The 230,686-nt window shown below is 58.9% G+C and carries 202 protein-coding genes, 4 tRNA genes, 8 pseudogenes and 1 riboswitch (1 of these 215 only partly in view); of the genes and pseudogenes, 126 read left to right on the top strand and 88 right to left on the bottom strand.

Going from position 1 to position 230,686, the window contains the following annotated elements:
- Both rluB and tesB read left to right on the top strand, forming a co-directional pair.
- Positions 1–789, top strand: partial view of a 23S rRNA pseudouridine(2605) synthase RluB gene (gene rluB / locus ACPW75_RS12470; protein WP_076360029.1) — the 3' portion only. 135 nt of this gene lie to the left of the window's left edge; 789 of the gene's 924 nt are visible here — the last part of the coding sequence; the start codon falls outside the window, past its left edge; it ends in the stop codon at positions 787–789.
- Positions 790–989: 200 nt separating this feature from the next.
- A complete protein-coding gene (gene tesB, locus ACPW75_RS12465; protein WP_016351376.1) occupies positions 990–1,853 on the top strand; it encodes an acyl-CoA thioesterase II in 864 nt (287 codons plus the stop codon).
- A 65-nt stretch (positions 1,854–1,918) separates the two neighbouring features.
- Here the strand turns inward: tesB and ACPW75_RS12460 are convergent, their stop codons facing one another.
- The 3 genes from ACPW75_RS12460 to ACPW75_RS12450 all read right to left on the bottom strand — a co-directional run bounded on the left by ACPW75_RS12460 (position 1,919) and on the right by ACPW75_RS12450 (position 4,692).
- Positions 1,919–3,097 carry a dicarboxylate/amino acid:cation symporter gene (locus ACPW75_RS12460; protein ID WP_103828744.1) on the bottom strand — a complete coding sequence of 393 codons (1,179 nt, stop codon included), beginning with the start codon at positions 3,095–3,097 and terminating at the stop codon, positions 1,919–1,921.
- Positions 3,098–3,292: 195 nt separating this feature from the next.
- The gene (locus tag ACPW75_RS12455; RefSeq protein ID WP_077097871.1) at positions 3,293–3,886 is read right to left on the bottom strand and encodes a class I SAM-dependent methyltransferase; all 594 of its coding nucleotides are present in this window, start codon (positions 3,884–3,886) and stop codon (positions 3,293–3,295) included.
- Positions 3,887–4,050: 164 nt separating this feature from the next.
- Positions 4,051–4,692: a TetR family transcriptional regulator gene (locus ACPW75_RS12450; RefSeq protein WP_077097873.1), complete on the bottom strand. Its 642-nt coding sequence runs from the start codon at positions 4,690–4,692 to the stop codon at positions 4,051–4,053.
- A gap of 143 nt (positions 4,693–4,835) precedes the next feature.
- Here ACPW75_RS12450 and ACPW75_RS12445 point away from each other — a divergent pair, with 143 nt between their 5' ends.
- The 4 genes and pseudogenes from ACPW75_RS12445 to ACPW75_RS12430 form a co-directional block, all read left to right on the top strand.
- On the top strand, positions 4,836–6,029 hold the full coding sequence (locus tag ACPW75_RS12445) for an efflux RND transporter periplasmic adaptor subunit (RefSeq protein WP_077097869.1): 1,194 nt from the start codon (positions 4,836–4,838) through the stop codon (positions 6,027–6,029).
- Positions 6,030–6,046: 17 nt separating this feature from the next.
- Complete coding sequence (locus tag ACPW75_RS12440; RefSeq protein WP_077097867.1) at positions 6,047–9,196, top strand: efflux RND transporter permease subunit; 3,150 nt, start codon at positions 6,047–6,049, stop codon at positions 9,194–9,196.
- Positions 9,189–10,595 (top strand): efflux transporter outer membrane subunit, encoded by a 1,407-nt coding sequence (locus ACPW75_RS12435; protein WP_077097865.1) that lies wholly within the window; start codon positions 9,189–9,191, stop codon positions 10,593–10,595. The genes ACPW75_RS12440 and ACPW75_RS12435 overlap by 8 nt, the downstream gene beginning before the upstream one ends.
- Positions 10,596–10,853: 258 nt before the next feature.
- A pseudogene (locus ACPW75_RS12430) lies at positions 10,854–11,138 on the top strand (IS481 family transposase); the annotation flags it as partial.
- 26 nt (positions 11,139–11,164) lie between these two features.
- Here the strand turns inward: ACPW75_RS12430 and ACPW75_RS12425 are convergent.
- Together ACPW75_RS12425 and ACPW75_RS12420 are read right to left on the bottom strand one after the other, a co-directional pair.
- Positions 11,165–11,947, bottom strand: a complete 783-nt coding sequence (locus ACPW75_RS12425; RefSeq protein WP_223936907.1) for an IS3 family transposase — start codon at positions 11,945–11,947, stop codon at positions 11,165–11,167.
- Positions 11,948–11,982: 35 nt separating this feature from the next.
- Entirely contained in the window at positions 11,983–12,297 is a 315-nt protein-coding gene (locus ACPW75_RS12420) for a transposase (RefSeq protein ID WP_039026396.1), read from the bottom strand.
- Positions 12,298–12,340: 43 nt separating this feature from the next.
- Here ACPW75_RS12420 and ACPW75_RS12415 point away from each other — a divergent pair.
- A pseudogene (locus ACPW75_RS12415) lies at positions 12,341–12,866 on the top strand (integrase core domain-containing protein); the annotation flags it as partial.
- An 87-nt stretch (positions 12,867–12,953) separates the two neighbouring features.
- Here the strand turns inward: ACPW75_RS12415 and ACPW75_RS12410 are convergent.
- Entirely contained in the window at positions 12,954–14,525 is a 1,572-nt protein-coding gene (locus ACPW75_RS12410) for an H-NS family nucleoid-associated regulatory protein (RefSeq protein ID WP_190284021.1), read from the bottom strand.
- A gap of 403 nt (positions 14,526–14,928) precedes the next feature.
- On the opposite strand from ACPW75_RS12410, the pseudogene ACPW75_RS12405 reads away from it, so the two are divergent.
- Positions 14,929–15,570, top strand: a pseudogene (locus ACPW75_RS12405) (IS5 family transposase); the annotation flags it as partial.
- A 1-nt stretch (position 15,571) separates the two neighbouring features.
- On the opposite strand, the pseudogene ACPW75_RS12400 reads toward ACPW75_RS12405, so the two are convergent.
- From ACPW75_RS12400 to ACPW75_RS12390, 3 genes and pseudogenes are all read right to left on the bottom strand, one after another.
- Positions 15,572–16,516: pseudogene (locus ACPW75_RS12400) on the bottom strand (IS481 family transposase); the annotation flags it as partial.
- A gap of 80 nt (positions 16,517–16,596) precedes the next feature.
- Positions 16,597–17,631 carry an IS630 family transposase gene (locus tag ACPW75_RS12395; protein ID WP_077098418.1) on the bottom strand — a complete coding sequence of 345 codons (1,035 nt, stop codon included), beginning with the start codon at positions 17,629–17,631 and terminating at the stop codon, positions 16,597–16,599.
- A gap of 106 nt (positions 17,632–17,737) precedes the next feature.
- Positions 17,738–18,685: an IS30-like element ISAeca1 family transposase gene (locus ACPW75_RS12390; protein ID WP_012564931.1), complete on the bottom strand. Its 948-nt coding sequence runs from the start codon at positions 18,683–18,685 to the stop codon at positions 17,738–17,740.
- Positions 18,686–19,147: 462 nt separating this feature from the next.
- On the opposite strand from ACPW75_RS12390, the gene ACPW75_RS12385 reads away from it, so the two are divergent.
- The 9 genes and pseudogenes from ACPW75_RS12385 to ACPW75_RS12345 all read left to right on the top strand — a co-directional run bounded on the left by ACPW75_RS12385 (position 19,148) and on the right by ACPW75_RS12345 (position 22,711).
- Positions 19,148–19,303: a hypothetical protein gene (locus tag ACPW75_RS12385; protein WP_099993921.1), complete on the top strand. Its 156-nt coding sequence runs from the start codon at positions 19,148–19,150 to the stop codon at positions 19,301–19,303.
- 28 nt (positions 19,304–19,331) lie between these two features.
- Positions 19,332–19,556 (top strand): hypothetical protein, encoded by a 225-nt coding sequence (locus tag ACPW75_RS12380; protein ID WP_143239044.1) that lies wholly within the window; start codon positions 19,332–19,334, stop codon positions 19,554–19,556.
- 144 nt (positions 19,557–19,700) lie between these two features.
- Positions 19,701–20,252: a lecithin retinol acyltransferase family protein gene (locus ACPW75_RS12375; protein WP_077098344.1), complete on the top strand. Its 552-nt coding sequence runs from the start codon at positions 19,701–19,703 to the stop codon at positions 20,250–20,252.
- A 36-nt stretch (positions 20,253–20,288) separates the two neighbouring features.
- Positions 20,289–20,714 (top strand): DUF2787 family protein, encoded by a 426-nt coding sequence (locus ACPW75_RS12370; protein ID WP_077098354.1) that lies wholly within the window; start codon positions 20,289–20,291, stop codon positions 20,712–20,714.
- A 10-nt stretch (positions 20,715–20,724) separates the two neighbouring features.
- Positions 20,725–21,153 (top strand): hypothetical protein, encoded by a 429-nt coding sequence (locus ACPW75_RS12365; RefSeq protein ID WP_077098346.1) that lies wholly within the window; start codon positions 20,725–20,727, stop codon positions 21,151–21,153.
- Positions 21,128–21,417, top strand: a pseudogene (locus ACPW75_RS12360) (hypothetical protein). Before ACPW75_RS12365 ends, ACPW75_RS12360 begins: the two are co-directional and overlap by 26 nt.
- An 88-nt stretch (positions 21,418–21,505) precedes the next feature.
- Positions 21,506–22,003: a RadC family protein gene (radC, locus tag ACPW75_RS12355; RefSeq protein ID WP_059168617.1), complete on the top strand. Its 498-nt coding sequence runs from the start codon at positions 21,506–21,508 to the stop codon at positions 22,001–22,003.
- Positions 22,004–22,061: 58 nt separating this feature from the next.
- A complete protein-coding gene (locus ACPW75_RS12350; protein WP_077098350.1) occupies positions 22,062–22,424 on the top strand; it encodes a hypothetical protein in 363 nt (120 codons plus the stop codon).
- Positions 22,421–22,711 (top strand): hypothetical protein, encoded by a 291-nt coding sequence (locus ACPW75_RS12345; protein ID WP_077098352.1) that lies wholly within the window; start codon positions 22,421–22,423, stop codon positions 22,709–22,711. The genes ACPW75_RS12350 and ACPW75_RS12345 overlap by 4 nt, the downstream gene beginning before the upstream one ends.
- Before the next feature lie 238 nt (positions 22,712–22,949).
- Here the strand turns inward: ACPW75_RS12345 and ACPW75_RS12340 are convergent.
- A pseudogene (locus tag ACPW75_RS12340) lies at positions 22,950–23,809 on the bottom strand (IS256 family transposase); the annotation flags it as partial.
- Between the two features lie 510 nt (positions 23,810–24,319).
- Between ACPW75_RS12340 and rfbB the strand changes: the two are divergent.
- The 19 genes from rfbB (at position 24,320) to ACPW75_RS12245 (ending at position 46,755) form a co-directional block, all read left to right on the top strand.
- The gene (gene rfbB / locus ACPW75_RS12335; RefSeq protein ID WP_077098329.1) at positions 24,320–25,489 is read left to right on the top strand and encodes a dTDP-glucose 4,6-dehydratase; all 1,170 of its coding nucleotides are present in this window, start codon (positions 24,320–24,322) and stop codon (positions 25,487–25,489) included.
- A complete protein-coding gene (gene rfbD / locus ACPW75_RS12330; RefSeq protein WP_077098331.1) occupies positions 25,489–26,376 on the top strand; it encodes a dTDP-4-dehydrorhamnose reductase in 888 nt (295 codons plus the stop codon). The genes rfbB and rfbD (ACPW75_RS12330) overlap by 1 nt, the downstream gene beginning before the upstream one ends.
- Before the next feature lie 304 nt (positions 26,377–26,680).
- Positions 26,681–27,556 carry a glucose-1-phosphate thymidylyltransferase RfbA gene (gene rfbA / locus ACPW75_RS12325; protein WP_425904312.1) on the top strand — a complete coding sequence of 292 codons (876 nt, stop codon included), beginning with the start codon at positions 26,681–26,683 and terminating at the stop codon, positions 27,554–27,556.
- A gap of 98 nt (positions 27,557–27,654) precedes the next feature.
- Complete coding sequence (rfbC, locus tag ACPW75_RS12320; protein ID WP_077098334.1) at positions 27,655–28,203, top strand: dTDP-4-dehydrorhamnose 3,5-epimerase; 549 nt, start codon at positions 27,655–27,657, stop codon at positions 28,201–28,203.
- Between the two features lie 110 nt (positions 28,204–28,313).
- Positions 28,314–29,564: a flippase gene (locus ACPW75_RS12315; RefSeq protein WP_077098336.1), complete on the top strand. Its 1,251-nt coding sequence runs from the start codon at positions 28,314–28,316 to the stop codon at positions 29,562–29,564.
- Positions 29,561–30,460, top strand: coding sequence for a glycosyltransferase family 2 protein (locus tag ACPW75_RS12310; protein WP_319874300.1), 900 nt, complete (start codon positions 29,561–29,563; stop codon positions 30,458–30,460). The genes ACPW75_RS12315 and ACPW75_RS12310 overlap by 4 nt, the downstream gene beginning before the upstream one ends.
- Before the next feature lie 5 nt (positions 30,461–30,465).
- Positions 30,466–31,755: a hypothetical protein gene (locus tag ACPW75_RS12305; RefSeq protein WP_319874299.1), complete on the top strand. Its 1,290-nt coding sequence runs from the start codon at positions 30,466–30,468 to the stop codon at positions 31,753–31,755.
- A complete protein-coding gene (locus ACPW75_RS12300; RefSeq protein WP_319874298.1) occupies positions 31,756–32,319 on the top strand; it encodes a DapH/DapD/GlmU-related protein in 564 nt (187 codons plus the stop codon).
- 13 nt (positions 32,320–32,332) lie between these two features.
- Entirely contained in the window at positions 32,333–33,256 is a 924-nt protein-coding gene (locus tag ACPW75_RS12295) for a glycosyltransferase family 2 protein (RefSeq protein WP_319874297.1), read from the top strand.
- A gap of 9 nt (positions 33,257–33,265) precedes the next feature.
- Positions 33,266–34,357 carry a glycosyltransferase gene (locus ACPW75_RS12290; RefSeq protein WP_077098374.1) on the top strand — a complete coding sequence of 364 codons (1,092 nt, stop codon included), beginning with the start codon at positions 33,266–33,268 and terminating at the stop codon, positions 34,355–34,357.
- Positions 34,357–35,490 (top strand): glycosyltransferase family 4 protein, encoded by a 1,134-nt coding sequence (locus ACPW75_RS12285; RefSeq protein ID WP_077098372.1) that lies wholly within the window; start codon positions 34,357–34,359, stop codon positions 35,488–35,490. Before ACPW75_RS12290 ends, ACPW75_RS12285 begins: the two co-directional genes overlap by 1 nt.
- A 23-nt stretch (positions 35,491–35,513) precedes the next feature.
- A complete protein-coding gene (locus ACPW75_RS12280; protein ID WP_425904311.1) occupies positions 35,514–36,785 on the top strand; it encodes a sugar transferase in 1,272 nt (423 codons plus the stop codon).
- A 5-nt stretch (positions 36,786–36,790) separates the two neighbouring features.
- Positions 36,791–37,678: a dTDP-4-dehydrorhamnose reductase gene (gene rfbD / locus ACPW75_RS12275; protein ID WP_077095363.1), complete on the top strand. Its 888-nt coding sequence runs from the start codon at positions 36,791–36,793 to the stop codon at positions 37,676–37,678.
- A 151-nt stretch (positions 37,679–37,829) separates the two neighbouring features.
- Entirely contained in the window at positions 37,830–38,405 is a 576-nt protein-coding gene (rfbC, locus tag ACPW75_RS12270) for a dTDP-4-dehydrorhamnose 3,5-epimerase (protein WP_077095364.1), read from the top strand.
- Between the two features lie 8 nt (positions 38,406–38,413).
- A complete protein-coding gene (locus ACPW75_RS12265; RefSeq protein ID WP_081398580.1) occupies positions 38,414–39,484 on the top strand; it encodes an LPS O-antigen chain length determinant protein WzzB in 1,071 nt (356 codons plus the stop codon).
- A gap of 98 nt (positions 39,485–39,582) precedes the next feature.
- Positions 39,583–41,295 carry a PglL family O-oligosaccharyltransferase gene (locus ACPW75_RS12260; RefSeq protein ID WP_319874359.1) on the top strand — a complete coding sequence of 571 codons (1,713 nt, stop codon included), beginning with the start codon at positions 39,583–39,585 and terminating at the stop codon, positions 41,293–41,295.
- 172 nt (positions 41,296–41,467) lie between these two features.
- Positions 41,468–41,917 (top strand): glycine zipper 2TM domain-containing protein, encoded by a 450-nt coding sequence (locus tag ACPW75_RS12255; protein ID WP_052447009.1) that lies wholly within the window; start codon positions 41,468–41,470, stop codon positions 41,915–41,917.
- A gap of 136 nt (positions 41,918–42,053) precedes the next feature.
- The gene (locus ACPW75_RS12250; RefSeq protein WP_049637067.1) at positions 42,054–42,707 is read left to right on the top strand and encodes a YceH family protein; all 654 of its coding nucleotides are present in this window, start codon (positions 42,054–42,056) and stop codon (positions 42,705–42,707) included.
- A gap of 187 nt (positions 42,708–42,894) precedes the next feature.
- The gene (locus tag ACPW75_RS12245) at positions 42,895–46,755 is read left to right on the top strand and encodes a DEAD/DEAH box helicase (protein WP_077095365.1); all 3,861 of its coding nucleotides are present in this window, start codon (positions 42,895–42,897) and stop codon (positions 46,753–46,755) included.
- 73 nt (positions 46,756–46,828) lie between these two features.
- On the opposite strand, the gene ACPW75_RS12240 is transcribed toward ACPW75_RS12245, so the two are convergent.
- The gene (locus tag ACPW75_RS12240) at positions 46,829–47,722 is read right to left on the bottom strand and encodes a DNA replication terminus site-binding protein (protein WP_077095366.1); all 894 of its coding nucleotides are present in this window, start codon (positions 47,720–47,722) and stop codon (positions 46,829–46,831) included.
- Positions 47,723–48,231: 509 nt separating this feature from the next.
- Here ACPW75_RS12240 and ACPW75_RS12235 point away from each other — a divergent pair.
- The 7 genes from ACPW75_RS12235 (at position 48,232) to ACPW75_RS12205 (ending at position 54,111) form a co-directional block, all read left to right on the top strand.
- Complete coding sequence (locus tag ACPW75_RS12235) at positions 48,232–48,441, top strand: DUF1127 domain-containing protein (RefSeq protein ID WP_077095367.1); 210 nt, start codon at positions 48,232–48,234, stop codon at positions 48,439–48,441.
- A 260-nt stretch (positions 48,442–48,701) separates the two neighbouring features.
- Positions 48,702–49,727 carry a succinylglutamate desuccinylase gene (gene astE, locus ACPW75_RS12230; RefSeq protein ID WP_077095368.1) on the top strand — a complete coding sequence of 342 codons (1,026 nt, stop codon included), beginning with the start codon at positions 48,702–48,704 and terminating at the stop codon, positions 49,725–49,727.
- A 271-nt stretch (positions 49,728–49,998) separates the two neighbouring features.
- Complete coding sequence (pdhA, locus tag ACPW75_RS12225; protein ID WP_077095369.1) at positions 49,999–51,096, top strand: pyruvate dehydrogenase (acetyl-transferring) E1 component subunit alpha; 1,098 nt, start codon at positions 49,999–50,001, stop codon at positions 51,094–51,096.
- Positions 51,089–52,075 (top strand): alpha-ketoacid dehydrogenase subunit beta, encoded by a 987-nt coding sequence (locus tag ACPW75_RS12220; RefSeq protein WP_077095370.1) that lies wholly within the window; start codon positions 51,089–51,091, stop codon positions 52,073–52,075. The genes pdhA and ACPW75_RS12220 overlap by 8 nt, the downstream gene beginning before the upstream one ends.
- A gap of 94 nt (positions 52,076–52,169) precedes the next feature.
- The gene (locus tag ACPW75_RS12215) at positions 52,170–53,270 is read left to right on the top strand and encodes a dihydrolipoamide acetyltransferase family protein (RefSeq protein ID WP_077095371.1); all 1,101 of its coding nucleotides are present in this window, start codon (positions 52,170–52,172) and stop codon (positions 53,268–53,270) included.
- 204 nt (positions 53,271–53,474) lie between these two features.
- Positions 53,475–53,684, top strand: a complete 210-nt coding sequence (locus tag ACPW75_RS12210) for a cold-shock protein (RefSeq protein WP_005331438.1) — start codon at positions 53,475–53,477, stop codon at positions 53,682–53,684.
- 121 nt (positions 53,685–53,805) lie between these two features.
- The gene (locus ACPW75_RS12205; protein ID WP_024944815.1) at positions 53,806–54,111 is read left to right on the top strand and encodes a hypothetical protein; all 306 of its coding nucleotides are present in this window, start codon (positions 53,806–53,808) and stop codon (positions 54,109–54,111) included.
- Here ACPW75_RS12205 and ACPW75_RS12200 read toward each other — a convergent pair.
- Positions 54,098–54,346, bottom strand: a complete 249-nt coding sequence (locus tag ACPW75_RS12200) for a TIGR02647 family protein (RefSeq protein WP_011706664.1) — start codon at positions 54,344–54,346, stop codon at positions 54,098–54,100. The two genes, ACPW75_RS12205 and ACPW75_RS12200, sit on opposite strands and share 14 nt — an antisense overlap.
- Before the next feature lie 250 nt (positions 54,347–54,596).
- Here ACPW75_RS12200 and ACPW75_RS12195 point away from each other — a divergent pair, with 250 nt between their 5' ends.
- Positions 54,597–55,154: a hypothetical protein gene (locus ACPW75_RS12195; RefSeq protein ID WP_024944816.1), complete on the top strand. Its 558-nt coding sequence runs from the start codon at positions 54,597–54,599 to the stop codon at positions 55,152–55,154.
- Between the two features lie 93 nt (positions 55,155–55,247).
- Entirely contained in the window at positions 55,248–55,640 is a 393-nt protein-coding gene (locus ACPW75_RS12190; RefSeq protein ID WP_005302792.1) for a DUF2750 domain-containing protein, read from the top strand.
- A 114-nt stretch (positions 55,641–55,754) separates the two neighbouring features.
- Here ACPW75_RS12190 and ACPW75_RS12185 read toward each other — a convergent pair whose 3' ends face one another.
- From ACPW75_RS12185 to ACPW75_RS12165, 5 genes are all read right to left on the bottom strand, one after another.
- Positions 55,755–57,605: an extracellular solute-binding protein gene (locus ACPW75_RS12185; RefSeq protein WP_077095372.1), complete on the bottom strand. Its 1,851-nt coding sequence runs from the start codon at positions 57,603–57,605 to the stop codon at positions 55,755–55,757.
- A gap of 121 nt (positions 57,606–57,726) precedes the next feature.
- A complete protein-coding gene (locus ACPW75_RS12180) occupies positions 57,727–58,620 on the bottom strand; it encodes an EamA family transporter (RefSeq protein ID WP_024944818.1) in 894 nt (297 codons plus the stop codon).
- Between the two features lie 127 nt (positions 58,621–58,747).
- Positions 58,748–59,494, bottom strand: a complete 747-nt coding sequence (locus ACPW75_RS12175; RefSeq protein WP_011706659.1) for a DNA-binding transcriptional regulator YciT — start codon at positions 59,492–59,494, stop codon at positions 58,748–58,750.
- Positions 59,495–59,586: 92 nt separating this feature from the next.
- Positions 59,587–62,019: a formate C-acetyltransferase/glycerol dehydratase family glycyl radical enzyme gene (locus ACPW75_RS12170; RefSeq protein ID WP_024944819.1), complete on the bottom strand. Its 2,433-nt coding sequence runs from the start codon at positions 62,017–62,019 to the stop codon at positions 59,587–59,589.
- A 74-nt stretch (positions 62,020–62,093) separates the two neighbouring features.
- Positions 62,094–62,990, bottom strand: coding sequence for a glycyl-radical enzyme activating protein (locus ACPW75_RS12165; RefSeq protein ID WP_024944820.1), 897 nt, complete (start codon positions 62,988–62,990; stop codon positions 62,094–62,096).
- 128 nt (positions 62,991–63,118) lie between these two features.
- Between ACPW75_RS12165 and fsa the strand changes: the two genes are divergently transcribed.
- Both fsa and ACPW75_RS12155 read left to right on the top strand, forming a co-directional pair.
- On the top strand, positions 63,119–63,769 hold the full coding sequence (gene fsa, locus ACPW75_RS12160) for a fructose-6-phosphate aldolase (RefSeq protein ID WP_024944821.1): 651 nt from the start codon (positions 63,119–63,121) through the stop codon (positions 63,767–63,769).
- Positions 63,770–63,868: 99 nt separating this feature from the next.
- Positions 63,869–64,057 carry a hypothetical protein gene (locus tag ACPW75_RS12155; RefSeq protein ID WP_024944822.1) on the top strand — a complete coding sequence of 63 codons (189 nt, stop codon included), beginning with the start codon at positions 63,869–63,871 and terminating at the stop codon, positions 64,055–64,057.
- Here ACPW75_RS12155 and ACPW75_RS12150 read toward each other — a convergent pair.
- The gene (locus ACPW75_RS12150) at positions 64,054–65,250 is read right to left on the bottom strand and encodes an HD-GYP domain-containing protein (protein ID WP_077095374.1); all 1,197 of its coding nucleotides are present in this window, start codon (positions 65,248–65,250) and stop codon (positions 64,054–64,056) included. The two genes, ACPW75_RS12155 and ACPW75_RS12150, sit on opposite strands and share 4 nt — an antisense overlap.
- A gap of 174 nt (positions 65,251–65,424) precedes the next feature.
- On the opposite strand from ACPW75_RS12150, the gene rsuA reads away from it, so the two are divergent.
- Positions 65,425–66,117 carry a 16S rRNA pseudouridine(516) synthase RsuA gene (gene rsuA, locus ACPW75_RS12145; protein ID WP_016351327.1) on the top strand — a complete coding sequence of 231 codons (693 nt, stop codon included), beginning with the start codon at positions 65,425–65,427 and terminating at the stop codon, positions 66,115–66,117.
- Between the two features lie 11 nt (positions 66,118–66,128).
- On the opposite strand, the gene ACPW75_RS12140 is transcribed toward rsuA, so the two are convergent.
- Positions 66,129–67,034 (bottom strand): DMT family transporter, encoded by a 906-nt coding sequence (locus ACPW75_RS12140; RefSeq protein WP_024944824.1) that lies wholly within the window; start codon positions 67,032–67,034, stop codon positions 66,129–66,131.
- 273 nt (positions 67,035–67,307) lie between these two features.
- Between ACPW75_RS12140 and ACPW75_RS12135 the strand changes: the two genes are divergently transcribed.
- Positions 67,308–68,897 (top strand): peptide ABC transporter substrate-binding protein, encoded by a 1,590-nt coding sequence (locus ACPW75_RS12135; protein WP_051505334.1) that lies wholly within the window; start codon positions 67,308–67,310, stop codon positions 68,895–68,897.
- Between the two features lie 10 nt (positions 68,898–68,907).
- The gene (gene yfcE / locus ACPW75_RS12130) at positions 68,908–69,450 is read left to right on the top strand and encodes a phosphodiesterase (RefSeq protein WP_024944826.1); all 543 of its coding nucleotides are present in this window, start codon (positions 68,908–68,910) and stop codon (positions 69,448–69,450) included.
- Positions 69,451–69,507: 57 nt separating this feature from the next.
- Here the strand turns inward: yfcE and ACPW75_RS12125 are convergent, their stop codons facing one another.
- The 3 genes from ACPW75_RS12125 to flgA all read right to left on the bottom strand — a co-directional run bounded on the left by ACPW75_RS12125 (position 69,508) and on the right by flgA (position 70,937).
- Positions 69,508–69,921 carry a flagella synthesis protein FlgN gene (locus tag ACPW75_RS12125; RefSeq protein WP_042862833.1) on the bottom strand — a complete coding sequence of 138 codons (414 nt, stop codon included), beginning with the start codon at positions 69,919–69,921 and terminating at the stop codon, positions 69,508–69,510.
- The gene (gene flgM, locus ACPW75_RS12120) at positions 69,921–70,241 is read right to left on the bottom strand and encodes a flagellar biosynthesis anti-sigma factor FlgM (protein WP_011706648.1); all 321 of its coding nucleotides are present in this window, start codon (positions 70,239–70,241) and stop codon (positions 69,921–69,923) included. Before flgM ends, ACPW75_RS12125 begins: the two co-directional genes overlap by 1 nt.
- 90 nt (positions 70,242–70,331) lie before the next feature.
- Positions 70,332–70,937, bottom strand: coding sequence for a flagellar basal body P-ring formation chaperone FlgA (gene flgA, locus ACPW75_RS12115; protein WP_024944828.1), 606 nt, complete (start codon positions 70,935–70,937; stop codon positions 70,332–70,334).
- A 222-nt stretch (positions 70,938–71,159) separates the two neighbouring features.
- On the opposite strand from flgA, the gene ACPW75_RS12110 reads away from it, so the two are divergent.
- The 14 genes from ACPW75_RS12110 to mgtE all read left to right on the top strand — a co-directional run bounded on the left by ACPW75_RS12110 (position 71,160) and on the right by mgtE (position 85,562).
- On the top strand, positions 71,160–72,071 hold the full coding sequence (locus ACPW75_RS12110) for a chemotaxis protein CheV (protein WP_011706646.1): 912 nt from the start codon (positions 71,160–71,162) through the stop codon (positions 72,069–72,071).
- A gap of 18 nt (positions 72,072–72,089) precedes the next feature.
- Positions 72,090–72,914 (top strand): CheR family methyltransferase, encoded by an 825-nt coding sequence (locus ACPW75_RS12105; protein WP_011706645.1) that lies wholly within the window; start codon positions 72,090–72,092, stop codon positions 72,912–72,914.
- Between the two features lie 63 nt (positions 72,915–72,977).
- A complete protein-coding gene (gene flgB, locus ACPW75_RS12100; RefSeq protein ID WP_073350888.1) occupies positions 72,978–73,376 on the top strand; it encodes a flagellar basal body rod protein FlgB in 399 nt (132 codons plus the stop codon).
- Positions 73,376–73,795 (top strand): flagellar basal body rod protein FlgC, encoded by a 420-nt coding sequence (flgC, locus tag ACPW75_RS12095; protein WP_011706643.1) that lies wholly within the window; start codon positions 73,376–73,378, stop codon positions 73,793–73,795. Before flgB ends, flgC begins: the two co-directional genes overlap by 1 nt.
- 15 nt (positions 73,796–73,810) lie before the next feature.
- Entirely contained in the window at positions 73,811–74,539 is a 729-nt protein-coding gene (locus ACPW75_RS12090) for a flagellar hook assembly protein FlgD (protein ID WP_011706642.1), read from the top strand.
- 10 nt (positions 74,540–74,549) lie between these two features.
- Positions 74,550–75,884, top strand: a complete 1,335-nt coding sequence (gene flgE, locus ACPW75_RS12085; RefSeq protein WP_073350886.1) for a flagellar hook protein FlgE — start codon at positions 74,550–74,552, stop codon at positions 75,882–75,884.
- 135 nt (positions 75,885–76,019) lie between these two features.
- Positions 76,020–76,766 (top strand): flagellar basal-body rod protein FlgF, encoded by a 747-nt coding sequence (flgF, locus tag ACPW75_RS12080; RefSeq protein ID WP_011706640.1) that lies wholly within the window; start codon positions 76,020–76,022, stop codon positions 76,764–76,766.
- A gap of 14 nt (positions 76,767–76,780) precedes the next feature.
- A complete protein-coding gene (gene flgG / locus ACPW75_RS12075; RefSeq protein ID WP_011706639.1) occupies positions 76,781–77,569 on the top strand; it encodes a flagellar basal-body rod protein FlgG in 789 nt (262 codons plus the stop codon).
- 14 nt (positions 77,570–77,583) lie between these two features.
- On the top strand, positions 77,584–78,255 hold the full coding sequence (gene flgH, locus ACPW75_RS12070) for a flagellar basal body L-ring protein FlgH (RefSeq protein ID WP_029303983.1): 672 nt from the start codon (positions 77,584–77,586) through the stop codon (positions 78,253–78,255).
- Between the two features lie 8 nt (positions 78,256–78,263).
- A complete protein-coding gene (locus ACPW75_RS12065) occupies positions 78,264–79,361 on the top strand; it encodes a flagellar basal body P-ring protein FlgI (RefSeq protein ID WP_041217320.1) in 1,098 nt (365 codons plus the stop codon).
- Between the two features lie 44 nt (positions 79,362–79,405).
- On the top strand, positions 79,406–80,497 hold the full coding sequence (gene flgJ / locus ACPW75_RS12060) for a flagellar assembly peptidoglycan hydrolase FlgJ (RefSeq protein WP_024944830.1): 1,092 nt from the start codon (positions 79,406–79,408) through the stop codon (positions 80,495–80,497).
- A gap of 3 nt (positions 80,498–80,500) precedes the next feature.
- Positions 80,501–82,501: a FlgK family flagellar hook-associated protein gene (locus ACPW75_RS12055; RefSeq protein WP_073350884.1), complete on the top strand. Its 2,001-nt coding sequence runs from the start codon at positions 80,501–80,503 to the stop codon at positions 82,499–82,501.
- A gap of 4 nt (positions 82,502–82,505) precedes the next feature.
- Entirely contained in the window at positions 82,506–83,714 is a 1,209-nt protein-coding gene (flgL, locus tag ACPW75_RS12050; RefSeq protein ID WP_024944832.1) for a flagellar hook-associated protein FlgL, read from the top strand.
- 214 nt (positions 83,715–83,928) lie between these two features.
- Positions 83,929–84,098: riboswitch (M-box (ykoK) riboswitch) on the top strand.
- Between the two features lie 120 nt (positions 84,099–84,218).
- A complete protein-coding gene (mgtE, locus tag ACPW75_RS12045; protein WP_073350882.1) occupies positions 84,219–85,562 on the top strand; it encodes a magnesium transporter in 1,344 nt (447 codons plus the stop codon).
- A gap of 64 nt (positions 85,563–85,626) precedes the next feature.
- Here the strand turns inward: mgtE and ppx are convergent, their stop codons facing one another.
- From ppx to ACPW75_RS12030, 3 genes are all read right to left on the bottom strand, one after another.
- Positions 85,627–87,117, bottom strand: a complete 1,491-nt coding sequence (gene ppx, locus ACPW75_RS12040; RefSeq protein ID WP_073350880.1) for an exopolyphosphatase — start codon at positions 87,115–87,117, stop codon at positions 85,627–85,629.
- The gene (ppk1, locus tag ACPW75_RS12035) at positions 87,107–89,176 is read right to left on the bottom strand and encodes a polyphosphate kinase 1 (RefSeq protein WP_073350878.1); all 2,070 of its coding nucleotides are present in this window, start codon (positions 89,174–89,176) and stop codon (positions 87,107–87,109) included. The genes ppx and ppk1 overlap by 11 nt, the downstream gene beginning before the upstream one ends.
- A gap of 75 nt (positions 89,177–89,251) precedes the next feature.
- Entirely contained in the window at positions 89,252–89,764 is a 513-nt protein-coding gene (locus ACPW75_RS12030; protein WP_016351315.1) for a glycine cleavage system protein R, read from the bottom strand.
- Positions 89,765–89,975: 211 nt separating this feature from the next.
- On the opposite strand from ACPW75_RS12030, the gene ACPW75_RS12025 reads away from it, so the two are divergent.
- From ACPW75_RS12025 to ACPW75_RS12005, 5 genes are all read left to right on the top strand, one after another.
- Positions 89,976–90,845 (top strand): DUF2726 domain-containing protein, encoded by an 870-nt coding sequence (locus tag ACPW75_RS12025; RefSeq protein WP_323947365.1) that lies wholly within the window; start codon positions 89,976–89,978, stop codon positions 90,843–90,845.
- Between the two features lie 278 nt (positions 90,846–91,123).
- Positions 91,124–92,545, top strand: coding sequence for a sigma-54 dependent transcriptional regulator (locus tag ACPW75_RS12020; protein ID WP_029303977.1), 1,422 nt, complete (start codon positions 91,124–91,126; stop codon positions 92,543–92,545).
- 106 nt (positions 92,546–92,651) lie between these two features.
- Positions 92,652–93,686, top strand: coding sequence for a sensor histidine kinase (locus ACPW75_RS12015; protein ID WP_011706627.1), 1,035 nt, complete (start codon positions 92,652–92,654; stop codon positions 93,684–93,686).
- A gap of 61 nt (positions 93,687–93,747) precedes the next feature.
- A complete protein-coding gene (locus ACPW75_RS12010; RefSeq protein WP_425904310.1) occupies positions 93,748–95,091 on the top strand; it encodes a sigma-54-dependent transcriptional regulator in 1,344 nt (447 codons plus the stop codon).
- Positions 95,092–95,238: 147 nt separating this feature from the next.
- Positions 95,239–96,000 (top strand): Nif3-like dinuclear metal center hexameric protein, encoded by a 762-nt coding sequence (locus ACPW75_RS12005; RefSeq protein ID WP_016351311.1) that lies wholly within the window; start codon positions 95,239–95,241, stop codon positions 95,998–96,000.
- Positions 96,001–96,118: 118 nt separating this feature from the next.
- Here ACPW75_RS12005 and purN read toward each other — a convergent pair whose 3' ends face one another.
- Both purN and purM read right to left on the bottom strand, forming a co-directional pair.
- Entirely contained in the window at positions 96,119–96,757 is a 639-nt protein-coding gene (gene purN / locus ACPW75_RS12000; protein ID WP_179101310.1) for a phosphoribosylglycinamide formyltransferase, read from the bottom strand.
- A gap of 32 nt (positions 96,758–96,789) precedes the next feature.
- Positions 96,790–97,827 (bottom strand): phosphoribosylformylglycinamidine cyclo-ligase, encoded by a 1,038-nt coding sequence (gene purM, locus ACPW75_RS11995; protein ID WP_139391089.1) that lies wholly within the window; start codon positions 97,825–97,827, stop codon positions 96,790–96,792.
- Positions 97,828–98,002: 175 nt separating this feature from the next.
- Here purM and upp point away from each other — a divergent pair, with 175 nt between their 5' ends.
- The 3 genes from upp (at position 98,003) to hda (ending at position 100,709) form a co-directional block, all read left to right on the top strand.
- Entirely contained in the window at positions 98,003–98,629 is a 627-nt protein-coding gene (gene upp, locus ACPW75_RS11990) for a uracil phosphoribosyltransferase (RefSeq protein WP_005302745.1), read from the top strand.
- Between the two features lie 143 nt (positions 98,630–98,772).
- Positions 98,773–99,792: a DUF2066 domain-containing protein gene (locus ACPW75_RS11985; protein WP_077095384.1), complete on the top strand. Its 1,020-nt coding sequence runs from the start codon at positions 98,773–98,775 to the stop codon at positions 99,790–99,792.
- Between the two features lie 215 nt (positions 99,793–100,007).
- A complete protein-coding gene (hda, locus tag ACPW75_RS11980) occupies positions 100,008–100,709 on the top strand; it encodes a DnaA inactivator Hda (RefSeq protein ID WP_016351307.1) in 702 nt (233 codons plus the stop codon).
- A 112-nt stretch (positions 100,710–100,821) separates the two neighbouring features.
- Here the strand turns inward: hda and aceA are convergent, their stop codons facing one another.
- From aceA to ACPW75_RS11960, 4 genes are all read right to left on the bottom strand, one after another.
- Positions 100,822–102,135, bottom strand: coding sequence for an isocitrate lyase (gene aceA / locus ACPW75_RS11975; protein ID WP_011706620.1), 1,314 nt, complete (start codon positions 102,133–102,135; stop codon positions 100,822–100,824).
- Between the two features lie 75 nt (positions 102,136–102,210).
- Positions 102,211–103,818 carry a malate synthase A gene (aceB, locus tag ACPW75_RS11970; protein ID WP_011706619.1) on the bottom strand — a complete coding sequence of 536 codons (1,608 nt, stop codon included), beginning with the start codon at positions 103,816–103,818 and terminating at the stop codon, positions 102,211–102,213.
- Between the two features lie 716 nt (positions 103,819–104,534).
- The gene (locus ACPW75_RS11965) at positions 104,535–104,681 is read right to left on the bottom strand and encodes a hypothetical protein (protein WP_181014865.1); all 147 of its coding nucleotides are present in this window, start codon (positions 104,679–104,681) and stop codon (positions 104,535–104,537) included.
- 288 nt (positions 104,682–104,969) lie between these two features.
- Positions 104,970–105,046: transfer RNA gene (locus tag ACPW75_RS11960), tRNA-Pro, on the bottom strand.
- A 273-nt stretch (positions 105,047–105,319) separates the two neighbouring features.
- Here ACPW75_RS11960 and tadA point away from each other — a divergent pair.
- The 9 genes from tadA to ACPW75_RS11915 all read left to right on the top strand — a co-directional run bounded on the left by tadA (position 105,320) and on the right by ACPW75_RS11915 (position 116,457).
- Positions 105,320–105,859 (top strand): tRNA adenosine(34) deaminase TadA, encoded by a 540-nt coding sequence (gene tadA, locus ACPW75_RS11955; protein ID WP_323962722.1) that lies wholly within the window; start codon positions 105,320–105,322, stop codon positions 105,857–105,859.
- Between the two features lie 206 nt (positions 105,860–106,065).
- Complete coding sequence (locus ACPW75_RS11950) at positions 106,066–108,303, top strand: ABC transporter permease subunit (RefSeq protein ID WP_425904466.1); 2,238 nt, start codon at positions 106,066–106,068, stop codon at positions 108,301–108,303.
- A gap of 32 nt (positions 108,304–108,335) precedes the next feature.
- Complete coding sequence (pstA, locus tag ACPW75_RS11945; RefSeq protein ID WP_029303969.1) at positions 108,336–109,985, top strand: phosphate ABC transporter permease PstA; 1,650 nt, start codon at positions 108,336–108,338, stop codon at positions 109,983–109,985.
- A gap of 109 nt (positions 109,986–110,094) precedes the next feature.
- Complete coding sequence (gene pstB / locus ACPW75_RS11940) at positions 110,095–110,913, top strand: phosphate ABC transporter ATP-binding protein PstB (RefSeq protein ID WP_011706615.1); 819 nt, start codon at positions 110,095–110,097, stop codon at positions 110,911–110,913.
- 179 nt (positions 110,914–111,092) lie between these two features.
- Positions 111,093–111,803: a phosphate signaling complex protein PhoU gene (gene phoU / locus ACPW75_RS11935; RefSeq protein ID WP_005334097.1), complete on the top strand. Its 711-nt coding sequence runs from the start codon at positions 111,093–111,095 to the stop codon at positions 111,801–111,803.
- A gap of 192 nt (positions 111,804–111,995) precedes the next feature.
- Positions 111,996–113,315 carry a hemolysin family protein gene (locus ACPW75_RS11930; RefSeq protein WP_011706614.1) on the top strand — a complete coding sequence of 440 codons (1,320 nt, stop codon included), beginning with the start codon at positions 111,996–111,998 and terminating at the stop codon, positions 113,313–113,315.
- 19 nt (positions 113,316–113,334) lie between these two features.
- A complete protein-coding gene (locus tag ACPW75_RS11925) occupies positions 113,335–113,877 on the top strand; it encodes a hypothetical protein (protein ID WP_167297472.1) in 543 nt (180 codons plus the stop codon).
- Positions 113,878–114,144: 267 nt separating this feature from the next.
- Positions 114,145–115,047, top strand: a complete 903-nt coding sequence (locus tag ACPW75_RS11920) for a homocysteine S-methyltransferase family protein (protein ID WP_101148972.1) — start codon at positions 114,145–114,147, stop codon at positions 115,045–115,047.
- Positions 115,048–115,056: 9 nt separating this feature from the next.
- A complete protein-coding gene (locus tag ACPW75_RS11915; protein WP_101148971.1) occupies positions 115,057–116,457 on the top strand; it encodes a basic amino acid/polyamine antiporter in 1,401 nt (466 codons plus the stop codon).
- An 85-nt stretch (positions 116,458–116,542) separates the two neighbouring features.
- On the opposite strand, the gene ACPW75_RS11910 is transcribed toward ACPW75_RS11915, so the two are convergent.
- Positions 116,543–117,382, bottom strand: a complete 840-nt coding sequence (locus tag ACPW75_RS11910) for a sterol desaturase family protein (protein ID WP_045527431.1) — start codon at positions 117,380–117,382, stop codon at positions 116,543–116,545.
- Between the two features lie 229 nt (positions 117,383–117,611).
- On the opposite strand from ACPW75_RS11910, the gene ACPW75_RS11905 reads away from it, so the two are divergent.
- Positions 117,612–118,379, top strand: a complete 768-nt coding sequence (locus tag ACPW75_RS11905) for a substrate-binding periplasmic protein (protein WP_101148970.1) — start codon at positions 117,612–117,614, stop codon at positions 118,377–118,379.
- Positions 118,380–118,629: 250 nt separating this feature from the next.
- Positions 118,630–119,091: a DUF2059 domain-containing protein gene (locus tag ACPW75_RS11900; RefSeq protein ID WP_101148969.1), complete on the top strand. Its 462-nt coding sequence runs from the start codon at positions 118,630–118,632 to the stop codon at positions 119,089–119,091.
- 71 nt (positions 119,092–119,162) lie between these two features.
- Here ACPW75_RS11900 and ACPW75_RS11895 read toward each other — a convergent pair whose 3' ends face one another.
- The 3 genes from ACPW75_RS11895 to ACPW75_RS11885 form a co-directional block, all read right to left on the bottom strand.
- Positions 119,163–119,906 (bottom strand): amino acid ABC transporter ATP-binding protein, encoded by a 744-nt coding sequence (locus ACPW75_RS11895; RefSeq protein ID WP_011706607.1) that lies wholly within the window; start codon positions 119,904–119,906, stop codon positions 119,163–119,165.
- Positions 119,890–120,849 carry an amino acid ABC transporter permease gene (locus ACPW75_RS11890; RefSeq protein ID WP_041213497.1) on the bottom strand — a complete coding sequence of 320 codons (960 nt, stop codon included), beginning with the start codon at positions 120,847–120,849 and terminating at the stop codon, positions 119,890–119,892. The genes ACPW75_RS11895 and ACPW75_RS11890 overlap by 17 nt, the downstream gene beginning before the upstream one ends.
- A 90-nt stretch (positions 120,850–120,939) precedes the next feature.
- Positions 120,940–121,728 carry a transporter substrate-binding domain-containing protein gene (locus tag ACPW75_RS11885; protein WP_016351298.1) on the bottom strand — a complete coding sequence of 263 codons (789 nt, stop codon included), beginning with the start codon at positions 121,726–121,728 and terminating at the stop codon, positions 120,940–120,942.
- Between the two features lie 501 nt (positions 121,729–122,229).
- Here ACPW75_RS11885 and ACPW75_RS11880 point away from each other — a divergent pair.
- On the top strand, positions 122,230–123,369 hold the full coding sequence (locus tag ACPW75_RS11880) for a GGDEF domain-containing protein (RefSeq protein WP_101148968.1): 1,140 nt from the start codon (positions 122,230–122,232) through the stop codon (positions 123,367–123,369).
- A gap of 4 nt (positions 123,370–123,373) precedes the next feature.
- On the opposite strand, the gene ACPW75_RS11875 is transcribed toward ACPW75_RS11880, so the two are convergent.
- The 8 genes from ACPW75_RS11875 to ACPW75_RS11840 form a co-directional block, all read right to left on the bottom strand.
- The gene (locus ACPW75_RS11875) at positions 123,374–124,702 is read right to left on the bottom strand and encodes an MFS transporter (protein ID WP_045527424.1); all 1,329 of its coding nucleotides are present in this window, start codon (positions 124,700–124,702) and stop codon (positions 123,374–123,376) included.
- 27 nt (positions 124,703–124,729) lie between these two features.
- Positions 124,730–126,250 (bottom strand): signal transduction histidine-protein kinase/phosphatase UhpB, encoded by a 1,521-nt coding sequence (gene uhpB, locus ACPW75_RS11870; RefSeq protein WP_029303961.1) that lies wholly within the window; start codon positions 126,248–126,250, stop codon positions 124,730–124,732.
- On the bottom strand, positions 126,247–126,837 hold the full coding sequence (gene uhpA / locus ACPW75_RS11865; protein ID WP_011706601.1) for a transcriptional regulator UhpA: 591 nt from the start codon (positions 126,835–126,837) through the stop codon (positions 126,247–126,249). Before uhpA ends, uhpB begins: the two co-directional genes overlap by 4 nt.
- Before the next feature lie 189 nt (positions 126,838–127,026).
- Positions 127,027–127,422 carry a nucleoside diphosphate kinase regulator gene (gene rnk, locus ACPW75_RS11860; protein ID WP_011706600.1) on the bottom strand — a complete coding sequence of 132 codons (396 nt, stop codon included), beginning with the start codon at positions 127,420–127,422 and terminating at the stop codon, positions 127,027–127,029.
- Positions 127,423–127,653: 231 nt separating this feature from the next.
- Positions 127,654–128,424 carry a substrate-binding periplasmic protein gene (locus tag ACPW75_RS11855; protein ID WP_180807328.1) on the bottom strand — a complete coding sequence of 257 codons (771 nt, stop codon included), beginning with the start codon at positions 128,422–128,424 and terminating at the stop codon, positions 127,654–127,656.
- A gap of 41 nt (positions 128,425–128,465) precedes the next feature.
- Positions 128,466–129,149: a hypothetical protein gene (locus tag ACPW75_RS11850; protein WP_101148966.1), complete on the bottom strand. Its 684-nt coding sequence runs from the start codon at positions 129,147–129,149 to the stop codon at positions 128,466–128,468.
- A 50-nt stretch (positions 129,150–129,199) separates the two neighbouring features.
- On the bottom strand, positions 129,200–130,606 hold the full coding sequence (locus ACPW75_RS11845) for an alkaline phosphatase (protein WP_425904465.1): 1,407 nt from the start codon (positions 130,604–130,606) through the stop codon (positions 129,200–129,202).
- An 11-nt stretch (positions 130,607–130,617) separates the two neighbouring features.
- Positions 130,618–132,009, bottom strand: coding sequence for an alkaline phosphatase (locus ACPW75_RS11840; RefSeq protein ID WP_223950500.1), 1,392 nt, complete (start codon positions 132,007–132,009; stop codon positions 130,618–130,620).
- A 332-nt stretch (positions 132,010–132,341) separates the two neighbouring features.
- Between ACPW75_RS11840 and ylqF the strand changes: the two genes are divergently transcribed.
- Both ylqF and ACPW75_RS11830 read left to right on the top strand, forming a co-directional pair.
- Entirely contained in the window at positions 132,342–133,292 is a 951-nt protein-coding gene (ylqF, locus tag ACPW75_RS11835; protein WP_016351290.1) for a ribosome biogenesis GTPase YlqF, read from the top strand.
- Positions 133,293–133,664: 372 nt separating this feature from the next.
- Entirely contained in the window at positions 133,665–134,813 is a 1,149-nt protein-coding gene (locus ACPW75_RS11830; RefSeq protein WP_101148962.1) for an MFS transporter, read from the top strand.
- 178 nt (positions 134,814–134,991) lie between these two features.
- Here the strand turns inward: ACPW75_RS11830 and ACPW75_RS11825 are convergent, their stop codons facing one another.
- From ACPW75_RS11825 to dinG, 3 genes are all read right to left on the bottom strand, one after another.
- Positions 134,992–135,888, bottom strand: a complete 897-nt coding sequence (locus ACPW75_RS11825) for a histone deacetylase family protein (RefSeq protein ID WP_180807327.1) — start codon at positions 135,886–135,888, stop codon at positions 134,992–134,994.
- An 84-nt stretch (positions 135,889–135,972) separates the two neighbouring features.
- Positions 135,973–136,632: a YccT family protein gene (locus ACPW75_RS11820; RefSeq protein WP_011706592.1), complete on the bottom strand. Its 660-nt coding sequence runs from the start codon at positions 136,630–136,632 to the stop codon at positions 135,973–135,975.
- Positions 136,633–136,805: 173 nt separating this feature from the next.
- Positions 136,806–138,878: an ATP-dependent DNA helicase DinG gene (dinG, locus tag ACPW75_RS11815; RefSeq protein WP_077095398.1), complete on the bottom strand. Its 2,073-nt coding sequence runs from the start codon at positions 138,876–138,878 to the stop codon at positions 136,806–136,808.
- A 361-nt stretch (positions 138,879–139,239) separates the two neighbouring features.
- Between dinG and ACPW75_RS11810 the strand changes: the two genes are divergently transcribed.
- From ACPW75_RS11810 to ACPW75_RS11800, 3 genes are all read left to right on the top strand, one after another.
- On the top strand, positions 139,240–140,181 hold the full coding sequence (locus ACPW75_RS11810) for a porin (RefSeq protein WP_425904468.1): 942 nt from the start codon (positions 139,240–139,242) through the stop codon (positions 140,179–140,181).
- A 213-nt stretch (positions 140,182–140,394) separates the two neighbouring features.
- Positions 140,395–141,336, top strand: coding sequence for a hypothetical protein (locus tag ACPW75_RS11805; RefSeq protein WP_179101314.1), 942 nt, complete (start codon positions 140,395–140,397; stop codon positions 141,334–141,336).
- A 175-nt stretch (positions 141,337–141,511) separates the two neighbouring features.
- The gene (locus ACPW75_RS11800) at positions 141,512–142,702 is read left to right on the top strand and encodes an amino acid aminotransferase (RefSeq protein WP_077095400.1); all 1,191 of its coding nucleotides are present in this window, start codon (positions 141,512–141,514) and stop codon (positions 142,700–142,702) included.
- Positions 142,703–142,779: 77 nt separating this feature from the next.
- Here ACPW75_RS11800 and ACPW75_RS11795 read toward each other — a convergent pair whose 3' ends face one another.
- The 3 genes from ACPW75_RS11795 to ACPW75_RS11785 all read right to left on the bottom strand — a co-directional run bounded on the left by ACPW75_RS11795 (position 142,780) and on the right by ACPW75_RS11785 (position 145,417).
- The gene (locus ACPW75_RS11795) at positions 142,780–144,288 is read right to left on the bottom strand and encodes a helicase HerA-like domain-containing protein (protein ID WP_077095401.1); all 1,509 of its coding nucleotides are present in this window, start codon (positions 144,286–144,288) and stop codon (positions 142,780–142,782) included.
- A 122-nt stretch (positions 144,289–144,410) separates the two neighbouring features.
- Positions 144,411–144,905 carry a DUF2062 domain-containing protein gene (locus tag ACPW75_RS11790; RefSeq protein WP_045527395.1) on the bottom strand — a complete coding sequence of 165 codons (495 nt, stop codon included), beginning with the start codon at positions 144,903–144,905 and terminating at the stop codon, positions 144,411–144,413.
- Positions 144,899–145,417 carry a DUF2062 domain-containing protein gene (locus ACPW75_RS11785; RefSeq protein WP_011706585.1) on the bottom strand — a complete coding sequence of 173 codons (519 nt, stop codon included), beginning with the start codon at positions 145,415–145,417 and terminating at the stop codon, positions 144,899–144,901. The genes ACPW75_RS11790 and ACPW75_RS11785 overlap by 7 nt, the downstream gene beginning before the upstream one ends.
- Here ACPW75_RS11785 and ACPW75_RS11780 point away from each other — a divergent pair.
- The 19 genes and pseudogenes from ACPW75_RS11780 (at position 145,355) to ACPW75_RS11690 (ending at position 165,039) form a co-directional block, all read left to right on the top strand.
- Entirely contained in the window at positions 145,355–147,646 is a 2,292-nt protein-coding gene (locus ACPW75_RS11780) for a DNA internalization-related competence protein ComEC/Rec2 (RefSeq protein WP_205421755.1), read from the top strand. The genes ACPW75_RS11785 and ACPW75_RS11780 overlap by 63 nt on opposite strands.
- A gap of 198 nt (positions 147,647–147,844) precedes the next feature.
- Positions 147,845–149,614 (top strand): lipid A ABC transporter ATP-binding protein/permease MsbA, encoded by a 1,770-nt coding sequence (gene msbA / locus ACPW75_RS11775; RefSeq protein WP_425904464.1) that lies wholly within the window; start codon positions 147,845–147,847, stop codon positions 149,612–149,614.
- Complete coding sequence (lpxK, locus tag ACPW75_RS11770; RefSeq protein ID WP_118880879.1) at positions 149,614–150,615, top strand: tetraacyldisaccharide 4'-kinase; 1,002 nt, start codon at positions 149,614–149,616, stop codon at positions 150,613–150,615. The genes msbA and lpxK overlap by 1 nt, the downstream gene beginning before the upstream one ends.
- 121 nt (positions 150,616–150,736) lie before the next feature.
- A complete protein-coding gene (locus ACPW75_RS11765; RefSeq protein WP_011706581.1) occupies positions 150,737–150,925 on the top strand; it encodes a Trm112 family protein in 189 nt (62 codons plus the stop codon).
- Positions 150,922–151,683: a 3-deoxy-manno-octulosonate cytidylyltransferase gene (gene kdsB / locus ACPW75_RS11760; protein ID WP_024944871.1), complete on the top strand. Its 762-nt coding sequence runs from the start codon at positions 150,922–150,924 to the stop codon at positions 151,681–151,683. Before ACPW75_RS11765 ends, kdsB begins: the two co-directional genes overlap by 4 nt.
- A 212-nt stretch (positions 151,684–151,895) precedes the next feature.
- Positions 151,896–152,540 (top strand): UvrY/SirA/GacA family response regulator transcription factor, encoded by a 645-nt coding sequence (gene uvrY / locus ACPW75_RS11755; RefSeq protein WP_011706579.1) that lies wholly within the window; start codon positions 151,896–151,898, stop codon positions 152,538–152,540.
- Positions 152,541–152,728: 188 nt separating this feature from the next.
- Positions 152,729–154,579, top strand: a complete 1,851-nt coding sequence (uvrC, locus tag ACPW75_RS11750) for an excinuclease ABC subunit UvrC (RefSeq protein WP_118880880.1) — start codon at positions 152,729–152,731, stop codon at positions 154,577–154,579.
- Between the two features lie 303 nt (positions 154,580–154,882).
- A complete protein-coding gene (gene pgsA / locus ACPW75_RS11745; RefSeq protein WP_011706577.1) occupies positions 154,883–155,437 on the top strand; it encodes a CDP-diacylglycerol--glycerol-3-phosphate 3-phosphatidyltransferase in 555 nt (184 codons plus the stop codon).
- 181 nt (positions 155,438–155,618) lie between these two features.
- Positions 155,619–155,694: transfer RNA gene (locus ACPW75_RS11740), tRNA-Gly, on the top strand.
- Between the two features lie 34 nt (positions 155,695–155,728).
- Positions 155,729–155,802, top strand: a tRNA-Cys gene (locus tag ACPW75_RS11735).
- Positions 155,803–155,843: 41 nt separating this feature from the next.
- Positions 155,844–155,930, top strand: a tRNA-Leu gene (locus ACPW75_RS11730).
- 349 nt (positions 155,931–156,279) lie between these two features.
- Positions 156,280–157,485 carry a tyrosine-type recombinase/integrase gene (locus tag ACPW75_RS11725; RefSeq protein WP_118880881.1) on the top strand — a complete coding sequence of 402 codons (1,206 nt, stop codon included), beginning with the start codon at positions 156,280–156,282 and terminating at the stop codon, positions 157,483–157,485.
- Positions 157,486–157,632: 147 nt separating this feature from the next.
- Positions 157,633–157,989 carry a hypothetical protein gene (locus ACPW75_RS11720; RefSeq protein WP_042014323.1) on the top strand — a complete coding sequence of 119 codons (357 nt, stop codon included), beginning with the start codon at positions 157,633–157,635 and terminating at the stop codon, positions 157,987–157,989.
- Positions 157,982–158,284 (top strand): YkvA family protein, encoded by a 303-nt coding sequence (locus ACPW75_RS11715; protein ID WP_025201450.1) that lies wholly within the window; start codon positions 157,982–157,984, stop codon positions 158,282–158,284. Before ACPW75_RS11720 ends, ACPW75_RS11715 begins: the two co-directional genes overlap by 8 nt.
- Positions 158,285–158,406: 122 nt before the next feature.
- Positions 158,407–159,012 (top strand): hypothetical protein, encoded by a 606-nt coding sequence (locus ACPW75_RS11710; RefSeq protein WP_106886410.1) that lies wholly within the window; start codon positions 158,407–158,409, stop codon positions 159,010–159,012.
- A gap of 62 nt (positions 159,013–159,074) precedes the next feature.
- Positions 159,075–159,494: a DUF2787 family protein gene (locus ACPW75_RS11705; protein WP_042014322.1), complete on the top strand. Its 420-nt coding sequence runs from the start codon at positions 159,075–159,077 to the stop codon at positions 159,492–159,494.
- Positions 159,495–160,292: 798 nt separating this feature from the next.
- Positions 160,293–162,218, top strand: coding sequence for a hypothetical protein (locus ACPW75_RS11700; RefSeq protein WP_111899564.1), 1,926 nt, complete (start codon positions 160,293–160,295; stop codon positions 162,216–162,218).
- Positions 162,166–163,239: pseudogene (locus tag ACPW75_RS11695) on the top strand (DEAD/DEAH box helicase); the annotation flags it as partial. The gene ACPW75_RS11700 and the pseudogene ACPW75_RS11695, both read left to right, overlap by 53 nt.
- 261 nt (positions 163,240–163,500) lie before the next feature.
- Positions 163,501–165,039 (top strand): helicase-related protein, encoded by a 1,539-nt coding sequence (locus tag ACPW75_RS11690; protein WP_404833755.1) that lies wholly within the window; start codon positions 163,501–163,503, stop codon positions 165,037–165,039.
- A 107-nt stretch (positions 165,040–165,146) separates the two neighbouring features.
- Here the strand turns inward: ACPW75_RS11690 and ACPW75_RS11685 are convergent, their stop codons facing one another.
- From ACPW75_RS11685 to ACPW75_RS11620, 14 genes are all read right to left on the bottom strand, one after another.
- Entirely contained in the window at positions 165,147–168,035 is a 2,889-nt protein-coding gene (locus ACPW75_RS11685) for a hypothetical protein (RefSeq protein ID WP_111899565.1), read from the bottom strand.
- Positions 168,036–168,094: 59 nt separating this feature from the next.
- The gene (locus ACPW75_RS11680) at positions 168,095–168,550 is read right to left on the bottom strand and encodes a hypothetical protein (RefSeq protein ID WP_111899566.1); all 456 of its coding nucleotides are present in this window, start codon (positions 168,548–168,550) and stop codon (positions 168,095–168,097) included.
- 24 nt (positions 168,551–168,574) lie between these two features.
- Complete coding sequence (locus ACPW75_RS11675) at positions 168,575–168,766, bottom strand: hypothetical protein (RefSeq protein WP_111899567.1); 192 nt, start codon at positions 168,764–168,766, stop codon at positions 168,575–168,577.
- A gap of 137 nt (positions 168,767–168,903) precedes the next feature.
- Positions 168,904–170,067, bottom strand: a complete 1,164-nt coding sequence (locus ACPW75_RS11670) for a site-specific integrase (RefSeq protein ID WP_111899568.1) — start codon at positions 170,065–170,067, stop codon at positions 168,904–168,906.
- 88 nt (positions 170,068–170,155) lie between these two features.
- Positions 170,156–171,283: a hypothetical protein gene (locus tag ACPW75_RS11665; RefSeq protein WP_111899569.1), complete on the bottom strand. Its 1,128-nt coding sequence runs from the start codon at positions 171,281–171,283 to the stop codon at positions 170,156–170,158.
- 437 nt (positions 171,284–171,720) lie between these two features.
- Entirely contained in the window at positions 171,721–173,163 is a 1,443-nt protein-coding gene (locus tag ACPW75_RS11660) for a hypothetical protein (RefSeq protein ID WP_425904462.1), read from the bottom strand.
- Positions 173,164–173,323: 160 nt separating this feature from the next.
- On the bottom strand, positions 173,324–174,013 hold the full coding sequence (locus ACPW75_RS11655; protein WP_118880885.1) for a hypothetical protein: 690 nt from the start codon (positions 174,011–174,013) through the stop codon (positions 173,324–173,326).
- A gap of 12 nt (positions 174,014–174,025) precedes the next feature.
- Positions 174,026–174,694, bottom strand: a complete 669-nt coding sequence (locus ACPW75_RS11650; protein ID WP_202007713.1) for a TM2 domain-containing protein — start codon at positions 174,692–174,694, stop codon at positions 174,026–174,028.
- 126 nt (positions 174,695–174,820) lie between these two features.
- The gene (locus tag ACPW75_RS11645; protein WP_118880886.1) at positions 174,821–175,714 is read right to left on the bottom strand and encodes a helix-turn-helix transcriptional regulator; all 894 of its coding nucleotides are present in this window, start codon (positions 175,712–175,714) and stop codon (positions 174,821–174,823) included.
- Positions 175,715–176,122: 408 nt separating this feature from the next.
- A complete protein-coding gene (locus tag ACPW75_RS11640; RefSeq protein WP_118880887.1) occupies positions 176,123–177,367 on the bottom strand; it encodes a hypothetical protein in 1,245 nt (414 codons plus the stop codon).
- A gap of 197 nt (positions 177,368–177,564) precedes the next feature.
- Positions 177,565–178,140, bottom strand: a complete 576-nt coding sequence (locus ACPW75_RS11635; protein ID WP_118880888.1) for a hypothetical protein — start codon at positions 178,138–178,140, stop codon at positions 177,565–177,567.
- A gap of 110 nt (positions 178,141–178,250) precedes the next feature.
- Entirely contained in the window at positions 178,251–179,750 is a 1,500-nt protein-coding gene (locus ACPW75_RS11630) for a hypothetical protein (protein WP_240332687.1), read from the bottom strand.
- Positions 179,751–179,948: 198 nt separating this feature from the next.
- On the bottom strand, positions 179,949–180,857 hold the full coding sequence (locus ACPW75_RS11625) for a nuclease-related domain-containing protein (protein ID WP_118880889.1): 909 nt from the start codon (positions 180,855–180,857) through the stop codon (positions 179,949–179,951).
- Positions 180,858–181,134: 277 nt separating this feature from the next.
- The gene (locus ACPW75_RS11620; RefSeq protein ID WP_162901874.1) at positions 181,135–182,154 is read right to left on the bottom strand and encodes a Fic family protein; all 1,020 of its coding nucleotides are present in this window, start codon (positions 182,152–182,154) and stop codon (positions 181,135–181,137) included.
- Positions 182,155–182,662: 508 nt separating this feature from the next.
- On the opposite strand from ACPW75_RS11620, the pseudogene ACPW75_RS11615 reads away from it, so the two are divergent.
- Both ACPW75_RS11615 and ACPW75_RS11610 read left to right on the top strand, forming a co-directional pair.
- Positions 182,663–183,825: pseudogene (locus ACPW75_RS11615) on the top strand (IS3 family transposase).
- 289 nt (positions 183,826–184,114) lie between these two features.
- Positions 184,115–185,319, top strand: a protein-coding gene (locus tag ACPW75_RS11610; RefSeq protein ID WP_102948393.1) for an IS3 family transposase whose coding sequence is annotated in 2 segments (ribosomal slippage) — positions 184,115–184,433 and positions 184,433–185,319 — 1,206 coding nt in all. Because the reading frame shifts where the segments join, the coding sequence is not laid out codon by codon here.
- A gap of 165 nt (positions 185,320–185,484) precedes the next feature.
- Here ACPW75_RS11610 and lpxH read toward each other — a convergent pair.
- From lpxH to ACPW75_RS11595, 3 genes are read right to left on the bottom strand one after another with little or no spacing between them, the layout of a single operon-like run.
- Positions 185,485–186,210, bottom strand: a complete 726-nt coding sequence (gene lpxH, locus ACPW75_RS11605) for a UDP-2,3-diacylglucosamine diphosphatase (protein WP_118880891.1) — start codon at positions 186,208–186,210, stop codon at positions 185,485–185,487.
- Positions 186,207–186,926, bottom strand: coding sequence for a DUF4269 domain-containing protein (locus ACPW75_RS11600; protein WP_118880892.1), 720 nt, complete (start codon positions 186,924–186,926; stop codon positions 186,207–186,209). Before ACPW75_RS11600 ends, lpxH begins: the two co-directional genes overlap by 4 nt.
- Positions 186,916–187,413 carry a peptidylprolyl isomerase gene (locus ACPW75_RS11595; protein WP_005302674.1) on the bottom strand — a complete coding sequence of 166 codons (498 nt, stop codon included), beginning with the start codon at positions 187,411–187,413 and terminating at the stop codon, positions 186,916–186,918. Before ACPW75_RS11595 ends, ACPW75_RS11600 begins: the two co-directional genes overlap by 11 nt.
- A 190-nt stretch (positions 187,414–187,603) precedes the next feature.
- Here ACPW75_RS11595 and cysS point away from each other — a divergent pair, with 190 nt between their 5' ends.
- Complete coding sequence (gene cysS / locus ACPW75_RS11590) at positions 187,604–188,980, top strand: cysteine--tRNA ligase (protein WP_017782367.1); 1,377 nt, start codon at positions 187,604–187,606, stop codon at positions 188,978–188,980.
- A gap of 783 nt (positions 188,981–189,763) precedes the next feature.
- On the opposite strand, the gene drt4 is transcribed toward cysS, so the two are convergent.
- Complete coding sequence (gene drt4 / locus ACPW75_RS11585; protein WP_118880894.1) at positions 189,764–191,392, bottom strand: antiviral reverse transcriptase Drt4; 1,629 nt, start codon at positions 191,390–191,392, stop codon at positions 189,764–189,766.
- 463 nt (positions 191,393–191,855) lie between these two features.
- Positions 191,856–192,386 (bottom strand): hypothetical protein, encoded by a 531-nt coding sequence (locus ACPW75_RS11580; RefSeq protein WP_162901875.1) that lies wholly within the window; start codon positions 192,384–192,386, stop codon positions 191,856–191,858.
- Positions 192,387–192,940: 554 nt separating this feature from the next.
- On the opposite strand from ACPW75_RS11580, the gene ACPW75_RS11575 reads away from it, so the two are divergent.
- The 3 genes from ACPW75_RS11575 (at position 192,941) to ACPW75_RS11565 (ending at position 196,534) form a co-directional block, all read left to right on the top strand.
- Complete coding sequence (locus ACPW75_RS11575) at positions 192,941–194,143, top strand: ISL3-like element ISAeme19 family transposase (protein ID WP_084865641.1); 1,203 nt, start codon at positions 192,941–192,943, stop codon at positions 194,141–194,143.
- Between the two features lie 591 nt (positions 194,144–194,734).
- Positions 194,735–194,917, top strand: coding sequence for a hypothetical protein (locus ACPW75_RS11570; protein ID WP_240332694.1), 183 nt, complete (start codon positions 194,735–194,737; stop codon positions 194,915–194,917).
- 603 nt (positions 194,918–195,520) lie between these two features.
- Entirely contained in the window at positions 195,521–196,534 is a 1,014-nt protein-coding gene (locus tag ACPW75_RS11565) for a GGDEF domain-containing protein (RefSeq protein WP_029300013.1), read from the top strand.
- Positions 196,535–196,595: 61 nt separating this feature from the next.
- Here the strand turns inward: ACPW75_RS11565 and ACPW75_RS11560 are convergent, their stop codons facing one another.
- The 7 genes from ACPW75_RS11560 to ACPW75_RS11530 form a co-directional block, all read right to left on the bottom strand.
- A complete protein-coding gene (locus tag ACPW75_RS11560) occupies positions 196,596–197,342 on the bottom strand; it encodes a substrate-binding periplasmic protein (protein WP_011706560.1) in 747 nt (248 codons plus the stop codon).
- A 100-nt stretch (positions 197,343–197,442) separates the two neighbouring features.
- On the bottom strand, positions 197,443–198,189 hold the full coding sequence (locus tag ACPW75_RS11555; RefSeq protein WP_118880895.1) for a substrate-binding periplasmic protein: 747 nt from the start codon (positions 198,187–198,189) through the stop codon (positions 197,443–197,445).
- A 73-nt stretch (positions 198,190–198,262) separates the two neighbouring features.
- A complete protein-coding gene (locus ACPW75_RS11550) occupies positions 198,263–198,760 on the bottom strand; it encodes a GDYXXLXY domain-containing protein (RefSeq protein ID WP_118880896.1) in 498 nt (165 codons plus the stop codon).
- Positions 198,757–199,764 carry a DUF4401 domain-containing protein gene (locus ACPW75_RS11545; protein ID WP_118880897.1) on the bottom strand — a complete coding sequence of 336 codons (1,008 nt, stop codon included), beginning with the start codon at positions 199,762–199,764 and terminating at the stop codon, positions 198,757–198,759. The genes ACPW75_RS11550 and ACPW75_RS11545 overlap by 4 nt, the downstream gene beginning before the upstream one ends.
- Positions 199,757–200,695, bottom strand: a complete 939-nt coding sequence (locus ACPW75_RS11540) for a DUF2157 domain-containing protein (protein ID WP_118880898.1) — start codon at positions 200,693–200,695, stop codon at positions 199,757–199,759. Before ACPW75_RS11540 ends, ACPW75_RS11545 begins: the two co-directional genes overlap by 8 nt.
- Before the next feature lie 198 nt (positions 200,696–200,893).
- On the bottom strand, positions 200,894–201,451 hold the full coding sequence (locus tag ACPW75_RS11535; protein ID WP_010633534.1) for a TMEM165/GDT1 family protein: 558 nt from the start codon (positions 201,449–201,451) through the stop codon (positions 200,894–200,896).
- A 256-nt stretch (positions 201,452–201,707) separates the two neighbouring features.
- Positions 201,708–202,037 (bottom strand): translation initiation factor, encoded by a 330-nt coding sequence (locus ACPW75_RS11530; protein WP_043123987.1) that lies wholly within the window; start codon positions 202,035–202,037, stop codon positions 201,708–201,710.
- 119 nt (positions 202,038–202,156) lie between these two features.
- Between ACPW75_RS11530 and ACPW75_RS11525 the strand changes: the two genes are divergently transcribed.
- The 3 genes from ACPW75_RS11525 to ACPW75_RS11515 are packed head-to-tail and all read left to right on the top strand — an operon-like array spanning position 202,157 to position 204,893.
- Positions 202,157–202,384 carry a FeoA family protein gene (locus ACPW75_RS11525; RefSeq protein WP_005302641.1) on the top strand — a complete coding sequence of 76 codons (228 nt, stop codon included), beginning with the start codon at positions 202,157–202,159 and terminating at the stop codon, positions 202,382–202,384.
- Entirely contained in the window at positions 202,381–204,654 is a 2,274-nt protein-coding gene (gene feoB / locus ACPW75_RS11520; protein WP_118880899.1) for a Fe(2+) transporter permease subunit FeoB, read from the top strand. The genes ACPW75_RS11525 and feoB overlap by 4 nt, the downstream gene beginning before the upstream one ends.
- Entirely contained in the window at positions 204,651–204,893 is a 243-nt protein-coding gene (locus tag ACPW75_RS11515; protein ID WP_011706553.1) for a FeoC-like transcriptional regulator, read from the top strand. The genes feoB and ACPW75_RS11515 overlap by 4 nt, the downstream gene beginning before the upstream one ends.
- Before the next feature lie 124 nt (positions 204,894–205,017).
- On the opposite strand, the gene ACPW75_RS11510 is transcribed toward ACPW75_RS11515, so the two are convergent.
- The 4 genes from ACPW75_RS11510 to ACPW75_RS11495 all read right to left on the bottom strand — a co-directional run bounded on the left by ACPW75_RS11510 (position 205,018) and on the right by ACPW75_RS11495 (position 208,744).
- Positions 205,018–205,497, bottom strand: a complete 480-nt coding sequence (locus ACPW75_RS11510; RefSeq protein WP_264098732.1) for a WbuC family cupin fold metalloprotein — start codon at positions 205,495–205,497, stop codon at positions 205,018–205,020.
- A 135-nt stretch (positions 205,498–205,632) separates the two neighbouring features.
- Positions 205,633–206,904, bottom strand: a complete 1,272-nt coding sequence (glgC, locus tag ACPW75_RS11505) for a glucose-1-phosphate adenylyltransferase (protein WP_011706551.1) — start codon at positions 206,902–206,904, stop codon at positions 205,633–205,635.
- A gap of 283 nt (positions 206,905–207,187) precedes the next feature.
- Positions 207,188–208,327 carry a type IVa pilus ATPase TapW gene (gene tapW, locus ACPW75_RS11500; RefSeq protein ID WP_011706550.1) on the bottom strand — a complete coding sequence of 380 codons (1,140 nt, stop codon included), beginning with the start codon at positions 208,325–208,327 and terminating at the stop codon, positions 207,188–207,190.
- Positions 208,328–208,387: 60 nt separating this feature from the next.
- Positions 208,388–208,744: a DMT family protein gene (locus tag ACPW75_RS11495; protein ID WP_005302630.1), complete on the bottom strand. Its 357-nt coding sequence runs from the start codon at positions 208,742–208,744 to the stop codon at positions 208,388–208,390.
- Between the two features lie 113 nt (positions 208,745–208,857).
- On the opposite strand from ACPW75_RS11495, the gene ACPW75_RS11490 reads away from it, so the two are divergent.
- The 3 genes from ACPW75_RS11490 (at position 208,858) to ACPW75_RS11480 (ending at position 211,469) form a co-directional block, all read left to right on the top strand.
- Positions 208,858–209,589 carry a substrate-binding periplasmic protein gene (locus ACPW75_RS11490; protein ID WP_118880901.1) on the top strand — a complete coding sequence of 244 codons (732 nt, stop codon included), beginning with the start codon at positions 208,858–208,860 and terminating at the stop codon, positions 209,587–209,589.
- A gap of 100 nt (positions 209,590–209,689) precedes the next feature.
- Positions 209,690–210,697, top strand: a complete 1,008-nt coding sequence (btuC, locus tag ACPW75_RS11485; protein ID WP_118880902.1) for a vitamin B12 ABC transporter permease BtuC — start codon at positions 209,690–209,692, stop codon at positions 210,695–210,697.
- Positions 210,684–211,469 carry an ATP-binding cassette domain-containing protein gene (locus tag ACPW75_RS11480; RefSeq protein WP_162901877.1) on the top strand — a complete coding sequence of 262 codons (786 nt, stop codon included), beginning with the start codon at positions 210,684–210,686 and terminating at the stop codon, positions 211,467–211,469. The genes btuC and ACPW75_RS11480 overlap by 14 nt, the downstream gene beginning before the upstream one ends.
- A gap of 21 nt (positions 211,470–211,490) precedes the next feature.
- Here ACPW75_RS11480 and aac(6') read toward each other — a convergent pair whose 3' ends face one another.
- Positions 211,491–211,949, bottom strand: coding sequence for an aminoglycoside 6'-N-acetyltransferase (aac(6'), locus tag ACPW75_RS11475; protein WP_118880903.1), 459 nt, complete (start codon positions 211,947–211,949; stop codon positions 211,491–211,493).
- Between the two features lie 6 nt (positions 211,950–211,955).
- Entirely contained in the window at positions 211,956–213,020 is a 1,065-nt protein-coding gene (locus ACPW75_RS11470) for a 3-deoxy-7-phosphoheptulonate synthase (RefSeq protein ID WP_011706545.1), read from the bottom strand.
- A 155-nt stretch (positions 213,021–213,175) separates the two neighbouring features.
- Here ACPW75_RS11470 and ACPW75_RS11465 point away from each other — a divergent pair, with 155 nt between their 5' ends.
- Positions 213,176–213,556 carry a diacylglycerol kinase gene (locus tag ACPW75_RS11465; RefSeq protein WP_011706544.1) on the top strand — a complete coding sequence of 127 codons (381 nt, stop codon included), beginning with the start codon at positions 213,176–213,178 and terminating at the stop codon, positions 213,554–213,556.
- A 190-nt stretch (positions 213,557–213,746) separates the two neighbouring features.
- Here ACPW75_RS11465 and serA read toward each other — a convergent pair whose 3' ends face one another.
- The 4 genes from serA to ACPW75_RS11445 all read right to left on the bottom strand — a co-directional run bounded on the left by serA (position 213,747) and on the right by ACPW75_RS11445 (position 218,093).
- Positions 213,747–214,979, bottom strand: coding sequence for a phosphoglycerate dehydrogenase (serA, locus tag ACPW75_RS11460; RefSeq protein WP_024946386.1), 1,233 nt, complete (start codon positions 214,977–214,979; stop codon positions 213,747–213,749).
- 209 nt (positions 214,980–215,188) lie between these two features.
- Complete coding sequence (rpiA, locus tag ACPW75_RS11455; RefSeq protein WP_118880904.1) at positions 215,189–215,842, bottom strand: ribose-5-phosphate isomerase RpiA; 654 nt, start codon at positions 215,840–215,842, stop codon at positions 215,189–215,191.
- Between the two features lie 185 nt (positions 215,843–216,027).
- Positions 216,028–216,627 carry a 5-formyltetrahydrofolate cyclo-ligase gene (locus ACPW75_RS11450; RefSeq protein WP_118880905.1) on the bottom strand — a complete coding sequence of 200 codons (600 nt, stop codon included), beginning with the start codon at positions 216,625–216,627 and terminating at the stop codon, positions 216,028–216,030.
- 131 nt (positions 216,628–216,758) lie between these two features.
- A complete protein-coding gene (locus tag ACPW75_RS11445; protein WP_102988448.1) occupies positions 216,759–218,093 on the bottom strand; it encodes a Na+/H+ antiporter NhaC family protein in 1,335 nt (444 codons plus the stop codon).
- 310 nt (positions 218,094–218,403) lie between these two features.
- Between ACPW75_RS11445 and dapB the strand changes: the two genes are divergently transcribed.
- From dapB to ACPW75_RS11420, 5 genes are all read left to right on the top strand, one after another.
- Positions 218,404–219,216, top strand: coding sequence for a 4-hydroxy-tetrahydrodipicolinate reductase (gene dapB, locus ACPW75_RS11440; RefSeq protein WP_011706537.1), 813 nt, complete (start codon positions 218,404–218,406; stop codon positions 219,214–219,216).
- A 688-nt stretch (positions 219,217–219,904) separates the two neighbouring features.
- Positions 219,905–221,041: a glutamine-hydrolyzing carbamoyl-phosphate synthase small subunit gene (carA, locus tag ACPW75_RS11435; RefSeq protein ID WP_118880906.1), complete on the top strand. Its 1,137-nt coding sequence runs from the start codon at positions 219,905–219,907 to the stop codon at positions 221,039–221,041.
- Positions 221,042–221,057: 16 nt separating this feature from the next.
- A complete protein-coding gene (gene carB / locus ACPW75_RS11430; protein WP_118880907.1) occupies positions 221,058–224,294 on the top strand; it encodes a carbamoyl-phosphate synthase large subunit in 3,237 nt (1,078 codons plus the stop codon).
- A 485-nt stretch (positions 224,295–224,779) separates the two neighbouring features.
- Positions 224,780–226,438: a 2-isopropylmalate synthase gene (leuA, locus tag ACPW75_RS11425; protein WP_118880908.1), complete on the top strand. Its 1,659-nt coding sequence runs from the start codon at positions 224,780–224,782 to the stop codon at positions 226,436–226,438.
- Between the two features lie 92 nt (positions 226,439–226,530).
- On the top strand, positions 226,531–227,784 hold the full coding sequence (locus ACPW75_RS11420) for a DUF1615 domain-containing protein (protein ID WP_118880909.1): 1,254 nt from the start codon (positions 226,531–226,533) through the stop codon (positions 227,782–227,784).
- Between the two features lie 56 nt (positions 227,785–227,840).
- Here the strand turns inward: ACPW75_RS11420 and ACPW75_RS11415 are convergent, their stop codons facing one another.
- The 3 genes from ACPW75_RS11415 to ACPW75_RS11405 form a co-directional block, all read right to left on the bottom strand.
- Positions 227,841–228,404, bottom strand: coding sequence for a hypothetical protein (locus tag ACPW75_RS11415; protein WP_113994365.1), 564 nt, complete (start codon positions 228,402–228,404; stop codon positions 227,841–227,843).
- Positions 228,405–228,542: 138 nt separating this feature from the next.
- The gene (locus tag ACPW75_RS11410; RefSeq protein ID WP_162901879.1) at positions 228,543–229,409 is read right to left on the bottom strand and encodes a nuclease-related domain-containing protein; all 867 of its coding nucleotides are present in this window, start codon (positions 229,407–229,409) and stop codon (positions 228,543–228,545) included.
- 224 nt (positions 229,410–229,633) lie between these two features.
- Positions 229,634–230,590 carry a hypothetical protein gene (locus ACPW75_RS11405; protein WP_118880910.1) on the bottom strand — a complete coding sequence of 319 codons (957 nt, stop codon included), beginning with the start codon at positions 230,588–230,590 and terminating at the stop codon, positions 229,634–229,636.
- Positions 230,591–230,686: the final 96 nt, after the last annotated feature.

Here is a 230,686-nt window from a genome sequence, read left to right as displayed (position 1 = left end):
GCCGTGATCCGGGTGGATGGTCACCAGGTCAAGACCCGTGCCGCAGAGGAAGTGATCTGCCGCGTGCTGGCTTACCACAAGCCGGAAGGGGAGATGTGTACCCGTCACGATCCGGAAGGTCGTCCCACCGTGTTTGATCGTCTGCCCAAGATGGAAGGGGCCCGCTGGATTGCGGTCGGCCGCCTCGACGTCAACACCTCAGGTCTCTTGCTGTTCACCACCGACGGTGAACTGGCCAACCGGCTGATGCACCCGAGCCACGAAGTGGAGCGGGAATACGCGGTGCGGGTCTTTGGCGAGATCACCGAAGCCATGCTGCAGCGCCTGCGCAAGGGTGTGCAGCTGGAAGACGGCATGGCCAAGTTCAACAAGATCAAGCCGGCCGGTGGCGAGGGTCTGAACCAGTGGTTCAACGTCACCCTGACCGAAGGGCGCAACCGTGAAGTGCGCCGCCTGTGGGAATCCCAGGAAGTGCAGGTGAGCCGCCTGATGCGGATTCGCTACGGCGACGTGCAGCTGGATCGCGGCATCCCGCGCGGTGGCTGGCAGGAGCTGAAACTGCCCGAGGTGAACTACCTGCGAGGCCTGGTCAACCTGCCCAACGAGACCGAATCCAAGGTCGATCTGCAGCAGGATGGCAAAACCAGCCGTCACAAGCAGGCCGCCCAGATCCGTCGCGCCGTCAAGCGCCACAAGGAGATGCAGGGCAAGGAGCCGCGCGCCCGCGCCACCACGGCCCGTCGCAAGCCGACCTCTTCCACCCGCAACTCGGGTACCGGCAGCAAGTAAGCGCTGCGTGGCCGCAAGGCCGCACTGCAAAAGGCCCGCCTCTTCGGCGGGCCTTTTCGTTGGCGCCTTTTGAGTTCGTTATTGTTCAAGTTCGCATGAAGCTGAATTAATGGGGCCGGGCAGGTGACTGCCAGGGGCGGGGGTGGTTGCTCGGCACGGGCGGGCTTGTTAGCCTTCCCGCACTGACACAGGAGATAATAATGAGCAAGGTACTTGATGAGCTGCTGGCGTTGCTGGCGCTCGAGAAAATCGAGGAGGGCCTGTTTCGGGGCCAGAGCCAGGATCTCGGTCTGCGGGCCGTGTTTGGCGGACAGGTAATGGGGCAGGCCTTGTCAGCCGCCAAGCAGACGGTGGCAAGCGATCGCCAGGTGCACAGCTTCCACTCCTACTTCCTGCGCCCCGGCGATGCCAACCGTCCCATCGTCTACGACGTGGAGAACATCCGCGACGGCCAGACCGTCTCCACCCGCCGGGTCAAGGCCATTCAGGGCGGCAAGCCCATCTTCTATCTCAACGCCTCCTTCCAGGTCGAGGCGGACGGCTTTGAACACCAGATCGCCATGCCGGCGGGGATCACGCCGCCCGAGCAGCTCAAGAGCGAGCTGGAGCTGGTGCGCCCCTACGAGCAGCAGATCCCGCCCGCCCTGCGCGACAAGATCATGTGCGAGAAGCCCATCGAGATTCGCCCGGTGACTCTGGTCGATCCGATCCGCCCCGACGTGCACGAGCCGCTGCGCCACGTCTGGTTCAAGGCCAATGGCCAGATGCCGGACGATCAGCGGGTGCACAAGTACCTGCTGGCCTATGCCTCCGACTTCCACTTCCTGTTCACCGCACTGCAGCCCCACGGCGTGTCGTACTGGGAGCCGGACATGCAGGTGGCTACCATCGATCACTCCATGTGGTTCCACCGGGACTTCCGGCTGGACGACTGGCTGCTCTACGTGGTGGACAGCCCGAGCGCCAGCGCCGGTCGTGGCCTGGTGCGCGGCCAGTTCTTCACCCGCGATGGGGTGCTGGTGGCGAGCACGGCGCAGGAAGGGGTGATCCGCCGTCGCGGTTGAGCAGCGCTGAGCGCCAACAAAAAAACGGGAGCCGATGGCTCCCGTTTTTTTATGCGCTTGCGCTATCAGGCGGCGTCTTGCTCGGCGCTGAGCGCTGGCTCGCCGCTCTGGGCGAAACGGTCGGCCCACAGGGCGATGACGCCGTCGCCGGTGACGTTGCAGGCGGTACCGAAGCTGTCCTGCGCCAGATAGAGGGCGATCATCAGGGCGATGGAGGCCTCACCGAACCCCAGCATGGAGGTGAGCAGGCCCAGTGCGGACATGACGCCACCACCCGGAGCACCCGGCGCGGCAATCATGATGACACCCAGCATCATGATGAAGGGCAGCATGGTGCCTATGCCCGGAATGGCCAGATGCTCGGAGAGGAACATCACCGCGGTGGCGCAGGTCACCAGGGTGATGGTGGAGCCACACAGGTGAATGGTGGCGCACAGCGGCACGGTGAAGTTGGCGATGCCATCGCTCACGCCGTTGTTCTTGCTGGCCTGCAGGGCGACCGGGATGGTGGCGGCGCTGGACATGGTACCCAGCGCGGTGAAGTAGGCCGGCAGCATGTTCTTGATGAGCTGGGCCGGGGAGCGGCCCAGGGCCAGACCGGTGCCGACGAACAGCACGGAGAGCCAGAGCCAGTGCATGACGATGGCCATCACCAGTACCACGCCGAAGGTCTTCAGGGTGGCGAATACGGTACCTTCCACCGTCATCTCGACGAAGACGCCGGCGATGTAGAACGGTAGCAGCGGGATGATCACCTTGGCCAGCAGGCGGTCGATGATGTCACGGCCCTGATCGGCGACCCGGCGCAGATCGGTGGCCTGGGTGGCGCTGATGCCGATGCCGAACACGAAGGCGGCGGCCAGCGCCGACATCACCCCGAACAGCGGCGGGATCTCCAGGTTGATGTAGGAGGCGAGCTTGATGGCGCTCTCGGCGGTGGGCTCGGCGGCGGTGGTCAGGCGTGGGATCAGGTTGCTGGCCACGGTAAAGGCGAACAGGCCCGCCAGTATGGTGGAGCAGTAGGAGAGGGCGACCGTCTTGCCCAGCAGCTTGCCGGAGTTCTTCGGCAGGCTGGCGATGCCGCTCATGATGAAAAACAGGATGATGAGCGGAATGGTGAAGGTGATCAGCTGACCTATGACTGTCTTGGCCGTAAACAGCACGCGTGCGACCCATTCCGGGGCGTAGAGACCGAGCAAGAGACCGGCGAGGATGCCGGCAACCAGTTTGAGGACAAGTTTCATAAGTAAATCCAGGTGTTAGTGTCTGATTTGTTATTTAATTTTGATTTTAATGCCGCTTTTTAACACAAAATCCGCATCATGTCTGTCGTGTGTGCGTTAATGTCGAGTTAAATATTGTTAAATGTGATCATGGTGGTGATAGTCACTGGCGAGGTGAGCGCGAGGTGCGGTGGGTGATTAATTTGGCGCGGCCCTTCAGGCGCGGATCAGCAGGGCGTGCAGCCAGCGGCCATCCGCCTGCTCGCTCTCCCAACACTGCTGCAGTTGCAGCGGCAGCGGGGCGATGAGCTGGCGCAGGCCATCCTCATCGAGCTGGGTTTGGGAGAGGAGCGCTTGGGCTGCGGGAGCACCAGGAGTGCTGCCGGTGGCAGCGAGCTGGCCACTGGGGTGAGGAAAGGCGCAGTAGAGCGGCCCGGCGGGCTTGAGCAGGCCGGCCAGATGGGCCAGCGCGTCGCTGAGTTCGTCTGGCGCGATCGCCGGCAAGGCTCCACGCGCCCAGATGCCGTCATAGGGCACCACGCTATGCAACTGCTCGATGCGGCAGACCCGCACCGGCTGGCCGCTGCGCCGCGAGGCGATCCTGGCCTGTGCCAGACGGGCATCGAAGGCCGTCACCACCAGACCCTGCTGGCGAAAGAAGCAGAGATCATCGCCTTCGCCGCAGCCCGCCTCCAGCAGGTGGGCGCCGGGGGGGAGCTGCTCCAGAAACGATTGGCGCGCCGCTGACCATGGGTCGGCTGAGAGCGTGGTAGCAGATGCTGGAGGGCAAGAGGGAGACGAACGGGACATGGCGGGCACCTTGGTTCGGGGGGCGCAACTCAATTTCGGGGGCGTGACTATAGCAAACTTGAACCAATTTGGCGCCGGGGCGCCAAAGGGATAATAGGAGGAGATGGAAGGGAGTGAGGGTTGTCTGCACCGGGCCAAGGCCGCCAGTGTTCGGCCTTGCTGGCTCAGGGGCGACGAGCGGCCGGGCCGGTTGGCAGGGCGATCAGGGCGAACAGGCTGTCCAGCAGGAAGTCGGCCTCCTGGCGCAGATCGATGCGCTCCGGAAAGTGCAGCCAGTTGATGATGTAGCCGTCCAGGGTGCAGTGCAGCAGGGTAGCGGCTCGCTGCAGGTCCAGCCCCTGCGGCAGTTGGCCGAGGCGTACCGAATTGCCCAGAGTGATCTCGAGATCCCGGAAGAAGTTGCTGGACTGGCTGCGCATGTGCTCGCGCAAGGAGATGGCTTCCCCCTCCAGCGACTCCAGGTTGAACATGATGGTGAACATCTGCTGATGGGCCGGGTTGGTGCAGATTTTGACCAGCACCTCCTTGAGGAAGGTGCGCAGCTTGCCGAGGGGGTCGGGCTCCAGCTCGGAGACGCAAGCATCGAGCTGGTGGGAGAGGGGTTGGCACAGCTCCTCCCAGAGGGAGACGAACAGCTCTTCCTTGTTCTTGAAATGCCAGTAAATGGCGCCCCGGGTCAGCTCGGCAGCCCTGGCGATGTCGGTCAGGCTGGTCTTGGCCAGGCCGTGTGAGCAGAACAGATCCAGGGCCGTACTCATGATGTGGCAGCGGGTCTGCTGTGCCTCTTCTTTGGTTCTTCTGGCCATCTCTGCGTGCACCTTGTAAAAGTAAAAAAAGTCACTTACATACATTTATGAATGTATGTATATTGCCTCATCTTTCCGATTTTACCAACCGGGTCCTATAAACCCTGTGGTTATTCATTGATAGACAGAGGCTCAGGTTCTCCATGCATAAACATATTCTCGCACGTTCAGTCGGCCTTGCGCTGCTGGCGAGCGGTCTGCTGACCGCTTGCGGCGAACAGGGCAGTGCCCAGCAGGGGCCCGGTGTGATGCCGCCGGCCGCGGTGGATGTCGTCACCCTGCACACGGCGCCGCTGCAGCTCACCACCGAGCTGACCGGTCGCAGCGCCCCGCTGCGGGTCGCCGAGGTACGCCCCCAGGTGAGCGGCATCATTCTCAAGCGTCTCTTTACCGAGGGCAGCGACGTCAAGGCCGGCCAGCTGCTGTACCAGATCGACCCCGCCGTTTATCAGGCCGCGGTGGCCAGTGCCAAGGCCAACCTGGCCAAGGCGCAGGCCAACGAGCAGAGCGCCCGCCTCAAGGCCAAGCGCTATGCCGAGCTGGTGAAGGTGAAGGCCATCAGCAGCCAGGAGTATGACGACGCCGATGCGGCCTGGAAGCAGCAGCTGGCCGAAATCGGTGCCGCCAAGGCGGCGCTGCAGACCGCCAACATCAACCTGGCCTACACCCGCATCACGGCGCCCATCAGCGGCCGCATCGGCAAGTCCGCGGTGACCGAGGGTGCACTGGTGACGGCCCAGCAGGCTGACAGCCTCACCTCCATCCAGCAGCTCGATCCCATGTATGTGGACGTGCGCCAGTCCACCGCCGATCTGCTGCGCCTCAAGCGCCAGGTGGCGGCCGGCAAGCTGACCCAGGACGAGCAGAAAGGTGCCCGGGTGAGCTTCCAGCTGGAAGATGGCTCCACCTACGGCGAAGAGGGCTCGCTGCAGTTCTCCGACGTGACCGTGGATGAGACCACCGGCATGGTGACCCTGCGGGTGATTGTCCCCAACCCTCATCAGCTGCTGCTGCCGGGCATGTTCATGCGTGCCACCCTGCAGGAGGGCGAGCGCGCCGAAGGGCTGCTGGTGCCGCAGACCGCGGTGACCCGTACCCCGAAAGGCGGCGCCACCGTGATGGTAGTGACGGCGGACAACAAGGTGGAGCTGCGTGAAGTGCAGCTGGGCCGCATCGTCGGCAGTGACTGGGTGGTGGAATCCGGTCTCAAGGCGGGCGAACGGGTGATCGTCGCCGGCCTGCAAAAGGTAAAACCCGGGGTCGTCGTGGCACCTGCTGAACAGAGTGCCGCTGCGCAGTCTGCCCATGCGCCGGCCAATGCCCCGGCCAACAAGTAGGATGGAGTAGTCGCCTCATGGCACGATTTTTCATAGACAGACCAATTTTCGCCTGGGTGATCGCCCTGGTGATCATGCTGGCGGGGAGCCTGGCCATCATCAAGCTGCCGGTCGCCCAGTACCCGAGCATTGCGCCGCCGGCGGTGGGCATTTCCGCCAGCTACCCGGGGGCTTCCGCCAAGACGGTGGAAGACTCGGTGACCCAGATCATCGAGCAGAACATGACCGGGCTGGATCACCTGCTCTACATGTCCTCCCAGTCGGACTCCTCCGGGCGGGTATCGGTCACCCTCACCTTCCAGCCGGGGACCGACCCCGACATCGCCCAGGTGCAGGTGCAGAACAAGCTGCAGCAAGCCATGTCGCTGTTGCCGCAAGAGGTGCAGCAGCAGGGGATCCGGGTCCAGAAGACCTCCAGCAGCTTCCTGATGGTGGCCGCCTTCATCTCCAAAGATGGCGCCATGACCAACGATGACCTGGCCGACTACGTGGTGGCCAACATCAAGGAGCCGCTCAGTCGTCTGGACGGTGTAGGGGACATCACCCTGTTCGGCAGCCAGTACTCCATGCGGGTCTGGCTCGATCCCAACAAGCTCAACCGGGTGCAGATGACCCCGGGTGACGTGCAGGCCGCCATCAAGGCGCAGAATGCCCAGGTGGCGTTCGGCAAGCTGGGCGGTACGCCTTCCGTGACCGATCAGCAGTTCACCGCCACCATCATGGGGCAGACCCGTCTCTCCAGCGTGGCCGAGTTCAACAATATCTTGCTGCGGGTGAATCAGGACGGCTCCAAGGTACGGCTGCAGGATGTGGCCCGGGTTGAGCTGGCGGGCGAAAACTACGACGCCGATGCGCTCTATAACGGCCAGTCCACCGCGGCTGTCGCCATCAAGCTGGCGACCGGTGCCAACGCGCTGGATACCGCCGAGAAGATCCGCGGCAAGCTGGATGAGCTCTCCGCCTACTTCCCGGCCAACATGGAAATCGTCTATCCGTACGACACCACGCCGTTCGTGAAGATCTCCATCGAGGAGGTGGCGCAGACCCTGATCGAGGCGATCTTCCTGGTGTTCTGCGTCATGTATCTGTTCCTGCAGAACTTCCGCGCCACCCTGATCCCGACCATAGCCGTGCCCGTGGTGCTGCTGGGGACCTTCGGCGTCATGTCGGCGTTTGGCTTCTCCATCAACACCCTGACCATGTTCGGTCTGGTGCTGGCCATAGGCCTGCTGGTGGATGACGCCATCGTGGTGGTGGAGAACGTGGAGCGGCTGATGAGCGAGGAGGATCTCTCCCCGCTGGAAGCGACCCGCAAGTCCATGACCCAGATCACGGGTGCCCTGGTGGGGATAGCCCTGGTGCTGTCCGCCGTGTTCGTGCCCATGGCCTTCTTCGGCGGCTCGACCGGTGCCATCTATCGCCAGTTCTCGCTCACCATAGTCTCGGCCATGGTGCTGTCGGTGCTGGTGGCCCTGATCCTGACCCCGGCGCTCTGCGCCACCCTGCTCAAGCCGATCAAGCACGGCGAGTTCGGTGCCCAGCGTGGCTTCTTCGGCTGGTTCAACCGGGCCTTTGATTCTGGTGCCAACCGCTACCAGAGCGGTGTGCGCAAGGTGATCAAGCAGGGCGCCCGCTACAGCATCATCTATGTCGCCATGTTGGCGGTGCTGGCCGTGCTGTTTATGCGCATGCCCACCTCCTTCCTGCCGGAAGAGGATCAGGGGGTCATCATGTCCATGGTGCAACTGCCGGTCGGTGCTACCAAGCAGCGCACCGAAGTGGTACTGGCGGACATGCGCGATTACTTCCTGAAAAACGAGAAGGACAACGTCGACTCAGTGCTGACGGTGGCGGGCTTCAGCTTCGCCGGTAGCGGCCAGAACAGCGGCATGGCGTTTATCAAGCTGAAAGACTGGAAAGAGCGCAGCAGCCCGGATCGCAGCGCCAATGCCATCATAGGCCGCGCCATGGGTTATCTGTTCAGCATCAAGGAAGCCCAGGTGTTCGCCTTCAACCTGCCTCCCATTCCTGAACTGGGCACGGCCACCGGCTTTGACTTCTACCTGCAAGATCGCGCAGGACTGGGTCATGACAAGCTGATGGCGGCGCGCAACCAGTTGCTTGGCATGGCGGCGCAGGATCCCAACCTGGTGCGGGTGCGCCCGAACGGGATGGAAGACACGCCCCAGCTCGATGTCAAGATCGACTACGAGAAGGCGCTGGCCCAGGGGCTCTCCATCAGCGACATCAACAGCACCCTCTCTACGGCCTGGGGCTCTTCTTACGTGAACGACTTCGTCGACCGGGGTCGGGTCAAGAAGGTCTACCTGCAGGCGGATGCCCCCTTCCGGATGAACCCGGAAGATCTCAAGCTGTGGTATGTGCGCAACAGCACAGGCCAGATGGTGCCCTTCTCCGCTTTTGCCAGCACTGAGTGGAGCTTCGGTTCGCCCCGTCTGGAACGCTATAACGGCGTCTCGGCGATGGAGATAGTGGGTGAAGCCGCGCCAGGCAAGAGTACCGGTGACGCCATGGCGGCCATCGAGCAGATAGTGAAGCAGTTGCCGGAAGGGATAGGTATCGAGTGGACCGGCCTCTCCTTGCAGGAGCGGCAAGCGGGTTCCCAGGCGCCGGCCTTGTACGCCATCTCCCTGCTGGTGGTGTTCCTCTGTCTGGCGGCGCTGTACGAGAGCTGGAGCATTCCCTTCTCCGTCATGCTGGTGGTACCGCTCGGAGTCTTGGGGGCCATATTGGCAGCGACCATGCGCGGGCTTGAGAACGACGTCTACTTCCAGGTGGGCTTGCTCACCACCATAGGATTGTCGGCCAAGAACGCGATACTTATCGTCGAGTTTGCCAAGGAGCTGTACGACAAGGGAATGGGCCTGGGTGAAGCCGTGGTGGAGGCTGCGCGTCTGCGTCTGCGTCCCATCCTGATGACCTCCCTCGCCTTTATCCTGGGTGTACTGCCGCTGGTCATCAGCTCGGGTGCCGGTGCCAGCAGTCGTAACGCCATCGGGACCGGTGTGATGGGGGGGATGATCAGTGCGACCGTGCTGGCCATCTTCTTCGTGCCGCTGTTCTTCGTGCTGGTGACTCGCCACTTCACCAAGCACAATTCACAGGAAGAGCAGGCTGCGCTTGCCAAGGAGACCCATCATGACTAAGACGCTGGTCGCCTTGAGCGTGACACTGCTGCTGGGGGCCTGTTCCATGGCCCCCGACTATCAAAGACCTGAATTGCCCCAAGGCGCCTCCTGGCAGAGCAATGAGACAGCAGGGGAGGCGGCCGTCTCCCCCTGGCAGCAACAGTTCCTCGACCCGACGTTGCAAAGGCTCATCGACACCGCACTGGAGAACAACCGGGATCTGCGGATCGCGGCGCTCAATGTCGAGGCGTATGAAGCCAGGTACCGTATTCAGCGGGCGGCGCAACTGCCGACCCTGGCAGCGAACGGCTCGGGCACCCGCCAGCAGGGATCCGACGATCTCAGCAGCACGGGGCAGGGAGCCATCAGCAGCCAGTACGATGCCAATCTCGGCATCACCGCCTATGAGCTGGACCTGTTTGGCCGGATCCAGAGCCTCAAAGATCAGGCTCTGGAGACCTACCTTGCCGAGATTGAGACCCGGCGCAGCACCCAGATTGCACTGATAGCGTCGGTGGCCAATGCCTATCTCACCTTGCTGGCGGATCAGGAGTTGCTGGCGCTGAGCGAGGCGACCCTGTTGACCGAGCAGGAAAGTTATGGCCTGACCGAGCACAAGTACCGCCTGGGCGCGGCCTCAGAGATGGAGCTTGCCCAGGGGCGTACCGCACTGGAAAGCGCCCGGGTCAGCCTGGCCCAGTACCAACGCCAGGTGAAGCAGGATCGCAATGGTCTGGCACTGCTCCTTGGCACCCAGGTTCCTGTGCTGGACAGCCAGCCGGTGACCCTGGCCGAGGTAAAATTGGCGGCGATCCCGGTGGGCGCGCCTTCGAGCTTGCTGCAACAGCGCCCGGATATTCTGGCTGCCGAGCACAGTCTGAAGGCGGCCAATGCCAATATAGGCGCGGCGCGCGCCGCCTTCTTCCCCTCCATCTCGCTCACCGCGACGGCGGGGACGGCCAGCAACCAGCTGAGCGGCCTGTTTGACGGAGGAACCGGCACCTGGTCGTTTATCCCCCAGATCAACCTGCCCATCTTCGACGGTGGGAAACGTATCGCCGATCTTGATGTGGCTGAAGTGAGTACCCGGCAGGCGGTGGCGAGCTACGAGAAGAGCATCCAGACCGCCTTCAAGGAGGTTGCGGATACCCTCGGTGCCCAGGCGGACTATCAGCAGCAGTTGCAGGCACAGCAGGCTCTGGTCGAAGCCAACCAGACCTATTTCAAGCTGGCGGAGTTCCGTTATGAGCAAGGTGTGGACAGTTACCTGACCCGACTCGATGCCCAGCGTTCGTTGTTCAGTGCCAAGCAGGGCCTGATCAGCACCCGTCTGGCCCAGGTGACCAACCAAGTGGCGCTCTACAAGGCCATAGGTGGTGGTTGGCAAGAGCCCAAAGAGGAGAGGCCGGCCAGCTAGCGCGGGCAGGAGGAACTCAACGGTGTACCGTCGGTGCCGACCAGCACGGGGCGAACCACTTGGTTCGCCCTATTTTTTCACTCTGAGACGAACTGGGCCTGTTTAGTGAATGGAAAACCATAATTTGTATGAAGATGGTATTCACCTGACAGTTGTCCACAAAAGGGGTGGTCATACGGCTTCAAACCGGTATCCACACGGTGTTATTTGGAGTCGCTGTAGACCGGCAACGAGAAAGGAGTACTTCGTAAACTCAGCCTGCAAGAACTCGCCAAAGAGCTCAATAACGTCAGCAAAGCCTAGAACTTCATCGGCTACAGCCGCCAGCAGTTCTACTCGATCCGCTGATCAGACCTATGGCGCCGAGGGCTTGCTCGACAAACTGCCTGGCTGCAAAGGGGCTTATCCCAACCTGGTCGTTCCCGAGATTGAACAGGTCATCCTCGATTACTCGCTCACCATGCCGACCCATCGCCCGCTGCAGGTCGCGCAAAAACTGGCCCTGCAGGCATCAACGTCTGTGCGGGCGTTGTGCGTGGCGTTGTAATGACCCAGCCGTTCCTGCACAACTAAGCGGCTTCGGCATAGGCCTGCGCCGGTGTTTTCATCTTTAGCGCCTGGTGAGGACGCTTCTGGTTGTAAAACTGGATCCAGTCGCCAATCACCCGACTGGCATGCTGCAAGGTCTCGAACCTCTGCCGATGGGCACACTGCTCCTTGAGCGTTCTGATCACCCGCTCGACCATGCCGTTTTGTTCCGGCGTGTACGGCGTGATGAACTCCTGCTGCAACCCATAGCTCTTCACCAGTGCTGTGTAGTTGCGGCTGGTAAACACCAACCCATTGTCGCTACGTAACAAAAACGGCGATGCAACTCGTCCCAAGCTGCCGAAGCGAGCAATTAAGGCTTGCTCCAGCGCTGCCTCGGCCGTTTTCGATTTACCACTGCGCGAGAGATGCCATCCCAGTAGTTCACGGGTATGGCAATCAATCACCAGCGCCAAGGAACACCAGCCATCGCGACCAGCCCAGATCCGGCATAGGTCCGTCGCCCAGCGTTGGTTGGGCGCTGAGGCCACCGAAGGCAGGGCCTGGATCCGGGGGCGAAACCCAACCGGACGCTTGCGAACTTGCCAGCCCTTGAGCTGGAAGATGCGCTGTACCGTGTTCTTGTTGAACCCCAACAGGGCTGCAACCGTCCGGTAACCGAACGATGGGTTCTCCTCAATCATGTTTTTGATCGGGGTGACCAGATGCTCCTGAAGCTTGGGCGCGGCCTTGACGCTGCGGTAGTACCAACTACGACGCGGCAGGCCAAACCAGCGGCAGAGCTTGCTGACGGAGACATCAATACCTTCTGCGCGTAATCCCTGCTGAACATCGGCGACTATCTGTCGTCCTCGCCCAGCAGGGAGGCCAGCTTTTTTCTGGCGCGTAACTCCAGCATGGCCTCGCCATAAGCTTCCTGGAGTTCCTTGAGCTGCTTCTCGTACTGCTCGCGAATATCCAGTGGCTTGGCCCGTAAGGCGTTTTCCATGCCCCGTTTGGCGTCATCTACCCATTCTTCAATCTCGGAGGGCGGCAAATCAAAGGCTCGAGCCGCTTCGGCGACGGTGGTCTTGCCCTGAATGATTTCCATGACCAAGGCGGACTTGCGCTTGGCCGTCCAACGTTTGATTTCTTCGTCCATCGTGATGCTCATGTCTGTGATCTCCACTCATTATGACCTGAGCAGGATTTCAGTGGGTCATTACAGCGTGTGGCAACGTCACGACTCGCTCTCCAAACACGACCGCTTGCTGCGTCTCGAGAAAACCCATCGGGAGCAGACGATTGAGCTCAATGATGAGCAAATTCGCCTGCTAGAACGCTTCAGCACCGAGTTTCGTGCGCCAGATTGAGGTCTACTACACCGGGGAGTTGGTGGCGGTCGATACCTTCTTCGTGTGGGCACCCTGACCATCATCCCTACGAGCTGTGCCTGCAACTGGAGGGGATTGAGCACCGGACAACCAAGGTGTGCAAGCCGCAGAGCAACGGGTTTATCGAACGGCTGCACCGCACTTTACTAGATGAATACTTCCGCATCAAAGGCGGACAACTTGGTATGAGTCGGTGGAGCAGGTACAGGCAGACCTGGATAGTTACCTGAAGCACTACAACACCCTGCGACTACATCAAGGTAGGATGATGGAAGAATAAATTTCCTACAGCATGTTCAAAAAGGGTCTGAAATTGATTCCGAAGGAAGTACGCACTAAAGTAGCGTAAACAAGACACCAGTTTGAGGCCGGTGTCAGGTGATAATTAGAGCTTTGAGCATTATGGACATCACTTTATTTGTAAGGCTTTATTTACCTAGATAAGAAATTCCTCCAGCTTGTGACCCTTTTCGATTTGCTGTACTAAGAACGTAGGCATTCGTCCCCTTCCATTCCAAGTATACTCTTCCCCATTTTTAATGAAACGATATATCGGGGGACGAGGTACCTGCTTCGATTTAGAACGTTCAATAACTACAACGCTACTATTTATTTTTTCAGAATCGTCAAATCCTTCCTTAGCTAACACATCTGTAAGCCTAAAATTTGTTCTTTGAACTGCAGTGAAGGATGATTTCTTTTGTTCAAGGTTTCTTTTTTTGCCTCCCTTACCAAAGGATCGGAGTTTTTCACCACTAGATAGTTTGGTATTTACATTTGCCAATATATCCTGAATGAATAAGTCATCAATGTCTTTAATTATTTTTTCCTGAAGATCTTTTTTAGTTAAATCGATACTGTTATACATGCTGTTTAAGATAAATACATCTCCATTGCAAACCCGTGCTCTCCATAGTTCACCTATACTTGAAATAATTTCATCTTGTTTTTTAAAATCAGACTTCAAGAACAGGATGACATGCATGAAGTGGCCTCTTACCATGCAATAGTCCATCTTCCATATATACCCATTTACGTACATCATTACTGGGTTTGTGTCTCCCCCTCTAAATACTACTTCCCTGCCAGATATTAGAGCATTTAGCCTGTTGTCTCTACTTTTTGACGCAGAAAAATTACTTTTTTTAATTTTCTCATCGAACTCTAAGTCGTAGTTAATATCGAGGGGGAAATTAAATCCTAGGCAAATTCTAATAGCGTGCGTGCTGTTTTCTATCATGTTGGCTGCGTATTTTCTGACAGAGGATAAATTGGCTTGAACATTAGCAAGTCTCTTTATTACTGCTTTTTTATAGTCATTGCCATTAAATCTATGATTTATTTTATTGATCGAGGAAGCAATGTGCTCTATCGTGTAAAGCTCTTTTAAATCTGATATACCTTCTATATTTAAAGACTTTTCTAATGACATTGACTTTATTGTTTCAATAAAGTATGGGACCGATGGGTGAACGTCAAAGTTATTTATGAAATCGTCCTCCAACATAAGAGATTGTGTTAGGTAAAATAGATCTGAAATTATTTTTTGTTTTATTGTATTTTTCTCTTTATCGCTGTAGGTGGGAAGTGGGTTTCTTATTTTTAATAAGATGTAAGGGTTTTCTTGGTTTTCTTGGTTTTCTTGGTTTTCTTGGTTTTCGAGTCTATTGTGTTTATTGAATTTTCTTCCAATGCTGGGTTTTACATAAAAGTTATATTCTCTCAATGAAGAGATAAAAACCAATAGGCAATATATTTTTTCAAAAAACTCATAATCATAGGACAGAACTGGTATATTGCCTTCAATGACATCGTTTGAGCTATTTTGTGATATGGATGCATTACAATTTTCCGCATGCTCTTCTCTTTCTTTATTTTCATCTAACTCTTCTTTGATGAAGGCTCCGCTAACATATGTTCTCATTTTTTTCGCGGCGTTAACCCACTCGATATCGTAGTCATATATTGCATAAGGCCTTACATTGTAAGCGTTGGACTCAGACTGCATTTTACTTCTCCGGTCTATATTAAAAAATAGGTTCAATGACTACTGATGAATTCCATCTCATTTATTTTAAAGGGATGGCTATCATAGATTGATAGTTATAGAATTCATTTGGCTGTACTCGTACAATTTTTTCATTTTCACTGGGATTATTCTTCATTGCGTGATTATTGATATCAACTGTTTTAAACAGAAACAAAAATCATGGCAAATTGCATTCTTTTCTGGATGGTAACACAATGAAATCAGCATTAAAACTTAAATTAACATGATTAAAACTTAAAATAATTTCATTAAAAGTTAAAGTTATATGATTTGAGAGGCGTTTCCCAAATCAGAGTGACCTGAATTGAACTTATGGTGGAGACGGTGATCTGATCACCAAATCCCTTTTCAAATCAGCATCATGGGCAAGTCGCTTCACGCCATACCCAACTGGTCACAGTACAACCGTTCCCTGGTCAAACGCGGCTCGCTAACGTTCTGGGTTGATGAGCATGTCGTTCATAACTGGTTCCATCAAGAACATCATGGCCGACGGGGACGAAGCTCCCTCTACACCGACCAGACCATCTGTACCTTTCTCATGCTCAAGGGCATTTTCAACCTCTCCCTGCGGGCGACACAGGGCCTGCTCGACTCGCTGTTTGAGCTGATGAATGTGCCGCTGTGTGCCCCCGACTACATAGCTGTGTCAGCAAGCGCGCCAGCACCGTGAAGGTGGCATACCGCCAGCCACCCAAGGGCAAGGTTACCGATTTGGTTATCGATTCCACCGGCTTGAAAGTGTTTGGCGAGGGCGAATGGAAGGTCAGAAAGCATGGCCATGACAAGCGCCGGGTCTGGCGCAAATTGCATCTGGCGGTGGACCCGGTGACCCAAGACATCGTGGCAGCCGAGGCCTCGTATTCCGCCGCGCAAGAATGCCGGTTTATGGGAAAAGGGGCATCCACGTAATGAAGCGGTTCTGGTGATACGCAAGGAGGGGCTGACTCACTGGAAGCAGCAGTCCGGGTATCATCGGCGCTCATTGGCCGAGACGGCGATGTGAGGTGGTGCGGTTGAAGCTTGAAACGATCCGGTGTTTTAATCCAGGCATCGCAGATAGTTTTAAACGGGGTTCTCCATCTCAGGGCTTTTAGATGCTTCGCGAAGTTGTAAGCAGTGATAAAGGCCCGCACATGGGCCTTCAATGCATCGAAGTCTGGATAGTGAAAAGACTTTATTGTGGCGTCTTTCACCGTTCGGTTCATTCGTTCGGCCTGCCCATTGGTCCATGGATGATATGGCTTGGTCAGTTTGTGCTTTATGCCATGTTGACGGCAAACCCGATCAAAAACGTGCCCAACGAGACGGTTGGTTGGGCCATTCCTGTATCTTGCCTGCTCTGTGAAGGCGATACCGTTGTCTGTGAGGACGGTATGAATGGTGTATGGGTAGACCGCCACAACTTCCTCAAGAAATGCAGCTCCATTTTGCTTGGTCGGCGCATCAAAGAACGCCACGTGGGTAAATTTGGTGACACGATCAATGGCCAAAAACATGTGTTGCTTGCCTTCCTCCAGACGTAACTCGCAACTGTCGATATGCAAGTAACCCATTTCTGTCGGTTCAAACTGTCCACGTTGGTTTTTGTTCTGTTGCTGATTGGGTCGCTTGCTAATGCCATGTCGTATAAGACAGCGATGAAGGGCACTGCGAGTTAGTTGCGGGAGGGCTTCGCGCAAATGCCCCAACAAGTCGTCCAGAGGCAGAAGGGTTCGTCGCCTGAACTCCACGACCATTTCCTCTTCCTCCTTTGACAGATGAGCACATCTGGGGTTGGTCGGCCCCATCGGCTTGTCAGTGGTGGTGGTTCGAGAGCGCCATTTAGCGACGGTCTTGACGTTCAATCCGTATCGAGCGGCAAGTTTGCGCGTCGACTCTTTCGACGCTTGGAGCTCGGCTCGAATTCTCGGTGTTGTGCGGGCTGAGCCATGAAGACCTGCTGCCAAAGTGCATCCTCCTGATAAGAGTCCAATAATGCACCATGACTCTCTGGGACTGAACACCTAAATAACTGATCCTAATAGTGCTACACCTTTGCTGTGCCATAGCCATTCCCCGGGAAAGGAGACACGGTATCCATGAAGTGTTTCACTCGAGCCAGCAGGTTGGCCATCCCTCTACATTGATGATTGCGCGTGATGGTTTCATGCAACTTGTGCCACAGCCGTTCTATGTGATTAACCCAAGGACTGTAAACTGGCTGGAATACCAGGCAGAACTTGGGGTTTTTCTTCAACCATCGCTCGGTCTGTTTGCTTTTGTGAATGATGTAGTTATCGAGGATCAGCGTGATGGTTTTGGCTCGTCGGTAGTGGCGACGCAGCTTTTCCAGCATGGCGATAAACAGGGATGAGTTTTTCTTTATCCCACTGACGTAAAGCACTCTTCCGTTGCCTGCATGGAGAACGCCTGCCAGGTAATGTTTCGCGTTCTGTCCCGGTGTGACAACCCGCTTTTGCTGCGTTCTGAACATCCAGTCGGCCCCTAATTTGGGATTGAGGTCTATATCGACTTCATCCTCATAAAACACCGGATTATCGGCATCACAGCGGGCCAGCGCAGCGTCGATATCCGCCATTTTCTCCTGATAGGCTGGGTCTTTTATCCGCAAGGTCAGCACGGGCCTTCGCCAGACAATGCCCATACGCGGTAACCATCGACGGAGCGTGGAGGCTGCCATATTGAGGCCTGTTAACCGATTGATTTTGATAGCCAATAGTTCGGTACACCAGCGGCTGCGCTGATAACCAAAATCTTGCGGAGAAAACTGCATGAGCAGCACCAGTAAAGTGACAATCTTGGCGACAGGTAAGACTGGGGCACGGCCAGCCGGCAAGGCTTCTAGAGCCCCCAGGCCTTCATCCCGATACCACCGAAGAAGCCAACGGCCGATGGTCGAGCGAGCAGCGCCGGTAAGGTGATGAACATCGGTGACCGTACGTCCTTCATGTAACAGCAAGATGGCCATCAAGCGACGAGCATGCCCTTTATCACGCGTGGAATGGATGATTTTGTGAATGCGGCGCCGTTGTGACCGTGGCAGGGGTGGTAGGATAGGCATCAACTCAGTCCTTTGGGTGTGGCTTGTTTTGTTTGGCGACTAATGAGATCGCACAAACTGGACTGAGTCGCGAATTCAACTTCGAAGTGCAATTCCCGATTAAAAATCAGGCTGCTTTCAGAAGTTCGTCAAAAACCACCTGTGGCTGTTTAAATCCCAAGCATTTGCGCGGCCTGAAGTTCAGCCGCTTTTCGACGGCTGACAGTGCCTCTGCTGTCACCACACTCAAATCACTGCCTTTGGGCACATATTGCCGCAGCAGACCATTGCTATTCTCATTCTGTCCCCGTTCCCATGCACTGTATGGATGCGCAAAGTACACCTGCGCTTCCAGCTCTGCTGCAACACGTTCATGTTCGACAAACTCGCTACCATTGTCAGCTGTGATGGTATGGACATGTGCCTGGTAGGGTTTCAGCATGCTGATAATGGTGTCCGCCACCGCGCTGGCTGTTTTGCTGGGAACGTATTGAACCAGGTAGAGCCGGCTCTTACGCTCCAACAGACTCACTATTGCACCGCTGCCTTGCTTACCCAACACGGTATCGACTTCCCAATCTCCCACACGGCTCCGCTCATTGACTATCGCAGGGCGTTCATCAATCGATACCGGATTGGGAATGACACTGCGTTTGCTGTTCTTACCCTTGCGATAGCGTTTGTGACCCTGACGCAGATGCCGGTATAGCGTGCCACCGTTGGCCTTGTCGCGTGCCACATAGCGGTATATCCACTCGTGGCTAACCGGGCAGTTAATCATGTCTCCAACGCCACTGATTTGCTCGGGACTCCAGTCCGCGACCAGCGCCATGCAAACAAAGTCGATGGTATCAGACGGGACAGTACGCTTCTGACTCGTCAGCCGTCGTGCCGTGGCAAGTTGGTGAGCCTGCTGCGGCTGATAGGCCTGCCCAGCACAATTACGACGAAGCTCACGACTGATAGTCGATGGATGAACCCCGAGCTGTTTGGCAATGCGGGCCTGTGACAGGCCATGGTCACGGAGGCAGGCAATCTGGTATCGTAGCCCCTCGGTCAACTGCTGGTATTTCATGGTGTATCGCTTTGTTTCTTTGGCGAGAAGAAGCGTACCCTAACTGGTAGTTGACCGCCTCTCTCCTATGCACCATGGGCATTGCACTTATTATCTGAATTCACGGTTCCCTTCCTCCAGTGATCTACTATTCGGAACAGCTATTTAGTCTGATTGAAAAGGATCTCAGATAGATATCATCAGGAGACAACAAGTAAAAATCGTCACAAACCACCTTGGGAGATACATTGCGGCCTCTCAAGTTATCGGCATCAGTAAGTCATCGGTGCACACAGTGAGCCATTAAAGGGCAAGTTGTGCTATCAGCTTATCAACTACCTCCAACACTAGCGCCCTGTCAGCTGTATCGAGTTTGGCCAACTGTTCGTCAACTGACTGCACCTATGTTACCCCGCTCACTCGATAAGCTTACCCTATCGGCCAGGCTTTCTTTTGCCATATATAAATTACAGGAGATTCTTCATGCCATTAATCCTGATCTGGTGTGGACTTGCTTTACTACTGGGATTTGTTGCCTCTGGTAACGGACGTTCATTCTGGGGTTGGTTCATTCTCGGACTGATTATCGATCCGATATTGGCTGGATTACTTTACTGGCTGATTACTAAAGACAACTGATATGACGCATCATCTAATGTAGATGATTATGATCAGACTATTAATAAAATGGGTTGGTAATATGGGACTTTTGAAAACGCTTGCAACCATCAATGGCAATAGCTTGGGTGGCATTATTATTAAATTCATTTATAACGTTCCGAAGATGAGCGACACGATGGTTATTGATGTTGTTTCGGGGAAAAAGTGGGCCCCTGAATTCATCAAACTGTTAGCCACCAAAGAAGGGGGGCGGCGTTCTCTCAAGATGTGATGCGCCTCGCTTTTCACCAAGGAAAGTGTAAAGCCTCCTCTGACTTACAGGGCATCACGACCTATCTCATCCTCTAAGGGGCGCCATCATGGTGCCCCTTTTGTTTATGCGGTTCACCATTATCATTACAGCAAGGGATCTACCATGACAGTACTACAATCCGGGGACCACCTCGTTTCCCCCCGCACCGGTTACCAGCACCACGGTCTCTATCTTGGGGACCATCTGGTCATCCACTACAAAGGCTTCAGTGCCGGAGTACATTCCGGTCAGATAGCCATCACCACGCTTGCCGAGTTTAGCGAGGGGCAGGGTTACCGTATCCTGCTTCATAGTGCACGTGCCTATAACCGGAAGGAGAGCATCGACCGAGCCTACTCTCGGCTTGGAGAGGCGCACTACAGCATGCTCTTTAACAACTGTGAGCACTTCGTTCTCTGGTGCATCGAGGGATTTCACTATAGCAAGCAGATTAACCAGCTCATCACCACTGGCTTTATCGCACATCAGGCTCTTCGCACAGTGGATAATCGATCCTCTTATGCAACATTGTCAGAAATCACCTCGGGTACGTTACAGCGCCAGCCAGCGACCGCCGCAGTCGGTTTGTTACTGGGTATCACAGCTACCTCGCTGGCTGATCCCCTAGCAGCTACCTACGGTCTCTACCGCGCTTGGCGCTGGTTCAGGGATTAATGCACCCTACATTCGATATGAAAAGGACACACCATGATGACCATGCCATTTCACTTGGCAGGGATGGCCTTGCCTATTTCGCCTGCGTTGCCTGACTTGCTGCGCAAAGTCGTGCGGAAGCAGCAGCCTGATCTCACCAATCTCTCGATCTTGACCTTTAACTTTCGCAGCCCCGACTACAGTGCCGAAGCGGGTGGCGTCCATCCGGTAGAGCTTCGGCTTATTCGTGAATTACACGGCTGGGTCTTCGATTACATCACCGACTTCAGTTATCAGGGGCTCGGCCAGGATGTCGAGCTCTGCAAGGAGCTCGACTTCAACTTCTCCTGCGACGAGCACTATCTGCAGGGCTGGGGACCACTGCCCAGCGTGGAAGCACGCGAACTGTTCGCCCTGTGGCAGAGCAATTTCATTAGCTACGCCCGGTTGGGGTATTTCACCGTCACGGTCAGCGGGGATTAGGGGGTGTGTGATGACTAACGAACTGCCGCTCTCCCACACCTCACGCCAGTGGCTGGGGCTGGTCGCAGCCAAAGCCAAGCTGCAGCCAACTCGCCGGGGTGAGCGCTGGTTGCTGCACCTGGCCCCTGGTAGCCCGAACGCCCGCACCATCACGCTGCATCTGCGCTGGTCTGGCGTGCAGTGGCAACTGCTCTCCCTTACCAATGCCGAGGACTGGCGCACCATGAGCCAGCCTGTCGATGAAATCTGTGTGGACCCCACGCGGCGCTGTTTCTGGCGCTGCCAAGCAGGTCCCGTTCCGCTCTCGGAACAGCCCCGTATACTGGGGAGCTTTATGAGTGACCTGCAGCGTGCCTGCATCCATCACGACTATCACGTCGAGAGTGACCCCTTATCTCAAGAGGAGGTAAAAGATGCCAAAACAACCGATAGCAGTTGAACTTGAGGCCATCAATCGGGAGGGAGAGGCACAGGTGGTGCGTGACAGTGGCCTGACCGTGCAGGGCTTGCGGGCAGTAGAGGCTGGCGGGCTAGCCCTGGCCACTTGGGTGGCAGATTACGACACGGTGGACCCCGTCTATGAGCTGGCCGGGCGATTAAGCCTAGCGCTGGCTATCCCGCTTAGCGTGTTGGTTCCAGAGTCGCTGATGCGATGAAGAGTGAACCCGCCACCACAGCAGGAGCCATTACCGCAGCCACCTGAACTTCCCCTTCAACGTGCCCCAACCACCTCTCTTTGACCCCGACATGCTGTATGTGCGCCGGGGTTTTGTTTATTTGGAGAACCCCACATGCGTTACCACAAACTCAAGGCCGGGGAATACCCCGGCACCTATGTCGTTACCGAACCGGTGACCGAGCAAGACCTGCTGCATATGGCCAACCAGATTGCCCGTAAGCGCCTTGCCAAAGGTTCAGCTATCACCTCTCACCAGATGGCTGCTCAACGATTGCAAACCCTGCTTCAAGGGCGAGAGCGGGAGACCTTTGCCGTGCTGTTTCTCGATAATCAACATCGCGTCATCGCCCTGGAGGAGCTGTTTCACGGGACCTTGACTGCTGCCAGTGTGCATCCAAGAGAAGTGGTTAAGCGAGCCTTGGCGCTTAACAGTGCGGCCATCCTCTGCACTCACAATCATCCCTCAGGCTACCCGGAGCCAAGCCTTTCGGACAAGCAAATTACGGAAGTGCTGCGCAATGCCCTTGCGCTAGTGGAAGTCCGCCTGCTCGACCACCTGGTGATTGGCGCCGAAGGGGTCGTCTCTCTGGCTGAGCGTGGAATGCTGTAATCCATGTTCCCCCGATTCATCCCTTCTGGACTTACATCAAACATCAAAGGAGCTCAGCATGATTGAGTTCATCGACAGCTTTAGTCAGGCCGCCGTGGCGGAAGCTATGTGTGCACATCCTGGGCTGGCCAAGCTCATCGCCCAGCAGTTGATGCTGCCAGGTTTTGCCTATGCCCACGATATCGAAGGACGGCGTATCGGCGGTCCGCTTGTTGTACCCAACCCGGTGCTGCACAAGACCATGCTCTTTGTCAGTCCCCGTGACATGCGTGAACACCTGCCACGAGAGATTAACTTCGCTCGCTTTCGTTGTCCTTGTAATTCGGCGGGTCAACCGGTCGGCGAGTGGCAACGGGTGATTGTAGGAGCCTACGTCAACCACGGCAGCAATGACGCACCAGATTGGAGTAGCCACACATGAGCAGGACAATTCCTACGGCACCACCAAGGGAGACCGAGGCCGCTATCGCCAGGCTCCGGGCCCATATCGAGGAGTTCATTGCGTTGGAGCTCACCAACAAGCTCAATGTACAGCTGGCTAGCCTAGTGCATTACAGCGTGCTGGACCTGGAGAACTGGGATGGGGCAAATCTGGTCCTGCCGCGCACCTTGACCACTGCACTACTGGAGGCCGCCGAGCGGGTGATTTGGCACAGTCACCGCCGCTGTTATCAGCGAGACATCAACCGTCTCAAGCAATCGCTATAGACAATCATCCCCGCAACTGCACACGACAACCCAATACAGCCCCTCACGCCGAGGGGCTGTTTGCATTTGAAGGAAGCCTAACCATGTATGACTTACGTGATTACAAAACCCTGTCTGCTCGGCAGATAATCGCTGCCATCGGTCAGCTCAATCACAATACCGCGCCGAACAGAATCACCCACCTTGGATTGCGGGCCAGACAGCCGGAGCTATTGTCAAATCTGGTGTATGCAGTCGGTCAGGCAGCGCTCCTGTCTGACTCATCCAGCACCTGTACTCCGTCCTTGAATTTCACGTTATTCACTACCAGCTTCAGCAGCGCAAATCCCTTGAGTCGCTTTCACTTCTTCTGTGCCACTTCAAGCAACTTGTAAACCATCGCCAGCGTGGTCTCCCGAGAGCCACAGTTCCGCGCTCTATTACTTCGTAGCCTGACTGTAGAAAACGTCGACTCTATCGGATTCGTCGTCCGGATATGCACCCAGTGATCCGCCGGAAAATCATAGAACGCCAGCAGCAGCTCCCAGTCTTTTGTCAGTTTCTCCATCTCCTTGGGATGCACTGATTTAGGCAATACGGCCAGCACGTTAGCGGTCTTGTGTACCCAACACCGTTGGTGGACCGTGTCCGGATAGTACTTGGCTAGCGCTCGCCAAAAACCCAGGGCGCCATCATCGACGGCAAGCTTGGTGCCCTTGTCCAGTCCTTTGGCTCGCAGCCCCAGCAAGAGCTCTGTCCAGCTGGACTCAGACTCCCTCAGACCATCCTCGACCGCAACAAGCTTCTTATTGCCATGCTCTGTTACGCCGATGATCACCAGCAAGCAAAGCCGGTCACCCATACGCACGTTGCTGTATATCCCGTCAGCCCAAAAGTACACATACCGCTTCAGGCTCAGGTCCCGCTGGCTCCACTCCCGATGCTCATCCCCCCAGTGCTGTTTCAGGCGGCGGCCGACAACCCCTTGGACTACTCACCGAGCAACGCGACCAGCGCCTCCTGATAGTCCCCAGTGGAAATACCCCGCAGGTACAGTCAGGGCAGCAGCTCTTCTATGTTGCTGAAACGTTTGAGGTAGGGCGGTAGCAGCGAGCTATGCTTCGCGAGAATAATGTGAGCGCTTGTTATCACATAACTCAGTTGTTGTTCATAAGAATCTACTCGTTCTCTATCGAATCTAGGTCGAGACCGCCAATGTCACTCATTATTAACTGTTCATTTCTATAAAAAAAGGGTTAAAATCCGACGTCGAATCGGGCTAAGGCAGTGTATTTTTAGAGGTGTTGCACAAACGCGCCATCTTTGACGTAGTCAGTCGTGATTATGCATAGCCGCTGTCAACGTATAACAAGGCTGGAGGACACGATGATCAACAGCAAGCAAAATCTGGCTAAAAGCAGCAAACTGGGGGCTGTAACCTAGGGGCGGTAGCCATGGCATTACCCCTGTGTTTGCTCAATATATAAGCGCAATCGTTGTGCTGTATAACCTGGATAAAAAAGGTTATTTGTTGCTCCTTAGCGCTAATCAACGGAGCTGCAGCAGCCTGCCATTCCATACCCTCGATACCCAATTCTGTATTCACTCCTCGCAAGAGAACACATATTTATGAAAATTCTCGTTACCGGTGGCGCAGGCTTTATCGGCTCTGCTGTAGTGCGCCATATCATCCGTGATACCCAAGATTCCGTTGTTAACCTCGATAAGCTCACCTATGCCGGCAATCTGGAATCCCTGGCCGATGTATCGTCAAGCGAGCGTTATGCGTTTGAGCAGGTGGATATCTGCAATCGCGCCGAGTTGGATCGGGTGTTTGCCCAGCACCAGCCGGATGCCGTGATGCACCTGGCCGCCGAGAGCCATGTTGATCGTTCCATCACAGGCCCTGCCGATTTCATCGAAACCAATATCGTCGGCACCTACATGCTGCTGGAAGCGGCTCGCGCCTACTGGAACGGTCTGGACGAGGAACGCAAGACAGCCTTCCGTTTCCACCATATTTCCACCGACGAAGTGTATGGCGACCTGCCCCATCCGGATGAAGTGACCCCCGGTGTTGCACTGCCGCTCTTCACCGAAACCACCCCCTATGCCCCCAGCAGCCCCTATTCTGCCTCCAAGGCTTCAAGTGACCATCTGGTGCGCGCCTGGCGCCGTACTTACGGCCTGCCGACCATCGTCACCAACTGCTCCAACAACTACGGTCCTTACCACTTCCCCGAGAAACTGATCCCGCTGGTGATCCTCAACGCCCTGGATGGCAAGCCGCTGCCGGTGTATGGCAAGGGCGACCAGATCCGCGATTGGCTCTATGTGGAAGACCATGCCCGTGCACTCTATGCCGTGGTCACCACTGGCGTGATTGGCGAGACCTACAATATCGGTGGTCACAACGAGAAGCAGAATCTCGAGGTGGTGCACACCATCTGTGATCTGCTCGATGAGATGGTGCCCCTTTCTCCCTCGCCCCTTGGGGGAGAGGGTCGGGGTGAGGGGGCTCAATTCCCTTCTCCCCTTGCGGGAGAAGGGTCAGGGATGAGGGGAAGAAGTTATCGCGATCAGATCACCTATGTCACCGATCGCCCCGGTCATGATCGCCGTTACGCCATCGACGCCAGCAAGATGAGCTCTGAGCTCGCTTGGCAACCGCAAGAGACCTTTGAATCCGGTATTCGCAAAACCGTGCAGTGGTACTTGGATAACCAGCAGTGGGTCAATAACGTCAAGAGCGGCGCTTACCAATCCTGGATCGAGAAAAACTATGGGGAGCGTGCCTGATGCATATTCTGCTGTTTGGCAAAAACGGTCAGGTAGGCTGGGAGCTGCAACGTGCACTGGCACCGCTAGGGCGCATCACTGCAGTTGATTTTGACTCCACTGACTATTGCGGCGATTTCAGCAATCCGGCCGGCGTGGCGGAAATGGTGCGTCTGCTCAAGCCGGATGTGATTGTCAATGCCGCAGCCCACACCGCAGTTGACAAGGCCGAGAGTGAGCGAGAGTTTGCCGAGCTGCTCAACGCGACCAGTGTGGCGGCGATTGCCACAGAAGCGGAAGCATTGGGTGCCTGGTTGGTGCATTACTCCACCGATTATGTGTTCGATGGCAGCGGTGAGCGGCCCTGGGTGGAAACCGATACAACCGCGCCACTCAATGTTTATGGCGAGACCAAGCTGGCGGGCGAACAGGCCGCCGCACGCTGCTCCCGCCATCTGATCTTCCGCACCAGCTGGGTCTATGCCGTCCGTGGCGCCAACTTTGCCAAGACCATGTTGCGCTTTGGCAAGGAGCGCAGCGAGATGTCGGTCATCAACGACCAATTCGGTGCGCCGACTGGGGCCGAATTGCTGGCTGATTGCACGGCCCATGCGATCCGCGCGGCGCAAACCAAACCGGAGGTGGCGGGTCTCTATCATCTGATCGCCTCCGGCACCACCACTTGGTTTGACTATGCCCAGCTGGTGTTTGCCAAAGCCAGAGAAGCCGGCGTTGAACTGGCGGTGACTCGGGTCAATGCCGTCCCGACCAGCGCATTCCCAACGCCGGCCAAGCGCCCACATAACTCCCGCCTGGATACCAGCAAATTCCAGCGCACCTTCAACCTGCGCCTGCCGGACTGGACTGTCGGTGTCGAACGGATGCTGACCGAGATCTTGGGTAAATAAGAACGTGATTACCCATGATCCGCAGCCACTGTGGACAAAGTGCCACATAAAGACTCAAAAGAGTTTGCCCTAGTCTACTTTAACGACCCTTTAGAGGGCAAAAGAGACGACTACCGCCAAACAGAACTCAGTTTTCTGTGAGTTTCACGGCATGGCTGAGCTTAGTGGGTAATCACGAATAAGAAAATATAGGTAGCGTCGGTATACTACCCCACGCTCCAGTAGGGATAAACGCAAAATGAATGTTATTTAAGCGCACTCACTTTGCTGGGTTACATCATTCAAAAATAAGAAATAAAGCACTATGAGCAAACGTAAAGGCATTATTCTGGCCGGTGGCTCCGGCACTCGTCTTTATCCTGTCACCATGGCCGTCAGTAAGCAGCTGCTGCCCATCTATGACAAGCCGATGATCTATTACCCGCTGAGCACCCTGATGTTGGCGGGGATCTGCGATATTTTGATTATCAGCACCCCGCAAGATACTCCTCGCTTCGAGCAGCTGCTGGGAGATGGCAGCCAGTGGGGCTTGAACTTGCAATACAAGGTACAGCCGAGCCCGGATGGGCTGGCGCAGGCCTTTATTCTGGGTGAAGAGTTTATCGGTGATGATGACTGCGCCCTAGTGTTGGGTGACAACATCTTCTACGGCCACGACCTGCAGAAGCAGCTGGAGGCCGCAGCAGGAAAAGAGAGCGGCGCCACCGTATTTGCCTATCACGTGCATGACCCTGAGCGCTATGGGGTTGTTGAGTTTGATAAACAGGGAACGGCTATTTCACTGGAAGAGAAGCCACTGGAGCCCAAGAGCAACTATGCGGTGACGGGGCTCTACTTCTATGACAACAGCGTGGTGGAGATTGCCAAGAGCCTGAAGCCGTCGCCTCGTGGTGAGCTCGAAATTACCGATGTGAATCGCATCTACCTTGAGCAGGGTAACCTGTCGGTCGCCATGATGGGCCGTGGCTATGCCTGGTTGGATACTGGCACTCACGAGAGCATGATTGAAGCGAGCAATTTCATTCAGACCATCGAAACTCGTCAGGGGTTGAAGGTGGCCTGCCCGGAAGAGATTGCCTATCGCCAGAGGTTTATTACTGCCGACCAAGTGCGTGAACTCGCGGCTCCGTTGGCAAAGAATGCTTATGGTCAATATCTACTAAAGATGGTTTGCAAGTGAAAGGGGATTGGTGAATAGCGCATTGGGATTTGTCACTGACGGTTCCCGACTTCCTACTCCCCATTCCCTGCTCCCGAATCCTGATTCCCGAGATCAAAATGAACATCATCGACACTAGAATCCCCGACGTAAAAATTATCGAGCCCAAAGTTTTTGGTGATGAGCGCGGGTTTTTCTTTGAAAGTTTTAACCAGCAGCAATTTGAAGCAGCCATTGGCCGCATGGTGAATTTCGTTCAGGACAATCACTCCAAATCTAGCAGAGGCGTGCTGCGAGGTTTACATTATCAACTCCCCCCTAACGCCCAAGGCAAACTGGTGCGTTGTGTTGCTGGTGAGGTATTTGATGTCGCGGTCGATATTCGCAAAAGTTCCCCCACTTTTGGTCAGTGGGTCGGAGTTCACCTTTCAGCCGAGAATAAACGCCAGCTCTGGATCCCGGAAGGGTTTGCTCATGGGTTTGTGACCTTGAGTGAAACAGCGGAGTTTCTCTACAAGACGACAGAGTATTATGCCCCTCAAAGCGAGGCTAGCATAAAGTGGGATGATGCAGATATCGCCATTGAATGGCCATTTGAATTCCAACCACAGCTATCGCTGAAAGATTTGCAAGGGATTTGTTTAGACAATGCAGTCGCTTTCAATTAAAAAAGACAACAAAAAAATTCAGTCAGTACGTCAATATATCAGTCAATGAATATAACAAAATCATTAATAATGTGACATTCAATAGATGGTAATAATTGGATGAGATTGACATGGACAAAATCATAATAAAAAATATATTTTCATTGTTTAGTATACAGACAGTAAATTATTTACTGCCACTTTTGGTTGTTCCTTATTTAGTCAGGGTGCTAGGGATTGATAATTTTGGTATCTATAGTCTCATACTAGGCATTGTGCAATATTTAGTCATATTGACGGATTATGGATTCAATTTCTCAGCAACTAGAGACGTCGCTCTTAATCGTGATAACAAGAAACATATAGGGAGGGTTTTTTTAAGTGTTTCTATTTGTAAAATATGTTTATTAACACTTTCCATATGCATTATTTTGATTTTAGCAAAATCATATAGTATATATGGTGGTAGCCATGATTTAATATTGGCTCTTTTGTGTGGGATTTCGATTATTATTGGCACGGCGATATTTCCCGTATGGTTGTTTCAAGGATGTGAGAAAATGGTTTTTATAGCGATTAGCAACTTTACTGCTAGGCTAATTGGTACCATTTTAGTGTTTTTTCTTGTCAAGAGTAGTGGGGATATATATATAGCCGTTTTGTTGCAGGGCGGTACTGCGATACTGGCAGGCATGCTTTCTCTTGTATTTGCATTTAAAATGGATTTCCTTTGTATTAACAGGGTTGAAATAAGCGATGTCATTAGGCAATTTAAATTGGGTTGGCACGTATTTATATCTACAATATTTGTTAGTTTATATACGAATAGCATCCCTATTATCCTGGGCTTTACATCAGGGACAGAAAGTGTTGGTGTATTTACAGCGGCGGATAAAATTAGACTCGCCTTGCAAGGTTTTATTGGACCTGTATCTCAAGCATTATATCCTCGTTTAAGCCGACTTATGGGGGAATCGAAAAATAAAGCGAAGCAGTTAATAAAAAAATCCTTTATATATTTCATATTACCACTGTCGATATTCAGTGTGACTATTTTTGTTTTTTCAGAACAGATAGTAAAACTTTTTTATGGGGCTGAAAATCTTCGTGTTTCTGACGTACTTAAAGTATTAATAATAATACCACCAATTGTAGGTATTGGTAATTTGCTAGGGGCGCAGATACTATTGCCTCTGGGAAAAAGCAAAGCCTTTAGCATGACATATATAGTTACAGGCATATTCGGTGGGCTACTAATATACATATTATCGAAGCAGTATGCTGAGTATGGAGTCTCTGTATCGTTACTAGGGATTGAGTTTTTAGTGTCTTTTATTTTTTATATTCAAGTTAGAAAACTAATTTCAAGTGGTGTTTTATGATATATCTTTCAATTTGCATTCCTACAAAAGATAGACTGACGTATCTCCAAGAAACTATCAACTCAATCATCAATGATGGCTGTGATACCTCTGAATATGAAATTGTAATATCAGATAACTCTGATGGAGATGATACGAAAAATTATGCAGTTACACTACAAGCTCAAGGTATTAATATTGTATATTATAAAAATCCAATAAAAGGATTTTATAATTCAATCGAAGCTCTAAAGTTGGGCAATGGGGCTTTGTTAAAACTACACAATGATTATAGTAGTTTCATGTTAGGCCAATTCAGGGGATTTCTTAAACAAGCAAAAGATAATATCAGTCGAAAACCGCTCATTTTTTTTTCTAATGGTACTTTGAAAATTGAGTTAGGAAAAAAGAATTTTACAAGCAAGGACTTATTTATTCGTGCAACCAGCTTTCAAAATACTTGGAGTTCTGGATTTTCTATATGGAAATCTCAATTAGGAAAAATTGAACACGCGCGACAAGATGTTGATGCAATGTTTCCACACACAAGTATTTTTTTGAATGCTTGTGCTGAAGAGTTTGTGATTGATGATCGCATTTATTTTAAAAACATAGCGGTAAAAAACAAGGGGGGGTATAATATCTTTTACAATTTTTGTGTTTTATATTTAGATATGATAAAGGATAAGTTAAATCGTCGTGAAATAACAAAGATCACATATTTGACTATAAAGTATAAGCTTTTTTTACAGTTTGTAGCTCCTTGGTATTATAAGACTATATATACAGAGCAAGGCTATACTTTTGATCCATCCAATGCAAAATATAATATATCATATGCATATGGAAACATAGGCTTTTATCTAATTAGAACACTATGTTTTGTTAATTTGTTTATCAATAAAATTAGAGGCTAGAATATATGGCCGTCACCAATATTGCCATAGGTAATATATTCTATGTTTTTTTTGTTCTTCTTTTGATATTTGGCGGTGCATATAAGACACCTTATGGAGTATTAAGTGTAAGTGTTATCATATTTATTTTGTCTACGGCTAAATTTTTATTTTCGCTAGGAGGTAAGCAAGTATATAAAATTCGTTTTTTTTATCAAAAACACTATTTTCTGTATCAGAGTGTCATTTTAGTATTCTTGTTTTTTTATTCGTTAGTGTTATTTGTTTTTTTTGACGATGGTGATTTTTTATTTATTAGTATGCAACTAAAGCAATTTAGTATAGCTATAATATCCTCGTTAATGTTTTACTACTTGATTGAAAATAAAATCAAAGAAATACATTTTTCCTCGCTGTTATCTGGTGTGTGCAGTTTTTTGATTTTTATGATTGCTTTGTTATATGTTCAAATAACAAACCCGCCATTCCGTATTAGATTTATAGAAATAACTGCGTTAGATGGGCATTGGTTAGAATTTGCGACAAACTCCCTTAGGGGAATAGGTTTACAGGGATTATCAATTTGGGATACATCGCTGGCATTTTCTTTTTTTTGTTTTATAAGTATCGCTGCCTTAAAAAATAGATATTACTTAGTGTTTATTATAATGCAGCCAATGTTACTAACATTAACCGCTTTATCTGGGAGAACCGGGCTTATATATTATTTGGTTTTTCTTACATTGGGTTTGATTGCCATAAAAAAAATTAAAGAATTGATGATGGTAATGGTAATGTCTTTTTTAACTGTCTTTATATTATATGCGAGTGATAATGCCATTATTAATTCTGTTTTGAATTTCGCATTGGAATTGTTTATTAATGTTGCAAATGGTGATGTTGCCTCTGGTTCTACAAATGATTTAATTGACAATCATTTGTTTGTTCCTGAAATAGAAAATGTTATATTAGGGGATAATATATATATAGGTGATGGTGATATATTCGCATCAAAAATTAATAGATCTTCAGATTCTGCATTTGTGATAAATTATGCGGCATATGGGATTGTTGGTGTGTTGGCAACAATTAACTTGGTTTATATTACAGCTAAAATAATATCAGGTTGTTATGGCTTAGATCCTCACGCAAATATGATAATAAGAAGGTTGGTATCGTTTTTTTCTTTCATTATTGCTCTTGGGATATATATAAAAGTTCCTTTGTATGTAAGTGCGACTTTACTTAAATCAATGGTTTTTGTTGCAATTGTCATTGCAAGCATTAATGCAAATAAAATAAAGGTGGTGGTGTAAATGGCAAAAGATAGATTTATTATAAAATTGATGAAAATACCAAATTTTATATCATGTCGCATTAGAAATGTATTTTTTTCTTTAGGCTTTAGGTGTGTAGACCTCAAATTAGGTAAAAATGTATCTTTTACAAATACTAAGCAAGTATTCATTGGAGATTATGTATTTATAGGCAATCAATCTTGGATTGACGCAATTGATTCAGGGGTGATTCGTATTGGTCATCATGTCTCATGCAGTCAAAATGTTCATATCGCCTCAGCATCAATGGTAAGTATAGGGAATGGCTGTTTGATCGGAAGCGATGTACTGATAACAGATCATGATCATTCTTTTTCAAGCGAGTTATTAAATATTATGCCTAAAAATCGGCCTCTCGCCATAAAAGGGGAAACGATCATAGGAGAAAATGTATGGATTGGAGATAATGTTAAAATTCTATCCGGTGTTAAATTGGGGCGAAACGTCGTTGTTGCAGCGAACTCTGTGGTCACTCATTCTTTTCATGATAATGTCGTGATCGCAGGGATTCCGGCTAAAGCCATAAAAACCATAACAGATTGATAAATGGATATGTATGACCGTTGATATTTTGTTAGCTACATATAATGGTGAAAAGTATTTACCAGAACAAATTAACTCTATTCTAAGTCAAAGTTTTTCTAATTTCACTTTATATATAAGAGATGATGGCTCAACAGATTCAACAGTAAATATAATAGAGTCATATTGTTCGATTGACTCAAGAATTAAATTTGTTATTGATGATATAAAGGCTCGTTCGGCAGGGAAAAATTTTTTTGAGTTGATTAAAGTATCCACTGCAGAGTATGTTTTTTTTGCTGATCAAGATGATATTTGGCTGCCTAATAAAATAGAAATATCTCTCTCAAAAATTATTGGAATTCAAGAGCCGTGTTTACTTTATGTAAATGGTCGGGTTGTAAATAAAAACTTAGATGACCTTTCTATAAATGTGTATCCGCCAAATGGATTAGTCGCAAATTTTAATAATATTATGTTTCATAATGGTGGTATACAAGGGTGTGCTCTCGTCGTTAATAAAAGCCTGATAAATTTAGTGCGTAACCAAGGTGATATATATTGGTACATGCATGATCAAGTTCTGACTTTTTATGCGATATCTTATGGTCGGATAATTTTTTTAAATGAAGTGCTTTTTTTATATAGGCAGCATGACAGTAATGTGGTTGGTTACCAAAATAGAGGTTATTTAAAAGCATTTATATCTCTTTTTAAGGATGACACAAAGAGAAGTCCATTACTTCACAAACCTAGTATTGATTTTATTGAAAGTTTCTATTTGGCTGAGCGAACTAAGTTAAAGCCACAAGATGCTTTTGTTTTTGAAATTTTTTTTAAAATCTTATCAAGCAATAAGATGCTTTCTTTTTTTTACATTTTTTATAATGGCTTAACGTTAAAAAACTCAAGGGTTAGATTGTTATTTAAAACTATTTTTTTTAAATTTAAAGATTGAGTTTATCACATGAAAATAATGATGATTATTACCGGGCTAGGCATGGGGGGCGCTGAACGACAGGTATGTGATTTAGTTGATTGCCTTTCTAAATTAGGTCATCAAGTACTGCTAGTTTCATTAACGGGAAGCTCTGTTAATCGCCCTCAATCGATAGCTGTAAAGTTAGTTGAGCTAGAGATGGCTAAAAGTCCATTTGGATTTATCAAGGCCTATCAATCAACACGTCGCTTGATAAATGAATTTAAGCCTGATGTTGTGCACAGCCATATGGTGCATGCAAATATTTTTGCTCGTTTACTAAGGTTGACAACTGACATTCCAAGATTAGTGTGTACCGCACATAATACGAATGAAGGAGGAAGGGGGAGAATACTTGCCTATCGATTGACAGATCGCTTATGTGATATAAGCACTAATGTCAGTCAAGAGGCGGTCGATGCCTTCGTTCAACAAGGAGCTGTTCCTGCTGGACGAATGGTTGCCATACACAATGGCATTGATACTGACCATTTTAGATTTAGTTCTGTTAGCCGAATAAGACTGCATGCTGAGTTGGGATTGGCAGAGGATGTCCCTCTCTTGCTGGCGGTGGGACGTCTCAATGTGCAAAAAGATTATCCTAATCTACTAACGGCATTCTCTGCTTTGCCTTCTTCCTATGAGCTAGCCCGGTTAGCAATTATCGGTGCCGGAGAGGAGGAAGAAAGTCTTAAGGCGAGAGTAATTCAACTAGGTTTAAGTAACCGAGTCCATTTTCTTGGCCTGCGGCGAGATGTTAATGAGTGGATGAGCGCGGCAGATGTATTTGTATTGTCGTCGGCATGGGAGGGATTTGGGCTGGTCGTCGCTGAGGCAATGGCTTGCGAACGAGTCGTAGTGGCAACAGACTGTGGTGGAGTAAAAGAGGTGGTTGGTGATGCAGGCTTTCTTGTTCCGCCAAGAGATAGTCAACTGTTAGCTGATGCGTTAGTCAAGGCGCTCTCATTGCCTATGGCTGAGAAGGATAAGTTGACAAAATTAGCTCGTAGTAGAGTCGTTGGACGCTATTCAATCGATTCAGTTTGTAAAAAATGGCTTTCTATTTATCAGGGTAAATAATGAATGCACATCTCTGCTTGGTTGCCAATACGGCATGGTCTATGTGGAATTTTCGCCGTGGCGTGATGGCCGCGATGCTAAGTGCTGGCTACCGAGTGACGGTTGTAGCGCCTGAGGATGAATCGGCACCCAAAATCAGGGCGCTAGGTTGTGATTTTATCCATCTTGATATGTCGGCGAAAGGGGTAAATCCCGTTGAAGATATTAAGCTGGCGATACGATTAGCAAAAATATATCGCTCGCTCAGTGCTGATTTTATTATTCATTACACTATCAAACCCAATATTTATGGTTCACTGGCTGCTCGTTACTGTAATGTTCCCTCATTAGCTATTACCACAGGACTTGGTTATACCTTCGTCAACGACAATTTAGTTTCTAAAATTGCCAGTTTCCTATATAAGGTGGCATTTCGTTTCCCTAAAGCTATCTGGTTTTTGAATGAAGATGACCGCAGTGAGTTTGTGAAGCGTGGTTTGGTGCCAGAAAATAAGACGATGGTGTTACATGGGGAGGGTGTTGATACTGACTATTTTGCACCGCTGCTAAATCCAAATAATGATGGGAAAATTCGCTTCCTATTAGTTGCCAGAATGCTATGGGATAAGGGTGTGGGGGAGTATGTTGAGGCCGCTCGACATATAAAAGCCAAGTATCCGAATACGATATTTCAATTGTTAGGTGCCTGCGGTGTCGCTAACCCAAGCAATATTGGTCAAGAGCAGATCAATGAGTGGGTTAATGAAGGGGTAGTTGAGTACTTGGGCACAACACAGGATGTTCGTCCCATCATTGCTCAGGCTGACTGTGTTGTTCTTCCCTCATATAGAGAAGGAATTCCACGCACCATGATAGAGGCCGCCGCTATGGCAAAACCTACCATTGTGAGTGATGCACCTGGTTGTCGAGATGTGGTCTTACATGGTGAAACAGGGCTTATGTGTCAAGTAAAAAATGTACAATCTCTTATCTTCAGTTTGGAGGGTTTTATTAATATGGATGTAGAAAAAAGATCTGCGATGGGGGATAGAGCGAGGCAATGGGTTATATCGTCATTCGATGAAAGCATTGTAATTGAAAAATATTTAAAAATGCTTTTTTATTTTGATGTGGCTGGCGAGAAGTCTATTTAAATAGATTAAACCAAGAGGTCTATGTGAGTTATCAACGTCGTCATTCACGCTGGTATGAGCGTGTTATTTTCAGCCCTCCAGCTTTGTTCATCTTAGGGGCCTTGCTTGCAGTCTGCCTACCAGCGATAGAGCGCTGGGGTTGGGGATTTTGGAACTATCTTGATGCGGTCAGGATTAATACTCTGGGTGGAGCCTTTATCGCTTTTCTGCTGACGGGAATGGTGTTGTATCGTTTCTTGCGTTACCCGGGGGCCAGTCCGGTTGCCTATATGATCCCCACGGTGACTACCCTCTACGGTGCGTTGGTTGGGAGCCTCTTCTTCCTGCGCCTGCCTTACAGCCGACAGGTTCCGTTCGAATCATATGTGGTGGCCCTGCTTTGTTGCTGGTTGGCCTACTTTATCGGTCGCCGCTACCGGACCCCCAAGTATGCCTTGTTGCCCTTTGGTGACTACCAGGCCTTGACCAGGCACTCCAGCGTGCAGTGGCGTTTGCTGGACAAACCGGATCTGGGGGCCGTACGTTTTGATGCGGTGGTGGCCGACCTGCGGGATGACAGATTGGCTGGAGAGTGGGAGCGATTCTTGGCTCGCTGCGCTTTGGCACATATTCCTGTCTACCACATCAAGCAGATTAGTGAGGCACTTACCGGTAGAGTGAAGATCGATCATCTACATGAAAACCAGCTTGGTTCCTTACTGCCATCTCCCGTATATGCGCTTATCAAGCGGGGGATGGATATTCTGGCTGCATTGATTGCCATCCCGCTGGTTTCTCCCATTATGCTGATCACTGCCATCCTGATTAAGCTGGAAAGTCCAGGGCCGGTGATGTTTTTGCAGAACAGGGTTGGCAAAGGTAATAAGGATTTTTGTATCTATAAGTTCCGTAGCATGTGCAAGGATTCGGAAAAGGCTGGTGCGCAGTTTGCTCAAGCGGGAGATATGCGTGTAACCCGGGTGGGCAAGGTGATCCGCAAGCTGCGTATCGATGAACTGCCGCAGTTCTTCAACGTACTCAAAGGGGATATGAGCCTGATCGGGCCAAGACCGGAACAACGTACCTTTGTCGATCAATTCGAGCGGGAGATCCCATTCTATATGTATCGCCATATTGTGCGGCCGGGAATTAGCGGTTGGGCGCAAGTGGTACATGGATATGCAGCCGACGCCGACGATACTCGCATTAAAATCGAGCACGATTTTTACTACATCAAGCACTTCTCTCTCTGGTTGGATGTGCTCATCGTGTTCAAGACTATCCGCACAATTCTGACCGGTTTCGGTGCGCGGTAAGCGGGGTGCGGATCTTGCTATTGGGGGCTGGTGGCCAGTTGGGGCAAGCCCTCTCCATCGCGTTGTTGGATGGAAAATCGGATTGGCAACTGATTGCGCCAGATAGAGATGAGTGCAGGCTTGTCGATCACTGCGCATTGATGGCGTTTATTGGCCTAGCTCGGCCTGATGTGATCATCAATGCCGCCGCCTATACCCAAGTCGATCAAGCGGAGAGTGAGCCAGAGTTGGCCTATCAAATCAACGCACAGCCGGTGACGACATTGGCTGAAGCCGCTAGGCGGGTTGGTGCCCTGCTGGTGCACTTTTCTACCGATTATGTCTTCGATGGCGGTGGCGACAGGCCTTGGCGAGAAGAAGACAGGCCGGCTCCTCTTAATGTCTATGGATTGAGCAAGTGGCAAGGAGAGCAGGCCATTCTGGCTAGCGGTTGCCGTCATCTGATCCTGCGCACCAGCTGGTTGCACAGTCCCTATCGGCACAATTTTGTGAAAACCATGCTGCGTTTGGGGCAGGAGCGGGCTTCTCTCTCCGTGGTCTGCGATCAGGTCGGGGCTCCCACCTCCGCAGCCATGCTAGCCAAGGTGACGCTGACCGCTATCGATCAGGCATTGGGTAACCCTGCGTTGGATGGGCTCTATCATGTGACTGCGTCGGGGGAGACCAGTTGGTATGACTTTGCTGGTGTTATTTTTTCCGAGGCGAGAAAGCAGGGGAGTGATCTCAAGATAAGCGAACTCAATGCCGTGCCAACTCACGCCTATCCCTCAGCAGCCAGGCGACCACTTAACTCCCTCCTCGATACGACCAAGTTTCGTGATGTCTTCGGTCTCGAGCTGCCCCACTGGCATAAGGGCGTTGAGGATACGTTGCGCCAGCTTTTGCAGAGGTGATGGCTCGTTACTTATGCTGATGTGCAAGAAAAGAACGTTAGAAGAACCCCTCCCTGGCCCTCCCCTTGGTAAGGGGAGGGTATTTTTTGCTCTTCCTTTACCAAGTGGGGAAGTCGTGTAGGAGGAAGGCCACTATTACAGAGTCGGTTTGATGGAATTTATTTCTCTGGCTATTCCCGATGTGGTGTTAGTCAAGCATCGGCAGTATGCCGACGAGCGTGGCAGCTTTATGGAGCTGTTTCGCCAGCAGGAGTTTGCCGTCCATTGTTATGAGAATGGCGGTGATGTGGGCAGCAATTTCTGTTTTGTGCAGGACAATCTGAGTCGTTCATACCGAGGGGTGCTGCGCGGCTTGCACTATCAAATCGAGCGGCCGCAGGGCAAGCTGGTGCAGGTGATCTCCGGCACCATCTTCGATGTGGCGGTTGACTTGCGACCGGGCAGTGCCAGCCATGGTCAGTGGGTGGGCCAGCATCTTGACGCAGACGAGCCCATGTCCCTCTGGATCCCCCCCGGCTTTGCGCACGGCTTCTATGTAACAAGCGAGGAATCAACGGTACTCTACAAATGTACCGACTATTACTGTCCCGAATATGAGCGGACACTCAATTGGGCTGACCCCGAGTTGGCTATTGCTTGGCCGCTGATGGAAAATATACCCTTGGTCCTGTCTGACAAGGATCGTCAGGCCCCCTTTTATTCACTCTCCAAACTGATTAGGAAATGACCGCTGTTATGACCAACAAAGAGATAACCCCCAACTCTGACGCTCAATTGCCACAGGGCTGGCAAGCTGCTGCTGATGAAATCGACCTGCGCGAGCTGGTGCTGCTGCTGTGGCGACAGAAAGGGTTGATCCTCCTTATTACTGCGCTTTTTGCCGTGGCTGGCGTGGGCTATGCGCTGACAGCTCCCCAGCAGTGGTCCGCCAAGGCGGTGATTATTGGGCCCAAGCAGGAAGATCTGCTGCCGATGCAGAAAGTATCGGTGCAGGCTGCCGCGCTCGGGCTAGAGGGCTTCCCCGCTGGCAAGGCTCTCTATGAGGAGTTTGTGCAGGAGTTCAATGCTTACGAGAACCATCAGGACTATCTGAAAACCAGCCCGCTGTTTGCCGAGCAGGTAAAGACGCTTGGGCTCGACGAGAAGGCGCAGCGCCGCTGGCTGCGTGATTGGAGCAAGTTGGTAGTGGCACAGCCTGTGGATAAGAAGGGTGAGAAGCCGGGCGTCGAGATCGCCTTTGCCGCCCCGACTGCCGAGGCGTCATTGGCGATGCTGGAGGGCTATATCGACTACATCATCAACTTGCAGCAGCAGCGGATGGTTCGTCAGCTCGATGATCAGCGCTCTCTCCAGCTGCAGGGGATGACCACCCGCTATGAGCTCATGCTGGAAGATGCCAAGCGCGTGCTGAAACAAGATATCTCCGAGACCGAGCTGGCTAACAGCATTGCCAAGGCGGCAGGCGTTGTCGCCCCGCTGGAAAACTACGCAGCTCAGGAGCGCCTCTCCATCACCCTAGGGACCAAGGCGCTGGAAAAGAAACTCGCCCTGTTGAAGTCCCTCGACATCGAGGTCTACAAGCCCGAGTTGCAAGCACTCCAAGTTCAGATGGCGCGTATGAAGCGCATCTCTCTGGAGGAGGCGACCTTCCGTCCCTTCTCCTATCTGGATGCGCCTGATGAACCCCTGAGCCGCGACAAACCCAAACGCCCGTTGATCGTGGTGCTGGCCACCCTGCTCGGCGGTATGCTGGGGGTGGGGATTGTGTTGGTACGTCATGCGTTTCGCAGGCCGGAACAGGTATAGTGTTTATCTATGAGCGAAGGGGGCATCAGCCCCCTTTTGTTTTTTTGGGCGCAGCACATGGGGGTTGCCTGTATGGATGAAAGGGGCCGCAAAAAATGATGACAACGACGAGGGGCATGGTGATCGTCAGCGCCCTTTACTGGCTGCTGGGCATGCATTTCTTTATGCACAATCCGGGGGGGGCCGGGCTCTATCTGCCCTTCAACGCCTGGGGCTGGATTTTTGCCAGCCTGGTCATCGCCCTCGGCCTGTGGCAGGTGACGCTGCGCCAGCGGCTGGTGATCTCATCCTTGCAGCTGGGGCTCTGGTTGGGGGCCTTGCTGTTGTTGCTGCCCATGGCCTATCCAGGCTTCGAGCTCAAGGATTACGCCATCTCGCGCCTGCTGGGCCTCTTCGCCGGCTTGCTGTTCCTGTTCGTGCTCTATCAGTGGCAGTTGGCAAGCCGGGCCCGCGACAGGCTGCTCTATCTGCTGCTCGGGGCCGTTGCCATCGAGGCGTTGCTTGGCCTGGTGCAGTATTACCTGCTGACGCCGGGCAACTGGATAGGCTATGACATTCGGGCCAACCGCCCCTACGGCATCTTCCAGCAACCCAATGTGATGGCGAGCTTTATGGCGACCGGGCTGGCGCTGGCCATCTGGCTGGATCTGCGGGGCCATGCGCCCCCCTGGCTCAGGGGGCTGCGCTATGGGGTGATCCTGGCAACGTCCCTGCTGCTGGTGGTGGTGCAATCCAGGGTGGGGCAACTCGGCGGGGTGCTGGCCCTGCTGCTGCTCCTACCCCGGTTGCACCGTGAGCGGTTGCTGGGCCGGGTGCTGGGTCTGGTGGCCCTGGGTGTGGCGCTCGGGCTGGCCTCCCAGTACGGGATGGCGGGGGCAAAGCGGGGGCTAGAGATGTACCAGTCCGGCGGCATGCGCTCGGTCTACTGGCCCTATGCTGCCAGGCTCATCGCCGAGGCGCCCTGGACCGGCTGGGGCTACGGCAGCTTCGAGTCCGTTTTTCTTCAGCACTACATGGCCGATAAGGCGCTGAACCCCGCCATGGTGCAGATCGAATACAACCTGGATCACCCCCACAACGAGTTTCTCTACTGGGCGGTGGAGGGGGGGATGGCCCCCATGCTCGGCATGGTGCTGATGGGGGGCGCCCTGCTGTGGCGGCTGGGTCGTGCTGGGATCGTCAGAGGGGGGGCCTTGCTGGCCCTGGTCACGCCCATCCTGCTGCATACCCAGACCGAATATCCCTTCTACCACGCCATTGCCCTGTGGTGGGCGCTGCTGCTGCTCATCCATGTGGTGGATGCGGAAGTGGAGGAGGAGGGGCTGGCCGGCCACGCCAACTGGCGGGAGCATGTCTGTCGCCCCTGGCTCTTGCTGCGCTTCGCGGCCATCGCCATTCCCCTCATAGTCGTGCCCTTTATGCTGACGGCCCTGCACACCGCCTGGGTGGTGACCAAGTATGAGCGGGGCGGTTACAAGCAGCCGGCGCTTCTGCTCGACATCGTCAATCCCATGGCCTGGCTGACCCGGGTGGAGTTTGACGTGAACGCGGTGCGGCTGATGGTGGGCCTGCAGAGCAACAACAAGGGGGAACTGGAGGCCTATCTCGACTGGGGACAGGGGTTCGTGCGCCATACCCCCAGGGCCAATATTTACGCCAACATGGTGATCGCCCTCAATGCCCTGGGGCGGCGTGAGGAGGCCGATCGCCTGCGGGCAGAGGCCCTGGTGCTTTATCCAGGTGAGCCCTTGCTCACCGGCTCGGCGGCGAGATCCGTTGCCGCGACCCTGGAGCGCAAGCCCTCTTCATAGTCCGGAGTGACAGCCCTCGGTGTCTTTCCATCACGGCCGCCTCGCGGCCGTGATCATTTCCACCCCGGGCAAGCTGGCAGTCAGCTTTGGTGGTGTAGTCTCCCCGGGGGGATGGCGTGGCCCAAGGCGGGGTCGGCGTCATCGGGTCTTGGTCGTCACCGGAGTGGATATCGTGAAGAAGAGTGCATTCATCGTCATCAGCCTGCTCGCCCTGACGGGTTCGCCCGCTGTCGCGGGCACCAGCGCCCAGGTGGAATACGGCACGGTACAGGAGAGCCGCCTCCTCACCCAGGAGGCGCCCCGGCAGGGAACTACCCGGCCCCTTCGCACCATAGGGGCGGCCGCGCTGGGAGCCGCCGTCGGCAGCCAATTTGGCGGTGGCTCCGGCCAGACCGTCGCCACCACAGTGGGGGCCGTCGCGGGGGCCGAAGTCTCCCGCCGCCGCCAGGGTAACCAGCAGAGCGGGCAGGGCCGGCAGACGGTCGAGCTGCTGATCAAGACGGAGGCGGGCAAACTGCTCAACGTCGTGCAGGAGCAGGATCCCGCACTCACCTTCGCCAAGGGGGACAGGGTGCGCATCCTGACCACGGGAGCGGACACCCGGGTCGACAAGTCTGTATAGCAACGTCGGGGCAGGAGCTGTACAAGGTTGCACCAAGGGGGTCATCGGCTCGCAAAAACGGGCTTGAGTGCTGGACGGCGGGAGCGTCTTGGCTAAGATAACCGTCTTAACGTCTTGTTTGGCAAGGGAGTATGACATGGAGATAGTACTAGGCCCATTAGAGGCGCGCGTGATCGGCTGCCTGATAGAGAAAGAGATCTGCACGCCGGATCAGTACCCTCTCTCGCTCAATGCGCTGGTCAACGCCTGCAACCAGAAGAGCAACCGCGAGCCCGTGCTGGAGCTCGCCGAGCTGGACATCCGCGCCGTGATCGACGAACTGATCCGCCGCCGCCTGGTGGTCAATACCGCCGGTTTCAACGCCCGGGTGCCACGCTATCAGCACCGCTTCTGCAACACCGAATTTGGCGAGCTCAAGTTCACGGCCCAGGAGCTCGGCATTGTCTGCGAACTCTTGCTGCGCGGCCCGCAGACCCCGGGTGAACTGCGCTCGCGCACCAATCGCCTGTGCAGTTTCGACGACGTGACCGAGGTGGATGCCGTGCTGGCCGGCCTCGTCGAGCGGGGGCCCTATGTGGTCAAGCTGCCTCGGGAGCCGGGCAAGCGGGAGTCCCGCTACGCCCACCTGTTCGGCGGGGAGATAGACCTGGAGGCCTTGGCACAGAGCGCACCGGCAGTCAGCCACGCCTCTCCTGCCGCCGATCGCCTGAGCCAGCTGGAAGAGGAAGTCGAACGCCTCAAGTCGCAGTTGCAGGCGCTGGAATCCCGCCTGGCACGGCTCGAAGGCTGAGGGTGACTCCTGACTCAATCAAGAGGCGCTGCGGCGCCTTTTTTTATGGCGCCGGCAGCCTGAGCCCTGGCCGTGGCGGCGCCTCCAGATCCCTGCGCCGCTTTTTTTGTGCTAATTCGCGCTTAAGGGTCGAGCCGCCGCCGCTTTCCCGTTAAAATTCCGCCTTTGCATCTGCCCGTGAGTTCCGATGTCAGCCTTCACCCTCTCTTCGGATTGCCATGCCCTGCTCTGCGAGCTGCAACTGCAGCGCGCCGCCAGCACCCGTTACCTGCAAGACACGCTGCATGGGCAGCATTCGCTGACCGACACCCTGAACCGGCTGGAGCGGCTGGGACTGATCCGCCAGCGCACGGAGCAGCAGTGGAGCCTGACGGCGGAGGGGACCCTGACCCTGATCCTGGCGGTACGCTCGGGGGCTTGCCCCATGCCGGACTGGCGCCGGGTGCCCTCGGTCACGGGGCAGGAGGTGGCACAAGGGGTGGTGCGCGAGCTCTGCCTGGGGGAGGCGGGGCAGATCCCGGCCTATTACCAGAGCGCGGAGCTCCTGAGCCTGCTGGATCTGCCCGACGCCCATCACCTGCTGCCTGGCTCCAGCCCCGCCTGGCAAACCCTGCTGCTCGAACACTTCGCCCTGCAGACCCTGCTGGATGCCGAGCCGGAGGCGAGCTGGCCGCTGGCGTCCCTGGTCACCCCTTGCGCCCCTGCACTAGAGGCGCGGGTCGAGGCGCTGGCCACCGAGTGGGCGTGGCTCTGCGGACCGCTGACCGGCGAGGTGACCACTCACTGGCCCGCGTTGCAACAACTGGCGGAGCGAGAGGATGAACAGCCCCTGGCCGAACGGCTCCAGAGGGCGCTTGGGCAGTGGCAGGTGCAGGGGGGGGCCGGGTCCTGGCCCAGGATGTTCAGCGCCCTGCTCTGGCTCGGCTGGTTGCAGCAGGCGGATCCCGTGCAGGGGAGCGAACAGCGCAAGAAGTGGCAGCGCAGCCTGGGCAATGGCTCCCCCCTGCTGGCGGATCTGCTGGGACAGTGGGCGGGCGATCGCCACGGTCAGGCGGTGGGGCTGTTCGATACTCTGCAACTGCCGCTGGAGGAGCTGCACTGGGGCTATCTCTGGCTCGATCTCTGCGCCCTGGCCCGCCACGGCGAACAGAGTCCCCAGGTGACCATATTGCACAAGTGGGATCTCTCCCACCTGCTCGAGGCCGAGCCGCGCCACCGTCTGATGGCCTTCTGCCAGGATCTGTTGCGGCTCTTGCTGGGGCAGGGGGCGGTGCGTGCCCCGCTGCATTCGCTGCGCGCCTCCCCCCTGGATGAGGACGAGGAGGGGGCACAGGGCGAGGAAGGCAAGGCGCCCGCCTCGGCGAGCTGGCTCAACTGGTTGCAGGGGCTGGGGCGCTCGAGCGGTGTGCGCAAGCCTCAGGAGCGGCTGGTATGGCTGCTCCACGCCGAGGGGCCCGAGCTCGAGTGCAAGATCCAGAAGCAGAGCACCAAGGGGGAGTGGACCGCCGGGCGCCGGGTCGATCCGGCCCTGCTCTCCACCCAGTACGCCAACCTGCTGGACGAGGCGGACTGGGCGCTGGTGCGCACCCTGCAGCGCAATATGGGCAAGCTGCCGCGAGAGGCCTGGCGCCCCCTGGCGGACCACCCCCGCCTGTTCAATGCCAAGGGGCAGAAGCTGCAACTGGCCATCAGCGCCCCCCTGCTGCAGATAGTGCCGGAGGAAGGCGCCCACGACCCGGCGGCCCAGGGCGCCGGCATGAAGGCTCTGCTGAGCCCGGCCGCCGCGGCCCGTGGCGCGCACATCGTGCCCCTGGCCCAGGATCTGTGGCAGCTCATTCTGACTCCGCAGGCGCTGCTCGACAGGCTGCCGGCCCTGGAGGCCATCCCTGCGTTGCCGCCCGCCGGGCTCGACGAGCTCCAGCGCACCCTGGATGCCATCCCGGATCTTCCCTGGCACAGCCAGGTGGCGGGGCTCAAGGGCAACGCCGAGCTGGCCCCCTGGCCCGGCATCCCCTCGGTCCAGCTGGATTGGCAGGAGGGCCAGCTGGTGGTCCAGCTGGTGACCCGGGAGGGGGATCTCCCTCCCTTGCCGCTTGGCAAGGGGGAGGCCATGGTGCGCCAGGGGATCCGGGAGTACCACTACTGGCAGCGGGATCTGGCCGCCGAGAAGGCCGAGGCCCAGCGCCTGCGCAACCAGTTGCCCATCGGCCTGCCGGGCAACGAGTGGAAGCTGGATGGCGAGCAGGCGCTGACCCTGGTCAACGCCCTGCCCGAGCTGGTGGACGCCGGCGTGGTGGTGCACTGGCACCAGGACAGCGCCCGCCTCAAGAGCCTCGACGAGGCGGCCTTGAGCCTGCGCATCGAGCGGCGCCAGGACTGGTTCCAGGTGGAGGGGGCGCTGGCGCTGGACGAGCACCAGATCCTCGATCTTCGCCTCATCCTGCGTCAGCTGACCCCGGGGCAGCGCACCGTCCAGCTCGACGAGAAGACCAGCCTGATGCTGAGCGACAAGCTGGTGGAGCGCCTCACCATGCTGGGGGCCATGCTGGACACCGAGCAGCGCATCAACAACAAGCTGGCCTACCCCCTGGCCCGCCTGCTGTCGGCGGTGACCACCGCCGGGGATGACGCCTGGCACGACTTGCAGCAGGAGTGGCAGCAGGAGGTGGAGTGTGCCCCCGAGCTGTTGACGGCGCTGCGGGACTACCAGAAGGAGGGGGTGCGCTGGATGGCGACCCTGGCGCACCACGGCTTCGGCGCCTGCCTCGCCGACGACATGGGCCTGGGCAAGACGTTGCAGGCGCTCATGGTGCTGCGCATGCGCCAGCATCTCGGCCCCGCCCTGGTGGTGGTGCCCAAGTCAGTGGTCACCAACTGGCAGGAGGAGGTGGCGCGGTTCGCCCCCGAGCTGGAGGTGGTGGTGTTCGAGCACCCCGCCGAGCGGGCGACCCTGATCCAGGAGGCCAAAGCCGGGCAGATCATCCTGGTGAACTACGGCATGCTCGGCAGCCTCTCCCAGGCGCTCAAGTCCCGTCACTGGGCGAGCATGGTGCTGGACGAGGCGCAGCAGATCAAGAATGCCGGCACCCAGCGTGCCAAACTGCTGTTCCAGCTCGACGGGGATTTTCGCCTGGCCCTCTCCGGCACCCCCATCGAGAACCACCTCGGCGAGCTGTGGAGCCTGTTCACCTTCATCAACCCAGGCCTGCTCGGCAGCCTCAGCGAGTTCAAGCGCCGCTTCGGCAAGGCGGTGAAGGATCCCCGCCACATGGCGATGCTGCGGGCGGTGATCAGCCCCTTCATCCTGCGCCGCCTCAAGCAGCAGGTGTTGACCGAGCTGCCGGACAAGACCGAGATCATCCACCACATCAGCCTCTCCCCCGAGGAGCGCCAGCTCTACGAGGCGACAAGGCGCGAGGTGGTGCAGCAGGTGCAGAGCGCCGATGGCCGCGCCCTGATGCACGTACTGAGCGGGCTGACCCGGCTGCGGCGCCTCTGCTGCTCGCCCCAGCTGGTGATGCCGGAGTGGTCCCAGACCAGCAGCAAACTGGACGAGGCCATGAACCTGCTGGAGGAGGCCATCGACGGCGGCCACCGGGTGCTGGTGTTCAGCCAGTTCGTCGATCTGCTGAGCCTGCTGCGAGCGCGAATCGCGCAGAAGCAGTGGGACTACTGCTATCTGGACGGCGGCTGCTCCGCTAAGTCACGCCAGGAGTCCATCCTGCGTTTTCGTCACGAAGCGGTGCCCCTGTTCCTCATCAGCCTCAAGGCGGGGGGCACGGGTCTCAACCTGACCCAGGCCGATACAGTGCTGCACCTGGACCCCTGGTGGAACCCGGCGGTGGAGGATCAGGCGAGCGATCGGGCCCACCGCATGGGCCAGACCCAGCCGGTGACCGTCTATCGGCTGGTGTGCGAGCAGACGGTGGAGGAGAAGATAGTGGCCCTGCACGACGAGAAGCGGGCCCTGGCCGATGGCCTGCTGAGCGGCCAGTCCGAGGTGAAGGGGCTGGACGTGGAGAGCCTGAGAGCGCTGCTGATGAGCTGACAGCCTGTGCGGGTGAGCGAGACAAGGGGAGCATCTGGGATGCTCCTCTTGTCGTTGGGGCCGTGCGGGCGAGCTACCCCTGATAGAGGTAGAGGTGCAGCCGCTCGATGATGGGCTCGCCGCCAATCTTGCGATCCCGGCGCGCCTGACGAAGCTTGGGCGGGTAGTGGCCCAGGTGGGTGACGCTGGGCGAAGTATCGGAGCAGAGCAGTAACGGCAGGCTGGCCTTGAGCTGCTGCTTGCGCGGCTCCCTGTCCTGCCAGAGCAGGTTGATCATGGGGTGGGTCTTGACCGGCCGGCGGATGCGCAGCTGGGCATCCGCCGGCAGGCGGCGAATGTCGTACACCTCCTGGTCCACCATCTTGCTCCACTCCTCGTTGTCCGACAGGGCCGGGATGTAGCGACGGCTGCGCTCCAGCATCTCCAGCACCTGCTCACGGCTGAGGCGGCTGATGCTCTGCTTGTCGGCCCAGGTGAAGCCGAGAGAGTGGAGCTCCCCCTGAAGCCAGGTCAGCTTGCGATAGACCTGCAGGGTGATGACGCCGGGCAGGGCGCCGTGCACCAGCTCGAACTTCTCGTCCCGTCCGCCGGCGGCCTGCACCAGGGCCTTGAAGGCGAGCTTGTGGCCGTTGATCTCCTCGAGCAGGGGGGCCAGATCAGCGGCACAGGCGGCGGGGAAGCGCAGCCAGCCCGGCAGGCGATGGGTAGCCTTGGTGGAGCAGCCGGGGCGGGCACTGTGATCCTGAAAGGCCGCCAGGGTTGCGGCCAGCGCCGCGTCGCCCTGCAGATGGCCGACTTCGATGGCCTCGATGGGCTCGTGCTCTTCCCCCTGCGCCACGGCGGGGAGGGGATAGACATGGGCCTCCTGCAAGTCGAGCCGGGCGAGCCGACTGGCGAGGCGGGCCAGGGCCTCTTCCAGCAGGGCCATCTGTTGGCGCAGGGCGGCGGCGGGGGTAAAGGTGTCCATCGGCAGATCCTGTGTGTCGCCTGTCCGGCATTGAGGAGAAAGGCAGCATGACTGACTACTGTATAAATAACCATACCAGCATGTCGACAGGGTGCCAAGTGTCCCTTTCTGCCCCTGATCGGGGTCGCCTCGCGGTGCGTGGCGAGGGCGTTGCCTTGCTGCATCGTTCTGTTAAATAACGATCTTTAATGAAACTTGCGGTTAACAATTGGTGGTGAGACCGGGCTGGCCGGCTTTGGTCCCGGCGCCGGTCCGTGCATAGCTAACGCAGGAAACTGCATAGTTAGAAACCCGTGATGCAGGAGAAAATGCTGTCGGGTTGCACGGGGGAAAGTTGCCCTACCATTTATGATAAAAATCATATGGTTATGTTTTGATGGTTGGGGAGAATAGCCATTACTTTTACTAATGTCATGTATCAAAATTCGTCAATTGAGGCACCTCACCGGGCTGACTAAGCTTTGCGCAAGAAAATACGAACCCAGTGCAGAACTTAGAGGAGCCACACCATGGCCAACATGACCTATACCGAAGCCGGTTACCAGCACTCCAGCGAATCGAACCTGGTTGTTCGCGCCAAGATGACCGTCCTGACCTGGCTGGAACGCAGCCGCAGCCGTCGCCAGCTCTCCGAGCTGCCCGCCTACCTGCTCAAGGACATCGGTCTGAACGAAGCCGATCGCTATCAAGAGACCACCAAGCCGTTCTGGCGTGGTTGATCAGCCGGGCACGGATGCCTCGTTTCTCTCGCTGATCCCCGGGGCCTGATGCCCTCGTGAAGAGCCGCCCTTTCCCCTTGCCGTCTGCCGTCGTTTTTCCTCCCCCGTATTGCTCTCGCGTCCCCTGGTGTTGAATGACTTGTCATCAACCATCGTCAATTTTGTGTCGTTACTGTTTGAATTTGTTTAAAAATTGATTTTAAGCCCGCTCGCCTTGCGTATAATCCGGCCATGGTATTCCAGACAAGAGGGTGAGACGGATGATTCCCCAGCATGACTTTTTGGCCCTGACGCGTCGCCACGAGTGGCAGCTCGATCCCTTCGACTTCGACCTGCCCGACGGCACCAGGGTGAGCGTGTGGGACACCGGCGTGATCTGCCTGGAGCCCGCCCACGGGGCGGAAGATAGGCCGGGCGGGCGCAAGGACATAGTGCTCTCCTGCGGCATCCACGGCAACGAGACCGCCCCCATCGAGATCTGCAACCAGTTGCTGAGCCGCTTGCTCGGGGGAGAACTCAGGGCTCGTCACCGGGTGCTGTTTCTGTTTGGCAACCCTGCCGCCATGAACCAGGGTGTGCGGGAGGTGGAAGAGAACATGAACCGGCTCTTCTCCGGTGCCCACAGCAGGGGGGAGGGGCTGTGCAACCGGGAGCGCATTCGCGCCATGCGCCTGGAGCAGTATGTGGGCCGCTTCTTCGCCGATCCCGCCAGGCCCCGCTATCACTACGATCTGCACACCGCCATCCGCGGCTCGCGCCACGAGAAGTTTGCCGTCTATCCCTTCCCCCACGAGCGCCCCCACTGCAAGGAGCAGGTCCGCTTCCTCGGTGCCTGCGGCGTGCGCACCATACTGCTCTCGAGCGGCCCGACCACCACCTTCAGCTATTACAGTTCGCACCAGCACGGGGCCCATGCCTTCACGGTGGAGCTGGGCAAGGTGCGCCCCTTCGGCGAGAACGACATGACCCGCTTCATCGAGGTGCGCCAGGCGTTGCAGGAGCTGGTGACCCAGGATGAGGTGTTGCTCGAGCCCTGGCGGGCGGATGATTTCACCCTCTTCGCCATCGATCGGGTGATCAACAAGCAGTCGGAGCAGTTCCGTTTCCTGTTTGCCAGCGATGTGGACAATTTCACCGAATTTCCCCAGGGTTTTGTGCTGGCCGAAGACGGGGATCGGCAATACAGGGTAGAGAAACCGCGGGAGGCGGTGGTCTTCCCCAACGCCAACGTGGCCATTGGCCAGCGCACCATGCTGCTGGTGGTGCCGACCCGGCTGTGGGAGTGATCCCGGTCCGTCCGTACTGGCAGGATCTGCCTCCCTTGCGGCCCGCAGCGCCGTTGTGATGGGAGGCGCGATCCCGAACTCGCCGTGACAGGGAGCCTGAATGGGCTCCCTTTTTCGTTTCTGCTCGCCGAAGATCTCAGTGTCTTTCTGAAATTAAAGAAGTTTCTACTGGTCTTACCTGAGTGAATCCCATTGCCCTGCGTTTAACATGTTGTTTACATTTTAGGAGTCACCTCATGGTGGTGACGCTGACAACGGCAAGGAGCCAGTTATGACCCATGTCGACATCCCCTTCCTTCGTTACCTCGATGAGGAGGGGCGCCCGGTCGCGACACTGCCGACCTGGCTGGACAAGGCGATACTGCACACCTTCTACCGCAACATGGTGATGGTGCGCAGCTACGACAAGAAAGCGATTGCACTGCAGCGAACCGGCAAGCTCGGCACCTTTCCCTCCCACCTGGGGGCGGAAGCGGTCGGGATAGGGGTCGGTCTCGCCATGCAGCCGGAGGATGTCTACGTGCCCTACTACAGGGACATGCCCACCCTCTACGTGCGGGGCGTGCCCATGGAGCAGAACCTGCAGTACTGGGGCGGGGATGAACGGGGCAGCGTCTTTTACAAGGCCGACGGCGAACTTTCCGAAGATCTGCCCATCTGCGTGCCCATCGCGACCCAGATCACCCATGCCGCCGGCATCGCGGCCGCCTTCAAGCTGCGCAATCAGCCCAGGGTCGCCGTGGTCACCATAGGGGATGGCGGCACCTCCAAGGGGGACTTCCTCGAGGGGCTCAACTGCGCCGGCGTCTGGCATCTCCCCATGGTGATGATCATCAACAACAACCAGTGGGCCATCTCGGTGCCGCGCAAGCTGCAGTCGAGCGCCCCGACCCTGGCCCAGAAGGGGATTGGGGCCGGCGTGCGCAGCCTCCAGGTGGACGGCAACGACGTGGTGGCCGTCTTTGATGCGACCCGCACCGCCGTCGAACGGGCTCGCAGCGGCAAGGGACCGACCCTGATCGAGGCCGTCAGCTACCGGCTCGGGGATCACACCACCGCCGACGACGCAACCCGTTATCGGGACTCTGCCGAGGTGGAAGCCGCCTGGGCCAGGGAGCCCGTCAAGCGGCTGCGCCAGTTCATGGCCGGTCAGGGCTGGTGGGACGAGGCGCAGGAGCAGGCGCTGCTGGCGGAGGCGAGCCGCGAAGTCGAGCGCGCCGTGGCCGCCTATGAGGGCATGATGCCGCAGGCGCCGGAGACCCTGCTCGACTATCAGTTTGCCGAGCTGCCGAAGGATTACCGCGCACAGCGCCGGCGCATCATCGCCAAGGGTATGCAGCAGCACGGCGGGGAGGCTCACCATGAGTGAAATAACGCTGCTCGAAGCCATCAATCTGGCGCTGCACCACGAGATGGAGCACGACCCCGACGTGGTGGTGCTGGGCGAGGACGTGGGGGTCAATGGCGGGGTGTTCCGTGCCACCGTGGGCCTGCGCGACAAGTTCGGTTTCAAGCGGGTGATAGACACCCCGCTGGCCGAGGGGCTGATCGCCGGGGTGGCGGTGGGCATGGCGACCCAGGGGCTCAAGCCCGTCGCCGAATTCCAGTTCCAGGGATTCATCTTCCCCGGCATGGAGCAGATCGTCTGCCAGGCGGCGCGCATGCGCAACCGCACCCGGGGGCGGCTCTCCTGCCCCATCGTCTATCGCTCGCCCTATGGGGCCGGCATCCACTCCCCCGAGCACCACAGCGAGAGCGTGGAGGCCCTGTTCGCCCATATCCCGGGGCTGCGGGTGGTGATCCCCTCCAGCCCGAGGCGGGCCTACGGCCTGCTGCTGTCGGCCATCCGCGACCCCGATCCGGTGATGTTCTTCGAGCCGGATCGCATCTATCGCTCCATGAAGTCGGAAGTGGTGGATGACGGTGTCGGCCTGCCGCTGGATGTCTGCTTCACCCTGAGACCGGGTCGGGATCTGACCGTGGTCGCCTGGGGGGCCTGTATCCAGGAGGTGATGCGGGCCGCCACCCTGCTGGCGGAGCAGGACATCCAGTGCGAGGTGCTGGATCTCGCCACCATCAAGCCGCTGGACATGGAGACCATACTGGCCTCGGTGCATAAGACCGGGCGCCTGCTGGTGGTGCACGAGGCCTGTGGCAGCTTCGGGGTAGGCGCCGAGATAGTGGCGCGGGTCACCGAGGAGGCGCTCACCGCCCTCAAGGCCCCGCCCAGACGCCTCACCGGGGTGGATGTTGCCGTGCCCTACTATCGCAACGAGGAGTACTACCTCATCACCGAGCAGGAGATCGCCGATGCGGCTCGCCAGCTGATGGAGAACAAATGGCTATGACCTTTTTCACAGGTTGGCGCGCTGGCGCCCCGGCAAGCAAGAGCCATGAGATCTTTCAACCTTTGGTGATGTTCCTGCGGATGGAGAACGGGTCATGAAATTTTTCAAATTACCGGATCTGGGCGAAGGGTTGGCCGAAGCCGAGATCGTCGAATGGAAGGTACGCGCCGGTGAGACCGTGAGCGTCGATCAGGTGCTGTTGTCGGTGGAAACCGCGAAGGCGCTGGTGGATGTGCCCTCGCCGGTGGCCGGGGTGATCGCCCGGCTGTGCGGTCAGGAAGGGGACATACTCCACATCGGCGCCCCCCTGGTGGAATTCGAGGGCGGTGAGGACGATGGCACCGTGGTGGGCAAGGTGAGTGCCCATCAGCAGCACATCGAGGATCACTTCGTGGTGGGGGCCATGGCGCCCGGTGGCACCCTGGTGCAGGCCATGCCCGCCGTGCGCCTGCTGGCGCAGAAACTCGGCCTCGACATCGACAGGATCCAGGGCAGCGGCAGCGCCGGCATGGTGACCGAGCAGGACGTGCAGAGCACCTTCGAGGCGATGCAGGGGAGTGGCAACGAGTTCCTCAAGGGGTCGCGGCGGGCCATGGCCAAGGCAATGGAGCACTCCCACAGGACTGTGGTGCCGGTCAGCATCACGGACGAGGTGGACTTGCGCCACTGGCGGTCCGACGAAGACGTGACGGTGCGCCTCATCAAGGCGATCGGCGTCGCCTGCCGGGCCGAGCCCTCCATGAATGCCTGGTTTGACGGGGAGACCCTGTCGCGGCGGCTGTTCAGCGAGGTCAACGTGGCCATTGCGGTCGACTCCAAACACGGGCTCTATGTGCCCGTGATGGAGAACGTGGCCGAGCGGGATAGGGCGGACATCCGCCAGGGGCTGGATCGGATGATCGCCGACGTGAAGGCCCGTGCGGTACCGCGGGAGATGCTGCAGGGGGCGACCATCACCCTCACCAACTTCGGTGCCATCGCGGGCCGTTACGCCAGCCCCATCGTCACGCCGCCCCAGGTGGCCATCATAGGGGCGGGCAAATTGTTTGAGAAAGTCGTGTTCATCCACGGGGAGGCACGCCCGGTCAGAGCACTGCCGTTGTCGATGACATTCGACCACAGAGCCTGCACCGGCGGTGAGGCGGCACGCTTCCTCAAGGCCCTGGTACAGGCGCTGGAAGCCCCCTCATTGTGACATTTGTGCCCTGCCGTGGCAGGGCACAAATTGTTTGCGTAATCCCCAAAGCCACGTATAATCTAAACTAGCTTGAAAGGGCGATAGTTATGTCAATGAATATGATGTTTTACATCTTTTCCTGTTGTTCATAAGTTAATCCCGTTTTTTGAGCTTTATCCGCTGAAAAGCATAAGTAATTATTTTGAATACAGGTTTAAAGATATGTCTAACATGATCACCGGTACCGTTAAGTTTTTCAACGAAACCAAAGGTTTTGGCTTCATCCAGCAAGAAAACGGCCCGGACGTTTTCGTTCACTTCAGCGCTATCAGCGGTAACGGCTTCCGTACCCTGGCTGAAGGTCAGCGCGTACAGTTCTCTGTGACTCAAGGTCAGAAAGGCCCGCAGGCTGAGAACGTAACTGCTCTGTAATTCTTACAGAATTTAAGAAAGCCGTGGTGCCTCTGGTTCCGCGGCTTTTTGTTTATGGACGCTTCACTCCCATCTGTGGGGAGTGAATGGTGCTACTTCCTACTCTCTCGTTGCCTCCACCATGCTGCCATCTCTTCTGCTTGCCGCCACGCTGATCACTTCTGCCGATGTACAGGGGCGGGATGCTGTCGAGGCCGAGGCAAAAGCCGTATGCCAGCAGTTTGTCGAGGTGCGCGTGGACGGCGGCTCCCTGCCCGACGAGATCAAGGCTCAACCATTGCCAAAACGGGTGGGGGAGTGGATGGTCGATGGCAAAGTAAAAGGACCCGAAGGTCCTTTGCTGTTTGCCTGTTTGCTGCGTCAGGGGAAACGCTGGGAGCTGCTCAACTTTTCGCTGTGGGCTCCCAAAGCAATCAAAGCGGTTTGAGTGCGACCAGCAGGTGCTGCAGGTGCTCGACCATGGTCATGCCGAATGGCGTCAGATAGCCACCATCTTCCGCGCTGATGAGCCCCTGCTGATGCAGGCGTGATGCTGCCTGGCAGAGTTCGTCGGACATGTCGCTGCGCAACTTGATCCCCAGGCTCATGTTGGCCGGATCAAAACATGCCAGTATTTTCAAATCGTTTACAAACTCGTTAGAAACCTGGTCGATCCCGATCATGAATGCACTCCTTACGCTAAAGATGTATGCAAACTAGCATTCCCGGATCCACTTTAGTGGGCGCTGGCTCAAACTATTGGGCTTTCTCCTTTCCATGCGTGCTCAAACGCTGCTTTTTTGGCCGTCCTGCCAGTGCTTGCAGGAGGCGTAGTTGAGTCCGCCCCTGCCATGCCAAACATGATAGGATAGGTGCCTCCTTTGTCTTTCTGGCCGAACGCTGTGTATCGGCCTCCGGTTCAAGGCGTATTCCATGGTCAAGATCACACTGGTATCACTGCTGCACACTCTGGGGACGCGTTTCCCCGTCTATCCCGCCTCCCTGTTGTTGCCCCTGCTCGAGCAGCATCAGGGCGATGTCTGGCTGCCAGCCTGCAAGGGAGCGGATGTCGCTGCCCTGCGTCAGCATGGCAAGGGGGCCGCCGCCCGGACCCTGGCCCCGCTGACGGCGGCCTGGTGTGATTTTGCCACCGGTGAAGAGGGGGCGACGCCCGAGCTGGATGCGCTGGCCAATTACGACAGCGAAATGATGGACAATTTGCTGATGTACTGGCACAGCCCGGCCAAGATCAACAGCCCGATCACCGACAACCTGTTCGAGTTGCGCCGCGAGGTGGTGGATGAGGCCCATGGCGGCAAGCTGGCCGCCGCCTGGCAAGCGCAACAACAGGCCCGTTTCGAGCAGATCATGGCCGCTGCCCTGGCCGGACGGGAGCCGCTCTGCTTCGTCGAGGTGGAGTCCGCCTACTGGCTGCGCCAGCGTTTCAGCGAGATGGCGGAGATCACCCTGGTGACCCCCGAGCTGGGATGAGATCGCGAAAAATCGGTGACCGATCTCTCATACTGGACAAGGCGCCGGCAAGATGTGAACATGGCGCCCTTTATTGCACAAGAGACTTGACCGATGAGCTATGAACTGAGCGACACCGAGCGCAATGCAGCGCTGCAACTGAACGCGGACTACCGCTTTGATCACTTCATCAGCAAGCTGGTCGAGCACGAAGAGCTGTTCGTTCTGACCGACGAGCACGGCGTCATGATGCTGACCACCGACGATGAAGACTGCATCCCGGTATGGCCGCATCCGGAATACGCCAAGGCGTGGGCCGAAGGGGAGTGGGCCGACTGCAAGCCGCAGTCCATCACCCTCAAGGTGTGGCTGGAGCGCTGGATCGACGGCATGGAGCAGGATGAGTTGTGCGTTGCCGTGTTCCCGACCCCGGATCAGGAAGGTATCGTGCTGGAGCCGGCCGACGTGGCCGACGCTATCGCCCAGAAGCAGGCCAAGCGCGGTTAATCGCTGCTGCTTCCAGCTGGCAACCCCGGTAGCAAAAAAGACCCCGCCACTGTGCGGGGTCTTTTTGTTGGTGGCCTAGGCCAACCTTGGCAAAGAGGCAGGCTGCGCAGGCCCCTATTTCTGCTGATAGGTGGTATCAATCCGGGTGACGGCCGGAAAGGTCTGATCCGCCTCGATGGCGGCCTGGGTCTGCGTCTTGGCCTCTTCATCAATCCAGAACAGGCCACCGTAGCTGTAGCCGCTGTTGCTGCCGTCCAGCGGCCAGTAGAGCACCTCGCTCTTGGGCGTCGCCGGCAGCTTGGGCAGTTTTATCCAGCGCCAGGCCCCTTCCCGGGTGTAGGGCACCTGGTAGGCGGGCACGAAGCTGGCCAGCTCATAGAGCCTCTGCTGGATCTGGCGCGACAGCGCCGTTTTTTTGGCGAAGTCGAACTCCTTGTCGTACTGCTCCACCAGGGCCGTGATGGCGTCATCATCGATGTTCATGATGTTGTTGGTCTGCGGCTTGTTGGCGTTGATCTTGTGGAAGAACTCCCAATAGGCGGGATAACGGCTGCCTGACCAGGCCATCCAGGCGCTCTGGTGCTTTTTCTCCAGCATCGACTTGAAGCCGGCCGAGGCATCCATCAGGTTGAGCTCGAGGTTGAGCCCCGCCTTCTTGGCCTCTTCGCGCAGCAGGGTGAGGCGCTGGGCGTGCTCCGCCGTGGTGTAGGTGATGGTCAGAGTCAGCGGCTGGCCCTGGCTGTTTTGCAGGGTACCGTCGGGACCGGGCTTGGTGAAGCCGGCCTTGGCGAAGTAGTGGCGCGCCAGCTCGGGATCAAACGGGCGGGCCTTGAGCTCCGTATTGGTGAATTCCCCCTGGCCGGAGCCATAGCTGTTGAGGCGCTGGTAATCTCCCCGTAGCAGGGTGGTGAGCATCTTGTCGAGATTGAGGGCGTGCTGGATGCCGAGCCGCACATCGAGATTGCGCAGCAGCGGATCGGCGGTGTTGAGATAGAGCCCCGTTGGGGGCTGGGGTGTCTGGTTGTAGAACCAGAGGCGTTCGATATAGCCCTTGGCGAACTCCGGCGTTTTGCTCTTGTCGTGCCACCAGTTGGGCATCACCAGCGGGAAGGTATCGAGCTCGCCGCGCAGGAAGTGCTGCCAGGCGATGTTCTGATCCCTGAGCACCTTGAGCTCGATCCGATCCGGGTTGAAGCGGTGCTGGAAGTAGCGCTCGTCATTGCCCCACCAATCCTTGACCCGCTCGAAGGTGACCGACTTGCCCTTCTTCACCTCGCCAAGCTGATAGGGGCCGGTCACCGGCAGCAGCTTCCAGTTGTACGCCTTGACCCAGTCGGCGGTGATCTTGATGGCGTGGCTGGGGGCCGGGCTGAAGGGCAGGGATTCCAGCAGATCCTGGCGACTCTTGGCACTGCCGCTGGAGATGGCCAGGGTGTGGTCATCAAACTTGGTCACTTCGCTTATCTGGGTGCTGTAGTAGTTGTTGTACCAGGGGTCGTTGATCTCTTTGCTGCGCAGCAGCTTGAGGGTGAACAGCCAGTCATCGGCGGTGACCGGTTGACCGTCCGACCAGCGTGCCTTGGGATTGATGCGCAGATAGAGGGTCTTGTGGTCAGCTCCGAAGGCCCATTCGTTGGCCAGCATCGGCATGGGATTGCCGGTGACGGGATGGGTGCTCAAGAGCGGCAGGTTGGTCTCCCGCATATAGCCGGCGAAGCCGCCGTTGGAGTCCGGGCCGTAGACCCGCAGGGTCAGCGGAAAACTGGTCATGAAGCCGCGAAAGGTACCGCCCCGCTTGGCGGCCGGATCCGCGAAAGCCGGATCCGCGTTGTTGCTCTCCCAGGTCAGATCGGCTGGCAGGGTGGCGCTCCAGCCGTAGTGGCTCAGGCAGAGGGTCAGGGCAATGGCGCTGGTGCGCAGAAGGCGCGGGATGATGCGGGGGCTGGCGGTGAAGGTCGATGGCATGTCCTTGCTCTCCTGATGGCTGCGTCCTGCAGGCCACTGGTGGGTGGCTCCAGCCCCGATGGGGGCTGGCTCATCATGGAAAGTTTCCCCGCCCTGGTCAATGGCGGCGGGCAAATAAGGATCAGGCTGCAGCCTGCGGCTTGAACCAGCGCAGCCGGCCGCCCAGCAGATGCACCACGAATCCCAGCAGCACCAGGGCCGAGCCCAGCCACTGCAAGGGGGTGGGGTGCTCATCCAGCAGCAGGGCCGCTGCCACCATGCCGACGCAGGGCACCAGCAGGGAGAGAGGGGCCACCTGCGCCACCGGGTAGCGCATCAGCAGCCGTCCCCACAGGCCGTAGCCGAGCCAGGTGGCGACAAAGGAGAGATAGAGCACGCACAGGAACCCCTGCCAGCTGATGTTGAGCAGGCTGCTGGCCATCAGCTCGGGCCCCTCGAACAACCAGGAGAGCGCGAAGAAGGGGAGGATGGGCACCAGTCCACCCCAGGCGATAAGGCTCGGCAGCGTGGTCTGGTAGCGCAGCCCGATCTGGCGATTGATGACGTTGCCAAGCCCCCAGCAGGCGGCCGCGCAGAGGGTCAGCACGAAGCCGAGCAGAGTGAGATTGCCTTCGCCATGGGTGGCGATGAGATAGAGGCCGGCCCCCGCCAGCGGCAGGGCCACCCAGTGGTGGGGTTGCCAGCGCTCACCCAGCCAGATCATGGCGAACAGCAGGGTGAACACCACCTGGGATTGCAGCACCAGCGAGGCCATGCCCGCCGGCATGCCAAACTTCATGGCGCAAAACAGAAAGGAGAACTGCCCCAGACTGATGGCTCCGCCATAGGCCAGCAGCCAGCGCCACGGCATGGCGGGTCTGGGGACCAGCAAGATGGCGGGAAAGACCACCCCGACGAAGCGCAGCGCCCCCAGCAGCAGCGGGGGAATCCCCTCCAGCCCCCACTTGATGGCGACGAAGTTGAGCCCCCAGCAGAGGATGACCAGAGCAGCCAGAAATTTGTCCTTGGTGTGCATGCAGCGTCCTTCGGTCTGTGGCCTCTGGCAGGAGAGGCCAAAAGAGGACGAGCATACCCCAGCCTCGGTGGGCGCCGTCAAGCCGCCAGGCGGGGGAGCAACCTGGCAACGGGGGGCAAGGTGCGATTCAGGCGGCGACGCAGTGCACTGTGATGCCGCGTGCGGCCAGGGTGGCCCGCATGGGGGCGGGCAGGGCGTCGTCGGTGACCAGCACGCCGATCTGGCCTGGCGTGCCGAGCGGGCTCGGGTGGATGGCGCCGAACTTGCTGCTGTCGGTGATGACCACATTAGTCACCCCCTTGGCCAGCACGCTGTTGACCACGTCGGCCCGCATCATGTCGCGGCCGGTGAAGCCCATCTCGGGATGAAAACCGTCTACCCCGATGAAGGCCTTTGAGAAGTGTACCTGCTCGATGCACAGCCGGGTCAGTGGCCCCACCACGCTCTCGCTCTGATGCTGGAACAGGCCGCCGAGCAGCACTACCTGAGCCTGGGTGTCGCGCAGCAGGTGGGCGATGTAGCTGCTGATGGTGATGATGGTGACCCGCTTGTGCAGGGCCAGATGACGGGCCAGCAGGGCGTTGGCGCTGCCTCCTTCGATAAAGACCGTCTCGCCATCCTCTACCAGCTGGGCGGCTCGCTCGGCGAGGCGCTCCTTGAGCAGGTAATTGATGTTCATCCGGGCGTCGGGATCGTCGCTCTCCAGCGCCATGGCCGAGCCGTGCACCCGCTTGAGCAGCCCCTGTTTTTCGAGCGCGGTCAGGTCGTTGCGCACCGTCACCTCCGATACCCCGGTACGTTGGGAGAGCTCGCTCACGCTCATCTTGCGGGCCTGATGGACCAGGGTGAGGATCAGTTGGTGGCGTGGGTTCATGGGGCCTCGCTGGCTGGCAGTGGATAGCGGCAAGCCACCGCGCGGGTGGCTTGCCGGTCATAAAGGGGCACAGCTGCCCCTGGTGGGGCCCGTCAGAGACTGTGCTCGGTGCGGGCGATGATATCATCTTGCGCATCGGGGGATAAGGCGGTGAAGAAGGCCGAATAGCCCGCCACCCGCACCACCAGATCCCGATACTGGTCGGGATGGGCCTTGGCGGCCAGCAGGGTTTCCCGCGAGACGATGTTGTACTGCACGTGCCACCCCTTGTGCACCTCGAAGAAGGTGCGCAGCAGGCTCATCAGCTTGGTCTTGTCCCGCTCGTTTTCAAGGCTGGCCGGGCTCAGCTTCTGGTTGAGCAGCACGCCGCCGAGGATGGCCGCCGTGGGCAGCTTGCCGAGCGAGTTGAACACAGCCGTGGGGCCGAGGCGATCCGAGCCTGACGCTGGGCTGGCCCCTTCCGCCAGCGGGGTGCGGGCGTGGCGGCCATCCGGGGTGGCCATGGTGGCCGCCCCAAACGGCACGTTGGCCGAGATGGAGGAGGTGCCCGCATAGTAGGTGCCGCCGATGGGGCCACGGCCGAAGCGGGTGTTGTGCAGCCCCTTGAGCTCGTCGATGTAGCTCTGGTAGGCCTGCACCAGCAGCAGGTCGACCTCGTCCAGATCGTTGCCGTATTTGGGGGCCGCGTGGGTGAGGCGCTGGCGCAGCTGTTCGCCCTCGAGCCCGGCAAAATCCTGCTCGAGCGCTTCGGCCAGCTCGCGCTGATCCACCACGCCCTGCTCGAACACCAGTTTCTTCAGCGCCGCCAGGCTGTTGCCCAGGTTGGCGATCCCCACCTGCAGGCCGGAGACCCAGTCATAGACGGCGCCCCCCTGCTTGATGGTCTTGCCGCGTTCGATGCAGTCATCCACCAGGGCGCTGCAGAGGATGTCGTGGGCCTGGGCCTCCAGCACGCTGTCGACCACGCAGTCGATCTCGATGGATTTGCGGGTGAAGTAGCGCACCTGCTCATCCCAGCGGGCCATCACCTCGTCGAAGTGGCCGAACGAGCCTTGCCGCAGTGACTGGGGCTGGGGCAGGAAGACCTTGCCGGTGGTGGCGTCACGGCCGCCATCCAGCGCCGCCAGCAGGATGCGGGCGAAGTTGATGAAGCTCATGCCGGTGCAGCGATAGCCCCACTTGCCGGGCACCGCGGTTTCGATGCAGCCGATGGCGGCGTAGTGGTGGGCATCCTCCTCGCTCACCCCGAGCTTGATGAACTCGGGGATCACCACCTCGTCGTTGTTGAAGGCGGGCATGCCGAAGCCGCAGCGGATCACCTGGATGCAGGCGTCGAGGAAATCCTCGCTCATTCGTGCGTGGTAGCGCACCGAGAGGTTGGGCTGGGTCGAGCGCAGCTGGCCGCAGGACTCCAGAATCGCGTAGGAGAGGCCGTTGACCGCGTCATGGGCCTTGCCATCCCGCCAGTTCTGGCCGCCGATGGTGACGTTTTGATAGAGCGGGCTGCCGGCGGAGGCCTTGGAGTGGGTGCCGGAGCGGATCTTGTTTACCTCCAGCAACTTGAGCCAGCACCCTTGCAGCAGCTCGATGGCGCGTGTGCGCGGCAGGGATTCCGACAGCTCTACTTCGCGGCGATACCAGGGATAGAGGTATTGGTCCATCCGGCCAAACGACACCGAGTGGCCGTTGGACTCGATCTGCAGGATGAGCTGAATGAAGTAGCAGAGCTGCAGCGCCTGCCAGAAGGTCTCGGGGGGCCGGTGGGCGATGTGAGCGCAGTTGAGGGCTATGGTCTCAAGCTCGCAGCGGCGCTCTGGGCGCGGCTCCTGCTGCGCCAGTTCGCGGGCCAGTGCGGCGTAACGCTCGATGTGCTGGCTGACGGCATCGAAGGTGATGGCGACGGCCTGCAGGAACTGCTCGCGCTGCAGATCGGCCCAGTCCGCCAGATCGAGCCGGCCGCGCCGCTCGGCCACCTTGGCCTTGAGGCCGTCGAGGCCGAGGGCAAGCAGTTGCTCGTAATTGACCGCGAGGTGGGCATCCCCCGAGGTCATGTTGCCCTCGGCCTTGATGATGCCGCTCTCCAGCAGCCCCTTCTGCTCGTCGGTAAAGAGGCCGTAGCAGCGATCCTGCACCGTCTGGCCACGCCAGAAGGGGGTGAGGGCGTGAATGGCCAGCTTGTCTGCCTCGCTCACCGCAAAGCCGGCGCCGGGGCGGTCGGCCAGCTCGTCGATCTCCTTCTCGATCCAGCCCACCGTGTATTCGGGAAAGAGCGGCGCCGCCCGCACCTGACTCGCCTGGTTGCCGACGATGAGCTCGTCGTGCTTGATCCAGATGGTGCGCTCCTTGAGGTGGTGGGCCAGCGCCAGGGCGCGGCGCACCGGCAGCGGCCGGGCCAGATGGGCCTGATAGGCTTGCGTGTAGTGGCGGGCGCGCTCGGTGCAGACCGGCGGTTGGACGATGTGGATCAGGCTCTCCTTGTGGGCACGGATCCGCGGGGGCAGGGTAGTGAGGTCGAGCTGGGTCATGGTCTTATCCTCTGGTCATAGGACGGTGAGTTGACGGTAAATGGTCGGTCAGTGGCGGATGTCATGGGGTGTTGCTAGCCCCGGGTGAGCGGGGTCAGCCCCTGCGCACGGGCACACTCATGGGCAAAGGCGAGCAGTGCCGGGTCATCGAGTGGCTGCAGGGGCGCCTGATAGGGTTGGTCGAGCAGGGCGTATTTGCCTGCGCCCAGGGTGTGGTAGGGGAGAAAGTGGATCTCCTGCACTGTGCCAAGAGTGGCGGCAGCTTGGGTAATGGCCTCGATGGAGGCGCGGTCGGCATTGAAGCCGGGGATGAGCGGCACCCGGATCTGCATGGCCACGCCGCGCTCGGCCAGACGCTTGAGGTTGGCCAGGGGCAGGGCGACCTTGCCGCGGGTCCAGTCGAAGAAGCGCTCCTCATCCACATGCTTGAGATCAGCCAGCAGCAGGTCGAGGTGGGGGAGGCTAGGTTCAATCTGGTGCCAAGGCACGTGCAGGCAGCTTTCTACCGCGGTATGCAGTCCCTCGGCCTTGCAGCGGGCCAGCAGGCTGGCGGCAAATTCGGGCTGCATGAAGGGCTCGCCGCCGGAGAGGGTGACCCCGCCGCCGCTGCGCTCGAAGAAGGGGCGATCCCGCAGGATGGTGGCCATCAGGGTGTCCAGACTCTCCTCCCGGCCGCACACCTGCAGCGCTTCGCTGGGGCAGAGGCCGCGCAGCCGTTCCACATCCTGATTGCCGAGGGCTGAGCGGGTGAGCTGGACACCCTGGCTGTCACGCAAGATTGCCGGGCAGGCATCGCTGCAGAGCCGGCATCCCTCGATGCATTGGCGCCGGTCGAGTAGTATGTCCGGCTTGGGAGAGCGGCTTTCCGGGTTTTGACACCAGCGACAGGCCAGCGAGCACCCCTTGAGAAACACCAGGGTGCGAATGCCGGGGCCATCGTGAGTTGAATAGCGTTGCAGGTCGAAAATCATACCGCCTCCTTTTGTTTTTGCATTCTATTTTCTTTCGTTCGAAAGTTGATTTGATTTTGATCAAACAATGTGCGGATGTTATCTCGCTAGAATGGCGACAGATTGAACATCCCATTAAGGAGTCAGAGATGGAGCTTTATCTCGATACTGCCGATGTGGCTGCGGTGCGCCGCTGGTCACGGATCCTGCCGCTGGCCGGCGTCACCACCAACCCGTCCATTACCGCGGCAGGCGGTATGCCGCTGACCGAGTTGCTGCCCGCCCTGCGGGAGGTGCTGGGTCCCAAGGCGCGGCTGTTTGCCCAGGTGATGGCCAAAACCGAGACCGAGATGGTGCGCGAGGCATTTGCCCTGCGTGAGCTGGACCGGGACCTGGTGATCAAGATCCCGGTATGTGAAGAGGGGCTGGCGGCCATCAAGACCCTGACGGCCAACGGGGTACCGACCCTGGGCACGGCGGTCTATACCCCGCTGCAGGGCTGGCTGGCGGCGGTGGCGGGGGCGGAATACGTGGCGCCCTACGTCAACCGGCTGGATGCCCAGGGGGGCGATGGCATCGCCACCGTACAGGAGCTGCAACAGCTGCTGGCGCTGCATGCGCCGCACAGCAAGGTGCTGGCGGCATCGTTCCGCACTCCGCGCCAGGCGCTTGACTGCCTGCTGGCGGGTTGCCAGTCCATCACATTACCGCTCGACGTGGCCGAACAGTTGCTGCGGGTGCCGGCGGTGGATGCGGCGCTGGCGAAGTTTGACGAGGATTGGCAGCGGGCGTTTGCCTGAGGCTGCTTGAAGGCAGGATGAAGGGGCGACAGGCGGGCTAAGCTAGAAGAGAGGGCCCGCAGTGATGGGCCACTATCGATGGCTGATCGGAGGTGCCCCATGAGCGACCATACCCTGCTGCCCCATGGTGAAGATCTGCGCCGCGCCGTGCGCTGGCTCAGCGAGCACCATCAACACGACATCCGGGCCATCGAAGAGGCCTGCATCCGCTTCGATCTGTCGCCGCTGGATGAGGAGTTTCTCATCCAGCACTGCGTCGAGCGGTTGCGGGAGGGAGATGCCGACTAGACGAAGTTGGCGAGGTTGATGCCGAACTCCTTGGGATCGACCGTGCTCTCGATGGTTTCCTGCACCCCGTTCTTGGCCAGATCCAGCCACTGCACCTCGAGGTAGTGGCGCTGGGTCCCGTGATAGATCACCTTCACCACCGGTTTGAGCGGCTCATGGGGATTGCGCTGCATGACGATGGCCAGCCGCTGGTTGGAGAGCTGCACCAGCGTCCCCACCGGATAGACCCCCATGCACTTGATGAACTTGGTGACCAGTTCGGCATCGAAGTGGTGGTTGATCCCTTTGAGCAGAATGCGAAAGGCCTGGGTTGGCTGCATCCCCTGCTTGTAGACCCGATCCGCCGTAACGGCGTCATAGACATCGACGATGCCGCTCATGCGGGTATAGAGCGAGAGCTGCTCGCCTTTGAGCAGCTGCGGGTAACCGGTGCCGTCGAGCCGTTCGTGGTGGTTGGCGGCCACCTCCAGCATGGTGGCGGTGATGCCGGGGGTGTTGCTCAGGATCTCGTAGCTGTGCACCACGTGCTGGCGCATGACGGCGAACTCCTCGTCGGTGAGCTTGCCCGGTTTGTTGAGCACCTCGTCCGGGGTCATGATCTTGCCCACGTCGTGCAGCAGGCCTCCCAGGGTCAGCTCCTTGAGCACGCTGCGATCCAGGTCCAGATAGCGGCCGAAGTTCGCCAGCAGGATGGCGACGTTCATCGAGTGCTCCATCAAGTAGGCATCCTTGGCGCGAATGCGGGCCAGACAGAGCATGGCGTCACCGTGGGTGAACATGGTGTCCACCATCTCCTCGGCGACCGCCGCCAGCGGCGTGATGTCGATGGGCTCCCCCGCCTTGAGATGGCGGATGAACTTGCCCTGCAGCTCGCGGGCCTCCTGATAAAGCCGGCGGATCTTCAGCTCGCGCCCCTCGCTGTTGCCGCTGCCGGAGGGACGCTGGGTGCTGGCCGGGGAGATGGCCGGGTCGGGGGAGATGACCTGCTCGATGCCGGGCAGCTTGCTGCGGGCGAGATCGACCCGCACCGTGAGTACGCCACGCTTGACCAGATCGTTGATCTGCTGGCGGGTGGTCACCAGCCCCATCTGGGCAATCTCCATGCCGCCGGTCTGGCTGATGATGGCGATCACGTACATGCCGGGTTGCAGCTGGTTGACGGGAATAACGGGATGAGGTGTTTGCGACTTCATACGGCTTCCTGAACTTTATTATTATGCGTAACGTTAGGCCCTCTGTTGGCAGTCTAACACCGGCGCCCCGGTTCGTCATGGCGACATGCGTGGCGGCCGCGGTGCTTAGTGCTGGAGTTGTCGGCCCCGGCCGATATAATGACGCCCCTTTCTTGATGGACTCTGAGGTTGTGCATGCGGCTCGATAAATTTCTTTGCGATTGTTCCGACTTGACCCGCTCGCTGGCGGGCAAACTGATCCGGCAGGGAGAGGTGATGGTGGACGGTATCGTGGTCAAGCAGCCCGCCTTCCACATCAACGAGCAGAGCCAGGTGGAATTTGACGGTGTCACCCTGACCCTGGATCAGCGCAATCGCTACTTCATGCTGCACAAGCCGGAAGGGTATGTCTGCTCCAACGAAGATCCGGATCACCCCACCGTGTTCTTCCTGATGGATGAGCCGGCCATGGGCAAGCTGCACGTGGTGGGACGGCTCGATCTCGACACCACCGGCCTGGTGCTGGTGACCGACGACGGCCAGTGGTCCCATCGCATCACTTCCCCCCGTCACGAGTGCGCGAAGACCTACCACGTCTGGCTGGCCGACCCGGTCAGCCCGGATGCCATTGCACTGTTTGCCGAAGGGGTGCTGCTGCGCAGCGAGACCGAGAAGACCCGGCCGGCCCAGCTGGAGATCCTGGGAGAGTGCGAGGCGCGTCTGACCATCCACGAGGGCAAGTACCATCAGGTGAAGCGGATGTTTGCCGCCATCGGCAACAAGGTGGTGGGACTGCACCGGGAGCGGGTGGGTGACCTGACGCTGGATGAAGAGCTGGCACCGGGCGAATATCGCGAGCTCACCGCCGACGAGATCGCCCGGTTCTGACCCTTCTGGAGTCAGTGTCCGCTGGCTCCCAGTACCAGCGTGGTGCCCAGGGTCGCCAGCAGGGCGCCGGCCCAGGCCGCCAGGGAAGGGCGCTGGCCCGAGTGCCACCACAGCAGTGGCAACAGGATCACCGGCGTGGTGGAGGAGAGGATCGCCACCATGCCGACGTCTCCCTGGCGCAAAGCGACCAGGATCAGCGTCATGCCCATGGCCATCGCCAGAAAGCCGTTGATGCCGATCATCCCCAATACCTGGCGGTTGATGGGGTTGTGCGGCAATGACAGCGGCACTCTCAGCGCACGCAGGGTGCAGTGGGCCAGCAGGGCGCTGCCCATGCGGATGCCGGAGGCGCTGATCGCATCCACGGTGCCACTTATCATCACCGGTTTGGCGATGATGGCACCCAGACTTTGGCAGAAGGCGGCGGTCAGGCCCAGACCGATGCCGATGACGAGATGGCCGCGCACCTGTTCCCATTCACTCTGCTGAGCATTGCCACGGCGGCCGAACAGGATGGCCAGCATGACACCGGCAAACACCAGCATGGCCCCCACCAGTCGCCAGCCACCGAGCTGTTCGCCAAACAGCCAGAGGCCGAGCAGGGCGGAGAAGAGGGCATGGCAGGAGAACAGCAGGCCGCTGCGTCTTGGCCCCAGCCGGTTCATGCAGGCAAACAGGGCGGTGTCGCCAACGAAGATGCCGATCAAGCCCGACAGTGCCAGCAGGGGCAGGGCGCTCTGGGTCAGGGTCTGCCAGCCGCCGGTGGCCAGACTGGCCGAACCCAGCATCAGGCTGACCAGCAACATACGCCAGCGGCTGTAGGCAAATGCCCCCAGGTGGCGAGCCGGTTTGACGGAGATGAGGGCAGCTACCGCCCATAAACTGGCTGCTGCCAGTGCCAGCCACTCGTACCCCATAAAAACTCCTGAAAATGTAGCCAGATGCAGGACGCAGGCGACAACCGCTCGCACCTCATAAAAAACTACGGAAAAAATAGCCCGAGAGACTCCATCTCTTGGGCAAGCCCGATACAATACGGGGCGTCTTCGGGGATAACAAGCGCGGCATCATGCATTCGTATTCAGGCGCGCCGCCGGCCTTCCCCCCTTCTTGAAATAAGTGTTTTGAACGAGGTTTATGTCATGGTTTTGTTCCCCGCTTCCCGGCCAGCCCGTCGCTGGCTCTCTCCCATGCTGCTGGGTCTGCTGCTGGCGCCGCCGCTGCAGGCGACCACGGTATCCCAGGAGCCTGCGCTGTCTGATCGCCAGATTCTGGTCAAGGGCAATGGCGCCGAACCCGAGTCCCTCGATCCGGCCCAGATCCGCTCCGGTTTCCCCGGTGAAGTGGTGCTGGTGGACTTGTTCGAGGGATTGGTGAGCGAAGATGGGCAGGGGCGGATCGTGCCGGCCCAGGCCCAGCGCTGGGAGACCAGCGAGGACGGGCTGGTCTGGCGTTTCTTCCTGCGCCCCCAGCTCAAGTGGTCCAACGGTGACGCGCTCACCGCCGCCGATTTCGTCTATGCCTGGCGCCGTCTGCTGGATCCGGCCCAGGCCTCGCCCTCAGCCGGCCTGCTGCTGGCGACCGGCATCAACAATGCCCAGTCCATCTACGCCGGTGCGCTCGATCTCAACACCCTGGGGGTGGAGGCGGAAAGCGACCAGATCCTCAAAGTGACGCTGGAGCGGCCGGTGCCTTACTTCCTGCAGCTGATAAGCCAGCGCCCCTTCGTGCCGGTCAACCAGAAAGCGGTCAGCCAGTTTGGCAAACAGTGGACCCAGCCTGGCAAGCTGGTGAGCAATGGCGCCTACAAGCTGGTGAACTGGGTGCCCAATGAGCGCATCGAGGCCGAACGCAACGTCCAGTACTGGGATGATGCCCACACCCGGATCCAGCGGGTGACCTACCTGCCGCTCGCCTCCCAGCATGCCGAACGGCTGCGCTACGAGGCGGGGGAGATACAGCTCACCAACAAGGTGGCGCTGGAGTATTACCAGAAGACCAAGGAAGCGACCCCCGAGCGGATCTGGGGGCTGCCGCTATTGGGCACCTACCTCTACACCTTCAACCTGCGTCGCCCCGAGCTGCAGGACGTGCGGGTGCGCCAGGCGCTGGCCATGACCATCGATCGGCACCTGTTGACCGAGAAGGTCAGCGGGCAAGGGGAGCAGGCCGCCTGGTCGCTGCTGCCCGGCATGCCGGGCTACGAGGCGCTGAGCTCCCCCCTGGCCCTGCAGGATCAGCCGACCCGGTTGGCCAAGGCGGCGGCGCTGCTGGCCCAGGCGGGCTATGACAGTCAGCATCCTCTCAAGCTGACGCTCACCTACAACACCTCGGAGAATCACAAGAAGCTGGCGCTGGCGGTCGCGTCCATGTGGAAGCCGCTGGGGGTTGAAGTGACGCTCAACAACATGGAGTGGAATGCCTATCAGGTGGCCAAAGACAGCGGTGATTTCATGCTGGCCCGCTCCTTCCTGTTCGGGGATTACGTGGAGCCCTCCGCCATGCTCAACAGCTTCCGCTGCCAGGATCCCCAGAACGAGAGTGGTTACTGCAACCCAGCCTTCGACGGCTTGCTGCAACAGGCGGCTGATACGCTGGATGGCAATGCGCGGACCGGGCTCTACCACCAGGCCGAGCAGCTGCTGATGGACGAGATGCCGGCCATTCCCGTCTATCACTACAACCAGATGCGGCTGGTGGATCCCACCCTGCGCGGCCTGCCGGTGCAGAACCTCAAGGGGGCGATCGCCACCAAGGATCTCTACTTCAGCCAGCAGTAAGGAGCTTGCCATGAAAATTGCCATTCTTTCCGATCTGCACGGCAGCCTGAGTGCGCTGGAGCGGGTGCTGGACCAGCTTGCCTCTTGGCAGCCGGATCACTACCTGCTGCTCGGCGATCTGCTCAACCACGGCCCGCGCAACCCGGTGCCGCCGGGCTATGCCCCTGCGGCCGTGGCCGAGCGACTCAATACGCTGGCTTCCCGCATCATGGCGGTACGGGGCAACTGTGATTCGGAAGTGGATCAGATGTTGCTGGATTTCCCCATCACAGCCCCTTACAACCAGATGCTGGTGGATGGTCGGCGCTGGTTCGTCAGCCACGGCCATCTCTATCGGCCTGCAGAGGTGCCGCTGCCTGCCGGCAGCCTGTTCATCAGCGGTCACACCCATTTGCCCGTGCTGCAGCGCGAAGGGGAGCTGGTACTGATGAACCCGGGATCCATCTGTTTTCCACGCGGCAATCTGGCGGCAAGTTATGGCCGCTACGAGGATGGGGTGCTCGGGATCCACGCCTGTGCGGACAGCGAAGAGCTGTTGCGGCTGGAACTGTAAAAGAGAGGGGGTTGGGATGGTCGTGCTGCGGAGCAGCCAATCGTCGTAACGGAGAGGTCAGGCCTTGATGCCGATGGAGCGGGTACCGGAGCGGGTATTGCCCTTGGCGTCATAGGTCAGGGAGTTGCGATCCCGCAGCTTGCTCAGGTAGCTGGCCAGCCGGCGGTTGGAGACGATGCTGAGCTCGAGCAGGCGCCCGTTCAGATCGTTCTGTTCCTGGCAGGCATCGAGTTTCTCACGCAGGGTGCGCATCTGCTCGGGGTAGGCATTCAGTTGCTGGTTCAGGTCTGGCAGCAGCGCCATGGCCTTGTCCAGTTCTTCAATATCGGCAAGCAGCTTCTGCTTGCGCTCTGCCAGCTCGGGCAGCGCCAGCGCCTGGTGCTGCTTGAGCAGGTTGAACTCCTCCTCCAGCAAACCTTGCATCTGGGAGAGGTAGTCATCTTGAGTGTGCAGCAGCGAAGGTAAATCCATTATCCCAGCAACTTGTCGAGGTTGGATTCGAAGCTGAACATCTTCTTGGCCACAGCTTCGCTGTTGACCTGATATTCACCATTGGCCACGGCTTTCTTCAGGCTCTCGACCCGGCTTTCATTGCCGGTGGAGGCTGAGTTGAGGTTCTTCTGCATCTGTTGCAATTGCTGCGCCTCGCTGGTCAAGGAGACGGAGTCGGTCTTGACGGTCGCCGCACGGTTATCGGGGGACGAGGTCGCTGGTTTGGTATTGGCACCCTGGCTGCTCCCGGTATTTTGCAACCGGTTGTTCGCCAAGTTGTTGATATTGTTAATAGCCATAGTGTTTACCTTCGTCTGCTTTGCTGTTCGCTTACCTGTTTATCGGTGGTCATCGCCATAACTTTAGAAAAAAAGTGATCTGAAAAACACTCAGAAGGTGACCACCACGGAGCCAACAGCGTTGACTTTACCCTGCACCGTTTTGCCTGAGCGGATATTGACGAGCCTGATCATGTCTCCGAAGCTGCCATCTTGCAAGGCTCGGGCCATGGTTTTGATTTGCATGCTGCTATTTTCTGCGCTGAGGGTCACCTGATCGCCCTTGCAGACCACGCAGACCTGACTGAACCTGATAGGCTGGCCTGGCTTGAGTTCGCGCTTGCTGCGCACGCCAATGAGCGCCGTGGTATCGCTGAGATAGTCGCCGCGCATCAGCGTCTGATCCTGATAGGCCTGCGTCAGCACGCCTTCGCTCAGAATATCGCCCTTGGCCACCGGGGTGGAGACGGTCACATAAGGCTTCTGTATGCTGACCCGCACCGGCAGGTAGAGATCCCAGGGTTTCTCTTCCTCACATTTGAGGTAGACGGTGGTATTGCGGCGGATCTCCATCTTGGCGGGCAGCGTGATGGCAAGATGTTCGTCGCAGCGACTCAAAGGCAGGCGTTCATCGATGGAGGCTGCCTGCACCTGTACCTGGGCATCGAGCGGGACATCGAGCTGGCCGAGCACAAAATCCTGCGCCTTTTCTTGCAAGTAACTGGTCACCTCGGATGCCGTGGCGTGAGAAATGCCGCAAAACAGCAGTAAGGTGAGGAAAAGTCTACTAATCATTTTCGCTCGCTGGCCGATAAGTTGTTCACGTATATCACCATATTTAACTATGCTTGCTTCAGAATTCGTTCGCAGTGACATCGATAGTCTGACGCAAGCCAACACGCATGCATGATTAATGCCAAGCGTTTTTAGGGAGTGTTTATGGCCAGTATCCTGGACTCGGTCAACCAACGTACCCAGCTAGTTGGGCAAAACCGGCTGGAGTTATTGTTGTTTCGTCTCAACGGACGTCAAAGATTTGGCATCAACGTATTCAAGGTACGTGAAGTGTTGCAGTGTCCTCCCTTGACTGTCATGCCCAAACTCAACTCCTGCATTCGTGGGGTGGCCCATATTCGCGGCCAAACCATCTCGGTGATTGACCTCAGCATGGCGATGGGCAAGCGTCCGATCGAAGATCTGACCAAGTGCTTCATCATCATCTCCGAATACAACCGCTCCATTCAGGGCTTCTTGGTGCACTCGGTCGAGCGCATCATCAACATGAACTGGGAATCCATCCTGCCGCCGCCGAAAGGGGCCGGGCGCATCAACTACATGACGGCAGTGACCGAGGTCGACGGTGAGTTGGTCGAGATCCTGGACGTGGAACGCATTCTCAACGAAATTTCTCCGGTATCGACCGAGGTCAGCAAAGAGCTGGTGGAAGCCAGCGTGGAGCATCCGACTCTGGGACGCCCGGTGTTGGTGGCTGATGACTCTTCCGTGGCTCGCAAGCAGGTTCAGCGTGCGCTCGAAGCCATCGGCGTGCAGTGCGTGCTGGCCAAGGATGGGCGTGAAGCGCTCAACATGTTGCTGGAAATGTCCAAAAACGGTCCCATCAAGGATCAGATCGCCTTGGTGATTTCGGACATCGAGATGCCGGAAATGGATGGTTATACTTTTACCGCCGAGATCCGCAACAATCCCAATCTCAAGGACTTACATGTTATTCTGCACACATCCCTCAGTGGGGTGTTCAATCAGGCCATGGTGCAGAAAGTTGGTGCGAACAATTTCATTGCCAAATTCCAGCCGGATGAATTGGCCAAGGCCGTACAAGGCGCACTCTAATCAAGAAGAACAAACTGCATGAAGACACTTTCGGACGACTTATACAAACAATTCAGCAATTTTCTGGCGGTACAGAGCGGAATCGTGCTGGGTGACAACAAACAGTATCTGGTCAAGAGTCGGCTTTCACCCTTGATGACTCAGTTTGGTATTGAGAGTCTGTCTGATCTGGTTACTCGAGCGATGAGTGTGCGTGAGCGTGACCTGAAAATGGCAGTGGTTGATGCCATGACTACCAACGAAACCCTGTGGTTTCGCGATACCTACCCCTTCCAGCTGCTGACGGACAAGATATTTCCCGAGCTCGGCAAGAGTGGCAGACCGATCAAGATCTGGTCTGCGGCCTCCTCTTCTGGGCAGGAGCCGTACTCCATTGCCATGACGGCCCTGGAACAGCAGGTCAAAAAACCGGGCACCTTGCCAGGTGGGGTACAGATCGTCGGGACTGATATTTCCAGCACCATGCTCAATCAGTGCAAGGAAGGGGTGTACGACAGTCTGGCGCTGGCTCGCGGTCTGTCACCCGAACGCAAGAAGCTGTTCTTCGAACCTTATGGTGACAACAAGATGCGGGTGGTGGAGCGTGTCAGAAAATTGACCACCTTCCGGCCATTGAACCTGCTGGAAAGCTACAGTCTGCTTGGCAAGTTCGACATCATCTTTTGTCGCAACGTGCTCATCTATTTTGCACCGGAAGTGAAGTCGAAGATCCTCAACCAGTTTGCTGCCAGCCTCAATCCCGGCGGCTATCTGATGCTGGGGGCTTCCGAGTCGCTGGCCGGGTTGACCGACAGGTTCGAGATGATCCGGTGCAACCCCGGCATCGTCTACAAGGTTAAATGATCCCCGCTTAAATCCCTCTTTGGCACACCTCTTGCTAATAATTTCTCAAGCAGGAGGTGTGCTATGGCAATTTCATTCGACAAGGCATTTGGTATTCATCAATACACGCTGAGCGTTCGCTCCAAGCGTGCAGAGGTGTTGTCCAGCAACATTGCCAACGCGGACACGCCGGGCTTCAAGGCTCTGGATATCAACTTCTCGCAAGCATTGGAAGAGGCCCAGCAACAACAGGGCTTTGGCCTTGCCACGACCAGTGAGAAGCATTTCGCCCTGCAGATGGATGCCCCAGGCGTTACGCAATATCGCAATCCCCTGCAGCCCGATACCGGTGATGGCAACACGGTCGACGTGCAGCAGGAGCGCAGCGAGTTTTTACGCAACAGCCTTGAATACCAGACCTCCCTTGAATTTATGAACAGCAAGATCAGCGGCCTGCTGAAGGCCTTGAAAGGAGAACAGTGATGAGTTTGTTCAAGGTCTTTGACATTGCAGGCTCGGCCATGAGTGCACAGTCTGTTCGCCTCAACACGGTAGCCAGCAACATGGCCAACGCCGACAGCGTCAGCTCCAGCGTGGAAAAAACTTACCATGCCAGGCGGCCAATTTTTGCCGCCCAGCTGGATCAGGCCATGTCGGACAAGCAGGCGTCAGCAGGGGTTGAAGTAAAGGGGATTGTCGAGAGCGAGGCCCCCTTGCTCAAGGAGTACAACCCCAACCACCCCATGGCGGATAAAGACGGCTTCATCTTCAAGCCTAACGTCAACATGGTGGAAGAGATGGCGGACATGATCAACGCCTCGCGCAGCTATCAAACCAATGTGCAGGTTGCAGACTCTGCCAAAAAGATGCTGCAGCAGACGCTCAACCTCGGCAAGTCCTGACAGGGGGACGCATAGATGGCAGATACAACCAGTGGCGTGAACGGCATCGGCCGCACGACCACCCAGACCACGGGCACGACGTCAACGCCCAAGAAGGAGCTGGATCAGGAGTCGTTCCTGAAGCTGCTGACCATGCAGCTCTCCTATCAGGATCCGTTCAAGCCGGTGGACAACGCCCAGATGCTTTCCCAGATGACCTCCATGTCGACGTCACAGGGGATCAGCAGCCTCTCCAACCAGATTGGCAGCCTCAATAGCCTGATGACCTCCAGCCAGGCGCTGCAAGCCTCGGCGCTGGTGGGACAAAACGTCTTGCTGCAGAGCAATGTGGGTTACCTGGAAAAAGACGGCTCTTTGCCAGGTGTGGTCGCCGTGGGCACAGAAAACAAGTACTCGAACGTCAAGATCACCATCGAAGACGAAAGCGGACAGGTCATCAAGGAGTTTCCGCTGGAAGGTGACCAGAAGGGCAACGTCGAAATCGTATGGGATGGCAAGGACAAGGACGGAAACCCGGCCAAAGAGGGCAAATACACCCTCAAGGCAAACGGTACCGTGGACGGTAAGTCGGAGAGTGTCCCGATCTTTGCCTATGGCAAGGTCGACAGCGTTATCCTGGGTACGGCAAGCAATCCGACTCAGCTCAACTTGAAAGGCCTCGGTACAACAAGCCTGAACAGTATCTTGCAGATTGCAGGTACGGTGAAAACACCATCAACCCCTACGCCAACAGCATCGATCTAAGGAGCTGGATATGTCATTTAACAATGCCTTGAGCGGTGTCAACGCGGCACAAAAAGATCTGAACGTTACCGCCAACAACATTGCCAACGTCAATACCACGGGCTTTAAAGAGTCTCGTGCCGAGTTTGCGGACGTCTACGCCAACTCCATCTTCGTCAATGCCAAGACCCAGGTCGGCAATGGTGTGGCAACGGGGGCGGTGGCACAGCAGTTTCACCAGGGGGCGCTGCAGTTCACCAACAACGCCCTTGATTTGTCCATTCAGGGCAACGGCTTCTTCGTGACGTCGGACGGTCTGACCAACCTGGATCGTACCTTTACCCGGGCCGGCGCCTTCAAGCTGAATGAAAACAGCTACATGGTCAATAATCAGGGAAACTATCTGCAAGGTTATGAAATCAACACGGATGGGACGCCCAAGGCGGTCAGCATCAACGCCACCAAACCGATTCAAATACCGGATCGGGCGGGTGAGCCCAAAATGACCGAGCTGGTGGAAGCCAGTTTCAACCTGAGTATCGAGTCGAAAACCAAACCAACGTCACCGGCTTCGTTTGACCCCACCAACTCGGCCACCTTTGCCCACTCAACCTCGGTGACAATTTATGATTCGCTTGGTGCTCCCCATGTGATCACCAAATATTTTGTCCGCCATGAGGATCCGGCTGCCCCAGGAACACCGCTGACACCGGGTACCTGGAGCATGTACATGTATGAAGGGAACAAACCCATCGATATCGCTGGTGGTTCACCCAGCCCAGCCGCAGGCATCCCCACTGGCGTGAAGATGACGTTTACCTCCGCCGGTAAATTGGATCCCACGCTGACTGTTCCATTAGATCCGATCAAAACCGTCGCCCTTGGCACGACGGCCGGGATCATCAACAACGGTGCCGATCCCACTCAGACATTGGAGATCCGTCTCGGTGATGTGACTCAATACAGCTCGCCTTTCAACGTCACCAAACTGACCCAGGATGGTGCCACCGTTGGTAATCTGACCAAGGTCGAGATTACGCCGGACGGTATTGTGTCGGCGACCTACAGCAATGCGACGACGTTGAAGGTTGCCATGGTGGCACTTGCCAAATTCTCCAACTCGCAAGGATTGACCCAGGTTGGCGATACCTCCTGGCGCCAGTCTCTGCTGTCTGGCGATGCGCTGCCTGGCACCCCCAACTCGGGCACCTTGGGTAGCATCAAGTCCTCTGCGCTGGAGCAATCCAACGTGGATTTGACCTCCCAGCTGGTCAACCTCATCACCGCGCAGCGCAACTTCCAGGCCAACTCCCGTTCGCTGGAAGTGAACAGCTCCCTGCAGCAGACCATACTGCAGATCCGCTAATCATCCTCTTGTTAACAAAGGGCGCTTCGGCGCCCTTTTTCATGGGTATTTGCCGCCTTGGCGACCCGAGGTAATGGGGATTGGCATTCAAATTGCAGTTCCTCTGTCAGAGTCATCAGTTTGACGGAGGATCCCATGGATCACCTGCTATACATCGCCATGTCGGGCGCCAAGGAGAGCATGAACAGCCTGGCTGTTCGAAGCAACAACCTGGCTAACGCCAATACCACCGGCTTCAAGTCCGACTTCGAGCAGGCGCGCAGCATGCAGGCGTTTGGCGAGGGGTTGCCCACCCGGGTGTTCGCCATGGCGGAACGGCCAGGCCAGAACCTGCAGCATGGCATGCTGATGACCACGGGTCGGGATCTTGACGTTGCCGTTGACGGCCAGGGCTGGATTGCGGTGCAGGATCCCAAGGGCGGTGAAGCCTATACCCGCATGGGCAATCTGCAGTTGAGCGCGACCGGCAACCTGCAAACCTCCACCGGGTTGAACGTGGTGGACGACGGCGGTCAGCCCATCGTGCTGCCGCTGCCGATGGAGAAAATTGAAATCAACCGGGACGGCACCATCAGTGGTCGTCCGGAAGGAGCGGCCGCCAACCTGCCGGAGAATTTCCAGCGCATCAAGCTGGTCAATCCGGCGGTGGATGCAGTGGAGAAGGGGCAGGACGGCCTGTTCCGTCGCAAGGATGGCCAGAATGAAGCGGCATCGGCCACTGTCGGCCTGATTGCCGGCTCCCTCGAGGGGAGCAACGTCAACGTGGTCGATGAAATGACCAACCTTATTCGGTTGCAACGTCAGTTTGAAACCCAGGTCAAAATAATGAAGACCGCGGAAGAGAATGACGAGGCTCAAACCCAGCTGCTGCGTATCAGCTAACCAAGGAGTTTTACATGAACCCTGCACTCTGGATCAGCAAGACCGGCTTGGATGCACAGCAGACCAACATCTCGGTTACCTCGAACAACCTGGCGAACGCCAGCACCGTGGGTTACAAAAAATCCCGGGCCATCTTCGAGGACTTGCTCTATCAAAACATCAACCAGCCCGGTGGTCGTTCATCGGCCGACACCGAGCGCCCTTCCGGCCTGATGCTGGGGGCCGGTGCCAAGGTAGTGGCCACCCAGAAGAACCACAGCCAGGGCAACGTGCAAACCACGGACAACTCGCTGGATCTGATGATAAGTGGCCGTGGCTACTTCGAGATCCAGCTGCCCGATGGCAGCGCGGCCTATACCCGCAACGGCCAGTTCACCCTCAACAGCGAAGGGACCATCGTCACACCGGGCAATGGCTATCCGTTGCAGCCGGAGATCCAGATCCCGGAGAACGCCCAGAGCGTGACGATTGGCGAGGATGGACAGGTGTCGGTGCAGCTCAAAGGGGATGGCGCCTCCCAAGTGGTGGGCCAGATCAACACCACTGACTTCGTCAACGCCTCGGGCCTGCAGCCCATGGGCGAAAACATGTTTGTCGAGACACAGTCCAGCGGTGCGCCGGTGCAGGGTGTCGCCGGGACGGACGGACTGGGGGTGATCAAGCAGGGTATGCTGGAGACCTCCAACGTCAACGTGACCGAAGAGCTGGTGAACCTGATCCAGGCCCAGCGGGTGTACGAGATGAACTCCAAGGTTCTCTCGGCGGTGGATGGCATGATGTCCTTCCTGATCCAGCGCACATAAGTAGGAGGCGCATGATGAAAGCCATATGGATGCTGGGACTGCTGGCGTTGGGGGGCTGCAGCAGCACGCCCAATACCGCCAAGCCCGATGATCCCGAGTTTGCCCCCGTCTACGGGGAGTCGGAGCCGGTTTCGGTCAGACCGACCGGTGCCATCTTCCAGCCCGATCAGGTCAACGGCATCTATTCGGACATCAAGGCACACAAGGTGGGCGATATCATCACCATCGAGCTGGCCGAGTCCACTTCCGCCTCCAAGAAGGCCAATACCCAGAGCGGCAAGGACAACAAGCTGACGATGAACACGGCGATGCTGGGCGGTGTGCCGGTGACGGCCGGCCCCTATGATCTGTCGGCCTCCCTCAGCCAGAACGGCGCCTTCAAGGGGCAGGCCAAGGCGGATCAGAGCAACAGTCTGCAGGGCAACATCTCCGTCAGCGTGGCCAAGGTACTGCCCAATGGCAACCTGCTGGTGCGCGGCGAGAAGTGGATCATGCTCAACAACGGCAACGAATATATCCGGATCACCGGCATGATCCGCCCCGAGGATGTGACCACCGACAACAGCGTTTCATCCCAGAAGGTGGCCAATGCGCGCATCCATTACGGTGGCACCGGCGATCTGGCCAATACCCAGGAACAGGGGTGGCTCACCAGCTTTTTCAATGGCCCCTGGTGGCCGCTCTAGGAGGTGTTATGAAGTCGCTCCGTCTTGTTGCCCTGTTCTGCTGCCTGTTGCCCCTGGGGATGGCCCATGCCTCCCGGATCAAGGACATCAGCTCGGTAGAAGGGGTACGTAGCAACCAGCTGATCGGCTACGGTCTGGTGGTCGGTCTGCCGGGCACGGGTGAGAAGAGCAACGCCTTCACCGAGCAGACCTTTCGCACCATGCTGAACAATTTCGGCATCAAGGTGCCGGACAACATCAAGCCCAAGATCAAGGACGTGGCGCCGGTGGCCATTCATGCGGATCTGCCGCCGTTTGCCAAGCCGGGCCAGACTATCGACGTGACGGTGTCGGCCATCGGCGAGGCCAAGAGCCTGCGCGGCGGCACCCTGCTGCAAAGCTTCCTCAAGGGGCTGGATGGCCGGGTCTATGCGGTGGCGCAGGGCAGCCTAGTCGTTGGCGGGCTGGGGGCCGAGGGGGCCGACGGCTCCAAGGTGGTGGTCAATACCCCGACCGTGGGCCGCATCGCCAACGGGGCCACCGTGGAGCGGGAAGTCCCGAACTCCTTCAGCCAGGGGGATACCATCACCTTCAACCTCAACCGCCCGGACTTCACCACGGCGCGCCGGCTGGCGGACGTGGTCAACGATCTGGTCGGCCCCAACACGGCGCAGGCGCTCGATGCCACCTCGGTCAAGGTCTACGCACCGCGGGACCCGGGCCAGCGGGTCTCCTACCTCGCCACCATCGAGAACTTGGAGGTGGATCCGGCCAGCGAGGCAGCCAAGATCATCGTCAACTCCCGGACCGGCACCATCGTCATCGGCAGCCAGGTGCGGCTCAAGCCGGCGGCCATCAGCCATGGCGGCTTGACGGTCACCATCGCGGAAAATCAGCAGGTGTCCCAGCCCAACCCACTCTCCGGCGGGCAGACGGCGGTCACCAACAACTCCACCATCAACGTGCAGCAGGAGCAGGGACGCATGTTCAAGCTGGATACCGGGGCCACCCTGGATGATCTGGTGCGGGCGGTGAATCAGGTCGGGGTGGCGCCCGGCGATCTGATGGCGATCCTGGAGGCGCTGCAACAGGCCGGCGCCATCGAAGGCCAGCTGGTCATACTGTAATAAAGCGGCAAGGGGTTGCCACGGGCGGCAATGAGGTAAGCAAAATGGCAGAGTTAGACACCAACAGCGGCGTGAATCTGGGCATGGTGCAGGATATCCAGAACCTGGATCGCCTGCGCCAGCTGAGCCAGAGCAAGGAGGGCAAGGCGGATGCGCTCATGGCGGCTTCTCGCCAGTTTGAGTCCATTTTTACCCAGACCCTATTTCAAAGCATGCGCCAGGCCAACCAGGTATTGACCCAGGACAGCCCCTTCAACAGCAGCTACACCCAGTTCTACGAGGGGATGCTGGACGAACAGCGGGTCGCCGACATGTCGAGCAAGGGGGGCATCGGGCTGGCTGCCATGGTGGCCAAGCAGCTCTCGCCAGAGACTTTTACTCACCACGACGGGCGGGTGCTCAAGATGCCGCAGCGTACCGAGCGGGTCTATAAACCCTATCAACCGCCCACCTCGGCCGCCAACGATCTCATCTCAGCCTCAAAAGTTGGCAAAGATTTTGCTGACAAGGAGATGAGTGGCGATGTGCAGCCTTTGGCAACGGCTCACCGCAGTCGCCGCACCATACCGCCGATGGGGCCTGCGCAAGTAGGACACGGCATTCGCGGCGCCAAGGCGCTCGATGAAACGACCCAGGTGTTTGACACCCCTGAAGAGTTTGTCAACCGGCTGATGCCGCTGGCCAAGAAGGCGGCCGACAAGCTGGGATTGAGCCCGGCAGTGCTGGTAGCCCAGGCGGCGCTGGAAAGCGGCTGGGGCAAGCGGGTGATCAAGAACGGGGAGGGGCAGGTGACCCACAACCTGTTCGGCATCAAGGCCGATCCGCGCTGGGAAGGGCCCAAGACGGTGGTCAGCACTCTGGAATACGAGAAAGGAGTGGCATCGCGCCAGAAGGCGGCGTTTCGCTCCTACGAGTCGTTCGAGGAGAGCTTTAACGACTATGTCGATTTCCTGACCTCGGGTTCCCGCTACAAGGGAGCCCTGGCCAAGGTGGACAGTCCGGACCGTTATTTCGAAGCCTTGCAACAGGCTGGATACGCCACCGACCCGCACTACGCCAGGAAACTGAAACAGGTATTGCGCAGTGATGCCATTGCCGGCTACTCCGCGACCAACAATACAGAAATGGAGCTGTAAGTCATGGCAAGCGATCTGCTTGGAATTGGTACCTCGGGTGTGATGGCCCAGCAGCGACTGCTGCAGACCACCAGTAACAACATCGTCAACGTCAATAGCCAGGGCTATGTGCGTGAACGGACCCTGATCTATACCAATGCCAACGGACTTGGTACCGGCGACATGCTGACCGAGCGGGTCATCAACGCCTATGCCCAGGGAGAGGTCAGACGCGACACGTCCGCCTTCTATGCCTCCTCCACCCGTTATCAGCAACTCGCCAACACCGACAGTCTGCTGGGAGACACCAGCAACAGCGTCGGCGCCGCCATCAGCTCCTATTTCGAAGGGTTCCATACCGCCAACGAAGCCCCTGCCGATATCTCCGGCCGCAAGACTACCCTGAGCCAGCTCAGTGGCATGGTAAACCGCTTTCACACCCTGTCGGCCCAGCTGGACAAGCAGACCGACACCATCAATACCACCATCGGCGATGAGGCCAAGCGGGTGAACAGCCTGATCAACAGCATCAACGATCTGAACCAGGCCATCATTCGCACCCAGGGCACGCCGGAAGAGAACCTGATGCTGTTCGACCAGCGCGACGAGGCCATCCGCCAGCTCTCCGAGAAGATGGAGATCCGCACCGTGCCGCAGGACAACGGCAGCATGCTGGTCAACATGAGCACCGGCCACTCCCTGGTACTCAATGGCAGCGTTGCCCAGCTCAGCGTGGTGCCGGGCAATCCCGATGCCCGTGAGCCCGAGTTGCAGCTGAACATGGACCCCAACAAGATCACCCTGAACAACAAGGACATTGGTGGCGGTCTCGGCGGTCTCTTCTCCGCCCGCAACGATCTGGAACCGTCCAAGCGCGAGCTGGGCCAGTTGGCCGCCGCCATGGCCGATGCCATGAACCAGCAGAACCGGTTGGGGATGGATCTGGACAACGAGCTGGGAGGGGATCTCTTCTCCCTCGGCTCGAGCGATGGTCTGGCCTACAGCCAGAACACCGGCAGCGGCGCCGCCAAGGTGAGCTTCGTGCCCGGCAAGGGCACGGAAGTGACCACCTTTGATTACGAAGTGCAGTTCAGCAGCGCCACTGGTTACGAGGTGTTTTCGGTGGACAAGGATGGTAACCGCACTTCGCTGACCACAGGTACCACGCCGCCCGCCACGGTACAGGTGGCGGGTCACGGCATCCAGATCGATCTCTCCGGTACCCCGGCGGCGGGGGATAAGATCCTGCTGCAGCCGACCAAGCGGGCAGCCGCCGGCTTGGGTCAGCTGGCTACCCGGGCCGAAGATCTGGCGCTGGCATCGCCGCTCAAGGCCGATAAAGGCAAGAACAACTTCGGTTCGGGCGAGATCAAGCTCAATGGCATTACCAATACCGGTGCCGGCTCAGGCTTTGGTATCAACAGTCTGAATCCGGCCTCACCTCAGATAGTGAAGATAGACGGCAGCGGCAACTATGAGGTCTATGCGGCGGACGGTACCACGTTGATTGGGGTAGCCCCCGCTTCCAGCAAGGGACAGAACCTGATGGCTGCCCTCGAGAGTCCACTGGGCGGCCCCAAGGTTTATGCCACTCCGACCCAGACTCCGGGTTACGAGTTCAGCATTACCGGCAAGGTGGAGGCCAAGGACAGCTTTACCCTCAGCTATAACACCGACGGCTTTGCCGACAACGCCAACGGGCTGGCTCTGGCGGATCTGCAGAACAAGGATCTGGTGCGCAAGAGCAGCAACGCCGGCACCAGCAACGACAAGATGACCTTCAACGAGGCTTACTCCAGTCTGGTGACCGGGGTGGGCAATACCGCCAGCCAGGCCAAGAGTCAGCTCAAGGCAGACGAAACGAAATTGACCCAGAGCAAGGGGATTTTCGAGAGTGTCTCCGGTGTCAGCCTGGAGGAGGAGGCGGCCAACCTGATCCGTTATCAGCAGTCCTATGCCGCTTCCGCCCAGATTGTCAGCACCGCCAAGACCATCTTCGATACCCTGTTGTCATCAGTGAGGTAAATCGATGCGTATCACCACCAACATGGTCTATGACCGCAACATCTCCTCGCTGAACGGCGCCAACGAGCGGCTGAGCACGGCGTATGAGCAGCTGATGACCGGCAACAAGTTCAAGACGGCGGGGGAAGATCCCTCCGGCATGAGCCAGAAGCTGGCGCTCACCAAGGAGATCGATCTCTTCAAGCAGTACGGGGTCAACGGCAGCCTGCTGGAAAACAGCCTGGGCCACGAGGAGACGGTGCTGACCGCCCTCAACACCGCCATGACCAGTGCCCAGACCCTGATCCAGAAGTCAAATAATTCAGCTATGGATTTAGAAGAACGCAAGGCTATCGCCAGCGAGCTGGAGGGGCTGCAAAAGCAGATGTTCGACCTGATGAACAGCAAGAACTCCCAGGGCGAATATATCTTTGGCGGCAACCAGAGCAAGACCCAGCCCTTCATCAAGGATGCCAGCGGCAATTATGTCTTTCAGGGGGATACCGGCCAGCGCAACATTCAGGTGTCGCCAACGGTGCAGATCCCTGCCAACGATTCCGGCTTCAATCTGTTCGAGATAGTGCCGACCCGCAGAACCAGCAGCGCGGGGAGCGCCAATATTCAGGTCGGGGTGGCCGATCAGGGCAACTTCGACAGCTTCTATCGCAACAACTACGACTCCTCACTCGCCAGCAACCAGTATACGGTGAACACCATCGCCGGTACGCCGGATACCTATGAGATCAGGGATGGCGGCGGTGCCTTGCTGCAAAGCGGCGACTATGTGGCAGGCAACAAGATCCCCTTCAACGGGCTGGAGCTGACCCTGTCGCTGCCAGCTGGAGGGGCGGCGCAAAACTTCGTACTGGATCCACCCCAGAACAACAACATCCTCGATGGCATGTCTGATTTCATCACCGCGCTGCGGGATCCCAACATCACGCCGGATACCTTCCAGCTGAAGGTGGCGGATGCCACCGCCCACATGAAGAATGCCCGCCAGAACATGGATCAGGGGTTAGGGGAGGTTGGCAGTCGGTTGAATAGCCTGGAGCAGGTGATGGGCTCGAACGAAGGGCTGAGTACCTTGAACCAGCAGGCGAGGGCCAAGGTCTCCGAAACGGATCTCTATGAGGTGATTGCCACCCTGTCAAAAGAGGATGCGGCGCTGAGCGCCACCCAGCTCTCTTTCAGCAAGATCAGCAAGCTGACCCTGTTCGACTACATTCGTTGACTGGTCACTCATCGCTCGCGGCCTCGATGGCTGCGAGCGATGGTTACCCGCTTGGCCCCTGTTTTTCCCGCTCGTTTATCCTCATTCAACTCCCCATGTCGGCCAATTGTAACAAGCTGTTGCCACAGGCTATTTAGCGCATTGCGACGGGTTGACTCCTATTGAGCATTCGATAATCATGCAGCCCGCACAACAGAGGGTTGTGCGCATATTTGCAGCATCTCGTTAGGCGAGGCTCCTGTATAAACACAGGCCACTGATCTCACGACGTCCAGAGACGCCCAAGATCAGGACAGTTTTCATCGGATTAAGGTGTAAACCCAAGTGGCTTCCGGCATGCCGGATACGTTATGCAGTGCTAAAGCTGGTACGTGGGGATGATGACACGCCGGACGGCGTCATTTCCTGCCTATTACTCGTCAATCAAATTGCTGTTTTCTTTCAGACGGCGACGGATCACCGTTCGCGCTCAGGCTTGCCTGAAATCACATGAGGTCATTTGTGATGAAGAAAACACAGACTCTACTCAATCGTCACCAACTGCTCGATCTGGCTGCCCTGCAGGGTTGGCTGGAGCACAACCTGGATCCGGTTCAGCGTGCCGATCAGCTGCTGACCCTGCGTCCGGAAGAGCTCAACTGCATTTTCGATACCCTGCCCACTGCCGACGGGGCGGCGCTGCTCAGTTCGCTGTCTGCTGACTGTGCCGGGCGCCTGCTGATGCGGCTGCATGCCAGCATCGTCAGCGTGTTGCAGGGGGCCATGCCCCGCCGCGACATGCTGGCCATTCTGCGCCGGCTGGGCAGCAGTGATCGTACCATGCTGCTTGCCCGCTTCCCGGAGCAGGTGCAGTCCACCTTCTACTCCCTGCTCGACTGGCCGACCGAATCGGTGGGCGCCAACATGCGCCACGAATTCCTGGCCATCGGCGATCAGGAGACGGTGGGCAGTGCCAAGCAGCTGATCCACGATGCCTGGGACAACGCCCAGCTGTTCCAGCACCTCTATGTGGTCAACAACGACCACCGCCTGCTTGGCAGCATCTCGCTCAAATCCCTGCTGATTGCCGACCCGCAACTGCCGGTGAGCGAGTTGATGGACCGGGAGACGGTGCGCATCAACGCCCGGGCGGATCAGGAACTGGCAGCCCGCCTGCTGATTGACCGCGACATCTCGACCCTGCCGGTGGAGGATCAGGGCAAGCTGGTGGGTATCTTCCACGTGGACGATGCCGCCGACATCCTGGAGCTCGAATCCACCGAGGATGCGGAGATGCAGGGTGGCTCCTCGCCGCTCGACACTCCCTATCTGCAGGCGACTCCCTGGCAACTGTGGCGCAAGCGGGTGGGCTGGCTGCTGATCCTGTTCGTGGCCGAAGCCTATACCGGTACCGTGCTGCGGGCGTTTGAAGAGCAGCTGGAAGCCGCCATCGCACTGGCCTTCTTCATTCCGCTCCTGATCGGCACCGGCGGCAACAGCGGTACCCAGATCACCACCACCATAGTGCGAGCCATGGCGGTCGGGGAGGTGAGCCTGCGCAACCTCGGCACTGTGCTGAAAAAGGAGATCTCCACCGGTCTGCTCATCTCGGCCGCCATTGCGCTGGCCGCCTGGGTACGGGCCTGGAGCCTGGGGGTTGGCCCCCAGATCGGCATGGTCGTCACCCTGACCATCATCGCCATCGTGCTGTGGAGCGCCACCGTCGCTTCTGTGATCCCCATGGTGCTGCGTCGCTTCCGCATCGACCCGGCCGTGGTATCCGCTCCCTTCATCGCCACCCTGGTGGATGGCACCGGTCTCATCATCTACTTCGAGATCGCCAAGCTGCTGCTGCCCGAGCTGCAGTAAGCCACAACATGAAACGACAAAAAGGCAGCCCGCGGGCTGCCTTTTTTGCATCTGGTGGCCGGGCTCAGCCGAGCTGGAACAGCAGTGGCCAGCCCTGCTCCTGGCAGTAGCGGTGCTCCTTCTCCAGATTCTGCATCAGCAATTTGTTCTCGTCGCACCAGTCCAGTGGCAGGGTGACCACCAGCTGATCGCCGGCGGCCTGTACATGCCAATCGGGCAGCAGCTTGTCCTGGCGCCTGTGGTGGGCGGCGACCGCGAGGCGCAGAATGCGGATGCAGCGCAGCACCGTCTGTTCGTCGTGGTTGGGCAGAGAAGGGAGCTCGGAGAGCTTGAGCCCCTTGCGGTGAAAGCGCACCAGCGCGGCCAGCAGGGCCTGATCGTCCTGGTTGAAGCCGGGCAGGTCGGTGTGCTGCAGGATATAGGCGGAGTGGCGGTGAATGCCGCTGTAGTTGATGGCAAGGCCGATCTCGTGCAGTCGCGCCGCCCAGCCGAGGATGGCGCGATAGGGCTCCTCCGGCATCTCCCAGGGGCCGCTGAGCAGATCGAACAGGGTCAGCACGCTCTGTTCGACCCGGCCAGCCTGACGCTTGTCGATGCGATAGTGAGTGGAGAGTGCCAGGGCGGTGCGCTCGCGAATGTCGTGATGCTGTAGGCGCTCCTCGAACTCGTACAGCAGCCCCTCACGCAGGGCGCCATCGGAATAGTCCATCCGCTCGATGGGCAGCGAGGTGAAGAGCCCGAGCAGGATGGCCACCGCGGCGGCAAATACCTCCTGACGCTCCTCGGTGAGGCCGGCCAGCTTGAGATCGCCGACCCGCTTGTGCCTGAGCATCTCCTGCTTGAGCCGCTCCAGCCCAGCCAGGGTGATGGCGCCATCGGTCCACTCTTCCCCCTGCAACACATCGCGCACGGTGCGGATTGAACCCGAGCTGCCGAGGCAGCTCTGCCAGCCCAGCTTGCGGTACTGGTTGATGATGGGGGCGAGCTGGTGCTGGGCCTCCAGCACGGCATTGTTGAAGGCCTTCTCGCTCAGCTTGCCGCTGGCAAAGAAGCTCTGGGTGAAGCTGACGCACCCCATCTTGCGGCTGGTGAGCGCCTTGTGATCGAAGCCCTCGCCGATGATGAGCTCGGTGCTGCCGCCGCCGATGTCCACCACCAGTACCTGGCCCTCGATGTGCTGGGTATGGGCCACCCCCTGATAGATGAGGCGCGCCTCTTCCTGACCGCTGATGATCTCGATGGGGTGGTTGAGCACCTTGGCCGCCTCGCTCACGAACTCGCGGGCGTTGCTGGCACGGCGCAGGGTATAGGTGCCGGCGATGCGGATCTGATCCGGCTTGATGTTGGTCAGCCGCTCGGCAAACAGGGCGAGGCAGTCGAGGCCCCGGGTCATGGCTTCGGCAGACATGCGGCGCTGGCCGTCCATCCCCTCTGCCAGCCGGACCCGCTCCTTGATCCGATCGACGATCTGCAGCCGTCCTTCGGTGAGGCGGGCGATGACCATGTGAAAGCTGTTCGAGCCCAGATCCACTGCGGCGTACAGGCTATTGTCCATTGTTTGACTCTATGCGTTTGAGGTAGTCGTAAATCGCGACCTGGGAACGGATCTTGCGGCGATTGCCCCGCTTCACGTATTCGTTCTTCTGGTCGGCATCGATGACCCGCGCCTTGCAGGTGTCACTCAGTTGTAGCTCGAGAATGTCGAGGATGCGCTGCTTGAGCCGCTCGTCATAGATGGGGGTGCCCACCTCGATGCGGCCGTCGATGTTGCGGCTCATCCAGTCGGCGCTGGAGATATAGAGCTGGGGATTGCCCTTGTTGTGGAACACCATCACCCGCGGGTGCTCGAGGAAGCGGTCGATGATGCTGATCACCCTGATGTTGTCGCTAAGGCCCGGCACGCCCGGACGCAGGGCACACATGCCGCGGATGATCATCTGGATGGGCACCCCGGCCTGACCGGCGGCATAGAGCCGGTTGATGAGGTCTCTGTCCACCAGGTTGTTGATCTTGAGGGTGATGCCGCTGGGCTGGCCCGCCTTGGCGTTGGCCAGTTCGTTGTCGATGAGCCGGTAGAGCTGGCGGCGACTGTTGATGGGGGAGACCAGCAGGTGGTTGAACTTGTAGCGCCGATAGGGATATTCGATGTACTCGAACACTCCCTCCACCTCGGCGGTGATGTCCGGGTGGCGGGTCAACAGGGAGAAATCGGTATAGATCTTCGCCGTTTTCTCGTTGAAGTTACCGGTGCCGATGTGGGCGTAGCGCACCGCCTCACCCTGCTCGTGGCGGGTGATGAGGCAGAGCTTGGAGTGGATCTTGAGGCTCGGCACCCCGAACACCACCTTGACGCCAGCATCGGTCAGGATGTTGGCCCAGTCGATGTTGGCCGCCTCGTCGAAGCGGGCACGCAGCTCCACCACCACGGTCACCTTCTTGCCGTTGTTGGCGGCGTCGATGAGGGAGTGGATGATCCGCGACTTCTTGGCCACCCGGTAGATATTGATGCGAATGGCGCTGACCGCCGGATCGAATGCCGCCTGGCGCACCAGCTCGGTGAAGTGGTGGAACTTGTGGTACGGGTAGTAGAGCAGTATGTCCTGCCTGGTGATGGCATCGAAGGCGTTGACGAAGCCGTCAAAATCGCGGCAATCCAGCGCCGGCAGCTTGGGGTTTTCCAGATAATCCCGGCCCACGTTGGGGAAGCCGATGAAATCCTTGAAGTTGTGATAGCGACCGCCCGGCATGATGGCGTCGTAGGAGCTGATCTGCAGCTTGAGCTTCAGGAAGCTGATCATGGCCGCTGGCATCTCCCGCTCGTAGACGAAGCGCACCGGCATGGCGGTGAGGCGCTGCTTCAAGCCGTCACTCATCTTGTCCACCAGGCTCAGATCCAGCTGGTCGGAGAGATCGTATTCGGCGTCCCGGGTCAGCTTGACCGCGTAGGCGGCTATCTCGTCGTAGTCGAAGAAGCCCTTGAAGATCTCGTCGAGACAGAAGCGGATGACGTTGTCGAGGATGATGATCTGCTTCTTGCGACGGGTGCCCTCCGGCGGCAGCTGGAAGAAGCGGGGCAGATCGTCGGTCGGTACTTCCACCAGCGCGTACTGGATCACCTGACCGTTCTTCTTCATCTCGATGGCCAGATAGGTGTACTCGTCTTTCAGAAACTTGACCGGGTTGACCTCTTTGTTGAGCAGGATCGGGATGATGTGGCGCAGCACCTTCTCCTTGAAGAAGACCCGCAGCCACTGCTGGATGGACTCGGAGAGCTGATACTCGTTGACCAGGAAGATGTTGTGGCGGGCCAGCGCTATCAACAGCTCCTTGTAGGTGTTGTCGAACGCCTCGCCGAGCGCCATTACCTTCTGCTGGATGGCGCGCAGCAGCACCTTGGCCTCGTCGTCGCCACCGTGCACCTCGTTGATCAGGATGCGGCGCTTGACGTCCGACACCCGCACTTTAAAGAACTCGTCCTGGTTGGAGGAGAAGATCCCGAGGAAGCGGACCCGCTCGATGAGCGGGACCGTCTTGTCCATTGCCTCTTGCAACACCCGTTCATTGAATGAGAGCCAACTCAGCTCCTTCTCTTCATACTGCTTGTCGGTGCTCATGTGATGCCTCTGTGGTCAGGTCGCGTCTGCGCGGCAGTTATGGCGTGGAAATGTGACAGATTGATGACCATCCGCTCAGTCGATGATGGCCTGATCGATGTCGACCACCAGATCGTCCGACAGAGACTCCAGCGCACTGATGAGATCCCCCAGTTCGAGTCGGGGCGGCAGCGCCACCAGGGCATGGGCGTAGAAGAGCGGGGCGCCGGAGTGGGGGGCCGGTTCGCAGCCGGTGGTGAGATCGGCCACGTTGATGTTGAGCTGACGCAGGATGCTGGCCACTTCGTGGACGATGCCGGCCCGGTCGTTGCCGGTGACGCTGACCATCACCTGCCGCTCCGGCTCCTGGCTGAGCTGGCCTTCGGCGAAGCTGACGGTGAGGCCGGGCAGCATCACCAGCGCCTCGCACAGGCTGCGGTAGTGTTCGTCAGGCACGCTGACGTGCAGGATGCCGGCAAATTGTCCTGCCAGTTCGCTCATGGAACTGGCCAGCCAGTTGCCCTGCTGGTGGGTGATGACGTCCGCCAGACTCTCGACGATACCGGGCTTGTCAGCGCCTATCACGGTCACGACCAATTGCTTTTGCATCCTGCTCTCCTTGGAAAATGGGTACTCCGTAGCATTGTGCCTGCTGTCACAGGCCATATGAAGCCCCGCCCACCGCAAATATGGCGAAAAAGCACCGCTGGGAGGGGGTTGGCGCCATTTCTGCACTGCCTGCGCCCGCTGCACCGTGGTAGAGTGATGCCCCTGTTTTGTATTGTGAACCGGATAGCTCTTGTGAACGGGATGTGCGCGTATGAATAGCCTTGTCGTATCGGGATTGGTGTTGTTGGTGTTGCTGCTGCTGGCGATCTTCTGGAGCAGGGGCAAGAAGGGCAAGGCGCTGCCCTATGATCTGCAGGAGACCCTGTTCAGCCCCGCCGAGCGCTCCTTCCTCGGCGTGCTGGATCTGGCGGTCGGCGACCAGGCCCGGGTCTTTGCCAAGGTGCGGGTGGCCGATGTGCTGACGCCGGAGACGGGCATGGGCAAGAGCAAGTGGCAGCAGGCGTTCAACAAGATCAGCGCCAAGCACGTGGACTATCTGCTCTGCCACCCCTCCGATCTCGCCTTCATCTGCGCCATCGAGCTCGATGACAGCTCCCACCGTCACCAGAAGCGCAAGGTGCGCGACAGTTTCCTCAAGGCCGCCTTTGACAGCGCCGGTCTGCCGCTGCTGCAGATCCCGGCAAGCAGCCATTATCAGGTCGAGGAGCTGCGCGAACAGATCCTGCCGCTGCTAAGCGGCCCCCGCCGAGTTCCGGATGAGGATCTGCTGCCAGGGGATCGCCGCGAGCCCACCTTCAGTCCCCTGCAGCTGGATCGGGTAGAGGTGGAAGAGCCTCGCCATGGCGGTCGTGCCCCGGCCGTGGCCCCCATCAAGGCGATCGTATCGCCACGCAGCGCGCCGCTGCCGGCGGCCGACGCCGAGCTGGTGGAGAATCTGTTTGCCGAGGTGGACGAGGACGAAGACGAGCATCCCCATCAGGTGCCGCACTGCCCGCGCTGTGATGCGCCGCTGGTGGAGCGGGAAGCCAAGAAGGGCCCACATGCCGGCCGGTTGTTCCTGGCCTGCAGCCGCTTCCCCGAGTGTCGCTACGCCGCACCCCATACTCACGCCCGCCATTGATCCCCACCGCCTGTTTGCGGCCTGTTGCCGGCCGCAAACAGGCGCACCTGCTCGTGTTCCTGTCTCTCTTGTTTGCCCGCTGCCTGCCCACCGTACCCAAAAAAAGAGGCGACAAAATTTATCTTGTTGCGCCGTTGGGTCGATAAACTTAGGTGAAATGCGACAAATTTTGACAATGCGTCGGAATTTTGGCACTTTGTGCATCCTGCATAAAGTGCGTGGTTTGACCACATAAGCACAATAAAACAATAAGTTACGTCGAGAATAGAGGGATGGATATGATGGCAATGGGAGTGTTGATTGTTGACGCCGATGCGCAGCGGCGCCAACAGTTGGGGACAGTTCTCTCGTTCATGGGGATCCCCTGGCAGGACGTTGCCGAGGGCGATCTGGATGTGGCCATCGAGTCATCCGGCCCGCTGCAGGGGGTGCTGACCGGTTCCCTCAACGGCCGCCCGCTGGGCGAGCTGCTGACCGGATTCCCCCGGGTGCCTTTCCTGTCGCTGGTGGAGGCCGACTTCCCCAACAGCAACTTCATCGGGGTGGCCGAGGCGCCCTTCACCTACGAATCCCTGACCCGCCATCTGCACTTTTGCCAGGCCTTCGTCTCCCTCCATCCTCGTCAGCAGACCCACGACAAGGGACAGGCGCTGTTGCGCCTGCTGGTGGGCAAGGGCAAGGGGATCCAGGAGGTGCGTCGGCTCATCAGCCAGGTGGCCGAGACCGATGCCAACGTGCTGATCCTCGGTGAATCGGGTACCGGCAAGGAGGTGGTGGCACGCGCCATCCATGAACTGTCCGGCCGAAGCCAGGGCCCCTTCGTGCCCATCAACTGTGGCGCCATTCCGGCTGAGCTGCTGGAAAGCGAACTGTTTGGCCACGAGAAGGGGGCCTTCACCGGCGCCATCGCGGCCCGGCGTGGCCGCTTCGAGCTGGCACAGGGGGGCACCCTGTTTCTCGACGAGATCGGCGACATGCCGCTGCCGATGCAGGTCAAGCTGCTGCGGGTGCTGCAGGAGCGGTTGTTTGATCGGGTTGGCGGCGGCAAGCCCATCCAGGCGGATGTGCGCATCATCGCGGCCACCCACCGGGATCTGGAAGCCATGATCCGTACCCAGGGTTTTCGCGAAGATCTCTACTATCGCCTCAACGTCTTCCCCATCGAGACCCCGCCGCTGCGGGAGCGGGCCGATGACATCCCGCTGCTGCTGCAGGAGCTGCTCAACCGCCATGCCGAGCTGCATCAGGGGATGATCCGCCTGACCCAGCGCGCCATGGAATCCCTGATGCAGTACCCCTGGCCCGGCAATGTGCGCGAGCTCTCCAACCTGCTGGAGCGGCTGCTCATCCTCTACCCGCAGCAGATCGTCGACGTGGCTGACTTGCCGAGCCGCTATCGTCTGCTGCCGTGCGAGCCGCGGGACGAGCGGCTGACCGAGATGGACGAGCGCGATGCGCTGGCCGCGGTGTTCCAGGATCCGCCCGAGCTGGATCTGCCCGCTAGCCACGCCCGCGCCATGCAGCTGCCGGAGGAGGGGGTCAACCTCAAGGAGATGCTGGCCGACCTTGAGGTGGAACTGATCCGCCAGGCGCTGGAGTCCCAGGACGGGGTGGTGGCCCGCGCCGCCGACCTGCTCGGCATGCGCCGCACCACCCTGGTGGAGAAGATGAAAAAATACGGGATGAGCAAGGAAGCATAAGGGTCAAAGCCTTGACGCCTAGCTTCAAGAGCTTGATTTTATATGTAAATTTTAGTGGCATGGAAATTGAATAAGCTGACTCAGTCGCCAGTTTGAGGTCAGCTTTATGACAGCCCAGCCGCAGGATACCCCGCTCCAGTCTCACGAGGTGAGCCAGCTTTACGCCATCTTCACGGCGCTGCCCACCGGTGTCTTGCTGCTCGACGGCGAGGGCCGGATCACCCGCGCCAACCCGGCCGCCAAGGCGCTGCTGGGGGAGCCGCTGGAAGGCCAGGCCTGGCGCCAGATCATCGACCGCTGTTTCCAGCCCCGCGAGGATGACGGCCACGAAATTTCCCTGCGCGATGGGCGCCGGGTTCAGTTGTCGACCCAGCCGCTGCCGGATCAGCCGGGCCAGCTGGTGTTCATCAACGATCTGACCGAAACCCGCCAGCTGCAAGATCGCATCAACCACATGAAGCGGTTGTCCGCCCTCGGCAACATGGCTGCCTCGCTGGCCCACCAGATCCGCACGCCGCTCTCCGCCGCCATGCTCTATGCCGCCAACCTGGCCAACCGCACCCTCAAACCGGAATCCCGCAGCCAGTTCCAGCAAAAGCTGATGGCGCGCCTGCAGGATCTCGAAAAGCAGATCAGCGACATCCTGCTGTTTGCCCGCAACGGCGACAACCAGGTGGTGACCCCGACGTCGGTGCAGGGGCTGCTGGCCGAGGTGCAGGCCGGTGCCGAGGCATTTTGCAGCCAGCAGGGCTGTGAGCTGCACATGGAGGCGCCGGAGCCCGATCTCTGTCTGCTGGCCAACAGCAGCGCGCTGGCGGGGGCGGTCAACAACCTCATCGCCAATGCCCAGCAGGCCGGCGCCACGTCGCTTCTGGTGAGCGCGGTACGCAGCGGCGCCCGGGTGGAGCTGCGCATTCTCGACAACGGCAAGGGGATGCCCGCTCACCTGCTCAGCCAGATTTTCGAACCCTTCTTCACCACCCGCTCCCAGGGCACCGGCCTTGGGCTGGCGGTGGTGCAATCCGTGGTCCGTGCCCATCAGGGCGAGGTCAGCGTGGCCTCGGTACCCGGCGAGGGGACCTGTTTTACCCTGTCGTTCCCCCTGCACCAGCAAGCGGTGCAGCTGGGGGGTGTAGCATGAGCGTCAGGCTCGTGGAAATGAATATTGCAGCGGCCAGGTTGGCTGTGGTGGGAGGTGTAGCATGACTCAGGCCCGGATCCTGGTAGTGGAAGATGACAATGGCTTGCGCGAAGCGCTGGTGGATACCCTGTTGCTCGGCGGTTATGAGTGCCGCGAGGTGGACAGTGGCGAGCGGGCTTTGCTGGCCCTGTCGCGCCAGAGCTTCGACATGGTGATCTCGGATATCCAGATGGGGGGCATGGATGGCCTGACCCTGCTGGCCAACATTCGTCAGCAATATCCCCAAGTGCCGGTGCTGTTGATGACCGCCTACGCCAACATCGACGGGGCGGTGCGCGCCATGCGCGAAGGCGCCATCGATTACCTGGCCAAGCCCTTCTCGCCCGAGGTGCTGCTCAACCAGGTCAGCCGTTATGTGCCGGCCCAGAAGGTGGAGAAACGGGCCGTGGTCTACGGCGATCCCAAGACCGCCGAGCTGTTCCAGCTGGCGACCCGGGTGGCCAGAAGCGAGGCCACCGTGATGGTGACCGGTCCGAGCGGGACGGGCAAAGAGGTGCTGGCCCGCTACATCCACGACAACTCCAGCCGCGCCGAGCAGACGTTCGTCGCCATCAACTGCGCCGCCATTCCGGAGAACATGCTGGAGGCGACCCTGTTCGGCTATGAGAAGGGGGCCTTTACCGGCGCGGTACAGGGCTGCCCCGGCAAGTTTGAGCAGGCCCAGGGGGGGACTCTGCTGCTCGACGAGATCACCGAGATGGATCTGGGGTTGCAGGCCAAGCTGCTGCGGGTATTGCAGGAGAAAGAGGTGGAGCGGCTCGGCAGTCGCAAGATGATCCCGCTCGACGTGCGGGTCATCGCCACCAGCAACCGGGATCTGAAAAAAGCGGTGCAGGATGGCCTGTTTCGCGAGGATCTCTACTACCGGCTCAATGTCTTCCCGCTGCGCTGGACGGCGCTGTGGGAGCGTCCCGGCGACATACTGCCGCTGACGGAGCACCTGCTGGCGCTGCATGCCGGCCAGCAGGGATTGCCGACGCCGCAGCTCACAGAACCCGCGCGCGAGCGGCTGCTGGCTCACCCCTGGCCCGGCAACGTGCGCGAGCTCGACAACGTGGTGCAGCGCGCCCTCATTCTGAGCCCGGATGGCCTCATCGGCTGCGAGCACCTCATCCTGGAAGAGGTGGAGGAAGAAGAGATCCGCCTTGTCGGCAGTGAGCGCAGCAGCGGCAGCGAACACCTGGGCAGCGAGCTCAAGCAGCAGGAGCACCAGATCATTCTCGACACCCTGCAGGATTGCAACGGCAGCCGCAAGGCGGTGGCCGACCGGCTCGGCATCAGCCCGCGCACCCTGCGCTACAAGCTGGCCCAGATGCGCGAGGCGGGGATCGACCTGCCGGCCTGAAGCCATTACAGGCCCTGCCATGGGCCACAGTGCGGGAGGCATCATGGTCTTGGCGGCCGGCCTCGATTATCATGGGGCCTCGGCGTTATGAGCCCGATCCCTGTCTGCATCGCAGCACAGGGGTCGGCGCCTTTATAAGGGACCCCTATGATCTCTCATCGAAAACTCGAAACCGTACTCAACCATCTGCTCGAACCGCATGCCATCAAGGATTACTGCCCCAATGGCCTGCAGGTGGAGGGGCGTGAGCGCATTCGCAAGGTGGTGACCGGCGTCACCGCCAGCCAGGCCCTGATCGATGCGGCCGTGGCCGCCGATGCTGACGCCATCCTGGTCCATCACGGCTACTTCTGGAGCGGTGAACCGGCCCAGATCACCGGCATGAAACAGCGCCGCATCAAGACCCTCTTGACCCACGACATCAACCTGTTTGCCTACCACCTGCCGCTGGACGTGCACCCCGAGGTGGGCAACAACGCCCAGCTCGCCAAGCTGCTCGACATCAAGGTGCGCCGCGGCCTCGAGCCCTGGAACAGCAAGAGCGTCGCCATGGTTGGCAAGCTGGAAGAGCCCATGAGTGGCAGCGATTTTGCCAAGCTGATTGCCGAGCGGCTCGGCCGTGAGCCGCTCCATTGCGGCGACAGCGGCCCCGAGCTTATCCGCTCCGTGGCCTGGTGCACCGGTGGCGGTCAGAGCTACATCAATCTGGCGGCGGAGCAGGGCATCGATGCCTTCATCTCCGGCGAAGCCTCCGAGCAGACCATCCACACCGCCCGCGAGATGGGGATGCACTTCTACGCCGCCGGTCACCACGCCACCGAGCGTTACGGCGTCAAGGCGTTGGGGGAGTGGCTGGCGACGGTGCACGGGCTGGATGTGACCTTTATCGATATCGACAACCCGGTCTAGGTTTGATTAACCGCGTCGCGGGGTCATCGGACGTGACTGCAGCAAGTGCGCTGGTAGATAGAAATGACAAGGGAGGCCTGGGCCTCCCTTGTTCTATTTTGCATGCTGTTGTTAGCGATTACTCGCAGGCATAGCCTGCCGGGCCAAGCTGCTTGCCATCGAGCAAGGCAGACCCTGCTCGCATCTGCAAGCGCCCTTCACAGAACCACTGCACCACCAGCGGGTAGATGCTGTGCTCCTGCACCTGTACCCGGGCCGCCACCTCGTCGGCCTCATCCCCTTCGAAGATGGGGACGCGGGCCTGCAGGATCACCGGGCCGCCGTCCAGCTCTTCGGTGACGAAGTGGACGCTGGCGCCATGCTCGTCGTCACCGGCGTCGATGGCGCGCTGGTGGGTGTGCAACCCCTGGTACTTGGGCAGCAGGGAGGGGTGGATGTTGATCATCCGCCCGGCAAAATGCCGCACCAGGTCGGCACTCAGGATCCGCATAAACCCGGCCAGTACCACCAGATCGGGCTGATAGTCCGCCATCAGCGCCAACAGGGCCGTGTCATACTCCTCCCGGCTGGCAAACTGCTGCTGGGCGAGGATGGCAGTGGCCACCCCCGCCTCTTTGGCACGCACCAGACCATAGGCATCGGCCTTGTTGCTGATGACGCCGACCACCTGACCGGCAATCTTGCCGCCGGCACAGCCGTCGAGGATGGTTTGCAGGTTGCTGCCGTTGCCGGAGATCAGCACCAGGATGCGTTTCATGGAGGAGGTCATTTGGCTGTTGATCCGGTCATTCATTGAATGATGACCTGCTCCTCGCCATCGGCCGCCTTGGCGATATGGCCGATATGCCAGGCGTTCTCGCCTTCGGCCTTGAGCAGGGTCAGCGCTTTTTCCAGCTGATCCGCCGGCAGGGCGATGATCATGCCGACGCCGCAGTTGAAGGTACGGTACATCTCGTGGCGGGTGACGTTGCCAGCCTGCTGCAGCCAGCTGAACACCGCCGGCCACTGCCAGCTCTGCTCGTCGATCACCGCCTGGGTGTTGGCGGGCAGCACGCGCGGGATGTTCTCCCAGAAGCCGCCACCTGTGATGTGGGACAGGGCGTGGATCTCGCACTCCTTGATAAGCTTGAGCACGGGTTTCACGTAGATGCGGGTCGGCTCCAGCAGGGCGTTGGCCAGGGTGGTGTCACCCAGCGGCTGCTGCACGTCGGCCTGGGAGACTTCCAGGATCTTGCGCACCAGCGAGAAGCCGTTGGAGTGGGGGCCGCTGGCGGCCAGGGCGATCAGGGCATCCCCTTCACCGACCTTGCTGCCGTCGATGATCTCGCTCTTCTCCACCACACCGACGCAGAAACCGGCGATGTCGTAGTCTTCCCCTTCATACATGCCCGGCATCTCGGCGGTCTCGCCGCCCACCAGGGCGCAACCGGACTGCTCGCAGCCGGCACCGATGCCGGTGACCACGGCCGCGGCGGTGTCGACGTCCAGCTTGCCGGTGGCATAGTAGTCGAGGAAGAACAGGGGCTCGGCGCCCTGCACGATCAGGTCATTGACGCACATGGCCACCAGATCGATGCCGACGGTGTCGTGCTTCTTCAGGTCGATGGCGAGGCGCAGCTTGGTGCCCACCCCGTCGGTGCCGGAGACCAGCACCGGCTCCTTGTAGCCCGCAGGGATTTGACACAAGGCCCCAAAGCCGCCAAGACCACCAAGGACTTCAGGACGACGAGTGCGCTTTGACACGCCCTTGATACGTTCAACCAGTGCATTGCCGGCATCGATATCCACGCCAGCATCCTTGTAGCTCAGTGAGGTTTTGTCAGTCACGCGTATTCCCCGTCATATAAAGAAGTGGAGGGTAAAATTCGGGGCGTATTCTAACAGTGGCGGTGAAAAACCAGAAAGGAAATCGTTTGCGCGTTTTTGCGCGGAAATGCTCTACAAGCGGTGGCTTTTGTTGTATGATTCCGCGATTTTTTTGCGGCAGTTAGAGGAGATAATAATGAAAGTCGTTGAAGTCAAACACCCCCTGGTCAAGCACAAGATCGGTCTGATGCGTGAAGGCGATATCAGCACCAAGCGTTTCCGTGAACTGGCCAAGGAAGTGGGCAGTTTGTTGACCTACGAAGCGACCTCTGACTTCGAAACCGAGAAGGTTACCATCGATGGCTGGAATGGGCCAGTGGAAGTTGACCAGATCAAGGGCAAGAAGGTCACCGTCGTGCCCATCCTGCGTGCAGGTCTTGGCATGATGGATGGCGTGCTGGAGCACATGCCGAGCGCCCGTGTCAGCGTGGTCGGTATCTACCGCGACGAAGAGACCCTGCAACCGGTTCCCTACTTCGAGAAGATCGTCAGCAACATCGAAGAGCGTCTGGCGCTGGTCATCGACCCCATGCTGGCCACCGGCGGCTCCATGATCGCCACCATCGACCTGCTCAAGAAGAAAGGCTGCCAGTCCATCAAGGTGCTGGTGCTGGTTGCCGCGCCGGAAGGCATCAAGGCGCTGGAAGCCGCTCACCCGGACGTGGAGCTGTTCTGCGCCTCCATCGACCAGGGCCTGAACGAGAAGGGCTACATTGTCCCGGGTCTGGGCGACGCCGGCGACAAGATCTTCGGCACCAAGTAAGCCTCGATCGCCTCATCGCGCGCCAGCTGGCGCGCAAACGGAGCCGGCACCCCGCCGGCTCCGCTGTTTCTCCCGCCCCGGCTTGCTGCCATGCGCGCCTTGCCGCTACCATAAGCACCATCTCCCATTTCGAGACTCCTCTCATGCTCAAACGTGTTGTGACCGCCCTCTGCTGCGGCTTGTCATTCATGGTGTCGGCCGCCCAGGTGACCGATCTCTATCAGGGCAAGGCGCCCACCAGCGGCGACATGGCGGCGGCCCAGTCCCAGGCCCTGGGCGAGGTGCTGATCAAGGTGACCGGCAAGCGCGACATCCTGACCCAGCCGGCGGTGGTCAAGGCGCTGGCGGCCCCCGGCGAGTTCGTGCAGCACTACGGTTATCAGGACGTGGGGCCGGTGAAGTTTCTCAAGGCCGATTTCGATGTGGCCAAGGTCAATGCTCTGGTGGCCGAGAGCAAGTTCGCCCTGCTGGGCCCGGCCCGGCCACAAGTGGCTATCTGGCTGGTGATCAATGAAGGGGAGCGGCGCATTCTGCCGGATCAGTCCAGCGATGGCTGGGCTGCCGCCCTGCGTACCCAGGCCCAGGCGATGGGGCTGCCGGTCAGCATTCCGCTGATGGACTTGGACGACAACATGGCGGTCAACGCCACCGACGTCTGGGGCCGCTTCGCCGACCCCATCCTCAAGGCGAGCCAGCGTTATGGCGCCGAGATGGTGGTGTTGGGCAAGCTGACCCCTGAAGGTGACAAGTGGAGCATTGACTGGGGACTCTACGGCCCCAAAGCGGGTGGTGAGCTGAGCGAACTGACCAAGGGCGAGGGTTCTGGCACCCAGGCCGAGGTGGCGCAGACGTTCGCCGATGCCCTGGCAGGTTGGCTGGTGCAGAACTACGGGGCGCGTATCTCCGGTGTCGCCTCCAGCCAGACACTGGTGGTGGAGGGGCTGTCCGGCATCGACGGCATGATCACTGTGCAGAAGATGTTGCAGGGGATGGCCAGCGTCACCAAGGTGGAGATTGGCAAACTGGAGGGGGACAAGGTGACCTTCAACCTGAGCCTGCAAGGGGACAAGGCCGAGCTCATCCGCGGGCTGCAGCTGGAGAGCCGGTTGCGCCAGCTGGCGGATACCCCAGAGGGGCTGAGCTATCAATGGTCGCAGCCCTGATCCTGGCGAGGATCCTGACCGGCTGGCCGGGCATAACCAGCGTGGGCCCAAGGGGCGGTTTTTCAAGCCGGCCAAGGAGTAGCCGCTTTCGTTAGCAATGGTCGCAGCCAGGATCCTTTATGAGGATCCACACCGCCCGGCATCGTCCGGGCGGTTCTCTATCCGCCTTCGCGATGATACACTTGCCCGCAAATGTCACAGTCAAAGCCCAACGAGTGAAGCAACCGGCCCAACTGTCTTTAGCCGTACAACTACCGGATGATGAAACCTTCGTCAGTTTTTATCCCGGCAACAATGCTCATCTGATCACCGCCCTCAAAAATGCGGCCATTGGTCAGGGCTCACCTTTCCTCTATTTCTGGGGGGCCAAGGGATCGGGCCGCTCCCATCTGCTGCACGCTACCTGCGCCGAGGTCAATGCCCGCGACGCCGCAGCCGCTTATCTCTCCCTCGATCAGTTTGAACAGCTCGATCCCAGCATGCTCGATGCCCTCGAAAGCCTGCCGCTGGTCTGCCTCGACAGCCTGGAGGCGATCGCCGGCAATGCGCTGTGGGAGCGGGCCCTGTTCGATTTTTACAACCGCTGGCAGGAGAAGGGCGAGGGTACCCTGGTGGTGACCGGTTGCAGCGCGCCGCGCAAACTGGGGCTGCAACTGCCGGATCTCGCTTCCCGGCTGGACTGGGGAGTGAGCTTCCACCTCGACGAGCTGGACGATGAAGGCAAGCTCAGTGCCCTGCAGCTGCGTGCCGAGCTGCGGGGCTTCAAACTGCCCATCGACGTGGGCCGCTTCCTGCTCAACCGCCTCTCGCGCGACATGCGCACCCTGCTCACCACTCTCAATCAGCTCGACAACGCCTCCTTTCGCGCCAAGCGCAAGCTGACCATCCCCTTTGTCAAAGAGATCCTCGAGCTCTGAGCCCTTCGGGTGTGCTTGAGCGCGAGCGGCGCCGAGGCAATGAATAAAAAGAAACCCCGGCCAGTGGCCGGGGTTTTGCTATCTCAAGGACTCTCCCAAAGAGTTCCGCCTATCAGTGGAACTGATCTTCTTCGGTCGAGCCGGTCAGCGCGGTCACCGAGGATTGGCCGCCCTGAATGACAGTGGTCACCTTGTCGAAGTAACCGGTCCCCACTTCCTGCTGGTGTGCCACGAAGGTGTAGCCCCGCTCGGCAGCGGCGAACTCAGGTTGCTGCACCATCTCGACATAGTGCTTCATCCCTTCACCACGGGCGTACTGGTAGGCCAGCTCGTACATGTGGAACCACATGTTGTGGATGCCCGCCAGGGTGATGAACTGGTACTTGTAGCCCATGTCTGACAGCTCCTGCTGGAAGCGGGCGATGGTGGCATCGTCCAGGTTCTTCTTCCAGTTGAAGCTCGGCGAGCAGTTGTAGGCCAGGATCTTGTCCGGGTACTGGGCCTTGATGGCTTCGGCAAACTTGCGCGCCTCGTCCAGATCCGGCTTGGCGGTTTCGCACCACACCATGTCGGCGTAAGGGGCATAAGCCAGACCGCGGGAGATGGCCTGTTCGATACCGGCCTGCACCTTGTAGAAGCCTTCTGAGGTGCGCTCACCGGTCAGGAAGCCGGCATCGTACGGGTCGGCGTCCGTGGTCAGCAGGTCGGCGGCGTTGGCGTCGGTACGGGCGATCACCAGGGTGGTGGTGCCGCAGACGTCGGCTGCCAGACGGGCCGCGATGAGCTTCTGCACCGCTTCCTGGCTCGGTACCAGTACCTTGCCGCCCATGTGGCCGCATTTTTTCACTGATGCCAGCTGATCTTCGAAGTGCACGCCGGCGGCGCCCGCTTCAATCATCCCCTTCATCAGCTCGAAGGCGTTCAGCACGCCGCCGAAACCGGCTTCGGCATCCGCCACGATAGGCAGGAAGTAGTCGATGAAGCCCTTGTCCTGCGGGCCCACCTTGTTGGCCCACTGGATCTGGTCGGCACGGGCGAAGGAGTTGTTGATGCGCTCCACCACCGACGGCACCGAGTTGGCCGGGTAGAGGGACTGATCCGGATACATGGTGGAGGAGAGGTTGTTGTCCGCCGCCACCTGCCAGCCGGAGAGGTAAATGGCCTCGATGCCCGCCTTGGCCTGTTGCACCGCCTGACCGCCGGTCAGGGCGCCGAGGCAGTTTACATAGCCTTTCTTGGCGCCGCCGTGGATCAGTTCCCACAGCTTGTCGGCACCGCGCTGGGCCAGGGTGTGCACCGGTTGCAGGCTGCCACGCAGGTTTACCACGTCTTCGGCGCTGTAGCCGCGCTTGATCCCTTTCCAGCGGGGGTTTTCCGCCCAGTCTTTCTCGATAGCCTGGATCTGTTGCTCACGGGTCAGTGCCATATCAGTTCCCTCTTTCATTGATTTCACGTTTCCATTGACTTGTTATTGGCGAGCCCCGCTGGGGAGGCCCGTAGTTCAGAGCCGCTCGTAACCGGGCAGCGTCAGAAAATCGATCAGCGTATCGGCGCAGGTGATCTGTTCCATCAGCTCGCTCGCCTCGGCGAAGCGGCCTGCCTGCCAGCGCTCGGCCCCCACTTCGGCTTTGACCACCTCCTGCTCCTCGGCCAGCATCTGGCGGAACAGATCCTTGGTCACCACCTTGCCGTTCGACAGGCTCTTGCCGTGGCGGATCCACTGCCAGATGGAGGTGCGGGAGATCTCGGCGGTGGCGGCGTCTTCCATCAGACCGTAGATGGGCACGCAGCCGTTGCCATTGATCCAGGCTTCCAGGTATTGCAGCGCCACCCGGATGTTGGTGCGCATGCCCGCCTCGGTGCGCTCACCCTCGCAGGGGGCCAGCAGCTCGGCGGCCGTGATGGGGGCATCCTGCTCGCGCAGCACGCCGATCTGGTTGCTGGCGCCAGCCGGGATGGCGGCGTTGAACACCGCCATGGCGGTATCGGCGAGGCCGGGGTGGGCCACCCAGGTGCCGTCGTGGCCGTTGTTGGCTTCACGCTCTTTATCCGCCTTCACCTTGGCAAATACCTGTTCATTCACGGCTGGATCTTTCGCCGGGATAAAGGCCGCCATGCCACCCATGGCCAGCGCGCCGCGCTTGTGGCAGGTCTTGATCAGCAGCCGCGAATAGGCGGAGAGGAAGGGTTTGTCCATGGTCACCACCTGGCGGTCCGGCAGGACGCGATCAGGGTGGTTCTTCAAGGTCTTGATGTAGCTAAAGATGTAATCCCAGCGACCGCAGTTGAGGGCGACGATGTGATCCTTCATCTGATAGAGCAGCTCATCCATCTCGAACACCGCCGGCAGGGTTTCGATCAGCACGGTGGCCTTGATGGTGCCGCGGGGCAGGCCGAACTTGTCCTCGGTCCAGGCGAATACCTCGCTCCACCAGCGCCCTTCCAGATGGCTCTGCAGCTTGGGTACGTAGAAGTAGGGGCCGGAACCCTTGGCCAGCAGCGCCTGATAGTTGTGCAGGAAGTAGAGGGCGAAGTCGAACAGGCCGCCGGGAATGGGGGCTCCATCGAAGGTGACATGTTTTTCCGGCAGATGCAGACCGCGCACCCGGCAGATGAGTACGGCCGGATCGGCGTTCAGGGTATAAGCCTTCCCTTCCGGGCTGGTGTAGGAGACGGTGCCGTTGACCGCATCGCGCAGGTTGATCTGACCCTCGATCACCTTGTTCCAGGCCGGTGCCAGCGAATCCTCGAAGTCCGCCATGAACACCTTGACGTTGGCGTTGAGGGCGTTGATCACCATCTTGCGCTCGACCGGGCCGGTGATCTCCACGCGGCGATCTTGCAGGTCGGCGGGAATACCGCGCACCGTCCAGTCTCCGGCGCGGATGTGGGCGGTTTCAGGCAGAAAATCGGGCAGCTCGCCGCCGTCGATGCGGGCCTGGCGCGCCACACGTTGTTTCAACAATTCGTCCCGTTGGGGAGCAAAGCGTTCCACCAGTTCGGATACCAGGGCCACCGCATCCGGCGTCAGAATTTGCGCGTAATCGGGATGCGTCTCGCCCTGGATGCGCAGACGAGCGCTGCAGTGGGTCTGGGCCGGTGCCGACATAGGGTTCACTCCTTTGAGAATTACATTTTGAACTAATTAACTACGACTAAAGTCGATCCCTGTTTTTTCAAACTTCCCGTAACAACGGGGTAACACGATTCATAAGGTGCGAAATATTGCTCTATTCGTCAACAATTTTTTTAAAACGCACGTTTTGGTCATGATGTTAAGTTGATGTTTATAAACAATTTATGTAGTTAGCGTAAAAACTCTATGCAGATGGTTATGCTCTTGTTTTTCATCCCCTGCCGGTGGCGGATGATGAGTGGAGATAGGGACACGGGGGTGTAAGTTATTACGTAATAAAATTACAAATGCAAAAACAAATCCCGACCTAACTCCAAGCTTCTAAAAAACACATGTATGAAATGAAAGATGTAAACCCAGCAGGCATGTAACTCCTGCTGGTGTTAAGGAGAGAACGTTTGTTTAAAACAATCCAGGCTAAAAGGGGTCGAATGGGATCTGGTCGGCAGAAGAGGAGAAAGTGAGGCGCAATAACGTAGGTTTGTATCACTTGGGTGGATGAGGTGCCTGGGGGCGGGGAGGGGATGTAGCAGTGGATATGACTACTTTTTTTTAGTTATGTAGCATTTTGTTGTTATTTGTATCAGCGGGCCATCCTGGCCCTCAAAGGAGGTAAAACGGGGCGCCATTTCCAGTGCCACTGCCATTTTCTCCCGGTAGTTCAAGAGCGGCATGTCTGCGCCGTCGGCTCAGTAATCATCCTCCGGGGCCGCCAGATCGACGACATCGAGCCGCACGACCGGGCCGTGTTCGGTGGCATACTGATTGGTTGCCGACTCGGTAGCCGGTTGGGGCAGGGGGGCGTACTCTGGCTGTGTGTCAACTGCTTTGGTCATGGGTGCTTGCCTCATTGATTGCAAGCCGGTCGGTGACTCCATCACCCGCGCTCCCACCTCCCTGTTTGAACTGCCGGCGGAAAAGTTGCGTATCCTAGCGGGACTCTTGAAAGGTTTCAAGCGGTTCTGAATGAAATTTGTACCACAACTGTGTGGTGACTCTGCGACAGGTTCACCCAGGAAGAGCATTCAGCGGGTCGGCTGATGCGCTGCGACAGTTGCGGCAGGAAATATTAAAGCAGGCAAAAAAATAGCCCAGTCGCGAGACTGGGCTATTTTCGGGGAAATTGGTCGGTGTGAGAGGATTCGAACCTCCGACCCTCTACACCCCATGCAGATGCGCTACCTGGCTGCGCTACACACCGACGAGGTCAGTTCGAGCTGACGTAGGGAAGTCTAATGATCTGAGCAAATGGGTGCAACTCCTTTTTTATCAGAGAGATGCTGACTGCTTCTTTATTGTGCAGGCAAGATGCGACTTGGGGCTGTGGCGCAGATTTGGCATAATCGCCGCCCCGTATTGCCGGGGATCCCGCCATCATGCTGCTTGGCGGCGTTACCCGGTTGCGGCCAATGCTCGGCAGGCAATCAAGCTGCAAGTGCATCGCCGGCAACCCGTCACAGAGAGGAACCAGGGTGTGAAACCATCAGACGTCACAGAATCAGTGAGCCAGTGCGAGCAGGATGAACGCTGGATGCGCCATGCCATGGCGTTGGCCGAAAGGGCGGAGGGGATCGGCGAGATCCCGGTCGGGGCCGTGCTGGTGCTGGGTGACGAGATCGTGGGGGAGGGCTGGAACCGCTCCATCAGCGAGCACGATGCCTGTGCCCATGCCGAAGTGATGGCGATCCGGGCCGCCGGCGTTCGGCTGCAGAACTACCGTCTGCTCGATACCACCCTCTATGTCACTCTGGAGCCCTGCTGCATGTGCGCCGGTGCCCTCATCCACAGCCGGGTCAAGCGGGTGGTCTATGGCGCCCGTGATCTCAAGACCGGCGCGGCGGGTTCGGTGTTCGAGATATTGCAGGACCCGCGCCATAACCACGGGGTCGAACTGACTGGCGGTGTGCTGGCCGATGCCTGCTCGGCCCAGTTGTCGGATTTCTTTCGGCGGCGGCGCGCCGAGAAAAAGGCCGTCAGATTGGCACTGCAACAAAGCGGCGGCCCCACTGACTGAGAACGGCGAAGTCGGCGAGGCCGCCTTCGCGCTTTATATTTTCCTTTATCTTCTTGTAAAACAGATGGTTGGCAATACTGTTTGCCAGCGAACTCTGGTCTGAACGCCCCTTCAAAATAACCTCTTCCCAGAGGGCCTTGATGTAACAAAACTGTCATGCAACCGCCATATAATGCCGCCAAGCCTAGCTCACATTGAGGTTTTGCATGTCATCGGAATCGATAAACTTAGGTATGACGGGCAGCAGAAAGCGCCGTATCAAGGATAAGTTGGCCAAGTACGGGGTCACCACGGGTGGTGCTCTGGTACTGGTTGCTCTGTTGCTCATTTTCTTCTATCTGCTCTATGTGGTGAAACCCATCTTCAATGGCGCCACGATGGAGCCGACCGCGTCATTTACCTTGCCCGTTGCGGGCAAGACCGCCTGGCTCGGGGTGGAAGAGCAGAACGAGATTGGCTATCGCTTCAGCGACAAAGGCCAGGTCAACTTTTTCGCCGTCCAGGGGGATGGCAAGGTCAAGGTGGGCCAGGTGCTGGGTCAGGCACAGGTGAAGGGTGACATCACCGCCGTCGCCCCGCCCGCGCCAGGCCAGAAGCTCATCGCCTATGGTTTTGCCGATGGCAAGGCCCAGGTGGTGCAGCCCTATTTCAAGGTCTCCTATCCCAACGATGTGCGGGTCATCGAGCCCAGCCTGCAGTCCCCCTTCGGCGAAGAGCCGGTCGTGGTGGACCCCCAGGGCAAGGCGCTGACGCTGATGGTGTTTGAAGCCACCAAGGACAAGATGGCCACCGCCGCCGTGACCGCTGATGGTCGTGGCGTGATGGCGGTGATGAGCGGCGAGGAGAACTTCCTCTCCGGTGACATCGAGTGGAGTGCCCAGAACTACAGCATCCCGTCCCTGCCGCGTCATGTGGATCAGATGCTGCTGACCCCCAACCTGCGCATTCTGTTCGTGCGCGAAGGCAACCGCCTCTCCGTCTACGACATTCACAACCTCAATGACATCTCCCTGCGCGATGTCATGGAGATCAATGCCCCCAATGCCAACGTGACCCGGGTCGAGCTGCTCTCCGGCGCCTCCTCCCTGCTGGTGGGCAACGACAATGGCGTCATCTCCCAGTGGTTCGAGGTGGCCCGGGATGGCAAGCGCCAGTTCACCCAGATCCGTGACTTCAAGGGCGATGGTGCCGTGGCGCAGCTGACCCCGGAACACTTTCGCAAGGGCTTCATCAGTGCCGACAAAGAGGGCACCGTCAGCTTCTTCCACGCCACCGGCGAGACCAAGCTGCTGAGCGAGAAGGTAGAGGGCGGCGCCCTGTCGGCCCTGGCCATCTCCCCCCGTCACAACGTGCTGCTGATGCAGCAGGGCGAAGCCTTCAAGCTGTTCGCGGTGGAGAACGAGCACCCCGAGGTGACCTGGTCGGCCCTCTGGCAACAGGTGTGGTATGAAGGCTATCCCGAGCCCCAGTACGTGTGGCAGTCCACCTCCGCCAGCAACGACTTTGAAGCCAAGCTGAGCCTGGTGCCGCTGGTGTTCGGTACCTTGAAAGCCTCCTTCTATGCCATGGTGTTTGCGGTGCCGCTCGGCGTCGCCGGTGCCATCTACACCGCCTACTTCATGTCGGCGGGGTTGCGCAAATACGTCAAGCCTACGGTGGAGATCATGGCGGCCCTGCCGACCGTTATCCTCGGCTTCCTGGCTGGTCTGTGGCTGGCACCCATCATCGAGGGGGCGCTGCCAGGGGTGGTACTGCTGCTGATCCTGCTGCCGATGGGAATGCTGCTGACCGCCTTGATCTGGAACTACCTGCCGGAGCGCGGCAAATCCTGGTTGCCGGAAGGGTGGCACGCCATCTTGCTGATCCCGGTGCTGCTGCTGATTGGCTGGGGCGCCTTCGCGGTGAGCCCGCTCATCGAGAACGCCTTCATGCACGGCGATTCGCGCATCTGGCTGACCCACGAGATGGGCATCAAGTTCGACCAGCGCAACTCGCTGGTGGTGGGCATCGCCATGGGCTTCGCGGTCATTCCGACCATCTTCTCCATCGCCGAAGACGCGGTCTTCTCGGTGCCCAAGCACCTCACCCAGGGCTCGCTGGCGCTGGGGGCGACCCCCTGGCAGACCCTGAGCCGGGTGGTGATCCTCACCGCGAGCCCGGGCATCTTCTCGGCGGTGATGATGGGCCTTGGCCGCGCGGTGGGCGAGACCATGATAGTGCTGATGGCCACCGGCAACACGCCCATCATGGACTTCTCCATGTTCCAGGGGTTACGTACCCTGGCGGCCAACATCGCGGTGGAGATGCCGGAATCGGAAGTGGGCAGCTCGCACTATCGGGTGCTGTTCCTCGCTGCCTTCGTGCTGTTCGTGTTCACCTTCTTGTTCAATACCCTGGCCGAGTTCATCCGTCAGCGGTTGCGTGAAAAATACAGCTCTCTGTGATGGGCTGCTCTGAAAGGACCGAGGAATCGACAATGGGTAAGTGGTTTAAATCGGGGGCCCCCTGGATCTGGATGACCGGCGGCGCCGTCAGCCTGAGTCTGGTAGCGGTACTGGGTCTGCTGCTGCTGATCGGCTGGCGTGGGCTGGTCTACTTCTGGCCCCATCCCATCTATGAGTGGCAACTGGAAGACGCCCAGGGCAACAAAAGCGTGCTGATTGGCGAGATCAACGACCGCGAGCTGGTGCCGGTAGAGCGGCTGCGGGCCGCCGGCCTGCCGCTGGCAGGGGAAGAGCGCGAGCTGCTGACCCGCTATCTGGTCAAGACCGGCAACCGCGAGTTCGTCGACCTGGACTTTCGCTGGGTACTGGAGACCGATATCAAGTCCCAGAGCCTGCCGACCGAGCTGGCCATGGTGGAGCGTGCCACCAACGGCAACTTCTACGGCTACATCGTCGGGGTGAAAGAGGATGGCAAGGCGCTGACCGAGAACCTGCATCCTGCCCTGCAGCGAGTACTGGCGCGGGCCAACGGCCTCTCCGAGCAGGCCGACGATCTGCAGAAAGGGGACATCGGCAGCATCAACTATCAGCTGGAGCGGCTGCGCCTCAAAGAGCGCAAGGCCGAGCTGGACGACAAGCTGACCGATCAGCTTAAAGCCGAGCTGGCGAGCGAACGTCAGGCCCTCAACGACCGTTATCAGGTGCTGGAAAAAGAGCTGTTCTCCCTGCGTGCCCAGGCGGACAGAGACAGCATCACGGTCAAGGACATGCGCGGCGAGCTGGTGACCATGCCCATGTCCAAGGTGCTGGACGTGGTGTGGCCCAACGACATGAGTCTGCCGGCCAAGGTGGGCTACTGGTTCCACCAGATCGGCAAGTTCGTCTCCGACGATCCGCGCGAGGCCAACACCGAGGGCGGGGTGTTCCCGGCCATCTTCGGCACCGTGTTCATGGTGTTCCTGATGGCGATCATCGTGACCCCGCTCGGCGTGGTGGCGGCGGTCTACCTGCATGAATACGCGGGCAAGAACAGCCTGACCAAGATCATTCGCATCGCGGTGATCAACCTGGCGGGTGTGCCCTCCATCGTGTACGGCGTGTTCGGGCTGGGCTTCTTCGTTTACACCCTCGGTGGTTCGCTGGACCAGCTGTTCTATCCGGAAGCGCTGCCGAGCCCGACCTTTGGCTCCCCTGGCGTCATCTGGTCGGCGCTGACCCTGGCGATCCTGACCCTGCCGGTGGTGATCGTCTCCACCGAAGAGGGGCTGGCCCGGATCCCGAGCACCATCCGCCAGGGCTCGCTGGCACTGGGGGCCACCCAGGCCGAGACCCTGTGGCGCATCGTGCTGCCGATGGCGAGCCCGGCCATCATGACCGGCCTCATCCTGGCGATTGCCCGTGCGGCCGGTGAAGTGGCGCCGCTGATGCTGGTGGGGGTGGTGAAACTGGCGCCGACCCTGCCGATGGACGGCAACTTCCCGTACCTGCACGTGGAGCGCAAGTTCATGCACCTGGGTTTCCACATCTATGACGTTGGCTTCCAGAGCCCCAACGTCGAGGCGGCGCGCCCGCTGGTCTACGCCACCTCCTTCCTGCTGGTGACGGTGATCGTCGGCCTCAACCTGACGGCCATCGGGATCCGCAACCACTTGCGCGAGAAATTCCGGTCGCTGGAACATTGATAGACCAGCACCACAGAGACGGGCAGGGAACAGGGTTCCCTGCCAGCCAAGCGTTCCGGCCGCGGGCAATGAGAGTGCCCGCCGCCACCGACAGATTTTGAGGTAACAGATGATCAACGTAACGACCGCATCCAGCCAGCACACCGCGACCGACCTGCTCAACCTGAGCCCGGAGCAGACCGCGCTGGAAGTGAAGGATCTCAACCTGTACTACGGCAACAAGCAGGCACTGTTCAACGTCAACATGAAAATCCCCAAGGGCCAGGTCACCGCCTTTATCGGCCCCTCCGGCTGCGGCAAGTCGACCCTGCTGCGCTGCATCAACCGGATGAATGACCTGGTGGAGATCTGCCGCATCGAGGGCGAAATCCAGCTGCACGGTCACAACATCTACGACAAGAGCGTGGATGTCTCCGCCCTGCGTCGTCAGGTGGGCATGGTGTTCCAGCGCCCCAACCCCTTCCCCAAGTCCATCTACGAGAACGTGGTCTATGGCCTGCGCCTGCAGGGCATCAATGATCGCCGTACCCTGGACGAGGCGGCCGAGCGCTCCCTGCGCGGCGCGGCCCTGTGGGACGAGGTGAAGGATCGCCTGCACGACAACGCCTTCGGCCTCTCCGGCGGCCAGCAGCAGCGACTGGTGATCGCCCGTGCCATCGCCATCGAGCCGGAAGTGCTGCTGCTCGATGAACCGACCTCGGCGCTCGACCCCATCTCCACCCTCACCATCGAGGAGCTGATCAACGAGCTCAAGAGCCAGTTCACCGTGGTGATCGTGACCCACAACATGCAGCAGGCGGCGCGGGTCTCTGATCAGACTGCCTTCATGTACATGGGGGAACTCATCGAGTACTCGGACACCAACACCATCTTCACCACCCCGGCCAAGAAGAAGACCGAAGACTACATCACCGGTCGTTACGGCTAAGGGATGTTGGCGATGGGGATGAGCAAGATGAGCATCAACAAACAGATTACCGGTCAGTTCAACGACTAAGGCGTGTTGGTGCAACAAGGGTTATTGAGATGAGCAAGATGGGCATCAACAAACAGATTACCGGTCAGTTTAACGACTAAGGCATACTCGGAGCATCAAGGATTATTTGTATGGACAATATGAACCTCAACAAACACATCTCCGGTCAGTTCAATGCCGAGCTCGAGAGCGTGCGCAACCAGGTGCTGGTGATGGGCGGGCTGGTGGAGCAGCAGCTGACCGACGCCATCGCGGCGATCCACGATCAGGATCTGGACGCGGCGCGCAAGATCGTCGCCAACGACCACAAGGTCAACGCCATGGAAGTGGCGATCGACGAGGAGTGCACCCGCATCATCGCCAAGCGCCAGCCCACCGCCTCCGACCTGCGGCTGGTGATGGCCATCATCAAGACCATCACCGATCTCGAGCGCATCGGCGATGTGGCGGACAAGATCGCCCGCATGCTGACCGACAACGCCAACAAGCCGCAGCCGCCGCTGGTGTCGCTGGAGAACATGGGGCGCCGCACCATCAAGATGCTGCACGACGTGCTGGACGCCTTCGCCCGCATGGATCTGGACGCGGCACTGGCGGTCTACAAGGAAGATGACAAGGTGGATCGGGAGTACGAGTCCATCATCCGCGAGCTGATGACCTACATGATGGAAGATCCGCGCACCATACCGCAGGTACTCAACGTGCTGTGGGCGGCGCGGGCCATCGAGCGGGTGGGGGATCGCTGCCAGCACATCTGCGAGTACATCGTCTATTACGTCAAGGGCAAGGACGTGCGCCACACCAAGGCGGACGATCTGGGCACCCTGCTGGGGAAAGGGTGAGTCTGAGATGAATAAAAAGGCGCTTTGAGCGCCTTTTTTGTTGCCTTTTCAGTCAGTGCAAGATATCGCCACCCGCTTGGCGCTTTTCTGCTAGAATATGCCCCCTGTGTGAGTCCCGGATTGACTCACGGTCCGGCCCCCCGGACCCAGTTTGCCGTCTTGTGCTAAGGCGGCTGTTGCAATAGGTTAATCATGAGTTTTGCCGATAGTTTATTTTTCCTGATGCTGCTGGTCGCCGGCAGCGTGTTCTTCTCTCTCTCCGAGATCTCCCTCGCCGCCTCCCGCAAGATCAAGTTGCAGGTGATGGCCGATGAGGGCAACCGCCATGCCGAAAAGGTACTGGCACTGCAGGCCCAGCCGGGCAACTTCTTTACCGTGGTGCAGATCGGGCTCAACACCGTCGCCATCCTGGGCGGTATCCTGGGCGAGTCTGCCCTGAACCCGGCCATCAAGGAGTTCATCTCCGAGTTCTATCAGGGGCCCTGGCTTGGCGAGATCAGCTCGGCAGCCTCCTTCGTGTTCGTCACCGGCATGTTCATCCTGATCGCCGATCTGATGCCCAAGCGCCTCGCCATGACCATGCCGGAGCGGATCGCCGTGGTGGTGGTGCGCCCCATGCTGCTGTGCGTCACCCTGCTGATGCCGCTGGTGTGGCTGTTCAACGGCATGGCCAACGGCCTGTTCCGCCTGCTGCGCATCTCCATGGTGCGCAACGACGAGATCACCTCCGACGACATCTATGCGGTGATGGATGCGGGCGCCGAAGCGGGCGTCATCCAGCGCGAGGAGCACCAGCTCATCGAGAACGTGTTCGAGCTGCAGTCCCTCGGCGTCACCTCCGCCATGACCGCGCGCGAGAGCCTCATCTACTTCACCCTGCAAGAGGGCGAGGAGAGCATCAAAGCCAAGATCGCCGAACACCCCCACAACAAGTTCCTGGTGTGTGACCACAACCTCGACAGCATCAAGGGCTTCGTCGATTCCAAGGAGCTGCTGATCCGGGTCATCAGCGGCCAGAGCATCGACCTCAACAGCGGCTCGCTGGTGCAAAACGTCATCATCATCCCCGACACCCTCAACCTCTACGAGGCGATGGAGTATTTCAAAAACCACAGGGGCGACTTTGCCGTGGTGATGAACGAGTACGCCCTGGTGGTGGGGATCGTCACCATGAACGATCTGATGAGCACCGTGATGGGCGAGTGGGCCACCCACGTGGTGGAAGAGCAGATCGTGCAGCGGGACGAGAATTCCTGGCTGGTGGACGGGGTGACCCCCATCTCCGACGTGATGCGCGCCTTCGACATCGAGGAGTTCCCGGAAAACCAGAATTATGAAACCATCGCCGGCTTCATCATGTACATGCTGCGCAAGATCCCCAAGCGAACCGACTCGGTCAAATACGCCGGTTACAAGTTCGAAGTGGTGGACATCGACAGCTACAAGATTGACCAGCTGCTGGTCACCCGGGTCGAGCCCACGCCGGCCGAGAAACCCGCTCAGGAATCGTAAAAGGAGCTAGTTAGCAATCATGAAGATGCAGTCTCATTCCCGTGCGCTGGCCTGTGTGGCGCTCGCCCTGGCACTCGGTGCCTGCAGCCAGAGCGCACCGCGCAAGTCCACCACAGTCGCCAAACCGGCAGCCCCCAAGGCGGCCGTGGTGGTGCCGCAGCAGGATCCCGATGCGGTGGTGCAAAGCGCCGTGGCGGAGCCGAGTCCGGTGTTCGACGAGGAGTATCACGGCCCGGATCAAGGATCGCTCGAGTCGGTGACCGCCCTGTTTGCCCGTGGCTACATCGAATCGGCCATGCGCGAGACCATGCTGGCGGCGGTGCACAGCGACTACCCGCTGCTGGGTATGCGGGACGTGCGCCTGACCGATCCGGTGGCCAAGTTCCTCACCTCCGCCCAGGCACGCACCACGGCCCACGACTATCTCTATGCCGGGGTGCAGCGCCGGTTGGGCCGCCCGCTCAGCCCCGCCCAGTGGGAGCAGATCTGGCAGGGGTATCCCCAGCAGGGTCGGGTGTCCGACTGGGTCAAGCAGACCAAGCGGGTACTGGCCGGGCGTTGAGCCGCCAGATCCTCTGTTGCCACAAGAGGCCACCTTCGGGTGGCCTCTTGTCGTTTCTCATCCTGGTGTTGAGCCTTCAACAGCTATACCTCCCTTCCTTTGCCGCTATCTCCCTGAGCTTGTTCAGATTTGTTCGTAGCACCCGATTGCCTCTTCCTCTACTTTGAGTCATGATGCAATGGCGCTCTAGCCATCTAGATGTTTCGATGGCTTTTTGGATCAACACAATAAATACCCGTCACGACGGGAACACGCAGAGAGACAGAGATGGATACAAAGGATTTGTGGGTACTGGATGGCGGCATGGGACGCGAGCTGGCACGGCGGGGCGCGCCGTTTCGCCAGCCGGAGTGGTCGGCGCTGGCCCTGATAGAGGCCCCCGAGACGGTACGCGAGGTGCATCAGGCCTACGTGGCGAGTGGGGCCCGGGTCATCACCACCAACAGCTATGCGCTGGTGCCGTTTCATATCGGTGACACGCGCTTTGTCGCCCAGGGGGAGGCACTTGCGGCGCTGGCCGGTCAGCTGGCCCGCGAGGTGGCAGACGAGCAGCCGGGTCGCGTGCAGGTGGCCGGCTCCTTGCCGCCGCTGTTTGGTTCCTACCGCGCCGACCTGTTCGATGCGGGCCGGGTGAGCGAGCTGGCGACTCCGCTTATCCGGGCGCTCTCCCCTCACGTGGATCTCTGGCTGGCGGAGACCATGAGCCTGATTGCCGAGCCGCTGGCCATCCGGGCCCTGCTGCCCAAGGATGGCAAGCCGTTCTGGGTCTCCTTCACCTTGGAAGACGAGGCGCCGGGTAGCGAGCCGACCCTGCGCTCCGGCGAGCGAGTGGCCGATGCGGTGACCGCGCTGGCATCGGCCGGGGTGGACGCCATCTTGTTCAACTGCTGTCAGCCCGAGGTGATCGAAGGGGCGCTCAAGGTGACCGGTACCGCGTTGCAGACGCTGGGCCGCAGCGACATCCGGCTCGGCGCCTATGCCAACGCCTTCCCGCCCCAGCCCAAGGAGGCGACCGCCAACGACGGGCTGGACGAGATCCGCACCGATCTGGGGCCGCTGGATTACCTTGGCTGGGCCGAGCGCTGGCGTGGGATTGGAGCCTCCCTGATCGGCGGTTGCTGCGGCATCGGCCCGGAACATATCCAGGCCCTGGCCAGCCGGCTGCGCTAAGGAGAGCCCATGAAAGAGAGCAAGATCGGGCTCTGGTCCCTCACCGCCCTGGTGTTCAGCTCCATGGTGGGGGCGGGGATCTTCAGCCTGCCGCAGAACATGGCCGAGGTGGCCGGCGCGCGCGCCGTGCTGATCGGCTGGGGCGTCACCGGGGTGGGTATCCTGGCGCTCGCCATGAGTTTTCTGTATCTGTCGCGATTAAGACCGGATCTCGATGGCGGCATCTACAGCTATGCCCGCGCCGGCTTTGGCGATCTGGTGGGTTTTTTCTCCGCCTGGGGCTATTGGCTCTGTGCCACCATCGGTGTGGTGGGCTATCTGGTGATCGCCTTCGCGGCGCTGGGCAGCTTCGTCGACACGCCGGAGCGGGTCTGGTTTGGCGAGGGCAATACCTTGGTGGCCTTCATCGGCGAGTCCTGCATCCTCTGGGCGGTGCACCTGCTGGTGGCGCGCGGCGTGCAGCAGGCGGCCCTGTTCAACCTGGTGGCGACCCTGGCCAAGAGCCTGCCGCTGCTGCTGTTCATCCTGTTCGCCTGCTACTGGTTCGACCCGGTCACCTTCGCGGCGGATCAGCAGGGCAGTACCCTGGCAACGCCGGTTGCCGAGCAGGTGCGCAACACCATGCTCATCACCCTCTGGGTCTTTACCGGTATCGAGGGGGCGGCGGTGCTGTCGGCCCGGGCCAGACACAAGCGGGACGTGGGCACGGCCACCGTACTCGGGGTGGTGCTGGCGCTGCTGCTCTATGTGCTCATCTCGGTGTTGGCGCTCGGGATCCTGAGCCGCCCCGAGCTCGCGGCCCTGCCCAACCCCTCCATGGCGGGGCTGATGGCCCAGATGACGGGCTCCTGGGGCAAGCTGTTCATCAGCGTCGGCCTTATCGTCTCGGTGCTCGCCTCCTACGTGAGCTGGACCCTGTTCTCGGCCGAGGTGCCGTTCAGCGCGGCGCGCCACGGCGCCTTCCCGGCCATCTTCCGGCGCCAGAACCGCAACGGCACCCCCATCGCATCGCTGTGGCTCACCAGCCTGACGGTGCAGGGCTGTCTGTTGCTGGTATGGCTGCTCGGCAAGGGTTACACCAACCTGCTGCTCATCTCCACCTCGATGATCCTGGTGCCCTACCTGTTGATCGGTCTGTTTCTGCTCAAGCTCTCCTTGCGTGGGGAGGGCAATGGCCTGATGCGGGCGGTAGCGCTGGTATCGAGCGGTTACGGCCTCTGGCTGCTCTACGCGGCAGGGGTGGAGTACCTGCTGCTCTCCTTGCTGCTGTACGGGCCGGGTCTGCTGCTGTTTCTCTATAGCCGCCGCCAGCTGGGGGCCGAACTGCGACTCAGCGGGCGAGAACGGCTGCTGGCCGGGGTGACGCTGCTGAGCCTGATCCCCGCCATCTGGTCTTTTGCCCACGTCTGACCGGGTGGTTACCCAATGCAAGAGAGCGCCCAGAGGCGCTCTCTTTTTGTCTGCGACGCGCACTTGTCTTAGCGGCGGCAAGGGCTTAGCGGCTGGCAGGACCGGCCGGCTTGCCAAACAGCACCGCGAGCTTTTGCCGCCAGGGCAGGCCGCGGGCCTCTTGCAGCATGTCGCGCCACTCGTGGAAGGTGAGGGTGAGCGGGTTGAAGCTGTGGATCGGCTTGGTGATGCCGAAGCGGCACGGCTCGGCGGGGTCCTCTTCCACGAAGGTGCCAAACAGCCTGTCCCAGATAATGAGCACGCCGGCGAAGTTGCGATCTATGTATTTGGCGTTGCTGGCGTGGTGCACCCTGTGGTGGGAGGGGGTGTTGAAAACCCACTCCAGCCTGCCGAGCTTGCCCACCACCTGGGTGTGGACGAAGAACTGAAAACCCAGGCTCAAGAGCACGGTGGCCACCACCGCCTCGGGCGGGAAGCCGATGAGGATCATCGGGATCCAGAACAGCCACATGCCGGAGACCGGGTACATCAGGCTCTGGCGAAAGGCGGTGGAGAGGTTGAGCCGCTCCGAGCTGTGGTGTACCACGTGGGAAGCCCACAACCAGCGCACGTGGTGACTGGCGAAGTGGAACAGCCAGTAGCAGAGATCCTGCAACAAAAAGAGCAGCAACAGGCTCCAGAGGTTGAGATCGATATCCAGCAGCCGCCAGCCCCAGAGGGCGTCGTAGAGGTAGGCGATGGCGATGGCCGTCAGCGCGTCGCCTCCCTGATGCATCAGCGCCAGGGTGGCGTTGGCGAAGAGATCCTTCCACTGGTAGCCGGCGGTGGGATAGGCGGCGCCATGTTTGCGCAGGTAGAGCATCTCCCAGCCGATGAAGGCCAGAAAGAGCGGCGAGAGGTAGAGCAGGATCAGTTGCACATCCATGTCGGGTATCCAGTCAGAGCAATTGCTCTCCAGCATAAAGGATGAATTTAATCTTTCATTAACAATTTTCACCCGATGGCCGTCGCCATCTGACGCTGGCGGCGGGAGTCTGCAAGTGCATGGCCATGAAAGGGCGTGGTGGCCCTCTGAGCCATGGCGCAGTGACTATGCTTGATGAGGTTTTCTACCTCTGGAGTGGCAGATGATGCGGCTGTGGTGTTGTTTGTTGATGGGAGTCTGCCTGCTGGCGCAGGCCAAGACCCGGGTCGAGATCCTGGCCGATGCCAATTATCCGCCCTACTCCTGGCAGGAGGGGGAGGAGGTGAAGGGGATCTATGCCGACATAGTGCGCAGCGTGACGGCCTCCATGGATGAGTACGAGGTGGTGCTCAAGGCCATGCCCTGGCGACGGGGTCTCAGCATGGTGGAACAGGGCAGCGCCTTCGCCATCTTTCCACCCTACTACCAGCCCGACAGCCGCCCCTGGATGTGGCCCTACTCCCAGCCCCTGCTCGACGAGGAGCTGGTGGTGATGTGCGGCGCCGGGGTGGCGGTCAATACCCCGCAGGCGCAGTTTCCGGCCGACTACTACGGGCTGCGCTTTGGCATGAATGCCGGTTTCACCATAGGTGGTGCCCCCTTCTGGCAGGCGGTCCAACAGCAGAAGATCGGGCTGGAGGAGGTGAAGAGCAACCGGGAGAACCTGCTCAAGATTGTACGCGGTCGGGTGGACTGTACCGTCAACGACCGCCTCTCCCTGCTCTATGAGCTGCTCAACATGATCAAGGGCAACCAGCTGGCGGTGGCCGACATGTCCCAGCTCAAGCAGGGGCCGGTGCTCAGCAAGGAGCAGGGGTTCCTCGGTTACAGCCGCAAGGGGGAATTCGACTTCAAGGAGGACTTTGCCGAGGAGTTCGACAAGCGGCTCTACGAGCTCAAGAAGCGGGACGGGATCCGAACCATAGTGGAGCGTTATCTGGGAAAGTCCCCGCGCTGAACTGATAAGGGAGCCAGTCAGATTCAGCCGATAAAGACAGGGTTTCGGCTAAGAAAGGAGAGGGACTGTGCGTCCCTCTGCTGTTTTTGGTGGGTCACCGGTGACGGCGGCGTGAAAGGCAGTACACAGGGGTCTCCGGCACAGATCCAGGTGACCATCACAGTCCTTGCACGCATCACCACCATCTGGCGACTGGTCTGTTTGATAAATCAATGTAACCTGTTGTTTTTATGTGATTAGTGAGGTGGTTATGCAGTGGGTGAAAAGAGGGGTTGTCATCGCTCTGGTGTGGAGTGGCAGTGTGTGGGCCGATCCTGCTCAGGAACTGGTCAACCTGCTCAACAGCGAGCAGCAGGCGGAGCAGCTGCAGGCCCAGATGCAGGCACAGATGATCCCGCTGATCATCCGGGGCGCCGGTGAACATGCACAGGAGTTGGCCCAGCACCGCGATGTACTGGAGGCCTGGGTGAACCGCTACCTCTCTTGGGGGGCCATGAGTACCGAAGTGGCCGCTATCTACCGCAAGCATTTCACCGAGGCTGAGCTCAAGCAACTGATCGCCTTTTATCAGAGCCCGGTCGGGAAGAAATCCCTGGATACCATGCCGGCCATCTTTCAGGAGAGTTCGCTGGTGGGCCAATCTCTGGCCGAGCGCAACATGCCGGCACTGCAAGCCATGCTGGATGAAGCAAAACGCAAAGCGACAAAATAGATATTGTCGGCAGGGCATCAACGAAAAGAGGGAGCCATGGGCTCCCTCTTCTGCTTATACCGCCGGCGCTATTACAGCACCTGGCTCAGGAACTGGCGCAGGCGCGGGGAGGGTGGATTGTCGAAAAAGTCCGTCGGCTTCTCGTCTACCAGCAGCTCGCCGCTCTCCATAAAGAGCACGCGATCTGCCACCTCACGGGCAAAGCCCATCTCGTGGGTGACCACCACCATGGTCATCCCCTCGCGGGCCAGCCCCTTCATCACGTCCAGCACCTCGCCCACCATCTCGGGGTCGAGCGCGCTGGTGGGCTCATCAAACAGCATGATGCGCGGCTGCATGGCGAGCGCCCGGGCGATGGCCACCCGCTGCTGCTGGCCGCCTGAGAGCTGGGAGGGGTAGCTCTCGGCCTTGGCCGACAGACCGACTTTGAGCAGCAGGGCCTTGGCTCTGTCCTCGGCATCGCGACGCGACAGCCCGCGTACCTTCTGCGGGGCGAGGCAGATGTTGTCCAGCACGTTCAGATGGGGGAAGAGGTTGAAAGACTGGAACACCATGCCCACCTCTTCCCGCAATTTGTTGACGTCCCCCGGCTCGGTCAGGCTGATGCCATCCACCACGATATTGCCGTCGTTGATGGTCTCCAGCTGGTTGAGGGTGCGCAGGAAGGTGGACTTGCCGGAGCCGCTGGGGCCGACGATCACCACCACTTCCCCCTCGGCGACCTGGGTGCTGACGTTCTTGAGGGCGTGCACCTCGGTGCCGTAGAACTTCTCTACTCCGCTGGCTTTGATAATGGGATCAGTTGCTGCGCGCATATTTCACCTCCAGACGACGCACCAGGAAGGAGAGAGTGCCAGTCAGCACCAGATAGAGCAGGGCCACGGTGAACCACACCTCGAACGGACTGAAGGTGGAGCTCACCACCTCGCGCCCCGCCTTGGTGAGATCGGTGATGGAGATGACAGAGACCAGCGAGGAGTCCTTGATAAGGTTGATGAACTGGCCCGCCAGCGGCGGCAGCACCCGCTTGAACGCCTGCGGTAGGATGACGTAGCGCATGGTCTGGGCCGAGGTCATGCCGAGGCTTCTGCCCGCTTCCATCTGCCCCTTGTGGATAGAGCTGATGCCGGCACGGACGATTTCCGCCACGTAGGCGCCGGTAAAGACTGCCAGTGCCGCCACCCCGGCGGTGAATCGGTCGAGGTTCAGCACGGTGCCGATGAAGAAGTAGACGATGAAGATCTGCACCAGCAGCGGGGTACCGCGGATGAGCTCCACGTAGGTAACCGCCAGGTTGCGCAGGGCGGGGTTGGGGGAGAGTCTGGCCAGACCGGCCAGGGTGCCGAGCAGGATGGCGAAGATGCCCGCCACCAGCGAGAGTTTGACCGTGACCCAGACGCCCCAGGCGATGGGGCCGGCAGTCCAGCTCAGCTGGGTGTCGAGGGTGTCGCCACGAAAGACGGTGTCCCCTTCCGCTACCTGGCCGCCGCTGATGGCGATGGCTTGGCGCTGGTTGGGATCGAGATCGTTTTGCAAAAACAGCTTGCCCTTGTCGGCCTCGGTGGTGCCGGCGACCACGGTACCGTCAAATTCGGCGTAGTTTTTCTGTTCCGCCTGATAGGCGATGTACTGGGGGATCCGCTCCCAGCGCCAGGTGTAATCCACCGATTGCACGGCCTTGTAGATGCCAAAGATGGCGGCCAGCACGATCAGCAGGAAGATCCCGTGCCAGAGCAGTTGATTGGGTTGTTTTTCCATCTGTCTTGTTGGGTTGTGCACTGTCGCAACCTCGTTGTAGTTATTGTGTGGGGATCTGCGTGAAGGGGCGGCGGGCCGCCCCTTGCGAGGTTACTTGAGCTGGTTCAGCCAGGCGGTGGATTCGAACCACTTCTGGTAGAGGCGGTCGTAGCTGCCGTCGCCCTTGATTTGGCGCAGGTAGTTGTTGAACCAGTTGAGGGTGTCCTGGTCGCCCTTGCGGATGGCCCAGGCCAGCGGTTCGAAGGTGAACGGCTTGTCGAGGTGTACCACGGCACCCTTGTTCTGGGTGGCGAAGATGGCGTTGTAGGGCAGGTCGTAGACGAAGGCATCGACCTTGCCGTTGATCACTTCCAGCTTGGCGTCATCCTGGGTTTCAAACTGCAGCAGAGTGGCTTTCGGGATCAGACGCTTGACCGCCTGCTCGCCAGTGGTACCGAGCTTGACCGCGATCTTGTACTTGGGATCGTTGAGGTCGGTGAAGGATTTGATCTCGCCGGCCTTGTCCTTGCGCAGGACGATGGTCTGCCCGACCACGATGTAGGGGTCGGCAAAGTTGACGCGCAGGTTGCGCTGGGGAGTGACGGTCATGCCGCCCATGATGACGTCGAACTTGTCGGTCAAGAGGGCCGGAATGATGCCATCCCAGGCAGTGTTGACGAACTCGACCTTCACGCCCATCTCCTTGGCGACCATCTTGGCCAGATCCACGTCAAAGCCGATGTATTGGCCCTGCTTGTTGGTCATTTCGAAGGGTTGATAGCCGGCGTCGAAACCGACCCGCAGCACGCCGCGCTCCAGCACGGCATCCAGGGTGGAAGTGGGCGCCGCGTTGGCCAGCCCGCACAGCAGCAGGGTAGAAAGAATGAGTTTTTTGATCATAAGTGACGTCTCTGTCAAAAGTGTGTTCGGCCTTGAACCTGATCCCGTGCGACTCCGTGGCACAAGAGACTGCTGCATCCGGCAACAGGGCAAGACAGGATTATTGTCTTGATTGAGGCAAAAGCCCCATATGAGATTCTATTTGCCGCGAGCTGAGTGAAAAATGTACCAAATTCCGATTGTGCCAGATGACTCAATAGGTTAGTGGCGCTTTTTCCCCGTGGCGACACTCATAAAATCACACGAAAACAACATATCTATCTAATGAGGCGGGTTCAAGCCAAAAATGTATTCAGCACATTTTGTTACAGGCCAGCCCGCCATCAGCAGTGTCAATTGTTGCTCACCTGGCCGCCAAGTGCCAAAAAACAGATTCGAATGAATTTAGTGTGTGCGATTGCCACCCACCAAATGATTTTTAATTGAGGATTTAGTCAGACACCGCTGGGTCTTGTTTTGCGCTTCCAATATACTCAGTTACCTTCGTTTAGTGGCACTGGTATGGACGCCTCAATACTGCTCAAGCTGGATGTATTCACCCTGATGATCATGGCGCTGGGTGGCTACAGCCTCGGCTTCATCACCCTCTCCATCATCTGGTCGACCCACAGGGAGATCCCCGGACTCGGATACTGGTGGTGGTCCAGTCTGTTCGCACTGGCGGCCCAGAGCCTCTTTACCCTGCAGGCCTTCATGCCGAGTCTGGCGGGGATCTGGCTGGCCAATCTGCTGATCACCGTCTGCATCGCCCTGATGCCGCTGGCGCTGCAGCGTTTCTTCGGCCAGCCCCTCAGCTGGCATGCCAGCGGCTGGTTCATGCTGAGCTATGTGCTGATCCTGAGCTGGAGCATTGCCTTCAACGATCAGATGGCCCCCCGGGTGCTGCTGGCCTGCCTGAGCTACATGGTGCTGGGGGCGGTGATCGTCTTTCTCATCTGGCGGCACGGCTATCCCGCCTATCTGCCCGCCGTACTGGTGTTCACCGTGGTCAACATCCTGCTCTATGGCTTCAATCTGCTGCGCATGGCCTTTCTGCTGCAGGGGGACGCCAGAGTCTTGATGGATCAGAGCGGTGTCAACGTGCTGCCCTTCCTCTCCATGCTGATGGGCAGCTACCTCTCCACCTTCGGGGTGTTGCTGCTCTGTACCCAGTACCGGGCACTGGCCCTGCGCCAGCAGGCGAGCCACGATCCGCTCACCGGCCTGCTCAACCGGCGCGGCTTCATGGAGCTGATGGCCCGGCGCCGGATGACCGAGTTCGGCGCCCTGGCGGTGCTGGATCTCGATGACTTCAAGCAGATCAACGATCGCCATGGTCATGAGATGGGGGACAAGGTGCTGGCAGCGGTGGGGGCCTATCTCGGCGCTCAGCATGAGCTGGTAGCCAGTCGCTTTGGCGGCGAGGAGTTCGTGTTGCTGTTGCCGCAGGAGGATGAAACGGCGCAGCAGCAGCGCTGCGAGCAGATCATCCGCTCTCTGGCGGCGCAGGACATGCACGGGATCGGCATCACCGTCAGCATGGGGCTGGTGCGCTGCCAGCACAGCTGGCACTTCGACACCCTGTTCAGCCAGGCGGATCGCGCCCTCTATCAGGCCAAGCGGGAGGGCAAGAACCGGGTCTGCCGGCTGGCACAAGCCTAGCCGGTCAATCGGCGTCGCGGGGGCGCGGCGCCTGCGCCTTGAGGAAGGGCAGCAGCAGCAGGGCGGAGACGCCGGCGGCCACCGAGATCACCACGAAGAAACCCTGCCAGTGCCAGATCTCCAGCACCCTCGCCAGCGGATAACCAGAGAGCGCCGCCCCCATGTAGGCAAACAGACCGACGAAGCCGGTGGCAGCCCCCGCCGAATTCTTGTGGGAGCACTCCGCCGCCGCCATGCCGATCAGCATCTGGGGGCCGAACACGAAGAAGCCGATGGTGAAGAAACAGGCCGCCTGCATCACATAGCTGAAGAAGGGCATCAGCCAGAGCGATCCCACCGCCAGCAATATGCCCACCGCGAAGATGAGGTTCATCGGCCCACGGTTGCCGTTGAACAGTTTGTCCGATCCCCAGCCCGCCACCAGGGCACCGATAAAGCCGCCCACCTCGAACATGGAGATGGCCGAGTTGGCACTCATCAGATTGAAGCCGCGCTGCTCGGTCATGTAGAGATTGCCCCAGTCATTGATGGCGGTGCGCACCACGTAGACCAGCACGTAGCAGCAGGCCAGCAGCCAGATATAGGGGTTGCCGAGCACGTATTTGCGCAGGATCTGGCGATGGGAGAGGCCGGCATCCTGAGTCTGCTGGGCCAGCTCCATGGCATCGTTTCGCCACTCGCCCACCGTGGGCAGTCCCATGGCGGCCGGGGTATCGCGTAGCCGCCAGCAGAGGAACAACCCCGCCAGGATGGCGATAAGGCCGGGCACTATCATGCCGTAGCGCCAGCCGTGCTGCAGGGCCAGGGTGCTGACGATGAGGGGAATGAGCGCGCCGCCCACGTTGTGGGCCGTGTTCCAGGCCGACCACCAGAAGCCGCGTTCGCTGCGCGAGTACCAGCTGGTGAGCAGCTTGGAGCAGGGGGGCCAGCCCCAGCCCTGGAAGAAGGCGTTGGCCACCCAGAGGGCGGCGAACAGCCACAGCGACGACGAGAGCCCGAACAGTATGTTGATGACCCCGGTCGCCATCAATCCCAGGCCCATGAAGTAGCGCGGGTTGGCGCGGTCGCTGATGATGCCGGAGAAGAACTTGGAGCAACCGTAGGTGATGTAGAACAGGGTCCACAGCATGCCGATGTCGGCCTTGTTCAGCATGCCGCTGGCCAGCATGTCCGGCATGGCGAAGTTGAAACTCTTGCGGGTGAAGTAGAACACCGCGTAACCCAGATACATGGTCAGCAGGATGTGCAGGCGCCAGTGGCGATAACAGGCGTCTATCTCGGCCTGATCGCGGATGAGGGGCTGGGGCGGTGCGCTTCTCATGAAACTGAGCATCAGGCGGTTCTCCCCTGCGGCTGGGTGTTACTCATGACTCTCCTCCCGTTTGCGGCCGGGCAGGGTCACGGTCAGCTGGGTACCGTGCACGCAAGAAAGCTGCAATGCGCCTCCCAGCGCCTGCACTCGCTCGCGGATGCCGAGCAGGCCGTAGCCCTGGGGCGTGCGGTGTTCCGGCAGGCCGCAGCCATCGTCTTCCAGCAGCAGCGTCAGTCGCTCGCCCTGGCGGTGGGCCCGGATGGTGACCGAGCTGGCATTGGCGTGTTTCACCACGTTGTTGAGCCCCTCCTGACAGACCCGAAACAGGGTGACCCGCTGGGCATCGGAGAGGCCGGCGTCCGCCAGCTGCCACTCGAGCCGAGTGACGATGCCGCGGCGCTCCAGCTCCAGCTCCCGCAGCAGGCCGCGTACCGCCTGCTCCAGGCTCATGTCGTCGAGCTGGCGGGGGCGCAGCCGGCCGAGCAGGCCGCGCACCGCGTCGTAGATGCCCAGCGACAGCGTCTCGATGAGGGCGCTGCTCTGGCCGACCCCGGCATTGTCCGGGGCGAGGCGGCGCACTATGCCGGCCTGGGTGCGGATGGCGGTGATGGTCTGGCCGATGTCGTCGTGCAGCTCGCGCGCCACCTCCTTGCGGATGCTCTCTTCGGTCTCCAGCAGCCGCTCGGTGAGCTGGCGATTGTGGGCGAGCTGGCGGGTCAGCGCCTGGTTGAGCTCGCGCTGGCGCTGGATGCCGGCGCCGAGCAGCAGGCCGGTGAGGCTCTGGGCCAGCAGAGAGAGCAGCAGGTCGAGCGGATGATCGTGCCAGGCCTGGCCGGCCATCAGTGCCACCGTGTTCATCAGGGTGGCGAGCAGGGCCCCCTGCCAGCCGTAGCGCCAGGCCATGGCCATGATGGGGATGGCCAGACAAAACGGGGTGAAGCGCACCAGCGAGTCTGGCAGGCCGAGTTGCAGCCAGAGGCTCAGCACGAACAGCAGCAGATACCAGACCAGATGGCGAAAACGCCAGTCCACCGGTTGATCCACCAGGGTTGGCCCGAGCGGTACCCAGGTGGCGCGGGTGAGGTAGTGCCAGATCAGCATGCAGGTGGAGGTCAGCGTCAGCCCGCCGGTGAGGGTGAGCAGCAGCGCGGTGAGGCCATCCTCGCCGGCCAGATGCCAGAGCAGGGATTGCAGCCCCGCCGCCACCGTGACGGTGGCCAGCAGCACCAGCAGCTGTTGCCAGTCGTTGCGCACCGGCTGGCGGCGGGCGATCAGCAGCGGCAGCAGGGTGAGCAGGCTGCCGGCCTGAATTAGCGGCCACAGCGGCAGCCCCACCTCCTGGTTGAGCCAGTAGAGCAGCAGGGATTCGCACAGCAGCAGCGGCGGCCAGTAGGAGAGCGGGCTTTGCAGCAGCAGCCCCAGACGCAGGCCGAAGGGGAACAGCAGAGCTGCCAGCATGGGTGAGCCCGCCAGGTGCAGGCCGATGCTCCACAGACAGAACCAGCCGGCGGCAAAGATGAAGCAGGCCGCCAGCGAGATGGCGACATAGCTGGCAAGACGGGGGATCACCAGCTGTCCAGCATGCGGTGGGCCAGCTCCACGTTGTTGCTGACCTTGAGTTTGTCCATCAGGTTGGCGCGGTGCACATGCACCGTCTTGGGGGAGAGACCGAGCTGCTCGGCGATGGCCTTCACCTCGAGGCCACGCGCCAGCAGCTGGGCCACCTCCCGCTCCCGGTTGGTGAGCGGATCCTGGCTGTTGCAGGCCAGCTTGTGGGCGATGTCCGGGGTGAGGTAGCAGCCGCCATGGGCGGCGGTGCGCACCGCGGCGATCAGCTCGTCCGGGCTGCAGCGCTTGGAGAGAAACCCCTTGGCGCCGGCCTGCAACGCCTGCTCGATCAACGCCGGGCTGTCGTGCACCGACAGCATCACCACGGCGAGGCCGGAAGGGAGGCGCTTGAGCAGATCCAGCCCGGACTGGTCCGGCATGGAGATGTCGCACACGCACAGCTGCACGCCGCTGCCGGGCAGGCCCGCCAGCGCCTCGGCGGCGGAGCCGAATTCGGCCACCACCCGCAGGTCGGGTTCGAGATTGAGCAGTTGGGCAAAGCCGGAGCGGACGATCTGGTGATCGTCGATGAGGGCAATCTTTATCATGATGTCAGCCTGAAATCTGCGGCCAGGGTGCTGGCGCGGCCAACAAGATACCTGCCACCTCGTCCGGGCTCAAGAGAAAGCAGGGCAGGTGAGCGGGATCGGCGGCGCTTCTGTGGCAAAGCTTGATCGGGATCAGGGGCGGGCACGTGCACAGGCCTGCGCCAGCGGCTTGGCACGTACCCGGGAGTATTAGCGATGCAGCTCGCCGGCACGCTCCGGCTGATAGACCACTTCCAGGATCTCCACCTCGATGGTGCGACCGGCCGGGCCGGGCCAGGCGATGCTGTCGCCTACCTTCAGGCCGAGCAGGGCGCTGCCGACCGGGGCCAGCACGGAGATCTTCGACTCGTCACCCTGCACGTCCTTGGGGTAGACCAGGGTCAGGCAGAACTCGTTGCCGCTGCTCGGCATCTTGAAGCGCACCGTGCTGTTCATGGTGACCACGTCCGGCGGCATGTCGGCCGGCTCGCGCATCTCGGCGCGATCCAGCTCCTCCTGCAGGGCCAGGTGCTGGGGATGGTTGCCGAGCAGTTGCTCGATGCGGTCGAGATCCAGGCTGGAGATCACGAGATGAGGTTGTTTCATAAGATATTCCTTATCAATGGGTTAAAGGACCAGGATGACGGGCAAGCTGGTCGAAAAAGAGTGTGCGATACGAAAAAACAGATCGGGAATGCGATGCCCCCGAACGACTCGCTGTCGGAGGCGAGGGCGGGGGCTCAACGGGGTGTGAGCTGGCTTGATAAAATAATGAGCGCTTTCATGGGGATACCATAACCATTCTGGACTGCTTTGGCAATTATCCTGACAAGCTTGTCAGGGGGCCTGGTAATCGTACTGCTTGATGATGCGCGCCAGGCTGCCATCGTCGTGCATGGTGTCGATGGCCTTGCGCCAGCGGGTCGCCTCGGCGGCCGGGAAACGGGGGCTGGCGGCCAGATAGAGCGAGGCCCGCTGCAGGGTGTCGCCACGCACTAGATCCGCCAGCGGCAGGCCGGCCTGCTGCTGGTTGTAGCGGGCGCTGTTCCAGGCCACCGCCCAGCCCTGGATGCGCCCCAGCGCCAGCTTGCTGGCGTTGTGGATCTCCTCGGCCACCAGCGCCTGCTTCACTTGCGGGTAGGGCTGCAGCAGGCTCTGGCCATAGGAACCGCGCATCACGCCGACGGTGAGGCCGGGCAGCTCTTTGCTGGTGATGGGGGCCGGGTGGTACTGGCGATGGCTGACCAGCACGAAGGCCTCGTCCAGCAGCGGTGCGATCCACAGGAACTGCGGCTCGCGCTGGGGGCTGCGCACCGGCGGCACCAGCAGCACGTTCTGGCGGTGACGAGTCTGGCTGAGGGCGCGTGCCAGCGGCATCAGCTCGATGGTCAGCGGCTCCTTCAGGCGGCGGGCCGCCTCCTCCAGCACCTCGATGGCCATGCCGCTCGGGGCGCCCTGATAGGAGCGAATGACATAGGGGGGGATCTCGGCGGCGATCACCACCACGGCCTTAGCCTGGGTGGCGGGGAAGAGCAGGGCGCAAAGCAGCAAGAGCAGGGAAGTACGCATGGCAGGCCGGATCCGGGATGAGTACACAGAGTGTAACATCCCGTCAGCACAAATCAGCTCACCCCATTCGGGGCGTCCCGTCAGTCGAAGAAATCCCGCAGATCCAGGGTCTGGTAACCCTCCAACTGCTGCCAGGGCAGGCTCTTTGGCAGGGGCTTGAGAGTCACCTCCATCCGATAGCTGCGATAACCGTCGAGGCTCGCCGACTCCACCACCAGCGGCAACTGCCAGCGGTGCGACCAGAGGATGCGGGTGCGCTGGTTGCCCTCGCGTTTTTCATACCAGCGTGCCTGTTCGGGGGCCGCCTCGTCGAGGGGGGTCATCTCCTGCAACAGGGCCGGGTTGATGAGATGGCGGATCCGCGGCCAGTCGGGTTTGAAAGCCACCTGACCGTACTCCTCCTCCGGCACCTCCACCAGCTGGTTGTGCCAGCTGTCGGCGTAGCGCAGTTGCAGCATCCCCTGCTGGTCGCAGGTTACCCAGCGCGCCGCCATCTGGTGGGTAAAGTGCTTGTGGCCCGGGGTGGCATCGTGGGTGGCGTGATAGGCGCGGGCAAGCGGCAGCGGGATGAGCCGCTGGCTCCACACCTGATCGCCAACCCGCAGCCACTTCTCCTGCCACTGGCTCTCCTTGCTGATGCCGTCGCTGCTGGTGACCCTGTCCTGATAGCGGATGCGGGCGGCCAGATCGGGGACTTCATCGGCCAGGAGGGGAAAAGCGAGGCTGCTGGCGAGCAGCCACAATGGAAGTAACAGTCGCATCATGGGGGATCGCTCGAACGAGCAGGACCCGGCACCCTGCCGGGCCCTGTCGTTTACAGACCGAGCGCCTCCTTGAGCTTGCCGAACACCTTGGTGTTATCCAGCGTCCCCTTGAAGCGGCTGCTGCCGGCACCGTCGGCAAACAGCATCACATCGCCGCCGCCGTGGGTCTCGGAGCCAAGTTTGACCCCGGTTTCCTGCAGGTAGTCGTCCGCCATCACCTCATCGCTGGTGAGAGTGGGACGCACGTCGGGACGGTTGGGGCCGTTGCCGAACACCAGGGTGGTGAACGGCTTGCCATCCACGTCGTTCTGGGTCGAGCCATCGCCGTTTTTGACCAGATCCAGCACCTTGTTGCCCTTGGCCGAGTAGCCGTTGATGGTCATGGTGTGGTCATGGTCGGCGGTGACCACGATCAGGGTATCTTTCAAGTCCACCTTGCCGAGCGCGGTCTTGACCGCGTCGTCCAGCGCCACCGCATCGGTGAGCGAGCGCTTGGCATTGGTACCGTGCAGGGCGTGGTCGATCCGACCCCCTTCCACCATCAGGAAGTAGCCCTGGCTGTTCTGGCTGAGCAGATCGATCGCCTTGGCGGTCATCTCGGAGAGCGACGGCTGGGTATTGGCCGCCCCCTTGGCGACGCGGTCCAGCTCGTAGTCGAGGTGGGACTTGGCGCTGAACAGCCCAAGCACCTTGCCCGAGTTGACGCCAGCCAGATCATCTTTGGTGGTGACGTAGCGATAGCCCTGAGCGGTCAGCTCGGCGGTGAGATCCCGCCCGTCGGCGCGGCCGCCCTTGTTGCTGGTGCTGTTGTAGGGTGTCCAGTGGTTGGCGCCCCCCCCCATCAGCACGTCGACCCCGTCCCCCAGCGCCTGGTTGAAGCCGGCACCGCCCGGTACCGCCTGCGCGGCGATGGCGTAGGCGGCATCCCGGTGGCAGATGTGGGAGTAGGTGGCTGCCGGGGTGGCATGGGTCAGCTCGGTGGTGGTGACGGCCCCCACCGACTTGCCCGCCGCCTTGGCCAGCTCGAGAAGGGTGGGCACCGGCTTGCCGTTGTCGCTGGCGCAGTTGTTGACGCCCTTGTTGCCGTTGACATCCTTGCCGGGGGCGACGGCTTTGGTGTCGCTGCTCATGGCGATCACCTCGTTGTTCATCTTGACCCCGGTGGTGTAGGCCGCCATGGAGGGGGCCGAGTCGGTGGTCTGGGCATCGTTGGAGAAGGTCTTGATGCGGGCGCTGCGGGCCAGCTTCATCATCTCCAGATTGCCCTCTTCTCCCACCTTGTAGAGGCGGGTGGCGGTGAGCACGGTGGGGCCCATGCCGTCGCCGATGAACAGGATGACGTTCTTGGCATCGCTGGCCTGTGCCTGGGCCGCGCCGCCGAGGGCGGCCAGCAGGGCCGTGCTGACCAGGGTTTTATGCAGGTTCTGCTTCATGGATTGGTTGATGGCTATTTTCATGGGAATGCTCCTTACAGCCCGGCCGCAGCCTTGACCTTGCCGAACACGGCGGTGTTGTCGAGTGAGCCGTGGAAGCTATCCGCTCCCTGGCCGATGGCGCCGAGGAAGACGTCGGTGCCGCCGTGGGTCTCGTTGCCTATTTCGCCCACCTTGACCACCACCTCCTGGTGATAGTCGTTGGCGGAGACGGTGGCGTCATCCAGCGGCGCCACGCTGCTGCGCGGCCCGTCCACCCGGTTGTAGCCGTTGCCAAAGCCGATGATGGTGTAGGGCATGCCATCGGCATCCTTGCTCGGCTCGCCGGTTTCGTAGTTCTTCACCAGCCCGAGCACGCCGGGGTTGTCGGCGGTGGTCTTGCCGGTGCGCTTGGCATAACCATTCAGGACTAGCGTGTGGTCATGGTCGGCGGTGACCACGATCAGGGTGTTTTTCAGCTCGGGATCGGTTTTCTTCACCTCGTCGAGGGTCGCCTTGATGGCGTTGTCGAAGGCGAGGGTGTCCTGCAGGGCACGCTTGGCGTTGGTGTCGTGCAGGGCGTGGTCGATGCGACCCCCTTCCACCATCAGGAAGTAGCCCTGTTTCTGGTCTTTGAGCTGCTTGATGGCGGCCAGGGTCATCTGGGCCAGGGAAGGCTCGCTGGCGGGCCGGTCCAGGTCATATTTCATGTGGCTTGAGCCAAACAGCCCCAGCAGCGGCTTGCCCGCCTCGGCCTTGTTCAGCTCGTCCAGATTGCCGGCAAACTGGTAGCCCTTGGCCTTCATCTCATCGATGAGGTTGCGGCCATCCTCGCGCTTGCCCTTGTCTGCCTTGGGTAAGAAGAAGCTGCTGCCACCGCCGAGCACCACGTCCACCCCCTCTTTGAGGGCGCTGTTGTAACCCACGCCGCCGGGCACCAGCTGGGCGGCGATGTCGGCTTCCAGATCCCGGTTGCAGAGGTGGGCATAGGTGGCGGCCGGGGTGGCGTGAGTCACCCGGGTGGTGGTAACCACGCCGGTACCGCGGCCGGCGGCCTTGGCCAGCTCCAGCAGGGTGGTGACCGGCTTGCCGCCGCTCTTGCTGCAGTTGCTCTCCTGGGTGGCGTCGCTGTCCATGCTGATGACGCCGTTGTTGCTCTTGACCCCGGTCATGTAGGCGGACATGGAGGGGGCCGAGTCGGTCACCTGGGCGTCGTGGGAGAAGGTCTTGATGAAGGCCGTCTCCGGCAGGGTATCGATGGTGAGGCTGCCCTCTTCACCGACGCCGTAGATGCGGGCGGCGGTCAGGGTATTGAGACCCATGCCGTCGCCGAGGAAGAAGATCACGTTCTTGGCGCCGGGGGCGGGCGCACTGCTGTCGTTGTTGGAGTTGCAGCCGGCAGCCAGGGCGGCGCCGATCATCAATGCAAGTCCTGCCATCTTTCTCATTGGGGTTCGCTCCTTGTAAAACCTGAGCGCAGCCTAGAGGTCGCAGATGACACTTTTAGTGAAACGGGATGACAATCCGATGAAGGTGTTGCGTGAATGTTATGTTGTATCAATAGCTTATATTAATGCAGCCGAAGTACTGGGCACCGGTGGGCGACGGGGCCGGGTGGGGGAGAATCTGGCCGGATTACCGGTCGGCGGCTAGAATGGCCTGTCAAATCAGGGCGTGTGCAGGTAAAATGCGCCCCCTTGCGACGCCCTGCGTCCGCCACCGCTCGCCGCTCGCGCCACCGCAAGCCAGCGCCCGCAGTCCCTAGATGAGAGTAACGGATATGTCCATCAACTGGTTCCCCGGCCACATGCACAAGGCCCGCAAAGAGATTGCCGAGGTCATGCCCCAGGTCGATGTCATCATCGAGATGCTCGACGCCCGCATCCCCTTCTCCAGCGAAAACCCGCTGGTGCCCGAGCTGCGCGGCGATACTCCGGTGATCAAGGTGCTCAACAAGGCGGATCTCGCCGACCCCGAGATCACCGAGCTGTGGGTGGCCCACATGGAGCAGGAGAAGGGGATCAAGGCGTTGCCTCTGACCCAGCAGGAGCCGGAGAAGATCAAGCAGCTGCTGACTCTCTGCCACGAGATGCTGCCGGAGCGCAATCTGGAGCTGCGCGGCGTGCGTGCCATGATCATGGGCATTCCCAACGTGGGCAAATCCACCCTGATCAACACCCTGGCCGGGCGCATCATCGCCCGTACCGGCAACGAGGCGGGGGTGACCAAGTCCCAGCAGCGGATCAAGCTCGACAACAACGTCATCCTGACCGATACCCCGGGTTTCCTCTGGCCCAAGCTCAACCCGCCCTCCTGCGGCTACCGCTTGGCGATCACCGCCGCCATCAAGGACACGGTATTTGACTACGCCGACATCGCCATGTTTGCCGCCGATTACTTCATCAAGGCCTACCCGGAGCGGATCCAGGCCCGCTATCAGCTGAGCGAGCTGCCGGAGACCGAGATCGAGCTGCTGGAGCTCATCGCCCGCCAGCGCGGCTTCATGCGCAAGGGCGGCCTGGCCGATCTGCACAAGGCCTCCGAGATCCTGGTCAACGAGTTCCGCTCAGGCCTGTTGGGGCGCATCTCGCTGGAGACCCCGGCGATGGTGAGCGTCGAGATTGTGGAAGCCGAGGCCGAGGCCGAACAGAAGGCCAAGGAGAAGGCGGAGCGGGAAGAGGAGCGTCAGGCACGGGCACGTCGCAAGTACGCCAAGAAGCGTCAGCGCTAACCGGCGTTGTGTCTGGTACTCACCAAGAGGCGACCCTGGGGTCGTCTCTTCGTTTTTGGGCAGATTGAGCATCAGTGACGGGGCGGCTTGGCCACTGCTGTGGCGTACTTCGGTGTGCGCGCTCCGCGGCCCTTTTCATGGCGCCGCGCAAGGTCGATGAGAATGATAGACCGGCCATGCCCTCATCAAGACCGCCAAACTACCCGTTAATCAAGGGGATAAGCCGGCTGCCGAGCAAGTGCAGCTCTGTGCCAAATGAGGATTTGTTGCCAGCGCGAAAAAAACATCCCCTGCGCCAATTAACGCCGATTGACAATGGCATTGGCGGTGGCATGATGCGCTCGCATTTTGACTCTCCTCACGGTATTACCCATGACCACCTACACCCGGCCAGTGCTGTTGTTGCTCTGCGGCCTGCTGCTGCTCACGCTGGCCATCGCGGTGTTGAACACCCTGGTGCCACTCTGGCTGGCCCATGACAATCTGCCGACCTGGCAGGTGGGCATGGTCAGCTCCTCCTATTTCAGCGGCAATCTGCTGGGCACCCTGCTGGCGGGGGCGCTGATCAAACGCTACGGGTTCAACCGCAGCTACTACCTGGCCTCCGCCCTCTTTGCCGCTGGCTGTGTCGGGCTCGGCATTACCCTTGGTTTCTGGAGCTGGCTCGGCTGGCGGTTCCTCGCCGGGATCGGCTGCGCCATGATCTGGGTGGTGGTGGAGAGCGCGCTGATGTGCAGTGGCAACGCGCGCAATCGAGGGCGGCTGCTGGCTGCCTACATGATGGTCTATTACCTGGGGACCGTGCTTGGGCAACTGCTGGTCAGCAAGTTGCCGACCGCGCTGATGGATGTGCTGCCCTGGGCGACCGGGCTGGTATTGGCGGCTATCCTGCCGCTGTTGTTCACCCGCATCGTCAGTGAGCGCAATGAGCAGCAAGGGAGCACCCGGGTCTGGCCTATGCTGCGGCTGCGGCAGGCACGGCTCGGGGTCGATGGCTGCATCATCTCCGGCATGGTATTGGGGTCGCTGTACGGCCTGATGCCGCTTTATCTGAACCACCGCGGGGTGAGCGATGCCGGCATTGGCTACTGGATGGCGGTGATGGTGAGCGCGGGTATCCTGGGGCAGTGGCCGGTGGGCCGTCTGGCGGATCGGTTTGGTCGCCTGCCGGTGCTGCGGGTACAGGTGCTGGTGGTGATCCTGGGGTGCGGGGCCATGCTCAGCGGTGTGGCGATGGGCCCGGCGCTGTTTGTGCTGGGCGCCGCCGGTTTCACCCTCTACCCGGTGGCCATGGCGTGGGCCTGCGAGAAGGTCGAGCACCATCAGCTGGTGGCGATGAACCAGGCGCTGCTGCTGAGCTACACCATCGGCAGCCTGCTCGGCCCGGCCTGTACTTCGCTGTTGATGCAGCACTACTCGGACAACCAGCTGTTCATCGTGATCGCTGGCGTGTCGTGCGTGTATCTGCTGATGTTGCTGCGCAAGCTGGGTGAACACCCGACGCCGGTGGCCCACGCCTGAACGGGGGCTGCAGGATCCCAACCTCGCTTCCCGACAAGGGGGAAAGACGGTGCTAGGGTGCCCGCTATCAATAGGGTACCGGGTATAAAGAAGAGGCGGCCCCAGGGCCGCCTCGTTGTTTGCAACGGTTGCCAGTTAGAGATTCATGGAGAGGAGAGATTCACGAAGAGATAAACGGCTAGCCGTAGCGCTTTTTCGCCTCTTCAAACAAGGACATATGCAGCGGGATCAACTGCTGCCAGTCGCGCCGGTAGCCGCCGCCCGGCACCGCGGCGATGGGCAGCCCGTGCCGCTGTGCGCAGTCAAAGACCATGGCATCGCGCTGGCGTACCCCCTCATCGCTCAAGGCGAGATAGCCAAGCTCGTCGTCCTTATGCACATCGACCCCGGCCTGATAGAGGATGAGGTCGGGGGCATAGAGCCGCAACGCCAGGTTGAGCGCCTCTGCCAGCGTGGTGAGATAGGCATCGTCCGCCATGCCGCTTGGCAGGGGGAAATCCATGTGGGAGGCGGGCTTGTGGCGAGGGAAGTTGTGCTCCCCGTGCAGGGAGAGGGTGATGATGTCGCGCCGCCCCTGGCACAGTGCTGCGCTGCCATCCCCTTGATGGACATCGAGATCGACGATCAGTACCTGCTCGCAGCGCCCTTCGTCCAGGCACACTTGGGCGGCGATCACCAGATCGTTGAAGAGGCAAAAGCCGCTGCCAACGTCCCGGTGGGCGTGGTGATAGCCGCCGGAGATCTGCAGGCCGCAACCCTGCTCCAAGGCATGGCGGCTGGCGGCCAGGGTGGCCCCCACCGAGCGCAGGGTGCGCTCCATCAACAGGGGCGACCAGGGAAAACCGAGCTGGCGAATGGCGCCGGCATCAAGGGTGCCGGCGAGGGCTGCCTCCACATAGGCGGTATCGTGCACTCGCTTTATCTGATCAGGGCTGGCGGGGGCGGCTTCTGCCAGCGGATAGCCGAGGCGGCCGAGCCGCTCGAACAGCGCCTGGTACTTGGCCAGCGGGAAGCGATGGCGCGCTGGCAGGGTCAGGGCGGAGTAGAGGGGGTGATAGAAGATGCGCAGTGACATGACGGCAGGGCCTTGGCAGAGAGGCAGATATGAAAAAGGGGAGCCAGGCTCCCCTTGTCGCACGAAACGAGTGCTCGCGCGCCATTACTGCTGCTGGATCACCCAGATCTGGAAGGCTTTGCGGGTCTCCGCATCGGCCTTGTTGTACCAGTTTTGCAGCTGGGTCAGGGCTTCCGGGTTGCTCTGAGCCTTGCTCGGGGCCACTTGCACCGGGGCGCTGTTGGCGGCCATGACGGCGGCGGTGGAGATGGCAACAGTTTTGGGCTGATTGAAGGCTTTGCCCATGTTGATCAGTTCTTGCTGATAGTCACGGGTCAGCTGAAAGCCTTCGACTTTCGGCAGTACGAACTGCTCGCTGGCAACGACCTGGTTGCTGCTCTTGTCTTTCAGTGCGACTTTTTGCTCTTTGACGAACAACTTGGCTTCAGCTTCGTTGCGCGGCTTCTTGTAGTCCAGCACCAGCTTCTGGTTGTCGGCGGCGGTGAAGTTGATCACCAGGGGCTCGGCAGTCACCAGCTTGGTCTCGCTGCGGCTGGAGTAGTTGCCTTCAAAGGCGACAACCAGTTGGTGCTTGCCAGCTTTGATAGGATAGGTACTCGTCTTGTCGAGCAGCTTGGGATTGATGGATTGGCCATCGACCAGCTGTACGACGTAGGGGTTGGTCACTTCCAATTGGGCATCGGCCAGGGCACTACCTGCCCACAACAGACCAGCCAGGGCCGGCACCAGAACAGTCAGTTTCATTTCATCTCCTTGAACAGTCGGCGAGTGCCCACTGAAAAACAGGGGCTCATTTTTACAGGTTTGCCCAAGGGCAGCAATAGGCGTTTATGGCGCCTGGGTTGCCTCTCGGCCCCGATGCTTAAAGCGAACGCAAGCCACGACACGGGTGCTGACCGAGCCAATGGGCCCCTGTCTTACTCAATCCGACGGCTGAAGGGGGGCAGCGCGTCGAGCAACCCCTTGCCATAACGCTTGGTCAATAGACGTCGGTCGAGGATGGTGACCCGGCCCCTGTCCGCCTCTTTGCGGATGAGACGACCGCAGGCCTGGATCAGTTTGCGAGACGCCTCCGGCACCGTCAGTTGCAGGAAGGGGTTGCCACCGCGTTTTTCGACCCACTCGGCGGTGGCCTCTTCCACCGGGGAGTTCGGCACCGCGAAGGGGAGCTTGGTGATCACCAGATTGGTGAGATAGTGACCGGGCAGGTCCAGTCCCTCGGAGAAGCTGCCGGTGCCAAAGAGGATGCTGGCCTGGCCGCCATCGCACTTCTGTTTGTGCAAGGTCAGCAGGGCGTTGCGTGACGCTTCCCCCTGCACCAGCAGGGAGAGCCCCTTGGCCCGCAGCCCTACCGCCACCTCGTTCATCTGCCGATAGGAGGAGAAGAGCACCAGGCTCGCCTCCTTGCCTGCCAGCAGACGGGGCAGGGTATCGACCAGCTCCTGGGTAAAGCCGGGGGCGCTGGGTTCATGGGTCATTTTTGGCAGATAGAGCTCGGCCTTGTGGTACTCGAAAGGAGAGCGCAGTCGCAGATAGCGGGTGCCGTCGTGCTCCTTGAGTCCCACCTGATGGCGGAAATAGCTGAAGGAGGAGAGGGCGGTGAGGGTGGCCGAGACCAGCACGGCGCCCAGGCACCTAGACCAGAGCCACTCCTCCAGCAGATAACCCACCTCTATGGGGGAGGCGTGCAGCCAGATGTCCCCATCCTCGTTCTTGGCCATCCAGCGGGCCAGCGGTGTCTTGCCCGTGGGCACGTGGCGACTCAGCATCTCCCACAGGGCGCAGAAACTCTCCAGCCGCTGCAGGTGAAAACCGCTCTCCGCCAGCAGGGGCTCGGCCTCCTTGCGACGGATTTCGCCGTCCTTGAGCGCCTCGCCGATGGCACCCTGCATCCTGTCCAGCGCCCGCAGCGCCTTCTTGCTCGCCTCCTTCAGGTTCTCCGCCAGCATGGGCAGGGGATCGGGCAGCACCCCCTCGGCAAACCTGTGGTGCTGCTCGGTGCCAAACAGCTGATCGTTGCCGGCGAGCCACTGCTCCAGCGCCTTGAGATCCGGTTGCAGGGAGGCCAGGGCATCCTGCAGCTTGAGCTGGGGGTCGAGCAAGCTCTCCTTGTTCAGTGCCCTGGCCAGCTTGCCGGCGCTCTGCACCAGCTTTTCCAGCCAGCGGCGAGACCCCTTGATGCTGGCCGAGGCGGCGCCGTGATCCCGGGCTATGGTCGGCAGGTGGTGGGCCTCATCCAGCACATAGATACACTCGTCCGGTGGCGGCAATATGATGCCGCCGCCCATGGTGAGGTCGGAGAGCAGCAGGGCATGGTTGACCACCAGCACATCGGCGGCGTCCATGTCATTCCTGGCACGGTGGAAGGGGCAGTGCTGGTGGTGGCTCAGCGCCTTGTTGCAGCTGTGGCGATCGGCGGCGATGCGATCCCAGCACAGATCCGGAATCGGCTTGGGCCAGTTGTCCCTGTCCCCGTCCCACTTCCCCTCGGTGTAGGCCTGCCACAGCGCCTGATAGCGCTCCTTGTCAGAATCTGACGGCTTGTGTTTGCTCAAGCTGCCGAAATCGAGTTCGAAATTGGCCATATCGGCGCCGCTTGCCGCTTGTTCAAGCAGATGTTCGCAGCAGTAACGCTGGCGCCCCTTGACCAGCATGAAGCGAAACGGCAGCTCGCTGTGGCGATGGTAGAAGGGCAGGTCCTTGTGGATCAACTGCTCCTGCAGGGCGACGGTGGCGGTGGAGATCACCAGCTTCTTCTGGGTGAGCCGCGCCACCGGGATGGCGCCCTGGGCATAGGAGAGGGACTTGCCGATGCCGGTGCCCGCTTCGGCCACCAGGATGCGGCGACTCTTTTCATACTCTCCGGTGAGGGTCTTGGCGATTTCGGCCACCAGAAAATTCTGCTCCTTGCGCGGCACAAAACCGGGTAAACCATCGGCAATCTGTCGATAGGTATTGCGAATGGTGGCTTTGAGGCGAGTCGATAGCATGAATGGGGTGTGACCGTGTCTGGGATGAATGGTCACAGGATACCCGCAACAGGCGGCCTGGGTCGAGGCAAGGTGAGGCAGGGGTTATGGGCCGGGATCCGCACTTATGTCATGGGGTGGATTGTGCGTGCAATAAACCACCAAAAAAGGGCGTTTCAGGCAGCGCGTATCGCTGTAAACGTTTTCCCTGAGAGGGCAAACAATATGGGATTCAGCTCACAATTTTTTCCCTATGACTATGGTTTTCTCAAAAAGTTCCAAGTTTTTTCATTGCGGATTGCAAAACCCGGTGCTAGTCTCGGGCCCCATAGTGATGCAAAGAACATCGCTAACACAGGGAATAACAACAACTTAGTGTTTAATTACAGTAGGCGATGCAGACGCAGATTCTTACTCCAAGAATGATGGTGAGCTGACCACCTATGCCCGTCTGGGCTGGTCCGGCAAAATGGCTCTGAATGACACCTGGTCTGGCGTTGCCAAAACTGAGTGGCAACTGGCCTCCGAAAACTCCTATGGCAGCGATAAGCGTGAGCTGAAGGCTCGTCACATCTATGCTGGCTTCGATGGTTCCCAGTATGGCCAGTTCCTGTTTGGTCAGACAGAAACTGCTTTCTACAATGCAACCGTCGCCAAGACCGATATCTTCAACGACTACGGTGACATGGCCAACGTCTATGATGGTCGTCAAGAAGGTCAGGCTATCTATAACGGTCAGTGGAACGGTTTTGGCCTGAAGGGTGGCTACATCACCAACAACGGCAGCTATGATGCGAACTACGCTGGCTGGTCTGGTGTTGAAGGTAAAATGGACCACGGCTACACCCTGGGCGCAACCTATGACTTCGACTTTGGTCTGGGTCTGGCAGCAGGTTACGAGTCCAAGAGCTTCGAAGATGCCTCCACCCTCACCATCACTTCCGAAAACGGTACTTTCAGCCGTGCTGATCTGACCGACAAGAATGACTGGGCTGTTGCCGCAAGCTACACCTATCAGGGTTTCTACTTCGCTGCCCTGTATAACGAATCCACCTACAAGTTCGACGGCTTCAACGATGCCAAGGCGCGTGGCTACGAGCTGGCTGCTTCCTACAACGTAGACGCCTGGACCTTCCTGGCTGGCTACAACTTCGCTGAAGCGAAAGTGGAAGGTGTAACTTCTTACGAAGACACCGTAGATTTCACCTCCATGGGTGTTGAATACGCCTTCAACTCCAAGCTGAAAGCTTACACCGAATACAAAATCCAAGGCCTGAGTCAGCAAGATGACGAGTGGACTGTTGGTATGCAATACAACTTCTAATCACGCTTCCCTCTCGTAGGGAACGTTGAAAGAGTTGATGAAACGGCCAAGCTTGCTTGGCCGTTTTGTTTTATCTGCCTTTCACCTTATTCCCTCCGCCGTTTGGCCCTGCGCCAGGTCACGTTGTCTCTTTTCCGCCCTTGGCTCCTTAGTCGTAAATCGCTAGATTATTCAATTCGTTGAAAGATGGTCTGCCGACAGGGAAGGATGCGTGTGATCGATTTCAGTCACCCCGAGTGGCGAGCGCTGGCTCAGCAGTTGCTGGATGAGGCGCCCCAGGTTATCCGCGGTCGCCAGTGGCAGCCCCTCATCGGCATGCTCAAGGACAATCAGCTGCTGCTCCCCCTTGGCAATCACCGCTATGAGCTGACCCCGGCCGGACGGCGCTATCTCACCCGCGAGCTGATGCTGGCCGAGATCGCCACCGCTCTCCCCGAGCCTGAGGAGTGGCTTCATGCTCAGGGTTGGCAGTTGGGGGAGCAGGTTAACGAGCGGGTGCTGGCGGCGCTCTATCGCAAGTCAGATGTGAACTTCACCCCCAACGAGCAGATCGACTTTGAGGACAAGGGCATTCGGCTCTGTGCCGATCAGCTGTTGCGCTTGCGCTCCGCCCAGCCGTTCAGCCTCTTTTTTAGCAGCGGTACCCTGATCGACGCGGCGCCCTGGCTGCAGGCCCTCGGCGAAGTGGCCCTACCTGAGCGCACCCTTGAGGATCTTGGCAAGATCCTGTGGGGGGAAGGGAATATCAAGCGGGTGATCACCACCGACAGCGTCGGCGCCTTTGCCGAGCTTCTTCTTGAGTCAGGCTGCTTGCTGGTGTGGGCACCCCCATCTGCCTCCCTAGCCCTGCAGCAGGTGGTGGCCGCTTTGCCGCCCAATGTGCTGTGGAGCCATCTCACCGCTCTCGACCCTGCCGGGGTGGATCGGGTGCAGGCGCTGGCCCAGCGACTGGGGCGTCCGGCAAGCTGGTGGCTGCCCCGGGATCTGGCTCCCATCAAGGAGGCCTATGCCGCCCCTCTGCAGGACGCGCGCCCCTGGGAACCGAGCCGGATCCCCCGTCCATTGCGGGCGTGGTGCAGCGATCTGGTGGAGTCCAACCGCGGCTTGTCGGCCGAGGTGTGTGCCCTGGCATCGGGCTGGCATGCCATCGGTTGAGATTGCCGCAGATCCGGCCGAAAAAGCGGTTTGCCCCCACTCTGCACGGTGATATAAAGAGTTGACGAAGCGCTCGCCAGATGGGCGCTTTTGTTTGCCACGTGTTTTGCGTGTCACGGACGGTGTGCCAACACGCTTTGCCAGCCAACGAACTCAACGGAATACAGGGAATACCATGTTTGAAAAGGTTGTTGCCGCCCCAGCGGATCCGATCCTGGGCCTGACCGAAGCCTTCCGTGCTGACTCTCGCAGCCACAAGATCAACCTGGGGGTCGGGATCTACAAGGATGAGACCGGTGCCACCCCCATTCTCCACTGCGTCAAGAAAGCCGAGCAGAAGCTCTTGACCGACGAGAAGACCAAGAATTACCTCGGTATCGAAGGCAATATCGAATATGGCCGCATCGTGCAGCAACTGCTGTTCGGGCACGATTCTGCGCTGGTCGCCAGCGGCCGGGCCAAGACTGCTCAGGCGCCGGGCGGTACCGGTGCCCTGCGCATCGCCGCCGAGTTCGTGGTGCGCAACGGTCTGGCCAAGACTGTCTGGATCTCCGATCCCACCTGGGCCAACCACGTCAGCGTGTTCCAGGCTGCTGGCCTTTCCGTCAAGTGGTACAAGTACTACGATGCGGCCAGCAAGGGTCTCGACTTTGCCGCCATGCAGGCCTCGCTGGCTGAAGTGCAGGCAGGCGATCTGGTGCTGCTGCACGGCTGCTGCCACAACCCGACCGGTATCGACCCTACCGCTGATCAGTGGCGCGCACTGGCCAAGCAGAGTGCTGCTGCCGGCTGGCTGCCGCTGTTTGACTTCGCCTATCAGGGCTTTGCCCGCGGTATCGAAGAGGATGCCGAAGGTCTGCGCATCTTCGCCGAGTGCCACGACGAGCTGCTGGTGGCGAGCTCCTTCTCCAAGAACTTCGGCCTCTACAACGAGCGGGTCGGCGCCTTCACCCTGGTCAGTGCGACCAAGGAGATCGCCGACGTGGCCTTCACCCAGGTCAAGACCGTCATTCGTGCCAACTACTCCAACCCGCCGTCACACGGCGCCGCCGTCGTCACCGCCGTGGTGAGCGATCCGGCCCTCTATGCCGAGTGGGTGGAAGAAGTGGCGGCCATGCGGGTGCGCATTCGCGAGATGCGGGAGCTGCTGGTGGAGAAACTGGCGGCGCGCGGCGTGAACCAGGACTTCAGCTTCATCCGCGAGCAGAACGGCATGTTCTCCTTCTCCGGTCTCTCCAAGGATCAGGTGGAGCGCCTCAAGAGCGAGTTTGCCATCTACATCGTCGGCTCGGGCCGGATCAGCGTGGCCGGTATCACCCGTGCCAATATCGATCCCCTGTGCGATGCGATCGCCAAGGTGTTGTAAGCACGACCGCCGATATCCGTTCAGTAAAAAGCCCGCCGGGGAGACCCGGCGGGCTTTTTCATTTCCTGGTGCTGGTCTCAGCGGCGGCGCTTACCGCCCCCCAGCAGGGAGCCGAGGACGCCGCGTACCAGCTGGCGACCTACCTCGTTGCCGACGGTGCGGGCCACGCTCTTGGCGGCGGTCTGCACCACGCCGTCGTGCTGGCCGCCACGGGGGCCGGTGCGGCCAAACAGGATGCCATTGAGGGCATCGAGCAAGCCGCCTTCCCCGTTGGATGGCTGTTCGCGGCCTTGCTCGCCAGTGGTTGTCACCTTGCCGCCGTTGAGCCGCTCGAAAGCAGACTCGCGATCCTCCGGCGTCTCGTAGCGGCCGTGCAGCAGGGAGCCCTGAATGAGCGCCTGCCGCTCGGTGTCGCTCAAGGGGCCGATGCGGCTGGCTGGCGGGGCGATGAAGGCGCGCTCCACCATGCTGGGCCGTCCCTTCTCGTCGAGCAGAGAGACCAGCGCTTCGCCGACACCGAGTTCGGTGATGACGCCGGCGGCATCGAAGGCGGGGTTGGCGCGCAGGGTGTTGGCGGCGATCCGCACCGCCTTCTGATCACTCGGGGTAAAGGCGCGCAGGGCGTGCTGCACCCGGTTGCCAAGCTGCCCCAGCACGCTGTCGGGGATATCGGCCGGGCTCTGGGTCACGAAGTAGACGCCCACCCCTTTCGAGCGGATGAGTCGCACCACCAGTTCGATCTTCTCCAGCAGCGCCTTGGGGGCATCGTTGAACAGCAGGTGCGCCTCGTCGAAGAAGAACACCAGCACCGGCTTGTCCGGATCCCCCACCTCCGGCAACTGCTCGAACAGCTCGGAGAGCAGCCAGAGCAGGAAGCAGGCATAGAGCCGGCTGGATTGGGTGAGCTTGCTGGCGGCCAGCACATTGATATGACCGTGGCCAGCCTCATCGGTCTGCAGCAGGTCCTGGATGTCCAGCATGGGTTCGCCGAAGAAGTGATCGCCGCCCGCACTCTCCAGGGTGAGCAGGTTGCGCAGGATGGCGCCGATGGAGGCGGTGGAGACGTTGCCGTAACGGGTGGTGAGCGACTTGGCGTTGTCACCGGCAAACTGCACCATGGCGCGCAGGTCTTTGAGATCGAGCAGCAGCAGCCCCTCGTCGTCCGCTACCTTGAACACCAGCTCCAACACCCCGCTCTGGGTATCGTTGAGGCCGAGCAGGCGGGCGAGCAGCAGGGGTCCCATGTCGGAGACGGTGGCCCGCACCGGGTGGCCCTGTTCGGCAAACAGATCCCAGAACAGGGTGGGGCTGGCGGCAAAGGCGGGGGCCGCAATGCCGAGCTGGGCCAGCCTGGCGTCCAGCTTGGCCGAGCCCGCCCCGGCGGCGCCCAGTCCGCTCAGATCCCCCTTCACATCGGCCAGAAAGACCGGCACACCGAGGTGGGAGAACCCCTCCGCCAGCACCTGCAGGGTGACGGTCTTGCCGGTCCCGGTGGCGCCGGTGATGAGGCCGTGGCGATTGGCCATGGCTGGCAGCAGGGCGAGGGGATGACCATTGGCATGGGCCAGCGTGAGCGGTTCGGCCATGGTGGGCTCCTTGTGGCAAATGGGGGACGAAAAACAACGGGTTACAAGGAGTGTGGTGGCAGGATCCGGGGATGGCAAGGCAGTGCCTCGTCAGCGCGCCAGAGGCTGACGAGGTGGGCGGGCTAGCGACTGCGGACCAGCTTGCCGAGGCGCAACAGCAGCAGGGTGAGGAGGCCGCCGGTAGCGGCGGTCAGCACCGCCAGCAGCAGGCTGCCGAGCAGGAAGGGGGGCACCAGGGTGGCCGCCTCGTGCTCCAGCCAGTGCAGGGTCCAGCTGAGGTGAAACGGTTCCGGCGTCTTGTGCAGCACCAGACAACCGGTGCGATAGGCGTAGAGGTACATGAAGGGCAGGGTCAGCGGGTTGTTGAACCAGACCGCCAGCAGCGCCAGCGGCAGGTTGAGGCTGAACGCCAGCGCCAGCCCGACCGCGATGAGTGAATGCATGGGGATGGGAAACCAGCAGGCGAAGATGCCGGCCGCCACCGCCCCGCTCAGGGCGCGCGGCCCCCCTTGCCAGAGGGCGGGGGCGAGCAGGCGCTCGCCAAACAGGGAGAACCACTTCTGCTGGCGCAGGGTATCGGGGTCAATCTTGAAGCGGGCGAACCAGCGATTCAGCATGCGCGGGCCACCTTGCGTTTCTGCCACTGGCGCACGGTGCTGATGCGCCAGCAGGTACGAATGAGGGCGTAGCCGATGAGGGAGCTGAGCAGGGCCAGCACCAGCGAACCCAGCAGCAGCGGCGGGGCCACGGTCTCGAACACCGACACCAGCCAGGCCCAGGTGAACTCGATCTCGATGTGCTGGGAGGATTGCCCCAGCAGCTGGCAGCCGGTCAGATAGGCGCCGTAGAACAGTGGCGGCATGGTAAAGGGGTTGGAGAGCCAGACCAGGGCTACCGAGAGCGGCAGGTTGACCCGGCAGGCGATGGCGCCGCCGGCCGCCAGCAACATCTGGCAGGGAAGCGGCACCCAGGCCATGAACAGCCCCACCGCGAAGGCACCGGCCGCCGAGCGCCGATTGAGGTGCCACAGGTTGGCATCCAGCAGCAGCTTGCCAAACAGCCGCAAGTGCTTGTGTTCCTTGAGTGTCGCCGGATCAGGCAGCCAGCGTTGTATGAGTCGTTTGGGCATATTGAAACCTTGCTAAATACTTGCACCATGGATCTGCGTCTGTTGTCGTTTGCCCTCGGGGCAAGCTCCTCACTGCTTTGGCCATGGTTGCCTTCATGGGAATGGGGTGGCCTGATGCTGCTGCTCGCGTTCCCCCTGGCCGGTTACCGCTGCTGGCGGCTGCTGTTTCTGCTGTGCGGCATCCTCTGGATGCAGGGGAGTTTGCACTACCGGCTTGCCTGGCTGGATCAGCTCGGCAAAAAAACGAGCCACATCATAACCGCACAGCTGCAAAGTGCAGAACCCGAGGGCGATAAATTTATCCGGCTGGTGCTGCGGGTAAACAGGCTCGACGAGCAGGCGCTCACTCCGGCGCCGCTGGTGCGCATCAATGCCTACCAGGCGCTGCCCGCCATGACGGCAGGTAGTCGCCTCACTCTGGTGGTCTCTCTCAAACCGGCCCACGGCCTGGCCAACGAGGCGGGGATGGATGGGCGGCGCCTGCTGCTCGGCAAGGGGATCACCGCCACCGGCAACCTGCGCCGGGTGATCCAGATTGAGCCGGCGCAGACGGGGCTGCGCGAGCGCTGGCTGGCCCGGGCCGCCGCCAGCTGGCAGGATCTGAGCCAGGGCCCGCTGCTGGCGGCGCTCACCTTCGGCGAACAGGGCGGTATCACGGATGAGCAGTGGAGCTTGTTTCGAGGCTGCGGGCTGACCCACATCATCGCCATCTCGGGGCAGCATATCGCGCTGGTGGCGGTGCTCGGCTGGTGGCTGGGGCGACTGTTCGGGCTGCGGGGAGCGATTCTGGTCGCCCTGCTGTTTGCCGCCCTCTACAGCTGGCTGGCCGGTTTTGCGGTGGCCACCGAACGGGCCCTCATCATGGTGCTGGTGTGGAGTCTGCTGCGCTGGCGACGGCGGGAGTGGCCAGCCCATCGCATCTGGTTGTGGGCCTTCGTGGTGCTCACGCTCTGGGATCCCTTTGCCCTCTATTCGGCCGGATTCTGGCTCTCCTTCCTGGCGGTGGCTCTGCTGCTGGTGGCGAGCCTGCTGGAGGCAAAACCCGGGCTCATTCGTCTGCAGGGCTTGTTGCTGCTGGGGCTGCTGCCGCTGCAACTGGCGCTGTTCGAGGGGATTGCCCCGCTGTCGCTGCTGCTCAATCTGCTGGCATTGCCGCTCTTTTGTATCGGCATCATACCGCTGGCGCTCATCGGGGTGCTGCTGGCGCCGCTTTCAGGGGAGCTGGCCCACCTGCTGTTCTGGCTGGCCGATGTCGGCCTGCAGTGGGTGTTGTGGGCGTTGGCCCGGCTGGCCAGTCAGTGGCAGCTCTGGTGGCCGGTGCCGGGCTGGGTACTGCCGCTCACGGCGCTGCTGACCCTGCTCTGGTGCGCCTGGCATGTGCCGGGCGGCCGTCCGCTGCTGTTGCCAGGGGGCGTGGCCCTGCTGCTGGCGGCCTGGCCGGCGCCGAGCCACTGGCAACTGAGGGTGCTGGACGTGGGGCAGGGGCTGGCGGTGCTGATCACCCGGGGCGAGCGTGGCATCCTCTTCGACACCGGCGATCGCTACCCGGGCGGCTACAACATGGCGGATGCCGTGATCCTGCCCTTGCTGAACCGGCTCGATGTGCGGGTGCTGGATTATCTGGTCATCAGCCACAAGGACAGGGATCACGCCGGCAATCGGCGCGCCATCCTGCAGGCTCTGCCGGTGCGCCACGAGCTCTCGTCATTCGACTTCGGCCGCTTCACTACCCTGTGTCGGCGTGGCCAGCAGTGGCGCTGGCAGGGGCTCGAGATGGCGGTGCTCTGGCCGCAGCAACCGGGGCCTGGTCACAACAACGACGGCTGTGTGTTGCAGATCCGCGACGGGGAACGGCGCATCCTGCTCAGTGCCGACATCGAGCGGCAGGCAGAGCAGCGGCTGCTGGCGCTGGAAGGGGAGGGGCTTGCCAGCACCCTGCTGGTGAGCCCCCATCACGGCAGCCGCACCTCCTCCACGGCACCCTTCGTGGCGGCGGTGGCCCCCCGCTATGTGGTGCACAGCGCCGGCTTCATGAACCAGTGGGGCTTTCCCCGCCCCGAGGTGGTGGCCCGCTACCAGGAGGCGCAGCAATGGGTCACCGGGCTGGACGGAGAAATTCTGGTCGAGCCTGCGCCGGGTGGGCTGTGGATCCGGGCCGAACGGGAGCAGGGCCCCTGGTTTCGCCGCAAGGGTGACTGGTGGCGGCCTGCATTCTGGCCTGATCGCTGAGCGTAAACCCGGCTGTGGCTGGGATAACGGCCGTCATTTCCTGTCTTGGCGAGGGACATGCGCTGGCGATGCTTGGTGTAATCCTGCGCTTTGGCTGGGATAACGGCGGTGATTTCCCGCCTTGGTGATGGGCACCGCTTGGTGTAATCCAGCGCTTTGGCTAGAATAGCCCGTCATTTCCCTTATTAACGGCTATTCATGCAACAAGAAATCTCACAAGACAGCTGGCCTGTCTTCAAGCGTCTGCTCGGCTATGTCCGTGACCGCAAGCTTGGCCTGATCGGCGGCATCATCGGCATGCTGGGCTACGCCGCCGTGGATACCACCTTCGTCTATTCCATCAAGCCGCTGATCGACCAGGGGATCAACGGCAACGATCCGACCGTGCTCAAGTGGATGCCCTTCTTCGTACTGGGCATCGTGGCCCTGCGCGGCGTCGCCAACTTCCTCTCCAACTACTGCATGGCCTGGGTCGGCAACCACGTGGTGATGCGTCTGCAGCAGCAGGTGTTCAATCATATGGTGGCGATGCCGATGAGCTTCTTCGACCGCCAAAACACCGGTCACCTACTCTCCAAGGTGACCTATGACGCTAGCCAAGTCTCCTCGGCGGCGAGTACCACCTTGGTCACCCTGGTGCGGGAAGGGGCGACCGTGGTCGGCCTGCTCGGCCTGATGTTCTGGCACTCCTGGCAGCTGTCGGTGATCTTCCTGGTGGTGGGGCCCGTGGTGGGCATCATCATCGGCCTCATCAGCCGTCGTTTCCGTCAGATCAGCCGCCACATCCAGCAGGCGGTGGGTGACATCACCACCTCCACCGAGCAGATGCTCAAGGGGCACAAAGAGGTGCTGATGTTCGGTGGCCAGAAGGTGGAAGAGAAGCGCTTCTTCAAGGTCAGCAACAACATGCGCCAGCAGACCATGAAGATGGTCGCCGCCGATGCGATCAGCAGCCCGGTGGTGCAGATGGTTGCCTCCATCGCGCTGGCGGCCTTCCTCTATGTGGCCACCATCGACAGCGTGCGCAGCGAGCTGACTGCCGGTACCTTCACCGTCATGATCACCTCCATGATGATGCTGCTCAAGCCGCTGAAAAGCCTGACCGACGTCAACAACCAGTTCCAGCGCGCCATCACCGCCTGCCACAGCCTGTTTGGCCTGCTCGACACCGAGCCGGAACAGGATACCGGTACCCGTACCCTGGAGCGCGCCCGCGGCGAGATCGAGTTTCGCAACGTCACCTTCACCTACCCGACCAAGGACACCCCGGCGCTGCACAACGTCAGTTTCAAGGTGGAGGCGGGTAAATCGGTGGCGCTGGTGGGGCGTTCCGGCTCCGGCAAGAGCACCATCGCCAGCCTGTTGACCCGCTTCTACGACATCGAACAGGGGGAGATCCTGCTGGACGGCGTCAATATCCGCGATTACCGCCTGAGCGAGCTGCGCAAGCAGTACGCCCTGGTCTCCCAGCATGTCCACCTGTTCAACGACACGGTGGCGAGCAACATCGCCTACGCCGCGGAAGAGAAATATAGCCTCGACGAGATCAAGCAGGCGGCCCGCATCGCCCACGCCGACGAGTTCGTCAGCAAGATGAGCAACGGTTATGAAACCGTGGTTGGCGAGAACGGTGCGTCGCTTTCCGGCGGTCAGCGTCAGCGCATCGCCATCGCCCGTGCCCTGCTGCGTGATGCGCCGGTTCTGCTGCTGGACGAGGCTACCTCGGCGCTGGATACCGAGTCCGAGCGCCACATCCAGGCAGCCATCGACGAGCTGTGCAAGGCGCGCACCTCGCTGGTGATCGCTCACCGCCTCTCCACCATCGAGAAGGCGGACGAGATCCTGGTGATCGATGAAGGCCATATCGTCGAGCGCGGCAACCACGCGGCGCTGATGGCCCAGCAGGGCACCTATGCCCAGCTGCGCGCCATCCAGTTCGGCCATGCCACCGCAGGTGGCAACGCCTGATGCTGGAGCGGCTCTGGTATGCAAAGAGTGGCTGGCGCTGGTTGCTGGCCCCCTTTGCCCTACTGTTCGCCGTCATCAGCGGTACCCGCCGTTACGCCTATCGTCATGGCTGGTGCAAGGGCTATCGTGCCTCTGTGCCGGTCATCGTCGTGGGCAATATCTCGGTGGGTGGCAATGGCAAGACCCCGGTAGTGGTCTGGCTGGTGGAGCAGTTGCAGGCCCGCGGCTATCGCCCGGGGGTGGTGAGCCGCGGCTATGGTGGCAAGGCGCCCCATTACCCGTACCGGCTCAATGCCGCCAGCACCACGGCGCAGGCGGGGGATGAACCGGTACTGATTGCCCGGCGCTGCGGCTGCCCGGTGGTGGTTGCCCCGAAACGGGCCGATGCGGTACGTCTGCTGGAGCAGAGCGGCGAAGTGGACATCATCATCACCGACGACGGCCTGCAGCACTATGCGCTGGCCCGGGACATCGAGCTGGTGGTGGTGGATGGGGCGCGTCGTTTCGGCAACGCCTGCCTGTTGCCCATGGGGCCGCTGCGCGAGCCGGTCACCCGGCTCAAGCGGGTGGACGCCATCATCTGCAACGGCGGCGAGCCGGGGCGGGGAGAGTATCCCATGAGGCTGGTGGCTGACGCTCCCCGCCGGGTGTGCGACGAGGCCCCGCTGGCCACGCCGCTGGCGGGCCCGGTCGATGCGCTGGCGGGAATTGGTCATCCGCCCCGTTTCTTCGCCACCCTCGAAGGGCTCGGCTACCAGCTGGATCAGCGGGTGGCCTACGGCGATCACCACCCCTTCGGTCGGGACGAGCTGGTGGGCCGCTTTGCCGGCAAGCCGCTGTTGATGACCGAGAAGGATGCGGTCAAGTGCCGCTCCTTTGCCCTCGACAACTGGTGGTATCTGCCGGTCAGCGCCGAGTTGCCCGCCTCCCTGCTCGATACCCTGCTGCACAAGCTGGGGACGAGCGGGAAGGGGCAAGGCGCAACCCAGGCACAAGGTTAATCTCTCTCGCCCGCGTGGGGGAGCAGGGGCTTATCATGCCCCGCATGGTATATCTGGTTGCTCGACATCCATCGCCGGCGTGATGAAACCGCCGGTGCGACATCGTTGAAGGAGTATCGTTTTGGCTTTGGACATCAAGTTGCTCGACATCATTGCCTGCCCGGTCTGCAAGGGCAAGCTGCACTACAACAAGGCCGTGCATGAGCTGGTCTGCCGCTTCGACAAGCTGGCCTATCCGCTGGAGGAGGGGATCCCGGTGCTGCTGGAGAACCGCGCCCGTCCGCTCAGCAGCGACGAGCTGTCGTCATGAGCTTCGTCGTCGTCATTCCGGCCCGCTACGCCTCCACCCGGCTGCCGGGCAAGCCGCTGGCCGACATCCACGGCAAGCCCATGGTGCAGCACGTGGTGGAAAAAGCCCTGCAGTCGGGCGCCGATCGGGTGATCGTCGCCACCGATGACGAGCGGGTGCAGCAGGCGCTGGCCGCCTGCGCCGGGCAGGCCGGTTTCGAGGTGTGCATGACCTCTAAGGATCACCAGTCCGGCACCGAGCGCTTGGCCGAGGTGTGCCGTCACTACGGCTTTGCCGCCGACACCATAGTGGTCAATGTGCAGGGGGATGAGCCGCTCATTCCGCCGGTCATCATCCGTCAGGTGGCGGACAACCTGGCCGCCGCCACGGCGCCCATGGCGACCCTGTCGGTGCCGATCCAGGACGCCGAAGAGGTGTTCAACCCGAACGCCGTCAAGGTAGTGACCGACCAGGAGGGCTACGCCCTCTACTTCAGTCGCGCCTCCATTCCCTGGGATCGGGATCGCTTTGCCGCGAATCGCGAGCAGATTGGCGATCACTACCAGCGCCACATCGGCATCTACGCCTATCGCGCCGGCTTCATCCAGCGTTACGTGGACTGGGCGCCGAGCCTGCTCGAGCAGATCGAGGCGCTGGAGCAGCTGCGGGTGCTCTGGTACGGGGAGAAGATCCACGTGGCCCAGGCGCTCGAGGCGCCGCCGGTCGGGGTGGATACCCAGGCCGATCTGGACAAGGTGCGCGCGCTGCTGGCGAACTGATGCCGACAACAGCAAAAATGACTCTGAACGGTGCCTGCGGGCGCCGTTTTTTGTGTTTAATCTTTATATAATTATTTGATTCAAAACACCATTTATGAGCACTTTCAAACTTTTCCCGGCCATGGTTTGCCAAATCAGCGAGTTTGGTTATGATGCAAGACGCCGTGTTAACCCTAACTGGCATATAACGAGATAAAAAACGGGGTGTTTGGGTGATTAATGTATTCCTGGTCGATGATCATGAGTTGGTGCGTACAGGGATAAGACGCATTCTGGAAGATGTCCGCGGGATCAAGGTGGTGGGCGAGGCGCAGAGCGGGGAAACCGCAGTCACTTTCTGTCGTCAGCACCATCCCGACGTGATCCTGATGGACATGAACATGCCGGGCATCGGCGGCCTGGAGGCGACCCGCAAGATCCTGCGGATCCGGCCCGATGTGCGTATCATAGTGCTGACCATTCATTCAGAAAATCCGTTCCCGACCAAGGTGATGCAGGCGGGTGCCGCCGGCTATCTCACCAAGGGCGCTGCGCCGGACGAGATGATCCACGCCATTCGCCTGGTCCACTCCGGTCAGCGTTACATCTCCCCGGAGATCGCCCAGCAGATGGCCCTGAGCCAGTTTGCCTCGGCCGACGAGAACCCCTTCAAGTCCCTCTCCGAGCGCGAGCTGCAGATCATGATGATGATCACCAAGGGGCAGAAGGTGACCGATATTTCCGAACAGCTCAACCTGAGCCCAAAGACGGTCAACAGCTACCGCTATCGGCTGTTCAGCAAGCTCAACATCAATGGCGATGTGGAGCTGACCCATCTGGCCATTCGCTATGGCATGCTGGATGCCGATACCCTGTAACGGGCGGCGTGTAGCCATCAAAGGCGGCCTGTGCCGCCTTTTTGCTTTTTGCCGGTCTGGCGCAGTATGCTCTGTGCCGTCTTCTGCTTTCATCCGTTGAGCCGAGTTGCCGATGAGCCTCTCTTTCGATCTTCCGTTTGCCGCGATCCCCCAGATCCAGCACCTCGATCCCCGTTGCCGGAGCCAGCATGACCTCGTCTGAACCTCTCTTCGACAGCAAGGCGTTTCTCAGTGCCGTCACCCACCAGAGCGGCGTCTACCGCATGTATGACAGCGGCGGCACCGTCATCTACGTGGGCAAGGCCAAGGATCTGAAAAAACGGCTCGCCTCCTACTTTCGGGCCAACGTCGACAGCATCAAGACCCGCACCCTGGTGCGCCAGATCGCCGACGTGCAGGTGACGGTCACCCACACCGAAACTGAGGCGCTGATCCTCGAGCACAACCTCATCAAGCAGTACCAGCCTCGCTACAACGTGCTGCTGCGCGACGACAAATCCTACCCCTGGATCATCATCACCGCGCACCAGCACCCGCGCATCGGTGTTCATCGCGGTGCCCGCAAGGTGAAGGGGGAGTACTTCGGCCCGTACCCCTCCGGCGGTGCGGTGCGCGAGAGCCTGCACCTGATGCAGAAGATCTTCCCGGTGCGTCAGTGCGAGGATGCGGTCTATGCCAACCGCAGCCGCCCCTGCCTGCTCTACCAGCTCAAGCGCTGCGCCGGCCCCTGCGTGGCCGGGCTGGTGAGCGAGGCCGAGTATGCCCAGCAGGTGGAGCTGGCCAAGCTGTTTCTGGCGGGCAAGAACCAGCAGGTGATAGGCGAATTGGTGGGCAAGATGGAGTCCGCCAGCGGCGATCTGCGTTTCGAGGAGGCGGCCCGCTACCGGGATCAGATCCAGGCGCTGCGCCGGGTGACCGAGCAGCAGTCGGTGAGCGGCAACGTGCTGGACGAGCTCGACGTGGTGGGGGTGGCCTTCGAGCAGGGGACCGCCTGCATCCACGTGCTCTTCATCCGCCAGGGCAAGGTGCTGGGCTCGCGCAGCTACTTCCCGAAAGTGCCGGCCGATACCCAGCTCGACGAGGTGGTGCAATCCTTCCTGCTGCAGTTCTATCTGTCGGGGCAGGGGGGGCGGCAGATCCCGAGCGAGGTATTGCTCGACGTGGCGCTCGAAGACGAGAACGTCATCGCCGAGACCTTGACCCAGACCGCCGGCTACAAGGTGCGGGTGGTGAGTCGTACCCGCGCCGAACGGGCCCGCTTCATCAAGCTTGCCTCCATCAACGCCCAGACCGCGCTGCGCTCGCGGCTCGCCCACAAGAGCACCACCACCGCCCGCTATGACCAGCTGGAGGAGCTGCTGGAGCTGGAGCGCCCCATCGCCCGCATGGAGTGCTTCGATATCTCCCACACCATGGGGGAGCGCACCGTGGCCTCCTGCGTGGTGTTCAACCGGGAAGGGCCGCTCTCCTCGGAATACCGCCGCTTCAACATCGACGGTATCACCGGCGGGGATGACTACGCCGCCATGGAGCAGGCGCTGGAGCGTCGCTTTGGCAAGCAGCAGGAGCCGGACAAGGTGCCTGACGTGCTGTTTATCGATGGCGGCCTTGGCCAACTGCGCCGCGCCGAGGAGATCCTGGCCCGTCAGCTGGAGTTTCTGGGGGGCAAATATCCGCTGCTGGTGGGCATCGCCAAGGGGGTGACCCGCAAGGCGGGGCTGGAGACCCTGATCCTGGGGGAGAGCCACGAAGAGCTGCATTTGCCGGCAGATATGCCCGCCTTGCACCTGATTCAGCACATTCGCGATGAATCCCACCGTTTTGCCATCACCGGCCACCGCGCCAGACGGGCGAAAGCCCGCACCACCAGTACCCTGGAGGACATTCCGGGGGTGGGGCCGAAACGGCGGCAGGCGCTGCTCAAGTACCTGGGTGGGCTGCAGGAGGTGAAAAAAGCCGGGGTGGAGGAGCTCGCCAAGGTGCCCGGCATCAGCCAGGAGCTGGCCCAGTCCATCCACGACGCCCTGCACTCGCTCTAGCATTGGTAGCCGAGACGGGGTGAATGCGCCTCCATGTTGCCCCTGTTTGCCCTGATGGCGAACAGGGGTTGTCGCCCAAGGTATCGGCAAGGGGCGAGTTGAGTCACATCATTCACTCTGGGTTCATTCACTTCGGGGATCCCGGCACACAAGAGCCGTGACGCAGGGGGGCCGTAAATGCCATAATGGCCCGCATCCTGAGGTTGTTGATGGATTCATAGACCAAGGCGGGCGCCTGTCCGGTTGCATCCGTGATCGGCTTGGGGCTACCATGTAGCGGCATACAAGAAGTGGCTGAAAATAATGACAAATATTCCTAATCTGCTGACGTTTTTTCGGATCTTGCTCATCCCCGTCTTCGTCATCCTGTTCTACCTTCCCTATCAGTGGTCCTATCTGGCGGCGGCCATCGTCTTCATCCTGGCGGCGGCGACTGACTGGTTTGACGGCTACCTTGCCCGCAAGCTGAACCAGTCCACTGCCTTCGGCGCTTTCCTCGATCCGGTGGCCGACAAGATCATGGTGGCGGCGGCGCTGGTGGTGATCGTCGAGCACTACAACACCATCTGGGTGACCATTCCTGCCATGACCATGATTGGCCGCGAGATCATCATCTCCGCCCTGCGCGAGTGGATGGCCGAGCTTGGCAAGCGCTCCTCGGTGGCGGTCAGCTGGATTGGCAAATGGAAGACCATGATCCAGATGGTGTCGCTCACCGGTCTCATCTGGCAGTACGACATCTGGATGGTGTGGCTGGCCTATGTGCTGCTCTATGTGGCCACCGTGCTCACCTTCTGGTCCATGTTCCAGTACATGAAAGCCGCCTGGGGCGATCTGACCTACCACTCCCGCTTCTAGTCTGCGTTTGTACTAAGCACCGTTTCCCCGCACTTGGGGCAGGGAAACGGTCGTGAACGTTGAAAATGCAGGAAAAGGGCAAAAAACACTCGAACGATCAGGGTATTAAACATTTTTGGTTGACTGGGCGAGGAACATCGCTAGAATGCGTCCTCGTAGTCAGGCAGTCAGCCAGACCATTGCGGGAATAGCTCAGTTGGTAGAGCACGACCTTGCCAAGGTCGGGGTCGCGAGTTCGAGTCTCGTTTCCCGCTCCAAATTCAGACAATAGAGAGCTTCTCTCTTTTGCATGGCGCGTTAGCAAAGCGGTTATGCAGCGGATTGCAAATCCGTTTAGTCCGGTTCGACTCCGGAACGTGCCTCCATATTGACAAGCCCGCGGCGCGAGCTTGATACCGATTACGGTGCCCGAGTGGTGAAATCGGTAGACACAAGGGATTTAAAATCCCTCGACGTTCGCGTCGTGCCGGTTCGATTCCGGCCTCGGGCACCATTAAAATTGAAGAAAAAAGCCTTACAGATTAAACAGATACGACGCTTCATTGCGTCGTTTTTGTTTCTGCTCCCCAGCGTTTCCCCTCTCTCACTTTTCCTTTCTTGTCCATTTCTTGTCTAAGCGACTTACTACTTCCTGCTACTCGTTGCGAACAACCTGCTCAGTCTTCCAACATAGCCAAGGACGTTTGGTAGGCTACTGCTCCGGACTTTTCCGGGGTCTGTCTCTGGTACTAAGGCAAGCGTGGCGTGCTGTTACGTCTTGACCGCGCACTTCCCAAACCCGCATTGAATCCCCTTTGAAACAGATATTAATCCCATGATCTAACCCATCATCGGAGGTATCTATGCAGACCAAATTTCGCTTTACCAATGCAGCCATCAAGGCTTTGCCCGCACAACAACGAGAGGCTGGCGCTACTGAACTGGAGTTCTCCGATACAGAGGTCATCGGCTTAAAACTCTTGTCAGGAAAAAGCCAAGGCAGTAAGCGTTTCCTACTGCGCTATACCCTCCAGGGCAAGAAGCGCAGCATTGCTTTGGGACGATTCGGCGATATCGATGTGATCCAAGCCAGGACCATTGCCCGCAAGTACAAGGCGATGTTGGCAGAAGGCATCGACCCGGTAGCAGAGCGGGATAGCTACAAAACTGAGCCCACCCTTTCGGAGTTCTTCTGGCAGACCTTTTTGCCGCACCTCAAGACCATCGGCAAACGATCGATCAACAGCGACATTCAGCGGTTCAAACACAACATAGAACCACGCTTTGGTGCCATGCGTTACCGGCAACTCAAGGCGATGGATGTCCTGCAGTTGCAATCGGAGATGGTTCACCCCAACAACCCTCAGCAGACCGCCTACGCACCGAGTACCGCCAACCGGGTGCTGGCCCAGTTAAAGACCATGGGCAGCTATGCGGTGCGCTGGGGCATTCTGGAGACTAATGAGGCGGCCAAGATCAAGCTGTTGAAGGAGGACAATGCCAGGACGCGTTTCCTATCGATTGAAGAGATGAAACGGGTCATTGAGGTGGCATTGCAGGATCGCAATCAAGCTGCAGGCAGCTTCATCGCGATGCTCTATCTGACGGGGGCAAGAAAATCAGAGGTGTTACTCGCTAAATGGGAACATGTGAACTGGGAGGATAAGACGCTGTTCGTACCCCTGACCAAGAATGGCAAGAGCCGGATCATTTACCTGAGCACATTGGCTATCGATATTCTGGAGAAGCTCCCCAGAATAGCCGGTAATCCCTATGTGTTCGCGAGCCAGCATATTCGCTGTCAGGGCAAACCCATCGGTGAACCAAGGTGCGCCTATGAACGGGTGTTGCAGAAAGCCGGTATCGAAGACCGCGATGAGGTCTGCTTCCATACAGCTCGCCATTCGGTCGCCAGTGCCTTGGTCTCTTCCGGGCAATACAGCCTGTATGACGTCAAGGCACAACTAGCCCACGCCAGCATTCAATCCTCCCAGCGGTATGCAAAGCTGACCTCTGAGCGCAGTCGCAATATCAGCGAAGGTCTCTCGTCTATGATCCAGGCGGAGTGACCGAAAAGGTATTGTTTATAAACAGATATTAATAACCAGACAGCGCTGTCACATCGGCTGTTGGTCCACATGTCACAGTTCCCAGGCCCTTAAGTTCATCTGAGCTTAAGGGCCTTTTAGTTGGAGAGAAACACGATGAAAACTTGTATGGAATGGCCGGAGGAGACATTGCTCGCGGCCTACCCGGACATTTACTCACTGGTCATGGAGCAAATTATCGAGCCCTTTTCATCAGTAGAGGAGGCGAGGGCATTCTGGGACACGACCGGTTGTAGTCTGGTCATTATCGAGATGACGGACTCGGTGAATGAGTTCCAGGCCATGCCACAGCATACCCAGAATCAGGTGATGTTCGGTTTGCGTTACCCGGAGCAAGAATTCGCCATATCCGAAGACTGGCGCCTGCTGCTGGCCATTCTCAACGATGAGGGGGCGGGAATTTACCTGCTGATCCACTCAAATGCACCGCTGCTTCCCACCCTGGAGGTGATGCACCATGAGTAATCCCAGCCATAGCGACATCATGCGCAAGTTAAAAGAGATCAAGGGGATTAAGGAGCTGCTGGAGAAGGCCGTGCTCTTGTATGTCCTGCTCACGGATGGCGATCTGCCGGTCTGGTGCTATGCGCTCATCATCGGTGCGCTGGCTTATCTGGTAAACCCGTTCGACGTGGTACCAGACCCCATTCCATTTGCCGGTTATCTGGATGACTTATCAGTCATCACCTCGGCATTAGCCGCATTACCGGTTAAGTCACATCACCGTCAATCTGCCAAGGATCGGATGAGATCACTGTGACAGTGATGGAGTCGGTCCTATCGCGCTATCGCGTTTTCTATGACCCTTTATCTATGACCCATCTACCGATGAACTGGAGATCGCAATCTCCGGTTATCTAACGACGTTGTAAGGAAACTATCATGGCAAGACCCCGTAAACACCGCGTTGAAGAGACCCCTAAACCCGCCAGCACCACGCCAGCCGACGAGAGCCCTCTCACATCTGGAGCAAGCGGCTGCGCCGAGCCTCTCTCGCCAGCCCTTGCGGCTGACGCCGACAAGGCCAGGCCTGGACCCGGCGACACCGCAGACTCCGTGCCCGGCGGTCCTGCCCCCATACACGCCTTGCTCAACCATACCGCCGAGAAACTCAGTGCCCGATCAGAAGGGCTGATTTTCTATGCCATCGGTCGTCATGAAGAGAGTGGCGAGCTGTTCCTGAAAATTACAGGCAATCAGGGTGGGGGTCTGCATAGCAAGGAGTGGATTGCGCTGTCGGCGATTGACGATGTGTTGCGCTCCTTGCCCGCAGACAAGCCGTTTAAATCCAGCGTCATGAAGCGACTGTTTAATGGTGGCAGCGCCAATAACGCCGGATTCTTATCAGCCATTCTGCGTTCGGATGGTCTGAAGTTGATCCAGAAGGCAGACGGCAATCCGATGCTGCACGAACTGGTGCCTGATTACCTTGAGCGCTTGGGTTCGCTAACCAATGAGCTCTGTACCGTAACTTCTACCATCGAATAACCCCTGCATAGTGCTCACCTGCCCAAGGGTGAGCCCCCCCAAACAACCAATCTGAGGTGATTATGACGATCCCATTTGCGGGCGATTTTGCCCTGCCTGTCAGTCAGGCATTGATGAGTATTCTGGATCAGGAACTGGTTAGATCTGGAATGGTGCTGAAGGGAAAATCCAGTCTGGTCTTCAACTTCCGAGACCCGGATTACGGCCCGGTTCGTGGTGGGTTCCATCCGGTAGAAATACGGCTGCTAAAGCGTAAAGACCAGTGGCAGTTCGATTACGTGACGGACTTTAGCTATCAGGGGCCGGAGGATATGGCGGAGCTGGTCAAAGAGATCGACTTCAACTTTTTGAGCGAAGAATACTACCTGCTCCGTTACGGCCAGATGGGACCCGCGTCGGCCAGGGAGCTCTATACGATGTGGGAGTCGAACTTCGTCAGTTACTACCAGATGGGCGTGTTTACCGTCTCAGTGGCTGCGTAACCGTCGCACCGGACAGGAGAGGAACAGGAATCAGCGGCGGTTTGGTTCTGGCAGCGGTGCTGCTGTGTTTACCTTTCCATGCGGGGCAAAGAGCCATGGACTAACCCAACACGAAACCGGTCAGCGGCTCAGTAGGTTAGTCCATCCTTCGGCTGCTTCAGGTGTCTCTCTCAGCCACCATCCCCAAAACAAGTATCCCCCGGCCTGTGGCTGGGAGGCTTGTTTTTTTGTCATCGGCGGGGAGGGAGAAAGACAGATATGTGTGTATCCCCAATAGCGTTATTCCACCAAGCCTGATTTACATTAATTATCAGTTAGTTATGTGGTCATCATCTTATGCAACAGGGGGCGGCTGCGCAGTCAGTCCCAAAGCGTCTCTGTCCATTGAACGTCGACAACAAAGAAAGTTCGAGCATCTTCTCATTGTGTGATGGCCGCAAATGTCCATCAGCTCAATGAGGTGATAAGGTAGGACTCCCTCGCATCATGAGTTAGTGTTTGTCACAACCTGAGGTCTGAGCAATCTGGTAGCGACAGCCAGGATGGCAGCGTTGATTGCCACATTAGAGCAACGAGATCGTGCATTGCATTGCATTGCATTGCATTGCATAAGTATGAAGCGTGTTTGGGGCGCTCATACTATATGGCATCCGCCAACGTAAATACGTGTGGCACTGCTCGGTATCTGGCTACTGGAGACCACAGAATTGCCATAGTCTGTTTCGAACGGATAACAAGAGCGGTCCATAGACTGAGGTTTGCATTGTCCATAAGGCTAAGGGTCATTTGGAGTTGTTGATGGATTGGGAAGACCTGCTGCATAGCCTGAGGGACTTGCTGGCTCAACGTGGCAGCACAGAGTCGGAAAAACATGTTCTGGATCTGTTGAAGGAGCGTACAACCGATAATGAGTTGTACTCGCGTGGTCAGACCCTAGATGATTGGCAACTGGATCAGGCCAAGATTGTGGCCTGCGATATTCTGCGAGACCATCCGGATCTACTAGACATTATTAGAAATCTTGAGCTGAAAAGCCTATGCGATCGTCACAAGGCTGCTCATTTGCCAGCTCACAAAACCCGCAACCGTGAACAACTGCTTCAATCAGTCAACGTCCTGGTGAGCTCCGGAAAGCTAGTTGCCGCAGAAGAGTTGCTTGAAGAAGAACTTGCTGAAAACGAAGATCCTGAGCTTCTAGATCTCTTAGGACGAGTCTACATACTACAGAGCCGTCCAAAGCAGGCGGCGGCTTTGATGCAACAGGCTTTTCTGGCGAAAAGGCAACAGAGCGCCTTTCTTGATCTGTCTCCAGAAGTCGATGTCGTCTCAGAGAGGGATGATGAGACGATCACAGCTACTGATTTGGAATACATTACCGCTGATGCCAGTGTTTTTGTCGGGCTAGACCCCTTCCCCTGTTTGCGGGACGAAGTCTATGAAACGGTTATTTTGCCGGTTCCATTGTCAGTAACTGAGGATACGCGAGTTATTTCTGCCAATGAGCGCGAAACCCTATCCTTAGCTCGTGCATGTAAGCCTGTGGATGTGGCGTCAACGGCGCAGGGGCCCAAGACCTTAGTGAGCCATGCCCCCCACTTCAAAGTAGTCCCGTCACACTCAACACAGGTATCTGTAACGGTGGACGACGTTCTCTGTGAAGCAATCCCTCAACTGCCTCAGACACCTAAGGAAGCAATAATTGATTATCAGTGGCCTTCTGGTTCAGAGAGCTACTACAGCGATAGCCATATTCAAGAGTTGGTTGGTGGTATAGATTTTTGCGATCCACATGAATTCGCCCTCGATTTTGAAGGGTATCAAGTCAATCAGCCTGATAGTTATGAGCCTGAGGATGACTTCTTCGACAATGATGAGATATTGGTCGAGCAGGATGATCTCTATTTTGGTGTAGCTGATGAACTTGACATTCATGATGACCAAAATGACGACGAATTTGCGGCTTATGCCTTTGATCCCGACGACGTGTATGACAGCCAAGGTAGCTTCGATTCTGATACTGAGCTGTTTGATGAAAGACTTAGCCGTGAAGATCGAGCTCTGCAGAAAGCAGTAGAGCTGATTAGCCGAGCGGGCTGGTCATTATCGATGCTTCCCTTAGTTCAGCAGATTTTTGTGATGAACGGGTGGGGTGCCACTCGGCTAGCATTGGAGCGAGAAATTGACAAAGGTATGAGCCCAGATGAGCTGATCCTGGCTGCTCATGTGAAAGCACTTTGGGCTGAGAATGACTACTACTGGATTGCCTATGACAGGAACGGTTCAAGCAACTTGTCACAGTATGTTATGTCATGGCCGACAGCCTTGATGCTGATTCGAGCCTTTGAATCATTGCCGCAAATAGAGGAAATCGAGCAGTTCATCGAATCGTTGTTTGAGTACTGGTACGACAGGTCTAGCCTCCGTCGAGCATTCCGCTCGTTCAACCGTTTCCTCTGGTTTCGGATTTGTAACCTACCTGGCTGTTTACCCGCCAGTCTGCCATTCAACTTTTGCAGTCCTCATGAATTACCTGTCGAGGAGTACAGCGACCTTGGGATTAGTGATCTGCTGGTGATCGAACAGACAACCAAGCTACGTGCTTACGGTGTGTTTCAAACCAAACACCCCCAGGAACCTAGCTGCTATGCGAGTGACAAGCCCATTCCTGTAGATGCGTATTCAATGGCCACGCAAACGAGCAAGGAGATCTCAATCGATGTCTGATCAAAGTCTTACCCATGTTACCGGCTGCTGGGTTAGCCAACCCCTGCCCAGCGGCGAAAAGTACCGTTACGGCATGGTCAAGATGGCTCACGGAGACAGTGGCTCCCAATTGCAGGTGAGTTGGTTCATGCCTGAGCGCTCCCAAGGCATGGTTGACGCCAGCTTGGTTGGCTCTGGTTTCCAGAACGGCATGGATGTTCAGGATGCGACTCCCGGTACAGGTGTGCGCTCGCTGGGTATTGGCAGCATCATGCAGCAGCGTATCCTGGCGGGCTCTCAGCAAGTGCTGGTCGATTTTCCGGAGAGTGGAGAGCGGCACTGGTTGCCCTATCAGCACCTGCGCCAAGTGAAAGGCGCCAAGCACCGCTTTATCACAGCAGCCACAGGCAAGGAACTGGATGCAGAGCGCATGCGCTTGCGCATGCTCGCGCATGCCATCGAGACCTGGAACGAGAACACAGGGGCGCTCTCGCATCTGGATATCGAGCCCTTACCACACCAGATCAACTTGGTTCACCACATCTTGGCCTCAGGCAATTTCAACTGGCTGATTGCCGATGACGTGGGGCTCGGTAAAACCATCGAAACCGGCATGCTCTTGCATGCCTTGCATCAGCGTCGACAGATCAAGCGGGTTCTGCTGATAACTCCAGCTGGGCTGACCAAACAATGGCAGGAGGAGCTCTACGACAAGTTCAAGCTGGATGAGTTCGAGATCTACGGAGAAGACTTCTCCATCAACGAGCCGCGTCAGTGGAAGATGCATGACCACGTGATCGGCTCCATGGATCGCTTCAAGCAGGAAGACCACTTGGCAAGTCTGCTGCAGGCCGAGGATTGGGACCTGATCATTTTCGATGAAGGGCATCGCCTCAGTCGCCGCCAGTACGGGCAAAAGCTCGACAGTTCTGATCGTTACTCGTTGGCAGCCAGTCTGCGCGGAAAAACTGAGCATATGTTGCTGCTTAGTGCCACGCCTCACCAGGGCATGCAGGACAAGTTCATCGCCTTGCTCGAACTGTTGCGTCCCAAGCGTCGTCGCGAGCTGCTGATGCTCAACCTCAAACCGGAAATCCTCCATGACATGGTCTACCGCAACCACAAAGCGGATGTGACCGATGCTGAGGGTAACTTCATCTTCCAAGGGAAGATCACGCGCGCGATGAAAGTGCCTGCTAGCGAGGAATCACAGACTTTTGATAAGGGCCTGCAGGATTACTTACGCCGTGGCTACGCAGCTAGTGTGGAGATGGGGCGCACAGGTAACGCTATCGGCTTCGTGATGACGGTCTATCGCAAGCTGGCTGCATCCAGCTCGGCGGCAATCCTCAACGCGCTCTGCAATCGCCTGGCTCGCTTGGAAAAGAAACTCAACGGCGAGCATGGAACAGATGAGCCGGTCGACGAGCGCTACTTCGGCGAATGGGAAGAGCAGCTGGCAACAAACGCCAAGGAGTTCTTCGCCGGGGAAATTATGCTGCTAAATGATCTGATCGAGGAAGCTGAACAGCTCAAGCATAACGACCGCAAACTCCAGCTCTTCATCGATGAGGTCATCCGCAAGATTCTTGCAGCCAACCCCGTAGAAAAGGTGTTGATCTTCACCGAGTACCGCACGACACAAGATTACCTGTGCGAGACCTTGCGGTGTCATTTCGGCGCAGACAAAGTCGAGCTTATAAATGGCTCGATGGGGCATACTGAGCGCCGAGAGGCCATTACCCGATTTGAGGATCAAGGCCAGTTCTTGATCTCCACCGAGGCCGGTGGCGAAGGTATCAACCTGCAGCGACAATGCCATATCATGATTAACTTCGATCTACCCTGGAACCCCATGCGTCTAGTTCAGCGGATCGGTCGCCTCTATCGCTACGGCCAGAAGAAAAAGGTAGTGGTCTTCAACATCCACCAGCCTGACACCATGGATCAGCAGATCATCGACCTGTTGTACGACCGCATCGACTCTGTGGTTCATGACATGGCTGTGGTACAGAAAGATGAATTCAACGAGGGCCTGAAAGACGAGATCCTCGGGGAACTGGCTGAGCTCATTGATGTCGAGGATATCCTGCAGGCGGCCACACTGCAGGGGATCGAGCGCACTCGCGAGCGCATTGATGAAGCCCTGCACCAAGCGCATACAGCAATCGCCAAGCAGCGTGAACTGTTCGAGTATGCGGCCAGAAGTGATGCTAACGAGTTGCGTGATGAGCTGGAAATCACTCAAGAACACCTGCTCAGCTTCGTGCTGGGTATGTGTTATCAGCTAGGTATAGACGTCGTCGAACGCACCCACAAGAGCAAGCTGCTGCGTATCCGCTTGCCGGAGCTAGTGATGCGCGAGCTAGGCATGTCGTCCAAGGCGTCACCGCGTATGGATGTCACCCTGGATCGCGAGCTAGCGGCCCATCGGCCGGATACCCAAATGCTCGATCTCAACTCGCCACTCATGCAGTACCTGCTCAACAAGGCACGTGACTACGACTTTGGTGGCCTGGCTGCAGTGGTGCAGGGAGATGAGCTAGGTGAAGGAGCGCTGTTTGGTGCCATGCTGCGCTGGCAAGGATTGCAGGGAAAACGTATGCGCCAGGAGTTCGTGACCATTCAGGTCAATGAGGGGGGCGCGCAGTTGAATACCGAAGCCATTGGGCAGTGGTTGCTGCAGCCAGCGCAACCTGCCGAGCTAAAACCGATGTCAGAGCACTGCAAGGCGCTGTTTGCAGATGCTGAAAGTGCCGTCAATCAACGGCTCGCCAATGTCAGTAACCGCTACATAATTCCGGAAAGCCTGCAATGGGCCAGCGCCGGCTGGACGATTTAAGGAATCTGTAGTGCATCTTATCAGTGCCACGTAAAGAGAAGGGGGAAGCAACCACTATGTTGTTTCCCCAATCGCTTTATTACACCAGCCAGATATTAATATATAAATCAATCAGTTATCATTTCATGGCTCGGCGCATCCTGCGTGATTTGCGCCATCCTTGCCTTGGCTCTGTTCAGTCTGTCTTGGAGCTGAAGTATGTCCTCGGGCTTGAACATCGCCCCCAGATCTAACCCCGGACACTCTTGCAGGATCACCCGCACCAGGCGGACGGTGCGTGTCGTCACCGGTACACACTGCCCGACCAGCTTGGCGCGTTTGGCGGACTTACAGTCATCAACACTGGTTGGGCAGCCATTGATGGTCAGCCATTCGGCCAGCTCATCGTACCCCATCGTTTTCGTCATACCGAAAGCGGACTGGGTATAAGCACGCAGGAAAACCCGCTTTAGGATGCCAAGCGAACCTTCATCCGTCACACGCATTGGCAATCCTTTTATCGACGTCTTGCAGACGAAGTAATCCTCCCAGCTCTCCCAGTCATTGAGGGTCTTCAGGCAGTTCGTTCGCCGCCAGTTATCGAATACCACACGTTGCTCCATAGCGGCAGCTACCGTCGACCAGGGGCGTGTATCAAAACAAATATGCTCGGTGCCTAGCACACTCTGCATTGATGGCAGCATGGGTTGCCGCTTGAAGTCGAACTCAAGATTCAGGGTCTTTGACCTGCTCACGGATACGAGATCGCGTTCATTGATCCACATTTCAGTCGTAGATATTAAATGGTCACTATCGACTTTTTGGCCGGGGGCACGATTCAGATACAGGTCAAGCATGTACGCCTGATGCAGCTCCTTAGTGCAGGGGGGCTTAACCCCAGCCTTGGCCAGGATCTGGGGCTGACCCTCAACGCCTTCTGAGGTGAGTTGACCACGAGTCTTCATCGCGATGACCTGTTTAACCTGATGTTTTTGCTCCAGCATCCGAAAGCCAGGGCCATCCAGTCGCTCGCCCAGTTCCTGAAAGCGGCGGCATATCGGGCCAGTCAACACAAGTTCGTCATATGTAGCATCGGTGAGGAAGCCATCTGTCGTGACGCTCACCACTGTTCGGTGAGCGGGGATGGAGGCCAAGACTTCTCCGAGTACGGCACGGATCAGGCCGGTCGTATGCGCGGCAAAGAATGCGTTGGTGATGGCGGAGCGCTCAATGGGCTTGCTCAATCCACTGGATGTATCGAAGGCTGACTTGCCCCTCAGACCTTGTGCCAGCTTGCCATAGAGAGAGTTACCAATTTCTTTCCAAAGCAGCTCTTCGAAGGATTTCTTCACATACGATTGGCGTTTTTCCCGAACCTGCGAGACAAAGGGCTCAAACAGGCGCTGCGTCGTATCTGCCCAAGGGATGATGACACCCTGATGTATCTCAATCTGGCAACCCATGCGGAGTGCGACCTCGATCTCTGGTGCGGTACAGAAAGATTCACCAGTGAGGGGAAACAGCAGGCCAATTTCAGTACGCACCGGTAGGCTGGGATAACGTGTCCCGTATGGAAATCTATATTTAACGCGAGCAAGACCAAAGACATGGCCACAGAACTCGGCTGTGTTGGTGGTCATTCGCCCTCGCTCATAATCAAGGGGAAAAAGGTCAACAAGCCCTGTGGTATAGGCTCCGCTGAGGTCAAAATCGTTGAAGAGCGATAGTGGGGTCGGGCCACCCCAAAAGCATTCATTTCGTCCACCGTGGTAGCAATCGATGGCAAAACCCTCGAATAGCTTTGCTTCAGGGGCCATTTCCCGGGCCTTCTTGGTCACAGGTCTGGATGCATTCTTGTTCCATCCAGTTTGCACCACCTCATGAGTTCCAAATAGCTGATCCCGGTCTTGGCCCGTTTCGCGCAGATGTTTCAGGAACACCGATGTGGCACAGCCTCCAATCGTCTTTGGCAGGGATGAAAGCCCCAGTGTCTTAGCGAATGCATGGAGTTGAAGGCCATATTTGACTGCAATTTCGGCATCGCGCAGGGCATAAGCTTCAAAGGCTGCCTTGTTGCTGGCAAGTAGTTCATCCATGCGATCAATAGACTGACCCGCAGGGAGAGACAATTTGGGTAAGCCAATGAGTTCACCAACGGCTGCAAGGCCCGCACCACCAGGGGTGTGTAACATAGTATCGACAAAGGTGATCAAGGTTCTTTGTGCTTTACGCTGCTTGTCTCGCAAAATCAGCGGGGCCGGTTTTGCTTGACGGTGCAAGACGTTCTCAAGATCGATGCCATAGGCATTGTTTACTGACGCCACTGTTCGGCGAATGCCATTAACCTGGGTTTTGAACCGCCAGAAGTCGCCAAATGAGGCAAGGTCTGCTCTTAGGAAATGGGCATACACAAAGACATGTTTGGGCCACTCCGTGAGTATCCCTTTTTCCTTACATACCACTACGATGTGGCCGAGGAATTTATCGAAACTCAGGCGATCAGATGTCCGATTGGATGCGGGGTAAATGATGTCTGAATGTTCTCCTTTCTCTGTCATAGCAAAGAACTGGTAGGAGAGAATGTCGTTACGCTTTGTCGCGGGATTGTAAACGTATTCGCTGTCTATGCCGATATGGAGCCTAGCCCCTTTGGCCGGGGTTACTGTCTCTCCCGGTTTGAGATAATGCTGAGTGCGTAACCGCAGTGCCTTGTTGGTAGAATTCTCCTGCACGGGTAGCAGGTAATCAGGTATGTCGGGGTCTCCCGCAATCACATCAGAACTCAGGCCATCTATCATCCAGTCAGGAAGGCGTGAGGGAGCATTCATGTACTGGCAGGGGTCGAGTGCGCTTTCAATCGCGAGCGCCAATGCACTCTGGTGTTGCTCGTCGTTGAGCATGCCGTAGTCATCGGGAAGGGGGCTGTTATTAAGCTCCGGCAGCAGGTCGGTATCTGCGTAGGGAAAGCTCACCGCCGTGTCTCCAGCATTATGTGCGGGGTTTTCTTGTCTTTTCATGCGTGTTGGCTCGTAAAAAAAGGGCCTCCTTGGAGACCCTTTATTGAAGAGGAATACGGTTAGGCGCTTAGCTGGCGTTCGATAGCCTCCATGTCCTCATCAAGTTCTTCTTTAGAGTCGCATGCAACCCACAGGGGCTTGGTGTCCGGCAACAGAAGGGAAATACTGATCCAGACATTGGCGTCTTTTACGATCGGGGTGCAACCGGCAATCAGGTCTGTTGCGACCAGTAACTTCTTGGTTCGGATGAACTTGCGCTTCTTTTGCTTGAGCACGAGACTAGAGACCTCTTTGAAGCGCTCCTCGATTTCTTGTCGGTCACTGCTCCTGTACATAATGGCCGGGTATGTGTTGCTGTCGGACCATGCCATCAGCGCATGTGGCTGGTCGGGATCATTGAGCTGCATGTGTGCAACGCGGCTGATCGTGCCGAGGTTCGTCAAACCATCGTTCACTTTGATGAATGCACCTACGATTTGATAGGCAGCGGTGTGTTGAGTGTTATTTGTGCTCATGAGAGCCTCCTGTGGTTAGGGTTGTTAATTTTGGTTTTGCAGTTGTTTACGTTCCCACTTCTCCACTTCACTTAGTGGGAACCGGGTTTGCCGCCCGATGGTGACAAATGCAGGTAGCGTCTCGGGTGCGATGATCATTTGCTTGTCCAGCCAGCTTTTTGAGATGCGCCACCGCAGCGCTAACTCGCTTCGTGTCAACATATGTACACCGTCCATCACTGCCTCTCGTTTGCCTGTTCGTGCGACTGGATTGCAGTATTCAGAAGTTGACCCCCCAAAGCATTGACAACACATGCATTGCGGAATTTTGTGTGTTTTGGTTACAAATGGGTCTTTGTGGTGTTCTGCGCAACTCAACTGCAACACGCTGTGGGCTGTGGTATGTCTTCAGAGAGCCATTGCTGTTGAGTAGCATTGATATGAGGGAGTAAGTGGGTCGTGGTGCGTTGCTGATATCGCATCGCCATCTGTAGTGATGAGTGGTTCAGGGCCTGCGCAACCATGGCAATGTCACCCGTCTGTAGCATCAGCTCTGTGGCAAAGGTTCGGCGGAGGTCATGAATGCAAAGGTCACTGATCCCTGCTGTAGCACAAATCCGCTGAAAGGCATGCCGTGGGTAGCTCATGTACCCTGAAGAGGATTGGGAGGAGGGGAAAAGGAACCTCTGTTTGTTGACCAGTAGTTGCTGTGTTTCGATGAGCCTGATGGCATGAGACGTCAGGGCCACTTGGTGAGGTAATCCATTCTTGGTCGTAGGCAGGATCAGGTAAGCCTCATCGAGGTGCAAGTGGGCTTGTTCTATGGAGCACACCTCCCCAATTCGCATCCCTGTATAGAGAGACAGTAATAGCGACCGACTTGCTTCCGAGTTTTGGGCATAACATGCATCGATAAAACGTGAGCGTTCATCAAGGCTCAGGATCCGCTTGCGTTCATTATTTTCCTTGAGTTGCCGTAACCCATTCATCGGTGAGACAGAGAGGTATCCGTGCTCCACGGCCAAGGTCAGCATCCTCGACAGGGCAGACAAGATCTTGTTCACAGTGGCAGGCTTGAGGTGTTCAGCAAGTCGCCTTTGGAAGGCCACAATGGTTTGGCGATCCAGTGTTTTTAGGCGACGGCTTCCAAACTCTGGCAGAATGTGTTTTCTGACCTTGGACAGCTCTGACTGCGTATTGCGCTTATGCAGCTGCAGATCGTCGAGGTAGGCGGTTTCAAAGATCTCTTGGAGGGTTTTGTTTTGTCCCAGGGGATACGTATTGCGGGCAAGTTTATGGAGCCTCGCATGCACCTCGTCCCTGGCCTCTTGGATGGAGAGCTGCGGATAGGGGCCAATGGTCTCGAAGACCCGTTTGTAACGATGGGTTGTGTCGAAGACGAAAGACGTAGATAGAGCGTACCGGTACACGTATAGCTGTCTTACGTCAGCATCACGATATACCTGCTGCTTGCCATTGGCTGGTGGTGGTAAGGTCTCAAGTGCTCGTTTTGTCAGTTTCAGATTAGTAATGGACATAGATCCTCCTTCAGAAAAAGGAGGATGCTAGGCCATCGGGGGTGGTTACATCATTGACATCACATGCATTCAGGAAATGTCATTTTTGTTAAGTAGCATTCTCATTATTTGTCAGCTCAGACAGGAGAGGTCCATTTTTTCCGATAATCTTATTAAGATAACGCCGCATCACTCTATGTTCATGCCGGGTTTTAAGGTTGTCGAGTTTCGGCCTAGAAGAGAGGTCGATTGGTGTGGCACCGTCATAAACAAAAACATCATCACAAATGCTTATCAAAACAAGCAATAGGTTGTTTATAGTGTATGTAAAGGGCTTCCCTGGCGTACTGTATAGTGCGGAGACGTGATCCCAATTTCTTTCCAAATAATATATGACTAACTTGATGTATAAGTTTCTTGTGATAGTTCGAACGGCACTGTTGGTTATTTTTGTTCCTTGGAATCGCTCGTTCCTCATGTTTAAAATTGCATATGCATCAGGGGATTTAATCCAAGACCTGCGGTCTTCAAGTTCCCCAACGTCGGCGATTTTTGTCAGAACCTGGAAAGCTGCGATGCTAAAAACCGTTCCTATAAACCCGGCTTTATCAATTGCGTAGGCAGTGGAAGTGTTTACATCTATCTTAGCTAGCACACGAATCGCATGCTCAATAAACAGTCCTCGAGCAAAGTGCGCTTTTATTTTCATTCTCTTTGTTTTATCACTTTTAATTTTAATATATGAGGGAATGTCTACTCTATCTAAGAATGATATCAGCAGGGTGGAAAGGTTTGTTGCGTATTCGGTGAGTTCATTATGCTCAGGATAATAATAGGCATCCGTTGTTGATTTATAAACTTGGTCGCACTTTTCAAACTCATCTAATAGTGCAACGTACAAGCGTTTAGTTTCTCCAGTTAAACTTTCTCTTACGTCAGTTTTTCCAAAAAGGCTTAAGCAAAAAGAAATTAAATTTTCGAGAGTTTTTGCCTGCACATTAGTCTTTTTAACACTTTCGGCATGAAGGTAGTGCAGATATTTACTAAGTAGCTCTAAGTTGTAGTATTGTTCTAGACGAGAAGTTTCACTCTCAGAGTAAATTTGTATGGACTGCTTCTTTAACGTAACTTTATCGCCAGTGACGTCAAATACGAGATCAGGGGAATAATCAGGGTGATTTTCAAGAACATATGCGATATCTGGGTCGTTATCATCAATTAGATATTTGTGCTGCATAAAAAGTCCTAAGGTGAGAATAACCGCTTCTAATAGTATTTTTCCTGATTATCCATGATCCTCAACTCGCTGCAAGAGCTGGTATAGCATTGAAGATCAAGCAACTACGGTGGGTTGCCATGACGTTGTTTCCTAAATCATCCCTCAGGTCATCGCCTCCCCCAGCTCCTGCCCTGGACCAGTACACTATGTATCCCCAATGGCGCTGTTACACCTATTACTTCTTCGTCGATCAATCATATGGTTACGTGCAGGCTGCAATGCGCATTTCACGCGTGTTGCGCAGGATGATGGATTTTCATATGGGCGATTGAAGCTGGATCAGGAGATGCGGCTCGGCCATTAGTCAGGATCGTTCCGTTTTAGCTAAGCTGTGCGAAAAAGAGGCCAGTGCCGACCGACCCTGACCTCTGCGTTTTCCGCGCTATGGAGCCGGACTACTGACAGGCTCCCCAGTTTATGCCGTCCGTGCCACATTCCAGGCTATGAGTACCGTCCGCATAGGTTGTTTGCTTCTGATAGAGGCCGCTGCTGTTATAGCTCGTTTTGATGGTATTGCCATTTTCACTGGCCGTCATGCTCTTGACCCAGCTAGCCGCATCAGGATCTTGGGATGGTTCGTTATACGGATAGGGAAGGGCTTCGAGAGCCGCAGTGAGCTCACCCATGTTCAGGGTGGATAGCTGCCCTTCCAGACCGACCCAGTCGTTCAGGAAGCTGAATGCGCCCGCCTGCCGGTTATAGATGAATTGGGTGGAGTAGCTCAGATCGTTGTTGCTGTAGTTGATGAAGGCGTAGCGGTGGGTGATCGCTGCTGCCATATCGTCAGGAGCACAGTCGTTGAAGCTCTCTGCCGATGCTTCGGCCAGATTCTCCAGTGAGTACATTTTTCCGTTCGAGCGGGTCGAGAGGGTCTCCTTGATGTCACAGCTATAGGGGGTGTTGTCCCCATGGCGCGACTCAAAGTCGTAACGGGTTGTGTAGGTGTAGTTATTGCCTGTCACTTGGCGCTCTTCACCGTAGATGATGGTCTTGATAATTTGCGCGAAATCATCGCTCACCTTCACCAGCTCGGTGCTGCTCTGGGCTGCCCCTTGCAACTGGATTTCACGATACCAGGCATCCGGATAGGCATTGTTGTGGTCGCGACTATCCCCCTTGTGGTAATCGACATAGACAAAGTTGGCGTCCGGGTTTTCCCGTTTCAAGGTTTCTGTCTCGGTAAAAGACTGCTGCAAGCCGCGCACGATCTCCTGGGCCAGCGTGGCTGTCTCGCTATCACCGCTGGCGATGAAGTCCGCATACAGCTTCTGCTCAGAGATGTTGTAGTGACTGACAACACGGCTGACGGCCTGTTTCATCGAGGCGATCAACTGCTCCTGCTTTTGCCGGTTCGCCATGACGGTCTGGCAAGTCGTCTGTGATTGGGCTGCCAGCTCACTTCCTACACTGCTCCAGAGCACCGTGGTCAGCGGCGTCACATGGTAGACATCATCCTTGGTGATGGGGGCAAAGGTGGGAGGAAGGACCATCTGATAGGCTTCTGTTACAGGGCCAAGATCCTGGTCCACGGCATCTACCGGCACATCGACCACCAAGGGGGCGTATTGAGCGCAGGTTTGCAGGTCTACCGGCAGCTCTAACCGATAATCACCGGCATCATTGGTGGTTGTCTTGGGTTCACCATCATCCCACTGACGGTTGAAATTGAGATCGAGATAGACGGTCGCGCCTTGAATGTATCCATCAATCGCCTTTCCTGACATCGCCAAGGAGGCACTCGGTGGGGTTGGACTATCCGTGTTTCCACCGTCGCTACCACCACCGCCACAGCCTGACAAAGTAGCCATCAACACCATGGCCAAGGGGGTTTTCTTCATTGTTAGTTTCCCGTTTATTATTGGTATGCGATAACGTCCAGAGCATGGTCCGTTATCATCGTGATAATTTTATCTCGGTGTACGGCTATAAAATGTTGATTAGCCTCTAATTTATGCGTTTCTATTCACCGTGCTTGTCGTTGTTTTTAGCTTCAGTGCATCAAGGTGCAGACAGTTCTGTCTCGCACACGATGACCTCGCACTCTGATGGGTCAGGGAAGTCTCCGCCTTCGTCGGTGAGATATATCTTGTCGGCATGGACGCGGTAGTTACCCGCCGGGGTCAGCAGTGGGTTTTCATACATGCCCTGATAATCGACGGAGACAGCGGTCGCACCATGGGATCTCAATGTGACGCGTCCATTGGGGGCGATAGTGATGGATTGTTGAATCCCATTTTCACCTCCGAAGTTGAAGTACCGAGTTCCCGTGAACGGCAGCTCGACTGCTTGTTGCTGTGGATCTCCTGTATGGTCGGTACCTCTGGCGCTCTGGCACATTTTCTCTAGCAGAAGATCCAGCATCCCCTCTGGCTGTGGTCGTCCGTTAATCTCCAGCGCCTCCACAGAAAAACCATCGTCTTGCATCCAGACCTGCACCATGGCCCGTGCAGGCTGACTGGCATAGGTGATGGTGCCGCTGACATTCACCAATTTCCGACCATCCGCCGCTTTCCCGCCGGTCCACTCGGGATCTTCGAAAAAGCTGTTGACCATCTTCTCGACGGAGATGTTCGGGCACATCTCCAGCTCGCTTTCCTTGAGGGTTGCCACATCCAGCATGCTGAGTACGCCAGCATAAGCGCCTGTCGAGCAGAGCATCAGTAATCCGACTGCAGTTTTTATGTTCATACAAGGCGCTCCTCACCACACCCATGAAAACGCGGATATGGGGCGGTAGTTATAGCGACGGTCAAACTCCTCCTGTGTCAGGCACAAAACACGGATGAACTCGATCACGGACAAGATCAGGGGAAGGCCGGTGGTGCAGAGCGCTAAGTAGATAAGCCCCCAGCCCCAATTCCCGGTGTAGAACTTATGCAGACCAATGCCGCCGCCCAAGAATGCGAGCACAGCGGTGAGCCCCTTGCGCTTGCCACGGTGCGCAACGGCGTTTGCGCCGTTTAGCGGTGCCTGCGGGGGAGTGGTCGCGGTAGAGGGGTGCTGGGAGGATGTTGCCCCCTCTTTAATCGGCCATGCTGCGATATCGATAGGCTTCAGCAGTTCATCCGTGATTGCCCTGGCTTTCTTCTTGGCTGCTCCAAAGGTATCGATGGCATCGACAAACGAGCCATTGAGGGTGAGCTGGATGGTCTCATTGCCTTGAGAGGCGAAATTCACGGTGATACGCATGCCGAATGGGTTAAAGCCATATTTCCATGCGGCTTCGATCCTGCCTTGGGTGCGCTCGATGGTTTTTAACGTCCCGCCCTGGGCTTGCAAATGGGCGGCGACATGCTCGAAGAGTGGCTCATAGGGACTGGTGGAGCAAAGAGTGTTGTCGGACACTTTTTGCAGGCTGATGGTGTTCATGCACTACTCCTTGGATATCGACTGCGGGATGGTTGACGACAATGTGAATCAGTGGCGACAGGTTGTGTCGCGGCATATCATACGTTGTCGTCAGATGTATAAATCGAGATGTTGGTCACAAATGGGTCAGGGCGGAGCCTGGCTCATCAGGGTCAATAGATGGCGTAAATCACGGATGATCTGCTCATGGATAAATCCGGGTGAGATCACGGTCAGGCCCGGCATCCAGGATTTGATGACGGGCAGAATTTGATTGGCATCGAGCACGCGACTGCTCAATAACAGCGCACCGTCATCGAAGGTTTTGACAATCTCCTGCTCGGGCAACAACGGACGATGCTGAAAGTTGATGGCGATGGAGGCACTGGCTTTGAGTAGCACCTCAATCATGCCGGAGCGCCAGAGCGTCGGGTCGGTATCGATCTGTCGCGCAATGAGCGCGTCACGGGTGAAGGTCTGTTGCGATAGCTCAACCAGCGCGATGGAGCTCAACGGATAGGCTTGCAACCGCCCCTCGCTGACGCCGACCAAGTGCCAGGTGCCCTTGTAGTTGACGAGCTGATAGGGGCTAAACAGTTGCTTGCGCTGGTCTTTGGTGATGAGCCAGCATTGCAGATGCTGGGTCAGTGCCTGCTCTAATACCGGTATCTGATGACTCAGTGAGTCGGCGGACTGAGCATCGAACCCCTTGATGGCGAAGAGGCTGGGGGTGCCTCTATCCAGCAGCTGACCCAGACGATGTTCACTGGCGTGGGGGAACAGGTCGGTGATACCCAATTGCTCGGCCAGCTTTCGCACCTTTCCGTCGCTCTTGTGATTGAGGAACTCCGGATCCAGCCAGTATTGCTGGCTGCGATGCTCTATCGGTAGATAACTGAGGCGTTGATTGAAATCCCGCTGCAGGGTGCGCACGGTGACGTTGTACTCGGTGGCCAGATCACTCAGGTGCAGCTTCTCACCGCTGTACAGGCGGGTGAGGAGCATACCGAGGCGCTGAGCAATCTTGTCGTGTTCGTGCATACCATCACAGAAGGGGAATAACCGTGTCGTCGATTATCCAAACAGGCCGCGACACGGCGTGACGAATTGGCTGACAGGCAGTTTTTCGCAAAACCCATCATCGGCGATGGGCTTTTGTCATCAGTAGAGGGGTTTTGTTATCAACCGGCGAGAAGCGATTGAGCGGGCCAGGAAGGGCCGTTCGGTGAGGTGTTGCTGCTTGTCCAGAGATGGACCTGAGTTGATGCTATTGAGCAGCTCAACAGTGACACCAATATCCTCCCACTGGGAGAGGTGCCGAATTATCCCTATGAATAGTTTGCGGTTTGTAGGGGAATTAGGCTGCCAATGAAGATCAGCTTATCAATCCGGTTTTGACGAACGACCGGAGCCGCCAGTGTATCCACAACGGATACACTGGCTAGAGTTCTATTTTTTCTCTTTGGGTTTCTTGGCTGAAGTTGGAGTAACAGTATTAAGCATTTTGTTTTCGAGATCGGTGTTGACCCCTCCAAATTTGGCTATGTCTGCATGTGATATGCCAAGCTGAGGGATTGTACGTGACGCTGCAGCTGCAGCTGCATCCAACAAAGCCTGTGGGACACCAAGTCCAAGCTTATGAGTTGCAGATAAAGCAGCTAAATGTGAACTTTCTAATGCGATCTCCGAAGCTCTTTGCTTCATAGTTTTTCCATTAAGCCAGCCAGCATGGCTAATATCCAATGACGATTGAATATTGGAGGTGGTCTTTAGTCTTTCCACTTCATGTTTCAAGTTTTTAATGACATTGCTACTTGCATTAATTTGTCCTTTGGAAGCTTCCAGCTCACCGATTAATCGGTCAATCGATGCCATGCTCTCCTCATTTTCTAGCTTTAGTTTTTGACTTTCATTTGTAGCAATTGCAAGTAATTCAGCTCTGCTTTTAAGTTCAACATCTAATGCTTTAACAAAGCTTCCCATCTCATCTGCACTACCAGCCAATCTGTTAAATATGTCTAGAAAGTACATGATGGTTTGTTCTTCAGAGAAGTTAGGGTATCTAACTTTATGATCTATTTCACTCCATCCTTCTTCAAAGATGGTTCTGACCTGTACTTCCGTGAATAGTTTTTTATTTAATGGTTGAGACTCAAAAATATAGTGAATGGAACGATATCCAGCTGGATGCTGCCTTTTATTAAAAATTTCGGGAACCGAATCTTGTACGTCACCAGCTCTGTAATAATAAATGGGAGCTTCAGTCACAGAGTGATTCCATCGGTCTCTTAGATATGAATCGATCTCTATATAGTCATCTTTAAATAAGTGAAGCGCTCTAATGCCGACTAAATCAGTTACTATTTCATGATAATTTTCAATGCTGATATCAAGGTAGTCTTTGTTAAAATTTTTACTATCCGGAATTCTCTTCCTGACAATCTTTTCCATTAGATGCTCAGGATCTTTTACGCGCCATCTGACCGAATGAACTTTCTTGCATCCTTGAATTACCTTGGCAAAGAATTCAGCTGATTCTTTCCGGGCATCAAATAGCGACCAGTGTTCTAACCCAATAGTTTTCAATAGTTCCCAGTCAATATTTGATTTTGTAAAATCATCTTGGGTAATCCTATTCCTATCCAGGAATGTAGGAAGATCTAAAGTGTTAATGTTAGATAGTGCTTTCATCATTTATCCCTGAAAGATTAGTAAAAATAGCCAGATGGCCCTTTTTATTTGTTTTGTGCAGCTTACTCGCAGCCTGAAATCCAGTCACGCATTATGAATGCGTGACTGGTCACATTACCAGCCGATAGCTTTTGGCTCACGGCGCAGGCGGGTAACTGCGCATGATTCTTCCTTCACAAAAGCTTTAAAGAAGAAGCATTTTACTTAAGGATCTCGCGCATTCCCGCGTTGAGCTGGCGGCCACCGTTCTCTGCATCACGGTCTTGCATCAATTTGATCGAGACCTCGTTGGCACTAATGGTGTAGGTTGCGCTGTAATTACCACACATGCTGTCGGTTACACATTCAAAAAACGGTACCGATTTATCCTTCACTGTGCGGATGATCACTGGCTTGACTTTCAAGGTATTGGTCGCCTGACTGACTAATTCCTCAAAGTCTGCCTTAGCCTGTCTGACAGAAGCAACGGAGTCGTCTTGGTACGATGCCTGGGTACCGCCGAAGGAGAACACTTTATGTTGGTAGACTGCATAGTAATACTCACCCGTAGTTGGTCGTCCTAAGAATCCCTCGCCTGCCTTGGGTTTGCCGCGAAATTCTTCATCAATGTCACTGCGCCAGTCGTAGCGTATCAGACCATCGTTGACCGCTTGGAGCGTGGTGATGGGTAGGCCGACAGTCAGGGTTTTAAAGCCCGTATTTGCGGCAATGGCGGGTGAGGCAATGAGACTGACGGCACAGGTCAAAGCAGAGAGCAGCGGGATTTTATGTGGCATGGTGACTCCTCATGTAGAGAGTTGGTTGATGTGGGGTGAATCGCCACCAGTGATGTAGACACTTCCCAGCGGGTTGCGATTCACTCTCGGTTTGCTAGCAATAATGTCAGTTACGCCTTGGCCTGACGCCACTTAGTTAGCCATCGATACTGTTCGGGATGAATGCGCAACAGCTCTGCGATAACTGCTTCACGCTTATCGGCTGTCATCCGGGTAAGAAGCGACCTGACATCCGACATAATGCTGTCACGGCCAGCGCCTCTGGCTTCCGCCTTGCAATACCACTCATGTCCCTCACTAATGTTGCCAAGCTCGATACAGACTGCACCAAGTAGTGTGCAGGGGCGAAAGTTGTTGGGTTGAAGGCGGTGAGCTTCAGCGCCCATGTTCAATGCTGCAGTATGTTCGCCACGGTCACGCATCGCACCACCATGCGTGGTGAGAATGGCGGATTTCAGCTTTGGCTGACCCTGCCTCTTGGCTGGGATGGCACTCAGCAGCGCAATCGCCTCATTCGATGCTGCGCATTTACGCAAGTGTCCGCTGGCATTGACTGCACTCCATGGGTTCTTGCTGTTGCGGTACTCCGCTAGCCAGTGATCCGCTTCGAGTCGGTTGTAGGTATGCAGAATCTCTTTTGTCTCGAACTCACGGCCATTGCTCTTGAGCCAGATGGTTTCAGTCTCCAGTAGCCGTGTACCTGCATCCAGCTTGAGAAGGATTGCCATGAGCTGTTTGAGGTGATGTGATTCGACATATCCAGTTACACCATACTTCTCCCTGAGTGCTTGGTTCTTCATCCGTGCGATGTACTTGGGGTCACTCTCACGCTGAATCCGCTCAGCCTCAAGTCGCACACTTCGGGCTTTCTGCTCGGCTTTATAACGTTCTTCATCTACAGCCTTCTGAACGGCGATCTCGCGTTGTTTCTGTTGTGCAAGCTCGTTTCGTTGCTCCTGTTCTGCTTTCCCTTTTTGGTCGAACTGCTCTTGGGAGAGTTCGCCGGTCAAGAAGCACAGCAAGGCATTCAACCCCCTGTTCAAGAGAAATTGTCTGTTTGCTGCTGATATCGTCGCGCCTTGTCCGGCAGCGACAAGGAGGCTGTGCAACCTGGCACCGCCCGTGATCGCACTGGTGATATCATCCACCCAGAATTGTTTGGCCAGTTCATGCGGGGGGAGGGACACAGAATTCTGGCCATCGGCCAGACCATTTTTGATCCGGAATTTCTGCAGGTAATCCCAAGTGGGATTTTGACTGGTCTTCTCTATATTAGCTTTGTCGTCTGGCTGAGCAGCCAAGGGCTTCGTGATTGAAGGTTGGTAGCGATGCACAATCTTTCGGCCCTTATAGTAAAGAGATTTAGAACGGCGCTGCTCCTGTTCTACCGCAGATTGGCGTCTGAACTCAGGGAGAGTCATATCGCCGTTGATAAAGTCCCTCAAGGCGTTGAGATCGTAGCTGGCTAGAATGTCGTAGCGGGGCGAAGTCAGAGGCTCATTCCTGAATATGGCTACGAGCAAACTATGGAGGTTATCGCCTATCGATAGGGCAGCAGGAATGTCATCGACACCGTAATAAGTTGCGAGATCCATGGGCGAGATAGACATCGAGCACACTCCTTGTGCAAAAAAAGAATTAGTACAATAGCGCCGCTGGCTTTTTACCCGCAATGGGTGGCTTCAAATTCATCGCTGCGAATCCCCCTGTATTCCTCTATACCCCAAGAGCTTCAATCTGAGGGGCATTCAAGGGGGGGAGGGATAGACTTGCTGACTGATGGAATATCAGTTGGCAATGAAGATCTCTTAGCCAGCCTTGGCAACGTCCCGTACTTTTTGCTCTACCTGGTGCGCGATGGCCTGGATCTGGGCCAGTTCAAGTGAGCCAGCCCTAAATTGGGGGAGTTGCTTGGGGAGTGCAGCGGCACTGACGATGTAGGGGAAGGTGATCTTCTGGCGTAAATCCACAAACCAGCCAGGTAGAACCAGAACGCCACCTACCGGGACTTCGGTCCCAGTTGCACTGTTGAGCCAGTTACGCACAGTGGTGACGTTACGGCGGACCTGTTCGAGCGGCGCTTTTTCAACATGGTTTGGGAAGTGAAGCGCATCATTTTCGACCCGAACCTTGAACTGTTTTTCTCCATTGTTGATGGGTTTGGAGCGACCCTTAGTCTCGATGACAAAGACCCCGTTAGGGCAGATGATCAAATGGTCGATGTTGAATCCATCAAACGGGATATCGTGGTAAACTCGATAGGGGTGCTGTTGGGGCCTAACTATTTGGTCCAACTTCTGGCCAACTGCCAGCTCACAGGAATAACCCAGCTTGAGGGGCTGAACCTTGCTGGCCATTTTGTAAGTTTTGGTTGTGCCATAGATAAAGATACCCAGCATGACGACCCCGGAAATCAGCATCACAGTCGTGCTCATGGCCCTCTTATCGATATAGCTCTGTAACAAGAGGTAGAACCCGACCATCATCATGATCAATGGTGTGAATAGCATTTGGGAAAAGAGGTCTATCTGCAGGTCCTGGATTTGCTGTTGCAGGGTGTGACCCGCTGGCCTGAGCAGGTCGGCGGTCAACGGGCTGACCCGATGTGAGCGAAGCCTTTTTCTTATTAACAAGATGATCCCGACAGATAAGAATATTGGGCACAAGAACAAGCCAGTAGTTGCCAGAACAGATACCGCGAGCGACGAGAATTCCATTTCATGCGTCTTTTTGGGGATGTGGTGAGCTCAGGTTAGCTGACCTATAGGAGTCTATCCATTGGGATGTGGGGCAAGTATCACAGTATCTGATTATCCCCAATGGAGATCTTACACCTTGTGGTGTTAGTGAGATAAAACAGAGAGTTACTGCGCCTCCTTTGTGCGCAAATGGGGTTCGTTGCGCTTGGGTTTACTTGGCTGGTTATATGTTTACTGATGCGACCCGGAAGCTGGGCGGCTGTAGCAACTCACTCGGTGGCCTTAGCAAGCAGTCCTATGACAACACTTCCCAATGCCCACCCTTGCGCGGACCAACAAAGCGCAATCGCCCCGCTTTAACTAATGCGGCAGCTGCTCGCTCCACCGTGCTGGTCGATTTGCCTATTCGCTCGGCTACTTGTGTCAGGGTCAGGGCAGGCTCGCTCGCTAAGAGCGCCAACACTGCATCCGGTGTTTTTGCCCGCATTTCTACCTTCATTTCTACCGGCGTTTCTACCCTCACTTTTTCTGGCGGGGTGGGCTGAGATGTCGGCTGTGCGGTAATCGCTTCGGCCAACGCATCTCGCAGCGCCTCTAGCAGAAACAGAATAAAATCGGTGCAGTCACTCAGCCTGTCGGCCTGACTTAATTGGTGGTAGTAGTGCTCTTGGCGCTCTTTGATGATCGCTTCCACCGGCAGGAAGGCCATCACTGGTTGCCAACGGCTCAAGATCACCGTTTGCCACAAGCGACCCATACGGCCATTTCCATCGGAAAAGGGGTGGATAAACTCCAACTCGTAGTGCAAGGCACAAGAGGCAATCAAGGGATGGGCCTCTGTTTCTGCCAACCATTGCATCAGTTGTTCCATCAGGCGTGGAACCTGAGTCGCGGGGGGAGCCATATGCACTAATTGCTCACCCCGATAGATGCCGACCCCACTGCTACGCCATTGCCCTGCGTCATCGCATAACCCGTGCATCAAGCGTCCATGGGCCCTGAGTAAATCCGCAGGAGAGGTTGGTGCCCAAGTCGACATTGTTTCATAAGCGGCAAAAGCATTGCGCACCTCCTGGATCTCACGGGGCAGACCCAACACAGGTTTGCCGTCGATCACTGCCGTGACTTGATCCAGGCTCAGGGTGTTGTGCTCGATAGCCAGGGATGCCTGGATGGTGCGGATCCGGTTTTCCCGGCGCAGCATGGGCACTTGCGAACTCTGCGTCGAGCGCCATTGCCCCACCAATTCTGCGATCTCCGCCACCCGGCTCAACATGGCGTGGGTCAGGGTGAAGGGAGGGGAATAGGCTGCCATGGGGGACTCCGACTGAAACGATTGCAAATGCGAAGGCTCAGAGATTATCAGATCGGGGGCAAGACCAACACGGCGGCGTATCTTTGCGAATTCTGTGATAAGCGGTATGCGATGTTCTATGACGGGGTGCGATTTGTTGCGAACTTGCGGTGTTACTCGCTCCATCTGCTTGCTATTTTATGCAATGAGATGCGAACGAGGCCCCTTGATTTAAAATCCCTCGACGTTCGCGTCGTGCCGGTTCGATTCCGGCCTCGGGCACCATTAAGATTAAAGAAAAAAGCCTTTCAGATTAAACAGATACGACGCCTCATGGCGTCGTTTTTGTTTCTGCTTCCCAGCGTTTTCCCTCTCTCGCTTTTCCTTTCTTGTTCATTTCTTGTCTAAGCGACTTACTACTTCCTGCTACTCGTTGCGAACAACCTGCGCTTCGCCCCAACTGTAGTGGTCTAATCATCCCGGACACCATTTTAGGTGGTACAGTCGCCACCATGATCAGAGGTGTTCAATGACAAGACTACGTCGCTCATTTACTGCTGAATTCAAACTCGAAGCCGCATCCTTGGTGCTCTACCAAGGCTATTCCGTCTCCGAAGCCAGCCGTTCACTGGATGTTGGCGAAACCGTGCTTCGTCGATGGGTTCAGCAGCTTCAATCCGAACGAATTGGCACCACTCCTATCAGCAAGGCTCTGACCCCAGAGCAGTAGAAAATCCAGGAACTGGAAGCCCGTATCAACCGACTTGAACGTGAAAAAGCCATTCTAAAAAAGGCTACAGCTCTCTTGATGGCGGACGAACTCGAACGTTTGCGCTGATAGACCGATTAAGGGAGCAAACCCCCACCACGCTGGTCTGTTGCGCTTTCGGTATTCCAACTTCCTGTTTCTACGACTATCAGGCTCGTACCCGCACCATTGACCGTGAACAAGTGTAGTAAAAAAGTGTGCTGCGACGCCTGTTCAACGAGAGTCGGGGTTCAGCTGGCAGCCGGGCCTTGATGTCGGTGATGCGGGAGCTGGGGCATCAGATTGGCCGGTTCAAGGTGCGTCGCCTGATGAAAGACGCGGGGCTGGCGTCCAAGCAACCCGGCGCTCATGCCTACAAGGTCGCCCGGGCTGAGCGACCGGATATCCCGAATCTGCCGGCGCGTGAATTTGCTGCCCCGCAACCCAATCAGGTGTGGCGTGGCGATATTACTTACGTGTGGGCGGGTGGCCGCTGGCATTACCTAGCCGCGGTGCTCGACCTCCACACCAGACGGGTCGTGGGCTGGGCGATGTCTGGCAGACCTGATGCTGACTTGGCCGTGAAAGCGCTCGAGATGGCGTATCAGCAATGGGGTTGTCCGTCCGGTGTGTTGTTTCACTCCGACCAGGGGAGCCAATACGGCAGTCGGGCATTTCGGCAACGGCTGTGGCGCTATCGCATGACACAGAGCATGAGTCGGCGTGGCAACTGCTGGGATAACGCGCCAATGGAGCGGCTGTTCAGGAGCCTCAAGACGGAATGGCTTCCGACCACGGGGTACATGAGCCTGCGAGAAGCGAAGCGAGATATCAGTTATTACCTAATGGATTACTACAACTGGCGGCGTCCGCATCAATACAATGACGGGGTACCGCCAGCAGAAGCCGAAAATCGGCCTAACCGAGTGTCCGAATTTAGTTGACCACTACACTTTACACTGAAGAACAGTTAATTAAGGCAGCCAGAGAAGCAGCATTATATGGTGCTCAACATGTTAAAATGCAGAGACTGGATGTATTAGATGCCGTGATCTTGCACTCGTCCAAGATCGAGGCGGCAGAAGCCAGACTTATTAAGTTAGTAGAAGAGGAGGTGACATTAGAGATTCGAATTGCGGAAGTAGATTGGCCCCTTGAAGATCCAGACACTTCGCCCCTCTTAACTTAAGAGGTAGTCTTGGAGCTATGTTCAGTACTAGTCACAACGAGAAGATGGTCGAAGTGTTAACAGGGGCCGAGCGCCGTCGACGCCGGACTCCACAAGAAAAGATCGCCATCGTGCAGCAGACCTTTGAGCCCGGGATGACCGTCTCTCATGTTGCTCGCTTGCACGACGTCAACGCAAACCAGCTTTTCAAATGGCGTAAGCAATTCCAAGAAGGGTCTCTCACGGCGATCACCGCCGGTGAGGATGTTGTTCCTGCTTCCGAGTTGGCTGCTGCCATCAAGCAGATCCGAGAGCTTCAGCGTCTGCTCGGGAAGAAGACCATGGAGAACGAGATCCTCAAAGAAGCCGTGGAGTATGGTCGAGCAAAAAAATGGATTGCGCATGCGCCCTTGTTGCCGGGGGACGACGATTAAGTGCTGTGAGCCAGGCTCTTAATGTATCGCGTGCGCAGCTATCCGTTCGTGTTCATCGAAAACCGGGTTGGCAAGATGGTCGTCATCATCGCCAGCGTGATGATGCAGCCTTACTTGGCCGTATCATGGAGGCGATGGCAGAGCTTCCCTCCTATGGCTATCGCCGGGTCTGGGCGCTGTTACGGCGTCAGTCTGAGGCAACAGAACAACCTGTGGTAAACGCTAAGCGGGTATATCGCGTCATGCGCGAACATGGCTTGCTGCTGGAAAGAAAACCAGCTGCACCATTGGCCCAGCAGGCACATAAGGGGCGTGTTGCCGTCAAGGAGAGCAATCGACGGTGGTGCTCAGATGGCTTCGAGTTTCGCTGCGATAACGGTGAAAAACTACGTGTCACGTTCGCCATGGATTGCTGCGATAGGGAAGCGTTGGACTGGGCGGCCAGTACTGGGGGTTACGATAGTGACACTGTGCAAGATGTCATGCTGAGGTCTGTCGAACATCGCTTTGGGGATTCGTTGCCGGCATCACCGGTGGAGTGGCTGACTGATAATGGCTCGGCGTATCGAGCCCATGAGACCCGCGCGTTTGCACGAGAAATCGGGTTGGAGCCCAGAACGACAGCAGTGAGAAGCCCACAGAGTAACGGTATAGCGGAGAGCTTCGTGAAGACGATGAAGCGAGACTATATCGAGATGATGCCAAAACCGGATAGCCGAACAGCGGTAGGCAATTTGGCTATCGCGTTTGAGCATTATAACGAGCACCACCCGCACAGCGCCTTGGGATACCGTTCACCACGGGAATTTCTGCGCAGTCGGGTATCACAACCCTAAGCGGGAAAAAGTGTCTGGACCTATGGGGTCAAATCCAGCTACTTCATCCTCTACGCGGGGCAGATGACGGTGATGTAGCCGTTGTCCCGGCAAAGAACAGAGTAAATCGCAGGCAAACAAAAGGCGGGATCTTCCCGCCTTTTTTATTGTTGCCAGCCGGCTTGGTCAGATCAGCGCGCGCTGCTCGAGGCGCTGCTCGCCGGGGCGGCAGATCAGCACCGAGCCCTGCTCGAACCAGTCCCCCAGCACGATGCGCCGCGCCGGATGACCGTCGAGGCGGAAGTCGTGGATGGCGGGTCTGTGGGTGTGGCCGTGGATCATCATCCGGCAGTCGTGCTGGCGCAGCATCTCGTCCACCGCCGCCGGGGTCACGTCCATGATGGTCTGGCTCTTGTGGGCATTTTCCATCTGGCTCTGGCCACGCATCTTGTGGGCGATGGCCTGGCGGCGCGCAAGCGGCAGGCGCAGGAACAGCCAACGCAGCCACTTGAGCTGGGTGATGCGGCGAAACTTCTGGTAGCCCTCATCCAGGGTGCAGAGCAGATCGCCGTGGCTCAGCACCACCCGCTCGCCGTAGAGTTCGATGACGCACGGATCCCCCAGCAGGGTCATGCCGGCGCGCTTGGCAAAGGCCTGACCCAGCAAGAAGTCGCGGTTGCCATGAATGAAGTAGAGGGGCACCCCCTGCTGGCTCAGGGCCGCAAAGGCGTCGGCCACCTCGCCGTGGAGGGGATTGGGATCATCGTCGCCAATCCAGAATTCAAACAGATCGCCCAACACGTAGAGGGCATCGGCGCCGGGGGCGTCGTGCGCCAGAAAGCGCACCAGGGCGGCGGTCATGTCGGGCCGCTGGGCACACAGGTGAATGTCGCTGATAAAGAGGGTGCTCATGAGAAAGTGCGCTGGGCCCTGTTGAGGTGGCTGGAAGTGGAACTGGTATTGGTATTGGAGCTGGAAGTGAAGTGGGGGGCCGTCGTCCTCGGCTGCCACGCCAGTGGGGCAAGCTCGCCGCCCTCCAGGGTGAGCAGCGCGGCATACGGGTCGCCGGCAAGGCCCAGCAAGTGGCACATGGCCGCTTCCCCTTTGAGCCCTTCATCAAGACGCAGGCGCAGCACTTGGTGATAAAACGCCGCGCCGAACTGTTCAAGCAGGGCGGCCATCAGGCTGAGGTGGCGCCAGCCGTTGAGGCGCTCGAGGGGATCCGGAGTGAGGTAGAGCTCAAGGGGCCAAGGGTGGCCATCGGTGCCGGTGACGGTCTGCTCGGCGAGCCAGATGTCAGCGCCCTTTTGCGCAACCCGCCAGCCCTGGGTTGCCAGCGCCGCGGCAAACGTGGCCGGCTCCGGATGCTGGCAGACGATATCGAGATCGCTGCCGGGTCGGTCGAGCCCGATGGCGACCGTGCTCACCAGCGCCAGGTCGCTGCACTGCGCTGTCAGCGCATCCCACACCCCGGCCGTGAGCAGGGCATAGGCCGAGCGTTGGCGTGGGTTGCCGTGGGCCAGGTAGTCGAGACGGCGCCAGTCGATGGGGCCGGCCTTCGCAGATGGAAAAACTGCGGCCGGGGCCGCAGTCAGTTCATCTCGCAGAAGGCAGAGATCACTCGGCAAGGGTCACCTTGGTGATCACGACGTCTTCGGTCGGCACGTCCTGGTGGATGCGGCCGTAGTTGCCGGTCTTGACGCCCTTGATCTTGTTGACCACGTCCATGCCGGCGGTCACTTCACCGAACACGCAGTAGCCGAAGCCCTGGGTGGTGGCGGATTTGAAGTCGAGGAAGTCGTTGTTGTTCACGTTGATGAAGAACTGGGCGCTGGCAGAGTGCGGCTCCATGGTGCGGGCCATGGCGATGGTGCCGACCTTGTTGGACAGGCCGTTGGCCGCTTCGTTCTTGATGGGGGCGCGGGTGTCTTTCTCTTCAAAGCCAGGGGCATAGCCGCCGCCCTGGATCATGAAGCCGTCGATGACGCGGTGGAAGATAGTGTTGTCGTAGTGACCATCACGGCAGTATTGCAGGAAGTTGGCCACGGTTTCCGGGGCTTTTTCAGCGTTCAGGGTGAGGGTGATGTCGCCGTGATTGGTGTGCAGAGTGACCATGATATGTCCTTTCATTTGATGCGGGCGACCAGGTGCCCGCAGGTGTATGGCATAAAGTGGTGGCAATTCTAGCCCATCAAGGCCCTGCGGCATAGATGGTGCGCCTGATCCGGCACGTTTTCTGCCTCGTTTTCTACGCGGGATGCGGGTAGAATGGCAGGCCATTTTACTCACAGGCAGTGGTCATAAGATGCTGAAGATATACAACACACTCACTCGTCAAAAAGAAGAATTCAAACCTATCCACCCGGGCAAGGTGGGCATGTATGTGTGTGGCGTCACTATCTACGATCACTGTCATATCGGCCACGGCCGCACCTTCGTCGCCTTCGACGTGGTGGCCCGTTACCTGCGCTACAGCGGCTATCAGCTCAACTACGTGCGCAACGTCACCGACGTGGACGACAAGATCATCAAGCGCGCCGCCGAAACCGGCGTCACCTGTGACGACCTGACCGAGCGCCTGATCGGCGACATGCACGCCGACTTCGATGCCCTCGGCATGGTGCGCCCGGACGTCGAGCCGCGCGCCACCCAGCACATCGGCGAGATCATCGAGCTGGTGCAATCCCTGCTGGATAAAGAGCACGCCTACGTGGCCGACAACGGCGATGTGATGTTCATCGTCGACTCCTACGCCGACTACGGCAAGCTCTCCGGTCAGGATCTGGAACAACTGCAGGCCGGTGCCCGGGTCGACGTGGTGGATGCCAAACGCAATCCGCTCGACTTCGTGCTGTGGAAGATGTCCAAGCCCGGCGAGCCGACCTGGGACAGCCCCTGGGGCCCGGGCCGTCCTGGCTGGCACATCGAGTGCTCCGCCATGAACTCCAAGCACCTTGGCAACCACTTCGACATCCACGGCGGCGGCTCCGATCTGCAGTTCCCGCACCACGAGAACGAGATTGCCCAGTCCTGCTGCGCCCACGGTGGCGACTACGTCAACACCTGGATGCACAGCGGCATGGTGATGGTGGACAAAGAGAAGATGTCCAAATCCCTTGGCAACTTCTTCACCATTCGCGACGTGCTGGCGCACTACGACGCCGAAACCGTCCGTTACTTCCTGATGTCTGGCCACTACCGCAGCCAGCTCAACTACTCGGAAGACAACCTGAAGCAGGCCCGCGCCGCACTGGAGCGCATGTACACCGCCCTGCGCGATCTGCCGGCGGCCGCTGCTGCCGGTGGTGACGAGCAGGTGGCTCGCTTCAAGGAAGCGATGGACGACGACTTCAACACCCCGGAAGCCTACTCCGCCCTGTTCGATCTGGTGCGCGAGATCAACCGCCAGAAGGGTGAAGACATGGCCGTTGCCGCTGCGCTGGGCGCCCGTCTGCGTGAGCTGGGCGCCGTGCTCGGCATCCTGCAGCAGGATCCGGATGCTTTCCTCAAGGGTGATGAAGCGGACGAAGAGGTCGCCGAAATCGAGCAACTGATCGCCCAGCGCAATCAGGCCCGTGCCGACAAAAACTGGGCCGCGGCGGATGCCGCCCGCAACCGTCTCACCGAGATGGGCATAGTGCTGGAAGACAGCGCCGGCAAAACCAGCTGGCGCCGTGCCTAAGGCCGGTGGCGCTGCTCGCGCCAATCGGTTGAGCCAATAAAAAAACCGCAGCCTTAGGGCTGCGGTTTTTGTTTGTGCCTCTTCCCTCGACACTTTTTAAGCCTCTGCGCTCTGCTTAAGCCCCGGTGGTCTGCGCTCTGATCCCCTCTCCCCTTGTGGGAGAGGGCCAGGGTGAGGGGGCTAACCTCTTTGACTCGCCAGTCTGGCTGATGTGGCTCAGCGTCAAAGAGACGAGGGCCTTGCCCTCGAAGGGGTTTCGCCTGCCCTTCGGGCTGGGGCGAGTGACTTTTGAAAGACCAAAAGTCACCAAAAGTCTTCTCCCCCGGCAAACCGCCCGCTTCGCGGGTTCCCTCGTCTCGTCCAACGGGTCGGACGGAGCGCCGCAGACGGCACATCCCTGTGCCGGCTGCGGCTGCGCCATCATCCCTGATGGCGCTCCTGACCCGTTGAACTCGGCTCGGCGGTTTGCAGGGGGAACCAATACCGTGCCCGCCCGTGGCTTTAGTGTTCATGCTGACCGCCTTTTCCGCTGAAAGGGGAGAGCAGTGCAAGAGGGGAAATAAAAATACAAACCGCAGCTCAAGGCTGCGGTTTTTTTGTTTGAGTGAAAATACCATTCTCGATGGTGTTTTACTGCTGCAGCGCTGTTTGGCAAGTGACTTTTGGAGACCAAACAGAATTAGCCAACGGAAAATATTTTGTTGGTTTCCGTTCTAATCTTTAGTGCCTATCACACTGTAGGTACCGAATAGATAAATGTGAAATCTATGATTGAGGGGGGGATTAAAACTCAACAGGTGTGTTTGAAAAAATATCTTTAAGCTGCTCAGCTTGTATCGCTCTGAGAATTTCATCACATTTCTCTTCATGTTTAGTTTTAGAGTTTCTAGGTATGAAGTTTACGTTATGTTGTTTTAAAGTCTTAAAGACAGCATTTTCCTCTATTTCTTGGTACGGTGCATTAATTATTCCCTTGAAATACAATTGATATAGCAGTAGCCAATAGTTATCTTTAGTATATAGATCTGATGATATTAATTTGTTTGTAAAATTAATAATTTTATCGTTGTATTCATTTTGCTCTAACAATAGAGATAATGCGGCACAATCTTGGCTTTTTATAATTTTATCTGCAGTTTCTTCATCGCATATTAAATTATGTTTCAACATTATGTGTAATGGCCAGCACATACCATCTGACCGTCTTGAAAGTGCATTAACATCGATTATCCTATTCAGTTGCTCTAGTATCTGTTCAGCAGGATAGTTTGTTAGGTCAAGGATTCTATCAATTAAGGGAACTAAAACGGGGTAGTGCCAAGATAAATTTATAACAGAATCTAGTAAGTTGATTGCAGCATAATCATCAATGTGATTAAGAATGATGCTTATGGCATATTTCAACACGCTACCATCAGGCGTCGTTTTATTTAAACGAATCGCTTGATTTATGAATGTCAACGTTTCTGATGTTGTTAATTTATTTTCACCGTCGTGTTCATTGGCCAATCTGCTAGGGAGGAATGAAATTAATGTTAATATCCATTCATCTTCTGTTGGCGCTGGTAATGTCTCAATCCATGTTTTTTTTAAGTTTAGGGTGAGTTTGTAGATAGATAAGTAATTTTCTAGATCCAATATGAAGTCATTAGCATGTTCATTTGTATCACAATAGCATGTGTAGTCATCGATATACCTTATGAAGTGATATCCTTTTCGATTTAGCGCTTCATCTACAGATTGTAAAATAACCTCTACCAAGATACTTGATGTAGCAGGGCCAATTGGTATACCTTGAGTTTCATTTCTTTTGGTTCTTCTTTGATGAAAATCTAGATCTTCAGGCCAAGATTTTTTCTCGTTGTCTTTAAGTCGTCTTTTAGATTCTTCAACACCAACAATGGCCCATGGAATTGCATGTGTGTATATACTGTGAAAACAATTGCTAATATCAGCATGTACTCTAAAACGCTTTGTAAACTCAGCACATAGGGCTCGTCTAATTTTTTCTGATGGATCGTCGTAATTCATGACGAGTAGGCGCTTTTCATTGTGATGAAAAGTTGGCTTTATTTGGCTGCAATGGTTTTTGGTTATTTTTCTTATTTCATCCCAATTCTCGTGAATACAGTTTGCAAGATGTGAGTAAGCTTTTGGATTAATAATTCCAAGTAATCTAGGAATGTTATTGAATCTTGTTGAGCGATACTCTGTAAGACTATACCCTAAAGTTTTTCTTACTTTTGCTGCTGGTAATTTAACGAGAGAAGTCAGGACTTCTGGAGTAAACTGTCTAGAGTCAAATGATGGAGGTAGTTCACTTAACCCTAATCGTTGATTGGGGAAATAATTGTATCTAGAAAGAGCCTCAATAAGTAATCTTTTTTCTTCTTGGCCACCTTCAATAAACATATTGAGTTTCCTGTATAAATAGGGGACGTAGGTTAGATTAGCGAAGCGTAATCGTGAGTTCGAGAAGTATTTGTGAACGTGGCTGATACTCACTGTCCGGAATTTAATATAACGCCCAATCCCCGATAGGAAGGTACAGTCGCTTGCTACTGTACTTGTTTTAAGTTTTTAGCCGATAAAATTATGTCAATTGTACTTGTTATCTAGGTGCGACAATTTGGTTTAGCCATACGGTGGGCGAGAGGCTGAATCAGAGATAACAGTTCTCCTGATCATTGTCCAGAATAGACAGTGGCTGTTAACTGCTTTCGGGGCTGAAGGTTCGGGCTGCCCCTGTTGTTCGCCGAGATGAGAGCACAAAGTCAGGACGAAGGCCATTGCTTTTTCAATGCTAGCAGCAACAAGCCTTAGCTATCATAAATAGCATTGAATTAATGATTATGAATACGTGCAGTCTGATAGACTATTTATTAAGTTTTCTGTTTTTCCTTTCAGCTAGTTCATTAAGTTCGTGTTCGATTAACTGAAACCAGGTTTTATCTACGCGCTCGAAAGTATTCTCTTCATGCAAATATTTTACCAGTCGGCCCTCTTCATTATAACAATAGACATTGGCATCAGCCCAAACTTTGAGAACTGGAATTACATTGTGCCCCAACTCTTTGAATTGTTCTGCTGCTATATGTATATTCATCCATTCAGGAGCGTCTTCGCTATAAGCGTAAGAATAAACACCTCGTAAAAACTCCCAAAATGGTGCTACAGCCAATACTTCTGCATATGGCCACAACTCTTCTTTAACCTCTATAAAAAATCCACCTAGCGCTCCCATTGCATGAGAGATATAGTCATCTGGAAATTTAATTCCATATTTCTCTCCAAGTGTTATTACCTCATTTTTTGTCGGAGCCTGATCTCCTGCCGCAACAATGTAATAATCATCATCCCAGATTCCCAGTATCAGTTCTCTCGTTTTGTCTGTTACGTTAACCATTGTTTATTGTCATCCTGTTAATATTGTCTTTAGAGGCATGGTTAAATTAGTGAAGCGTAATTGGGCATTGTGGAAATAAGGTTATGCGTCGTTTGTTGTATTCAAATTTATTTTTCACCCACTTAATCATGTAGATTTCACTTGTTGCATAAGTGCGACCATTTGACCTTGGGGCTGATGGGGTAGGTTTTCCCCCTGTTGTTCGCCGAGGTGAGCCCGTTTGTCCAGGCCGCGAGGCAGGACGCCGAGCGAGCGGCGCTGGGCCAGGGGCCAAATCGGAATTGGACGAGCAACGCTCGCCCCGGTTTGGCGCAAGGACAAGGATGTCCGCAGCGGACTTTGACCGACGCCAGGGATGGTGGAGGTCAAAGCCCATCGGCGCGTGCCGTGTGACAAACGGGTGAACCGAGGGAACCCGACGCAGGAGGGCGAACAAGTGGGGGTGGCCTTTCTTTTGGTTCTTCGCGGGATCTTGGGGAAGTGGAAGTTGACAGACAGGGTGCTGGTAAACTGGCTGTCTCCAAACACACCACCACCATCACCCTGCTGTCGCCGTGCATCATATTGATATTGCCTCCTTCTGGCCAGGTTATACCGTCATCGCCCAAGCGCTTTCTGCCAACCATCACACCCTGTTTACCCTTGAGCCTCGCGCCGACCTGTTGCCCCGTTGTCGCCGATGCCTGCAACCCACGCCATTGATCCACGACCAACGTATCCGCCGGGTGCGTGAGCGAGACCTATTTGACCGACAAGTCTGGTTACAACTGCCTGTTCGCCGCGTCGACTGTCTGCGCTGTGGTCGCGTCAGTGAACATATCGACTGGCTCCCCTCTGGCTCCCGCCTCACCCGGCGCATGCAGTGCTGGATTGAAGCGCTCGTTCAGTACCTCCCCATCCGCCATGTCAGCCAGCTCACCGGGGTCGGTTGGCACACCATCAAGGAGATCGACAAGCGCCGTTTGCAGACCAGTGTGGGCACCATCGAACTTGGGGAGGTGCGGCGGCTGGTGATGGATGAGTTTGCCCTGCACAAGGGACACCGCTATGCCACCGTGATCATGGATGCCGAGCGAACCCGCGTCCTGTGGGTGGGGCACGGCAACAGCCGGGCCGCTATCCGTCCCTTCTTCGAGCAGCTCGGCGAGCGATGCCAGCAGATTGAGGCGGTGGCGATGGACATGAACACGGCGTTCGACCTGGAGGTGAAGCAACACTGCCCGCAGGCGGAGGTGGTCTACGACCTGTTCCACGTGGTGGCTCGCTATGGCCGAGAGGTGGTGGACCGGGTGCGAGTGGAGCAGGCGAATGCACTGAAAAGCGATAAACCGGCGCGAAAAGTGGTCAAAAGTGCGCGTTGGTTGCTGCTACGTAATCGGGCGAAGCTGAGTGAAAAACAGGATGTGAAGTTGCAGGAGCTGTTGGCGGCGAATCAACCGCTGGCGATGGTGTACGTGCTGAAAGAGGCGTTGAAGGGCATCTGGTATGCGCCGAGCGTGTGGGAAGGATGGCGACGATGGCGGAGCTGGATGCGGCAGGTGAAGGAAAGCGGGCTAGCGCCGCTGCAACGATTTGGTCGAAATTTATCGAAATATATGCGGGGGATCCTGGCGAGTGCAAACTACCCGATGCACACGAGTGTGCTGGAAGGGGTGAACAACAAGATCAAAGTGATAAAGCGTATGGCATATGGATTTAGGGACTCAGAATACTTTTTTCTGAAAATCAAGGCGGCCTTCCCCGGAAAGCCGCGATGAACCTTTCTTTTGGTGACTTTTCTTTGGCCACGCAAAGAAAAGTCACTCGCCCAGCCGCGCAGCGGCGGCGAAACCCCATCGAGGACGGAGTCCTCGTGTCCTGCACGGCGAAGCCGTGCCAATCAGGGTGGCTAGTGACCCCTCACCCTAGCCCTCTCCCGCAGGGGGAGAGGGGATTGTTCCCCAGTGCAATGCGCTCCGCTTATTGCACCCTACCTGTCTCCCACAAGGGGAGAGGGGATCGTTCCCCGGTGCAATGCGCTTCGCTTATTGGCACCCTACCTCTCTCCCGCAAGGGGGAGGGGATGGTTACCGCGGACGATTACGCTGCGCTAATCGACCCTACAGGCTTATTGCACCCTGCGCCTCGTCCCGTGGTGGGAGAGGCAACTCTCCCGCTGCTTGGTGCCCCATCTTCTGGAATGCTAGGATGCCCAACCGTCCTTTATCCAACCCTTATCAGTTATGGCAAACCGGCTCGTTGGCAGTAAAAACAGGATCACTCGGGCAGGGCGCTGGCTCGCAACCCGTGGCGCCGCGCTCTTTGCCGAACTCTCGGAGTTTCAGCAGCGCATCTGGGTGGTTAGCATAGTGAACGACACCTACACGGATACCTTTATCGTCAACGAAGGCAGCTTCGAGGAGCCCATGCAGTGGATGCGGCGCAAGCAGTACAACGCCGACATGCTGCAGCGGGTCGATGCCATGCAGCGCTCCCAGGTGATCCAGGTTGAGCTGGGTGACGTCCGCCATCGCCTGATGCGGGTCAAATAACCCGGATCGCGCCGAGCCGTATTTGGCGTTGGGCCAAACAGGGGGGTGGGCTCACAGACCGCACCTATCTGTCAAAGACGCTGCCGCCCCTGACTGTCGCCGCCACCTTGCGCCCTTGACCATCCATGAATACTCGGGGCCAACAGGGGCCGATGGTCATCTTACGGAACCCGCCTCGGCGGGGCCATCCAAATCCATGAAATTAGTGATGCAACTATCAGAATTAAATGGTTTTTCTCCTTTGCTGCAAAGTGGCAACCGGTGGTTGACCCGCGGCCGGGGTGTGATGGAAGATGAGCGCCGCGCCCGGCTGATGAGCGCCAGGTGCCATCATGGGCCCAACCTTCGACAGCATTCGCGCCACAGCCAATGACGCTGCCGACAGGTGCCCGCTGCCCTCAATAGGGGCGGTCACCACGGCTCAGATTTGGCCGACTTTGCGTTGGCTGCAAACGGAGCGCGTTACCGGACAATCGAGGGTCGTTCGACGACAAAGGCCGCCAAAACCGCAAAAATTGTGCCACGGCGGGGGCGCGCGGCTTGTGAAGGGCCCCCGGGGTTGGCTATCGTTTCAGCAATAGACATGCAAGCAGGGAGGTGTGCATGGACAGAATATTGCAGGCGTTGTCGCTGCAAGTGACCGGGGCGCGGGATCTGGAGAGCCTGACCCGCCCGCTGCTGGAGATGCTCGAGACGGTCACCGGGCTCGAGTCCACCTATCTGACCGAAATCGACCTTGGTCACGACACCCAACATATCCGCTTTGCCCGCAACGCCGCCGACTTGCAGATCCCCGAAGGGGCCTCGGTGGCCTGGGGCGATACCCTCTGCCGACGGGCCCTCGACGAGGGGCGTTTCTACACCGACGATGTGGCGAGCTGCTGGGGAGATTCCCAGGCGGCGCAGGCGCTCGGCATTCGCACCTACCTGAGCTGCCCGGTACGCACCCCTTCGGGCTCCCTCTATGGCACCCTGTGCGCCGCCAGTGCCAAACACAAGCCGCTGACGGCGGGATCGGATCACCTGATCGCCTTCTTTGCCCGGTTGATCGCCGAGCAGGTGGAGCGCGAACAGCTGCTGCAGCAGTTGCAGCAGGCCAACCACGAGCTGTCGCGCCAGGCGCTGAGCGACCCGCTGACCGGGCTGCCCAACCGGCGGGCGCTGATGCATGAGCTCAACCGGCTGTTTTCACTGGCGGAGCGGGTCGAGCATCCGCTGCTGCTCGGCTTTATCGATCTCGACGGCTTCAAGGCGATCAACGATACCCACGGCCACGACACCGGCGACCTGCTGTTGCAGCGGGTGGCCGGGGCGCTGTCAACCGTGCTGCGCGGCAGCGATCTGCTGGCGCGGGTGGGGGGCGACGAGTTCGTGGCGGTGGGGATGGGGCCGCAGTGCGGCGAAGAGACGCGGGAGGCGGCGGTGCAGGGCTTTCAGCGCCGGCTGTTCGAGGCGAGCCTGGTGCAGCTCGAGGTGCCCGCCGGCCTGCTGCACTATCCCGGCGCCAGCGTGGGGGTGGTGGCCATCGATCCGGCCAGCAGCACGGTGGACGAGGCGCTCAGGCTGGCCGATGCCTGCATGTACGAGGTCAAGCGCCAGCGTCGGCGGCCGAGCTGACTGCGCAGGCGAGACAAGCAAGCAAAAGGGGCCCCGGCGGGCCCCTTTTTCATGCCACCCCTCAGCGGGCGGGGAAGTACTTGGCCTGGATCTGCTGGAACTCGCTGCTGGCCAGCACCTGGGTCAGGCCGCTCTGGAACTCCTTGACCAGCTCGTCGCTCACCGGGTGGCTGAAGGCGAAGCAGAACTGCTCCGAGCTCAGCATCCAGAACACCTTGAACTGGGCGGGATCCAGCTGCTGGGAGGCGATCAGATCCAGCATGGTGGTTTTGTTGGTGGAGATGAGATCGACCCGGCCTGAGGTGAGCATCTTGAGCGCCTGGGGCAGGCGGTTGGCGGTCATGATCTTCTGCTCGTCAAAGCCGTTGTTGAGCAGCAGCTGTTCCCCCACGTCGGCCCGCACCGCCCCTATGTTGTACTTTTCGGCATCCTCCAGCTTGGCGATGTTGACCGGGCTCTTGGCCAGCCCCATCAGCACGATCTCGGCATAGCCGATGGGGCAGGCCCACTTGAACAGCGGATCCCGCGCCTCGGTGCGGGCAGTGGAGAAGAGTACCACGTTGGGTTTCTGGGTCAGCAAGTAGTAACCCCGCGCCCAGGGCATGATGGTGATGGGCTGCTGCGGGGTGTTGGTCTTCTGCCATACCTGCTGCAGCAGCTCGACGGCAAGCCCGGTGGGGGCGCCGGATTCGTTGGAGAAGTTGTAGGGTTTGTACTCTTCGGTGAGGTAGTGCAGCTTGCCAAGCTCCGGGCTGGCCTGGGCGAGGGTGACAAACGCGAGTGCGGCGAATCCAATCCATTTTTTCATGTTGGCCATCCTGGTGGGGTGTAGCGTCATTCTCAAGTGTTATCAAAGCCCGCCAAATCGCCACTCGCCGTGCACTGGTGGCGAGAGGTACCGGGCCTTCTCAGGGGGCGGGCAGGTATTTGAGCCGCAGCCCCTGATATTCCGAAGAGGCGAGCGCCTGGGTGAGGGCGCGCTGGAACTGCTTGATGACGCCGTCATCCACCTGGCGACTGAAGGCGTAGCAGAGCTCCTCGGCATCCAGCACGAAGGCCACCGTGAAATCATTGACATCGAGCTGCAGCGCCTTGATGGCGTCATAAGCCGCCAGCTTGCCGGTGGCCAGCAGATCGGCGCGGCCCGACACCAGCATCTTCAGCGCCTGGCTCAGCCGGTTGGCGGAGATGATGCGGCTCTCGTCCATGCCGCGATTGAGCAGCAATTGTTCGGAGGCATCGGCGCGCACGGCGCTGATGCGGTAGTCGTTGATCTGCTCGACGGCGCTGAGGGTGAGGGGGCGGCGCTTGTGGGCCAGCAGCACGTACTCGGAGTAGCCGATGGGGCACACCCACTTGAACAGGGGGTCGCGGGTGTCGGTGCGGGCGGTGGAGAAGAGCACCACGTTGGGTTTCTGGGTCAGCAGGTAGTAGCCTCGCGCCCAGGGCAGGATGCGAATGGGCTGGGCGGGAGTCTGGGTGCGCTGCCAGATCAGTTGCAGCAGCTCCACCGCCAGCCCGCCGGGCTGACCGCTCTGGTCGGTGAAGTTGTAGGGGGGATACTCCTCGGTCAGGTACTCCAGCTTGCCGAGCTCGGCCTGCGCCGTGCCAAGGCATGACAACAGCAGCAGGCAACCGCAAAACCTTATCCTCATGGGCATTCCTTGGCGTAGCGCGGGCGATCCATCTTGCCCTAGTGTGGGCAAAAAAGCCTGATATTGCCAGTAGTTACCAGCGCGCTCTGGTATTTCCCACCGGTTTCAACTGCTCATCGCGAAGCCCCACCAAGAGCGCCTTGCCGCTCTCCTGCAGGCGAAATTCGCCGTAGCGCGCCGCCTCGTACTGCTCGCCGGTGCCCTCTTCGAAGAAGTAGGCGTCGGGGCCGATGAGCCACTGGCCGTCGCTGCGGCGCACCTGCAGCCGCCGCTGATCGCGGGCCAGCTGATCCGGCTTGCCCCCTTCCACCCAGCTGGCGACCTGCTGCTCGTCGAGGCGGATCACCAGGGTGTCGGCGGGGGCCTCATCTTGTTGCCGGTTGCCAAGCTGGCGGGCCAGCTCGTAGTTGAGGCGCATGTAATCCCCCTGCATCAGGGAGCGGGGGTCGACCGGGGCGAGGCGCAGCAGCACCACCTCGCCGCTGCTCATGGCGCGCTCGTAGCGCCAGACGGTGACGTTGATGGCCGCCAGGATGGCGAGGCCGGTCAGCAGCAGGGCGAGTCGTCTCATGAGGGGCTCCGCAGGCTCAGCCGTTTGAGCAGCTGGCGGGCGCCGAGCAGCAGCGCGCCCGAGCCCAGCAGCAGCCAGGATTTGGTCATCAGGGTCAGCCCCAGATCGTAGTAATAGAGGGAGCCAAAGCCGACCAGCAGCAGGCCGGCCAGGGTCATCAGACCGACGCTGCCGGCATAGAAGCCGAGTACCAGCACCAGGGCGCCGGCCCCCATGCCGGGGATGAGGGCGCTGATCAGCACCAGCGGTAGCCCGTACAGCAGCGGCAGTTTCAGCCGGACCATCAGCCCCAGCAACAGGGCGGCGCAGAGCAGCGGGTTGAGCCAGAGCGGCAGGCGGGAGTGGCCCAGTTCGTCGAGCATGCTGGCGCCGCCGTCCCACAGCGGGTGGTGCAGGCGCCCCAGCACCAGCAGGGAGAGCGCCAGCCCCAGGGTGAGGGATTCATAGAGCTGATGGCGCAGTGGATCGCGCTCTGCCTGCAGCCAGCAGAGGGCCACCGCCGTCATCACCAGCGGCAGGGCCAGCAGTTGCAGGCCGAGGCAGGCGAGGCCAAGGGTGAGCAGGATGGCGGCGGCGAAGCTGTGAAACAGCCGGATCAGCCAGTGCTCGAACAGGGCGGCGATGGCCAGCGACAGCAGGGCGAGGCCGAACCAGAGCGGGGCCGAGTGCAGATCCAGCCGATCGAGCAGGCCGTAGAGCAGCCAGGCGTCGCCGGCCAGCGCCAGCGCCAGCACGAACTGATCCCACAGATCGCTGCGGGTGGCGAAGCGGTTGAGGCAAAAGGCGATGACCATCAGCACGATGCCCATCAGCAGGGCGCTGTCGGCATCCCGGGTGAGCTGGGAGAACGACATGAACAGGAAGAACAGCAGGAACAGGGCGGCAATCCAGCCCACCATGCCGAGCAGAAAGCGGCTCGACCAGTGGGGCTGGTCGTCACGGGGGGCATCCCCTTCCACCAGCTGGGCCTGTTGCAGTCGCTGCCAGGGGGTCAGATCACTCATGGGGCCTCCGTTGTTGTTGCAGCCAGCGGCTGGCCGCCACCGACAGGCCGATGGCGATGAGGCAGAGCAGCAGGAAGCCGTCGACGTCCGGCTCCATCCATTTGCCGAGCGCCGTCAGCAGCACCACGATGAGGCTCAGGCAGCCCATGGCGAGCCCGGCGATGAATCTGTGGTGCCAGCGTAGGTAGGCGGCCGCCAGCCAGCCGAGCCAGGCCGGCCAGACCCAGGGGGAGGCGACATCGAACAGCGCCAGCAGGGTCAGCAGGGTAACGCCGAACCCGGCGGCCAGCCCCGCCAGCCAGGAGGGCATCAACCGGTAGTGAGCAGGCACCAGCAGCAGTATGCCCCAGAGGGCGGCGTTGAACAGGGTCAGGCACCAGCCGAGGGCCTCCTCGTTGAAGGCGAAGAAGAAGTTGAACAGGCCGAGCCGCCAGTAGAGTACCAGCGCCAGCTGGCCGAGCAGCCAGCTCAAGGTCCACAGCAGCGGGCTCTGGCCGAGTGCCGCCAGCGGCAGCAGCATCAGCGCCCAGGTGGCGAACAGCTGCCAGGGATCGGCGCCGGTCTGGTAGGTCTGTCCCACCAGCGCCAGCAGGGCGCCGATGTTGAGGGCGATGGCGAGCAGCAGCGCCTGGCGCTGGCTGTCGGCAAGGGGCTTGCGCCACAGCAACAGCAGCATGGCGAGCAGCGGCAGCTCCAGCAGCGCGAGGCGCGAGAGGCGGCCCAGCTCCTGCCAGTTGAAGGCGACGAAGAACACCAGGCCGGCGCCGAGGCACAGGCTGCCAAGCCAGAGCAGCAGCCGATCGAACAGCCACTGCCAGCGGGCAGGGCCGGGGGGCAGCTCGCACAGGGCGAGGGCGGCGGGCAGGCTGGCCCGCTCGAGGCGTCCACGCCTGACCCAGTCGAACAGCGTCTGTCTTGAAGTGAAGTGCATGGGATGCTCCATCAGGTTTGCCGCATTATGCCACGGCCATGGCGCCGATTGGCAGCCCCCGTCTGCGGGCGCTACCAGCCCGGCAAGCAGATGCAAAAAGCCCCGCCAAAGGGCGGGGCTTGCAAGGACACGACATGGGCGCGGGAGCGGCGTCGGCAAGTGCTCACCCTTGCCTCGCCACCTTCTGATCCGACCGGGTTAGGCGAACAGCAGGGTGCTCACCCCGAGGCCCACGAACAGGATGGCGCAGGCGATGCGGATCCCCTTGAGCGGCAGGCGATCGGCCCCCAGCTTGCCAAGCAGCACCACCGGCACGTTGGCCAGCATCATGCCGAGGGTGGTGCCGGTGATGACCTGGGTCAGCGAGTCATACTTGGCCGCCAGCAGCACGGTGGCGATCTGGGTCTTGTCACCGATCTCGGCGATGAAGAACAGCACGAAGGTGGCCATGAAGGGGCCGTATTTGTCGAGCGGGCTCTCCTCGTCGTCCATCTTGTCCGGCACCAGGATCCAGGCGGCCATGGCGATGAAGGCACCGGCCACCAGATAGGTCATCACCTTGGGATCGAGCCAGCGGCTGATGAACTCGCCAAGCCAGGCGGCGCCGGCGTGGTTGAGCAGGGTGGCTGCCAGCATGCCGGCGATGATGGGCCAGGGCTTGCGAAAACGACAGATGAGCAACAGCGCCAGCAGCTGGGTCTTGTCGCCGATTTCGGCGATGGCCACGCTGAGGGTTGAGGTTAACAAGGCTTCCATAAAAATGACCGGGGGACGGAATTGTTATACCTGAGACAAGCCTGCGCCATCCGTCCCCGGTATTGGCACTGGCCCGTCAAAGGTCTTGTCAAATCCGCGGCTGGCGTGGATCACCCTGACCATGGTGAGTTGGCACCAAGCATGTTGATCAGGGTCGCGAACCGGTTTGGGGCCGGCTGGCGAGACTACTCCCCCTCGATGGGAGCGGGCATTCTAGGGAAAAAGCGAAAGTGACGCAAGCCGGGCAGCGCGGGGATCAGCCGCCCACCAGCTTGACGCTGAAACCGGCCTTCTCGAGCTCGGCCTTGATCAGATCCCGTTTGTCCCCCTGGATCTCGATCACCCCCTCTTTCAGGCCGCCGCCGGTGCCGCACTTTTTCTTGAGCAGGGTGGCGAGGCTCTTTTGCTGTTCGGCCGGGACGCCGTGGATGGTGATGACCCCGGCGCCCTTGCGCCCCTTGGTTTCGCGGCGGATGCGCACCACCCCGTCGGTGGGGAAGGGGGAGGCGGATTGCGGCTGGCTCTGTTCTTTGATGATGCCGCCGTCCGTGCTGTAAACCAGGCGGCTGTTGTTGTCATGACTCATGGCAGTTATTTGTGGGTTAGCTAAGCGGAGTTTGATTTTACTCAAATAAGCGTTGAAAACACGGATTATAATGCCCCAAGTAAAAGAGAATTATTATTGTTTAACTTCAGGAGTCAGTCATGGTACTCGCGCAGTTGTCACCGGGACAGAGTGCTCGCATCAAGAACATGAATCAATTGACCCGTCCCCTGCGGCGCAAGCTGATGGTGATGGGCTTGTTGCCCCAGACTGAAGTCATCTATTTGCGCGCGGCCCCGCTCGGGGATCCGCTGCAGATCCAGTGTCAGGGGATCTGCCTCTCCATGCAAAAAAGTCTGGCCCAGCAAATCGAGGTCGAGCCGGTATGAACTACTCCCTGGTAACCGTCGGCAACCCCAATAGCGGCAAGACTTCCCTGTTCAACGCCCTGACCGGGGCCCGCCAGCAGGTGGGCAACTGGAGCGGCGTCACGGTCGACAAGAAGATGGGCGAGTTCTCCGCCCAGGGGCACGACTACAAGCTGATGGACCTGCCCGGCATCTATAGCCTGGCCAATCAGGAGGGGAGCCTGGACGAGCAGATCGCCAGCCGCTTCGTGGAGGGCCAGCAGCCGGATCTGCTGCTCAACGTCATCGATGCCGCCAACCTGGAGCGCTCCCTCTACCTCACGCTGCAACTGCGCGAGCTGGGGCTGCCCATGGTGGTGGTGCTCAACAAGATGGACATCCTGCAAAAGCGGCGCATCACCATCGACGAGAGCAAGCTCGCCAACACCCTCGGCTGCCCGGTGGTGGCCCTCTCAGCCCACAATCGCCAGCAGGTTGCCGCCTTCAAGAACCAGATCCAGCAGTTCATCGGCCAGCCGCAGCCGGCGTTGTTGCTGGACTACGGCCATGAGCTTGAAAAAGATCTGGCGGAGCTCGAGACCCTGCTCGCCCCGCACCACCTCACCACCCGTGGCCGCGCTTTGCGCCTGTTGGAAGAGGATGCGGTGATGCAGGAGACCCTGCTGCCCGGCCAGCAGGCCGCCGCCGCCAACGTGGTGGCCCGCGCTCACCACGGGCAGGACGTCGACCTGCAACTGGCGGACATTCGCTACGGCCACATCCACCAGTGGGCCGCCCAGGCGTGCCAGCAGAAGGGCAAGCTCACCGCGGCCCAGAGCGAGCGGCTCGATCGGGTGCTGCTCAATCGCTGGTTCGGCATCCCCTTCTTCCTGCTGGTGATGTACCTGATGTTCATGTTCGCCATCAAGGTGGGCAGCGCCTTCATCGACTTCTTCGACATCATGGGCGGCGCCCTGTTTGTCGACGGGGTGCACCACCTGCTGGGGCTGATCCATGCACCGGACTGGCTGGGAGCCATCCTGGCGGACGGCTTCGGGGTGGGTTTGCAGACCGTCGCCACCTTCATCCCGGTGATCGGCTGCCTCTATTTGTTCCTGGCGGTGCTGGAGAGCTCCGGCTACCTGGCCCGCGCCGCCTTCGTGGTGGATGCCCTGATGCGCCGCCTCGGCCTGCCGGGCAAGGCGTTCGTCCCCATGCTGATGGGCTTTGGCTGCACCGTGCCCTCGGTGATGGCGACCCGCACCCTCAACTCCGAGCGTGAGCGGCTGATGACCTCGGCCATGGCTCCCTTCATGTCGTGCGGTGCCCGCCTGCCGGTCTACGCCCTGTTCGCGGTGGCCTTCTTCCCCGAGTCGGGCCAGAACCTGGTGTTCGGTCTCTACCTCATCGGCATCCTGGTGGCGGTGCTCACCGGCCTGTTGCTGCGCAGCACCCTGCTGCCGGGCAAGAGCGACTCCATGCTGATGGAGATGCCGGACTACGAGTGGCCGCGCCCGGTCAACGTCGGCATCAAGACCTGGCAGAAGCTCAAATCCTTCGTCTTTGGCGCCGGTAAGACCATCGTGCTGGTGGTCGCCGTGCTGAGCGTGCTCAACTCCTTGGGCACCGACGGCAGCTTCGGTCATCAGGATCAGGAGAGCTCGGTGCTGAGCAAAATCAGCCAGGCGGTGACCCCGGTGCTGCACCCCATCGGTGTGCGCGACGACAACTGGCAGGCCACGGTCGGCATCGTCACCGGCATCTTCGCCAAAGAGGCGGTGGTCGGTACCCTGAACAGCCTCTACGCCGGCAGCGGTGACGGGGAAGAGGAGGCGAGCGAGTTCTCTCTGGTGAACAGCTTCCAGGAGGCGATCGCCGCGGTCGCCACCAATCTGGCCGACATCGACCCGACCGACCCCATGGGGCTGGCGGTGGGCAACCTGGATGACCAGAAAGCTGCCGCCGAGGCGCAGGAGGTGGACGTCTCCACCTACGGCAACATGCAGAGCCACTTCGACGGCGCGGCCGGTGCCTTCGCCTACCTCTTGTTCGTGCTGCTCTACATGCCCTGCGCCGCCGCCATGGGTGCCCTGGTGCGGGAGACCGGTCGCCAGTGGGCCCTGCTGACTGCCGCCTGGTGCAACTACATGGCCTTTATGTGCGCCACCGTCTTCTATCAGCTGGCCACCTTTGCCGCGCACCCCGAGCAGAGCCTGTTCTGGGTGGCGAGCTACGGCGGCTCCCTGCTGCTGCTCTGGTGGGCCGGCCGTCGCCACGGCGACATCGTCGCCCGCAAGGTGGTGACCCTGTGATCCTGCGCGAGCTGGGGGAGTACCTCGCCGCGCAGCAGAAGGTGAGCCGGCGCGAGCTGGCCCGCCACTTCCACACTTCGGAAGATGCGGTGGAGGCCATGCTCGGCGTCTGGATGCGCAAGGGACGGGTCGCCAAGCGGGAGACCCAGGTGTGCGGCGGATCCTGCTGCGGCAAGAGCCAGGAGGTGATGTTCGAGTGGTGCGAGCCGGGCCAGATTGGTCTGGTGCAGAAGGGCTGAGCCAGCGCGCTTGCTCGCGCCCGATGCCCCGCATTCAGATATATAAAAAGACCCGCCGCTGGCGGGTCTTTTTATTGGCGCGTGTTCGCTGTGTTGGCTGTGTTCACGTTGGGGGGGGGGCAGATCAGCGCCCCAGCCAGCGCTGGCCCACCTCGGCGTGGCGATACCAGGCCATCAGCGCCTGCTGGCCGGCGATGTCGTCCACCGCCGGTGACCAGGGGGCGAAGTCCTCTTCCCGAAAGGGGGCGTAGGGGCCGTGTTTCACCTCGAAGATGACGGCGCCGGGATCCAGAGAGAGCACCGCATGCCAGCTGGCGACCGGGGTCTCCAGCACCGAGGTCTCTTCCCCCAGCACGGCTCGGGCAATGACGGTGCCCTCGTCATCGAAGTTGAGCACCACGAAGCGCCCTTGCAGCGAGGTGAGCAGCTCCCAGGTCTGCAGGTGGCGATGGGGGCGGATATAGGTGCCCGGCTCCATGGCGATGGCCAGGCGCTGGATGGGGTCGGCCAGCTCCTGATGCAGGTTGTGGTTCATGCGTAGGCGCGGGGAGTGGGCGGCCTCGTCGGCGAGGCTGGCAAGGCGGGCAACATCCAGTTTTTTCATATGCGATTCCATGGTGAGACGAAGGCAGGGCCGAGCGCAGAGTAGCATGCCCGGCAACCTGTCAGGCAAGGGGCGAGCGGTAAGCAAATGTAAAAAGGGAGCCTCTATGACTCCCTCTGCTATGACTGTTCGGCATCACAATCTGGCCAGCATCTCCTTGGTGACCAGCACTATGCCCTGCTCGGAGCGGTAGAAGCGGCGGGCATCCTCGCAGGCGTTTTCCCCCACCACCAGCCCTTCCGGCAGCTTGCAGCCCTTGTCGATCACCACTCGGCGCAGCCGGCAGCCCGGGCCTATCTCGACCCCGGGGAAGATCACCGCCTGATCCAGGGTGCAGAAGGAGTCGACCCGCACATTGGTAAACAGCACCGAGCTCACGATGAAGGAGCCGCTGACGATGGTGCCGCCGGCAAACATGGAGTTGATGGTCATGCCGTGCTGGCCGTTTCTGTCCTGCACGAACTTGGCGGGCGGGGTCATGTTCTGGCTGGTCCAGATGGGCCAGTCCTGATCGTAGATGTCGAGCTCCGGGGTGACGGAGGCGAGATCCATGTTGGCTTCCCAGAACGAATCCACCGTGCCCACGTCGCGCCAGTAGGGGCGCTTTTGCGGGCAGCAGCCGACACAGGACATGCTGAACGGGTGGGCGTAGGCGGTGCCCTCTTGCACCACCCGCGGGATCACGTCCATGCCGAAATCGTGGTGGGAGGCCGGATTGGCGAGATCCTCTTCCAGCAACTGGTAGAGGTAGTCGGCCTCGAAGATGTAGACCCCCATGGAGGCCAGCGCGGTGTCGGGCTTGCCCGGCATGGCAGGCGGGTTGGCGGGCTTCTCGACGAAGGCATTGATCTTGCGATCCCCATCCACCGCCATCACCCCGAAGGCGCTCGCCTCATCCCGCGGCACCTCGATGCAGGCTACCGTCACCCTGGCCCCCATGTTGACGTGATCGAGCAGCATGGCGGCGTAATCCATCTTGTAGATGTGATCCCCTGCCAGCACCACCACATACTTGGGGCCGTGATCGCGAATGATGTCCAGATTCTGGTAGACCGCATCGGCGGTGCCGCGATACCAGTTGACCTCGTCCACCCGTTGCTGGGCGGGCAGCAGGTCGATGAACTCGTTCATCTGGTAGCGCAGAAAGGACCAGCCGGACTGCAGGTGGCGCAGCAGGCTGTGGGATTTGTATTGGGTCACCACCCCGACCCGGCGAATGCCGGAGTTGATGCAGTTGGAGAGTACGAAGTCGATGATGCGGAACTTGCCGCCGAAATGCACTGCCGGTTTCGCCCTGTTGTCCGTCAACTGTTTGAGGCGACTGCCCCGCCCTCCTGCGAGAACCAAGGCCATGGTCTCGTTCAGCAACTGTCTGGACTGTGCTGTATTGGCAGGTTGTAACAACATTGAATACCCCTTTATTGATAGAACCCCTTGATACTGCCTCCTTTGAAGCCAGTATGAAAGTGCTTTCACTCACACTTCTCACACGGTTTTTTGGTGAAGTGATGGTTTTGTCATTTGTGGTGACAAAATCTGTCGCAGATGGCGCGATAGTTCACCAGATGTCACGGCGGCGCTGGGCTGGCGGGGAGGGCGGTGGCCTTGAAGGGCGGTCAGATGTGGGCGTTTCTTGTGCAAACACCCGCCGAAGCGGGGGTTTGCAGGTGCTGTCAGGGGGCGGGCGAGGTCAGAACAGATCGTCTTTTTCGTCCTTGGTGGGCTCGAGGCTCCAGCCGGTGGCATCGCTGCTGCTCGCGATCTGGCCCTTTTCCTTCCACAGCTTGATCTTGAGGCGCAGGTTGTTGGCCGAGTCGGCGTTCTTCACCGCCTCCTCCTCGTCGATCACCCCCTCGACCACCAGATCGAACAGGGCGCTGTCGAAGGTGACCATGCCGAGGGCCTTGGATTTTTCCATCACCTCCTTGAGGCCGCCAAATTCGCCGCGTTTGATCATGTCGCGAATGGTGTGGGTGCCCAGCATGATCTCCACCGCCGCCCGGCGGCCACCGTCGCTGGTTTTGACCAGCCGCTGGGAGACGAACGCCTTGAGGTTGTTGCCAAGGTCGTTGAGCAGCTGGGGTCGGCGCTCTTCCGGGAAGAAGTTGATGATGCGGTCCAGCGCCTGGTTGGCGTTGTTGGCGTGCAGGGTGGAGATGGCCAGGTGGCCGGTCTCGGAGAAGGCCAGCGCGTGCTCCATGGTCTCGCGGTCGCGAATTTCACCGATGAGGATCACGTCCGGCGCCTGGCGCAGGGTGTTCTTGAGGGCGGCGTGGAAGCTGCGGGTGTCCACCCCCACCTCGCGCTGGTTGATGATGCTCTTGCGGTGACGGTGCACGAACTCCACCGGATCCTCGATGGTGATGATGTGGCCGCCGCTGTTGCGGTTGCGATGGTCGATGAGGGCTGCGAGCGAAGTGGACTTGCCCGAGCCGGTACCGCCGACGAACAGCACCAGGCCGCGCTTCTCCATGATGGTGTCGAGCAGCACGGGGGGCAGTTTCAGATCCTCGAAGCGGGGGATCTCGGTCTTGATGTTGCGCGCCACCAGCGACACTTCGTTGCGCTGCTTGAAGATGTTGATCCGAAAGCGGCCGATCTGGGGCAGCGAGATGGCGAGGTTCATCTCCAGCTCCCGTTCGAACTGCTGCTTTTGCTCGCCGTCCATGATGGCGTCGGCTATTCTGGCCACCTCGCCGGGTTCGAGCGGCGTCTCACTGAGCGGACGCAGGCCACCGTTGAACTTGGCGCAAGGGGGGGCGCCGGTCGACAGATAGAGGTCGGAGCCATCCTGCTTGGCCAGGATCTGTAGCATGTCTCGCAATTCCATTGGTTTTGCCTCGTCTATCAAGCAGATGCAATTACATCGAATGTCATTGAGTGTACAGCGTCAGGCGCCGGTGAGTTTCTCGCGAAAGACAAAAAACACCGCGCCCAGGATGCACAGGCCGGCCCACAGGTAATCCCATTTCAGATCCTCTTTCAGATAGAAGATGGAGAAGGGGACGAACACGGTGAGGGTGATCACCTCCTGCAGGATCTTGAGCTGGCCGACGGAGAGCACGGTGTGGCCGATGCGGTTGGCAGGCACCTGCAGCAGATATTCGAACAGTGCAATGCCCCAGCTCACCAGGGCGGCGATGATCCAGGGTTTGTGATTCATGCTCTTGAGGTGGGCATACCAGGCGAAGGTCATGAAGACGTTGCTGCACAGCAGCAGGCCGATGCTGGTAAAGATAGGGTTCATTAGGTTCTCCTTTAAAATCAATCGCATTTTATCTCCGAACCACGGGTTTTCATAAGTGGGGCGGCAGGGTATTTTTAATCCATCAAGGATGAAGTCACAGAGGGTTGTACGGGATGGGCAAGACAAGCTGGGGTGTGCTTGGTCTGCTGTTTGCCTGCCTGGTGCATGGGGCGCCGACCCTGACGGTGGCCACCGATGTCTGGCCGCCGTTTCGGATCGTGCAGCCGGACGGCCGCTTCGGCGGACTGGACATGGACATCTTGCAGCAGTTGCAGCGCCGCAGCGGCATCCGCTTCGAGGTGAAACGGGTGCCCTGGGGGCGGGCGCTCAAGCAGATGCAGACCGGCCAGGTGGACCTGATGATCGGGCTGGCGATGACGGCAGAGCGGGCGGCCTTCATCGATTATCTGCAGCCGGCCTACTATCAGTGCCGGCCGGCCTTCTACGGCAAGGCGGCGGCGGTATCGACCCTGCGCACCTACGCCGACCTGCAGGGCAAGAAGGTGGGCTATGTGCTCAATTCGGCCTATTTTGCCCCCTTTGATGCCGATAACCGGCTCGACAAGCACGGGGTGCCCACCGAGGATCAGCTGCTGCGCATGGTGCAGCGCGGCCACCTGCCGCTGATGATCGGCACCGACTGCCAGGTGGACTACGCCCTGAGCCAGGACAACGAGGCCAGCCTGCTCAAGGCGGCCTATCAGCCGCCGCAACCTGTGGTGCTCTATCTGGGCATGAGCAAGCACTCCCCCCATCAGGCGCTGCAGCAACCGCTGGCACTGGCCCTGCAGGAGCTGGTGGCAAGCGGCGAAATTGCCGCCCTCGCCAAGCCTTACCAGCCTTGACCTCGGGTAGTAACACGCTGTTATCATGCGTTTTTCATGACTCGCGCCAGTTGCTTAACAGGCTCTGGCGCTGGCTCGTTCTCACCTTCGGAGAGCCTCTGTGTATCTCTCTTTGCTCGCCCGCCAGCAGCGCTGGCAGCGGCGCTGGTTGCTCGGCCTGCTGCTGCTGACCCTGGCGCTGTTTCTCTGCTCTCTCGCCTGGGGAGAATTCGTCTTGCTGCCCTGGCAGCCGCTGGGGGATCTCGAGCAGCGCATCCTGCTGGAGCTGCGCCTGCCGCGCGCCCTGCTGGCCCTGCTGGCGGGGGCGGCGCTCGCCTGCGGCGGCGCCGTGCTGCAGGTGATGCTGCACAACCCGGTGGCCGAACCCGGCCTGCTCGGCGTCTCGAGCGGGGCGGGATTGGCCGCCATGGTGGCGATGGCGGTGGCCAAGGCCCTTGGTGTCTATCTGCCGGGCTGGGGGTTGTCGCTGGCGGCCTTCGGCGGCGCCCTGCTGGTGACCATGCTGCTCATTCGGTTGGCGCGCCGGGCCCGGCTTGGCCATGCCCGGCTGCTGCTGTTCGGGGTCGCCATCGGCATCCTCACCAATGCCGCCATGACCTGGTTGATGTACTTTGCCAATGATGCCTCCCTGCGTGAATTCATGTTCTGGATGATGGGCAGCCTGGCCTACGGCAGCCAGCAACTGGCCTGGTGGTGGCTGCTGTTCCCGCTCGCCCTCGGCTGGCTCGGCTGGCAGGGCAAGGCGCTGCAGCAACTGCTGCTGGGAGAGACCCAGGCCCGCCTGATGGGGCTCGATGTGGACAAGATGCGGGTGCGGCTGGTGCTGGCGGTGTGCCTGCTCACCGGGATGGCGGTGGCGCTGTGCGGGGTCATCGGCTTCGTCGGGCTGGTGGTGCCCCATCTGCTGCGGCTGTGTGGCGGCAGCGATCAGCGCTTCCTGCTGCCCGCCTCGGCGCTGGGGGGCGGCGCCCTGCTGCTGGCGGCCGATCTCATCGCCCGCTCCGCCTTGCGGGCGGGGGAGCTGCCCATCGGGGTCATCACCGCCTCGGTCGGCGCCCCGCTCTTTATCTATCTGTTGTTGAGGCAAGATGCCCATGCCAGCACCTGATCACCTCGGGGGTCAGCCTCCCTTGCTGGCGGCCCGCGCCCTGGCCGTCGCCAACCGGCTCGCCCCCCTCGACCTTGCCTGGCAGGGGGGCCAGCTGGTGGCCCTGCTCGGCCCCAACGGCAGCGGCAAGTCGACCCTGCTCGGCGCCCTGGCCGGCCTCTTGCCGGGGCAAGGGGAGGTACGCATCGGCGGGGCGTCGCTGGCGGACTTGAGCTGGCCGGCGCTGGCACAGCGGCGCGCCATGCTGCCCCAGCGCCAGCCCCAGCTGTTCCATATTCCGGTGTTCCAGGTGCTGAGCCTGGGGCTCGATGAGGCTCAACCTGCGAGCAGACAGAACGAGGCTATTCAGGCGCTGTGCCTGACGCTGGAGCTGGAAGCCTTGCTGGCGCGGGACTTCAGCCGCCTATCTGGCGGGGAGCAGCAGCGGGTGCTGATCGCCCGCACCCTGTTGCAGGTGTGGCCGAGCCTCAACCCGGGCGGGCGAGTATTGCTGCTGGACGAACCGCTGGCGGGGCTGGATCTGCACCATCAGCTGGCGCTGCTGCGGCTGCTCAAGCAACTGGCCGGGCAGGGGTTGCTGGTGGTGCTCGCCATCCACGACATCAACCTGGCCATCGACTGGGCCGATCGCCTGCTCTGTCTGCAACAGGGGCGGGTGGTGCGGGAGGGGGGCGTCGAGCTGGTGGACGAGGCGTTGCTGGCGCAGGTGTTTCAGATAAAGACCGATCGCATCGAGGCGGGCGGCCGGGTCTGGTTTATGCCGAGCCTGTGAGAGACAAGCAAGGCCTTGGCGTCAGCCGAGGGCCTTTTTGAAGAAGACGACCCGCTCCGTTTCGGCAAAGCCGAGCCGCTGGTGCAGCTGCTGGGAGGCAAGATTGTCGATGGCGGCATCGGAGGCCAGCTCACGACAGCCGAGCTCGCGGCCCCACTGGGCCACCCGGGCAATCAAGGCCTGAGCCAACCCGCGCCGGCGCGAAGCCGGCTGCACATAGACCCCTTCCAGATAGACCACCGGGCTGCTCTCGCAGCCGTTCACGTAATCGCGGCGCAGGGCGGCATCGGCAAAGGCCACCGCCTGGTTCTGCGCATCCAGCACCAGAAAGGCGTTGAGATGGGCTGCGGCCAGCAGCTCGGCCCCTTCCTGCAGATGGGCCGCCATTTCGTGGTGCGGCCACAACTGCTGGCGCAGGGTTGCCCACTGCGCCAGCCGCGTCTCGTCGAGGGGCACTATCCGCCAGTCGGCGTTCGTCATCCGCACTCAGCCCTGCTGCTTGGCAAGGCGCACCTGGGCGGCCTCGGCCAGCATGGCCAGCAGGGTTTCGGTGTCGCTCCAGGAGAGGCAGGCATCGGTGATGCTCTGGCCGAAGGTGACGGCGCAGCCGTTCTCCACATCCTGCCGCCCTTCCACCAGGAAGCTCTCGGCCATGATGCCGGCGATGCCGGTGCGGCCGCGGCGCAGCTGATCGCAGATGTCCTGCGCCACCAGCAGCTGGCGACGGTGATCCTTCATGCTGTTGCCGTGGCTGAAATCCACCACCAGCCGCTCGGGCAGGCCGACGTCGGCCAGCGCTTCGCAGGCTTCATCGATGCTGGCGGTGTCGTAGTTGGGGCGGTGGCCGCCGCGCAGGATCACGTGGCCATAGGGGTTGCCGGCGGTGCGGTAGATGGTCATCTTGCCGTCCTTGTCCGGGGAATAGAAGATGTGGCTGTGACGGGCGGCCCGCACCGCGTCGATGGCGATGCGGGTGTTGCCGTCGGTGCCGTTCTTGAAGCCGACCGGGCAGGAGAGGGCGGAGGCCATTTCGCGGTGCACCTGGGATTCGGTGGTGCGTGCGCCGATGGCACCCCAGGTGATGAGGTCGCTGATGTACTGGCCGGTCACCATGTCGAGGAACTCGGTGGCGGTGGGCATGCCGAGGGCGTTGATGTCCACCAGTAGCTTGCGGGCCAGTTTCAGCCCTTCGTTGACGTCGAAGCTGCCATCGAGGCGCGGATCATTGATGAGGCCTTTCCAGCCGACGATGGTGCGGGGCTTCTCGAAGTAGGTGCGCATCACGATGCACAGGCTCTCTTTGTACTGCTCGCGCAGGGCATTGAGGCGCAGGGCATACTCGTGGGCGGCGGCCGGATCGTGAATGGAGCAGGGACCGACGATGACCAGCAGGCGCTGATCCTCACCGGCCAGGATCGCTTCCACTTCGCGGCGGGCATCCAGCAGATTCTGGGCAACGGTGTCGCTTAACGGGAAGGCGTGCGCCAGTTCGCTGGGAGTGATCAGGGACTCCAGGCGACGGGTGCGCAATTCATCGGTGTGAATGGACATACGACTCGATTCTCGAAATGGGTGGCGTGGGCAGTAGCAATGACTGAGTGCCGAAGAGGCAAAGGGATAAAATAAAGCAAAAAACCCCTGATGGAAACCTCGAGGGGCTCTGATAGGATGTGAGCCCCAAAACGATTCCAAATGAGGTAGATAGCGTGGCAAAGCCAGGGGCAACCGGGGTCACCCGCATCATCAATGCAACCGGTTACAGCATGAAGGGGCTCAAGTCAGCCTGGATCAACGAGGCGGCCTTCCGGCAGGAGCTGATGCTGATCCTGCTGTTGATGCCGCTGGCGTTCTGGATCGGCGATACCCTCGAGCAAATCCTGCTGCTGGTCTGCATCAGCTGGCTGGTGGTGATCGTCGAGGTGCTCAACTCCGCGGTCGAGGCGGTGGTGGATCGCATCGGCTCCGAACATCACGAGCTCTCCGGTCGCGCCAAGGATCTGGGCTCCGCCGCCGTCTTTATCGCGCTGGCCCTGAACGCCCTGGTGTGGGGCGCGTTGGTAGGCCGCAACCTGCTGGGTTGGTGGTAAGTCAGGCCGCATTTTCTCTCGCGTCATTGCTCTTTCCTTTGGGAGATGACTGGGTGAGGGAGGTCTCTTCTCCCCTCATCCCAACCCCTTCTCCCGCGAGGGGAGCAGGGGGCGAACAGGATTCAGGCGCTGCAGCATAAAAAAGCCCGTCATCACGACGGGCTTTTTGCTGGACGGCTCTGCAGGCCAATCAGTGCAGGATCCGGGCACGGATGGTGCCGCCGATCTCCTTGAGCTTGGCCAGTGCCTTCTCGCTGTGCTCGGTCTCCACGTCGATCACCACGTAGCCGATGTGGCTGCTGGTCTGCAGGTATTGACCGGCGATGTTGATCCCCTCGTCGGCGAAGATCTGGTTGATCTGGTTCATCACGCCGGGCTGGTTGCGGTGAATGTGCAGCAGGCGGCTGGAGCCCTTGTGGCCGGGCAGGGAGACCTCGGGGAAGTTGACGGCGGAGAGGGTGGAGCCGTTGTCCGAGTATTTGACCAGCTTGTTGGCCACTTCCAGCCCGATGTTCTCCTGGGCTTCCTGGGTGGAGCCGCCGATGTGGGGGGTCAGGATGACGTTGTCCAGCCCGCGCAGCGGGGTGAGGAACTCCTCGTCATTGGACTTGGGTTCGCTGGGGAAGACGTCGATGGCGGCGCCGGAGATGTGACCGCTCTTGATGACGTCGGCCAGGGCATCGATATCCACCACGGTACCGCGGGAGGCGTTGATGAAGATGGCGCCCGGTTTCATCATGCGCAGCTGCTCGGCACCGATCAGATCCTTGGTGGAGGCGGTCTCCGGCACGTGCAGGCTGATGACGTCGGACATGTTGAGCAGCTCGACCATGCTCGGTACCTGGATGGCGTTGCCTAGGGAGAGCTTGTTCTCGATGTCGTAGTAGTAGACCTTCATGCCGATGCTCTCGGCAATGATGCCGAGCTGGGTGCCGATGTGGCCGTAGCCGATGATGCCGAGCTTCTTGCCACGGGCTTCCACCGAACGGTTGGCCAGCTTTTCCCACACACCGCGATGGCACTTGGCGTTCTTCTCCGGGATGCCGCGCAGCAGCAGCAGGATCTCGCCCAGCACCAGTTCGGCCACCGAGCGGGTGTTGGAGAAGGGGGCGTTGAACACCGGGATGCCGCGCAGATGGGCGGCGTCGAGCTCGACCTGGTTGGTGCCGATGCAGAAGCAGCCGATGGCCACCAGCTTGTTGGCGGCATCCAGCACCTTCTCGGTGATCTGGGTGCGCGAGCGCAGCCCCACGAAATGCACGTCACGAATGCGCTCGATCAGATCTTCTTCGGAGAGAGAGGTCTTCAGATACTCCACACTGGTGTAACCTGCGGCACGAAAGGTTTCCACTGTGTTGGGGTGAACCCCCTCCAGCAGCAGTACCTTGATTTTATCCTTGTCCAGTGAAAACTTGGCAGTCATGACGATCCCTCTATGTTTGCAAAAGTGAGTGCAGATATGGTGTGTGAAGAAAACCGTAAAGTAGCAAAAACGTTTGGGAGAGGGAATATTTGTGACGAAAGTCAAATTCTTTGAAGTTTTCAACGATAGTTGTAAACGAGGGTTTGCAACTCATTGAGCAACCAATAAAAACGGCGCCATGGGGCGCCGTCTTGCATTGCGGAGGGGGATTACTGGATCACTACGCCGTCCGGGGTGCCGATCACCACCACATCTGCACCACGGTGGGCGAACAGGCCGTTGGTGACGGTGCCGACAATGGCATTGAGCTGCACTTCCAGCCCCTTGGCATCGGTGATGGCCATGTCTTTCACGTCCAAGATGTGGTTGCCGTTGTCGGTGACCACTCCTTCACGCCAGACCGGGTTGCCGCCGAGCTTTCTGATCTCGCGGGCCACGTATTCGCGGGCCATGGGGATCACTTCCACCGGCAGCGGGAAGGTGCCGAGCACGTTGACCGTCTTGGTGTTGTCGATGATGCAGATGAACTTGTCGGCCACGGCGGCGACGATCTTCTCGCGGGTGAGGGCTGCGCCGCCGCCCTTGATCATGTCGCGGGTGCCGTTGATCTCGTCGGCACCGTCCACGTAGACGGAGAGGGCGTCGATCTCGTTGAGGTCATACACTGTGATGCCGAAGCCCTTGAGGCGTTCGGTGGAGGCCACGGAGCTGGATACCGCCCCCTTGATCTCGTCCTTCATGGTCGCCAGTGCATCGATGAAGTGGTTGACGGTAGAGCCGGTGCCTACCCCGACGATGGTGCCGGGAACCACATACTTGAGCGCAGCCCAACCGGCCGCCTTCTTCATTTCATCTTGAGTCATGATCGATCCTTTGGAAAAAAGCGGCCGTATTATATCCAAGCCGCCCCCCCAGAGCGACCACTCAGCTCACGTTCCGGGCCAAAAACCTGCAAGATGTAAATCGTTTGCCTGTTTATTGCGCCATGTCATTGCACCATGGCTGTGGCAGCAGGGCGTGACGATCGCGGCAGAGGGGGCAAATAGTCTTAGCTGGGAAAGTGCCAGCAGCGGCTGGGGGTGATGATCTGGGGCAGCGGTACGTCCCACTCCTCCTGCGGCACCGCGTCCACCTGCTGGCAGTCGTGGGCGAGCCCCAGCGGCTTGGGGCCGAGCCTGTGTTCATGCCAGCAGGCGAGGGTGCGATCGTAGTAGCCACCGCCCATGCCGAGCCGGTTGCCTGCCGCATCGAATGCCACCAGCGGCGTGCAAATCAGATCGAGGGTGCTGTGGGGCACCACCTGCTGCATGTCGAGCTCAGGTTCGGCGATGCCGTAACGGTTGCGGGTCATGGGGCTGGTAGCGGTGTAGCGCAAGAAGAGCAGGTGGCCCGGGGTGAAGGGGTGCAGCACCGGCAGGTAGACCTCTTTTTGCTGGGCCCACAGCCAGTGGATGGCGGGCAGGGGGTTGAGCTCGCCGTCGTTGGCCAGATAGAGGGCGATGCGTTTGGCCGCCAGGATCTCGGGATGCTGCTTGAACTGGGCAACCAGCTGCTGGGCCGCCTGCTGCTGCTCGGCCTGGGTCAGGTTCTTTCTGCGCTGGCGGATGAGCTGGCGCAGGGATTGTCTTTCAGGCTGGGTATCCGGCATGGGGGCTCCTCTGATGAACGGGCGGGGGCGACGAGCGGATTGCGCTGACAGGCGATCACCTTAACAAGGCCGCGCCGGGTTGAACAGCGCGGCTCGGCCGCCGGATCCTCGGGGACCCGGCGGCCGCACTATCAGGCGTGGGCGGCTTTGCGCATCTGGTGCTTGACGAACACCGCCACCAGGGCGGCCAGCGCCAGCGCCATGGGGTAGAAGCTCATGCTCACCACCGCTAGCGGCGAGAGGGCGAAGATGGAGCCCAGCAGCAGTGCCTGAGCACCCCAGGGGATGAGCCCCTGCACCACGCAGGAGAAGATATCGAGCATGGAAGCGGCGCGGCGCGGGGTGACCCCGTGGTGATCCGCCAGCTCCTTGGCTACCTTGCTGGCGACTATGATGGCCACCGTGTTGTTGGCGGTGCAGAGGTTGGTGAGGCTCACCACCCCGGCGATGCCGAGCTCGGCCGCCTTCTCGTTCTGCTCGCCGTCATGCTGACGGGTGAAACGGGCGATGAGGGCGCTGATGCGGGCGCTTATCCATGCCAGTCCCCCCTGGCGCTCCATCAGGGCGCCGAGGCCACCGATCAGCATGGAGAGCAGGAAGATCTCCTGCATACCGGTGAAGCCCTGATAAATGTCCTTGCTGAACTGACCGAGGGGGTAATCCCCCAGCAGGCCGACTCCGCCGGCCGCCAGAATGCCGAGCCCCAGCACCATGAAGACGTTCATGCCGGAGAGGGCCAGCACCAGGATCAGCAGATAGGGCATCACCTTGAACAGCTCGACATGGGCCTCGGTGGCAGGGGCATCCCCGACCGACCCCAGGGTCAGATAGAGCAGGATCACCCCGATGGCGGCCGGGGCGGCAATCTTGAAGTTCTCGCGAAACTTGTCCTTCATCTCGCAGCCCTGGCTGCGGGTGGCCGCAATGGTGGTGTCGGAGATGATGGAGAGGTTGTCACCAAACATGGCGCCGGAGAGGATGGTGCCGGCCATCAGCACCGGATCGATGCCGGCAGCCTGGGCCACGCCGAGCGCCACCGGTGCCACGGCGCCAATGGTCCCCATGGAGGTGCCCATGGCGGTGGCGATGAAGGCGGAGATGAGGAACAGCCCCGGCAGCAGGAACCAGCCGGGGATGAGGGAGAGGCCGAGCGCGACCGTGGCATCCACCCCGCCGGTGGCCTTGGCCACCGTGGCGAAGGCACCCGCCAGCAGATAGATGAGGCACATCGCCATGATGTTGCTGTCACCGACCCCCTTGAAGAAGGTCTCGAGGTTCTTGTTGAACCCCTCCTTGCCCAGCACCAGCGCCAGCATGACGGCGGGGAGGGCGGCGACGGGGGCGGGCAGCTGATAGAAGGCAAACTCGACCCCTTGCAGGGTCAGCCAGGTGCCGGTACCGATAAAGAGAGCAAGAAAGACCAGCAGAGGCAGCAGGGCTCTGGCGCTGGGTTGAGTCTGGATCATGTGTTCCTCGATGGTTGAACATGACCTCCCTGTCTCAGCCAGCCCGCAGTGGGGTGAGCGTGGCGGGCATCCTGCCGCTATGGGGCGTCTACAGTAGTGAGTCGTGCCCGCCGGGTCAAGATAGCCGTCCAGATGGATACTGCTTTTTGTCTGGTGATTTTGTTGAATTGATTAAATCCGTCAAATATTCGGATTTAAAGAGATATGTCGTTGAATTTTCGGGTGGCTAACGGCGGCCACGGCGGGCTTTTCAAAGCGGGCGCAGGCTGGTAAAACGGTCTCTTTCCTTAATAGAGATGAGAGGGTGGAGATGGACAATCCGATCCGTGTGGCCGTGATGGGCTGTAATGGTCGTATGGGCAAGGTGCTGCTGGAGGCGATCAGCCATGCCGAGGGCGTGGTGGTCGGGGCGGCGCTGGAGCGACCGGGCTCCGCCGTGATCGGGCTGGATGCCGGCGAACTCAACGGGCTGGGTCGGCTCGGCGTCATCATCAGCGACAGTCTGGACAAGGTACGGGACGAGTTTGATCTCATCATCGACTTCACCCGCCCCGAGGTGACCCTGGCCAACTTGGCCTTCGCCCGGGCCCACCACAAGCAGATGGTGATCGGTACCACCGGCTTTGACGACGCGGGCAAGGCGGCGCTCAAGGCGGCCGCCGGCGAGATCGGCATCGTCTTCGCCTCCAACTACTCGGTCGGCGTCAACCTGGTGTTCAAGCTGCTGGAGCAGGCCGCCAAGGTGATGGGGGATTACACCGACATCGAGATCATCGAGGGGCACCACAGACACAAGGTGGATGCACCGTCCGGCACCGCGCTCTCCATGGGCGAGGTGGTGGCCAAGACGCTCGGACGTGATTTGAAAGAGTGCGCCGTCTACGGCCGCGAGGGGATCACCGGCGAGCGGGATCGCAACACCATCGGCTTTGCCACCATTCGCGCCGGCGATCTGGTGGGGGAGCACACCGTCATGTTCGCCGACATCGGCGAGCGGGTGGAGATCAGCCACAAGGCCTCCAGCCGCCTCACCTTCGCCAACGGTGCGGTGCGCGCCGGCAAGTGGCTCAAGGGGCAGGGCGCCGGCCTCTATGACATGCAGGACGTGCTCGGCCTCAAGTAACCACATCCACTGACATCCAGGCACCCGTGGTGCGCACGAAGAGGCTGCCCGGCCCGTTCGTCTGTTAAAAACCCCGCTCATGCGGGGTTTTTTATTGGTGATTTTGTATAAACGCCGCTTACGCAGCGATTTTCATGCGAAGTGGCATAAATCCTTCCTCTCTGCTGCTGCGCCGGATCTGCCATTGCACAAATGTCATCGGCTGGTAACGAAATTGGGCCTCAATAGCCCCTGTCAGGGCATTTTTTTACATCCATCAAAACAGACTAAAAATTCAAACAAATAAAAACGTTTTCCATTTTTAGGGGCCACTCATCCTCCCTAAAAAAGCTGTTTGCAGGCATTGAGATTTTTTATATGAAACTTCACTGCATTGTTTTTTAAGGATTAAAAATTGGTTTTTGTATCAATGCTGGTCTCTTGGTCTGGATTGATAGCAACATTTACCTTTTCTTTTCAGGGTGGGGGTTGCAAAGCGATTGAGTGCATAGATAATGGGTAATGTTGCTTGTTTATTGAATTTAGATGCATTTCAGATGAGAAAAGACGTTGAAATGCGATCGTTTTTAAGTAGAATGCGCCCAATTTGCCAGAAATCTGCCGGGTTCGAGTCCTGCCCAAGGCCGGAACCGAGCCCGCAACACCCAGGTAAATTGCTGAATTTAAAGCTAAATAACTGGAGGTTGTCTTGAATCACACTGCATTGCTAGTGCTGGAAGATGGAACTGTGTTCAAAGGCGTGTCGATAGGCGCCGAGGGATGTTCCGTTGGTGAAGTGGTTTTCAATACGTCGATGACGGGCTATCAGGAAATCCTCACCGATCCCTCTTATTCCCGTCAGATAGTCACCCTCACTTACCCCCATATAGGCAACACCGGCACCAACAGCGAAGATGAAGAGTCCAGTCAAATCCACGCGCAGGGATTGATCATCCGGGACCTTCCGATACTTGCCTCCAATTTCCGCAATCAGCAATCCCTCTCCGAATACCTCAAGTCTCACAACATCGTTGGCATCGCCGACATCGACACCCGCAAACTGACCCGCATCCTGCGCGAGAAAGGCGCCCAGGCCGGCTGCATCCTGGCGGGTAAACAGATAGATGAAGCCTATGCCCTCGAACAGGCCCGCGCCTTCCCCGGCCTGAAGGGGATGGACTTGGCCAAAGAGGTCACGGTTGGCGAGGCGTACAACTGGACCGAAGGCAGCTGGCAGCTTGGCAAGGGGCACGTCACCCCGGCTGCCGACCTGCTCAAATACCACGTGGTGGCCTATGACTTTGGCGTCAAGCGCAACATCCTGCGCATGCTGGTGGACCGCGGCTGCCGCCTGACCGTGGTGCCGGCCAAGACCCCGGCTGCCGAGGTACTGGCGCTGAACCCGGATGGCATCTTCCTCTCCAATGGCCCCGGTGACCCCGAGCCGTGCGACTACGCCATCGAGGCCATCGAGGCCTTCCTCAAGACCAATATCCCGGTGTTCGGCATCTGCCTCGGCCACCAGCTGCTGGGTCTGGCCTCCGGCGCCAAGACCATCAAGATGAAGTTCGGCCACCACGGTGCCAACCACCCGGTGAAGAGCCTGGACGACAACACCGTCATGATCACCGCCCAGAACCACGGTTTTGCAGTGGACGAGCAGACCCTGCCGGCTTGCCTGCGCGCGACCCACGTCTCCCTGTTCGACGGGTCACTGCAGGGCATCCATCGCACCGACCGGCCGGCCTTCAGCTTCCAGGGTCACCCCGAAGCGAGCCCGGGCCCGCACGATTGTGCCGGTCTGTTCGACCACTTTATTGAATTGATCAAGCAGTATCGCGCTTAAGAGGAAAAGAGAAGCCATGCCAAAACGTAACGACCTACAGAGCATCCTGATCCTCGGCGCCGGCCCCATCGTCATCGGCCAGGCCTGCGAATTTGACTACTCCGGTGCCCAGGCGTGCAAAGCACTGCGCGAGGAGGGCTACCGCGTCATTCTGGTCAACTCCAACCCGGCCACCATCATGACCGACCCGGAGATGGCCGACGCCACCTACATCGAGCCCATCACCTGGGAAGTGGTGCGCGAGATCATCAAGAAAGAGCGCCCGGACGCCATCCTGCCCACCATGGGTGGCCAGACTGCGCTCAACTGCGCGCTGGATCTGGAAAAACACGGCGTGCTGGCCGAGTTCGGCGTGGAGATGATCGGCGCCACTGCCGATGCCATCGACAAGGCAGAAGACCGCTCCCGCTTTGACAAGGCGATGCGCAGCATTGGCCTGGAGTGCCCGCGCGCCGGCATCGCCCACAACATGGAAGAGGCCTGGGGCGTGCAACAGATGGTGGGTTTCCCCTGCATCATCCGTCCCTCCTTTACCATGGGCGGCTCCGGCGGCGGCATCGCCTACAACCCGGAAGAGTTCGTCGAGATCTGCGAGCGCGGTCTGGACCTGTCGCCGACCAAGGAGCTGCTCATCGACGAGTCGCTGATCGGCTGGAAAGAGTATGAGATGGAGGTGGTACGGGATCGCAACGACAACTGCATCATCGTCTGCGCCATCGAGAACTTCGACCCCATGGGCATTCACACCGGTGACTCCATCACGGTCGCGCCAGCCCAGACGCTGACCGACAAGGAGTACCAGCTGATGCGCAACGCCTCCATGGCGGTGCTGCGCGAGATCGGCGTCGAGACCGGTGGCTCCAACGTCCAGTTCGGCATCAACCCGAAAGATGGCCGCATGGTCATCATCGAGATGAACCCGCGGGTGTCGCGCTCCTCTGCGCTGGCCTCCAAGGCGACCGGCTTCCCCATCGCCAAGATCGCCGCCAAGCTTGCCATCGGTTACACCCTGGACGAGCTGATGAACGACATCACCGGCGGTCGCACCCCGGCCTCCTTCGAGCCGGCCATCGACTACGTGGTCACCAAGGTACCGCGCTTCAACTTCGAGAAGTTCGCCGGCGCCAACGACCGTTTGACCACCCAGATGAAGTCCGTCGGGGAAGTGATGGCCATCGGCCGCAACTTCCAGGAGTCCCTGCACAAGGCGCTGCGCGGCCTCGAGACCGGCAAGATCGGCTTCGACCCCATGGTGGATCTGAACGCCCCGGACTCCCTGACCCGCATCCGTCACGAGCTGCAGGATGCCGGCGCCGAGCGTATCTTCTACATCGCCGACGCCTTCCGTGCCGGCCTCTCCATGGACGGCGTGTTCAAGCTGACCAAGATTGACCCCTGGTTCCTGGTGCAGATTGAAGAGCTGGTCAAACTCGAAGAGCAGGTGAAAGAGCGCGGCATGGCCGGCCTCGATGCCGACTTCCTGCGCGCCCTCAAGCGCAAGGGCTTTGCCGACGCCCGTCTGGCCAAGATCCTCGGCGTGGCCGAAGGGGAAGTGCGCAAGCTGCGTGCCCGCCACAACATCTTCCCGGTCTACAAGCGGGTCGATACCTGCGCCGCCGAGTTTGCCACCAACACCGCCTACATGTACTCCAGCTATGACGAGGAGTGCGAGGCCAACCCCACCAACCGTGACAAGATCATGGTCATCGGTGGCGGCCCGAACCGTATCGGTCAGGGTATCGAGTTTGACTACTGCTGCGTACACGCGGCGCTGGCCCTGCGCGAAGACGGTTACGAGACGATCATGGTCAACTGCAACCCGGAGACCGTCTCCACCGACTACGACACCTCCGACCGTCTCTACTTCGAACCGGTCACCCTGGAAGACGTGCTGGAAATCGTGCGCGTCGAGCAGCCCAAGGGCGTCATCGTCCAGTACGGCGGCCAGACCCCGCTGAAACTGGCCCGCGCTCTGGAAGCCAACGGCGTGCCGGTCATCGGCACCAGCCCGGATGCCATCGACCGCGCCGAAGATCGCGAGCGCTTCCAGTCTGCCGTCGAGCGCCTCGGCCTCAAGCAGCCGGAAAACGGCACCGTCACCGCGCTGGAGCAGGCGGTGCTGACCGCCGAGCGCATCACCTACCCGCTGGTGGTGCGTCCCTCCTACGTGCTGGGTGGTCGCGCCATGGAGATCGTCTATGACGAGCAGGACCTGCGCCGCTACTTCGCCGAGGCGGTGAGCGTCTCCAACGAGTCGCCGGTGCTGCTGGACCGCTTCCTGGACGACGCCACCGAGGTGGACGTGGACGCCATCTGCGACGGCACCGATGTGGTCATCGGCGGCATCATGGAGCACATCGAACAGGCCGGCATCCACTCCGGTGACTCCGCCTGTTCCCTGCCGCCCTACACCTTGTCCAAGGCCATTCAGGACGAGATGCGCGAGCAGGTGCGCAAGCTGGCGCTGGAGCTTGGCGTGGTCGGTCTGATGAACGTGCAGTTCGCGGTGAAAGACAACGAAATTTACCTCATCGAGGTGAACCCCCGTGCCGCCCGTACCGTGCCGTTCGTCTCCAAGGCCACCGGTGCCCCGCTGGCCAAGATCGCCGCCCGGGTGATGGCCGGTCAGAGCCTGAAGGAACAGGGCTTTACCACTGAAATCATCCCGCCCTACTACTCGGTGAAGGAAGTGGTACTGCCGTTCGCCAAGTTCCCGGGCGTGGATCCGCTGCTGGGGCCGGAGATGCGCTCCACTGGTGAAGTGATGGGCGTGGGCAGCAGCTTTGCCGAGGCCTATGCCAAGGCGCAGCTGGGTGCCGGTCACCAGGTGCCGCGCGAAGGGCGGGCCCTGCTCTCCGTTCGCCACAGCGACAAGGAGCGGGTGGTGAACCTGGCCGCCAAGCTGCTGGAGCTGGGCTATGACCTCGACGCCACCCACGGCACCGCGGTGACCTTGGGGGAGGCGAGCATCAACCCGCGTCTGGTGAACAAGGTGCACGAGGGTCGCCCGCACATTCTGGATCGCATCAAGAATGGCGAGTACACCTACATCGTCAACACCGCCGAGGGTCGTCAGGCCATCCAGGATTCCAAGCAGCTGCGCCGCGGCGCCCTGCAGCACAAGGTGGCCTACACCACCACGCTGCACGCCGCCTTTGCCACCTGCATGGCCATCAGCGTGGATGCCACCGCCAACGTCAACTCGGTGCAGGAGCTGCACCAGAAGGTCGAAAGCCAGCTGAAAAGCCGCTAAGACAACGTGATGAAGGAGGAACGCCTCCTTCGTGACCCGATAAAACCCCGCCAGCGATGGCGGGGTTTTTTATTGGCAAAGAGATCGGGGGCCTATGGCAACGGGTGTCACCGAGCAACAGGCTCTGGGTGATATTCGCCATCGTGAGACAGAAAGCATCGCAATGATTGCGCGATAGATGTATTTGACAGCCTTCTTTGCAATCTCTCGCCCGCGTCGCCTCTCTATACTGGTTTCTCGTCACAGGATTTATCGACCCAGGTCGTCTGCGCCTGCCAACGCAGGGGCGAGCAGATCGGGCCCACAGCCTTATCGGGTTGTGCGGCCGGCCCCCACTTACCGGAAGGGGCCACAGGAAACCGGGCGTGGGGCTACCGCAACACGACCGGCCAGGGCCAGCGTTATCGCGCCAACCCGCTTCCCCTCCTTGTCCCCGTCAATCAGCCCAGCCGTACCGCCAGGACATCTGCCAAGGGAATCAGAATATGAGCTTCGATCATCGCAAATACCGCCGTGCCCCCGTCATCAATCTGGTGGATCGCCAGTGGCCCAACCGGGTGCTGGAGCGTGCCCCGCTCTGGTGCGCGGTGGATCTGCGCGACGGCAACCAGGCGCTGGTCGAGCCGATGATGGTGGCGCAGAAGCTGCAGATGTGGGCGCTGATGGTGCACATCGGCTTCAAGCACATCGAGGTGGGCTTTCCGGCCGCCTCCCAGCCCGATTTCGACTTCGTGCGCGAGCTTATCGACCGCAACCTGATTCCGGACGACGTCACCATCCAGGTGCTGGTGCAGGCGCGCGAAGATCTGATTGCCCGCACCTTCGAGGCCCTCAAGGGGGCCAAGCGGGCCATCGTCCACGTCTACAACTCGGTCAACCCGACCCAGCGCAACTATGTGTTCAACTCAGGGCGCGAAGGGGTCAAGGCCATCGCCGTGCAAGGTGCGCGCTGGGTGCGGGAGTATGCGGCTCGCAATCCGGGCACCGAGTGGAGTTTTCAGTACTCGCCGGAGAGTTTCAGCAGCACCGAGGTGGAGTTCGCCGTCGAGGTGTGTGACGCGGTGATCGACCAGTGGCGCCCGGCTGCCCGCCCGATGATCCTGAACCTGCCCGCCACGGTGGAGGTGAGCACCCCCAACGTGTTTGCCGATCAGGTGGAGTGGTTCTGCCGCAACCTCAGGGCGCGCCCGGAGGTGAGCATCTCCATCCACACCCACAACGATAGAGGCTGCGGGGTGGCCGCCGCCGAGCTGGCGGTGCTGGCGGGGGCGGATCGCATCGAGGGCACCCTGCTCGGCAACGGCGAGCGCACCGGCAACATGGACATCGTCACCATGGCCATGAACCTCTACAGCCAGGGGATCGACCCCGAGCTCAACCTGGCGGACATGGATGCCATCGTCGCCACCGTGGGTGCCTGTACCCAGATTGCCCTGCACCCGCGCCACCCCTATGCCGGCGAGCTGGTCTACACGGCGTTTTCCGGCAGCCACCAGGACGCCATCCGCAAATCGCTGGCGGCGGAGAAGCCGGATCACTACTGGGACGTGGCTTACCTGCCCATCGATCCTGCCGATCTCGGTCGCAGCTACGAGGCGGTGATCCGCATCAACAGCCAGTCCGGCAAGGGCGGGGTCACCTACCTGCTGGAGCGCGACCTTGGCCTGCAACTGCCGCGCTGGCTGCAAATTGACTTCAGCCGCCGGGTCCAGGCCGAGGCTGAGGCAAGCAGCAGCGAGATAAGTCCGGAGCAGATCCGCACCCTGTTCGAGCGCCACTATCTCGAACCCGTCCACGGCTATCGCATCGGTCGCTTCCAGCTCGGTCGCGACAGCCAGGAGAGCCTGCGCCTCGAGCTGCAGACCCCGAGCGGCTCGCTGCAATTGAGTGGTGAAGGGGAGGGGGCCATCACGGCGCTGGTCAACGGCTGGCAGCGCCAGACCGGGATGCACATCGACGTGCTGGATTACTCCGAGCATGCCTTGAGCGCCGGCACCGAGTCCCGCGCCGCCGCCTACGTGCTGCTGAGCGTCGACGGGACCCGCACCTGCGGGGTAGCCATTGGCCGCGACGTGGTCAGCGCCTCCCTGCAGGCGGTGATCAATGGCGCCGCCCAGATAGAGGCGCTGCGCCAGAGCGCCTGATCCCGGCGCCGTATCGACCCTTGGGGGCCCTCGCCATGCAGGTAGGGGCCCTTGTCATTGATGGCTTCTGCTCCCCGTCCCAATCCTCTACAATGCCCTGCCTGTCTGCGTCCGGATACCCTTTGCGGGGGCCGGGACGCCTCATCCACCGGGAAGCATTCATGTCTCATCTCATCGTCTGTCGTCATTATCTGGCCCCGCTGCTGGCCACCTTGCTGCTGGCCGCCTGTGCCAGTGAACCCGTCAGTCAGGGCGATGCCAGCAAGCCTGGCAGCGCTGCCGTCACCGGGCCGGCCATCGCCAGGCCCGCCCCGCTGCCCAAGGCCCAGGTCCCCCGGGCGCCCGCCAGCATGCAATCACGCATTGTGCGGCTGCTGCCGGCCCGCACCGTGGATCGCAACGGTTGGGCCCAGGATATCGTCACCGCTCTCGCCAAACAGGAGCTGGCGGTGACCGACGAAAACGTCTGCTCCGTGCTGGCGGTGGCGGAGCAGGAGTCCACCTTTCAGGCCGACCCCGTGGTGCCGGGCCTTGGCAAGATCGCCTGGAAGGAGATCAACGCCCGTGCCAGCAAGCTGCTGATCCCCGAGTTCGTGGTGCGCACCGCGCTCTCCATCAACTCGCCTACCGGCAAAACTTACGCCGAGCGCATCGACAAGTTGCGCACCGAGCGGGAGATGAGCGAGATCTTCGAGGACATGATAGGGGAGGTGCCCATGGGCAAGACCTTGTTCGGCAACATGAACCCGGTACGCACCGGCGGCCCCATGCAGGTGAGCATCGCCTTTGCCGAGGCCAATACCAATGGCTATCCCTATCCGATCAAGGAGTCCATTCGCCACGAGGTGTTCAGTCGTCGTGGCGGCATCTGGTTCGGCACCCGTCACCTGCTCAACTACCCGGCCCAGTATCCGGATCACCTCTACCGCTATGCCGACTTCAATGCCGGCTGGTATGCGAGCCGCAACGCCGCCTTCCAGGCGGCGGTGAGCCGGCTGAGCGGCAAGCCGCTGGCGCTGGATGGGGATCTCATTCGCTACGACTCCGAGCTGCCGGGCAAGACCGAGTTGGCGGTGCATACCATCGCCAGCCAGCTCAGCATGAGCCAGCAGGCCATCCACCAGAGCCTGAAGCTCGGCGACACCAGCGAGTTTGCCCAAAGCGATCTCTACCACAGGGTCTTCGTACTGGCCGATCGCAAGGCGGGCAGCCGGCTGCCACGCGCCGTGCTGCCGGGCATCTCACTCAAGAGTCCCAAGATCACCCGCAACCTCACCACCGCCTGGTTTGCCAAGCGGGTGCAGTGGCGCCAGCAAACCTGCCTCAAGCGGCTGGGGTCGCTGTAACTGCAATAATAAAGGCGGCCAATGGGCCGCCTTTGTTTTATGTAGATATCATGGCGTCAAGTTAACTGTTTAACCGCAACCAGTATCTTGTAATTGTTTTTCCACTCTCCTTCGACAGGAAGATCAGAAAACTCCAGTGTTTTACTATATAGAAATGGACCGCTATTTAGGCAGGCTGGCCAAGTATCAAAGATATCCTGCTTGCCTTTAGTTTCTGTCCAGACATCAGCCAGCACTACGGCATAACGCTGGCGCTGTATTGGGTTAATCAGCCCCTTTTCAAGCAACAGGAGTGCTTCATTGGACTGCATTCGTTCAATATCATTCCTGACACTATTAGTTTTTGATTGAGGTGCCGTAAAGCGCTTAGCCTCAATAAGAAATAGCTCCGTTTCCGTGAAAACTACGGCGTCCATATGTTTCTTTTCCGTGAGGCTTATTGGGGCCTCAAACCATGAGAAGCATGAGCCGGGATAGAGGCTTTCAAGCGCAGAAACAAAGTTGTTGGTGAGATTTCGTTCGGTGAAGCCGGTAGATCCATGTGCAGGGTAGTAGTGAGAAAAAATAGTTGTATATCGGCTGTGCAAACGAGCCATTAATTTATCTAGAAATACTTGCATGTTATTGCTCCATAAATGTGCTGATGTATCTAGGCCAAGGGGTTTTAAAGCGGCGATAGGGTGGTAAACATAAAATGAATCCCCTGCACAGTTTCAATGGCTCTGGCCCGTTTAATGATTCGGTATAGTGTTTTCCAATTAAGGGGACTGACTGTGTAACAAAGTAACGCCCCTGCATTTTGGGAATCCACTGCATCCCCAAAACTGATTGCCCTTGTTCTCCCCCCGAGTTGCGGTGCGCAATATCATGGTGCTGCCACATCTGGGGCAGATCGGGGGTGGATTATCCGGTGGCGATACGCTCTGTGAGGGTGGGTTTGCAACGAATTGCCTGACAGGTGCGCGGGTGGAAACATGGTTGGCGGATGGGACGGCATGACGAGCCTTGAGCTGGGCGACATGCTGCCGGTGGGTTTGCCAACTGGCGGTCAAGCGGCCTTGCTGAATGGTGTCGACAATCCGATCGACGTCGGCGGTGCTCAAGACGGGAGTGATCTTGCTCTTGATATAGCTGACTAGGCCGCGACGCATGACGTTCTCCGGCATGGGGGTCTTGAAGGTGCAGTCGCCAATAAAATAGACGATGGAATGCAACTGGTGATCCGCCAGCCCCAGCAGGGATTTGAGGGTCATCAGGTGCAGATAGTTTTGATGCAACGGGTTTTGAAAGCCGTGCCGGCGTCGAAACAGCTGCTGGGTCCAGCGCTTGTGGCTGGGATCGCCGAAGATCCACCCCTTCATGTTTTTGGTTTCTATCACGAATACCCCGAAGCGGGAGACGAGCACCTGATCGATCTGGGTGCTGCCCTGCTCGAGCGGCAAGGTGACATTGCTCAGCAGATGATATTCCTGCCGGTCGAGAAAGAGCCGGATGCTGAGATTGAGCAGCCACTCCCCGATCATGCCCTTGAACCAGGGGCTCTTGGCGATGGTGGCCAGCAACAGCAGTGGCAGCAGAAACCAGAGCTGGTTCAGCAGAACGGCCATCAGGGCGGTAACGTCCATGTCATCTCTCCTCGCTCCCGATACCTCTCCCTGGCGACGGGGCACTCTGATTGGCGTGAGTCTGGCTTGGCACCAGAGGATTGGCGCCATCCGGAAAATGGGGTGCCGAAGTGAACTACTGTAGCGAGTTGACCAGAGGGAATGTGTGACGGCTTGCACCAACTGAGCGGCGCATCACTCTTTTTGTGCCAACGCCAGAGAGGGAAGCAGCCGCAGGGAGTGGCCTAGAAGCTCATCGCCAGCCCAACGCCGTAGCCGCTGGTGTTGTGGCTGAACATATAGCGGGCCACCAGCCGGGTGCGGGTGACGAAGATATCGTACTTGCTGCTGTCGAGCTCCACCCCGAGGCCGAGGGAGTTGAGGGAGTTGAAGCCAAGCAGGCCGCGCTGCTCGCCCAGGTATTCGGTGCGGGCCCCCTCCATCACGTAGCGCACGGGTTTGCCCAGCAGCGTCAGATTGCCGATGGGGGCGCGCCGGCGCAGATAGAGGCCGAGGTTTTCGGCGTTGGCCTGGCCGGTCACGCTGGCGGCGGTGCCGCCAAAGCTCTGCAGGTGCTGATAGGAGTAACGCAGCTCGGCGTCGATGTCCTGGCCGGGGGAAAACAGCTCGTAGTCCAGCATCATGGCGCCACCGAGGCCGTAGACGTCGAGCCGGCCGCCATCGAGAAAATCGAGGTTCTTGCCGGTGTACTGGCCCAGCAGCCAGTTGCCGATGCGCAGATCGCTCGCCACCGTGCCGAGGGTGACGTTGCCGATGGGGCGCAGCACCCAGTTGCCGCCTTGGCTGTCCCGGTGCAGCCCTATGTCCCAGCCGATCCCGCCGGTGGCGGTCAGGCTGTTCCACTTGGTGGGAACGGTGCGGCTCTCGCTGCCGTTGCTGACCACGAACTGGGGATCGTAGCGGCTGAATCCCAGGGTTCCTTCCAGATAAATCGGCACGCTCTCGCTCATGGTGGCGCCGCCGCCGATCTGGGTCATGTTGAGGGCCGAGGATTGATTGGTGCCGCTGCCGATGTTGATGTTGCTGGCGGTGATGTCGGGCACCACGGTGAAGGTCATCAGCGACACCACGGCGTTGGCGCGCTGCTGCACCCGCGAGTCGTCGTCGGCCATGGCCTGGCAGCTGCACAGCAGGCCAAGCAGCAGGGCGGGGCGAAGCGGAAGGGTGAGAGGTGTGAACATGCCGGGATCCCGTGAAGCCTCTTCCAATGAGGCACGGTTACACTGTAGCGATTTTTTGTTCGCTTGGCAGCCCCAACCGTGAGCCGGATGACGCCA

The organism is Aeromonas sp. FL131 (genome assembly GCF_049860615.1).
In the GTDB taxonomy this organism is placed as follows: domain Bacteria; phylum Pseudomonadota; class Gammaproteobacteria; order Enterobacterales; family Aeromonadaceae; genus Aeromonas; species Aeromonas hydrophila.
The sequence above is the reverse complement of the archived record's forward strand: the minus strand, read 5'-3'. Positions and strand labels throughout refer to the sequence as shown.

Bases quoted from the DNA above. Each gene is read 5' to 3' on its own strand.
- ACPW75_RS12165 (WP_024944820.1), bottom strand. From the start codon at position 62,990: ATGATTTTCGACCTGCAACGCTATTCAACTCACGATGGCCCCGGCATT.
- dinG (WP_077095398.1), bottom strand. From the start codon at position 138,878: ATGCTATCGACTCGCCTCAAAGCCACCATTCGCAATACCTATCGACAG.
- ACPW75_RS11950 (WP_425904466.1), top strand. From the start codon at position 106,066: ATGTCATCGGAATCGATAAACTTAGGTATGACGGGCAGCAGAAAGCGC.
- aceB (WP_011706619.1), bottom strand. From the start codon at position 103,818: ATGTCGGCACCGGCCCAGACCCACTGCAGCGCTCGTCTGCGCATCCAG.
- ACPW75_RS11905 (WP_101148970.1), top strand. From the start codon at position 117,612: ATGGGAGTCTGCCTGCTGGCGCAGGCCAAGACCCGGGTCGAGATCCTG.
- msbA (WP_425904464.1), top strand. From the start codon at position 147,845: ATGCAACAAGAAATCTCACAAGACAGCTGGCCTGTCTTCAAGCGTCTG.
- ACPW75_RS11685 (WP_111899565.1), bottom strand. From the start codon at position 168,035: ATGAAAAGACAAGAAAACCCCGCACATAATGCTGGAGACACGGCGGTG.
- ACPW75_RS11530 (WP_043123987.1), bottom strand. From the start codon at position 202,037: ATGAGTCATGACAACAACAGCCGCCTGGTTTACAGCACGGACGGCGGC.
- ACPW75_RS11715 (WP_025201450.1), top strand. From the start codon at position 157,982: ATGAGTAATCCCAGCCATAGCGACATCATGCGCAAGTTAAAAGAGATC.
- ACPW75_RS11705 (WP_042014322.1), top strand. From the start codon at position 159,075: ATGACGATCCCATTTGCGGGCGATTTTGCCCTGCCTGTCAGTCAGGCA.
- flgL (WP_024944832.1), top strand. From the start codon at position 82,506: ATGCGTATCACCACCAACATGGTCTATGACCGCAACATCTCCTCGCTG.
- ACPW75_RS12240 (WP_077095366.1), bottom strand. From the start codon at position 47,722: ATGGACACCTTTACCCCCGCCGCCGCCCTGCGCCAACAGATGGCCCTG.
- ACPW75_RS11675 (WP_111899567.1), bottom strand. From the start codon at position 168,766: ATGGACGGTGTACATATGTTGACACGAAGCGAGTTAGCGCTGCGGTGG.
- uhpA (WP_011706601.1), bottom strand. From the start codon at position 126,837: ATGATAAAGATTGCCCTCATCGACGATCACCAGATCGTCCGCTCCGGC.
- radC (WP_059168617.1), top strand. From the start codon at position 21,506: ATGCGTTACCACAAACTCAAGGCCGGGGAATACCCCGGCACCTATGTC.
- ACPW75_RS12005 (WP_016351311.1), top strand. From the start codon at position 95,239: ATGATCTCTCATCGAAAACTCGAAACCGTACTCAACCATCTGCTCGAA.
- ACPW75_RS11800 (WP_077095400.1), top strand. From the start codon at position 141,512: ATGTTTGAAAAGGTTGTTGCCGCCCCAGCGGATCCGATCCTGGGCCTG.
- ACPW75_RS11725 (WP_118880881.1), top strand. From the start codon at position 156,280: ATGCAGACCAAATTTCGCTTTACCAATGCAGCCATCAAGGCTTTGCCC.
- ACPW75_RS12390 (WP_012564931.1), bottom strand. From the start codon at position 18,685: ATGAAATACCAGCAGTTGACCGAGGGGCTACGATACCAGATTGCCTGC.
- ACPW75_RS11555 (WP_118880895.1), bottom strand. From the start codon at position 198,189: ATGAGGATAAGGTTTTGCGGTTGCCTGCTGCTGTTGTCATGCCTTGGC.
- pgsA (WP_011706577.1), top strand. From the start codon at position 154,883: ATGACAAATATTCCTAATCTGCTGACGTTTTTTCGGATCTTGCTCATC.
- ACPW75_RS12385 (WP_099993921.1), top strand. From the start codon at position 19,148: ATGCCATTAATCCTGATCTGGTGTGGACTTGCTTTACTACTGGGATTT.
- ACPW75_RS11545 (WP_118880897.1), bottom strand. From the start codon at position 199,764: ATGAGTGATCTGACCCCCTGGCAGCGACTGCAACAGGCCCAGCTGGTG.
- ACPW75_RS12345 (WP_077098352.1), top strand. From the start codon at position 22,421: ATGAGCAGGACAATTCCTACGGCACCACCAAGGGAGACCGAGGCCGCT.
- ACPW75_RS12450 (WP_077097873.1), bottom strand. From the start codon at position 4,692: ATGGCCAGAAGAACCAAAGAAGAGGCACAGCAGACCCGCTGCCACATC.
- serA (WP_024946386.1), bottom strand. From the start codon at position 214,979: ATGACTGCCAAGTTTTCACTGGACAAGGATAAAATCAAGGTACTGCTG.
- ACPW75_RS11445 (WP_102988448.1), bottom strand. From the start codon at position 218,093: ATGATCCAGACTCAACCCAGCGCCAGAGCCCTGCTGCCTCTGCTGGTC.
- flgH (WP_029303983.1), top strand. From the start codon at position 77,584: ATGAAAGCCATATGGATGCTGGGACTGCTGGCGTTGGGGGGCTGCAGC.
- ACPW75_RS11790 (WP_045527395.1), bottom strand. From the start codon at position 144,905: ATGCTGAATCGCTGGTTCGCCCGCTTCAAGATTGACCCCGATACCCTG.
- ACPW75_RS12365 (WP_077098346.1), top strand. From the start codon at position 20,725: ATGACTAACGAACTGCCGCTCTCCCACACCTCACGCCAGTGGCTGGGG.
- ACPW75_RS11450 (WP_118880905.1), bottom strand. From the start codon at position 216,627: ATGCCGGATACCCAGCCTGAAAGACAATCCCTGCGCCAGCTCATCCGC.
- ACPW75_RS11985 (WP_077095384.1), top strand. From the start codon at position 98,773: ATGCTCAAACGTGTTGTGACCGCCCTCTGCTGCGGCTTGTCATTCATG.
- ACPW75_RS11720 (WP_042014323.1), top strand. From the start codon at position 157,633: ATGGAATGGCCGGAGGAGACATTGCTCGCGGCCTACCCGGACATTTAC.
- ACPW75_RS12350 (WP_077098350.1), top strand. From the start codon at position 22,062: ATGATTGAGTTCATCGACAGCTTTAGTCAGGCCGCCGTGGCGGAAGCT.
- ACPW75_RS11645 (WP_118880886.1), bottom strand. From the start codon at position 175,714: ATGCACGAACACGACAAGATTGCTCAGCGCCTCGGTATGCTCCTCACC.
- ACPW75_RS12055 (WP_073350884.1), top strand. From the start codon at position 80,501: ATGGCAAGCGATCTGCTTGGAATTGGTACCTCGGGTGTGATGGCCCAG.
- ACPW75_RS11665 (WP_111899569.1), bottom strand. From the start codon at position 171,283: ATGCAGCACAAATATCTAATTGATGATAACGACCCAGATATCGCATAT.
- ACPW75_RS11890 (WP_041213497.1), bottom strand. From the start codon at position 120,849: ATGGAAAAACAACCCAATCAACTGCTCTGGCACGGGATCTTCCTGCTG.
- dapB (WP_011706537.1), top strand. From the start codon at position 218,404: ATGGACAATCCGATCCGTGTGGCCGTGATGGGCTGTAATGGTCGTATG.
- rnk (WP_011706600.1), bottom strand. From the start codon at position 127,422: ATGAAACAACCTCATCTCGTGATCTCCAGCCTGGATCTCGACCGCATC.
- ACPW75_RS12030 (WP_016351315.1), bottom strand. From the start codon at position 89,764: ATGCAAAAGCAATTGGTCGTGACCGTGATAGGCGCTGACAAGCCCGGT.
- ACPW75_RS11920 (WP_101148972.1), top strand. From the start codon at position 114,145: ATGGATACAAAGGATTTGTGGGTACTGGATGGCGGCATGGGACGCGAG.
- ACPW75_RS11845 (WP_425904465.1), bottom strand. From the start codon at position 130,606: ATGAAAATAGCCATCAACCAATCCATGAAGCAGAACCTGCATAAAACC.
- ACPW75_RS11680 (WP_111899566.1), bottom strand. From the start codon at position 168,550: ATGAGCACAAATAACACTCAACACACCGCTGCCTATCAAATCGTAGGT.
- leuA (WP_118880908.1), top strand. From the start codon at position 224,780: ATGAGCTTCGATCATCGCAAATACCGCCGTGCCCCCGTCATCAATCTG.
- ACPW75_RS11420 (WP_118880909.1), top strand. From the start codon at position 226,531: ATGCCCTGCCTGTCTGCGTCCGGATACCCTTTGCGGGGGCCGGGACGC.
- mgtE (WP_073350882.1), top strand. From the start codon at position 84,219: ATGAAGAAAACACAGACTCTACTCAATCGTCACCAACTGCTCGATCTG.
- ACPW75_RS11785 (WP_011706585.1), bottom strand. From the start codon at position 145,417: ATGCCCAAACGACTCATACAACGCTGGCTGCCTGATCCGGCGACACTC.
- pdhA (WP_077095369.1), top strand. From the start codon at position 49,999: ATGACCCATGTCGACATCCCCTTCCTTCGTTACCTCGATGAGGAGGGG.
- cysS (WP_017782367.1), top strand. From the start codon at position 187,604: ATGCTGAAGATATACAACACACTCACTCGTCAAAAAGAAGAATTCAAA.
- yfcE (WP_024944826.1), top strand. From the start codon at position 68,908: ATGAAAATTGCCATTCTTTCCGATCTGCACGGCAGCCTGAGTGCGCTG.
- ACPW75_RS11565 (WP_029300013.1), top strand. From the start codon at position 195,521: ATGGACAGAATATTGCAGGCGTTGTCGCTGCAAGTGACCGGGGCGCGG.
- ACPW75_RS11840 (WP_223950500.1), bottom strand. From the start codon at position 132,009: ATGAGAAAGATGGCAGGACTTGCATTGATGATCGGCGCCGCCCTGGCT.
- ACPW75_RS12410 (WP_190284021.1), bottom strand. From the start codon at position 14,525: ATGCAGTCTGAGTCCAACGCTTACAATGTAAGGCCTTATGCAATATAT.
- flgM (WP_011706648.1), bottom strand. From the start codon at position 70,241: ATGGCTATTAACAATATCAACAACTTGGCGAACAACCGGTTGCAAAAT.
- ACPW75_RS12025 (WP_323947365.1), top strand. From the start codon at position 89,976: ATGAATAGCCTTGTCGTATCGGGATTGGTGTTGTTGGTGTTGCTGCTG.
- ACPW75_RS11670 (WP_111899568.1), bottom strand. From the start codon at position 170,067: ATGTCCATTACTAATCTGAAACTGACAAAACGAGCACTTGAGACCTTA.
- ACPW75_RS12315 (WP_077098336.1), top strand. From the start codon at position 28,314: ATGGACAAAATCATAATAAAAAATATATTTTCATTGTTTAGTATACAG.
- ACPW75_RS11850 (WP_101148966.1), bottom strand. From the start codon at position 129,149: ATGATGCGACTGTTACTTCCATTGTGGCTGCTCGCCAGCAGCCTCGCT.
- flgC (WP_011706643.1), top strand. From the start codon at position 73,376: ATGAGTTTGTTCAAGGTCTTTGACATTGCAGGCTCGGCCATGAGTGCA.
- lpxK (WP_118880879.1), top strand. From the start codon at position 149,614: ATGCTGGAGCGGCTCTGGTATGCAAAGAGTGGCTGGCGCTGGTTGCTG.
- ACPW75_RS12260 (WP_319874359.1), top strand. From the start codon at position 39,583: ATGACAACGACGAGGGGCATGGTGATCGTCAGCGCCCTTTACTGGCTG.
- pstB (WP_011706615.1), top strand. From the start codon at position 110,095: ATGATCAACGTAACGACCGCATCCAGCCAGCACACCGCGACCGACCTG.
- kdsB (WP_024944871.1), top strand. From the start codon at position 150,922: ATGAGCTTCGTCGTCGTCATTCCGGCCCGCTACGCCTCCACCCGGCTG.
- rpiA (WP_118880904.1), bottom strand. From the start codon at position 215,842: ATGACTCAAGATGAAATGAAGAAGGCGGCCGGTTGGGCTGCGCTCAAG.
- ACPW75_RS11470 (WP_011706545.1), bottom strand. From the start codon at position 213,020: ATGTCCATTCACACCGATGAATTGCGCACCCGTCGCCTGGAGTCCCTG.
- ACPW75_RS12195 (WP_024944816.1), top strand. From the start codon at position 54,597: ATGGTCAAGATCACACTGGTATCACTGCTGCACACTCTGGGGACGCGT.
- flgE (WP_073350886.1), top strand. From the start codon at position 74,550: ATGTCATTTAACAATGCCTTGAGCGGTGTCAACGCGGCACAAAAAGAT.
- astE (WP_077095368.1), top strand. From the start codon at position 48,702: ATGATTCCCCAGCATGACTTTTTGGCCCTGACGCGTCGCCACGAGTGG.
- ACPW75_RS12445 (WP_077097869.1), top strand. From the start codon at position 4,836: ATGCATAAACATATTCTCGCACGTTCAGTCGGCCTTGCGCTGCTGGCG.
- uvrC (WP_118880880.1), top strand. From the start codon at position 152,729: ATGACCTCGTCTGAACCTCTCTTCGACAGCAAGGCGTTTCTCAGTGCC.
- pstA (WP_029303969.1), top strand. From the start codon at position 108,336: ATGGGTAAGTGGTTTAAATCGGGGGCCCCCTGGATCTGGATGACCGGC.
- ACPW75_RS11965 (WP_181014865.1), bottom strand. From the start codon at position 104,681: ATGACCAAAGCAGTTGACACACAGCCAGAGTACGCCCCCCTGCCCCAA.
- ACPW75_RS12180 (WP_024944818.1), bottom strand. From the start codon at position 58,620: ATGCACACCAAGGACAAATTTCTGGCTGCTCTGGTCATCCTCTGCTGG.
- ACPW75_RS12205 (WP_024944815.1), top strand. From the start codon at position 53,806: ATGCTGCCATCTCTTCTGCTTGCCGCCACGCTGATCACTTCTGCCGAT.
- ACPW75_RS11630 (WP_240332687.1), bottom strand. From the start codon at position 179,750: ATGTCTATCTCGCCCATGGATCTCGCAACTTATTACGGTGTCGATGAC.
- ppx (WP_073350880.1), bottom strand. From the start codon at position 87,117: ATGGACAATAGCCTGTACGCCGCAGTGGATCTGGGCTCGAACAGCTTT.
- ACPW75_RS12220 (WP_077095370.1), top strand. From the start codon at position 51,089: ATGAGTGAAATAACGCTGCTCGAAGCCATCAATCTGGCGCTGCACCAC.
- ACPW75_RS11540 (WP_118880898.1), bottom strand. From the start codon at position 200,695: ATGCACTTCACTTCAAGACAGACGCTGTTCGACTGGGTCAGGCGTGGA.
- ACPW75_RS11415 (WP_113994365.1), bottom strand. From the start codon at position 228,404: ATGCAAGTATTTCTAGATAAATTAATGGCTCGTTTGCACAGCCGATAT.
- ACPW75_RS12305 (WP_319874299.1), top strand. From the start codon at position 30,466: ATGGCCGTCACCAATATTGCCATAGGTAATATATTCTATGTTTTTTTT.
- ACPW75_RS11595 (WP_005302674.1), bottom strand. From the start codon at position 187,413: ATGGTCACTCTGCACACCAATCACGGCGACATCACCCTCACCCTGAAC.
- ACPW75_RS11650 (WP_202007713.1), bottom strand. From the start codon at position 174,694: ATGAACACCATCAGCCTGCAAAAAGTGTCCGACAACACTCTTTGCTCC.
- lpxH (WP_118880891.1), bottom strand. From the start codon at position 186,210: ATGAGCACCCTCTTTATCAGCGACATTCACCTGTGTGCCCAGCGGCCC.
- ACPW75_RS11480 (WP_162901877.1), top strand. From the start codon at position 210,684: ATGCCAGCACCTGATCACCTCGGGGGTCAGCCTCCCTTGCTGGCGGCC.
- ACPW75_RS11490 (WP_118880901.1), top strand. From the start codon at position 208,858: ATGGGCAAGACAAGCTGGGGTGTGCTTGGTCTGCTGTTTGCCTGCCTG.
- ACPW75_RS12185 (WP_077095372.1), bottom strand. From the start codon at position 57,605: ATGCCATCGACCTTCACCGCCAGCCCCCGCATCATCCCGCGCCTTCTG.
- ACPW75_RS11710 (WP_106886410.1), top strand. From the start codon at position 158,407: ATGGCAAGACCCCGTAAACACCGCGTTGAAGAGACCCCTAAACCCGCC.
- rfbB (WP_077098329.1), top strand. From the start codon at position 24,320: ATGAAAATTCTCGTTACCGGTGGCGCAGGCTTTATCGGCTCTGCTGTA.
- ACPW75_RS11525 (WP_005302641.1), top strand. From the start codon at position 202,157: ATGGTACTCGCGCAGTTGTCACCGGGACAGAGTGCTCGCATCAAGAAC.
- ACPW75_RS11495 (WP_005302630.1), bottom strand. From the start codon at position 208,744: ATGAACCCTATCTTTACCAGCATCGGCCTGCTGCTGTGCAGCAACGTC.
- ACPW75_RS12155 (WP_024944822.1), top strand. From the start codon at position 63,869: ATGAGCGACCATACCCTGCTGCCCCATGGTGAAGATCTGCGCCGCGCC.
- ACPW75_RS12110 (WP_011706646.1), top strand. From the start codon at position 71,160: ATGGCCAGTATCCTGGACTCGGTCAACCAACGTACCCAGCTAGTTGGG.
- rfbD (WP_077098331.1), top strand. From the start codon at position 25,489: ATGCATATTCTGCTGTTTGGCAAAAACGGTCAGGTAGGCTGGGAGCTG.
- ACPW75_RS12200 (WP_011706664.1), bottom strand. From the start codon at position 54,346: ATGATCGGGATCGACCAGGTTTCTAACGAGTTTGTAAACGATTTGAAA.
- flgG (WP_011706639.1), top strand. From the start codon at position 76,781: ATGAACCCTGCACTCTGGATCAGCAAGACCGGCTTGGATGCACAGCAG.
- ACPW75_RS11535 (WP_010633534.1), bottom strand. From the start codon at position 201,451: ATGGAAGCCTTGTTAACCTCAACCCTCAGCGTGGCCATCGCCGAAATC.
- ACPW75_RS12135 (WP_051505334.1), top strand. From the start codon at position 67,308: ATGCTGCTGGGTCTGCTGCTGGCGCCGCCGCTGCAGGCGACCACGGTA.
- ACPW75_RS12455 (WP_077097871.1), bottom strand. From the start codon at position 3,886: ATGTCCCGTTCGTCTCCCTCTTGCCCTCCAGCATCTGCTACCACGCTC.
- phoU (WP_005334097.1), top strand. From the start codon at position 111,093: ATGGACAATATGAACCTCAACAAACACATCTCCGGTCAGTTCAATGCC.
- ACPW75_RS12090 (WP_011706642.1), top strand. From the start codon at position 73,811: ATGGCAGATACAACCAGTGGCGTGAACGGCATCGGCCGCACGACCACC.
- ACPW75_RS11895 (WP_011706607.1), bottom strand. From the start codon at position 119,906: ATGCGCGCAGCAACTGATCCCATTATCAAAGCCAGCGGAGTAGAGAAG.
- ACPW75_RS11405 (WP_118880910.1), bottom strand. From the start codon at position 230,590: ATGTTCACACCTCTCACCCTTCCGCTTCGCCCCGCCCTGCTGCTTGGC.
- ACPW75_RS11885 (WP_016351298.1), bottom strand. From the start codon at position 121,728: ATGATCAAAAAACTCATTCTTTCTACCCTGCTGCTGTGCGGGCTGGCC.
- carB (WP_118880907.1), top strand. From the start codon at position 221,058: ATGCCAAAACGTAACGACCTACAGAGCATCCTGATCCTCGGCGCCGGC.
- ACPW75_RS12065 (WP_041217320.1), top strand. From the start codon at position 78,264: ATGAAGTCGCTCCGTCTTGTTGCCCTGTTCTGCTGCCTGTTGCCCCTG.
- ACPW75_RS11925 (WP_167297472.1), top strand. From the start codon at position 113,335: ATGAAGATGCAGTCTCATTCCCGTGCGCTGGCCTGTGTGGCGCTCGCC.
- ACPW75_RS12300 (WP_319874298.1), top strand. From the start codon at position 31,756: ATGGCAAAAGATAGATTTATTATAAAATTGATGAAAATACCAAATTTT.
- ACPW75_RS11795 (WP_077095401.1), bottom strand. From the start codon at position 144,288: ATGGCCGAACCGCTCACGCTGGCCCATGCCAATGGTCATCCCCTCGCC.
- ACPW75_RS11510 (WP_264098732.1), bottom strand. From the start codon at position 205,497: ATGAAAAAACTGGATGTTGCCCGCCTTGCCAGCCTCGCCGACGAGGCC.
- flgB (WP_073350888.1), top strand. From the start codon at position 72,978: ATGGCAATTTCATTCGACAAGGCATTTGGTATTCATCAATACACGCTG.
- ACPW75_RS12460 (WP_103828744.1), bottom strand. From the start codon at position 3,097: ATGAAACTTGTCCTCAAACTGGTTGCCGGCATCCTCGCCGGTCTCTTG.
- ACPW75_RS11625 (WP_118880889.1), bottom strand. From the start codon at position 180,857: ATGGAATTCTCGTCGCTCGCGGTATCTGTTCTGGCAACTACTGGCTTG.
- ACPW75_RS12125 (WP_042862833.1), bottom strand. From the start codon at position 69,921: ATGGATTTACCTTCGCTGCTGCACACTCAAGATGACTACCTCTCCCAG.
- ACPW75_RS12265 (WP_081398580.1), top strand. From the start codon at position 38,414: ATGACCAACAAAGAGATAACCCCCAACTCTGACGCTCAATTGCCACAG.
- ACPW75_RS12170 (WP_024944819.1), bottom strand. From the start codon at position 62,019: ATGACCCAGCTCGACCTCACTACCCTGCCCCCGCGGATCCGTGCCCAC.
- ACPW75_RS11910 (WP_045527431.1), bottom strand. From the start codon at position 117,382: ATGGATGTGCAACTGATCCTGCTCTACCTCTCGCCGCTCTTTCTGGCC.
- tesB (WP_016351376.1), top strand. From the start codon at position 990: ATGAGCAAGGTACTTGATGAGCTGCTGGCGTTGCTGGCGCTCGAGAAA.
- ACPW75_RS12210 (WP_005331438.1), top strand. From the start codon at position 53,475: ATGTCTAACATGATCACCGGTACCGTTAAGTTTTTCAACGAAACCAAA.
- ACPW75_RS11690 (WP_404833755.1), top strand. From the start codon at position 163,501: ATGACGGTCTATCGCAAGCTGGCTGCATCCAGCTCGGCGGCAATCCTC.
- ACPW75_RS11640 (WP_118880887.1), bottom strand. From the start codon at position 177,367: ATGATGAAAGCACTATCTAACATTAACACTTTAGATCTTCCTACATTC.
- ACPW75_RS12150 (WP_077095374.1), bottom strand. From the start codon at position 65,250: ATGAAGTCGCAAACACCTCATCCCGTTATTCCCGTCAACCAGCTGCAA.
- ACPW75_RS12105 (WP_011706645.1), top strand. From the start codon at position 72,090: ATGAAGACACTTTCGGACGACTTATACAAACAATTCAGCAATTTTCTG.
- ACPW75_RS12380 (WP_143239044.1), top strand. From the start codon at position 19,332: ATGATCAGACTATTAATAAAATGGGTTGGTAATATGGGACTTTTGAAA.
- ACPW75_RS12235 (WP_077095367.1), top strand. From the start codon at position 48,232: ATGGCCAACATGACCTATACCGAAGCCGGTTACCAGCACTCCAGCGAA.
- ACPW75_RS12370 (WP_077098354.1), top strand. From the start codon at position 20,289: ATGACCATGCCATTTCACTTGGCAGGGATGGCCTTGCCTATTTCGCCT.
- drt4 (WP_118880894.1), bottom strand. From the start codon at position 191,392: ATGTTTATTGAAGGTGGCCAAGAAGAAAAAAGATTACTTATTGAGGCT.
- ACPW75_RS11620 (WP_162901874.1), bottom strand. From the start codon at position 182,154: ATGGCAGCCTATTCCCCTCCCTTCACCCTGACCCACGCCATGTTGAGC.
- ACPW75_RS11915 (WP_101148971.1), top strand. From the start codon at position 115,057: ATGAAAGAGAGCAAGATCGGGCTCTGGTCCCTCACCGCCCTGGTGTTC.
- ACPW75_RS12285 (WP_077098372.1), top strand. From the start codon at position 34,357: ATGAATGCACATCTCTGCTTGGTTGCCAATACGGCATGGTCTATGTGG.
- glgC (WP_011706551.1), bottom strand. From the start codon at position 206,904: ATGTTGTTACAACCTGCCAATACAGCACAGTCCAGACAGTTGCTGAAC.
- ACPW75_RS12250 (WP_049637067.1), top strand. From the start codon at position 42,054: ATGGAGATAGTACTAGGCCCATTAGAGGCGCGCGTGATCGGCTGCCTG.
- ACPW75_RS11855 (WP_180807328.1), bottom strand. From the start codon at position 128,424: ATGTTACACTCTGTGTACTCATCCCGGATCCGGCCTGCCATGCGTACT.
- ACPW75_RS12435 (WP_077097865.1), top strand. From the start codon at position 9,189: ATGACTAAGACGCTGGTCGCCTTGAGCGTGACACTGCTGCTGGGGGCC.
- ACPW75_RS12290 (WP_077098374.1), top strand. From the start codon at position 33,266: ATGAAAATAATGATGATTATTACCGGGCTAGGCATGGGGGGCGCTGAA.
- ACPW75_RS11825 (WP_180807327.1), bottom strand. From the start codon at position 135,888: ATGTCACTGCGCATCTTCTATCACCCCCTCTACTCCGCCCTGACCCTG.
- ACPW75_RS11930 (WP_011706614.1), top strand. From the start codon at position 111,996: ATGAGTTTTGCCGATAGTTTATTTTTCCTGATGCTGCTGGTCGCCGGC.
- rfbC (WP_077098334.1), top strand. From the start codon at position 27,655: ATGAACATCATCGACACTAGAATCCCCGACGTAAAAATTATCGAGCCC.
- ACPW75_RS12440 (WP_077097867.1), top strand. From the start codon at position 6,047: ATGGCACGATTTTTCATAGACAGACCAATTTTCGCCTGGGTGATCGCC.
- purN (WP_179101310.1), bottom strand. From the start codon at position 96,757: ATGAAACGCATCCTGGTGCTGATCTCCGGCAACGGCAGCAACCTGCAA.
- ACPW75_RS12295 (WP_319874297.1), top strand. From the start codon at position 32,333: ATGACCGTTGATATTTTGTTAGCTACATATAATGGTGAAAAGTATTTA.
- ACPW75_RS12420 (WP_039026396.1), bottom strand. From the start codon at position 12,297: ATGAGCATCACGATGGACGAAGAAATCAAACGTTGGACGGCCAAGCGC.
- ACPW75_RS11580 (WP_162901875.1), bottom strand. From the start codon at position 192,386: ATGGTTAACGTAACAGACAAAACGAGAGAACTGATACTGGGAATCTGG.
- ACPW75_RS12215 (WP_077095371.1), top strand. From the start codon at position 52,170: ATGAAATTTTTCAAATTACCGGATCTGGGCGAAGGGTTGGCCGAAGCC.
- feoB (WP_118880899.1), top strand. From the start codon at position 202,381: ATGAACTACTCCCTGGTAACCGTCGGCAACCCCAATAGCGGCAAGACT.
- rfbA (WP_425904312.1), top strand. From the start codon at position 26,681: ATGAGCAAACGTAAAGGCATTATTCTGGCCGGTGGCTCCGGCACTCGT.
- ACPW75_RS12020 (WP_029303977.1), top strand. From the start codon at position 91,124: ATGATGGCAATGGGAGTGTTGATTGTTGACGCCGATGCGCAGCGGCGC.
- ACPW75_RS12010 (WP_425904310.1), top strand. From the start codon at position 93,748: ATGACTCAGGCCCGGATCCTGGTAGTGGAAGATGACAATGGCTTGCGC.
- ACPW75_RS11880 (WP_101148968.1), top strand. From the start codon at position 122,230: ATGGACGCCTCAATACTGCTCAAGCTGGATGTATTCACCCTGATGATC.
- ACPW75_RS11875 (WP_045527424.1), bottom strand. From the start codon at position 124,702: ATGCTCAGTTTCATGAGAAGCGCACCGCCCCAGCCCCTCATCCGCGAT.
- ACPW75_RS11820 (WP_011706592.1), bottom strand. From the start codon at position 136,632: ATGAAACTGACTGTTCTGGTGCCGGCCCTGGCTGGTCTGTTGTGGGCA.
- ACPW75_RS12375 (WP_077098344.1), top strand. From the start codon at position 19,701: ATGACAGTACTACAATCCGGGGACCACCTCGTTTCCCCCCGCACCGGT.
- ACPW75_RS12175 (WP_011706659.1), bottom strand. From the start codon at position 59,494: ATGAACCCACGCCACCAACTGATCCTCACCCTGGTCCATCAGGCCCGC.
- ACPW75_RS12140 (WP_024944824.1), bottom strand. From the start codon at position 67,034: ATGGGGTACGAGTGGCTGGCACTGGCAGCAGCCAGTTTATGGGCGGTA.
- ACPW75_RS11550 (WP_118880896.1), bottom strand. From the start codon at position 198,760: ATGAGACGACTCGCCCTGCTGCTGACCGGCCTCGCCATCCTGGCGGCC.
- ACPW75_RS12395 (WP_077098418.1), bottom strand. From the start codon at position 17,631: ATGCCTATCCTACCACCCCTGCCACGGTCACAACGGCGCCGCATTCAC.
- tapW (WP_011706550.1), bottom strand. From the start codon at position 208,327: ATGGAATTGCGAGACATGCTACAGATCCTGGCCAAGCAGGATGGCTCC.
- ACPW75_RS11560 (WP_011706560.1), bottom strand. From the start codon at position 197,342: ATGAAAAAATGGATTGGATTCGCCGCACTCGCGTTTGTCACCCTCGCC.
- ACPW75_RS11830 (WP_101148962.1), top strand. From the start codon at position 133,665: ATGACCACCTACACCCGGCCAGTGCTGTTGTTGCTCTGCGGCCTGCTG.
- ACPW75_RS12190 (WP_005302792.1), top strand. From the start codon at position 55,248: ATGAGCTATGAACTGAGCGACACCGAGCGCAATGCAGCGCTGCAACTG.
- ppk1 (WP_073350878.1), bottom strand. From the start codon at position 89,176: ATGAGCACCGACAAGCAGTATGAAGAGAAGGAGCTGAGTTGGCTCTCA.
- fsa (WP_024944821.1), top strand. From the start codon at position 63,119: ATGGAGCTTTATCTCGATACTGCCGATGTGGCTGCGGTGCGCCGCTGG.
- ylqF (WP_016351290.1), top strand. From the start codon at position 132,342: ATGTCCATCAACTGGTTCCCCGGCCACATGCACAAGGCCCGCAAAGAG.
- flgJ (WP_024944830.1), top strand. From the start codon at position 79,406: ATGGCAGAGTTAGACACCAACAGCGGCGTGAATCTGGGCATGGTGCAG.
- upp (WP_005302745.1), top strand. From the start codon at position 98,003: ATGAAAGTCGTTGAAGTCAAACACCCCCTGGTCAAGCACAAGATCGGT.
- ACPW75_RS12015 (WP_011706627.1), top strand. From the start codon at position 92,652: ATGACAGCCCAGCCGCAGGATACCCCGCTCCAGTCTCACGAGGTGAGC.
- ACPW75_RS11635 (WP_118880888.1), bottom strand. From the start codon at position 178,140: ATGCCACATAAAATCCCGCTGCTCTCTGCTTTGACCTGTGCCGTCAGT.
- ACPW75_RS11655 (WP_118880885.1), bottom strand. From the start codon at position 174,013: ATGAACATAAAAACTGCAGTCGGATTACTGATGCTCTGCTCGACAGGC.
- flgF (WP_011706640.1), top strand. From the start codon at position 76,020: ATGGATCACCTGCTATACATCGCCATGTCGGGCGCCAAGGAGAGCATG.
- ACPW75_RS11900 (WP_101148969.1), top strand. From the start codon at position 118,630: ATGCAGTGGGTGAAAAGAGGGGTTGTCATCGCTCTGGTGTGGAGTGGC.
- aceA (WP_011706620.1), bottom strand. From the start codon at position 102,135: ATGGCACTGACCCGTGAGCAACAGATCCAGGCTATCGAGAAAGACTGG.
- ACPW75_RS11700 (WP_111899564.1), top strand. From the start codon at position 160,293: ATGGATTGGGAAGACCTGCTGCATAGCCTGAGGGACTTGCTGGCTCAA.
- ACPW75_RS12310 (WP_319874300.1), top strand. From the start codon at position 29,561: ATGATATATCTTTCAATTTGCATTCCTACAAAAGATAGACTGACGTAT.
- rsuA (WP_016351327.1), top strand. From the start codon at position 65,425: ATGCGGCTCGATAAATTTCTTTGCGATTGTTCCGACTTGACCCGCTCG.
- ACPW75_RS11410 (WP_162901879.1), bottom strand. From the start codon at position 229,409: ATGGACGTTACCGCCCTGATGGCCGTTCTGCTGAACCAGCTCTGGTTT.
- rfbC (WP_077095364.1), top strand. From the start codon at position 37,830: ATGGAATTTATTTCTCTGGCTATTCCCGATGTGGTGTTAGTCAAGCAT.
- ACPW75_RS12245 (WP_077095365.1), top strand. From the start codon at position 42,895: ATGTCAGCCTTCACCCTCTCTTCGGATTGCCATGCCCTGCTCTGCGAG.
- ACPW75_RS11660 (WP_425904462.1), bottom strand. From the start codon at position 173,163: ATGAAGAAAACCCCCTTGGCCATGGTGTTGATGGCTACTTTGTCAGGC.